Raw genomic sequence first — 182,751 nt, forward strand, 5'->3', positions numbered from 1 at the left:
CCTATTCAGGCGATCCGTTTTCTACCGATTACAGATGAAAGGAGAGCGTATGTCAGCCCCTGCATGGTTATCCAAAAAACTCGATGACGGCCGCATCCTCTGCGAGGCGTGCCACCAGCACTGCAAACTTTCAGAAGGCGAGTACGGCGTCTGCGGTATCCGCAAAGTCGAAGGGGGGCAGCTACAGTTGCTCACCTACGGCCTGGCCGCCGCCGTGAACGTCGACCCCGTCGAAAAAAAACCGATGTTCCACTTCCTGCCCGACACCAAGGCCTTCTCCTTCGGAACGGTCGGCTGCAACTTTGCGTGCAAATTCTGCCAGAACGCGGACATCTCCCAGTACCCCAAGGAGCACGACCATAAGATCGCGGGACAGCCGCTCAGCCCCGAACAGATCGTTGCCCTGGCCAAAGAGTACGGCTGCGACTCCATCGCCTACACCTACAACGAACCGGTCGTCTTTTTCGAATACACCTATGATACGGCCAAACTCGCCCACGAGGCGGGATTGAAGAACATCTACGTCACCAGCGGCTTCGAGACCCACAAGGCCATTGACACCCTGCTGCCCTACCTCGACGGGATGAATATCGATATCAAGGGGTACACGGAAGCGTTCTACGAGGACATCTGCGGCGCCAAACTCAAGCCCGTGCTCGATACGGTCAAATACGCCCACGACAAGGGGATCTGGATCGAAATAACGACCCTGCTGATTCCCGGGAAGAACGACAGCGACGAGGAGATAAGAAAGATCGCGCGTTTTGTCGCCGACCTCGACGTGAACATCCCCTGGCACGTCAGCGGCTTTTACCCCATGTACAAGATGCTCGACACCCCGCCAACTCCGCCAACCACCCTGATCCGCGCCTACGAGATCGGCAAGGAGGAGGGGCTCAACTTCGTTTACATCGGCAACTACGACGACGAGGACCGCGAATCGACCTACTGCCCCAACTGCGGCTTCAAGATCATCAACCGCAGCGGCCATATCGGCCAGTACGTACAGAACCACCTCACCGACGAAGGCAACTGCCCGCAGTGCGGGACGCATATCCCGGGGGTGTGGGAGTAAGGGCGCTTGCCTATCTCATAGGTGCTCCCATTGTCCCAATGAAAGTGCATACTTTCCGATCTCAAACAATTATAAAATGATCTACAATTTCCAATAAGCTATAATATTTCAAAAACCGCTGATTTTGGAAAAAGTATGAGACAATTAATTGTTATTTTTATGATTTCAATTTCTTTTTTTTGTTTGTCTGTACAAGCAAAAAATGAGTTAAATAGTTCACTGAAGTCGAGCAGTGAAATAAATTTCACCAAGAGCAATCAACCTAACACTCTTAAACTCCTGAAAAATGATAAAGAGAGGATAAAAAGAGAAGAAATATTTCGGGAAGAAGTCAGGAAAGAAATAGAAAAATCTCGTAAACCAACGACATGGTATGCCAGAATATTGAAATTTTTCAATACTCCGCTGGGTATCTGGTTGCTTTCTACCGTTGTTGTTGGTGTTCTCGGTTGGCTTATATCTCGGTGGCAGAGTAGATTAACTGAAGAACGAAAAAATAAAGCAAAAATGGAGGAAATCGATCTCCAAATAGCTCTTCGTTTAAAACACCTACATATAAGTTTAAAAAAACCTTCTCCCTGGAGTGAATATAAACATTACAGCATACAAGTAAAAGATTTCCTAACTGGCATACCTTACACTGCTTTGTCTCCTGATTTAAAAGATAGAACTACTATGTCATTACTCTTTGAACTAGGAAAAACTATACGTTCAATAGATGAGAAAAATAAAATTCAAAATTCAATCGATGCCTCAATGGCTTTGTACAATATTATGACTGAAGGATGGGGAGATAATACGGAAAAAAGCATGGAAGAAAACCGTAAAAAAGAACTTGTTGGAGCGTATAAAAAACATATTGCAAGTTTACAGCTTGATAGGTGGAGTTTTTCAGTCAACAAGTGAAGTGATAGGTTTTTTCGTTCTTTCTTCTTTCTCTCGTTCCCACCGTCTCGGTGGGAATGCATATGTTATGAAATCACCAGGTCGGATCGACGCTCAACAGTCCGGGTATGCCTTCATAATCCCTCGCGCTGGAGTACCGCCAGTGTGAAGCAGTATCAACATAGCCCCTTTTAACAGGATTGTTATGGATATACTCTATGCGCTCTCTCATCATTGCATCGCCAAGTAATTGCTTCGGGGCGATGCCTTCCTGCCACAACTGGAATTCCTTTCCAACCTTATGGGCCTTTTTGTAAAACGCCAACTGATCGAGGATCGTCGTCACTTTTTTTTCCTGAAGATGATCAATGATCTTTCTTGCCGTGTACGACTTGAAACGCGCCATGTCCTTGGCGATATCTTCACTGCGGGCGACAAGGTGCAGATGGTTTTCCAGTATCACGTAGGCATGTATTTTCAGGTTGGAAGTCTCTTTTAGATAGTTCAAGCTTTCAAAGACGATGTTGATTGTTTCGGGGCGGGTGAATATCGGTATCCAATGCAGTATCGTGCAGGTCACGAAGTGCGGAGCTGTCGGTTCATAAACCTTGTAGCGGCTTCTGCCCATTTATGCTTCTTTTACTCTATTCGATCTCATATGCATTCCCACCGAGACGGTGGGAACGAGGGAAAATATATGTCAGTTTTTCGTTCGTCAATTATTCCAGCAAATAAAGACATGTATCCACAAATAATTAGAGTATAAAAACCTAGATGAAGCTTTTTCATAATAACTATTCACTTAGTTCATCTATGTTTATTTGACAAGCAGTCAGGTCTGCTGGTGGTAAATCAAAAAGATTGCCACTGCATATTTTATTAAACTCAAATCTTTGTTCTATTCTTGCTCTAGTATTAAAAATTTGATCTTCAAGTTTAATTCCGAGTATTGTGCTTGCATTTTCTTTGGCCCATGCCATATACTCGGTAAAAGTCATCTCTTTTGTGTACTTTTTTTCAAAGTATCTTTGACAGCTAGTATATTTTTCTAAATAAATTCTGTTTTTTAAAATAGGAGCTTCTATGATTTTCTGCCAAGCCCATGCATACTGGAGAGATAAAGCTGTTTGTGTCTTTGGGAAATGAAGATTTTTAGCTTCTTCGACAATAATAAGCCGTTCAACATCATCTCTTATACCATTATTGTTATCATCAATCCCAAGTAATGTGGCATTATTCTTTTCTTTATCCGGTTCCGGCGGTAGGCGGTGGCCGTGGATAATCTTGTAGACCGTCACGTTCTGCTCCTGCGAATATTCCCCATCGACTTCTGCCCTAATAGTCGCCGTCCCTTCCGCTTTGGCAAACAGCTTCGTGCCGTTGATCTCGGTCACGTTTGTATCGCTGATATGCCAGACGATATTTTTATTGGAAGTGATATCTTGCCCGTCGTCCGTCTTGAGTGTCACTGTCGTATCGTTGTTCTCCGGAAGCTCAACAGTTTCAATCTGCAGCTCCAGTGTCTGCAGGGCGGGGTCGATGGTTTGCGTTGTATTCGTTTCAGTTCGTTGCTCCCTCTCGGTGCATCCCTGGAAAAGCACGACTGCCAGCAAGAGCATCATGAAAATATAGTAACGCATTTTTAAACCTTTTTAAACATATTTAGTTATATTATTGCTTTTCAAATAAACAAGCGCTGAAATTGATGCAGGTGGAATCAGCCGGACGGCTATCTTATTTGCATTCCTATCGAAACGGTGGGAACAAGGGAGCATCCCGCCTCAAGGTCGCCCGTAACCCATCCGCAACCCATCCTCTATACAATCCCTGCCCATGAAACGGGTGGCGATACTGTTGCTGGTGCTGCTGTTCTGTGCCCGGGGGGCCGAGGAGCATGCAAACGCATCGTGGGGCATGGCCTCGGTACTGCGCAGCGCCACCATTCCCTATGCGACGACACAAAACGACCCCCTGCTGAACAGCTATGTGCTGCTGCTCTACCTTGAGACGCCTTACTTTTTTTTAGACGGCACCGAAGCGGGCATCCCCCTCTGCGGCAACGACCGCTGGAGCGTCGCCGCCTACGGTGCCATGCACTTTGTCGATATGCCGCGACATGACTCAGACTACTTCAGCGACGATACCGCCGACCTCGGCGTAATGGCGCGTTACCGTATAGGAAAGTGGCACACCGACCTGCTGCTGCTCAGCGACCCGGCGCGGCGGGTCCATGCAAAACTGCGTGTCGGCACCGAACTGGAACGGGGGGCATGGTCGTGGCGCCCCTACGCCGCAGCAGGGATCAAAAGTGCGGAGTACAACAGCTACTACGACGGGCAGAACCGCGTCCGTGTCGGCACAGACGCCGAGGCCGAAGCGGGCGTAAACACGCGCCTGTACCTGACCGATGACATCGCCCTGATCGCCAACGCGAAGCTGCGCTACCTGGGCGACGAAGCGGCCAAAGCCCCCACGACCGATTCCGCATGGCAGAGCGAACTCTACCTCGGGGCGGGGATCTTTCAAAACAGGGGACAAACAGTGCACGGATTCGACCCCAAAGGCTACCTTCGGATCGCCTTCGGCGAAGCGACGCCTTCCTCTTTCAGTGAAAACCTTCTGGGCGAAGGGGTCCGGGATAAACACGGGCTCTACCTGCTCTCCCTCTTTTATGGCTTCCCCTTAGCACAGACCCTCTTCGGTGTGCCGATCCGCACCTACTTCACACCGGGTTTCGTCCACCATTTCGCCAACGACCTTCAGCCCCCCGCCCAGGAGTACGTCGGCGCTTTCAAGTTCTACTACCGGCCGCCGCCCTGGTGGCTCCGGTTCGGGTTCGGGACGGGACTCTCCTACATCACCCGTACAACCTATATCGAACGCTCCATCAATGCCAAGGACGGGTACGACCACACCTCGCATCTGCTGCAGTACCTCGACTTCTCTTTCGATGTCGAGCTGTGCCGTCTCTTCGGAAGCGGATGGAAAGCCCTCTGGTTCGGCTACGCCCTGCACCACCGCTCCGGCGTCTTCGAAGCCGCTCATCAATACGGCCAGATCAAAGGGGGCAGCAACTACAACACCTTTTACCTGCAGCTGCATTTCGGCGAATAGCGGCGCTACATCACCGTCCGGTTGCGGCCGAGCTGTTTGGCGCGGTAGAGGTTCATGTCCGCCTCGAAAACAAGATGGCGGGGGTTGTCGCGCAGCCGTTCACTGTATTCGGCGATGCCGATACTGACAGTAACAGGGGTACTGATGATGCACCCTTCCCACGTCCGGTTTTCAAAACAGGTACGGATTTTCTCGCAGATGCCGAACGCCTCTTCCGCCGTCGTCCCCGGCAGGATTGCCAGAAACTCCTCGCCGCCGTAACGGAAGATATGATCCGTTTTGCGCAGATGTTTTGAGAGTGTTTCCGCCATCCCGATGATGACGGTGTCGCCGTCCTGGTGACCGCAGGTATCGTTGACTGATTTGAAGTGGTCAAGGTCAAACATCACGACGCAAAAAAGCGTGCCGATCAGGCTGTGCAGACGGATTTCGCTGCTGAGGATCTCCATCAGGTCCCGGCGGTTCAGCAGACCCGTCAGTGCGTCCTTGGAGACGTCGTCGATCAGCGTCTGCTGGGTCACGTTGATATTGAGTTCGTTGTAGAGATACATCGACTGGCGGACCAGCATGATGTAGTCAATGAAGATCTTGTGGTAGTCCTCTCGGCGAATGGAGCGGTAGATGTTCTTGGTGATCAGGTGGATTTCGTGGTGCGTGTCGAGCATATCCTTGCGCACCATGGGGTCCGGGATGAACTTGACAAGCTCCTCGCTGTGCAGCCAGCTGCCGCACATGCAGAGGTGTTCGTCGAACTCTATCCGCGCATCGGGGTTCATCACCCGGATATCCTTGATCACCTCAAGGATCCACTCCAGGTGCTCTATGACGGCCGGGATGCCGATCTGTTGCTTGATCTGCCGTTCGAGCGTCTTCTGGTCGTTGTCGAGGCTCGGCTCCAGGTACCCGGCGGCACTGGCATTGATCGCCTTACGAACGTAAAGTTCAATCGCATCCGGCAATCCCTTGATATCGCTCACCCCCTCCAGCTCATCGATCAAAAAGGTATAGAGCGTATCGAAAGCCCCCCTGTACTCGACGTAGGGAAGCCCCATCTTGAAATGAAAGAGCCCCAGCTGCTTGAAGCGCGCAAAAAAAGCCGCATCCTCATCATAGACTGCAGCGAGAAAACTGGCAAGCTGGGCCTGCTTGAGATGGTCAAGATCCACCCCTTTTAAGAACTCCTCAACATAAGTATTCTTGATCAGATCTTCATAAAAACGGTCAAAAGCGCGGTGCAGCAGCCCTTCGAAAAGGGTGATATTCGATTTAATCATCACCTCTCCTTCAACCAATGTTTTATTTCATTGAACTGTGAGAAATTATTACATCATAGAGTCATTATACACCATTTTATTTCGCGCTTTCTGTCTCCTGCTCCTAGCTCAATTCCTTCAGCTGATGATGGCATCGTGCCACTGCACGAGGGTCAGCCGGTATCCGCCGGTGACGGGCAGGACTTCATGACTGTAGACCGGGTTGCTCGGGAAGATGACCATATCCCCGGCTTTGGGGCGTATACACACCGGCACCCCGTCGGCGCCACTGAGGTAATTAAAGCGCAGCTCTCCTCCGGAGAAGTGCATCCCCTCCCCCTCTTCATCCCGATGTGTCGTCGCGAAGAGCACTGTTGTGATCTTACGCGCCGGGGCGACCTGTGTAAACCCGACCGTCTCCCCCTCGCTGTTCACCAGTTCGTTCGAATCATCGGCATGCTTGATATAGAAGCCTCCATTCGTGTACTCCAGGGCCTGCACCTCCGTAGCAGTCGTCAGGGCCACTTTAAAATAATCTTCAATCTGTTTCTGGTGATAGGCGAAACTGAGGTTGTACCCTTCAAGCAAGGCTTCGGGCAGTTGATGGATCGCCGTCTTCCGGATATCCTCTTCCAATTCCGGCACGATCACGCCGAGTTGGCTGTGCTTGACCAGTGCCCGCTCGCCTTCGCTCTTTTCGGAAGTATACGCTGCGATCTCGGCACAGGCTTCGGCGGAGAGAAAGTTCTCGATGATAAGATAGGGGTAGTCGTAATAGGGGTTGGCCATCAGGCGGGTCTCATATCGGAGGTCGGCGATGAAGTCATCGCAGTAGACAAAATTGCTGATTTGCCGCAAGCAGTTCTCCGTGCCCGTAAAGGCGAAAGTGGAATCTGAAATAGTAACCTAAATTTTGAAAAAAAGTGTGGTGGAAAATGGTCGGGATGACAGGGCTCGAACCTGCGACCCCCAAGCCCCCAGCTTGGTGCGCTACCAGACTGCGCTACATCCCGACGAGGAGGGAAATTATATCCAAAAAGTTTAAAAATTCATGCTGGAACCGTACTGAAAAACAGTACGAATTCCATGGGGGAAGCACGTATTATTTATAGCGGTACGTAATGCGGCCCTTGTCCAGGCTGTACGGCGTCAGTTCGATCTTGACGCGGTCGCCCGGAAGGATCTTGATGTAGTGCATCCGCATCTTGCCGGCAATGTGGCACAGGATCACGTGGCCGTTCTCAAGCTCTACACGAAAAGTCGCGTTCGGCAGCGCTTCAACTACTGTACCGTCAACCTCAATGACATCATCTTTTGCCATTTATGCTCCTTGGGGTAATGATAAGATTTCCGCTTTGCCGCCGATGACAGCAACCGTATGTTCGTAATGCGATCCGCGCAGTCCGTCGCTGCTGACGACGTCCCAGCCGTTTTCCAGGATCACCGCCTTGGCCTCTTTTTGGCAGATCATCGGCTCGATGCAGAACACCATGCCGTTCTTGATCTTCGGACCCGCCTTGGGGTTGGAACCCTCCAGGTAGTTCGGGATCTCCGGTTCCTCATGGGGACGCTTGCCGATGCCGTGGCCGCAGAACCCGCGCAGCGGCACAAAGCCGCGTTCGAGAATGAACTGCTCAATCGCCATGGAGAGCTCTTTGAACCGCATCCCCTCTTCAATGATATCGATGGCATAGTAGAGCGAATCTTTGGCACAAGCGATCAACGCATTGTCCTGCTCGGTCACCGTTCCAACCGGGACGGTAATGGCCGAATCACCGTAATAGCCTTCGAGTTCCGTCCCGATGTCATAGCCGATGATATCGCCTTCTTGCAGACGGTAATCATTGGGAATGCCGTGGATGATAACTTCATTGAGAGAGGTACAGACAGCATTGGGAAATCCGTAGAGCCCTTTGAAAGAGGGACGCGCGCCGTGGCTGCGGATGTAATCCTCAGCCATGGCGTCGAGCTCTTTAAGGCTCAGCCCCGGACGGGTCTCTTTACGGAGAAGGTCAAGGGTACCGCCGACGATAGCGTTGGCGGCACGGAGTTTTTCGATTTCTTCAGGTTTGCGCAGCGCGATGGCCATGGGAGTTACAGACCAACCGCGCTGAGGGTTTCGTACTTGCTCATGTAGATCTGCGCTTCGATCTTGCGCATCGTATCAAGAGCAACCTGAACGACGATAAGTACGGCCGTACCGCCGAAGTAGAACGGTACACCCATCCCCTTGACGATGATCCACGGCAGGGTCGCGACCAGGCCGAGGTAGATCGCCCCGGTGAACGTCAGGCGGGATGCCGTTTCGTTCAGGAACTCCTTCGTCGCTTCGCCCGGACGCACGCCCGGAATGAAACCGCCCTGGCGCTTGAGATTATCGGAGATATCCTTCGCATTGAAGACGATCGACGCATAGAAATACGCGAAGAAGACAACGAACAGGAAGGTCAGGAAGTTAAAGAAGTAGCCGCTCGGATTGAGCAGGTCCGCTACTGCCTGAACATACGGGTTCGTACTGCTGGAGAGCACCGTCATCGGGAACATCAGGATCGCCGAAGCGAAGATGACCGGGATGACGCCCGACAGGTTGACCTTGATCGGGATGTAGTTCATCACGCGCTTGTTCTGGTTCGCCATCATCGTTTTCTTGGCATACGTCACGGGGATGCGGCGTTCGCCGAGTTCCACGTAGATGATGATACCGACGGTGACGAGGATCAGCAGCAGGATCGCAATGACCGTGATGAAGCTGATCGCACCCGTATTAAGCATCGTGACCGTCTGACCGATCGCAGACGGGATCGCAGAGACGATCCCGGCGAAGATGATCAAAGAGATACCGTTGCCGACGCCGCTTTGCGTAATCTGCTCACCGATCCACATCAACAGCATTGTACCGGCGAGCATGGAGATCGCCGCGACCATGACAAAAGTGCCGTGGTCCATCAGGATTGCGCTGCTGCCGTCTTTGCCCGTCATGCTCTGCAGACCGATGCTGACCCCGACCGCCTGCACAAGGGTGATGGCAATCGTGGAGTAGCGGATGATCTGCATATATTTGACCATGCCGTCGCGCTCTTTTTTCATCTGTCCAAGGTTCGGGAAGGTCGCTGCAAGCAGTTCCATAATGATCGACGCGGTAATGTAAGGCATGATACCGAGTGAAATGATGGAGAGACGTTCGACGGCGTTTCCGCTGAACATGTTAAACAGGCCGAGAGCATCGGAGGAGTGTGAATCGAAGAAAGAGGCGATGACGGCAGTGTCTACGCCCGGTACCGGCACGTAGGCCAGTAGCCGGTAGAGGAACAGAAACCCGATCGTAATGAGGATCTTGTTGATGAGCTGCTGGTTCATTACTTGCCGGTTGTTGTAACGTTTTCGTCTTTGATCTTGGAAGCAAGGTCTTTCGCAGATGCGCCGACCAGTTTGACCTTAGTCACGGCCTTGCTCATCTTGTGAACACCGCGGATCGCTTCGACTGTGATCTCGTCGAGTGCCGCAACCGCTTTCATGCGGTCGACGTTGATAACGTACGGTTTAACAACACGTGACGTGAACCCGATCTTCGGCAGACGGCGTGCCAGCGGCTGCTGACCACCCTCGAAGTTACGCTTTGCATTGTAACCTGAACGTGCCTTCTGACCTTTGTTACCTTTACCTGCGGTTTTACCGTTACCGCTACCCTGACCGCGGCCCAGACGCTTTGTATTGCTTGTGGAGCCCGCTGCAGGTGTCAAGTTTTCGAGTGCCATATGCTTATCCTTTCATACGCGCAAGCGCTTCGATCGTCGCGCGGACAACCGAATTCGGATTGTTCGAACCGATGGATTTCGTCAGGATGTCCTGGATACCCGCGAGTTCGAGAACCGGACGCATCGCACCACCGGCGATAACACCGGTACCTTCGGATGCCGGTTTCATCAGGATGCGGCTTGCGTTGAACTTGTGCTCGATATCGTGCGCAATTGTAGTCCCTTTAATCTTAACATCCGTCAAGTTTTTGAACGCTTCGTCTACCGCTTTGCGGATTGCGTCAGGAACCTCTTTGGCTTTGCCGTAACCGAAGCCGACGATGCCGTTCTTGTTACCGACGACGACCAGCGCGGTGAAACGGAAACGACGACCACCTTTGACAACTTTTGTGACCCGACCGATGTGTACGATCGATTCTTCGAATTCTTCTCTGTTGACAGTTTTCATCGATCAGTCCTTAAAACTTAATTTCATTCGCGCGAAGAGCATCGGCAAATGCCGCAACGACGCCGTGGTAGACGTAACCGTTACGGTCAAAGAAGATCTCGCTGACGCCGGCTGCTTTGAGCTTGCCTGCGAAATCCGCTGCCAGTGCTGCCGCACCCTCTTTGTTCGCTTTCGCACCCAGCGGCTTCGTGTTGGAAGCTGCCAGTGTCACCGCGCTCGCGTCGTCGATTGCCTGGACGCTGAGGTAGCGGTTAGAGCGGAAGATGCTGACGCGCGGCTTCGCTGCCGTACCGTTGATGTTTGCACGGATGCGGCGCTTGCGCTGAACACGTTTTGAAACTTTTGCTTTCAATACTTTTGCATTCATCTGCTCACCCCTTATTTCTTGGCTGTTTTACCGGCTTTGCGGACAATATGCTCTTCAACATATTTGACACCTTTGCCTTTGTAAGGCTCCGGCGGACGGAAAGCGCGGATCTCGGCAGCCATCTGGCCGAGTTGCTGGTTGTCAACACCCTTGAGTGTGATAACGTTCTTGTCGACAGAAACATCAACACCCGCAGGGATGTCGTAGTTGATGTCGTGGGAGAAGCCGAGCTGCAGGTTCAGGACTTTGCCCTGGACCGCGGCACGGTAACCGACACCGTTGATTTCGAGCTTGCGTTCGAAACCTTCAGTGAGGCCCTTGACGATGTTCGCTGCGAGGGCACGGTAGGTTCCCCAGAATGCGCGGTGCTCGCGTGCATCGGATTTGGATGCAAACGTCAGGGTGTTGTCTTCGATCGTGAAGTCAACGTTGCCTTTCGTGTCGAGGGTGCGCGTGTTGTTGCCTTTTTTGAAAGTGATAACTTCACCGTCAGCCGTTACGTTCACATCGGCCGGGAATGCGACCGGAGCTTTACCAATACGTGACATGCGTTATCTCCTTACCAAACTGTACAAAGTACTTCACCGCCGACGCCAAGCTCGTAAGCTTTATCGTTCGGGATGACACCTTTGGAAGTACTGACGATGATCGTACCGTAGCCGTTTTTGAAACGCTTGATGTCGTCACGGCCCTTGTACACGCGGCGTCCCGGTTTGGAAACGCGCTTCATCTCGTTGATGACGGTTTTACCCGCTTCATCATACTTCAACACAACGTTGATGCTCTTCTTGTTGCCGTCTTCGACAACGTTGAAGCTATCAATGTAACCCTTCTCTGCGAGAATACCAACGACTGCTTCGACGGACTTGGAGTGCATCAGCGTTGTCACGTCGAGGCGACGCATTGCTGCATTCCGGATACGGGTCAAAGAGTCTGCAATAAGATCATTTACCATTTTATTTTTCCTTGCTAACAGTCAGGAGTTTCAAGCTTACCAGCTTGACTTTCTGACGCCTGGGATCAATCCCTCATTTGCCATTTTTCTAAAGCAAACACGACAAATACCGAAGTCACGGAGTACAGAGTGCGGACGACCGCAGATCTGGCAACGTGTGTAAGCGCGAACCGCGAATTTCGGTTTGCGCTGCTGTTTTGCGATCATGGACTTCTTAGCCATTACTCTCTTCCTTTCGCGAACGGCATACCCATGGATTCGAGCAGGGTAAATGCCTCTTTGTCACTCTGCGTTGTTGTGACAATAGTGATGTTCATCCCGTGGATCTGCATGATGGAATCATAGTTGACTTCCGGGAAGATCAGCTGCTCGTTCAGACCGAAGTTGTAGTTACCGCGGCCGTCGAAACCGTTGCGCGGAATACCACGGAAGTCTTTCACGCGCGGCAGAGCGACAGCGATCAGTTTGTCCAGGAAGGTGTACATGTTCTCACCGCGCAGGGTGACTTTGACACCGACCGGCATCCCTTCGCGGACTTTGAAGCCTGCGACGGATTTGCGTGCGTCTACGACAGTCGCATGCTGACCGGCGATCAGGCTGATCGTGTCCTGGATGTTCTGGATCAGTTTGTTGTCTTTCATCGCGAAGCCGGTACCGACAGAGATGATAATCTTTTCGACCGCCGGGATCTGCATCGGGTTCTTGATCTCAAGCTTGCTCTGCAGTTCCGGTTTCATTGCGACATATTTATCTTTCAAACGTGCCATAACTTACGCCTCCACTTTGCGGACATTGGATGCATCGATCGGCATCTCTTTGCTCATGAATCCGCCCTTCGGGTTCTCTTCGGTCGGCTTGACCGCTTTTTTCGCGAGCTTGCAGCCTTTGACGAGGACCTTGTTCTCTTTCGGCATGACCATCAGAACTTCTGCCTTGGTGCCTTTGTCGTCACCGGCAATGATCTCGACCATATCGCCTTTTTTGAAGTTAAACTTTGCCATTACACAACCTCCGGAGCCAGGGAAACGATCTTCATGAAACCTGCATAGCGTACTTCACGGCTAACAGGACCGAAGATACGGGTACCGATCGGCTCTTTTTTCGCGTCGAGGATGACGGCGGCGTTGTCATCGAAACGGATCAGAGAACCGTTTTCGCGCTGTACTTCTTTTTTCGTACGGACAACGACAGCCTTGACGACCTGACCTTTTTTGACTTTTCCGGTCGGGAGCGCTTTCTTGACTGAAGCAACGATAACGTCACCTACAGAAGCGTAACGGCGCTTGGAACCGCCCAGAACCTTGATACACATGATCTCTTTCGCACCAGTGTTATCTGCAACGTTCAGACGAGTAAAGCTCTGGATCATGACTCTACTCCTGTGGCGACAACGCTTTTAAGTTCGAAAGACTTTGTCTTGGACATCGGGCGGCACTCGACCGCGATCACTTCGTCACCGACGTTCAGCGTGTTGTTCTCATCGTGGATGAGATATTTTTTGAAACGCTTGACCGTTTTGTGGTAGCGCGGGTGCATAACGCGGCGCTCGACAACGACCGTCGCCGTTTTGTCACCGGCTTTCTTGACGACTACACCCTGAATTTCACGTTTAGACATTCGGGTCTCCTTACTTCGCTGCGCTGAGCGCAGTGTTGATACGGGCGATATCTTTGCGCACGTTGCGCAGTTCGCTCGTGTTCTGCAGTTGCATCGTTTTTTGCTTCAGTCTCAGCGTGAAGAGCTCAGTCTTCTTCTCTTTGAGCATTGCGCTCAGTTCCGCTGAAGTCTTCTCTGCCAAATCAGTATACTTCATTGTCCATCTCCGCCGTTACAATTTTCGTTTTGAATGGCAGCTTGTGCATCGCAAGCGTCAGCGCTTCGCGTGCCAGGGACTCTTCAACGCCACCCATTTCGAAGATGATACGACCCGGTTTAATGTTCATTACCCACTGGTCGATTGCACCTTTACCTTTACCCATACGTACTTCAAGCGGTTTCGCCGTAAGCGGCTTGTCCGGGAAAACACGGATCCAGATCTTACCCTGGCGCTTGATGTGACGGGTTGCCGCGATACGCGCCGCTTCGATCTGACGGGAGTTGATACGACCCGCTTCGACCGCTTTGAACGCGATATCACCGAACGCAAGCTTGTAGCCGCTACGCGCTTTACCGCGGTTGCGACCCTTCATGTACTTGCGGTATTTCATTCTTTTTGGCATCAACATGATTAATCCGCCTTTCTCGGAGCACGACCGCGGCGCTCACGCTTATCTTCTTCTTTAGGTTCCGGCTGGATACCTTTGGAGAGGACTTCACCTTTGAAGATCCAGACCTTGATACCGATGATGCCGTAGGTTGTATGCGCTTCGGCAAAACCGTAATCGATCTTGGCACGGAGCGTATGCAGCGGCACGCGACCTTCGCGGTACCACTCGGTACGTGCCATTTCAGCACCACCGAGGCGGCCAGCGACGGCGATACGGATACCCTTGGCACCGGCACGCTGTGCGTTCTGCATTACTTTCTTCATCGCACGGCGGAACGCAACACGGCGCTCCAGCTGTGTCGCAACGTTCTCAGCAACGAGCTGCGCCGCGATCATCGACTTTTTCTCTTCTTTAATGTTGACGGCAATGTCTTTGCCGATCAGGTTCTGAAGCTTTGTTTTGAGCTTCTCGATATCAGCACCTTTTTTACCGATGATGATACCCGGGCGTGCTGCGACGATAGTGACGCGCAGACGCTTGACCGTACGCTCGATGATGATGTTGTTCACACCCGCATAGTAGAGTTCCTTTTTCAGGAAAGTACGGATTTTGTGGTCTTCGCCCAGGTTGGCCGGTGCGTTTTTGAAATTCGGATACCAGCGGGACTCCCAGTTACGGTTGATGCCCAGACGGAATCCGATCGGATTGACTTTCTGACCCATAATTATTTACCCTCTACTTCTACTAAGATGTGTGCCGTCGGTTTGCGGATCCCGCTTGCCATACCGCGAGCACGCGGACGGAAGCGCTTGAGAACCGGACCGTTGTCAACACGGCAAGAAGTGATCACACAGTCGCTGGCATCGTTGCCGCTGTTCGCGACAGCCGATGCGACGACTTTAGAGATGATCTTCGCCGCTTTGTTCGGCGTGAACTCCAGTGCAGCGATCGCTTCTTCAGCGTTCATGCCCTGGATTTCACGTGCGATGAGGCGAGACTTCGTCGGAGAGACGCGGATAAATTTCAACAGTGCTCTTGCCATGCGTTACCCTTTTCTCTGTACAGAGCCCTTGTGGCCCTTGAATGTACGTGTCGGAGCGAACTCACCGAGCTTGTAGCCGATGTGGTTCTCTGTCACGTAGACCGGTACAAACTGGCGTCCGTTGTGGACGTTGAGTGTCAGACCGATCATATCCGGCAGGATCACGCTGCGGCGTGACCATGTCTTGATAGGCTTATTGCTCTTCGCTTCTTTGGCTGCGAGCACTTTTTTCATCAAATGGTCGTCTACGAACGGACCTTTTTTTACTGAACGTGCCATCGATTAACCTTTCTTACGACGAGTGATAATAAGCTTATCGCTCGCTTTTTTACGACGCGTTTTCGCACCCTTGGTCGGTTTACCCCACGGAGTAACCGGGTGACGACCGGAGTTTGTCTTACCTTCACCACCACCGTGCGGGTGGTCAATCGGGTTCATCGCGGAACCGCGCGTCTGCGGACGGATACCCATGTGGCGTGTACGACCGGCTTTCGCGAAGACGATGTTGCTGTACTCTTCGTTACCGACAGTACCGACAGTCGCCATACACTCGCCGAGGACGTAGCGCATTTCACCGGAAGGCAGACGCAGGGAGACGTACTTGCCGTCACGACCCATGATCTGAGCGGAAGCACCGGCAGAGCGGACCATCTGGCCGCCTTTACCCGGCTTGAGCTCAACATTGTGGACGGTAGTACCGACCGGAATGCTCTTGAGCTTCATCGCGTTGCCCGGCTTGATGTCGAGGCCTTCGACTGCAGCTGCAACCGTGTCACCGACGCTCAGCCCTTTCGGCTGGAGGATGTAACGCTTCTCGCCGTCTGCATAAGTGATCAGTGCGATGCGGCAGTTACGGTACGGGTCGTACTCGATCGCGGCAACTTTGCCCGGGATACCGAACTTGTTGCGTTTGAAATCGATGATACGGTAGAGCTTCTTCGCGCCGCCTTGCTTGTGGCGGGACGTGATGCGTCCGTTGTTGTTACGACCAGCGTGTGCCGGCAGCTTGACCAGCAGAGAGCGGACAGAGGCCTTTGCTGTGATGTCACCGGAGTCGATGTTTGTATAGAAACGGCGACTCGGGGTAATTGGTCTGTATGTTTTAATTGCCATGATTACACCGCCATCGATTCGATTGCCGCGCCCTCAGGCAGCTTGACATAAAACTTTTTATAGTCGTTCTGCTTGCCCATGACACCGCGGAAGCGTTTTGTCTTACCGCTTTGGTTCAGTGAGTTGATACGTGTCGGGATGACACCGAAGTACTCGCGGAACACCTCTTTGAGACCGGTTTTGGTCATGCGCGGGGATGTCTGAACAACGACAACACCCTCTTCCTGCAGACCAAGCGTTTTCTCAGTGTAAACGATTGATTTAATATCTGTAATATCAGCCATCTTAGCTCTCTTTTGTCAGATTTTCCCATACCGCTTTTTCGATAACGACTGCGCGGTATGCTGATGCCAGGAATGCATTCAGTTCATTCTCTTCAACCAGGTAAGTTGACTGGATGTTACGGAAGGCCAGGAACGTGTTCTCATCAACGATGGACTTGACGAGCAGTGCGTCACGAACGCCCAGCTTGTCAAACATCGCCTTGGCATCTTTCGTTTTGCCTGATGCGATCTCGATCGAATCAACGATGAAGAGTTTGCCTTCTGCCGCCAGAGCGTCAAGGGCAAAGTTCAGCGCAAGCTTCTTCTGCTTCTTGTTGACTTTCTGGTCGTAGTTACGGCCTGTGTTCGGACCGTGAACGACGGCACCACCGACCCATACAGGTGAACGGCGTGAACCGGCACGTGCACCACCGCGGCCCTTCTGTGCCCACGGCTTCTTACCGCCGCCGCGCATCTCGGAACGAGTCTTCGCAGAAGCTGTATCGGCACGCAGACCTGCCTGGTATGCTTTCACATACAGGTAGAGGTTGTGCGGATTGATACCTGAAAAGCTTTCCGGCAGTGCGAGCTCGGATGCTTTTTCAAAATTTTCATTCAATACGATAGCGCTCATTTAACAACCTTTACACGACCCATTGCACCGTTTGCGCCCGGGATGGAACCCGCGACGACGAGGATGCCGTTTTCTGCGTCGTAAGAAATCACTTCGTTTTTGACGGTGACTTGCGTGTTACCGTACTGACCTGCCATTTTGCGGCCCGGCATAACGCGGCCCGGCCACTCACAGTTACCGATTGAACCCGGACGGCGGTGGAAACGTGAACCGTGTGCTGCAGGACCCCCTGCAAAGTTCCAGCGCTTCATAACACCGCTGTAACCGCGACCTTTCGTGTTGAAAGAGGCTTTGACCACTTTCGCTTCACCCAGGGAAGCAGTCTCGAGGTCACCGGCTTCCGTGTTGCTGACAGTCAGCGTCACGAAACGGTTAAACTCTTTGGGCAGATCATATTTCTTCTGCTGACCTTCGATGGACTTGTTCATCTTTTTGCCGTCATTGTATGCAACGATCGCGCGGCCGTTCTCGACTTCGCAGACCTTTGCCTCTTTGACTTTCAGAAGCGTTACCGGAGTGCTCGGAACGCTGATAGTACGGCTCATACCGATTTTTTCAACAATAAATTCCATTGTGCTACTCCTTACTTGTCCATCGAGCGGACTTCAACATCCACTTCCGGCGCCAGATCAAGTTTCATCAGAGAGTCGACCGTGTCCGGCGTAGCGGACACGATGTCGATCAGACGGGCGTGCATACGGATCTCGAACTGCTCACGGCTGTCTTTGTTGACGTGAACGGACTTAAGAACCGTATATTTACGGATTTTAGTCGGAAGCGGAATCGGGCCGCGGATTTCCGCGCCCGTGCGCTTAACTGCTTCTACGATAGAACCAACCGAACGATCCAGTACACGGTGATCGTACGCTCTAAGTTTCAAACGAATCTTTTCCATTATTTTTCCTCATAAAGAACTCGTTGGATCAGGTCCAACTATTATAAAGGGAGCGGAATTATACTGAGATCACTTTCCAAATTCAAGGGTTTTAGGGGGGTTCGGACGAATTTTATCCAAATTTATTTCCTTTTCAAAAGGAAGTGATAAAATCATATTGACAAAACAGAGGAGCAACGATGACCGAACTGCTGGAAAAATTCTACCGCCAGGACCTCCATGCCGGCGGATACGTCGAACGCAAATTCTCCCCACCGGAACACTCCTTCTACCTCAGCGGCATCCCCCTCAGCGGCAAGAGCATGCTGATCAAGCACTATCTGCTGCAAAAGAAGAAGGCCTCCTACCTCTACGTCGACTGCAGCGATATCCGCATCGACACGGAGCGCTTCAATGCCCAGATACGCTCGTTCTGTAATACCCACGAGATCGCCACCCTCGTGCTGGACAACTACCGGCCGGCGCTGCTGCTTCCCTCGGTCACGCAGCTGATTCTGATCGCCCGGGAGGTCCCCGAAGCCGAGGGGTTTCCCCACTACCGTCTCTTCCCCCTCGATTTCGAGGAGTTCCTGGCGTTCGAGCGCAAATACGATGAAAGCGCCCTCAATGACTTTTTGCAGCTGGGAGGGCTGCCGGTCATGCACAAAACCCCCTCCGAAGAGCGCCACCCCCTGCTGCAGCGCGCCTTTAAAGAGGCCCTCGGCGACATCGGTTTCGACCTGATGCTGCTGGCCGCGCGCCTGCACACCCAGAAGGTTTCCGCCTTCATGCTCTACGAGCGGCTCAAGAGCGAGCGCAAAATCTCCAAGGACATGCTCTACCGCCACTATGCCAGCATGCTCTCCGAGGGGTATCTGCACGCCGTGGCGAAGTTCGGCCACCCCCGGGCGACCAAAAAGCTCTACCTCTGCGACATCGCGCTCAAAAACGCCCTGGTGTTCCAGAAGCACTTCGGGCGCCTTTTCGAGAATATGGTGCTGACCGAACTCGCCAAACACCACGGCGAGGTATTTTACGAGGAGCAGATCGACTTCTACCTTCCCGAAAGCAACCGCGTCATTCTCTGCATGCCCTTCGGGACCAAGGAGATCCTCTTCAAAAAGATCGAACAGGCCGAAGCGTTCATCGTCACCCACGGCGTGCAGAGGGTCGAAGTCGTCACGATGAGCAGCGAATCCTCCCTGCACCACCCCTTCGTCGAGGCGGAGATGATCCCGTTCGCGCAGTGGGCGCTGGGCGAAGAGGAGTAGTCCCATCGTTCCATCACGATCTGTTGTATAATAGACTCAAAAACGAAAGGCAAGGATGAAGGGCATTTCACTCCTGCACCTCTCCAAACATTTCGACAAAGCCGATGACTTCCGGCGGCGCTTGCTGCGCCTGCTCTATGACAACCTCTCCGGGGCCACCGTCGTCATCTGGTTCAATGCCTCGCTTTTTGTCTACATCCTCTGGCCCGTGGCCGACCATACGCAGCTGGCGGTCTGGTACGCCCTCCTGACGGGGGTCACACTCCTGCGCCACCTGGACACCCGCCGTTTTTTCCGACAGGAGACCCCCCCATACGACACATGGTACCGGCGGCTCTTTATAGGCGTCCTCTTCTCCGCGCTCATCTGGGGGAGTGTGCCGCTGCTTTTCTTCACCGAAGTCACTCCCACCTACCAGATGTTCATCATTATCATCATCATCGGGATGAGCGCCGGGGCGCTCAGCACCCTGGCGGCGGACCTGCGCCTCTCTTTCATCTACCTGTTCGGTCTGCTGGTCCCGCTGGCCTACCGTCTGCTCGACGAAGGTTCCCCGATTTTTGTCGCCTCGTTTGTCCTCCTCCTCGCCTTTATCGCCGTCGTGCTGCATACGGCCCAGGAGTTCCACCGCAGCCTCGTCGAAAGCTACCGTACCCTGGAGCTCTACCAGAACACCAAAGACCGGCTCGGCAAAAGCGAAAAGCGGCTGCAGATGATGTTCGATCAGACGCCGATCGGCATCTTCTACTACGATACGGACCTCTTCATCATCGACGCCAACCGCGCCCTGTGCAACTTCCTCCAGGCACAGCGCGAGGAGCTGATCGGTCTCAGTCTCCGGGATCTCCCTGACCAGCGCCCGCTCCAGGGGGCCTACCGTGACGGCGACTACACCCGCCGCGCACTGTATGAAGGTCCCTACCACACCAAACTCCGCGGCCTGGACCTCTGGATCAAAGTGGAATTCACCCCCATCGTCGACGACCGGGGTGAGATGGTCGGCGGCATGGCAATGTTCACCGACAAGACCCAGGAGCACATGGCGATGAAGCAGGCGAAGTTCCTCTCCTTGCACGATCCGCTCACACAACTGCCCAACCGGGAACTGCTCAAAGAACGTATCCGGCAGCTGCTCAAAGAGGACCGGCGCCTTGCCCGCTTCTCGGCACTGCTCTTTCTCGACCTTGACCGCTTCAAACATATCAATGACACGGCCGGGCACCTCGTCGGCGACCGTCTGCTCATCGAATCGGCCAAACGACTTGACGCGCTGCTGCGTGAAAGCGACACCCTCAGCCGCCTCGGGGGAGACGAGTTCGTCATCCTGCTGCCGCTGATCGCCACCGACGAGGACGGCACCGTCCGCCATGCGTTTCAAGTCGCCGAAAAAATCCATGAGGCCCTGCGCCGCCCTTTCCATATCGAAGGGCATCAGCTCTACACCTCATGCAGCATCGGCGTCACCACCCTGGAGAGCGCCCCCGAAGATATCGACGAGGTGCTCAGGCGCGCCGATACGGCGATGTACCAGGCCAAAGCGGAGGGGCGCGACCGTACCCGGTTCTACGATCCGGAAATGGACCAGAAAGCCCGCGATTACCTCCGAACGCAGCGGCGGCTCCGGCACGCGATCGAAACGGGAGGCTTTACCCTCGTTTACCAGCCTATCGCCCACATCACGACCGACAACGTCGTTGCCGCCGAAGCCCTGCTGCGATGGCATGACGAGATCGGCAACGAAATCCCGCCCGCGCACTTCATTCCGGTCGCCGAAGAGTCGGGGCTGATCAAAGCGATCGGCGAATGGATCATCAACGAGGCGTGCCGGCAGATCGGCGCCTGGCAGAAAGCGGGACTATTCTGCCTTGATTACGTCTCCATCAATATCAGTCCGCGGCAGCTGATTGAGGGCGACTTCGCCGACCTCGTCGCCGAGAACATCCGGCGCCACGCCATCGCCCCCGAAACACTGCGACTCGAGATCACGGAGACGGCGCTGATCGAGAATTTCGACAAAACGAAAAGACTGATCGACACGCTCAATGCCCAGGGCATCAAGTTCATCATCGACGACTTCGGCACCGGCTACTCCTCCCTCTCCTACCTCAAGCAGTTCGCCTTTTCCGCCCTCAAGATCGATCAGAGCTTTATCCGCGATATTCTGCATGACCCCAAGGATGCCACCCTGGTGCGCGCCATTATCGATATCGCCCGCCAGTTTGACTACCAGGTGATCGCCGAAGGGGTCGAGGAGGATGCACAGCGCGAGATGCTGCGTGAGAACGACGACGCCATCGCCTACCAGGGCTACCTCTGCAGCCAGGCGGAAACGGCCGAGGCCTTCGAGAAGCATCTGCACAGGAAGTGCGGTTAGCCGAGGGGCTTCGATCCTTCAGTGCAGCGGATAACGCTCCATCGTGACGGCCTTGACGCCGGTCGGGGCACCTATGGCCACTTCCCGGTGCACATTGAGGGCCGGAGCAACGTGCACATCGCGTCCATAAATGTAGCTCTGGTCATCAACGATCACCTTGTAGGCCTTGTCCAGCATCAAAGCCCGCGCGGGCGAGGGGATGATCAGCCGGGAGACATCGCTGTGCAGCGCTTCGATCTCAGATGGTTTCAGGCTACCGTTCGCATCGAAAAAGCGCGCCATGACCTCATCGTTGCCGCGGAATTCGTCCCCGGCATGGTTGGCTTCGAGGTAGAGCGTGTACTCATAGCGGCCGTCGGCCAGCATCGGCTCCTTGATATGGGCAAAACCGCTGTCCGACTGGCTCCAGTGGTACCACCCCATCTGCTTCGCCCCCGCGCCGAATTTACGCGGGAATACAAAGGTGCTGTCAACAACGGCACCGATCCCCGAATGGCAGCCGATGCAAAAGAGCGTCTCCTCGTAGGTCTGGGGCCGCAAGTAGCCCTGCTTATCCTCGATGAAGCCCTGATAAACCCATCCCAGTCCCGTATTGAGGCCCGTCTCTTCATTGCCGGTGATCGTACGCAGCCGGTTGGGGAAGTCATCTTTGTCCTTGATCTCCGCCTGGGCCGCGTTGGAGAGCTGCGGGTAGGTGTTCCAGGCGCTCTTGCGTCCGTAACGCAGCTCTTTCATCCGCGGGGCCATCCCGACGCTGCCGTTGGCATCCACGTCGATATAACGCACCGTGTGCAGGAACTCCGTCTGTTCGGGGTAGAGGCCAGGCGCCATGTGCAGCGCGTTGTCGATCTGCGCGTCTTCGGCCCGCCCGACGTAGTACATGGAGTAGTTGTAAAAGCGCTTCGTTTCAAAATCGTACGAGGGCGCGGCCCAGCGGTAGACGACCTTTGTCGCCCTGTCGAGGGTACCGTTTTGGTTCAGGTCCACCCCGAACACCTTCTCGTCCACCGGCTCGATCGCAATGTCGCTGCGTTTGATCAGCGCCTCCACAACGGCGAGGTTGACCTTGTAGACCTCTTTGTCAAAGACGCCCTCCTCGTTCTGCCGCATCACTTCCGGCAGCCGGATCAGCACATCGTCCGTGGAGCCGTTCGTCGGCCAGAAAGTACCGAGGAAAGGGGAGTAGGCAAAGGCCCGCCAGCCGGTATAGGCACCCTTCGGGTCACGGTCGAACCCCTCCCCGTCGAACGCGAAGTAGCAGTCGGGGGTAAAGCCGCCCCACTTCCCGTCATGGTTGTAATCCCAGGCTTCCGGAACATGTTTCAGGATCTCGCCGAGCATAATGCTCCCGTTGGCGTCAAAGTAGTTGTCCCCGCGGACATAATCGAGGATCGCCGCATCGGACACGGCGGCGACGGCATCGGTACGGTCGCTGAAGAGGTTGGTCCACGGGTTCTTGTAGGTCGCTTCGCTGAAGCTGTAGCTCTCCTGCAACGCCGCATCGTCGATATAGTTGGGTTCCACCGAATTGGTATGGCAGCTGAAACAGGGGTTGTGCGTGTTCCCGCCGCCATCCTCCGTTTTCGTGTAACACTGCGACGTCACATAGGCGCCGTAACTGTTCTTGACGGTCATCGCCGTCACGTCCGTAAAAAGCTGTTCCGTTTCATAGAGACTCGCATTCACCTCGGGAAGAGGTGTTGGCGTCGCATTGGCGTCACCCGCCGGGGTATCGCTGCTGCAGCCTGAAAACAGTAAAACAAATGCCAGAAGATAAGAGGGGTATGTCATATTTCTTTCCTTGCAGACCGTACGGAGGAGGCGGTACGGTCTGCACGAAGAGAAGGCGGAAAGCCCTCTCTGATCGCCGGGGGCGATCAGAACTTGAACGGTCCAAAGACACCGACGAAGGACTCTTTTTGCGCATCCGTCGCCTGGCCGACGAGGCCGTACTCCGCGTCACCGGTAGAGACTTCACCGAAGGGGTGCTGCGTGACGACGGTGAGGTAGTCGTAACCCTTGACGTTGCGCTCCCAGTACGGAGACGTTGTCTCGGAACCGTACGGCGTGGAGATGATGCGGGTCATCTTTTCGCTAACGACATCATAGGCCCAGACAAAGTCATTCGGGTGGTAGCCGGTGTCTTCGCCGATCGCCAGGATGTTCTGTCCCGCGAGATAGGTCACGTTGTCCGGGTTGGCGATGCCGCTGGCCGCACAAGTGTAGCTTTCATAGGCGGAACCTTCCGGGTAGCTTGCCGGCGCACCTGCGACAACCCCGTACATGTTGCTGACGACATAGTTACTGTCGATCTTGCTCTGCACCGTATCATAGGCTGCCTGACTTTCGCCGTTGATGTTCAGGCCGTAAACCGCGCCGCACTTGTTGTCGCTGAGCTGGACGTCGCCCTCGCCATCCGTCATCCCTTTAGTGACCTGGCTCATTGCTACGAACAGGACACCGTGATCAGGGTCAAAGGTGATCCCCTCTTCTTTTCTGAACTCGGTCGTCGCGCCCTTCATCGCAGCGTAACGGCGTGTTTCGAGGAATGCTGCTGCTTTGTCCATACCGGTTTTGACCTGCAGACACTCTTTGCCCATCGCCGTGTTGACGTAGGTATAGCCCGGGTTACAGGCATCGGCAACAGGCGCTTCGTAAGCAAAAATGTCGCTGAAGACCGGCTCGCCGGCAACGATCGTCCGGATCTCCGCATCCGTCGCGTGCCCCAGTTTGATCCACATCAGGTCGGCTTTGCCGGCACCTTCGTCGGAGGTCTGGATCCATTTGGCCGCGTACAGTGTCCCCGCGCTCAGATCCTGCGCTGCATCGGCAATATACATGTAGAAGCCGACGTTCGTGCCATCGTCAGAGAGGTACGCCGTACGCTCGTCCGGCATGACGTAGGCAAGTTCCCATGCCGCGCGGCCCATGCTGAAGTGTTTTGTATAACCGAAGACCGGTGTCGCAGCAGACGCGTCAACCGTGACTTCCGGGATCCAGCCGTAGAAGTACGGGTTGTTGTCCGCCGTGGCGTTCGCGTTGTTCTCGTCATTCCAGTAGAACTTCGTCACCTCGTTGAAGCGGGAATTGCCTGTCAGCTTCGTGGAAGGATCGAGCGTATCCTCGATTTTTTTCGCATCGGGTTCATACTCTTCGGAGCCGAGGTGCGATTCCCACGGCGTTGTCATACCGGCACAATGGACCCAGCCGCCGAACTCCGCTTTCTGGCTGATATACTGCATGGAGTCCGGTTTGACGGAGAGCGTACCGTTGTTCTGCTGCAGCTCCATCCCGTACATGCCGCCGATGCCGCATTCGAACTGGTTGACCATGAAAATACGGCCGTTGGCGCGCAGAATAGAGGAGTGGTCCAGACCCGAACCGTCGCCGCTGTTCGTACCGTTACAGATATACGGGCTGCCGTCGGTAAAAGCGATCGCCGCGTCCGTATGGTCTTTGAGCAGGCCGAAAGTCTCGCCGTTGTTCACATCCGCCGTCGCCATCAGCTTCGTAAAGCCAATCGTCGCCGTCTTACCCGTTTCGAGGTAGGTCACGCTGTCTGTTGCGCGGAGTGAAGACTTCTCCTCATCGAGCACAGGAGCGCTCAGCTCCGAAAAAGAGAGCAGTGTCGCTTCGTTCGCGTTCGGAGTAATGCCGTCAACGCCGTTGGAGCCGTCTTCGGTACAGCCGCTGAGCATCAGCAGTGCTGCTGCCGAGGCGGATAACATGATCATTGTTTTATCAAACTTCATCGTCCAATCCTTGTTTAAAAAAGATGGCGAATTGTAGAAGGCGAATATTACGCCCGCGATGCCGATTGATATCGCCAGCGTTACGGCAAGGATACGTTTTGAAAACATTCGTTTCTCCCTAGTAGCTGGCCTGCCACTCCAGGTAGAAGCGCTCGCCGTAGGGACCGAACGCGCTGCTGTCGCTGCCGAAACCCAGCAGCATACCGGCCGTGAAGGTATTGTGGTCGTTCAGGGTGTAGGTCAATGACGGTGCGACGAAACGGCTGCTCGCCTCGTCGAAACTCTCTATATAGAGAAACGACCCGCTGAAAGCGAGGTTGAAATCGTATGTCAGAGTCGTCCCGGCGTAAAAAGGGGACTGCACCATATTCCCAACCAGTTCATCGGCGTAGTTGTCAAGCAGCTGCGTATAGGTGAAGGTCTCGGAACTGTAGAGTGCTTCAACGACCCAGGTGATGCCGTTCTCGAACCCGTAGTCGAACCCGGCGATCCCCTGGAAAAACTCGGTGTCCAGGAGGTCGCTTTTGAAATACCCCCCTTCGCTCCGCCACTCCGCCCCGGTACTGAAAAAGTTCCCTTCAAGCTCATACCCGATCATCAGGGTATCTTCGCTGCGGATAAAATCGAGTCCGACATCGGCGAAGGCCAGATACCCTTTGGCGCGGGCAGCATACTTGAACGTGCGGTCGTGGCGGACGGATGCGACGGCAGTGACGGTGCTGAGATCACTGGGGGCATAGCTGTAGGTCGCCGCCAATACACCGTACACCTCGTCGGGTTCCAGGGCATAGCTGTTTTTCGCGTTATAGAGGTCCGTCGGCGTCCAGATCCGCCCCACCCCCATGCTGATCTTCTGTATCCCGGCGGTGATCCGCTGCACACTGTCCTCGTAGCCGCCGTAGAGGCGGTAGATTCGTGCATGGGCAGCCCCAGGCCCGTAATGCTGCGCTTCGGTGCGCACTTCGAACGGGATATCCGGCCGGACCTCGTCAAACAGCGCGAATTCGTCGCTGTGCACATACCCATTCCCCAGGTAATTGACGACGTCACCGATACCCGTCAAGAAATAGGCCCCGCTGCGCCAGCCGCCGCTGAGCCGGAGCCGGTCATAGTCATAGGTGTACGCCGTGTTGTCGAGACCGGAGTGCTGCTGCTGCAGGAAATTCGTATTCTCGATCGTGAAGGTCGTTTCCGCCGCCTGCAGCGGCAGCAGGACTGAAAGCAGTACCGACCCAGCCCATAGCCGCCAAAGGGTCATGGCACGACTTGCCCGTCGCTGAGCTTGATGATCCGGCGGGCCTGTTCCACGACGTAATCGTCGTGAGAAGAGAAGAGGATCGTGATCTTTTCGACCGCGTTAAGCTGCTTCATCATCGCCATCAGGTGCTCGGAGTTGCGCGAATCGAGGTTCGCCGTCGGCTCGTCGGCCAGGATGAGCTTCGGTTTTGCCGCCACCGCCCGGGCCACGGCGACACGCTGCTGCTGACCCCCGCTGATGTGGCCGGGCATGGCATCGAGCTTCTCCTCTATCTCCAGAAGACGTGCCACTTCCGCCACCCTCTGTTCGATCGCTTCGGGCGCAAAACCGCGCAGCTTCATAATGAAGCCGATGTTCTCGCGCACGGTGAGGACGGGTACAAGGTTATAGGCCTGGAAGACGAAGCCGATCTGCTCCAGGCGCAGCCGCGAGCGCGCCCCCTCGTCCAGGCCCGAGAGTTCGGTACCGTCGATGGTGATGGAGCCGCTGTCGACAGCGTCGAGCGCCCCGATAGCGTTGAGCAGCGTCGTTTTGCCGCAGCCCGACGGCCCCGTAATGACCCCGTACTCCCCCGTCGCGACGGCGAGGTCGATATCGCGCAGGGCGTGCACCTCGCGCTCCGTATCCTTGTAAAAATATTTGTTCACTCTGCGCAGTTCGATCATACCTGTATCACCTCGATAGGATTAAGCTTTTTGAGCCTTCGCAACGGCATCAGCACCGAAACGATCGCCGCGGCGACAATGGCCAGGAAGGTGTTGGAGAAGTAGCGGCTCTTGATATCGGCATACACGACGGCGTTGTAGCCGAAGGCCTCCAGACCCGCCGCGTATTCGCGCAGGTCGAGCCCTTGCGTCTGCAGGTACCACAGGGCGGCGTAGCTGGTGAACGCCCCCAGCACGAAACCGACCACGCCCAGCACCAGCGCCTCCGCGGCGACCTGGGTGCGCAGCTGCGACTGGGGCGTTCCCAGTGCGATCAGGATGCCGAACTCCCGGGTACGTTCCAACACCGAGACGAGCATGACGCCGAAGATCCCGATCAGTACGACGAGCATGACGATGGCGAAGGTGATGGAGTTGAAGATGACCATCATCTCCTGCATCTGCTGGAGCACCGGATAGAGCGTCTGCCACGTCTCGACCTCCAGCCCCGGGAAGGCGGCCTGTAGCCGCGCGGCAACCGCTTCCGTCTGCGCAGGCACCGCCAGCCGCAGCGCCACCTGGGTCGCGCCGTTCTCCCCCAGTCCCGAAAAGGTGCGGCTGCGCGGCAGGGCGACGTAGATCGTCTGGTTGTCGATAAGCAGGTTCGACGTCTGTACGATCGCCGTCACATAGAGCGAAACGGCGCTGATATCCCCCTGGGCGTTCTGCGACGAGAAGACCAGGCGGTGTCCCACCTCGACGCCCAGGTCTTCCGCCAGTTTCTTGCCGATGGCACAGCCGTTCTGCCGCCGGCCCCAATCGATCTTCCCCGCTTTGACGAAGCCGGAGAGCTGCCCGAAGCGCTCTTCGGCCTCGAGGTCGATGCCGACCAGCCGCCCCATCGCCGACTTGCGCGCCGTCGAGGCCAATCCGGTCTGCGACAGCCGGACGGAGTAGGAGGCGACCGCCGGGTCCGTATCGAGCGCTGCCAGCAGCGGCCGGTCGTCGGCGATGGCGTACTCTAGGCTCTGGTAGAGCCGGAACTTCGGGGCATAGACGGAGATCTCGCCGCTGTCGCTGCGGATCGTGCTCTCGCGCATCGTTTTGACCATGCCGTCGTAAAGCCCCTCGATGGCGAGCATCGCCGTCATACTTCCGGCGATCATGAGGATGACGAGCCCGGAACGGCGGGCGCGGCGCCACAGGCTGTGCCACGCCATCTTCAGTGCCAATGCGAAGGTCGTTTTAGACATGGTGCATCGCCTCCACCGGGGTGTAGCGCTTGACGACCGCAATGGGGTAGAGGACAGCCAGCATATTGAGGGCAAAGACGACCCCCGCGTTCCAGCCGATGGTGAACCAATCAAAACGCATCGGGATCTGGTCGTCGACGATCCCGTAGTCGCGGTACGCCTCCGCGATCCCCTCGATCACCATGGGGTGCAGCTCGAAATACCAGGCGATCGGCGCCCCCACTGCCACGGAGAGCCCGACGGCCGCCGTCGCAATCAGCAGCATCTCCAGCAGTAGCAGTGCGGAGACGTTCCGGGGGGAGAGGCCGATGGCGCGCAGCATCCCCAGCTCCCGGGTCCGTCCGACGATGTTGAGGAAACTGAAGATCATGATGACAAAGAAGATGACGACGAAGAAGACCCCCATCGAGATGTAGCCGAAGACGCTGTCCACCTCCATCGCCTCCACCTGCGCATGCATCAGCACCGTCCACGGCACGGCCTCGAGCCCCTCTGCCAGACCAGCCTGCACCGCGTTGACCGTCTGCGGCAGCGCCGTGAGATCATCGACGGAAGCAACGATGTACGACGCCATATCCCCGCTCAGCATCAGGGTGTCGTAGTACGCCTTGTTTACAAACGCGGAGGAGGCGTCAAATTCGAAAAGGCCCGTTTTGAAAATGCCGACGACCCGGAAATTCTCCGCGGCGAAGGAGTCGTCCGTCGCCGTGCCGATGAGCGCCACCGTATCGCCGACCCCCACCTTCAGCCTGACAGCCAATTCGCTGCCGATGTAAAGCGCGTTGGTGTCGTTGTCCTCGAGGTAGCGCCCCTCACGGCGCGCTTCGGCCATTTTGGACAGCCGCCGTTCCCCTCCGGGGTTGATGCCCACGACCATCGCCCCGACGGAGTCACGGGGAGTGGAGAGCAGCGCGAAACTCTCCAGGCGCGGGGCATAGGCCGCGATCCCCTCCGTGCGCGCCAACAGCGCCTCTTCCGCCGAGACATCGGTCAGCAGGTAGTCGTAACCCCCCTCTTCACGGTACCCTTTTTTATAGATATGCAGGGCGTTTTCATAGATGTCGAGGGCGCTTTTGAGCATATGTGCATGCGAACCGTCCATCAGGGCGACGTAGACGATAAAGAGCAGGGAGCTGAAAAACGTCAGCGCAAAGGTGACGACGGTCCGCCCTTTGTAATGGAGGATGTTTTTCAGCGCCAGTCCGAACATCATGATCCCTAGCGCGAGTAGCGTTTAAGCGCCTGCTTCGTGAAATAGCTGCCGCTCACGCCCCGGTCGTAGACGACGTCGGAGAGAAGCACCAGCGTCTCGTTCTTCTCCTTGCCCTTCTCCAGCGGTTTGATCCGCATGACCGTCGGGACATGGTGGGTACCGAAGGTTTTGACGTCGCTGTAAAACATCTCCCGCACCTTGCTGCCGAAATCGTCGTAAAAGACGTCATGCATCTGGGTATAGGTCTGCCGATCGATCGTCGAGACGATCCGTCCCCACACGACAGCGGCATCGGGTTTCGGGGTGAAAGCGATGGTCACCGTCTCCGCCGTCTTTTCGAGGATCTCCGCATCGTAGTCGTCGACCATCGAGCTCTCCTTAACCATATCGTCGTTGGTAAAGTCGCTTCCCATCCAGCTCTGCAGCATCATCGATGGCGGGATCTTGACGATGCGTTCGATCTTCGGCACGTACTGCCATAGCTGCTTGTCAAGTTTCAGGAAGGTGATGCCGCGGTCTTTGGGCGGGTAAAGGATCTTCATAAAGCTCTTCGTCTTCCCTTCGGCCCAGCTCTCGATCCGCACCGTCCGCTTGTGCCGTGCCGAGGTGATGACCATCTCCAGCTTCATGTAGACGTCTTTACCGCGAAGATTGTCTTCCACTTTTTTGACAATGTCAGACGCCTCGGAACCGAACAGCAGGAGCGTCATCGAGAGCCAGAGCAACAGTAACCGCATCGCGTATTCCCTCCCCTCGTTTTACCGATTATAGCTATATTTGGGCCGGAACACCCTAAAATATCTAAATGGAAACAGCAGCACCCCTATGCGGGATCGACGAAGCGGGGCGGGGCCCCATCGCCGGTCCCCTCGTCATGGCGGGCGTCATTTTGCACGCACCGCTCGAAGGCCTGAACGATTCGAAAAAACTGACGGAAAAAAAGCGCGAAGCGCTTTACGCGCGCATTACGGCAAACGCGGCCTACCACATCGTGCGTTTTTCCTCGCAGCAGATTGATGATGACGGCATCTCTGCCTGCCTCTCAAAAGGGCTCAAAGAGATCATGAAAGTGCTGGGGGAGGCCGATTACCTCTTTGACGGCAATTCGACCTTCGGGGTGAGCGGGCTACGGACGCAGGTGAAGGCCGACGCCGACGTCCCCGAAGTGAGCGCGGCCTCCATCCTCGCCAAGGTCACCCGCGACCGGGAGATGGTCGCCCTGGCCGACACCTACCCTCAGTACGGCTTTGAAAAACACAAGGGGTACGGTTCGGCGGCGCACATCGAGGCAATCAAGACCCACGGCTACAGCGCCGTCCATCGCCGCAGCTTCCGCCTGAAAGCCCTGCAGCCTACGCTGTTTTAGCCGCGGCCTCTTTCGCCGATGCCATAAAGGCCCGGTACTGCTCCTCGATGTTCTCCAAGGCGAGCGGCTCGCCGATGTGGATGTGCACTTCGTATGGCTGCTTGAACGGAGAAGCCTGGTACACTTTTTCGAGCTGGTCGTCGATATAGATCGGGACGATCTGCATTTTGTTCGCCTTGGCGATCTTCTCCGCGCCCGGCTGGAACGGCCCCACCCCCTCGCCGCCGAAACGCTCCCCCTCGGGGAACATAAAGAGGTTCAGGTCCGGGGCGACCTGGAAAATATGCTTGATCTTTTTAAAAAAGGCGAGCATCCCCTTGCCCGCTTTGAGGTCGACAGCGATGCAGCCGCTGTATTCGAAAAACTTCCCGTAGATCCTGTTATCGAGCAGTGTCTGCTTGGCGATCCACATCCCCGCCTTCTGCTGCGTGGAAAAGAGCGACTCAATACTGATGATGTCGAGCAGACTGCGGTGGTTGGCGATATAGAGCACCCGGTTCGCCTCGGGCAGGTCGCCGTGCATCACCGGCACGACGTTGAGGTATTCCAGTACGCTGAGCGAATAGTTCTGGCGCTCCTTCGAGAGGGCGTGATAACGGTCGTGTTCATCCAGCTGCGTGTCCAGATAGACGTGGCGGAAGATAGGAATGAACTTCTTCCCGAGCCAGATCATATAGAGATATTTGCGGAGGTTTTTAAACATGGCGGGTATTATAGCAGGTAATAACACAGAGAATCCCCCAGTGACAGGGGCATAAAACTGTCTCGTACTACTCTCATCGCAGCAGGATCGGTTTGACCCACTCCGGCTCGGCGTAGTCCACCTCGGGAAGGGTGTTCAGGCGGTTGGTCTGGTCGATTACCTCCCCGGTACCGGCGGGGGCGAAAAGGTAGATGCCCGCCGATGCGTTCACGGTCTGCATCAGTGTCAATCCCTGCGCGGCGGCGAAGGCTTCGGGCCTGACGTCCGGTTGCAAACGGATCAGGACATTTCCCGTCGCGATAAAGCGGTTGCGTTCGCTCCGGCGCTCTGACGTGTAAAAGACCCGGCGGTATTCGGAGCCGGAAGAAGCCGTCTTCGCCGCCACCTCGGCCGGAACGGCCTTCACGACCCGCTTGGCCGAAGCACCGGGGGAGCGTAAGAGTGCCATTTCATCCTCTGCGCGGTAAAAAACCATCGAGGCTTTTTTCGTCTGCAGTACCTGTTTGGTCATTACCGGAACCTCGGCCGTTGCCGCAGCCGTCAGCAACCACCCCGCCATGATTATCATACGTACCATCATACTCACCCCTTAATGTCCCCGAACCTGCAGCGACCAGCTTTTAAACGTCCCCTCTGTACCGGCCCGGAGGTCTTTGACGGTCAGCGTCCATGTGCCGGCCGCACCCTCGTCAAGAGCGCGGACGGTGGAGAAGCGCCAGTTAGCGTAGGAACCCTCGAGGTAGTAAGCCCCGCCGTATGCCAGATGGCTTTCCGTTCCCTCCGGTGATGTCAGCCGGATATCAAGGTCCCCGGGACGGGCATGGTCGATGGTGACCCAGACATCGACATGTTCCACGCTCAATGCCTGCGTCTCGGTAATCGTGGACGTCACACCGGTGGCGTTCGCATCGGGAACCGTCGTATCCGCGATGTCGTTTGTCAGCTTCGGCAGCACGGTCTCCGCGCCGAGTGAAGCAAACCCTTCCGCCTTGGCGACGGCGGCTGCGGCATCCAGCAGCCCGAAGCCGTAGTTGTGGTTGATATGCCACCCCGCACCGTTGGTCGTCCAATCGCCGTCACCCGGATCGTTTTTTCTGGCTGTCGTAGCGAGGATATAGCGTATATCGCGGTAGGTCAGGTCCGGGTTCGCACTGAGCATCAAAGCGGCGACCCCGCTGACCATGGGCACGGCCGCCGACGATCCGTTCATATAATTGGTATAGTCGCCGTTCTCATTGCCCGGAACATCAAAATAGACCGGGAGATTCGTTTTGGGATCGAGACGGTACGTTTCAACGAAGCCGGTCGATTCAAACCCGTAGTCGTACCCGGTGTAATCCGTCGTCACAATCGCCGCTCCGTTTACGGCATCATACTGCTCACCGAACTCGCCGCCCGGCGCCGCGAGCAGAACATTCGCACCGAAATTGGCATAGGAGGAGTAACTGCCGTCCTTATCGGTGGCCGTCACGGTAATAACATAGGGGTTGTTCGCGACGCCGGCATTGTTGGCATTACCGATGTGCAACGGGGAGTAATCCGAATTGCTGCGGTCGTTCCCCGCGGCCATGACGTAGACGATCCCTTTCCCGCTGCGCCCCTGCTCCGCCCCTGTCTGTAACCCGTCGATCAGCGTCTGGTCACCATAGAGAATTTCGGAGGGGTCGCCCCAGCTGTTCGAGGAGATGTCCATCTCTTTGGAGAGCGCTTGGATCAGCGTAACGTCCGTCAGCGGCGACTGCGAGAAAACATTATAGCCCGCCAGCTTGACAAACGGGGCCACCCCTTTGACACCGACACTGTTCCATCCCGAAGCGGCGACGAGACCCGCGCAGGCCGTCCCATGCGCAGAGAGGTAGGGATCCGTAGCGAGCTGGTCCGCATCGGGCGACGGGTCGTTCGAGCCGTCAGACCAGCGGTAGCTCTTCGTCAGGTCGAGGTTCGAAGCCAGATCCGGGTGGACGGCTTCAATACCCGTATCGACCACGCCCACGTAAATATTGCGGCGGCCCGCGTAGGACTCCCAGACTGAAGCGACATTGATGTCGTTCGGTTCTGTCGCATCCAGATGCCACTGATATTGGGTGAGAGGGTCTTCATAGACCCCGGTATCACTGCTCATGGGGTCGGTTCCGGCAAAAAACTCGCCGTAATCACCCAGCGCATCCCCGTCGCTGTTTGCGGCTGCCGGATTCGTGCCGACCAGCAGTTCGAAATCATCAAAAAGGGCGTCGTTGTCTGCATCGTGGAAAAGATGGGTCGTTCCCGCGAACAGCTCCTGGATCGTTGTCGACGCCACGGCATCCCCATAGGACTGCGAATCGTTCAAGAGGGCCACATCCTCCATCGCACCGCCTGTGGTCAGTTTTGCCGGGTTGAATGCGCTGAGCGCCGTCGACGGGGATGCAAAAAGAAATCCGGAGAGGCGGGCGAGCACCGATTTTATCTCCGTCTCGTCCGTCAGCCCCTCTCGCCGGATCCACTCCGCCGCAATCGTGGTGAAGGCATTCACCCTGACATTGTTGTTTAGCAGATCCGCCACTGTCACGTAAGCATATAGGCTACCCTGGACGGTTTTGACCGCTGCAGCGTCATACTGTCCATCGTCGTTCGGATCGATATCCTCACCCCCTGCAGCCTTCACCAGTACCAGCTGCGTCGATGCCAGACCGGGGAGCGAGACCGTAAATTTCCCGACCGTCTGCTCTGTGTACGGCACCAACGTCACATTGTCATCCATCAGGTCTGTTGCGGCATTGAATGGTGTCGTGACTGTCAGGTATTGCTGCTGTCCCGCCAGGTCGGTTACGGTGACCGTTGCCCCGCCGATGGGGCCTAGAGCGACACTGTTTGCGACTGTCGTTGTTGGGTCAGGTGGAACGACCGGATCATCCGGCGTTGAGGAGCCGCCGCCGGAACCGCAGCCGTGAAACAGCAATGTCAGCCCGAGAAGCACTGCCCCGCTGCCTCTCATTACCCGATCAAAACATTTCTGTCTCACGTATCCCCTTTTCGCCATACTTTCAACTCATTATACTAGTCTCCTGGCAAATACCGTCACGGCCTCATGCCAAGGATCAGAGTGATGTTGATGATAGTATATTATTTTATTTATAATAAAAAATTAATGTATGGATCAAAAGAATTTATGAGAGAAGATGCCGCGGAGTTGCTCCGGCACCGCTTCCGGCAGGACCAGCCCCTGCTGTGGCGGTGCGACTGCCAAAGGGCACTGCTGCTCTCCGCCGACTTGGAGCGTTCGGCATCGAAGGAGAACAGGTCACCCTTACGGCGGCGGGATCAGGGCTGATAGCCGTCGGAGAGGGTCTTCAGGAAGGCGACGATTGCATCCTCCTGTTCCCCCGTCAGGTGAAGATCGCCAAGCTCTTTCGTATTAATATTCTCAGGAACTTCCGGCGCCGGCCAGCACCCCTGCGCCATGGCATCCGCTTCGGTGGTCATAGCGTCTCCGCACCGTGGCAGCACGTCACGCGTATTGTAGAAGTGAACGATCGATTTCAGGCTTTTGAAGTAACCGTTGTGGGTATAGGCCTTCACAAAGAGCGCGTCGGGCCGCTTGTCGACGTTGCGCAGCGTCGGCACCTTCTGCTTGCCTTCGTTTTCCGCCGCAAACGCCGCGTAATCCATGCGGGTAGCCAGGAACTCCCCGAGACCGCGGTCCGTCCATGCGTAGCCCAGCGGGTTGTACTGTGCGTCCTGGGTGTAAAAGGGGTTCTCCGGGTTGCGGGGCACACCGAGATTGTCAAAGGTGTAATCGGTCAGGAGCGGCGGCGTGCCGTCCGTCCCTTCGTTCAGCACGTGGCAGTTCGCGCATTTGCCCTTGCCCTTGAAAAGGTCAAGCCCTTTGCGCTCCTCCTTTGTCAGTTCGGCCCTGCCCTGTAAATAGTAGTCATATTTCGACGTGAATGCGTTGACCTCATTCGATGCCTCGTAGGCGGCGATGGAGAGCGCAATGGCGTCAAAGGCACTCTCGACGTTCTCCGGCAGACAGACGCTCTCTCCCCACACGGACGTAAACAGATCGGCATAGAAGCCGCTGCAGACCCCTGTCACAACGTCACCCGGTGTCGCAAGGGCCTGTTCAAGCGGGTTCAAAAAGGGACCCTGTGCCTGGTCCGCGGCGGGGTTGCCCAGCTTTTCACCCGTCGCACGGCCATTCCAGAAATTGCCGCCCATGAATACCGCCTGTTTCTGCTGCATGACATAATGCAGAATCGGGCTCAGGGTCGCGTACGCCGCACTCGGCGGTTTCCGGTTGCCGAAACGCCCGGGGACCGATCCTTCGTAGACCGCACCGGAGGCATTGGTGGCCGAGAGGGGACCGGTGAAGCCCGATTCGGGCGCGTGACACCCGGCACAGGAGAGGTTCCCGTTGTATGAAAGGCTTTGATCGAAATAGATCATTTTACCCAGCGCTTCCTCAGGGCTCAGAGCGCCTGCCGTCGCCGACGCACTCAAACCCACTACTGCCAAACAGGCCACCAGCATTTTATGTTGCATAACACACCTCCTTATGGTTTCAGTGTATTATGCTCGCATCAAAATGAAAAAATAATGAAAAAAATCTATAAATGTTTTTTAACGTTCAAGCATACTGCTCTATAGCTCCTTGCTGGACAACAGAGACGGCGCCTTTTCATAAGACTTTTTGGTTTTGGGGACATGCAGGCCCGCAGATCTGGCCGATGGGCCTGTGTGTACCGGCTTCACGGGTGCTTTTGCCAAATGTACAGATAAAACCGTTGCGTTTTTCGGTCAAACTGCGCAATATCATCAGCATGTCGTTTTTAACGGATAAATGCTCGTTGGAGGATCATATTTTGGAAGTTGTTATGGGGGTGGCGGACAGACAGGGATTCGAACCCTGGGAGGTATGACCCTCGCCGGTTTTCAAGACCGGTGCATTCAACCAGCTCTGCCATCTGTCCACAAATAAAAAGTCGGAGTTTGGTGGAGGCGCCACCCGGACTCGAACCGGGGATCAAGGTTTTGCAAACCCATGCCTTACCACTTGGCTATGGCGCCACCGGTGGTGCCCGGAGCCGGGATCGAACCGGCACGATCGCAATGATCGAGGGATTTTAAGTCCCTTGCGTCTACCAATTTCGCCATCCGGGCTCAAGACACCAAAAAAAACCCCAACTCAAACCTCTGCTTTGAAGTCTAAGAAGTTTCAGTTGGGGTGTTTAAAAATAAAAATGGAGCGGGAAACGAGGTTCGAACTCGCGACCCCAACCTTGGCAAGGTTGTGCTCTACCACTGAGCTATTCCCGCATCTGTTGTTGTGGACCGAAATTATAGGCAAATCCCTTTCCAATGTCAAGGCTTTTTCGAGCTTTTGCCGAAAACTTCGCTATAATCTCGAAAATTTGCATATTATATATAGAGAAGGACCAATCTATGCGCAGCGATACAGTCAAACGCGGCTTCGACCGCACCCCGCACCGGAGTCTTTTCAGAGCGACCGGCCTCAAAGACGAGGATTTTGACAAACCGTTTATCGGGGTTGCCAACAGCCACATCGACATCATTCCGGGCCACTTCTTCCTGCAGGAGTACGGCCGTATCGTCAAAGAAGCGATCCGCGAAGCGGGTGGGGTCCCGTTCGAGTTCAACACGATCGGCGTCGACGACGGGATCGCCATGGGCCACGATGGCATGCTCTACTCCCTGCCCAGCCGCGAACTGATCGCCGACAGCATCGAAACCGTGATGAACGCCCACAAGCTCGACGCACTGATCTGTATCCCCAACTGCGACAAGATCGTTCCGGGGATGATCATGGGTGCCCTGCGCGTCAATGTTCCGACGCTCTTCGTCTCCGGCGGCCCGATGGCGGCCGGCCACAAAAAAGACGGCACGCCGATCGACCTGGCTACAGCCTTCGAAGCCGTCGGCCAGCACGCCGAAGGCAATATGAGCGACGAGGAGCTCTACGAGATCGAATGCGAAGCCTGCCCGTCGGGCGGTTCGTGCTCGGGGATGTTCACCGCCAACTCCATGAACACCCTCTGTGAAGCGATGGGTATCGCCCTGCCGGGCAACGGTACGGTCCTCGCGATGACGCCGGAGCGGATCGAGATGGTCAAGCAGGCAGCCAAGCGTATCGTCGAGATGGCCAAGGCGGATGATCCGAAGTACAACCTCCGCAACGTCCTCAACGAAAAAGCGATCCACAACGCCTTCGTCGTTGACATGGCGATGGGCGGTTCAAGCAATACGGTCCTTCATATGCTTGCCATCGCGAAAGAGGCGGAGGTCGATTTCGACATTACCAAGATCAACGAGATCGCGAAAAACGTTTCGCATATCGCGAAGATCTCCCCGTCGCTCGGCACCGTCCACATGGAGGACATCGGCCGTGCGGGCGGGGTCAATGCCGTCATGAAAGAGGTGAGCCGCCGCGGCGGACTGCTGCACCTGGACAACCCGACGGTCACGGGGGAAACGATCGGCGAACGTATCGCCGATGCCGAGATCAAAGATACCGGCGTCATCCACACCAACGAAAACGCCTACTCCCCGGTCGGTGGCCTCTCCATCCTCTTCGGCAACCTTGCTGAAGAGGGCGCCGTCGTCAAAACGGCCGGCATTGCACCGAGTATGCGCCAGTTCAAAGGCACCGCCGTCTGCTTCAACTCCCAGCAAGAGGCGATTGCCGGCATTATCGGCCACAAGGTCAAGCCGGGCAACGTCGTCGTCATCCGCTACGAAGGTCCCAAAGGCGGACCGGGTATGCAGGAGATGCTCGCGCCGACGTCGCTCATCATGGGGATGGGCCTCGGCGAGAGCGTCGCCCTCATCACCGACGGCCGCTTCTCGGGTGCGACCCGCGGTGCCTCTATCGGTCATGTCAGCCCCGAAGCGGCCGAGGGCGGCCTGATCGGTCTGATCGAGGACGGCGACGAAATCGAACTCGACGTCGATACGCACCTGCTGCAGCTCAACGTTGCCGGGGAAGAGCTTGAACGCCGCCGTCTGCACTTCAAACCGCACAAGAAGGCCATCAGCTCCAAATGGCTCAAGCGCTACAGCCTGCTCGTCTCCAACGCCTCCAACGGCGCCGTGCTGAAGACGGAACTGGACTAAGTCCAGTCCGGCTCAGCATCTAGTCCTTCGCTTGCGTTGCCTTTTAAGGCTTGTACGATTCGCAATTTAGTTGCTCACATGTATTGCCCTTTAGGGCTTATGATCAAACTCCGGTACAATCTGTTTCAACGCCGCCACCTTGTCCTTTGTCTCTAAAAGCTTTTCGATATCTTCTTCCAGCTTGTCAATGGGGTAGTCCGTTTTGCCGGCAATGAAGATGGAGCTGTACCGGGTCTTCTCCTCCGTATCGTCTATCAGCAGCTCTTCGTAGAGCTTTTCGCCCGGGCGCAGGCCGCACACTTCGATCTTGATCTCATCCTCTTTGCCGTAGAGCCGAATCATCTGCCGGGCCAGATCGATGATCTTCACCGGTTCGCCCATGTCAAGAATAAAAAGCTCTCCCCCTTTGGCAATGGCGGCCGCCTGCAGCACCAGCTGGCATGCCTCCGGGATCAGCATGAAGTAGCGCGTCATCTCCGGGTCGGTTACCGTGACCGGCCCGCCCGCTTCGATCTGCCGTTTGAACTTCGGGATAACGCTGCCGCTGGAACCCAGCACGTTGCCGAAACGCACGGCGACGATCTCCGTCGCACCGCTCTGCACGTTCCCCGCATAGAGCTCCGTCACCCGCTTCGTCGCCCCCATAACATTGGTCGGGCGCACCGCCTTGTCCGTCGAGACGATGACCACCTTCCCAACGCCCGCAGCAATACTGGCATCGATGACGTTTTTCGTCCCCAGGACGTTATTGCGTACCGCCGCTGTCTTGTTGGCTTCGCACAGCGGGACATGCTTGTAGGCCGCGGCATGGATGACGATGTCGGCTCCGAAGGCCGCCATCTTCTCCTCCAGTATCCTGCCGTCGGTCACGCTGAACATCTCCAGCGAGGCCTCGGGAATCGCTTCGCCGACCGTGTAGAGATTGAACTCGCTGTGGTCGATCAGGGCCAGGGCCGACGCGCCGAAACGGCGGCACTGGCGGGCGATCTCACTGCCGATGCTGCCTCCCGCACCGGTGATAAGCACGCGCTTTCCTTTCACAAAACCCGCAATCACCTCCTTGTCCAGGTCTTTCGGATGACGGGCGAGGAGATCTTCGATGGAAAGATCTTCGAGTTTATCATACTGCCCTCCCAGCAGCCGCACCCGTTTGACTTCATTCACCCCGGCATCGCTCAGACGCGCGTAGAGCGCCTGGAGCTCATCCTGCGCCAGGGTGCTGGTAACTATCGCCGCGGCAATCCCGCGCTCGCGGATCAGGGATTCAACTGCCTCCTCGCCGTATACGCGGATATTGCTGATATAGGTCCCGACGGCACTGCGGTTTTCCGCTGAGAGCACAACGACCGCGGAGGGGTAGTACGGGATATCCCCCTCCTGCGCACTTTTGATGATCGAAGCCGTTTTGGGGTTGACGCCTAACAGCAGTACCGGTTGCTGGTGGGATGAGCGCTCCTGCTCCGTCATCAGCCGTTTGGCAACACGCAGGGCGCCGATGGCAAAGATGGAGAGAAAAAAGTCGATGATGATCACACTGCGGGGAAAAGGGTCGAAGAGTGCCGGGAATAGCAGGTAAAAGCCCGTGAAAACCGTATAGGCCGCCACATGGGCCTTGACAATGTTCTTGGCCTCCGCGAAGCCGACGAAACGCCAGACGATAAAGTAAATCCGAAAAAAGAAAAACGCGACGACCTTGAAGCCGACCAGGTAAAGGTAGACCGTATCAAAAGATGAAAAGAACCGCAGCGGGATGTCAAAGTTGAAGCGCAGGGCGTAGGCGCCGTACAGCGTTGCCAGGGAGAGGAGCATATCCAGCAGCAGAAAGAAAAGGATCCGCTTGCCGGACGTCGGTCGCAACAGCCCGCTCACACCACCACCTTCCGGATGATGTCGGAGACCCTGATAACATCCTCCTGCGTCATCTGGGTGCCGCTCGGCAGGCAGAGGCCGCATGAGAACAACTGTTCACTAACACCGTCCGTCACTGCTTCGGCCCCCGAAAACAGGGGCTGAAGGTGCATCGGTTTCCAGAGGGGACGGCTCTCGATATCGTGATCTTCCAACGCGGTTCTGACCCGCTCGGGATCGGAATGACCCAGGGTCAGCGTCGTCAGCCAGCGGTTCCCCTGGGCACCCGGCAGCTCCGGCATAAAATCGATTTCGTCGATCTCCCCCAGCGCTTCTTGGTACCAGCCGAAGATCCGGCGCCGCTGCGTCACGCGCTCGGCCAGCACCTCCATCTGCGCCACGCCGATGGCAGCTAGGACATTACTCATCCGGTAGTTGTACCCCAGCTCTTTGTGCTCGTACCATGGCGTCGGCTCTTTCGCCTGCGTCGCATAGAACATCGCCTTTGCGATCGCCTCTTCACTTTTAGAGACGAGCATCCCCCCGCCGGAGGTGGAGAGGATCTTGTTTCCGTTGAAGGAGTAGACGCCGAAGTCGCCCCAGGTGCCCGTATGGACACCATCCAAGGTCGCCCCGAGGCTCTCGGCCGCATCTTCGATCACAACGATACCGTGCTCCCGGCAGATCGCCATGATCCGCCGCATCTCCGCGCACTGGCCGTAAAGGTGGGTCACTATCAGGGCCTTCGGCGGTTTCGGTGCACGCGCTATCGCAAGCTCGAGCAACTCAGGGGAGAGATTCCAGCTCTTTGCGTCGGCATCGATGAAAAGCGGCGTCGCCTGCTGGTAAAGGATGGCGGCAACGGAACCGATGAAGGTGAACGACGACGCCAAAACGATATCGCCCTCCCCGATACCGCTGACACGCAGCGCCAGGTGCAGCGCCGCCGTCCCGCTGGAAGTGCCCAGCGCGAACGGCGCCTGCGTGTAGTCGCAGATCGCCTGCTCGAACCGTGTCACCATCGGCCCGAGCGGCGCGATGTAGTTACTCTCGAACACTTCGGCGATGTAGCGCTGCTCGTTGCCGGTCATATGGGGAGGGGAGAGAAAAAGACGTGCCACCGTTATCCTTTCAGCGTCTTCCAGATATACGCAAGGTCCGCTCTAAAGGACCACTGTTCGACATACATCCGGTTTATACGCACCTTGTCAGGCCATATTACCTTGTCATTATACTCCTGCGGAGACGGCTGTACGGCCAGAATCGCCTCTTCATCACGGTATTTCAGCGTTGCAGGCCCGGTAATCCCGGGACGAACACCTAAAATCACCCGGTCCGGCCCTTCAAGCCGGTCCGCGTATCCGGCAACATCGGGACGGGGGCCCACAAAACTCATATCACCCACGAGAATATTCAGCAGCTGGGGGAGTTCATCAAGTTTGAACCGACGCAATACGCTCCCCAACCGCGTAATACGCACATCATTGCTCGCCGTAACAGTCGTATCTACACCGCTGACGGCACGCATTGTCCTGATCTTGTAGACGGTAAAAGGACGCCCATGTCGGCCGATCCGCCGCTGCATGAACAGTCCGAACCTCCGGGTGTCGATGCTCGCCGCCGCGATCAGCAACAGGATCATCCACCACCCCAGCAGCAGCAGCCCTGTCCCCGCCAACAGGATGTCAAAGAGGCGCTTGGCAAAGGCGTCCCGCCGGGAAAGTCCCTGTGTCATATCTTCAGGCGGTAGATCTTGGCCCATGGAGAGAGAATGACCGGTTCATAGAGATCGGCATCGTAGTTCTCCAGGACCCCCATCTGGATAAAGAGGGACTGGTACATCTCCTCGTCAAGCACCAGGAACTTGTTCGCGCTGCGCATGAAAATGACGGAAAGCGTCCCGTCGAAATGCAGCAGATTGACCTGCTTGCCCACCGGACCGTTCTCGTGCTCTTCGGTAATAACGAAACGGCGCAGCGGAAGGCTCTGCCTACCGGCCTGCAGTACGCTCTTTTGCAAATCAAGACGCAAGCCGTTGCCGAGATCGACCAAGTTACCCGACTGTTTGGCATACCCCGTCACGTAGTAGAACGGCATCTTGTAGGACTGGCCGCTCTGCAGATCCAGGTTCGAGAACACCTTAATCGTACTGAAGATATCGAGCATCCGCAGCGGCAGGTAAAGGTAGATGTCCCGTGTAGGTTCGGGCAGCGTTACCTCTCCGACACGCAGCTGTTCGAGATACGCCTCGGTATCGACCTGATCGGGCTGCTTGTTCCTAAAAAGGGTATCGGCGGCGACCCGATAGCCCGAATCGACATAGGTTTCCACCGCCAGGCGCGACAGCGACGCCGCCTCTTTCGGGGAATCCGTCGTCAACACCCGGGAGACGATATAGTTGTCATGACTGTGTTTTCCCCCGTCGATGAGGGTGTTCATATTGCTGTAGTACCAGATGGGATAGCCGTAATCCCACCAGGTGATGACGTAATCCCGCTCGCTACCGATGGCTTTCATCTTGTCCAGAAGTGCCACCTCCTCCTTGGTGAAGACGGTCGGTACTTTATAGCCGATGATATGTTTGATGTTCGGGAAGAGCATCAGCCCCGTCAACAGTGCTACCGCCGCCCAGGAAGCTTTGCGATTGGGAATATAGGAGGCCAGCACATAAAAAAGGTAAACAGCCCCGAGTGCGGCGACGGGAACAGCATAGACGGTAAAACGCAGACCGCCCCAGAGCGAAAAGACGCCGATGCCGATCAGCGGCAACGCGAGCAGAAATGGTCTGGAACGCATCACCAGCAGCAGATAACCGATCAACGCCGCTATGACACCGGGGACAGAGCCTGAGATCCGGTCCGCCATCACGCTGAAGGGGATCGTCCCCGCCTCCCGAACCGTCTGGCTGACCTGGTAAAAATGCAGGCCGACCTCTTCCGTGCCCCGGAACAGGTAACCCGAAACCTTGCTCCAGATCACCCCGAAAACGTTGCCGTTGATCAGGAACAGAACAAGGGTGATCCCGGCAATGACCATCAGATGGCGCAATGAGACGGATTCGTTCTTGAACACAAAATGAGCGGCAATGAGCAACGGCACCTTGATCCACCATTGCAGCGGCATCAGGGCGATCGCGATAAGAATGATCGAATGGTAGGTGAACTTCTGATGTCGGTGGAACAGGACCATATAACCCATATAGATCAGTCCCATAGCATAGATAATAGAAAGCCCCTGATCGTACAGGAAGCGGTACAGGGCGATCGTGAACGCCGCCATCAGCGCATTGACATAGGTCTCTTTCTCAATGGTCGCCATCAAAAAATAGAGGATGAACATCGGCGCCATTGCCGAGAACATGTCAGTATCGTAGTAGCCGATCATCGTCCGGTTGTAATAGCTCCAGGCGATCGAACCGATCAGTGCCGCGAAGAAACCGAGCAGCGTCTGTCCATAGAGGCGGCCTATCAGGATCATAGGGATCACAACAAGGCTGGAGATGACAGCAGGCATGTACAAAATGACGGTGTTGAGATCCACGGGAAAGAACTTGACCGCCACCGTCGTCAGGAAGGTCAGTGCAAGTTCCATCCACCCGAGCACGCGCGGGTTGTCCGCATGCATTCCCTCCAGGGCCTGCTGGGCACTGCTGGCAAAATAGTAGCCGTCGTTCGTATTAATCATAAGCTGGTCTTGCCAAGAAAACGAAGGGATTCCGGAAGCCCAATCCACCCAGATCATTCGAATCGCTATACTAAAAGCATAGGCGATGACCATAAGGAAGATCATATTGGCAGTAGAAAGCTGTATACTCTGGGCTTCATTTTTGGACAAACTCATATTTAACCTCGCAATCGTTTATAGAACATTCTTTTGACCCACACCGGGGAAAGCAGTAGAAAAAAAGCGGCGACCGCATAAAGATACCCTGTGAAACCAAACCCCAATCGACGGGTCGCTTCAATTTTCAACGTAAAATCATCCTGCGCTTTTGCCCAGCCGTGTCTCCTGTAATAAAAGGCATCATTCACCCTCATTTTCACAAGCGCTACCTGGAGGTTGTGAAAACGGCATCCATGCGCAAAACCTTCTATCCACAACGCAAGATCTTCGTTCGTCGTATTTAATCGATGAAGTCCCGCCTTTTCAAAAAAAGTACGCCTGAAAAAAGCGGTGGGGTTGGCCAGCGGTGACCTTTTTTTGAAAAACTCAAAAATTTCTTCATGTGTTTCAGCGTAACGGACCACCTGTTTCTCGTCAGTGTCGGTGTTAAACTCCTCGATCCAAGCGCCAACAACATCAATTTCGGGATGGACCGACATAAAACTGTGTTGTACCGCGATCCGTTCCGGCACGCAAATGTCGTCCGTATCCATCCGAACGATATAAACATACCCTTCTTTCAGTGCATGACTAATTAACTCGTTAAACGTGAAACTGACACCCCGATTTGTACTCCGCTCGCCGAAGTACTGGATCTGTCCACTCGCATAAAGATCGAGAAGATAATCATGCAACAAAGGAAGCACCGGGCCGTCTTCCTTGACAAAAATATCAAAGTCCCGCCTCGTCTGCGCAAACAGCGAAGCAAACATCGCCTTGCTTTCCTTCAGATCACTGTTGATGTAGAAGCTAAGCAAAACGACCGTATCTTGTTTCAAATGCTGTCCTCTCTGCATGCCTCGGCCATATTGGAAGGTTTATTATAGCGCAAGAAGTCAGCGCAAAAATATCTCTGGTAGATTTTGTTCATGTCCGTTTGCCACTCTCGCTTTGAGCGCCGTCACGAGGTGCCTGGTCTCGTCATTCGTATCGGGTTCTATATGCGATGCCGCGAACTCTTGCGGCAGATCAAGACGCGGATTCACTCGAATCTGCCGCTGTTTGGCAAACGCGACAATACTGTCAACAACACGCTGCGGAGAGCGGCACAAGTCCTCATAGGTAATCCTGATCGTATCACCCGGCAGACTTTGAGACAGAATCGATTCGTGTATGGAGACCAGCTGATCCGCTACACGCTCATACCGGCTGTTATACTCTTTTTCGCTGCAGGCTTTGGGCCGCAGGGAACTCCACTCCTCTCCGGAGATTTTTAGCAGTGAGTACGCGTTGGAAAGCAAATCTCTTGAAACATACACAAAGACAATGCGATCGAAGTGTGCCCGCATCTGTTCCATGGAAAAGGCATGGCCGAGATAGCCTGTAATAAACGGTTCATCGGGGGAAGCCAGCATATCCAGTACCCCTTTGAGTTCCCGAAGCTTTTCGGGCTTTAACGCTCCGGCATCCTCCTGCAGTGTCTGCCCCGACCAATAAGACCAGAATTTCAACCCTTCGGCCTCCCCGCATAGTCCCGGGACAAAGCCATGGGTGGACGAGAAGCTGCTGATATGGCGTCGGCAAAGGAGTTTGGACACGACCCCGCCCAACGCCGGTGTAGCATAAAGCAGGTTCCAGATATTTGTCAAATGCGTGTTCTTCAGGGCGGTCGTCAACACCTGATATGTCAGTGTAGAACCGCTCCGCGGAGGAGCAACAATGCAGACAACCGGGATATCCCTGGGAGGGTGCAGGCGCAAAGGTAATCGGAACAGATGGTCCAACGGCGCACAGAAACGGTAAAGATCCTGAAACGTGCGTGCATATCGGATGATAGGGCTTTCTCTACCGTAACTCAAGACTTCTCCTGACCTCTTCGTGTTTTAATAAAACTGTCACCCTGGCGGCAAATTTATTCCGAAATGACGCGATAATCCTACGAAACGGATAAAGCAGACGCACGGCAAGCTGTACGGACGGTCTGTAGACAACATGCATGCGGCAGTAGGCCTTTCTGAATCCGAATTTGCGGATGAGATACTGCTGGACACTGGTGTCATGTGCGAGACTGCGAGCACCGTCGTCGATATAGCGCACCTCTTTTTGATGAAGGTAGTAGTCGTTCAGCGTGTAAAAGAGTGCTTCGCTCGGATTGAGGTGGAAATAGTCCGGATCGAACCGGACGGTATCGTACTTGCAGCAACCTTCGGTGATCCGGGTAGCAGCAAACGCGATCATCATCCCCTCCGGGTCCAGAACACTCCAAAATTCCCAAAAAGGCTCTTGCATTTTACGGATCGAAGCGACGAACATTTCCCGGCTGCCGGGGCCCGCCGAGCTCCTGTACTTTTCAAAGGCTTTCACATGCACCGGCCAACCGTTTTCGGCAATATCATCGGCTCCGGTACGCCGCACCGTACAGTGCTTCAGTCCCCGTCGCACTTCGTAACGAACTTTCCGGCCGAGGGATTCAAGCGTGTCGGGTGTATCTTTGATGATGTACCAGAACGCCGTCTCTTGCCCTCTGTCAAAATCGCTTATCCAGCGTATGAAATAGGCCCCGCTCCGTTTCAGCAGTTCGCGGGCCTCTTCGCGGCTCAACGCTACCGGCACGTGCGGAGGAACATCGGGGATCAATACCTGCTGGTATAGGACCCATGTCACCCCCTTATATTCAAGCATTAATCACTCCCCCACGCCTCGTCCTCTACTCTGTAGAGTCGCTGTTCGGCTTGCACTGATTTTTCAGCAATGCATCGACGATGATTCCGCTTGCGTTCCCGTTGCCGTAAAGCTCCGGTTTCCGCTCGTCAAAAAGCTGCTTGTGACGCAACATCTTTTCGGAGGCATCGATGATCGTGTTCCTGTCCGCACCCGTCAGCAGATTGAACCCATGCTCCACCAGCTCCGTCCATTCGGTTTCATCACGCAGCGTGATACAGGGTTTTTCAAAAAAGAAGGCTTCTTTTTGCAGCCCCCCGCTGTCCGTCATCACCAGCGCACAGTGCGTGAGCAGGTATACCATCTCCAGATATCCCACCGGGTCGATGATAATAAGACGATCATGAAGAGAACGGATACCCAATGCCGTAAGCTTGGCCCTCGTCCTCGGATGAAGCGGCAGAATAAGCGGCGTTTTTTCCGCTATCGTCTGCAGCGCTTCGAAAATGGACTGCAGCCTTTCGGGGTCATCAGTATTTTCCGCCCGATGGATTGTCGTCAGAACGAAAGGGGAATCGAAATCGAATTCAATCCCCGGTTTTTCTGAGAGTGCTGCGTAGAACATGGCGGCGTCCTGCATGACATCGCCGGACCGGACGATACTTCCAAACCCTCTCGCATCTCCCCCGAACCCTTCCGCTTGAAGGTTTGAGACCGCTGTTGCGGTCGGACAGAAAAGAAGATCGCTGATCCGGTCGGTCATGATGCGGTTGACCTCCTCGGGCATCGCCATGTTAAAGCTCCGCAAGCCCGCTTCAACGTGGGCAACCCTGATATGGAGCTTCTTGGCAGCCAGTGCCCCGGCAAGCGTACTGTTCGTATCCCCATAAACCAGCACCCAGTCCGGCTGCTCATCCAGCAGTACTTTTTCGATCTTCTCGAGCATCTGGCCCGTCATGGCACCGTGTCCCAGGCTGTGCACCTCCAGATTATAATCCGGCTTCGGAATACGCATCTGCTCAAAAAAGATATCGGACATATTGGCATCAAAATGCTGTCCCGTGTGCACAATGACTTCTTCAATGTCGACACCATCGTTTTGCCGTTTCAGCACCTCACGACTGACCGTCGCAGCTTTGATGAATTGCGGTCTTGCACCGATAACGGTCAGAATTTTCACGATAACAGTCCTGCGTAAATATCCATAAGTTTTGTCTCCTCTGCCGACCAATTGTACTTTGTTTCCACGGCTTCCCTGCCGTTGCGTCCCATCCGTTCCGCTTCTTCCGGATGGGAAAGAATATACTGCATGGCGTTTGCGATCGCCGTCGGGTCGAGAGGATCGATGCAAAGCCCGCAATAGTTTTTTTCAATAATACTGCGCCAAAGAGGGAAATTCGAAGCTATCACGGGTATACCTGCGGACATATATTCAAACATTTTGTTGGGCTGTGAATCGATATGGTTGTGCGCCGGCAGGAACGTTACGACACCCGCCATCGACCTGGCCATGACGTCCCTTACCCCTTCGCGATCCAGGTAGCCGACAAAATTCACCCTCTTCCACCCCGCATACTTCTTCACCTCGGTTTCGAGAGATGCGGGGGCGAAACTCCCTGCGAGCGTCAGGATGCCGGACGGAACCGACCCCATTGCCTGAACGACCTCATCGATCCCCCTGATTTTCGATATTCCCCCGATATAGCAGAGCTCTTGATGCTTGTGTTGCCAATCGGTGGTGTTTGCCAATTCCGAGAGAATCGGAAAATTATTGACATCTGTCGTCCGGCTGTTTATCGCCAAAAAACGGTCCCGGATAAATGGCGTCGCCGTCATGATATGATCAAACTTGCGCACGGCAAAGTTTTCAAATCTTTCGAAGAGTGCGGAAATAAACGCCCGTTGCCAGCGCTTGAGGTAGGATTTACTGAGAATATCGCGGGGGACATCTTCATGGACGTCGTAAACAACCTTCTTCCCTCTGCGCTTGAGCATCAAGGCGGCAGGGATCAGTTCGGGATCATGGAAATGGTAAAGCGCGGCATCTATTTCCAGGGCACGTTTATAGACAGCGCGTACGCCTCTGGTCATGCGGGCGATCCTTCTCCCCGAAGCCTTGCCCGCATCGATAATCTCTACCCCGTGACGGACTTCGTCACCGCACCCGTCGGCAACGACCAGCGCAACATGATAGCCGGCCGCGGCCAGGCTGCTGCACTCTTTGAGAAAAATGCGGGTGTCATACCTCGGATGTACTGATGTAAGATGACAAACCTTATGCATAGAGTCCTCTGTAAACATCCAAGAGGACTTCTTCCTGATTTTCCCAGTTATATCTCTTTTTAAAACGATGCAGATTCTCTTTAAGCGTTTTTGGATCAAGCGATTCGGCACGACGGACCGCATCCAAAACACCTTCGGCGCTGTTTTCTTCCGCCACGACTCCGATACCGTTGTTCGTCACGAGTCTGTGCATTTCATAAAGATCGGAAACGATGACGGGGATCCCCGCCATTGTATATTCAAACAGCTTGTTCGGCGAACAGTAGTAATGGTTCAAACAAGTATTTTCATAAAAAAGGAGGCCGAAATCAGCCGATGACGTATACGTTAGAAGCACCTCGGGTTTGACGGCTTCATGGTAGTAGATATTGGCATATTGGTCGGCTGCCTCGGCGGCGGCTTTTGCCAACGGTCCGTAACCCATCATGACGAGAACACTGTTTTTGTCCTCTGTTCTTTTGAACGCCTCGATGATATGTTCAACACCGCGCCCGCTGCTCAATCCCCCCTGATAAAGAAAGATTTTTTTTCCCTTATCGATTCCGAAAGTGTTACGGAAAATATCATGCCTCTCTTCCGCCTGATACGGGGGACAATTAAGCACGAGTGCGGGTTTCTCAACCGGGTACATTCTGGCATATTCATTCGCGATAGAATCGCTGACTGTCAAAATACGATCGGCAGCACCGATGAAGAGTTTTTCCGTGAGTTTTGCCATCTTTTTGAGAGCGCCTTTGAAATTGTGTCGCTCCGTCTCATACTCGTGCGCATCATAGACGACTTTGGCATCCCTCTTAAACAGCATTTTGACGACAGCTCCCACAGGAAGCGTGCCCAGATCATTGCAGTGGTAGATGTCGCCGTCCCCGTGCTCCCGGATCACCCTGTAGAGGAACTCAAGGTATTTGAATAGCTGGACTACGCGGTGTTTCGACCACCCTTTCGTCCTGAGCTTGATACGGTGGACCGGGACCCCATGGACCTCATCCCGCTCGGGGAGACCTGCTTCATGAAGGGCGACAACCTCAACGGCATAACCGGCTTGCTGCAAAGAAACATTCTCTTTCAAAACCCTGGCATCGTTCTCAAAGCTGTTCAGTACAAGCGAAATGACCTTTTTCACCGTTGACGCCATTTGGAAATGTATTGTTTAAGTCTGGAAAAACGCTGTTCAAGGGCATAGTCGGACGGGTAATCCCGAAACGTTTTATTGGGTTGCAGCATGATGGCGTTAAGCTCCTCAACCGAGATGCTAAGCTTTTTGGCAATGAATTCTTTCTCGCTCTCTATTTCCCCTGCGTTGTAGGGAGGTTTTTCCAGCACATTCAAGGCCTCCTGCCGTGTCATCTGGCCGGCAACGATCATGCTTGACAGATGGGCTCTGCGTTTGTCGTATCCAAACTTTTCGGGCAGCCAGTAAGACTGAAAGAACTTTGTAAAGATGCTTTCATGATGTTTGTCGCCGTAATCACGCCAATCAAGCTTTTCGACAATGATCCGCTTCGCTTCCTCTTTGTCATAGGGCCAAAAATTCAGCGGTCTGATCATCTTGAATTTTTTGATATAAGGGTAATAGATCTTCCGTTTGAAGAAGCCGACAGTTTCATACGTTTTTAGCCGTATCGTTCCGAACCGTTTGTGAATGGCGAGCAGCTGCTTGGCGTCCATTGCGTTATAGCCCCAGGCAGCCGGCAGAATTGACTCTGTGGCGTAATTCCCGCCGCTGAGAAAATATCTAATGCCGAAATGATCGACAGCCACCTTGTAGAGTGTGGCGAAAAAGGCGTGGTCCTGCGGAACATCCTGGTTCGCCAGCTGAGACTTGAGATAGGCGAGTTGCAGATCTTTCATCTCCTCCCAATTGATCACTTCGGTATGAAGATCAATCGACAGCCTCTTGACGATATGCTCTATGTTGTGTACGGCCAGCTCAGAATTCCAGCCGCCGTCAATATGAATAGCCAGAATACGAAGTTGCGGGTATTCCGTTCGAAGCATATAAGCCAGATAAGAGCTGTCTACGCCGCCGCTCAAACCGATGACGCAGTCATATTCACCGCTTTTGCCGTCTTCAATGATTCTGGCAACAATCTGATCAAGCCTTCTTTTCCCCTCGGGATTGGGGAACCAGGATTTCCGGATCACATTTTCAACGTGCCTGCAATGGTTACAGACGCCCTGCTCGTCGAATGTGATGTCGGGGTCCGTCGTATCCATGACACAATGCGAACAGATCTGGTAATGTGTTTTCAAGGCTGCTCTCCAAACAATTTTTCCAACTCTTCATATTTCGGATAGGTGATAAGGACGGCTCTGTGTTTGCCCTGGAATACAAAAAAGCTCCCTGCTGCGACCGCGGAGGCACCGCCGAGCTCCTTTGCAGCTTTAAAATCGGACAGTTGCCCGGCGCCGCCGCAGACGATCACGGGAACGGAAATCACATCTCGGACGGTCTGAAGCAGGGTCATATCGTATCCTTTCTGCATACCGTCCATATCCACGCTGTTAAGGAAAACCTCGCCCGCCCCGAGCGCTTCAACCTCGCGAAGATAGGCAAGCAGATCGCCCTTCTGCACTCCCTTATCTGCGTGACGGTATATCTGGTAGCGCCCCCAGAGATTTCTTTTGACATCCACCGCCACGATAATGCTTTGCGCCCCGAAGAGCTGCGAAGCTTCCCGTATGAGGTCCTTGTCGCGCAGCGCAGAACTGTTTAGAGCGACTTTTTCGATGCCGAGTGAAAAAACCTTTCTGATCTGTTCAACGTTGGTAATCCCGCCTCCGTAACAAACCGGCATAAAACACTCGCTTGCAAAACTTTCTATCAACGCATAATCCGGCTCTCTATGCTCTTTGGAAGCGTCGATGTCGAGAAAGATCAATTCGTCCACCTCTTTCTCGTTGAAGATCCGGATAGCATTAATGGGGTCGCCGACATATTTCGGATCTTTGAATCTCACAGTTTTCACGAGCCCTTTATTGTGCAGCAACAAAACAGGTATGACTCTTGTCCGCAGCATCAATAGTACTCCACAAAGTTCTTGAAAAGCTGCATACCGAATTTATGGCTCTTTTCGGGGTGGAACTGGCAGCCCAGAATGTTTTCATGCTCGAAACATGATACAAACTCATAGCCGTATTCGGTTGTCGTCAATATGTCGTTACGGTTTGCGCATTCTACTGCATATGAGTGAACGAAATAAAATCGGGGATCGTCGGGCATCCCTTCGAAAAGCGGACTCTCCTTTTTCACATGCACCCTGTTCCATCCCATATGCGGCACAGGAAGTTTTTTATCATGGTCTTGAAAGTTGAAGCGTTTCGCACTCCCCTCAATAAAACCGAACCCCTCGCACTTCCCCTCTTCGCTGCCGTTCGTCAACAGCTGCATTCCGAGACAGATGCCGAGAATCGGTGTCTTATCTTCAAGCACCTTCTGTTTGATCGCTGCAATTAAGTCCAGCTGCTGAAGGTTGATCATGGCGTTGTCAAATGCGCCGACTCCCGGCAGAATTATCTTTGTGGCCTCGTTTATCGCGCGTGCATCAGAAGAGACGACGGCGCCCTCTCCGATTTTTTTCAGCATATTTTTTACTGATCCCAAGTTTCCCATTCCATAGTCAACGATTGTTGTCATTTACTTCCCATACGCACATCAATGTTCTAGCAGCTTATTATAGATCGACTGCAGAACAGATGCAATTTTCGCCGAGCCGTATCTGTGCAGGCACGCCATTCTGATAGCTTTGCCGTCATAGCTGTCAAAAGAATTTGCCATCTTTTGCAGTGCTACCGCCAACGCCCCGGTCTCTTTCGGCGGTACCAGGAGACCGTTGCTGTCGTCGATAAGATACTCCGGTCCGCCGCACTGCGTCGCCACGACCGGCTTTCCGCATGCCAGCGCCTCGGTGATCACGACACCGAACGTTTCAAAATGGCTTGCCAGGACAAAGACATCACACGCCTCCATATGCCGTTTAACCTCTTTTTTCGACAAAAGGCCAACGAATGTTACCTGCTTCTCTATCCCAAGTTCGGAGGCATATTGTTCCAAACTGTCCCGCTCCGGGCCATCGCCTCCGATGACCAGTTTTTTCGCCGAATCTCCCTGAAAACTTTTTGCAAAACTTTCCAACAGCTCAAAAAAGCCCTTGGTTGCCACCAGGGCGGCCAACGAAAAGAACACGACTCCCTCCGCTCTGTTTTTCAGGCGTGTGTCGTTTTCAAACAGCCTGTCCAGAGGGTTGGGAACGACCGAAACCGTTTGATGTGACGACAGATACCGCTTTATGACTTCTCCCAGACTCGGGCTGACCGCAATCAATGCATCGGCATGGGAAAACACCGTATGAATTTTTCTCTTCTCCCATGGTGTAAACGCCCCCTTTATGAATTGGCTGCTGTGTTCGGTCACGACATAAGGGAGTTTGTACTCTTTTTTCAGCTCGAGCGCAAGCAAACCGGCATTCAAAGCATTATGTGCATGGATGACATCAGGCATGCCGTATGTCTTGACATACTCCTTGAATACCTGTTTCCCTTTCAAGACCCAGAAGGGTCTGAAAATTCTTGGGTAGCGGTTTGGAGGCGCGATCGCGCTGATCCGCGACACTGTGATCCCCTCCTCCTTCGTGTGCACCACCCTGTCGTGAACAAAAAATCGTCTCTGACCTATCATCTTTCTTATACCATGCAGTTCGATGGAAAGGATGCCGACCGTTAAACCGCTATCACGAAGGGCTACGGCATTGTCTTTTTGAAAAATACCCTCAAGCGGTCTGTCCTTGGGAAGATACCGCTCAGAAGGGATCACGAGGATATGCATGCTACCTTGTTTCCTCACTGTGATGCCCACTCCAAGCGGCATAACCGAATTTATCCCGTTCACTGGCAATAATGGGATCTATTGTACTGTTTGTGTCCGCATCGATTGCATCCCTGCCTCGCCCGATACTTTTCGTATTAATCGGCTTATACACATTGGCATGATGCGCTCTTAGTCTCACATCCCCAAGCTCCTGTGCGGATGTTTCTGACGTCAGCATCGTCTTTTCGAAAGGAACATCCAGGAACGCACACACTCTCCTGATCTCCTTTTCGGGGTTTTCGACAAGTGTTTCATAATAAATTTCGTGGAGATTCCCAGGATATTTACTTTTAAACTTTTCAGCCATTTGAACCGATCGCACCCATCTGCGTGCCGCATCCGTATGGTTTTTATAGATTCCTGATGCCACATAAGAGGCAACGACATCATAGGGATCCCGAACAATATGTATGAACTTTGCATCGGGGAAAACTTGAAAAAGCGGGAAGATAGCAAACGTGTTTAAAGGTGTTTTATCCCCCCATCTCGACTTGTCAATTTGATGCGTCTTGGCAAAATACTCATAAAAGCCGTGCAGCAAGAATGCGAGCGTTCTCTGCTCCTCGGGACAACGCGAAGCGCTGTCGACAAGCGGTGCCAATGTTTTGATGTCAAACGTTTCAAATTCAGGATAAAACTCGAAATTGGAATAGATGAGCTGGACAAGATCTCCCCAGCCCATGTTGTTGTAACGGCGGAACTGCCTGATGGATTTTCCCAGGACATATGTTTCGGGCGGGATAAACAACTCGGAATGGCTGTTGAGAATACGCCTAAGAAGCGTGTTCCCCGATCTGCCGGATCCAACGATGAAAAAAGGTGCGAATCCCTCCTGCTTTTCCAGCAGATGCTTTCTTAGTGGACTCCCCATCCTGATTTTCTTATAAAAATCGATCAAAGCTTCCGGAAGATAGTGCATAAACCCCAAAACGTCAACCTTGCTCAATCGTTTTTATAAATTTCGCGGGAATGCCGCCAACGAGCGTTCCCGCCGACACATCCCGGTCTACTACGGCTCCTGCCGCGACAACGGCATCTTCGTAAATGGTCACTCCGCCCAATATGATCGCACCGGCCCCGATCCACACCCGATCTTTTACTACAATAGGCCGGGAAGATGTACTTGTCCTCGGTTTGCCTTTCGCGCTATGCAAGTCGTGTTGCGCAGTTTCAAAAGAGACGTTGGGACCGATTGCCACATCCTCACCAATGGCGATGTACGTGTTTGGCGCGGCAAATCGCGAATTCACATTGACGAACGACCCTTTACCGATCGTGATATGCGAAGCTGCCCCGATTGGCCGGATATCTACACCTGGCCAGATTGTACATTTTCTTTCGATGCGCATACCGGCCAGTTTCAGGCAAAGCGCGCGCCATCGGTTGCAAACATTCAGACGCGGGAGGTGATTGGCGAAAAAAAGGAAGAGAGACTCCCGCAGCTCAGCCGCCAAGCCGTAAAGCATTCTTACCGCTTTCATCTTGAAACCCTTAGGGGAAAGTACCCAATAAATGAGCCGAACTTGCCTTTGATATAAAACAACGGCAAGAGATTTGAAATGAGCAGACTTAACAGGCTGGCGGCGGCGGCGCCCTTGATGCCAAAAGACGGGATAAGCAGATAATTTCCCGTAATATTTACAGCAGAAGCGATAATAATGATATTACGATAAACCGTTTGATTCCCGGTCATATTCAAAAAATACCCGACCGATCCGGAAGCGGCGTTAACAAATTGGCCTACAGCGAGGATAACCAGCGCCAGATACCCTGTCTCAAAACTGCTCCCAAAGATGCCGAGAATCCAGTGGCCGCCCGCTATCAGTAGGATGAGGAGTGGTGCAGAAGACCAGAAAATCATTTTACTTGATTTTCTGGCCACGAAGATCAACTCATCTATTTTATCCCTGTGGTAAAGCTCTGAAAACTTCGGGCCCAATATCGTATTAATGGCCGTAAGCAGGAACGCCGTCAACCCTGCCAGCTTCAAGACAATGCTGTAGATGCCCAAAGATGCTTCGTCCGACATCACTCCCAGCATAATAACATCAGTCTGACTTATAACCAGAAAAAGGACGGACGTCAAAAACATAGGGTGTGCTGTCGAAAAAATATTTTCATATGACAGCATGTGGACCTGTCCGCCTCTTTCCTTATCGCCTTTGAAATGGCTCCAAACAAAATAGCTACTGATCACCACCATAAGTACGGGAGTAAATAGCTGAATATACACAGGGTTGTATTTATCATAAAAAACAAGCGTTACGACAATTAGTGCCACAAGGTAAAAGGCACTTGGAAACCACTGAAAGAATACAAACAACTTGATATTTTTCATCCCCCTGAGTGCCGTCATATTAAGTGTCTGAAGCGACTTGAAAAGAATGATGGTAGAAGCTAAAGCGAACAAGAAGGACAAATGCGGTTTTGAGAAGATACCAGAAGCAATCACGTCGGACAAAGCAAAACTGAAAATACTAATGACAAAAGAAAATAGCAGCACCAAATGCATGGTTTTCTTAAAGGCCGCTTTGGCAGACCCCAGAGAGTATTTCACCAGATGCTCGGGGATAATTTTCAGCAATGACGTATCAGTCCCCATCAGTGAAACAATAAGTGCGACGCTTAAAAATGCATTGATAAGGGCCAGGGTTCCAACGACCTCAGCTCCATAGAAACGCGCAACGATAAAGCTGGAACCAATGCCGAGGAGTACAGCAACAATTTTTGCACCGAAGGTCAGGAGACCGCCTCTCGCTATCTCACTAAATCTTTCATCACGGAAAAATTGATTGAGCTTTCTCCTCCACACCGAGTACATATCAGCCTTCACCCTCACTGGAGTGGGATACGGCCGGTAAAGCGATAAATACCATCATGTATCCATAAGCACGACCCGGTCTTGAAGCAACCGGTATCGGCTTCCGTCGTAACCATCATCAGCGTAGCCCCCTTCATCAAAGACCAGCCTGTTGCCCGCTATACTGACCCACCCGATCTGCTTGGCCGGCACCCCGGCTATTAGGGCAAAGTCAGGCACATCTTTCGTTACAACAGCCCCTGCGCCGATGAGCGCATAACGTCCGACGGTAACGCCGCAGACAATCGTCGCGTTCGCCCCGACGGTGCACCCTTTTTTCAAGAGCGTCTTTTTGAACTCCGTTTTGCGGACGATAAATGCGCGAGGGTTGATGACGTTGGTGAAGACCATCGACGGCCCAAGGAAAACGTCGTCTTCGATCTCGACCCCTTCATATACACTGACGTTGTTCTGGATCTTGACGCCGTTCCCGATCGTGACGTTCGGCCCGACGACGCAGTTCTGCCCGAAAGAGCAGTTGCTGCCGACGCGTGTGTGCGAAAGGAGATGGCAAAAGTGCCAAATTTTCGTGCCCTCCCCGATGGAGACGTCCGCGTCGACAAAAGCGGATTCATGCACGAAGAGCGCTGCCGGCTTTTCCGCCGATTCCGTTTTGCCTTTGGCGCGCAGACGGGCTTTCCACTCCTCGGGTGTCAAACGACGCGGCTTATCCATGATCACGCCTCCACTTTCTTGCAAAAGGGATGATACTCCCCTTTCAGGCCAATGGGTGAGAGCCCCCGGATTTCCGATACGGTCCGAATAGAACCGTATGCCTCCTCCAATCCAAAACCGTTGCCGGCGAGAATCTCCTCGTATGAGCGTGTATGCAGATCGGTAAAGCCGCCGCTGAACTCGATCTCTTCTCCGTCAACGGTAATCGAACGGTAGGTGCGCTGTCCCTGCGCTTTGATCTCGTCCGGAATATAGTCGTAAACAACGGAGAGGAACCAGCGGACGTTGGCATGTTTGAGCCGAAGCATTCCCGCATTGGCATACGCTGTTTTCAGGTGCACGATGTTCTCTTCGACATCACCGAAGATCCAGGTAAGCATGTCGTAAAAATGGACCCCGATATTGCTGGCGATTCCCCCGCTTTTGCTTTCGTCGCCTTTCCAGCTGACAAAATACCATTTTCCCCGTGAAGTCAGGTAGGTCAAATCAATGTCGTACATCTTGTCCGGGTTTTCGGCCAGCTCTTTTTGAACCTTCTCTTTCAAAGCGATGATGGAGGGGTGCAGCCGGAGCTGCAGAATGTTATAGACCTTTCTGCCGGTCTCCGCTTCGATCACCTTGAGTTGATCGATATTGTGCGGGTTCAGCACGAGCGGTTTTTCGCAAATGGCGTCTGCCCCGCTTTTGAGCGCGAATCGGATATGGCTGTCATGCAGATAGTTCGGAGAGCAGATACTGACGTATTCGATGCGGTCATTGTTGCTGCGGTGCCATTTGTCGACGAAACGGTCGAAGCGCTCGTACTCCGTAAAAAAACTGGCGTCCGGAAAGTAGCTGTCGATAATGCCGACACTGTCGCAGCGGTCAAGGGCTGCGATCAGGTTGTTACCCGTCTCTTTGATCGCCTTCATGTGGCGCGGCGCGATATAACCGGCCGCCCCGATCAATGCAAAATTCTTCATCCTGTCACAACCTCCATGTCGGTTTTTCCACAATGCCCTTGACGTCAATCACTACGGGATCGGATGTACTGATACGCTCATAGTCCTCCATCTGAAGCGCCTTGAACTGACGATGTCCGACAGCCACTACGATGGCGTCGTAACGCTTTTCCGCTTCGAACGGGTTGGGTACGATGCCGTGCTGGTAATGCTTCTTGTTCTCGTTCGGGTCGACCCAAGGATCGTATACATCCACTGTGCAGCCGTACGATTTGAGCTCCTCGATAATATCAACGACCTTCGTATTGCGCATATCCGGACAATCCTCTTTGAAGGTAACCCCCAATACAAGCACATTGGCGTTTTTCACCTTTTTATCATGCTGAATCAGCTCTTTGACCGTCTTTTCGGCAATGAACTTCCCCATCCCGTTGTTGATCAGGCGGGCGCCGAGGATCAGGTTCGGCTTGTAGCCCAGCTCTTCGGCCTTGAAAGTGAGGTAATACGGATCGACCCCGATGCAGTGTCCGCCTACAAGCCCCGGTCTGAGCTTGATGAAATTCCACTTTGTCGACGCGGCCTCGATCACCTCGTTTGTATCGATACCGATCGCATCAAAAATCAGTGAGAGCTCATTAATGAGTGCGATATTGACATCGCGCTGCGTGTTCTCAATGACTTTGCTCGCTTCCGCAACTTTGATTGATGAGGCAAGATGGGTCCCTGCTTCGATGATACTCGCATAGAGGGCATCAACCCTTTGTGCGATTTCGGGCGTGGAACCCGAAGTTACCTTCGTGATCTTCTTGACCGTATGTTCTTTGTCACCGGGGTTAATACGTTCGGGAGAGTAGCCGGCGAAGAAGTCCCGATTGAACTGCAGGCCCGAATGCTTTTCCAGCACGGGAACGCATACTTCCTCCGTGACACCCGGATAGACCGTCGATTCGTAAACGACGATATCGCCTTTTTTCAAAATCCTGCCGACCGTTTCGCTGGATTTCACAAGGGGAGTGAGGTCCGGGCGGTTGCTGCTATCGATCGGTGTCGGTACGGTAATGATAAAAACTGTCGCCTCGGAAAGCGCGTCCTCCCCGTCCGTAAAACGCAGCGTACTATCCACGCCCTCAAGCTGCTCTTTTGACAGCTCCAGCGTCCGGTCATACCCTTGACGCAGTTCGGCTATGCGTTCCGTGTTGATGTCATACCCAACCACATTGTACTTCTCGGCGAAAGCCGCCGCCAATGGCAGTCCAACATAGCCGAGTCCTATGACCGCAACGGTCTCAATTTTGTTCATAACGTCTTCTTGAATAAAAGTGAAACATTATAACGATCCATCCCCAACAGAACTCTAAACAGGGCCGTTTGTAGTAAAATAGCGCCATGGTTTTTCCCGACACTTCCCGCTTGCACCAGAAGGCTGCCTGATGTGCGCCGTCTTCGGCATTCTCGGCGATTACGAGCCCTCCCTCGCCCGACAGGCATTAGCTAAACTGGCGCACCGCGGCCCGGATTATTGCGGGATCATCGAGGAGAAAGGGCTCTTCTTCGCCCAGCACCGCCTGAGCATCCGCGACCTTCACGAGCGTTCACACCAGCCACTGCGGAAGGGAGACGTTCTGCTCAGCTTCAACGGAGAGATCTACAATTACCGTGAAATCGCAGAGACGCTGCAGCTCCGGGCGGCCACGGAAGCCGAAACCGTTCTGGAGGCCTACCTGCGTTGGGGAATAGAGTGCGTGCACCGCTTCCGGGGCATGTTCGCCCTGGCGATCTATGACGGCGGGACCCTCTACCTGCTCCGCGATCGGCTAGGGAAAAAGCCGCTCTTTTTTGCCAAACAAAAAGAGCGATTCGTGTTTGCCTCGGAGATCAAGGGGATCCTCCCGTTTCTGCCCAGCGTAAGAATGGACGACGATGCCATGATGGGTTTTCTCTCCTTCCAGGCCCCGACAGCGCCGTACACCTTCTTTGAAGGCATCGAAAAAATCGCCCCCGGCGAGCTCATAACAGTCGCTAACGGAAACGTTAGCCGGCGTTCGTATTACTGTTTGCTCGAACATGCCGAACCGGTGGATGACAGTAGTGCCCCACAACGTATCGAGGCCCGTATGGAAGAGAGCATCGCGATGCGCCTCGATGCCGACGTTCCCGTCGCTGCTCTGCTCAGCGGCGGGATCGACAGTGCCGCCGTGAACGCCTTTGCCAAGAAACTCGGCCGTCCGCTGCAGACCTTCAGTCTGGGCTACACGGAGCCTTGGAACTACGACGAGAGCGGGAGTGCCGCCGAAACGGCGCGCATCCTTGGGATAAACAACACGAAGATCACCATCAGTCAGCATGACTTCGTCGATGCCATCGACCCGGTCATGGACGCCCTGGACGAGCCCCTGAACGACCCCGCGGCGATCCCGCTCTACCTCCTCTTCGGTGCCATCAAAAAGGAGGGGTACCGCGTCGTGCTCAGCGGCGAGGGGGGAGACGAACTTTTTCTGGGCTACCGGCAGTACTTCGACTACCTCGATATCGAGCAGCTGGCCTCACTGCAGCGCAAGGCATGGCTGAAGAAATTTTTCCACGGCCACTTTTCCATCAACCGCGAATGGGAGTGGTACAAACGCGCCTTCGATGAGACTCTTCTCTTCCGGGGAGCCGGTGAAAAGTTCACCGACCTGCAGAAAAACGCCCTGATGCGCCGGAACGTCCGCGATGAGGATGGTCTGCGTTTTGTACAGCCCGAACGCGACCGTTTCGACGCCAGCCGCTGGACACACCCCGCCCACTGGTACAGCTACCTCGACCTTCGGCAGCTTCAGGCCGAGTACTACCTCTCCAAGCTCGACCGTGTCTCCATGGCCCACGGCATCGAGTCCCGCACCCCGATGCTCGACCACCGCCTCGCCGAGACGGTCTTCGGCACGTCTGCCGAACTCAAGATCGGAAACGGTCGTCCGAAAGCGCTGCTCAAACAGATCATGCGGCCGTACCTCGGCGACACGATACTGAATCGCAAAAAGAAGGGATTCGCCTCTCCCTATATGGAGTACCTGCAGGCCTCAGGGAAGATCGACCTCATCACCGAGGTCAACGACCAAACGGGACTCTTCAAAAAAGAGGTGCTGGAGCGCTACATCGATGCGGCGGTGCGGCGCGGCCGCTTCAAACAGCAGGTGTGGAGCCTCTTCGTGCTGTCACACTGGATGAAAAAACACCTGCTCTGATTCAAAAAGCATACTGATACATCAGCGAGGCCTCGGTGATCTCGGTCGTAAAGGTGGCAGGCAGTGTCATGTAGTGCGGACCGTAATCATAGTAATAGTGCATATCGGCATCGCCTTCGCTTCGCCGGTAGGAGAAGCCGGCTGTGACTTCGGAACCGGCATGCCGGAGCAGCAACACATCGGCGCCCAGCAGAACCCCTTTCATCCACCCTTCGCTGAGGGTATAAAACCCCCTTTGCAGGTGGTCGTCCCTGCTGTATTGGCGCGCCAGCGACATCCCGCCTCGGAAACGCCACGACAGTGCAAAAAGGGTTGCGTCGAATACGCCGTACAGGTTTACCCCTCCGGAGTGCTGGGTAAAACGCACGCTCGTACCGCTCAGGACTGTTCGCGTACCGTCCGTATAGTCAGTCTGCCGGGTATGCGACCAGCCAAGCCGCCACTGTTCATAGAAAACGTCTATCCCCATCGCGAAGTTCAATGACACGGAGTGAAGGAAATCTGCGTGGAGAGCGTAATACCCGTCAAGCGTCGTATCCGACTGCGAAAAAACGGTCCGGTTCCCGTCTGTCCAGTCCGTGTCGTCACCTGTACGTTTTTTGGAGGCAAACGCGGAAGCGACAGTAAAACGGAGTGTCCCTACTTCCACTCGGTACTCATATCCCAGTACCCCGACCGCTGCCGTTGCCGGGAAGCGCAGTCGTGCTTCGAGCCCCTGCGCAGAATCTTTTACCCGGTAGGAGAGCAGCGCATTGACGCCTTCGAGCCCGGCAAAAAGCCCGTCACCCGACAGCGGCGCTGCCGCCAGGATCATGCCGGCGATTGCGCAACGCAGAGCGGTCCTCAAAGCGTGACGTTGATGTCCGTACCGTTCTGATCCGTCACCGTGATCGTATTGGTCGCGGTGACATAAACGTTAATATACCCGCCGGCACCGATGAGGCGCATGCTACCGCTGATAAGGTCAAAATAGTCATAATAGAAAGGATCCGTACAATTTGGATCATATGTCGGATCGATATCGAGGCTCGCCGTCAGGTTATTGACATAGATACGCCCGGATCTATAGCAGTAGGTCTCAATCGGAGTGCTGTAATAATCCTGCGTGAACGCTACGGTCAAGTTGTCGTAACGTCCCATGTCACCGTCGACACCCCACTCCACACTGCTTGTCATCGTACCCGTATAGTAATCATTATAGTAGTCATATGCACTGTAATCCGTGCGCATATTGCTGCCGGCGCTGATATAGAACGTATACATATCATCCGTAATAGTGAAATCGTAGGGGAAAGAGACCTCCATATAGGTCAACGTATCGCCGTAATTGCTCCCCGCCGCGCTTATGCGCATCTTCCCGTTCATAACAAAATTCGGATCAAAAGCGCAGGCGCTGAATGTCACCGTCGCATCCATGTGCGTCTCGGTGTAACTCTCTGTAAACGACATTGTCCCGCCGTAATCGCATGCGATGGAATCTGAGTAGGACGCGTTCAGTGTCTCGGGACGATATCCCAGTACTTTCGAGACCGGCCCGTTTTTATCCAGCATGAAATCGACAGGATCAAATCCGGTTGACTGCGAAGCAGAAGCAGAGAAAGGAATAACAATATTACCGATCGAGCCGGAAAAGATCGCGGCGACCGCTTCCGCACCGTTCGCCGCCGTTGCATTCGCCTCCGCTACGTTCAGCGTCGGCAGGCTTGTCGTACCGCCGCCTCCCCCGCCGCCGCATCCCGTCAGTATCAGTACTCCGGTCGCAACAGCGACAAGCCCGCTTTTTCGAAATGTATCAAACATATTCACTCCTTCAATGATGTCACTGCCGCACAATATAACACCTGCTAACTTTAACAACACTTATTAGTTATTGTTGCACTGTTGCCTTCTGTGGGCTACATATCAGCGCGCGCTTCCTCCATCAGGACCCGGGCGATATCCGTCATGCTGATGACACCGGTCAGCTTCCCTTCCCACGTCACGGAGAGGTGCTTGATCCTCTGGTTGATCATTAGCTGCGCCGCATACCGGATATCGAGGTCCGGCACGATCTGTACCATCGGCTTGCTGGCGACGTCGTAGACGTTGAGCAGGTCCATATCCCCGTCGTTGCTGTAGATCGCCTCGAGGATATTGGAGTAGGTGACGATCCCGTAGGCGTCGTTTTCGCTGGTGCGCTCGACGATGACCGAACGTACGCTGCGCGTGTCCATCAGGTTGATCAGTTCGCGCACCGACGCATAGGGAGAGATCATCGCAATCTCATCCGCCGGCGTCATGATATCCCTCACTGTAATCAGTTTCATACCTCTTTCTCCTCTTTGAGTCTGTTGGCAAAGGCTTCGATCTGGTTGCTGGCGATCCCCGCGAGATGTTCGATGGGCAGCGACATGACGATCCCCTTGTTCTCCGTTTCAAGATGCAGTTCGTTCTTGAGCGCCTTCATCACTTTGACGGAGGTCCGTTTCTCAAGAACGAAGAGCAGCACACTCTCGGCGCGCTCATACGTCAGGCCGAAAAACGTCTTCTTTTCATTCAATCCAGTACCCTTGCCGGTAAGACTCGTCACCCCGCCGGCACCGTTGGCTTTGGCGATATCGATCGCCTCCTCTTCAAGCGACTGTTCCACGATCGCTACCAGTAATGCAAACCTCATTCAAACTCCTCCTTGTGTTGAGTTTTTGTGCGCCCGGCGCTGAATTCCGTAATCACCCCGTAAGCCATGACGGTGATCATCGGGAAAAGCGACGCAAAGGCGATCAGCCCGAACCCGTCAACGAGCGGGCTCCGTCCCTCGATATTGGTTGCCAGGCCCAGGCCCAGCGCCGCGACCAGCGGCACGGTGACCGTCGACGTCGTCACCCCGCCGCTGTCGTAGGCGATCGGGATAATGTAGCGCGGCGCAAAATAGGTCAGGATGATGACGATGATGTAGCCGGCGATAATGTAATAGTGTATCGGGTCCCCCGCCACGATGCGATACGCCCCCAGGGCGATACCCACGGCCACCCCTGCGGCGACGGCGATCCGCAGTACCATCTGACGGATCTTGCCGGCGGAGATCTCCTCGACCTTGATCGCAATCGCCAGCAGCGCCGGTTCGGCCATGGTCGTCGAAAAGCCGATCAGAAAGGCGAATAGGTAGATCAGCAGTCGGTTGTCTTGCTCGGTGAGCTGCAGTGCCATCGTCTCCCCGATAGGAAAGAGCCCCATCTCCAGCCCCACGATAAAAGCATACAGCCCGAGGATAACAAGCACGATACCGAAGACGATGCGGCGCAGGTAGGGCACCTGTTTTTTGATGATGGCGTACTGGAAAAAGAAGATCACGGCCAGGATCGGCAAGACGTCTTTGATGACATCGATAAGCTCCAGCAGCAGCACCAGCGCCTGCTGACCTACCGTGCGGCTGTGTTCCACGTGCTCCGACACACTCTGCGCCACGGCGGCAATCGCCTCGCCGTTGCCGGAGGCGTAGACGACGATCCCGTAGACCTGAACGAAGATCATCGGTGTCAGCGAGGCGAACGCAATCAGGCCAAAGCCGTCGATGACCGGGTTGCGCCCGCGGATACTGCTGGCAAGCCCGACACCGAGCGCCGCGACAAGCGGTACCGTTACCGTCGAGGTCGTCACCCCGCCGCTGTCGTAGGCAAGCCCGACGATCTCCGGCGGGACGAAAAAGGTCAGCGTCACGACGATGATATAGCCGGTGATGATATAGAAGTGGATCGGATGGCCCGTCAGGATGCGGAAGGTGCCCAGGGCGATGGCGAAGCCGACCGAAAAGGCGACAGTCAGCCGCAGCACCAGGGCGTCAATCTTGCCATTGCTGATGACGGCAGCCTTATCCGCGATAGCAATCAGCGCCGGTTCGGCAATGGTCGTCGAAAAACCGATCAGAAAGGCAAAAAGCAGCAGCCAGAATGCCGAACCCTTCCGTGCGAACTCCTGCGCGAGGTTCTCGCCGACGGGGAAGATACCGACTTCCAGCCCCTGGATAAAAAGCGCAAGCCCTACGGCGACGATGAAAAGCCCCGTCGCGACGGAAAGAAGATTGTCGGGCATCTGCTGCAGGATAAAGATCTGGAAAAAGGCGATGACGGCGATGATGGGGGCAAGGTCGCCGAAGGAGCCTCTGAGCATGATCCAAAAGAGTCTGAGTTGTTCCATTGGGATATTTTACGCATTTTTGTGATTGATGTCATGGCACGCCTCATGCAAAGGGGAGCAAATCGGAAAAGCGTTACAATTTCGGAAAAAAGGAGTATCGATGCGTTCGAAAGTGACCATTTGGCATAACCCCCGCTGCGGCAAGTCCCGTGAGGCGCTAAAACTGTTGGAGGGCGAAGGGATCACCCCGGAAATCATCCGATACCTTGATGATACCCCCAGCGAAAAGGAACTCCGTAGCGTTTTGAAAATGCTCGGCATCGGCGCCCGCGACCTGATGCGTACGAAAGAGGCTGTCTATAAGGAGCTGGGTCTCAAAGAGGTCACCGATGAAGACGCCCTGATCAAAGCGATGACGGAAAATCCGAAGCTCATCGAACGTCCCGTCGTCATCACGGATGGCAAAGCCGTTATCGGCCGTCCGCCGGAAAAAGTTGTTGATCTGGTAAAAGCATAAGGGAAAATCGGCCGCCGTACGGTGGCCGGATGTCTATTTAGAGGTCGTTTTCTTTTTTGTACTTGATAATCTCGGCGTACGCCTCGTCTTTGAGCAGCAGCTTCTCTTTTTTCAGCTTTTCGATCTCAACGTCGTCCATCGGGATCTGGCCGCTCTCACCCTTTTCAATCAGGTCGTCCAGCTCGTTGTGACGCTCGAAAATTTTCAGAAAATGCGCATTGGCGCTTCCGTCTTCCTTCATCTTAGTGATGATTTCACGGTATTCGTGCAGCATATGTTGTCCTCGTCTTTTTTAGGACGCCGCTTCCACGTCCCATAAACACCACTATAGCGTATTACTGTAAAATCCGGGGTAAAGTAATCCCCTCTTGACCCTGGTATTTGCCGCCTTTGTCGCCGTAACTCGTTTCGCACATTTCGTCCCCCTGAAGGAAAAGAACCTGGGCAATCCCCTCGTTGGCATAGATCTTCGCCGGCAGCGGCGTAGTGTTGGAAATCTCAATCGTAATATGGCCTTCGAATTCCGGTTCGAAGGGAGTAACGTTGACAATAATCCCGCAGCGCGCATAGGTGGATTTCCCCAGACAGATCGCCAGCACGTCGCGGGGGATTTTGAAATACTCCACGGTCCGCGCCAGCGCAAAAGAGTTCGGCGGAACGATACAGATATCGCCTTTGAAATCCACAACGTTGGCATCGTCAAAATGTTTCGGGTCGACCACGGTGGAATTGAGGTTCGTAAAGATCTTGAACTCGTCGCTGACACGGATATCATACCCGTAGGAGCTCAGACCGTAACTGACAACGCCCTTGCCGACCTGATCCTCGCAAAAAGGCGTAATCATGGCGTGTTCAAGCGCCTGTTCCCTGATCCAGCTGTCCGCCTTCAGTCCCATAAAAATCCTTCCCTGCCGCGGGGCGTTTCCCGGGCGGCTTAAATTAAGTTGTGCTATTATATCGCATTAAAATTTAGGCGGCCCCGATGCGGAAAACCAAGGGTTTTCACCCATTTCCGGGGCCCCCAGGAGCGTTTTGACATGGATATGAGACAGATCAAGGCATTGATGCAGGAATTTGACGAGAGCGGGCTTTCCAAACTGAAGATCACCAAAGAGGGATTCGAGATGGAACTGGAAAAAGTTATCGGAGCCGTCGCGGCACCGGTCGCCGCCCCTGCACCGGTCGCAGCACCGGCAGCTGCCCCCGCAGCCGCACCGGTAGCTGCTGCGGCGCCGGCCCCTTCTGTCAGCGGTGACGAGATCCTCTCCCCGATGGTCGGTACCTACTATGCGGCACCGTCACCGGATTCCGCCCCGTTCGTCAAAGTCGGCGACACCGTGAAAAAAGGCCAGGTCATCGCCATCCTCGAAGCGATGAAGATCATGAACGAGCTCGAGGCGGAATTCGACTGCAAGGTCCTTGACGTCCTCGTCTCCGACGGCCAGGCTGTTGAATACGATATGCCGCTCTTCGTGGTCGAGAAGCTCTAATGGCAGAGATCAAGCGTATCCTGGTCGCGAACCGCGGCGAGATCGCCCTGCGTGCCATCCGTACCATCAAAGAGATGGGCAAGGAGGCCGTCGCCGTCTACTCCAAAGGGGACAAAGGCGCCGCCTACCTTGAACTGGCAGACGCCGCCATCTGCATCGGCGAAGCGCCGAGCAGCGCCAGCTATCTGCATATTCCCGCCATCATCTCCGCCGCGGAAGTGAGCGGGTGCGATGCCATCTTCCCCGGCTACGGCTTCCTGAGCGAAAACCAGCACTTCGTCGAAATCTGTGCGCACCACGGCATCAAGTTCATCGGGCCGACCCCGGAAGTCATGGTGCTGATGTCGGACAAGTCCAAAGCCAAAGACGTCATGATCGCCGCGGGCGTCCCGGTCGTCCCGGGCAGCGACGGCGCCATCACCGATATCGACGATGCGAAAAAACGCGCCCGCGAAGTCGGCTACCCGGTCATCCTCAAAGCCGCCCAGGGCGGCGGGGGACGCGGGATGCGCGTCGTCGAGGATGAGAGCTACCTTGAAAACGCCTTCCTGGCGGCGGAGTCCGAAGCAGTCACCGCGTTCGGCGACGGCACGATCTATATGGAAAAGTTCATCCTCAACCCGCGCCACATCGAGGTGCAGATCATGGCGGACAGCCATGGTAATGTCCTCCATATCGGTGAACGCGACTGCTCCATGCAGCGCCGCCACCAGAAGCTGATCGAAGAGTCTCCGGCCGTCGTCCTGACGCCGGAAGTCCGCGAACGCCTCCATGCCGCCGCTGTCCGCGCCACGGAGTACATCAACTACGAAGGCGCCGGTACCTTCGAGTTCCTGCTCGATGCGAACCTGGATTTCTACTTCATGGAGATGAACACCCGTCTGCAGGTCGAGCACACTGTCTCCGAAGAGGTGAGCGGCCTTGACCTCATCGAACTGATGATCCGTGTCGCGGAGGGGGAGACACTCCCCAAACAAGAAGAGATCAAGCTCAAAGGCCATGCGATCGAGTGCCGCATCACGGCGGAAGATCCGGTCAAGTTCCTCCCGAGCCCGGGCAAGATCCAGGAGTGGATCGCGCCGGGCGGTATCGGCGTACGTATCGATACCCATGCCCACGCGGGCTATATCGTTCCGCCGACCTACGACTCCATGATCGGGAAGCTGATCGTTTACGGCCGTGACCGCGAACATGCGATCAAACGGATGCACCGGGCGCTCAGTGAATTCACCATCAACGGTATCCGCACGACGATCCCTTTCCATATCAAAATGATGGAGAACGACGACTTCATCTCCAACAACTTCGATACGAAGTACCTCGAGAACTACAAGGGGTGACACTGTCACCCCGACACTCCCTTTAAAAACCTCACACGCTGCTTCTTTTGGCTCTCTATATATAGAAGCATAGTATCGCCGGCCGTTTGCACTCCCGACAACCCTCTCGCTTTTCCAAGAAATTTCGTAAAAATCGAAAATAATGTGATAGTAATTTCAGGTTCGCGAGGAGAGATTTTCGGATAGCGAATGTAATATAACAGTTTTATCACAACTTTTATGCCGAAAAATAGGAATAAAGCCATAAAAATTAAGCTTTTATTTTATAAAAACATTTTTAAACTAAATCGAATATTTTTCTAATTAATATTAGAAACTCTTATATTGTACTATAATGATACTTATATTTCGCATCAGGAAATTTACATGAAAACGAAACCGAGTACAACCCTTCTTAGTTTCTCTGCACTGCTTCTGCTGGCAGGGTCCACCAATGTTTTGGCCGCTTCTAAGACCAACTCATTTATCGTCTCGGCGAACGTACCCGCCGTGTGCAACTTTAACAGTGTCAACGATCTCAGCTTCGGTGATTACGATCCCAACACAGGAACAGGGCTGAGCGCCGAATCGACGTTCAATATCCGCTGTACAAAAAATACAGACTACACGCTCGCACTGGATGCGGGTGGCAACTCCGACAGAACCATGAGCGGCTCAGCGACCAACACCGACACACTGGCGTATGAGCTGTATCAGGACGCTGCACACTCACAGGTATGGGATGCGACGAACACCGTCACCGGCACCGCCACCGGGTTCGCATCAGACATCACTCAAACAGTTTATGGCAATATTCCTTCTAGCCAGGATGTCCTGCCGGACAGCTACACCGACACGGTGACCATTACCGTCAGTTACTAAATCATCAAGGAGTGGGCGAGAGTGAGTAGAGCGTTGCTTGCAGCATTGCTGATCGGCTATACCAGCCTCTGGGCAGGCTTCCAGGTCTACCCCATACGGGTTTATCTTGATCCGGAGACGCCGGTAGCAACGGTCAAGGTCACGAACCAATCCGAGGAGAAGCGCTCTTTCGAAGTAGAAACGATGCGCTGGACCCAGGATGCCAACGGCAGCGACCGCTACGACAAAGACGCCTCCCTGCTGGCGGTGCCCCTGCTCTTTACACTGGAGGGGAAGGCATCCCAGACGGTACGCATTACCGATCTCTCGCCAAACGGGAAGAAAGCGCAATCGGCCTACCGCCTCTTTATCAGCGAACTTCCCGCGAAGCACGCCGAAGAAACGGGAGGGCTGCATATGCTTTTTCGCGTTGCCATCCCCGTCTTTATCACGACCGCCGCTTCGACGGAAACGCTCCTCACCCTAGACACCATCGAGAAATCACCGACAACGTTCAACTGCTGGCTTCGCAACGACTCATCGCATTTTGTCCGAATCAGCAAGCTCTATCTTGTGACAGCAAAAGGGGAGCACGGCGTGCAGGTTGAACCGGCAAAATATCTGCTCCCCGGCAGCAAGGCCTCCTTCAACTTTACGCTCGATCCGGGGTTCACCCCGTCAGCGCTGCACATTTTCCTAGAAGACGGGCAGCGGATTGAACTGGCTATCTAGACCGCTTCCACTCCTATTTTTTCACGCGCTCCTGCTGGCCCAGTCCGACTACCACCGGACCATCATGGACATCGAACTCAACGGCGTGTTGCACGGGAACGTCATCCTGTTTCAGTCCGCCGAGGGGCTTTGCCTCCCGATGGAGTCCTTCCCGGAGCTCTCATCCTCGTCGCTTCCCCCAAAAAACGTCCGCACGGTTGACGGTGTCTCCTGTCTTGCCGTCGATACCCTTGAGGGCGCACATACCCGCCTCGACGAACAAGGCATGCGAGCCCTTGTGACGCTCCCGACGCAGCTGCTCAAAACGCAGACCCTGTCCGGCGAGCATGAACAGCTGCCGGACGTCATGTCCTCAACGGGGTTCTATACGAACTACAATCTCTTTTATCAGCGCGAATCCGACATCTACAGCTACAGCAGCAGCGCCGACGCCCATCTCTTTTCCCCCTACGGGGTCCTGAGCAGCGGCTACTCCTATTTCGGCAGCGATACGGAGGAGAAAGGGGTACGCCTCGATACGCTTTATGTCCTGGACCTTCCCGAAACCATTCAGTCGCTCCGGGTCGGCGACGTCATCGGTGCGCGTACGGAGTGGTCCGGCGGTCTCCGGATAGGCGGGATCCAGCTCGCGCGGAACTTTTCAACACGCCCCGACATGCTGACGATGCCGCTGCCAAGCTACACCTCCTCGGCCAGCCTCCCCTCCGCTGTCGACGCCTACGTCAACGGGAACAAGATCTTCCAAGAGAACGTCACGCCCGGTCCGTTTGAGATCACGGCCCTTCCGACGATCAACGGCCAGGGGGAGCTGACCGTCGTGCTCAAAGACATTACCGGGGTGCAGCGGAGTATGACCATTCCCTTCTACAGCGACACGAGGCTGCTGCGCAAAGGGCTGAGCGACTACGCCTTCGAAGCCGGGTACCTGCGCTATAACTACGGCATCAAAGATTTCGACTACCGCGACTTCGTCACCAGCGGAAGCTACCGCTTCGGGGTGACGGACCGTCTGACAACGGAGGTGAACGGTCTGACCTTCAACGAACGGGCCGGCCGCATGGGAGCGGGTGCGAGCTATCTGCTCTTTGATGCGTTCACCCTCGACGCCGCGGTCGCCGCGTCGATCGACGAGGGCCAAAAAGGGTATTTGGCCAAAACCGGCATCAGCCGACGCACGCAGCGCTACTCCTTCTCGGCACAGTCGCAATGGGCAACGGAGGCCTTTCTCCAGCCGGGCATTCTCGGGAATGCACTCCGACAGCAGACCCTTCTGTTCGCCGGCTACAACACCCCCGCTTTGGGAAGTTTCTCCGCAAGCTATGTCTACCAGAAATACAGCGCCGAGCCCGCGTCGGAAACCGCGTCGCTCAGCTATTCGAAAACCCTCTATCGGCGCCTCTTTTTAAACCTGATGGTGTCGCATACGATCGCGCCCCATGCCGACACCAGCGGACAGCTCCTTTTAAGCCTGCCGCTGGGAGAGCGCACCACCCTCTCCAATACGGACTTCGTCTCCAAAGAGAGTTCGGAGGTCCGGGTAAGTCTGCAGCAGAACCTGCCGACGTCCGATGGGTTCGGCTATACCCTGAGCGCTGCGCGCAACACCGCCTACGAGCATCCGTGGTACGGGGAGGCGCGCGGCAGCTATCAAAACCGCTATGCGCGTTTCGGGGCCGGCGTCGCTTCGGTCAACAACAAGACAGCGTACAGGGCAAGTGCGGAGGGCTCCTTCTCCTACATGGAGGGCCATCTTCACTTCAACCGGTCGACCGACGCGGCCTTCGGTGCCGTCAACGTGGGCAGCGTCAAAGGGGTACGCGTCTATTACCGCAACCTTCTGGTCGGAGAGACCGACGAGGACGGTTACCTCTTCATCCCGTCGCTTCTGCCTTATCAGCGCAACAAAATCACCGTCGACCCCCGCGACATCCCCTTTGATTACAGCCTCGGCAGAAGCGAGATCCACCTTACCCCCTACCTTCACAGCGGTGTCAGCTACGCTTTCGACGTCAAAAAAGTGGAATCGGCGATCCTGCATCTCTTCCGTGCCGGGGGCAAGGCGCTGCCCGTCGGTTCCGAGTGGGTGCTTGACGACGGTGCGACAGGCATCGTCGGCCAGGCGGGTCTGATCTATTTTGAATCGCTCCCGAGGGGGGAGCACACGCTTCGCATCACAAGCGAACAGGAACCCTGCCGGCTGCGCTTCCGTTTTGACGGGGCCCTGCCAAATACGCTACTATCTAATCTTGGAGAATTCACATGCGACGAAGACAACTGAACCCGCTTGGCCCCATCATCGCGGCCGCCCTCGTATTGACGGCCTCTGCCGCGGCCGCCACCTGTTCCGTGAGCTCAACGGGATTGGCGTTCGGATCGTACAACCCCTTCGACCTCGCCAGCGTCACAACGACCGGGACGATCACGATACAGTGTACGACGCTCAAACTCAACGACCGCGTCCAGGCAACGCTGCTGCTCTCAACGGGCAGCAGCAACAGCTACAGCGCAAGAACGATGCAGAACGACGCCGCGGAGACCCTCGCCTACAATATCTATACGAGCAGTAACTATGCTTTGGTCTGGGGAGATGGAAATAGCGGTACGGAAGTCGTCAGCGACAAATTTTTCGCAAAACTTCTCGCACCCGCCACAAAAAATTACACCATGTACGCGCGCATTCCTGCCGGGCAGGATGCCGGTGTCGGCACGTACCAGGACGTCATTACCGTCACGGTCGAATATTAGCCTCAGGGATTCGGCAGGCGGATAACGGTGATCTCGGCGTTCAGGCGGGCACGGTTGAAATAGTCTTTGAGCGTCTGTTCCCGCGCGTCGGCCATCATCTCCTCTTGCACCTGCATCTTCACCGTCTCAAACGGCTGCATGACCGGGAGACTTTTGTTGCGGATATAGAACGAAACGAACCCCCCTTTCGGGTCGGAAAGCATCGGTGTGTACGCGCCGATTTCGGTCTTGATCAGCAGGGCGGCGAGCTGCGGTTCGATCTTGGCATAAGGCAGTGAAGCCTCCTGCATCGTCACCTCGGGAAGCATCAGCATCGGATTCTCCATCTTGCGCTTCAACGCCCCCTGCGCCGACGCGTGATAGACCGTAACGTCAAAGGTTTCGGGATGGGAGAATTTCTCCGAGTGCAGGCGGTAATATTCGCGCATCTCCTCTTCGCCGGGCTCCTCCATGTTCGCCATCGCAACGGCGCTGTAGAGTTTCTGGGTCAGCATCGACTGCTTGAGCTTCGCTTCGAACGCACTGCGGCTGAGATGTTCCGTTTTCCAGACCGCGTCGAAGAGCTGCGCCGTCGTCATGTTGTTCTGCTGCGCGATCTGCGCAACACGCTCCTGCAGCTCTGTCTCGCTGACGCTGAGCTCGCGCTGCGCGATCTCCTGGCTTTCCAGCTTCTCGCGGATCAGGGCATCGACGGCCTGCGCCTGCGTCATTCCGCCCTCCTGCATCTTCTGCGTGATGGCGTAGAGGGTGATCGGCTCCTCCTTGACGAGGATGGCGACACCATCGACCATACGTGCGTATAACGCTACGGTAAAAAGTATGAAAAGCAGTGCTGTTTTTTGCAAAGAGATCTCCTGATTGAAAGGCACCATTTTACCCGTTTTTGTTGAATGGACGCTCTTGCCGCTCTTTTGTCGCTGTGGATGCCCCTCTCTCACGCATCGCCCTGGTCCATCGCAAAAAGCCATGAAAGCCCTCAGGGTTCCACACTTTTCCTACCTCCAAACCGTAATGAGTTATAATGGCGCCAAAAAAAGGCTTGCTTACCATGGTTGTCACCCGCTTCGCCCCCAGCCCGACCGGATACCTGCATATCGGGGGGCTGCGTACCGCGCTCTTCTCCTGGCTCTGGGCCCGCCGCAACGGCGGGAAATTCGTTCTGCGCATCGAGGACACCGACCAAAGCCGCAACAATGAGGCCGCGGCCCAGGCGATCGTGGACGCTTTCGAATGGATCGGCCTCGAACACGACGGCGAGATCCTCTACCAGTCACAGCGCATGGGTGTCTACCAGATGTACATCGACCAGCTCCTCCAGGAGGGCAAGGCGTACAAATGCTACATGAGCAAAGAGGAACTTGACGCCCTGCGCGAAGCACAGCAAGCACGCAAGGAACGCCCGCGCTATGACGGCCGCTACCGCGACTTTACCGGCACCCCGCCCGAAGGCGTCGATCCCGTCATCCGCATCAAAGCCCCGACCGAGGGAAGCATCACCGTCTATGATGGCATCAAGGGCGAGGTCACCTTCAACGTCGACGACATCCTCGACGACTTCATCATCGCCCGCGCCGACGGGACGCCTACGTACAACTTCGTCGTCGCCGTCGACGATGCGCTCATGGGCATCAACGAAGTCATCCGCGGGGACGACCACTTCTCCAATACGCCCAAGCAGCTCGTCGTTTACGAAGCCCTTGGCTTCAAAGCCCCTGCGTTTTACCATGTCCCGATGATCCACAACAGCGAAGGCAAAAAGCTCTCCAAGCGCGACGGCGCAACGGACGTGATGGAGTACAAACGCCTCGGCTACCGGCCCGAAGCCCTGCTGAACTTCCTTGTCCGCCTGGGGTGGAGCCACGGCGACCAGGAGATCTTCTCCATGGAGGAGATGAAAAAACTCTTCGATCCGAATACGATCAACAAGTCGGCCTCCATTTACAACACCGAGAAACTCGACTGGCTCAACGCCCACTACATCAAGAACCTAGCCAATGATGCGCTGGCCCACGAGCTGCTCCCCTTCGGCGCCGACCTGAAAGCCCATGACAAAAAAGAGATCCTGCTCGACGCGCTCAAAGAGCGTGCCAAGACGCTGGTCGAACTCGCCGAGATGGTCAAAGAGGTCCTGACCGCACCGACGGCCTACGACGAGAAAGCCTTCAAAAAAGCGGTCAAGCCCGACTCGAAAGCCGTCTTGGAAGCCTTTGCCGCCAAAGTCGAAGCCACGCCGGAGCTTCATCTCCCGACCGATTACCACGCCCTGATGGAAACGGTCGTTTCCGAGATGGAAATCGGCTTTGGCAAGATCGGAATGCCGCTGCGACTGGCACTGATGGGTAAACTCTCCGGCCCCGGTGTCGACACCATCATGGCGTCCATCGGCCGCGAGGAAACCCTCGCACGTATCGCCGGACTGACCGCCCAACTCAACTAAAGGGAGCTACCATGGCCACCCCTCTTACCAACGAAGAGGCCCTCGCCTACCACGCCGAACCCACCCCCGGCAAACTCGCCATCGGCGTGACCAAATCCTTTAAAAGCCAGCACGACCTCTCCCTGGCCTATACGCCCGGGGTCGCTGTGCCCTGTCTCGCCATCGAAAAGAACCCCGAGGATGCCTACCGCTATACGGCCAAGGCGAACCTGATCGGGGTCGTCTCCAACGGTACGGCGGTCCTCGGCCTGGGCGATATCGGCGCGCAGGCCTCCAAGCCCGTGATGGAGGGGAAGGCAGTCCTTTTCAAGAAGTTCAGCGACCTGGACGCCTTCGACATCGAGGTTGATACGAAAGATGTCGAGCGCTTCTGCAGCGTCGTCGAAGCGATCGCCCCCACCTTCGGGGGGATCAACCTCGAGGATATCAAGGCCCCGGAGTGCTTCGAGATCGAAAAACGCCTTGCCGCCCGGCTCGACATCCCCGTGATGCACGACGACCAGCACGGGACCGCCGTCATCAGCGCCGCGGGCATCATGAACGCCTGCCGCCTGACGGGACGCGACATCAAAACCCTGCGTATCGTCATCGTCGGGGCCGGGGCCGCTGCCATCAGCTGTGCCCGTCTCTACCGCTACCTGGGCGTAGAGAACATCATCCTGATCGATTCCAAAGGGGTCGTGCATACGGGGCGCAGCGATCTCAATGTCTATAAAACGGAGTTCGCCATCAAGGTCCCTATCAGTCAGAGCGACGCCTTCGACGGGGCCCACGTCGTCGTCGGCCTTTCACGCCCCGGCACCTTCAGCACGGACGACGTCAAACGCATGGCCGAAAACCCGGTGGTCTTTACCCTCGCCAACCCCACGCCGGAGATCATGCCGGAGCTGGTACGCGAGGCCCGCCCCGACGCCATCGTCGCCACGGGGCGCAGCGACTTCCCCAATCAGGTCAACAACGTCCTGGGTTTCCCCTTTATCTTCCGCGGGGCCGTCGACGTACGTGCCAAGGCAATCAATACGGAGATGAAGATCGCCGCCGCCGAAGCCCTGGCGCGCCTGGCCCGGACGGAAGTCCCCGCCTACCTGAACGAACTCTACGGCACCGCACTCACCTTCGGCCGCGACTACCTCATCCCCAAACCCTTCGACAAGCGCCTGATCGTCGAGGTCTCCAGCGCCGTCGCCGCCGCGGCGATCCACACGGGCGTCGCCCGCGCGGCCGACTTTGACATCGACACCTACCGCAAGGAGCTCGCCGACCGCATCTGCGTCGATTGCGAGCCTGAAGAAGGTTAAATCACCGACGTCATCAGAAGATTGACCAGCAGGGTGACGTCCCGGAGCGAGGGCTTCGGATTCGCCTCCAGCGCCGTGATCGACTCAAGGATATCCGCGAACGCTTCCTGGTCGTTGGCCAGGAAGTTCTCGAACGCCTCCATCGGCGGTTCGTTGATGCGCTGAAAGGCCAGAATACGGTTCGTATAGTGGACGGCGATGTACTCCACGAACTGCAGCAGCTGCCGCCGCAGATTAAGATCCCGCTCATCTTTAAGATCAAACGCGTTGAGGATATTGATGATCCGCAGAATCGCGAAACGCTCGATAACCAGGTAGAAGAGCGTCGCGACGTCGCTGAAAGAGTGCTTGCTCTGCTCTTTGGTAATGATGACCGCGACCGCGAAACGCAGATACTCCAGCACATCGAAGAAGCGGTTGAAAGTGTCGTCCCCTTCGATCAACATCCGCGGCTGTTTGGGTTTGATCTTCGAAAGCATGTCGAAGAGCTCCTCTTTGTGCTCGATAAAGTGGAGGCTGTCGATCGATTCGACGTCGACGTATTTGACCATCCAGCGCGTGGCGAAATTGAGTACGTGCTCGATCTGGTCCAGCAGGGCGTACTGCTGGCGCACCGGCATCGTATAATCCGAACGGAAGATCGTATGGCGGATGTCGTTCGCCCCGAAGAGGGCGTTGCAGATCAGGTAGGCGCGTATCTTCATCAAAAAGCGCGCTTTCCCCAGCCGCCGGTAATCCCGCACGAAAGAGACCCCCTGGTCGTTAATCACCATATCGGCGATCATCGTCGCGATGATCTGGGGGCGCAGCGGATGGTGGCGGATCTCCTCTTCGTAGGCGCTGACAAAGGCCTTGGGGAAATATTTGTATAAAAAGCGCTGGGCGAACTGCTCGTCGATCAGCGGCGTGTCGATGATCAGCTGCTTGATGAAGATCTTCGCATAGGAGAGCAGCGAGCCCAGAATCGGCCGTACGATCCCCCCGTCCTCGGCGGAGAGCACTTCGAAAATATTCTCTTTTTTCGGAATGTAGAAGTCGCGGCGGTTGAAGACCGGGTTCTCCTCGGCGATCACGTCGATAGCCTCCTGGAAATCCTCCAGGTACATCCGGCTGAGCTGCTCGTCGCGCGAGATCGTCAGCGCCTGGCGGTAACAGCTCCAGAGCACGCTGTTCTCCACCTGCTCGCTGTGGCGTCCGAGCACTTCCGCGCGGCTCCGCTGATCCAGCAGCCCCTTTCGGCTCAGCGACTCCAGCAGGATCTTGATATTGACCTCATGGTCGGAGGTGTCGACTCCGCCGGCGTTGTCGATGCCGTCGAGGTTGATCTTCCCGCCGCCGAGGGCATATTCGATCCGGGCGCGCTGGGTAAACCCGAGGTTCCCCCCTTCGCAGACGGCGAAACAGCGCAGCTGCGCGGCATTGACCCGCACCGATTCGTTCTGCTTGTCCCCCAGCTCCAGGTCGCTCTCCTCCGAGTGCTTCACATAGGTACCGACCCCGCCGTTAAAGAGCAGATCGACTTTCATGCACAGCAGCGCCCGGGCCAGCTCCTCCCCGCTCATATAGCGTGCCTGGGTCTGGAGCATCCGCCGTATCTCGTCGCTGAGCGCGATCGCCTTCTCGCTGCGTTCCCAGACCCCGCCGCCGCTGGAAATCAGCTCCTTCTTGTACGCCCCCCAGCTGCCGTCTTTGGCGGCAAAGAGCCGCTTGCGCTCCTCAAACGCCTCCTGCGGCGAGGGATTGGGGTCAACAAAGATCTCCCGGTGGGAAATCGCGCCGAGCAGTTTGAACGCCCGGGAGAGCAGCACCCCGTTCCCGAAAACATCGCCGTTCATCGACCCGATGCCGACCACGCTGATGGGATCGTTATAGAGGTCGATGCCCCGTTCAAGGAAGAAGCGCTGCGTCGAACGCATCGCCCCTTTGGCCGTGATGCCGATCGCCTTGTGGTCGTATCCGTTGCTGCCGCCGCTGGCGAAGGCGTCCCCGAGCCAGAAGCCTCGTTTCAATGCGATGGCATTGGCCGTGTCGCTCATTGCCGCCGTCCCCTTGTCCGCCGCGACGACGAAGTAGCTGTCCTCCCCGTCATAGGCTACGATACGCTCGTCATGCACGGTCTCGCCGTTTTCGACGTTGTCGACCAGATCCAGCAGGTTCTCGATAAAGGCGCTGTAAATGGCCGTGAAGAGCTCCTTCGTGATCTCGCTGCGCGGCCGGTCGATGACGAAGCCGCCCTTCGCCCCGTCGGGGATGATGATCGCGTTTTTGCCCTCCTGGGTCACCATCAAGGAGCGTACCTCAGTGCGGTAGTCGTCGTAGCGCTCGCTCCAGCGCAGCCCCCCGCGGCTGATCCTGCCCATGCGCAGGTGAAGGCCTCTAAAATCCTTGTGGTAGACGAAGGCTTCGATGCGCGGCTGGATCCCGCGCAGATGCTCGGCGAACTTCGTCATATCGAGCTTGAACGCGATCGCCTCGCGCTCCAGGTAGTAGTTGGTCCGGCTCATGGCGCCGAGCATCGCAAAGAGCAGTTTGAGGATCCGGTCGTCCATGATGTCGGGGACCGCCTTGATCGCCTCCGCGACGATCCCCTCTATCTCCGTGCTTTTCTGGGCCCGCGCTTTCAGCTCCGGGTTGAAGCGCGCAGCGAAATAGTGCAGCAGCATGGCCGACAGTTCATCGTGCCGGGTCACCGTATGCAAAATCGTGTCAAAGTTGATCGACGGCACCGCCTGGTTGATGTACTCGATAAAGGCCCGCAGCAGCGTCACCTGGCGCAGGCTCAGGTTCTGCTTGTAGACCAGCGAATAGATCCGGCAACTGCTGAACGTCCGCCCCAGCAGCGAGTCGGTGATCACCGACTCGATATTCGTTTTGGCCCGGGAGAAGGCCTCCGTATCGTCCACCTGCAGATTAAAGCGGCAGACATGGACCGGTTTTTCCTCCGGTTCAACCGTGTAAGTCACTTCATCCACCACCACGAAGGCGAAGTCATGCAGGATCGGCGTAATGTCGGAGAGCAGCAGCTGCTCCCGGGAATAGAGCCGGACGGCGGCCTTTCCTTCGGCAAGCGTGATCTGGGTGACGATAGACGTCTGCCGCAGCGCCGTCAGCAGCTCCTCTCCGATCTCCAGGTCCTGGGGATTTAGCAGCTGCGAACAGACCGCGCCGAGCTGGCTTTCCGGGCTCATATTAACTCCTTGCAATAGATATCGACTCTTCCGGCGCCGCTGCCGGACGCCCGAAATAGTACCCCTGTCCGTACCCGACGCCCATCTTGCGCAGCACGGCGATGGTCTCCTCGTTCTCGACGAATTCCGCGACGATCTCGAATCCGAGCTGCTTGGCGAAACGGACGATGGTTCTGACGGTACGCTGGGTCATCTCGTCGTCGACGATCTTCGTGATCAGCGAACCGTCGATCTTGAGGATATCGATATCCAGCTCCATCAGGTAGGCGAAGTTGGAGTACCCGATGCCGAAGTCGTCGATGGCGATCCGGCAGCCGTAGGCCTTGACCTGCTTGATGAACGTCTTGACCGCTTCAAGGTCATCAAGCTCTTCGCTCTCCAGCAGTTCGATATCCAGGCGGCCGGCACGCTCTTTATAGGTCTCGAGCAAAGAGAGCAGCATGGAGACCATCTTTTCGTCAGCCAGGTCGCGCATCCCGAGGTTGATGGAGAAGCGGGTATCGTACCCCTCCATCGCCTCGAAGACCTTATGGACCATCACCTCGGTGATCCGGCGATAGTAGGGGGTCTGCATCGCTGTTTCCAAGAAGAGCCCCGGGCCGCTGACGCTGCCGTCGCTCCCCACCATCCGCACCAGGGCTTCATATTTGGCAACTTCGCCGCTTTGCAGCTGCACAATGGGCTGAAACCACGGCACGATGGCATCGCGGTCGAGGGCCCTTTTGAGCTCATGGGCCGTGGCGATGTTCCTGGCGGCCTGCTCTTTAAGGTGCAGCTCCTCCGAGAAAAACAGTACACCCTCGCTGTGGCGCGCTTTGTCGTACTTGAGGATCAGGTCCGCATTCTCCAGCAGCGGCGCCACGCCGTTGACCGCGACGGAAACGGTCAGGTAGACCTCGATATCGTCCACGAAGAAGGTGTAGCCCTCGATGCTTTTTTTCAGCATGCGGCCCATCTGCCGCGCGCGCTCGGCATCAATCCCCTGGAGCACCACGCCGAACTCATCCCCTCCCAGACGGAAGTAGTAGGGGTGGAAGGGCTCAAGGACCGGCTGGCGGATCAGCAGGGCGATCTCTTTGAGGATTGCATTGCCGGCGGCGCTGCCGTAAAAGTCGTTGACGTGCTTGAAACGGTCAAGGTTGAGCAGCAGAAGGTAAGGGGATTCAAACTGCTCCTGGAGCTGTTCGAAACGGCTGCGGCTGAGCAGCTCGGTCAGCTGGTCATGACTGATCGCATGGCGCAGCTCCCCCTCGAGTTCCCGCAAATGGCGGTTCTCGTTCCCGGCGCGGATCAGCAGGCCCATGACCAGGACCAGGGCCGTTAGGAAGAGCGCCGCCAGAATGACGACAAAACGATCGAGCATCTCGTAATCCCGTTTCGCCTCATCGAGGAAGTTCGTTTCCAGCTCCACGATCCGCTGATCGAGGTTAAAGGTCTCGATCCGGTTCACGTTCTGCACGAATCCCGGGTAGTTTGCGGCAATGTAATGCACGTGCAGTATGAAACTCCGGATCAGGGCTGCCTGCGCCTTTGACATGCCGGAGAGCGCTTCCAGCGGCTCCACCTCCCGGTTGAGGTTGCTCAGGAAGGTGGCGTCGAAAAGGATCCGGGCCTGGGAGACTTCCGCGATGACGGAGAGGATCCGGGCATAGGTCACGGGATCGTTTTCGAACATCTTCACCTTCTCCGCCGAGAGCGATGTGATGTAGACGAAGGAGTTCTTGATCCCCGCGTTGAGCATCATGAAATCATCAAGCATCGACTCGTACCGGTGCAACGATTCGCCGAGGCGCACCAGGGAGCGGTGGCTCCGCCCGTAGGCACTGCGCTCAAGAAACGCGTTCTTCCGCAGCGCCTCGTATTCATCCTTCAGCGTATTGAGATCGCCCGTGATTTCGTCCTGGTTGGAGTAGGCAAAGAGCGAACTGCGCAGGATCTCGTAGTTGAGGCGGTGATAGTTTCGGTCGATCGTATGGAAATGGCCTCGGACCTCCCGGAAATTGTACTCGACATGGCGCTGCGACAGGTAAAAATAGAGCAGGAGCGAAAACGACCCCACCCCGGCCGCCAGCGCCAGGAAGGGCTTCCAGCCGATCTGCCGGAGCCGTGCGCTCATCGGAGCACTTCCGGACGCTCGCCGGTCAGCGTTTTCAGGAACGCCACGATTGCCCTGACGTCCTTGTCGCTCAATTCGACCCCCAGGTTATGGTAGCTCATCTTCTGAACTGCGTCGGTCAGGGTCTTGGAAGAGGCGTCGTGGAAATAGGGAGCCGTCAGGGCGATGTTACGCAGGGTCGGGACCTTGTAAACGTTCATGTGGCGGCGTTGATTCGTCACGGCATGCAGGTCCGGCGCCGCTTCGTCATGCTCATAGGGGACAAAGAGGCCCATCTTTTGGAAAGAGTTCCCCCCGATGTTGATCCCGTTATGGCAGGTGATGCAGCCGTAGGCCTTGAACCGCTGATACCCCTCCAGCTCCAGCGGGGAAAGGGTTGTCTCCCCCCGCAAGAAGCGGTCGAAAGGGCTGTCGGGCGTCACCAGCGCCTTTTCAAACTCCACGATCGCCTCGATCGCCTGCTCATAGGTGATCTCCCCTTCGCCGTAAACGGCGGCAAAGGCTTTGACATAGTCGGGGTCCGCATTGAGGCGCTGCGCAATCGTGGTGCTTTCCATGCCCATCTCGACAGGGTTGTGGATCGGGCCGCTGGCCTGCTCCATGAGCGATGCCGCGCGCCCGTTCCAGAACTGCTTGAAGTTGTAGCGGGCGTTATACACGGTCGGTGACTGGACGCTGCCCGTTTTCCCCCCGACCCCGATGGAGACCGGACGGGGATCCGCACCGCCATAATTGAAACTGTGGCAGGTGGCGCAGGCGACCGTTTTGTCACTGGAGAGCAGGGTGTCGCTGAAGAGCTGCCGCCCCAGGGCCGCCTTGGCGTGGTCGTACACCACACTCCTGGGGAGGGGCTTAATGGGTTCCTGCCCCATCGCGAGAGACGAAAAGGCCGATAATACGATCACTGCGAGCCAATATTTCATTAGATCGAGTATAGCATAAGCGCGCCCCGCTTTTTCAAACGCAAAGCGCGATCAGCGCACCTTCTCGGCGAGGCGCCAGAAAAGGCGGAGGCTGCGGAGGGCGCGGTGGTCCATACGGTAATGGATCCCCTCCAGGTAGGCGAGGATATCCTGTGGCCGGACACCGGTACGCGCGGCAGCGCGTTTGAGCAGGTACTGCGGGATTTTCTGGGGACGCCGGGCGAAAGCACGGCCGAGCCGCCGCATCTGTTTTTCGTTCCCCTGGTACGACAGCAGTCCGAAAACAAAAGGGAGACCGTAGCGTTTGTGCCACTCTTCGGCCAGATCGAGGGCCTCAACCCCCTCCAGATAGGCCCGCAACGCGGGATCGCCGATAATGACCCTCCCCTCGAGCCCCAACACCCGCGTCAGGGCGTTGGAGGTCTCCGAAGCCGTATCCGTCTGAGGGCTTTCGGAGGGGATCAACAAGACGCTCTGCACGGGGCCGTCGGCGATGATCCCGAGGTTCAGATGTTTCTGCCCCTTGGCCCGGATACTGGAGATGAACGCAGCATCGATCTTGCGCGCCCGGTAGGCACGGTTGATGGCGGAGGGCACGTTCGCCCCGTGACGCAGCATCATCTGCGACCGCGACGCGCGCAGGTAACGCTTCATAAAAATGTGAAACGGCAGCAGATTCAGATATTCGATCCGGCCAAAACGCATAGCCCCTCCTGAAATAAAGCTAACAATTATACGGCGCCTCCTCTGAAATAACCCGTCCTCAACTCCGCTTTGTTATAATCACGGACTTGTTTTCATAAGGATTACCACTATGGTTCGTATCGAATTCCTTGGGCCGATCAACAAACCGGCCATCGAAATGGAAGCCGCCACCCTCGCAGACGTCGCCAAGGCCCTGCGCGAGGATGCCGAACTTGCCCCCTGGCTGGAGAACAGCGCCGTCGCCGTCAACGACACCCTCGTTGCCGGCCTCGAGACGCCACTGAAATCCGGGGACAAAGTCTCCCTGCTTCCGCCGGTCTGCGGAGGCTGAGGCGTGCTAGAACTCTTTGACGGGGCACTCGACGTGCCCGCACTGCTGACACGCTGGTACGAAGAGGAGGCGCAGAGCAACTACGGCGCCTACATCCCCTTTGTCGGGACCGTCCGCGACGAGAACGGCATCGAGGGACTGAGCTTCGACATCTACGAACCGATCCTTAACAACTGGTTCGATGCCTGGCAGGAAAAAGCCGCCGAGAAGGGTGCCGTCCTGAAGATGGCCCACAGCCGCGGCGACGTCCTGTTGCACGAATCCTCCTACATTGCCGCCGTCTTCTCCCCCAAACGCCGCGTGGCCCTGGAGACGATCGAGGCGTTCGTCGAGGACTTCAAAGCCAGCGCCCCCATCTGGAAATACGACCTCATAAACGGCAAACGGGTCTACGCCGATGACCGTTCCACCGCCATCAAAGGCAGCGGGCTGCTGGCCGGGGGTGAGTCGTGAGTTTCCTCTCCTACACCGAATCCGTCGACCGCCTGCTCTCCCTCGATACCGGCCGCGTCCGCGTTGAGAAAGTCGCCCTGCCCGACGCGCTCGGGCGCATGCTTGCCGAACATATCGTCGCCGACGAGGACTACCCCCGCCACCCGACGGCCTCCATGGACGGCTACGCCATCGTGGCCGCCGACCAGAGTCAAGGCGCGATCGCCCTCTCCCGCAGCGACAACCCCGCCGGCAGCGACGGCCGGGAAGCCGTCCGCAGCGGCATGGCCGTCAAGACCTTTACCGGCGCCAAGATGCCCGAGGGTGCCGACACCCTCATCCCCATCGAGAACGTCACGGTCGAAAACGGTGCCATCCGCATCGACACCCCCGTACGCGAAGGGTTCAGCGTCCGTCCCGTCGGCGAGAGCTACTTTGAAGGCGAGATCCTCATCCCCGCCGGCACGGCCATCGGCTATGCCGAGATCGGGGTGATGGCGGGACTGAACCGCGTCATGATCCCCGTCGCCCGCCGCCCCCGCGTCGGCGTCCTCTCGACCGGCAGCGAGATCCTCGACCTGGGCGAACGCGAACGCACCGATTCGCAGATCCGTAGCTCCAACAACTACACCCTCGCCGCCCTGGCGCAAAGCGCCGGCGCGGAAGTCGTGCAGCTCGGCACCGCCGAGGATGACCGGCAGAGCATTACGGCCGCCTTCGAGAACGCCCTGGAGTGCAGCGACATCGTCGTCAGTACCGGCGGGGTCAGCGTCGGCGACTACGACTTCGTCAAGGACGTCGTTCCGGCCCTGGGGGCGACCGTCATCTTCAAAGGGGTACGGATGAAACCGGGGCAGCACGTCATGGTCGCCCAGCGCGGCAATCAGTTCATCCTGGCCCTGCCCGGCTTCGCCTACTCCTCGACGGTCACCTTTATTCTCTACGCCCTGCCGCTTATCCGAAAGATGCTCGGGCGCGATCCCGGCCATACCATCGTCGAGGCGACCCTGGCCGAGCCCTTCAACAAACGCTCGAACAAAAGCGAATTCACGACCTGCAACCTCCGCCTGAGCGAAGGAAAATATCTCGTCGATTTCGAAGAGAAGAAAGCGGCCTCCTCCGCGGTACTGACCAATATGCTGGACAACGCCGCCCTGATGATCACCGACGAAAGCGACGGCCCGCTGGATGCGGGGACCGTCGTACGCGTCATCCGGCTCGACCGGTTGTAGCAATGGGAGAGAAGATGCAGCTCGTACTCGCCACCTCCAACAAGGGGAAGATCCGTGAGATCGCCCAGCTCTGCGACAGCTTCGAGGTCGTCGCCTTCAACGATCTCGTCGACCTCGGCGAGATCGTCGAGGACGGCGATACCTTCGCCGCAAACGCGATGATCAAGGCGCGCACCGTCTATGACGCCCTGAACGACCCCGATGCCATTGTCCTCTCCGACGACAGCGGCATCAGCGTCGAAGCCCTGGACAACGCCCCCGGCATCTACAGCGCGCGCTATGCCGGCAAAGGCGCGACGGACAAAGACAACCTCAACAAGCTCGTCGAAGCCCTCAAAGCCAAGGGACTCACAGAGTCCCCCGCCTTCTACACCGCCGCCATCAGCATCGTCTGCCGCGAAGGCGAATACACCGTCCACGGCTGGATGCACGGGAAAGTCATCGATACCCCCCGCGGCGACGGCGGCTTCGGCTACGACCCGATGTTCATTCCCCAGGGATACGATCAAACCCTCGGCGAACTGGACGGCGAGATCAAGAAACGCATCTCCCACCGCTCCAAGGCCCTGGGCCTCGCCAAGGTCGTCCTGGCCACCATCCGCAAGGCGCGCCACTAGCGCCTGCCTAAACATCCCAGCCTTAACGACATTTCAGTTATAATCTCTCTATGAAACAAAACTATATTCCCGTAGCACGCGAGGTGCTTTCCATCGAAGCCGACACCCTGAAAAAGGCCTCGGAAGTCCTCGATGAAAGCATCAACCTCGCCGTCAACCTCATCCTCGAAACCCGCGGTAAACTGATCGTGACGGGGGTGGGCAAATCGGGCCTGATCGGCGCCAAAATCGCCGCCACGATGGCCTCGACGGGAACCCCGAGCTTTTTCCTTCACCCCACCGAAGCGCTGCACGGCGACCTGGGCATGATCGGCAAGGAGGACGCCGTCCTCGCCATCAGCTACAGCGGCGAAAGCGAGGAGCTCAGCTCCATCCTGCCGCACATCAAGCGGTTCGACATTCCGCTCATCGGCCTGACCCGCAGCGCCGAGTCGACGCTGGGGCGCTACAGCGACGTGCTCGTACCCATCCGGGTCGAACGCGAAGCCTGCCCCCTCGGCGTCGCCCCGACGAGCTCGACGACCCTGACCCTCGCCGTCGGCGACGCCCTGGCCGTCTGCCTGATGAAAGCCCGGGACTTCCAAAAGGAGGATTTCGCCTCTTTCCACCCCGGCGGGAGCCTCGGCCGGAAGCTCTTCGTGAAGGTCGCGGACGTTATGCGCAAGGAGCAGCTGCCCGTCACCGACGAGAACACCCCGCTCAAAGAAGCCATCGTCACGATGAGCGAGGGGCGTCTGGGCGCCGTGCTGCTGACCGGCAGCGATGGCACGCTGCGCGGTCTGCTGACCGACGGGGACCTCCGCCGCGCCCTGATGCTCCCCGGCTTTGACATCAATGCCCCGGCGAAAACCTATGCCACCCCCGAACCGCGGACCGTCAGAGAGAGCGAAATGCTCGCCAGCGATGCCCTGGTGCTGATGGAAGAGAAGAAGATCCAGCTGCTCATCGTTACCGATGCGGCCGGCCATATCCACGGCGTGCTCCACCTGCACGACCTCGTTGAAAAGGGGATCGCATGACGCGTCTCAACAAATTTATCTCGCACCACTCCACCTATTCCCGCCGCGAGGCCGACCGCGCCATCCAGGAGGGGTATGTCCGCATCAACGGCGAGGTCGTCACCAACCCGGCCACCCAGGTCGACGAAAAGAACGACGAGGTCTACATCAGCGGAAAAAAAGTCAGTACCGTCGAGAAGATGACCGTCATCGTCTACAACAAACCCCGCGGCGAACTCGTCACCAAAAAAGACCCCCAGGGGCGCCGTACCATCTATGACACGCTGGAGAAACCGTACAAACACTTCATTCCCGTCGGGCGGCTCGACTTTGCCACCGAAGGGCTGCTGCTGCTCACCGACAGCCCCCGCGTCGCCTCCGTGCTGATGCACTCTGCGCTGGAACGTGTCTACAAAGTCAAGATCAAAGGGCCCGTGACCGAAGCAATGGAGGAGGCGATGCGGGAGGGGATGCACCTCGAGGACGCCTCGGCCGGGGGCCATGGCAAAAGTGATATCGAAGCAATGACCTTCGCCCCTTTCTACGCCTTCCAGGTGCAGAAGAACCGCCACGACTACTCCATCCTCAAGATCGCCATCGGCGAGGGGAAGAACCGCGAGATCCGCCGTTTCTTCGCCCATTTCGGCGCCGAGGTCGCCGACCTGAAACGCCTCTCCTACGGGGGAATCGAGCTCAACAACCTCCCCACCGGGAAAACGCGTTTTCTTTCCCGCAGCGAATACGCCAGTCTGCGCGACTTCATCAAAGAAGAGGAGAAGAAACAATGAAAACCCTGACGCTCACCACCAAAAGCAAAACGGAAATCACCGACATCACCAACGAGATCCGGGAGGCGGTCATCACCTCGGGAGTCAAAGAGGGGATCTGCGTCGTCTTCACCCCCCATACGACCACCGGCGTCATGCTCTCCGAAAACGTCGACCCGCGGCTGCAGCGCGACCTGCTCGGTTCGCTCGCGCGGATCGCACCGGATAATGTCCGCTACGCCCACGGTGGCGGCAATGCGGCGGCCCACATCAAGTCGGCGCGCACGGGCGTCAGCATTACCATCCCCGTCGTCGGCGGCCGCCCGCTGCTGGGCGAATGGCAGGGCGTGCTCTTCGCCGAATTCGACGGGCCGCGCGAGGCGCGCGAAGTCATGATCAAGATCATCGCCGGCTAGGAATGGACTTTACCGCGCTGCTCCGTCCCGACACCTTTGACGCCCTGCTGGGCCAGCCGCACCTGAGCGCCCCGGACGCGCCGCTGCGCACCCTCTGTGAAAAAAATGCGCTGGGGCACACCTTCTTCTACGGTCCCCCCGGTACGGGGAAGACCTCGATCGCCCGCATCATCGCCAAGGTGATGGACCTCCCCTTTTATGAATTCAACGCGACCTCGCTGAAGATCGAGCAGCTGCGCAAGATCTTCGACCAGTACAAAAACGCGCTGACAAGACCGCTCCTCTTTATCGACGAAGTGCACCGCCTGGCCAAGAACCAGCAGGAGGTTCTGCTGCCTGTCATGGAGACTAACTGCGTGTTAGTCATCGGTGCGTCCACCGAAAACCCCTACTTTTCGCTGACGGCGGCGATGCGCTCGCGTTCCATGCTGTTTGAGCTGAAGCCCGTGGACGAAACGGCGATGGCGACAATCCTGGAAAAGGCCGTAGCCCAGTCGGGCTGTACGATTGACGAGGATGCCCGCGACTACCTTATCCGCACCAGCGGCGGGGATGCCCGGGCGATGCTGAAACTGCTGGAGTTTGCCCTGGCGATCCGCAACGATGTCGACCGCGACCTGCTGCAGAGCCTGCGCCCGGCCGCCCAGAGCCGCGGCAGCGCCGAAGCGACAGAGCACTACGACCTCGCCTCGGCGCTGATCAAGTCGATCCGCGGTTCCGACCCTGACGCGGCCGTCTACTACCTCGCCCGCCTCATCGAAGGGGGCGAACCGCCCGAGTTCATCGCCCGTCGCCTCGTCATCCTGGCCAGCGAGGACGTCGGCAACGCCAACCCCCAGGCATTGACGCTCTGCACCTCCGCTATGACCTCCGTCAAGCAGATCGGCTATCCCGAGGCGCGGATTATCCTCGCCCAGGCCGTCATCTACCTCTGTGCCTCTCCCAAGTCCAACAGCGCCTACAGCGCAATCAACGCCGCGCAGCAGGCGATCAGGGACGGCGTCCTGCTTGATCCGCCTCCGACGATCAAGCAGTTCAACGAACACTACCGCTACCCCCACGACTACGGCGGCTGGGTACCGCAGGAGTACCTTACCGAACCGCTGCACTTCGTCGACTTCAAGCCCATCGGCTATGAGCAGAAGATGGGGGAGTGGCTGCGCAAAATCCGCGGGGATGACGCACCAGCTTAAACGAACAATAAACCCCCCTGTTGTACCTAAAGTAAACACACGCCCTAAGTATTTCTTCTTATAATGTTGGGATTTTTCCTTCCAAGGATGCTTGATGAAAACCATCATGAAGAAAACCCTCCCCCTGAGCATGATCATCGGCCTGCGCTTTTTCGGGCTTTTTATCGTCCTCTCCGTGCTGTCGCAATACGCCCTGGAACTGCCGGGCGGCACCCCCTTCCTCGCCGGGGTCGCCCTGGGGGGCTACGCCCTGACGCAGGCATTCTTACAGGTCCCTTTCGGGGCGATGAGTGATAAGTTCGGCCGCAAAAAGACGATCCTTGTCGGGCTGCTCATCTTCGCCGCCGGGTCCGTGATCGCCGCATCGGCGGAGAACGTCTACTGGCTGCTGCTGGGCCGCTTCCTGCAGGGTGCCGGCGCCATCGGTTCCGTCGTCACCGCGATGATCGCCGACCAGGTCCGCGAGGACGAACGCGCCCACGCCATGGCCGTCATGGGAATGGTCATCGCCATGAGCTTCGCCGCCTCCATGATCATCGGGCCGCTCGTCGCCGGGGTCTGGTCCGTCTCCGCCCTCTTCTGGCTGACGGCGATCCTCTCTATCACCGCCCTCGTCATCCTCTTCACCGCCGTACCGGAACCGCCGCAGATCGTCCACCACTACAGCGAGGACGAGGCGCAGATCAAGCATGTCTTCAAGGACAAGGAACTGGTGCGCATGTACATCACCTTCCTCTTCCACAGCTCGACGATGGCGATCGCCTTTTTCCTTATCCCGATCATCATGAAACAGCAGTTCGGCATGGGCACGATGGAGTTCTGGAAGGTCTACCTCCCCGCCGTTATTTTCGGGATCCTCGCGATGGGACCGGCGGCCGTCTTCGGCGAAAAATACGCCAAAGGCAAGCAGATCTTCCTCATCTCTATCGGCTTTATCATCGCGGCGTTCGCGCTGATGGGCTTTACGACCTCCTTCTGGGCCTTTGCCGTCGGCGCCGTCTTCTTCTTCATCGGCTTCAACATGTTCGAGCCGCTCTTGCAGAGTTTCGTCAGCAAATTCGCCAAAGTGCACCAGAAGGGTGCTGCCCTCGGCGTCGCCAACACCTTCGCCTACGTCGGGATCTTCGTCGGCGGGGCACTGGGCGGGGCGCTCTACCAGCACTTCTCCAAAGAGGGGGTGGCGATCTTCGTCATGAGCGCATCGGTGCTCTGGTTCCTCTGGATCCTCGGCATGCGCAACCCGGGGCTGCGCGCGACACTCTTCCTCGATTTCGAAGCCTATGACAAGGCCAAGGTGCCTTCGCTCAAGGGCATGGAGGGGATCTCCGACTTTTACGTCAACGAAACCGAAAGCCTCATTGTCATCAAGTACGATGCCGAACTCCTCAACGAAGAGGGGCTCAAAACCCATATGCTCAAAGCGGCCTGACGCCGCACGGGTTCCGCACTGCACTCCTGCAAAAATCCTCTGAAAAAACGTGTAAGAAAAAAATGACGCTGAAACGGCCGATGCCTAGCCGTAGAGGCGTTCAAGCATCATCTGGATGGAGACCCGGCCGCCCCATTCGTTGCGGGCCAGGGTATAGCTGCAGGTGAGACGGCCGCTCTCGGGCCGCTCCAGCTTTCGCCGGAAGGCCATAAGGTCATATGTCTCGCGTTCGTGCCGGAAAAGCCGCAGACTGACCTTGGAGTGGTCTCCGTCGCTGCCGAGGTAGCGGATGCCGACGACCTCGGCATCCCGTGCCAGAAAGCGGGGGCGGGGGTTGCCCTCGCCGTAGGGCTCGTAGCGCTCCAGGATCTCCAGCAGTTCAAAATCCACGCTGCCCGTGTCGAGCTGTCCGACGATCTCTTCGACCGGCAGGAACTCCTCCGGGTCGAGCGTTGCCGCTTCGGTGTTGATCCCGGCGCGGAAGGCGTCGACATCCTCGGCACGCAGGGAGAGTCCCGCCGCCATCTTGTGGCCGCCGAACTTCTCGAGCAGCCCCTCCTGCGAAGCGATCAGGTCGTAGATGCTGACGTTGCCGAGCGAACGCGCACTCCCTTTGGCCCGTCCCTCCTCGATGCTGAGCACGATGGTCGGCTTTTCAAACCGCTGCACCAGACGCGCGGCGACGATGCCCACAACCCCCTCGTGCCACCCTTCGTGGGCGACGACGATCACCCGGTCGTCGGGCCGGACCAGGGCGATGGCCTCCTCCGTCGCCTCTGCCTCGATAGCCTTGCGCATGACGTTGAGCTGCGTCAGGAGTTCAAACTGCCTGAAAGCCGTCTTCTCATCCGGTGCAATCAACAGTTCCAGGGCTAAAGAAGCGTCCTCCAGGCGGCCGGCGGCATTGATGCGCGGCGCGATCTGGAAACCGATATCCTCGGCCCCCAGTTTCGTTTTTCCCAATGCTTCGCGGACGATAACGGAGAAGGGACGGGCGGAGCGCTCCATCTGGGCGAGCCCCGCCTGGACGATCGCACGGTTGATGCCCATAAGCGGCATTACATCGGCGATGATCGCCAGGGCAAGGAGTTCGAGGAACTGCCCCATATCGATGGAGAGCCCCAGCTCCTTCTTGATCAGCGCCATCAGCAGCCACGCCACCTGCGCCCCGCAGATCTCCGGGAAAGCGTAGTGATCGTCAGCGCGCTTCGGATCAACGACGGCGTAGGCGTCGGGCAGTTTCTCCGAAGGCGTATGGTGGTCGGTGATGATCAGGTCGATGCCGCGCGCTTTGCACACCTCTGCCGCCGCGAAGGCGTTGATGCCGTTGTCGACGGTAAACACGACGTCGGCGTCAATGCGTTCGAGCACGCGTTCGGAAACCCCGTAGCCGTCCGTGAAACGGTTGGGTATGGTCACCTCGAGGGGATAGGGGATCTGCCGGAAAAAGAGAGTCGTAATCGCCGTGGCGGTCACCCCGTCGACGTCGTAATCCCCCACCAGGGCGATGCGTTCGCCTTTGCGAATGGCATCGGCGATCCGTTTCGCGGCCTTTGAAGCATCGGTCAGACCGGCGGGGTCGGGGATATCGGAGAGTTTGGAAAAACCGGAAGCAAAACGCGAACGCAGCAGTGCCTCCAGGGCACGCTTGTCCAGCAGCGGAGCGTCAGGCGCCTTTGGCATGGGCCAGCGCCGCCTTGACGAAGGCGAGAATGGAGGGGTTCGGCGTCTGCAGACGCGAGGTGAATTCCGGGTGGAACTGGACACCGAGGAACCAGGGGTGCGCCGGGATCTCGACGGCTTCGATCAGGCCGTTGGATTCGCCGGTAACGATCATACCGGCATCCTCGAGCTCCTTACGGTAGGTCGGATTCGCCTCGTAACGGTGGCGGTGGCGCTCGAGGATCGTCTTTTCGCCGTTATAGGCTTCGCGCAGCAAAGAGCCCTCTTTCGTGTCACAGGGGTATTCGCCAAGGCGCAGCGTCCCGCCCATCGGCGACTTGTGGGTCCGCAGCTCGGTCTCGCCGCTCTGGTTGATGAAGTTGTCGATCAGGTAGATCATCGGGTGCGCCGTCTCCTCATCGAACTCGATGGAGTTGGCATCCTCATAACCCAGCACATTGCGGGCGTACTCGACGAGGGTCAGCTGCATGCCGAGACAGATACCGAGGTAGGGCACTTTGTTCGTACGGGCATAATTGATCGCCTGGATCTTCCCTTCCACCCCGCGCGAACCGAAACCGCCGGCAACGAGGACGGCATCGCAGTCCTGCAGCAGCGTCTCCGCGCCGCGCTCCTCGATCTCCTCGCTGTCGACCCAGCAGAAATCAACTTTTGTATCCAGGTGTGCACCCGAGTGGATCAGCGCCTCGATCAGAGACTTGTAAGACTCCTTGAGCTCCAGGTACTTTCCGACGAAACCGATACTGATACGCTCCTGCGGAGAGACGATCTTCTTGACCAGTCCATCCCACTGCTCCATGTCCGGGTTCAGCTCGCCAAGCTCCAGCGCCTTGGCGATCGGAGGCAGGATATTCTGGTGCATGAAGCTGATGGGCACCGCGTAGACGCTCGGCGCGTCCAGGGCCTCGATGACGCTGTCCTGGGAAACGTCACAGGAGAACGCGAGCTTTTTCTTGAAGGTTTTCGGCAGGGCGTGTTCGCTGCGGGCGATGATCATCTGCGGAGTGATACCGATGCGGCGCAGCTCCTGGACCGAGTGCTGGGTCGGTTTGCTTTTATGCTCGCCGGCCGCTTTGATGTAGGGGATCAGGGTGACGTGGATAAAGAAGGTCCCTGCCACATCCTCATCATGCTTCATCTGGCGCACGGCCTCCATGAACGGCTGCCCCTCGATGTCGCCGACGGTCCCGCCGAGCTCGACGACAAGGATGTCGTGCCCTTCGCCCGCCTTTTTGATACGGTCAACGATCTCGCCGACGATATGCGGAATAACCTGGATCGTCTGTCCCAGATACCCCCCGGCGCGTTCGCGCTCGATCACCGAGCTGTAAACCTGCCCCGTCGTGAAGTTGCTGGTCTTAAGAAAGGAGGTATCGAGGAAACGCTCGTAGTTCCCGATATCGAGGTCGGTTTCCGCACCGTCCTTCGTGACGAAAACTTCCCCGTGTTCCAGGGGACTCATCGTCCCCGGGTCGACGTTGATATAGGGGTCGATCTTGAGCATACCGACCTTTTTCCCGGAATGCTTCAGCAGCGCGCCGATGGAAGCAGCCGTGATCCCTTTACCAAGGGAACTCAGTACCCCACCCGTTACAAAGATAAATTTCGTCATCGCAGACCCCGTTTGAAGCTATATTTTTTCGCAATTATAACGGGCGGCGGCTTATCGCTGTATGAGATACTCCTGCTATACTTACCGGAAAAAAGAAACATACATGGACCAGCCCCTGCTCTACGCCGTTACGGCCCTCGCCATCTCCGTTGTCATCAACATCCTTCTCAAGAAGATCGGCGTCTCCCAGGTGATCGGCTACATTCTGACCGGCACGATCATCGTCTATGCTTTCGACCTGCGCCACTACAACGATTCGCACACCCTTGAGCAGATCGCGGAGTTCGGGATCGTCTTCTTGATGTTCACGATCGGCCTGGAACTCTCCCTGCCCCGGCTGGGGGCCCTGAAACAGATCGTCTTCGTCAACGGCCTGCTTCAGGTGCTTGTCACGGCGGTCACCGTCTTTGGCTTTGCCTATGCGCTTTTGGGCATCGGCCTCACCTCATCCATCATCATCGCCAGCGCCTTCGCGCTCTCTTCCACCGCCGTCGTGCTCAGCTATCTCAAAAGCTCCAAAGAGATCCATCTCCCCTACGGGCAGCGCGCCATGGGGATCCTGATCTTCCAGGATATTGCCGTCATCCCGATCCTGCTGCTTATCGGCTTCCTTGCCAGCGAAGGGGGGGACTGGCAAAGTACGCTCTTGCACACCGCCGAGAGTGCCGTGCTGATCCTCGTCATCCTCTTTTCCGTCGGCAGACCGCTGATGACCTGGCTGCTGCATTTCGCGGCCGACAGCGGGATCGAGGAGCTCTTCCTCGGCTCGGTCCTCGTCATCGCCGTCGGGGCCTCCCTCCTGGCCGATGCGATGGGCTTTACCTACTCGCTGGGCGCCTTCCTCGCCGGGGTCATCATTGCCGAGACCAAGTACCACCACAAGGTCGAGGCGGATATCGCCTCTTTCAAAGATCTCCTGCTGGGCGTCTTCTTTGTCACCGTCGGCATGAAAATAGACCTCGCTTTCTTCGCCGATCACCTCGTCAACATCCTCGGTGTCCTCGCCGCCGTCATGCTCCTCAAAAGCCTGATCATCTTCGCCCTGATCCGCCTGAGCAGCCCGACGCCCGTCGCCCTCAAAAGCGCGCTGGCGCTCTCCCAGCTCGGCGAGTTCTCCTTCGCCATTTTCGCCCTGGCCGCCTCGGACGGCCTGCTCGATCCGGCCCTGGAACAGTACCTGATCATGATGGTCGTCGTCTCCCTCGTGCTGACCCCTTTCTACCTGCCGAAAATCCACCCCTTCGTACTCAAACGCTTTCAGCAAAAAGGGCTCCACGACAACCTTGCCCCCGTGGCGGAGCACCGGAACCACGTTATCGTCTGCGGCTACAGTACCGTCGGGAAGTTCGTTGTTTCCGAACTGAAGGCCCGGGGGATGGATTACGTCATTATCGACAACTCCCTCAAACACGTCAAAGAGGGACTGGCCCTCAAAGAGGCCATCTACCTCGGCGACCTCTCCAAGCCGGCCATCGCGGAGGCCCTGCATACGGAGAACGCCTCGGCCGTGATCGTGACGCTGGACAACCCGGAAAAGAAAAACCTCATCTGCGAAACGGTGCTGGCCATCAATCCTCAGGCGAACCTTGTCGTGAAAATCGTGACGCTCGAAGAGAAAAAAGGGCTGGAAGAGCTGCATGTCGGACATATCGTCGATGGCAAACATGAAGTCGCAAAGGTCCTGGTCTCCCAGGCAATGCAGTGTGAAATGTAAATGGATGGTTTAAAAACATCCCGGTAAAAGGAGGGGGGAAACCGGGATGCGCTTCATAGGTATATAAGGAGTGTATAAATGAAACTCAATGACTGCTACTGTTGTCGTTGAGACGGTGGAAGTATAGGGCAGTAGAGGTAAACTATCCGTAAATATACAGGTGTATACAAATCTTTTATGTTATGTTTAAGTATAACAAATAGTTTTACTTCGCCTTTGTCCGCCACCCCTTTCGCTATAATGCCGCCATGCGATGGCGAGAGATTAAACACACCAAACCGAAACGTCAGCCGGAGAACACTCCGAAAGTGACCTATGCCGACTTCAAGTCACGGGCCCTGGCCTTTATCACGGACATCTTCATGATCGGCATTCCCATCACCCTCATCATTATGATCGCCTTTGGACATGACCAGATGATGAACAGCGCGGGCGGAACGGATGTGCTGATGAACCCGGCCGAGGCGAAGCAGCATGCTCCCAACCCCTACGCCTCGATCACGCAGATGCTGCTCTATGCCGTCACCTTTGTCCTCTTCTGGCACAAAAGCGGGCAGACGCCGGGCAAAAAGATGATGCAGATCCGCGTCGTCGATGCACGTACCTTCCAGACAGCCTCCTGGAGCCGCCTGCTCCTGCGTTTCGTCGGCTACTTTCTCTCTGCTCTCACCCTGGTCGGTTTCTTCACCGGGCTGCTGCGCCGCGACGGCAGGGCCCTGCACGACCTGCTCAGCGGTACCGCCGTCATCCGTGCCTGAATGACCCTGCTCGTCTCCGCGTTTTACTTTTTCTACTTCGCCATCATCGGCGTCTACGTCATCTTCATGCCCAAAGTGCTCGAGATGGTCGGTTACGCCCCCTCGGAGATCGGCATTATCTTCGCCAGTGCGCCGCTAGTGCGCTTCGCCGTCCCCTTCGCCTTTATGCGCGGTCTCCGGCTCGACCGGACCGTCTTCAACGCCGCGCTGCTCCTCATGCTCGCCGCGGCCGCCGCTTTTTTCCCGGCCCTGCCCCACTTCTGGGCGCTGCTGGCCGCCAACATCACTCTGGGCATTGGGCTCAGCCTCATCCTCCCCTATATCGAGGTGATCGTGCTGGAGCTGATCGGCAAAGAGCGGTACGGGAAGGTGCGACTCTACGGTTCGATCGGCTTCATCCTCGTCGCCCTGGCGTTGGTCAAGGTACTGGACGCCCCCCAGACGGCGCTCTTTTTCCTGATGGGTACGACGCTGCTGACGGCCCTGTTCGGCTACAGCATCGCGCGGCATGACGCCAAAAAGCACTCAGAGGCGCCCGCCGCGTCCGACAGCGGCGGTTTCACGCTGCTGACCCACCCCGGCCTCTGGCTGGGCTTTTTGCTGATGCAGATCAGCTTCGGTCCCTTCTACAACTTCTTCACCATCTACGAGACCGCCCACGGTGTGAGCCTTGATATGACCATCTACCTCTGGAGTTTCGGCGTGATCGCGGAGATCGTTCTCTTCTACTTCCAAGGTCCCCTGCTGCGCCGCAATCTGCACCGCCTGCTGGAGTTCGCCGCGGGCGTGACCGTCATCCGCTGGCTCATCGTCTGGCAGTTCCCCGAAAACCTGCCGCTGCTTTTTGCGGCGCAGAGCATGCACGCCATCAGTTTCGCCCTCTTTCACACCGCGGCCATCAGCTATCTCTACACCCTTTTTACCCAGAAAAAGCTGGCGCAGCAGTTCTTCTTCGGGATCAGCTACGGACTGGGGGGATTTATCGGGGCCGTGGGATCGGGGTATGTCTATGAATACGCCCCCCAGACCCTCTTTCTCACCGCGGCGATCGCCTCTGCACTTGCCCTGCTCGCACTGCGGCGCGGCTAGAACTTGAAGGTAAACAGGGTTCGCTGGGAGAAATCATCCTGCTTGACGCCGACGGCAGGTTCCGAATCGTGCGCGTACTCCACCGAGAAGCCGAGGTAGAGCTGACGGTAGATCTGTAGTTCGATCCGGGCCGAGGCCGTCACGTAGTAGTCATTGAAATCATCGCACTTTGGCTGGTAATAGCCGACGGCCGTGAACACCCCTTTATCGGACAAGGGCAGGCTGTAGGCGAGGTAGCTGTTGAAGCGGAGATTGCGTTCCAGAGGATCAATACTCGTCGAATAGCCGATGTATTCGGCATAGGCGCCCGCACCGATGAAGAGGCCGCCCCACTCGCCGCGTTTCTTGTTCAACACCTTCCAGCGCAACCCCCCGCCGGCAAGCGCCCGCTCCTCAATCGATTTGAATTCGTCCTTCTCCATCTGCCCGAACCCTTCCGCCGCGATGTCGGCCCCGACGATGTTGCGGATGTAGCGCAGGTGGGCAAAGAGATTGTTCGTATCCCTCACCCCGCTCGCCTCGCCGTATTCGCCGCGTACGACCCCCCAGATCACATAGGAGGTGTTACTGTCGAACTGCAGCTGAAGGCTCCCGGAGTAGTTGTCTTTCTCCGTATTGCCCCGTTTGGTTTCGAACGCGCCGGAAAGTTCCCCGGAAAGGCCGGGTTTCTCACCGACTTCACGCGGCTTGATGGCGACAATGGCAAACAGTTGAATAGAAATGAGCAGCAGAAAAAGGGGGCGTATCACAGTGGACTCCGTCTGAAACAAAAATCAGACGGCATTATAGTGGACTAGTAGTCGATAATCAATGCGACCATAAAGGTCGTATCGGTGCGTTCGTTGCCCGCAGGGGGCATATTCGTATAGTCGATTTTGTAGCTGACGCCCAGCGAGAAGTTCCCGTTGATTTTGCTCTCGAGCGCCGTTTTCGAGTAGACGAAATAGTTCTGGTCATCATCGAAGCCGCTGCGGTAGCTCGCCTCTTCGATGAACTTGAACCCTTCGACGACGAGCCAGACGAAATTCCCCTTGACCAGGTAACCCCAGAAGTCGTCATAGAGGCCGTCCACCCGGGTCAGCCCGGCCTTGCCGTCGGGATAGGGGTATTTGATCTCGGTGCCGTTGGCATCGTAGTATTTGTCCATCTCCTGCTGCGTGTTGAAAAGCACGTTCCCCTGAAAATCGAGTTTAAACTTCTTGCTGTCAAGGGCGATATATTTCGCACCGGGACCCGTGAAGAACTGGTATTCGAAGCCGGAGAATTTATCATCCTTGTAGCCGACGATGTAGTTGAGCGCCAGGCGTTTCGCGAACTGCCAGTCGTAGTTGCCCTCCGTGTAGATCTTGTTCTTGTTCTCGATCCCGTTTTCCGTACCGTACAGGGCGTCAAAGTCCAGCCGAACGCTGTGTTTCCCCCACGTTTTCTTGCCGCCGAAATCCAGCGAGAATGATTCGGTGTCCGTGTTCCCGCCCGTTTTGACGTAACCAAGTTCCGTATGCGTCACCAGCGGGTTCGGCTTCTCGGCCCCGTCCGCTCCCATCAGAAGCGCCGCGGCGGCCATCACTGCAAAGAGTAGCTTTTTCAATCGTTTGTCTCCTCTTTTGTCGGGTCCATATGCACATCCATCTGCGGATAGGGGATGCTGATGCCGTTGGCATCGAGGGCAAGCTTGATCGACTCGAGCATGCCGAAATAGGCATCCCAGTACTCTTCGGACTTGACCCAGGCGCGGACGGTAAAGTTGACGCTGCTGTCACCGAGCTCGCTCACCGCGACCAGCGGCGCCGGGTCTGCAAGGGTGCGAGGGTCATCACGGATCACCCCGTACAGCACCTCCTTGGCCTTTTTGAGGTCGTCATTGTAGCCGATGCCGACGACGTGGTCAACGCGCCGCTGGGCCTTGTTGGAGAAGTTGACGATATTCCCCGCGGTGATGGCGGAGTTGGGCACGATGATCGTGCGGTTGTCGACCGGGCTGATCGTCGTCGTGAAGAGGCTGATGCTCTCCACCGTTCCCGTCGCGCCGCCGGCCTCGACAAAGTCGCCGACCTTGAAGGGGCGGAAGATCAGGATAATGACGGCGGCACCGACATTGGCCAGGGTGTCTTTCAGCGCCAGGCCGACCGCGAGGCCGGCGGCGCCGAGGATCGCCATGAACGAGGTCGTTTCAATGCCCAGCTGCCCAAGGGTCGCCATAATGACGACGACCAGGAGCGCCACATAGACGCTGCTCGCGATAAACTTCGTCAGCGTCTCGTCGACGCCATATTTTGTCATCGCCTTGTTCGTCACGTTGCCCAGCGCCCGCGCCACCCGTTTTCCGATCAGGAAAATCAGCAGTGCGCCGAGCAACTGAAGCGCATAGCCAAGGGCCAGATCAAAGTAGGGACCGTATGTATCAGGGTCCAGATAAGCTTCCATGGGAACCTCCCGGTTAGAGTGTCCGTCAGTATAACACAGTAAACAACGGTGAAAAGTTACCGCTGCCTAAATAAATGGCGTCAGGGGCCGGAGAGCGAAAAATGGTATAATCGCGGCACTATTTTTTGCGCGGAAACTCTATCTCCGCCGGACAAGGCAAACAATTATGGGTCAGACTATCACCGAAAAAATCTTCTCCGAGCACGCAGGCAAAACCGTCTACGCGGGCGAGATCGTTCGGGTGCCGATCGATATGGTCATCGGTAACGACATTACGACACCTATCTCCATCAAGGCGTTCGAAGACGCGGGTGCCACCGAACTGGCAAACCCCGACGGCTTCTCCATCGTCCTGGATCACTTCATCCCCGCCAAGGATATCGCTTCGGCCAACCAGGCACGCATCAGCCGCGACTTCGCCAAGAAGCACAAGATGAAGCACTTCTTCGACGAGAAGGATATGGGCATCGAGCACGCGCTGCTGCCGGAGAAGGGCCTCGTCGTCCCCGGTGACGTCATCATCGGCGCCGACAGCCACACCTGTACCCACGGCGCACTGGGCGCTTTCTCCACCGGTATGGGCTCCACCGACCTCGCCTTCGCCATGGTCACCGGCGGCAACTGGTTCAAAGTGCCCGAAAGCATCAAAGTCGTACTCTCCGGAAAACCGGGGCCCTTCACGACCGGCAAGGACATCATCCTCGAAGTGATCCGCATGATCGGGGTCGACGGCGCGCTTTACCGCACCCTCGAGTTCACGGGTGACACGATCGCACACCTCAGCATGGACGACCGGTTCAGCATGTGCAACATGGCGATCGAAGCGGGAGCCAAGAGCGGGATCGTCGCCGTCGACGAGATCACAGAAGCCTTCCTGGCCGACAAAACACTGGCGCGCCCGGCGAAGATCCACCACTCCGACCCTGATGCGACCTACGTCCAGGTGCTTGAGATCGACGTGGACAAGCTCGAACCGGTCATCGCCTACCCGTTCCTGCCCTCCAACGGCCACAGCCTGAGCGAGGCCGTCAGCGACCATATCAAGGTCGACCAGGCCTTTATCGGCAGCTGTACCAACGGCCGCCTCAGCGACCTGCGCATCGCCGCGAAGATCCTGGAGGGCAAAAAGGTGCACGAGGACGTCCGCCTCATCGTCACCCCGGGTACGCAGCGCATCCTGCGCGAAGCGACAAAACTGGGCTACATCGACATCATCGTCGATGCCGGCGGCGTCGTCTCGAACCCGACCTGCGGCGCCTGCCTCGGCGGATACATGGGGATCCTCGGTGACGAAGAGGTCGCCATCTCCACCACGAACCGCAACTTCGTCGGCCGCATGGGTTCACGCTCGTCCAAGGTCTACCTCGCCAACTCCGCCGTCGCCGCCGCCTCGGCCATCACCGGCTACATCACCGACCCGGCAACGATCGACTAAGCCGCACCCATGTCCTGGAAGGCGATCGCGCTCGGTACGGTACTCGTCATCGTCATCGCCTGGAACGCGGCGGTCTATTTCGCCGACCGCCAGATCGCGGCCAAACGGTATGACGGTGTCTACGACAGCTGCCACAAGGTCTGGTCGTCCCGCGGACTCTACGACACCAAACAGGAGCGCAACTCCCTGACGGCCTTCCGCCGCGCCTTCGAAGCGGGTGCCCACGGCGTCGAAGTCGACTTCAGTTACGATGCGGACTCGGACCGCTTCATCATCGGACACGGCCACCCCCGCAAAGGTCCGGACGGTCGGACGGTCTACACGGAAAAAGAGGGGGGTCTCTTCACCCTGGAGACCCTGTTCCGGGAACTGGGCGAAGAGCACGCCTTCTGGCTCGATTTCAAAAACCTCGACCACCTGAGCAGTGAGGAGACCCAAAAAGCGATCCGCAGACTTGAGAGCATTGCCGTCAACAGCAACGTGCATGACCGTCTCTACATCGAAGGCTCCAACCCCCTGCGCCTCTCCTTGTATACCGACGCCGGTTTCAAAACGCTCCTCGGCACCTTCCCGCTTGCCGACAGCAACCCGGTCGCATCCATTGTCCTCAACGCCTACAAAATGATTTACGCCGTCTTCGACATCACGGGAATCGCGATGAACTACGGCAGCGTCGACAAACCTATCTACGGGGAGAATACCCGCAAACAGCTCGGGATGATCCCGGCGTTCGTTTTTCATATTCCCGATGATCCGTCACTGCTGCAGGAGCTGGTACACAACAGCCATGTCCGCGTCATGCTCGTCGGCCGCGACATCAGCATCGACCGCTTTGCCGTCACCGCCTGCGGCCGGGAGTGACCGGCGGCCCGATCCACAGAAGGAGCGTCCCCATGCCTGAAAACACTTTTCCCCTCCCCTGCGTTATCTTTGCCGGCGGAAAGAGCTCCCGGATGGGCCGCAACAAAGCCCTGCTCCCCTTTGACGGTTTCGACACCCTCGCCGCGTACCAGTACGCCCGGCTCTCTCCCCTCTTCGCGTCCGCCGTCCTCTCCGTCAAAACGACCAAAGGCTATCCGGAAGGACTCCCCTATCTCCCCGACGATCCGTCGTTGGCGGATGCCGCACCAACTGCAGGCTTTATCACCGCGTTTCGGAGCCTGGATGCGGAGCGTATTTTCGCCCTCAGCGTCGACACCCCCTTCGTCGATGGTACTGTCATCCGAGCCCTGCTAGCGCGCGACAGCAGGGAGCTTGATGCCGTGATCGCCAGGACCGCGAGGGGCACGCACCCCCTCTGCGGCATCTACCACCGAAGCCTGCTGGCGCGTTTCGAGGCGATGGCCGCTTCCGGTGATCATAAACTGGGCAGGATGCTCTCGGAGAGCCGGGTCCGTTACGTCGATTTTGATGATGAGCAGCTTTTCAGCAATCTCAACCATCCGCACGAATACGAAGCGGCATTGAAGACGCTGGATAAAAAGTAAGTGTTGTCGGAGAAAAGGTGCCGCCAAAGGGCGGCGGAAGAGGAGAAACGTTGTTGTATGATACATCAATCATGGGGCTTACCTATAGTAGGCGGCTATAGTGCCCAAAGTCGCGATGTTAGGCTTTGAAAACTTCGTCGGCAAAAGGCGTATCCTTGTTGCACATTCAAATCATAGAACAAATTATCCACAATTAATCCAATAGCATGATTAATTATTGAACAACACTCTGCTTATACTCTACTTTTCGCCATCAAGTTCCTTCTAATCGGCTTTACTATAAGATAGCGTTAAAAACGGGATACAATATATGCAGCTGACCCATCTGGATGAAAAAGACCGGCCGAAGATGGTCGACGTCTCAGCCAAAGCGCCCACCGAACGCGTGGCCGTCGCCAGCGGTAAAATTACGATGAGCCCCGAAGCGTACAGCGCGATCGTCGAAGAGCGCACCAAGAAGGGCCCTGTGCTTCAAACGGCGGTCATCGCCGCGATCATGGGGACCAAGAAAACCTCGGACCTCATCCCGATGTGCCACCCCCTCAACCTCAGCGGGATCAACTGCGACGTAGAGGAGCTGCCGGAACTGCCGGGCTTCCGCCTCAGCGTCACCGCCAAACTGACGGGGCAGACGGGGGTGGAGATGGAGGCGCTGACCGGTGTCAGCATCGGCCTACTGACCATCTACGACATGGTCAAAGCCATCGATAAGGGGATGGTCATCTCCGACGTACAACTCGAAACGAAACGAGGAGGCAAAAGTGGTGAATATCAACGACATTGAGCAGAAGCTCGAACTAGAATACCCTTGTAACTGGTGTTATAAAGTCGTCGGCGAAGAGCGGGAGAAACTGGAAAACGCCATCCGGGAGGTTATCGTGGAGCGCGAACACAAGATTGCCCACTCCAATACGAGCCGCACCGGAAAATATATCAGCCTGAATCTCGAACTGCTTGTGCATAACGAAGAGGACCGCCAATTCATCTACGATGCCCTCAAGGCGCACCAACACGTCAAAATGGTTTTATAGGAGGCTCCGATGCTGGACCTGGAACAACTGCAGCGCGATATCCGCAATCATTACAAGAACCAAGCACCGATGGAACTCGATGCTCGTATCGTTGACCTCATCGGCTATCTGGGAAGTGAATACGGCCTGAACGAGACCGACCTGACCCTCCCGGAGATCCGGCTCGTCGTCAACACGATCCTGGCCGAGCAGACGGCGGCCCTTCAAGAAGAGCTGGAGGCGCTGCTCGTACAGAGAGAACGCATTGAACGGCAGATCGAGCGCAAAAGCGAACGGATCCAGGATGAAAAACATCAGATCTTCAATACGCTGGAGGGTATCCTGGGCGACGCCCCCAGTGACGCCCAGGCGAAGCTGCACCAGGTCAAACTCCAGTCCATCGACCTCTTCGACATGCTTGAGGAGGTGGTTGAGTCCGCGATCATCACCACCCTCGAGAAAAACCACGACATCGAAGAGACGGTCGAGGAGATCTGCAAGGAGATTACCTATGTGACACTGGGGGAAGGCCCGTTGGAGACCGGACGCATCCGTCTGGTCATCGGCAGCATTCTCCACAGTGCCGTCGAAGTAGGCGAAGCCACACCGAACCAGGCCGAAGCGATCCTGCTCGGGACCCTGCGGGGCGTACGCAGCGGCCTGATCAAGGCCATCCGCCGTCTGAAAAAGCAGCTCCTCTTTATGCCCGAGGAGCTCAAGCTGACGGCATCAATGCAGACGGAACTGCTCCGTACCGATGTGCTCTTCACACAGATCCTGCAGGATGAAGCGCTTCAGTGTACCCCTGAAAGCCGCGCCCTGCTGGAAAAACTCGCCAAAGAGATCCGTTTCGATCTTGAAGAACTTGTCGAAGTCTCCAAGGAGACCGTCGATCTGATGCGCAGCCAGCTCAGCCAGGCGCTTTCGCGCTCCCAGGTCCTCAACTCCAAAACCGCCGCCGAAGCCAAGCGCGTCGGTATCTCCGCCTGGCGCTCGGCCAAAACGGTGCTGGAGGGCGCCCTGCAGAACGCCAAAGGGAAGATCGACAAAAAATAGTGACTTCTTGAACCACCGTTCCCTGCACGCCGTATGTTGACAGCATCTGCGCGTGCAGTTTCCTCCCATCAAATTCAACGAAAAAGTATTAGATTCACCTCGGAGAAATACATTCCAATTGAAACAAACGAATACTTTCAAAAATTTAGAAAAAGCGAAGAATAAAAACTTATAATGAGTGGCATGAAAAAGGTATTGATCATTGTATTGCTGGTTGTAATAGGGATTCAATTCATTCCGATGAATGTTCCCGCCGAGGTGCCGACAAAGGCTGAAGATGAACTAGAGGCACCTGAAGAGGTACTCGCCATTCTCAAACGTTCCTGTTTTGATTGTCACTCGAACCATACCACTTTCCCATGGTACAGCTCGGTTGCACCGGTTTCATGGTTTACCAAGATGCATGTCAAAGAGGGTAGAGAGCATATGAACTTCTCGACATGGGCTAGTTATGATGATGAAAAGAAGGCAAAGTATCTTGATAAGATCCCCAAAGCGATCAAAAGCAAAATGCCGCTTCCAAGTTATCTGATCATGCACGCAGATGCCAAACTGAGTGAAGATGATAAAAAAGTACTCACGGATTGGGCATCCGAAGCTGCTTTTGATTTAGAATAATCAAAATAGACTCGTCACGATTATGGCCCCCGCTTGCTTCCATCCTCTGTGATGGGAGCAGATCCTCACCCTTCTTTCCCTTCCTCTTAGCGCAACTGTTTTCGTCCTACGTTATCCTGATTGCAGCGAAGACGTTGCTCTACTCAATCGGACCGGCGAAGATCCGCCTGCGCGATCAGCAGCCTCTGCGAAGCAGTGCAGGCGATCGATGGAGACACGGGAAAAAGGGCGAGTAATTCAACTCCCCCGTGTTACAATCGCGCCAAAGGAGTTGCAATGCAGACCTTGCTCTTGCTCGTAGATGACACCTACGCCGACACACTGAAACAATCCCTTCCCGCCGACAAGGCCTGGGTACTGGATGCGCGCTACGACGAGTTTCGCTGCCGCGTCCGTCTCGCACTTGACGGCTACCGCACTTCTCCCGATGCCGTTCAGATCTATCATGAAACCATCGAAGACATTGATACATGGCTTGCGGAGCAGCGATCATGAGAGTTGTCGCCACCCCGTCCTTTGTCGAGCAGCTCAAAGCGCTCCTCTTGACGATCGCCGAGAGCAACCCCGAGGAGGCGAAACGCTTCAAGCTCTATCTCGACACCATCTTGCTCAACCTGCCGAGCAAAGCGCAGAAATACAAGCCGTCAATCTATTTCGATGATGCTGATGTGAAGGATATTGAACATCAGGGATGTACTATTCCCTTTTATTATGATCACGCCGGAGCGGCCCTTGTGCTTTTGGGAATTATTGACAATCGTGTGTAAACTTAACATTATTTAATTTTTTTGTATTAATAAGCAAAACGTCGCATTTTAAGCTAAACTTATTTAAATTTTACATATTCGTAATAATAATATTTTTAAGTCGTACAATTACCGCCATTTTTGTTTCTTTTGGTAACGATATCCGGCGCTGCGGTTTCGTATTCACTCTTTATCGGCGTTTCGTATTGTATACTTACGTTTGATAAGATCGTGATATTGGGTTCAGCACCTGTAAAGACAGCACATCAACAGCCGAATAACGAAATGTTGCCGGAAGTTGATGTGCTGTTTTGGTCTTATGACTATCGAAATAGTAAATAGTAAAGTTATTAATATAAAAGGGAGGAAGAATGAGAAACGAACATTCTCAACACGATGCTGAAAACGTGTCGGCCGAAAGAAGAGACTTCTTCAAGAAAACCGCCGCACTCTCAGCCACGGCGATCGCCGGTGCCGGAATGCTCTCCGGTACACGTGCGATGGCCGAAGATGACCCGGTCATTATGAATACACCGGACTGGGGTCACAAGATCGGTTACCCGGTCACTAAAAACCGCTACGGTATGCCTTCACCGTACGAGCACAACATCACCCGCCGCAACGCGAAACTCCTTTCCTCAGGAAACTGGCAGGCATCCATCGCCATGTGTCCGATCCAGGACCTCAGCGGTATCATGACGCCGAACGGCCTCTTCTTCAGCCGCTGCCACGGTGGTATCCCGACCATCAACCCGAGCGAATGGCGCCTGATGATCCACGGTCTTGTCGAAAAGCCGCTAGTTCTGACCCTTGATCAGCTCAAGCGCTACCCGAACGTCAGCCGCGTTCACTTCGTCGAGTGTCCGGCAAACGGCGGTCCGGAATGGCGTGGACCGCAGTTCAACTCCATCCAGTTTGCGAAAGGGATGATGAGTAATGCCGAGTGGACCGGCGTCTACCTCAAAGACATCCTCAAAGACCTCGGTCTCAAGCCGAGTGCAAAATGGATGCTAGCAGAGGGTATCGACAGCTCACACATGGGCCGTACGGTTCCTGTCGACAAGGTACTTGACGATGCTATGATCGTTTGGGGCCAGAACGGCGAAGCACTTCGCCCGGAGCAGGGCTACCCTGTCCGTCTCCTCCTCCCGGGATGGGAAGGTAACCTTTGTGTCAAATGGCTCGGACGCCTCGAATTCGCCGCTGAACCGTTCTACGCGAAAGAAGAAACAGCGAAATATACGGCACTCAAGCCGTCAGGAAAAGCGATCCAGCACTTCTATGCGAACGAAGTCAACTCTATCATTACCTCACCGTGCCCGGAAAAACCGTGGACGGATCTGAAAGCCGGCGACATGGTCGAGATCGAAGGTCTCGCATGGAGCGGTATGGGTACGATCGACGGCGTCGACATCAGCTTCGACGGCGGAAACAACTGGGTAGAAGCAAACCTCAAGGGCCTCGTCCTTCCGAAGTCCTGGACACGCTTCAGCTTTATGTACAAATACGAAGGCAAGCCGCTTATCCTCGCCAGCCGTGCACGCGACGACGCAGGCTACATCCAGCCGACAATCGATCAAGAAACCGCAGTGATGGGTGTCGAATCCGTTTACCATAGAAACGGTATCGCCTCATGGGAAGTCACTGCAGAAGGGAAGGTAAACAATGTTCAAGTTCGATCGTAAATTTATTCTTGGTGCTTCCGCAGCGGCAGCGGTAGCCATGCTCGCTACCGGCTGTGTCGAAAGCGGCGACGCTGCGGCACCGTCTGCATCGAGTGCAGACAATGTCCTCACGTATGCAAACGGCAAGCGCGTCATTGACGGCGGTCGCTACTATGCAACCGTTAACGACAAAACCGGACCGTACTATGTGAACACTGCAGCAGAAAAAGGCGGTTACACCTACGGGCGTACACCGACAGCCAACGAACTCGAAGCATGGAACACAACGGTAACACCGTGGCGTCTGCCGCCGAAAGGCGAAGGTACAGCCGAAGAGGGTGAAGCAGTTTACGAAGCCAAATGTGTCATGTGTCACGGCGACTTCGGTTCCGGCGGTGGCGGTTATCCGGCGCTCTCCAAAGGGAATGCATACGACAACATGGCCACACTGAAACACCAGCGTACCGGTCCGGACATGGAAGGTCCGATCCGCGTCTTCGGTAACTACTGGCCGGAAGCGAGCACCCTGTGGTGGTACATCATGGAAGGTATGCCGCACCCGGATACACGCAGCCTGACTGAAGACGAAGTCTATGCACTCGTTGCCTATATCCTGAACCTCAACGAGATGGAGATCGACGGCGAAGAGGTTGATTACGAATATGTCCTCGACCAGGAGAAATTCGCGAAGATCGTTATGCCGAACAAAGACGGTTTCGAACCGGTCATCGACGGTGCAAACGGTCTTGAGAACGTCCGTGCTTATTTCGCGGATCCTGCAAATTTCGGTGCGCAGAAAATCGCTTCTGCCGACGAGCGTTGTATGAGCAACTGTCAGAAAGAGACTGCGAAAGTCGTAGGAATCTCTATCGAGCAGAAAGAGTTCCTTCCGCCGCTTTCTGAAGTCCGTGACCTCCCGAAGGTCGAGAACACGAGCGGTGTAGACCTCGAAGCGAAGAATACCTATGAATCCAGCTGTGCCGTTTGCCACGGTGCTGCGGGCATGGGTGCTCCGGTGGTCGGCGACAAGAAGGCGTGGGACGCTGTTGTCGGCAAGGGTATGGACAAGGTCTATGCCCGCGCCATCAACGGTACCGACATGGGTATGCCTCCGAAGGGGGGCACAGACCTGTCTGACGACAAACTCAAGGCGGTGGTTGATTACATGATCAGCCAGAGCAAATAAATCTCAACCAAAGGATAAACATATGCAAAGAAGAACATTCCTCTCTCTCGCAGCTGGCGCTTGCGCCCTGGCTGCTGTACCGGCAAGCGTCCGTGCGGAAGATTTCCGTAAATCCAAGCCGACAGTTTGGACAGCAAAAACTGTCGACGACGCCCTCAAAGCGATGTACGGCACAACAGCAACTGTCGCTGAAGGCGTTACAGTCGTCGCTCCGGACGTTGCAAGCAACGGCGGTGCGGTTCCGGTTGATGTCAAGTCTGACATCGCTGCAAAATCCGTCATGATCGTTCAGAACGTCAACCCGGAATCTGCGGTTATCGTTTACGACCTCAACGAGTACAGCATCATCGACTTCTCCATCAAGATCAAGATGAAAGCTTCCGGTACGATCACAGCAATCGTACAGGGTAACGACGGCAAGCTCTACAGCGGCTCCAAAACACTCGACGTTGCACTCGGTGGTTGTGAGGGCTGATCGCCTTCGCCTATAGAAAACGAAAATAGAAAGGTAATATCATGAGAATCAAAGCAAAACTCAAAGGTAATGTTGTTTCTGTAAAAGCGATGGCGAAGCACGACATGTGGACATACGATATCGCTGAAAAGAAAACCGGCGACCGCAACAACGCGAACTTCATCACGCACATCGACGCTAAAGTCGGCGCTGCGACTGTTCTGGACGCTTCCGTCAGCCAGTTCCTCTCTAAGAACCCTATTTTCAAGTTCGCGTTCAAAGGCGACTTCAAAAAGGGTGACGAACTCGTGATGACTTGGGTTGACCTCAAGGGCAACACCAAGACTTCCAAAGCCAAAATCAAATAATCCTCGGGTGGACGCTTCGGCGTCCCACCGCTTTCTCTCCAAGGCACCAACAGTGTATAAACACCACTTCATCACTCTTTTAATGCTCACGTCGTTCTTTTTCTCCTTGTCCGCACGCGATATCGACCTTAACCGTATAGCGATCGATACGGCCAAGCAGAAGAAGACCCTCCTTGTCTGGCTTCACAAAAATGACTGCGGTTACTGTGAAGCGATGTACGAATTCACCCTCGGCGACGACAAAGTCTCATCTCTGATTCAAGCCTCTTTTGAACTTGTCGATATCAACATCAACGACGATGACACCGTGATGTTCAAGGAGTTCAGGGGGAGCGGGCACGACTTCGCCAAACATGTCGGATACAACTTCTACCCCTCCTCGCTTTTTCTGGATGCCGACGGGGAGATCATCTTTGCCGCACCAGGGTATGTCGAAGAGAAGGATTTTTTCAAAATGCTCGACTATGTCAGCAGCGGTGCGCATAAGAGCATGACCTATGACAGCTTTAACCGGGAGGGAAAAAAGTGAATAACCACGAAGGCAAGGTCCTAGGCCTTTTTCATGCCCTGAAAGGGGTTGAAGGGCGCCATGAGTATGACATGATTGAAATCGACGAGCAGGGTATCATCGGCGATAAATATTACGGCAAAAACCTCAACCGAACCATTCTGATCACTTCCGAAGAGGCCAGCTACGTCATGGCGGCCGACGAAGGCATCACGATGCCCTACGGCTCGTTGGGAGAGAACATCGTCATCGATATCAACCCTTATCATCTTCAGGCCGGCCAGCAGCTTAAAATCGGTGAGACGATCGTCGCCATCACCCAGAACTGCACTCTCTGCAGCAGCCTCGGCAAAGTCGACGCCAGACTGCCGGAGCTTCTCAAGAACGACCGCGGTATTTTTGCCAAAACACTCCAGGGCGGTAAAATAAAAAAAGGTGATACAGTCACTATACTCTGAATTAAGGACTCTGCCGCTACACTAGTCTCACAAACTTATCACGAAGGAGTGAGATGAAACCGCTTGCAAGGACCCTTCTCTGGACATTACTGTCCCTGACACTGCTCATCAGTACCGCGGCCACCGATACGAATATACAGCAGGATATCCGGATCTTTACCGTTGAAAACAGCGGCGGGAAAATTACCGGGAAAAGCATAGAAAAAGCCTTTGAAGCGGCCGGTTTTCTGATCGATGGCAACAACGACATGAACAAGCCTTTCAAAGCCCGGTTCGGTACGACGCACTACCCGGTCTACCGTCTGGCGACCATTCACGATCCCGATCTCTCTGCCAGGCTGATCGCTCTCAATCCGCTGATGGGACTGCTGACGCCGCTCTCCATGTCTATTTGGCAGGATAATGAGGGAAGCATGAATATCTCCGTCCTCTCCTTGCGCGGCCTTTCGCGTATGACGCAGATCCCGATGAACAGCCCCGACCTTATCGCCCTGGCAGCTAAAATGGAGAAGGCACTGCGTGCGGCTCTTCCTGGAGGCCATTTCAAGCCGCTGGCCTATCAAAAGGTCGCAGACCCTACCACACCCCTTTCGGTGACCTTTAAGGCCGTATTTGAGGCTCCCAAGGATGGATCTATTCTTGATGCCAAAGATGACTTTGAAGCCGAATTCGAAGGGGAGATGGAGCCGATCGGTTTTCTTTTCCCAGGGTTCATCGATGTCAACGAAGAGCTGCAGGAACGTGGTGATGAAAGTTATGACTTTTATGACACCTATTCCGTCTGCAAACTCGACGTCATCTTCCCGATCCATCAAACCCATCCGGAAGTCGGTGCCTTCGCCCCCTGTACCTTTTTCCTCTACAAGAAAAAAGGGGAGAAAACGGTCCATATGGGTTTCCCGTCCGTCCAGAACTGGATCGCTTCGACGGATATTGCGGACAAAGCCTCTCTTGACCCTCTGATCGAAGCGGAAAACCTCTTCATCGATACGGTTAACGGCATTACGGAATAACGTTCGGGACGGCAGGACCGTCCCCGACCATCTTCACACGATCACACCCGGCAATCCCCTAATCCACAGCAGAAACTTATACGATACAAAGGAGTGCTGGTTAAGCCTCTAGAACAACTGACTGAAATGAAAGGTGAAAGCCATGCAGCCGGGAGGCTGCATGGTTATTTAAATGGTGTCGAGAGTTCTTCTTCAATCGCACCCGGCGTATTGACGATACGCATAAACTCCCCCATGCTCAGCAGAGGATAGCTGATGGCAATGTAGTATTTTGCCGCCAAAGCCTGCGCTTTACCCTCTTCGATCAGGATCGTATACGGCAAAATCTCGGCGTTCTTCGCACCAATCGTCTTGACGAACGCCTTTGTCTCATCACTCAGGGCGTATCCCACCAGTACTTTGCCCTCGCCAAGCGGCAGTTTAAAAACAACCGAACTGCCGTCATTATACGCCTCAAGCTTTGCAAGCAGTGCTTTCGTGTCACCCTCTGCCAGCGCATACGTGTCCTCATAATAGGGCATACCGATCATAAAATGGTAGCCGGCGAGTTTGTCGTATTCGAAAGCGTCCTCGGATTCGCTGAGATCACCCAGCGCTTTTTGAAGCGCCGCTGTCAGCGTGTCGCCCAGGGTGTGGTCATACTCCGACTGGAAAAATGCCTTCCCGAAATAGACCGGATTCGTGACGGCGATGCGTTGGTTTTCAGCATCCACGAGCACACGAAGGAGCGCGCCGAAACCACGCCCCGGTTTCGTTGCAGCCGCTTTGAGTGCTTCCGTCGTCATGACAATCGTTTCGCTCTTATCTGTTGTCGCATAGCTCCCGACAATCTCAAACCCTGCCGCTTGTAATGCAGACGTTACGGCAGCCTTATCTGTATAGGGTGCGTAATAGTAGGCACTCACCTTCTCACCAATCGGCTCGGCCGCGGCGTGGGCATTCACCCAAAAAAAGATGGCAGCTGAAAAAATCAAAAATGCTTTCACTCTATTTTCCTTTCTATTGGTTGTACCTCTGCCCTCCCGGGAGAGACACATAGACACTTTTGCAGTCAGCACTGAAAATTCGGCACAGAAATATCCTGTTCTTATTCACAGAAGTGACAGTTGCCGATGATTCAGTGGATTCCGCCCGAGGGCGGAAGTGTGGGGGTGTGCGTTTATTAAAAGTCGTACGTCAACTGGAACGTGACACCGGACTGCGAGTGTTTTACTTCATTGCTCGGTCCTGTCAACCCCATGCCATCAAGGGCGGAAGTGTCGAATGAGACTTTCGTTTCCAGCGCGTACGTAAGCGCCAGATCGACGGAGAGCTGCTCTGTCAGCGGCGCGGAAGCACCCGCCGTAATATGGTCTTCTACGACCGCAGGGAACCCAAGGAGATTGAAGACATTGATAGCTGCCCCGGCCTGTGTCGTGCCGTCAGCCTCTTTGATCGGCTGTGTACCATGGTTATACCCCGCACGCAGCGCATAGCCGTCTATTTCGAACTGGTACCCGACGGCAAACACATCCGTGTTTTTCCAGTTGAAATCTTTATACCCTTTTGCGTCACCCCATTTCACCTGCTTATAGTCAAACGCGATGGTGTTGTCACGGGTAATCTTGAATGAGAATCCAACACCAATCTCCGCAGGCTGGGTCAGTTCATCCCCAAATGGAGCAGGCAGAATACCCAGACCGGCGAACGGTCCGGTAGCTCCGGAAATCTGCCCCTTGTACTTCATCGGGATTTCAGCACGATAGACCGCACCGAGTGTCAATGCACCGACATTATAGGAGAGCCCGAAGTTGTAAGTAAATTTCAGGTCCTGTGCCAGCCCCTCCCCGACAGTCGTACCCATAGCATTATAATTGATGTCCAATGCGCCATACTGGAGGATCGGAGTAAACCCGACGCTGAGTCCGTTCATCTCATAAGCGACCGGTACCCCCAGCTGCATCAACTGGAGGGCGGTGACCATGTTCATGGTGCTTTGAGAATTCTCACTACGGTAATCCGTACCCATACCGGCAGTCCCCCAGATACCGATACCCCAGTAGAAGTGCTCGCCGACCTTGTTGCCGACAGAAACTTCCGGGATCACGTTCAGATCCGCAGCACTATCTTGAATACCATTGCCGTCATTGGCATTATATTTTACATTCGGCATAAAGAGTGTACCACCGAACGAAATCTCTGTTCCCTTGACGCTGCTCAATAACGCAGGATTGTTAATACCGGACTCTGCACCGAACGGCATCCCGATGCTCACACCACCCATCGAACGTGATTTCGCACCGAGACCGATCAGGTGGTCACCGTTTGTTGCAAAAGCAGATGTTGCTCCCAACGCCATAGCCGCTGCAACAGCCAATTTGATTGTACGTGTCATTTATACTCCTACGAATACAGTTATTCGACAGAAAGCCTACGCTTTCAACTCGGATCATTATAGAGAGGCAAAAATAAATTGAATCTGAATATAAATAATGCATTATCACGGAAACTTATTATTTTTTTTATCGGAATGCAGAAAAATGGGGAAATAAAAGATTTTTATACTTATAACTTATCTTAATAGGGGTTTTAACCCCAGAATAAAGCTGTTTCTGAGTGTTTTTGTTTTTGATACAAAAGAGAGATTTTTTTGAGAATTTTATCATATTGTTTCGTTTCGAAACAGTTTTTTTAATTTTTCTGTTATATATTAATTCATTATTGAACTTTCTTTCCATGCAATAGTTTTTCATGACATGCTCTTGCGGCGATGCAACAGCACTAAATCAATAGCGGGTCGATAAACTGATAGGCATATTTCTCGTGCATATAGCGAGGTCTCAATAGAACATAAACACATTACTGGATAAGACATAACGAAGCAGATAAGGCGATTGTTTGCAAGAGATACAACTAGCGTGGCTGCAATGATATAAAGGAAAATACAGCGCGAATTACTCATAGATTGTTACTGGTCTTTTGGATTACATACCTAAATCCCAGACCAACATAGCTCATAAATGATATGCATTATAGAAGTGGAATATAAACAGACGGGACATAATCTGAACAGAGCGAAGAGCACAGAATAATGACGGTATCAATCAAAGTTGGATTATTTAGTAGTGATGATTTTGATATTGTTGTTGTGATTGATGTAAGGAGTAGAAAATCCGAGAACCAGGCGGCGACCTACGTTCCCAACCCTGAAAGGGTCAGTATTATCAGCGATGAGAGGCTTAGCTTCCGGGTTCGGAATGGGGCCGGGCGTTTCCCTCTCTCTATAGCCACCTGGACAATCGGATCTAAAGGCTCCGGAGAGCGCTTAGATCCGACTGTGTCGGTTATGATTGTTAAAGTCAACGGGTGCAACTACTTTGATTACAGCCTCTCATATTCAGTAAGGCAGTAAGACACTAATTTTAGGGAAAAAAGACGAACGGACTATTAGTACTGGTCAGCTAAACAGATTGCTCTGCGTACACACCCAGCCTATCAAGCATGTAGTCTTCATGCGTCCTTCAGGGAGAGTTCATCTTGGAGTTGGCTTCCCGCTTAGATGCTTTCAGCGGTTATCACATCCGAACGTAGCTACCCGGCGGTGCCCTTGGCAGGACAACCGGTGCACCAGTGGTTCGTCCAACCCGGTCCTCTCGTACTAGGGTCAGCTCTCCTCAACTCTCCTACGCCCACGGAAGATAGGGACCGAACTGTCTCACGACGTTCTGAACCCAGCTCGCGTACCGCTTTAAATGGCGAACAGCCATACCCTTGGGACCTGCTCCAGCCCCAGGATGCGATGAGCCGACATCGAGGTGCCAAACCTCCCCGTCGATGTGAGCTCTTGGGGGAGATCAGCCTGTTATCCCCGGCGTACCTTTTATCCTTTGAGCGATGGCCCTTCCACACAGAACCACCGGATCACTATGACCGTCTTTCGACTCTGCTCGACATGTACGTCTCACAGTCAGGCTGGCTTATGCCATTATACTCTGCGATGGATTTCCAACCCATCTGAGCCAACCTTTGTAAGCCTCCGTTACTTTTTAGGAGGCGACCGCCCCAGTCAAACTACCCACCAGACATTGTCCTGACAGAGGATAACTCTGCGCAGTTAGCTATCAGAATATTCAAGGGTGGTATCTCAAGGGTGCCTCATATACAACTGGCGTCATATAATCAACGGCTCCCACCTATCCTGCACATGAATATCCCAATAGCAGTGTCAAGCTATAGTAAAGGTGCACGGGGTCTTTCCGTCTTTCCGCGGGTAGGAGGAATTTTCACCTCCACTACAATTTCACTGGATCCCTGGTTGAGACAGCTCCCATCTCGTTACGCCATTCATGCAGGTCGGTATTTAACCGACAAGGAATTTCGCTACCTTAGGACCGTTATAGTTACGGCCGCCGTTTACTCGTGCTTCAATTCACCGCTTCGCAAAGCTAACGGATCCTTTTAACATTCGAGCACCGGGCAGGCGTCACACCCTATACATCCACTTACGTGTTGGCAGAGTGCTGTGTTTTTGGTAAACAGTCGGGAGGGACTCTTTGCTGCGACCCGCTTCTGCTCCACCCGCAGGGGTTTCACATACAACGGGCACACCTTATTCCGAAGTTACGGTGCTAGTTTGCAGAGTTCCTTAACCAGGGTTCTTCCACGCGCCTTAGAATACTCATCTCACCCACCTGTGTCGGTTTACGGTACGGGCGACTGTAGATATGCTTAGAAACTTTTCTCGGCACGACGGCATCAACGATTCTGTTTCTGCTCCGAAGAGCGTCGACAGCCTGTCAGATCTCGGTCTAGTGTGAAGCGGATTTGCCTACTTCACAACCTACATCCTTCGAGCCACTATTCCATCAGTGACCTCGTTTAGCCCTATGCGTCCTTCCATCACGCTCTACAGTCGGTATCGGAATATTAACCGATTTGCCATCGTCTACCCCTTTCGGACTCGACTTAGGTCCCGACTAACCCTACGATGACGAGCATCGCGTAGGAAACCTTGGGTTTACGGCGAAGCAGATTCTCACTGCTTTTATCGCTACTCATGCCTGCATGCTCACTTCCATCCGCTCCAGCACTCCTTGCCGGTATACCTTCAACGCTGAATGGAACGCTCTCCTACCACTTAGTAAAACTAAGTCTAGAGCTTCGGTGTACATCTTAGCCCCGTTATATTTTCGGCGCAGAATCGCTAGACCAGTGAGCTGTTACGCTTTCTTTAAAGGATGGCTGCTTCTAAGCCAACCTCCTGGTTGTTTCAGCAACTCCACATCCTTTTCCACTTAGATGTAACTTAGGGACCTTAGCTGCTAGTCTGGGTTGTTCCCCTCTCGACGATTGATTTTATCACCCACCGCCTGACTCCCGAGGTTAGGCATACAGTATTCGGAGTTTGATAGGGTTTGGTACCGCGGTGAGCAGCCCTAGCCCTGTCAGTGCTCTACCCCTGTATGCTAATAACTCGAGGCTATACCTAAATATATTTCGGAGAGAACCAGCTATCACTGAGTTTGATTGGCCTTTCACCCCTATCCACAAGTCATCCGGAGGCTTTTCAACGCCTATCGGTTCGGTCCTCCACCGGCTCTTACACCGGCTTCAACCTGCTCATGGATAGATCACTCAGTTTCGGGTCTGCAGCATCTGACTAATCGCCCTATTAAGACTCGCTTTCGCTACGGCTTCGCGTTCGCTTAACCTTGCCAGATACCACAACTCGCAGGCTCATTATGCAAAAGGCAGTCCGTCACCCCTCATAAAGAATGGGGCTCCGAATGATTGTAAGCTATAGGTTTCAGGTTCTATTTCACTCCGTTCACCACGGTTCTTTTCACCTTTCCCTCACGGTACTGGTTCGCTATCGGTCTGGTAGTAGTATTTAGCCTTGGAGGGTGGTCCCCCCATGTTCAGTCAAGATAACACGTGTCCCGACCTACTCGAATAACATGTAGATAGTTTTCGCTTACAGGGCTATCACCTTCTATGGCTCCTCTTTCCAAAGGATTCTGCTAACACACTACACGCTTTAGGGCTAGTCCCATTTCGCTCGCCGCTACTCTGGGAATCTCGGTTGATTTCTTTTCCTCAAGGTACTGAGATGTTTCACTTCCCTTGGTTCGCCCCCCGAAGGGTGACACGATTCGCACCGTGCCGGGTTGCCCCATTCGGAAATCCCCGGATCAAAGCTTCTTGGCAGCTCCCCGAGGCTTATCGCAGCCTAGTACGTCCTTCATCGCCTCTACCAGCCTAGGCATCCACCTATAGCTCTTAATATCTTTATTCTAATTAGCGCTTACTGCCTTACTCAATATGAATAAGACTGTAATATTTAATTGTAGTTGCAATACTCATGAATTTTACTTCATAAATATTTGTTGACTTTAACAATGATAATTCAATGAACGATTTAGACTCTTAGACACTAAGAAGTCTAATATGAATACTTCATCAAGTACTCGTATTAGGCTTCGTCCGTGGTGGAGAATAGCGGGATCGAACCGCTGACCTCCTGCGTGCAAAGCAGGCGCTCTCCCAGCTGAGCTAATTCCCCACATAGTGATCCTGGTGGGCCTAGGAGGACTTGAACCTCCGACCTCACCCTTATCAGGGGTGCACTCTAACCAGCTGAGCTATAGGCCCCTTCTCGGCATTTCTAATTCAATAGAACACAGATCACTGAAAACTAAGCAAGTAAGCGGACAGACACAATCTGAAATGTGAGATTTTCTCTTCGGGCCCTCAAACGAATGAGGCCCGGTTACTCTAGAAAGGAGGTGATCCAACCGCAGGTTCTCCTACGGTTACCTTGTTACGACTTCACCCCAGTCGCTGATTCCACCGTAAGCGGTAGCCAGTTTGGCATCCCGATTTCGGGTGAAATCAACTCCCATGGTGTGACGGGCGGTGAGTACAAGACCCGGGAACGTATTCACCGTAGCTTAGCTGATCTACGATTACTAGTGATTCCAGCTTCATGCACTCGAGTTGCAGAGTACAATCCGAACTGAGAGACGCTTTATGAGATTGGCTCCACCTCGCGGTATCGCAACTCTCTGTACGTCCCATTGTAGCACGTGTGTAGCCCTGGCCGTAAGGGCCATGATGACTTGACGTCGTCCTCACCTTCCTCCTCCTTGCGAAGGCAGTCTCCTTAGAGTGCCCAGCCGAACTGCTGGCAACTAAGGACGAGGGTTGCGCTCGTTGCGGGACTTAACCCAACATCTCACGACACGAGCTGACGACAGCCGTGCAGCACCTGTTTTCAAGCTCCAGTAAACTGGCACTACCGTATCTCTACAGTATTCTATCAATGTCAAGGCCAGGTAAGGTTCTTCGTGTATCTTCGAATTAAACCACATGCTCCACCACTTGTGCGGGTCCCCGTCTATTCCTTTGAGTTTTAATCTTGCGACCGTACTCCCCAGGCGGAATGCTTAATCTGTTAAGTGCATCACCGAAACTACAAGAGCCCCGACGACTAGCATTCATCGTTTAGGGCGTGGACTACCAGGGTATCTAATCCTGTTTGCTCCCCACGCTTTCACGCCTCAGCGTCAGTTATGTCCCAGCAGATCGCCTTCGCTTTCGGTATTCCTAGTGATATCTACGGATTTTACCCCTACACCACTAATTCCATCTGCCCCTTCCATACTCTAGGTTCCCAGTTTCAAGTGCAGTTCAATGGTTGAGCCATTGGATTTCACACCTGACTTAAAAACCCGCCTACGCGTCCTTTACGCCCAGTGATTCCGAGTAACGCTTGCTCCCTCCGTATTACCGCGGCTGCTGGCACGGAGTTAGCCGGAGCTTATTCATTAGGTACCGTCATTTTCTTCCCTAATAAAAGGAGTTTACACACCGAAATGCGTCATCCTCCACGCGGCGTTGCTGCATCAGGGTTTCCCCCATTGTGCAATATTCCTCACTGCTGCCTCCCGTAGGAGTCTGGTCCGTGTCTCAGTACCAGTGTGGCGGATCATCCTCTCAAACCCGCTATGTGTCATCGCCTTGGTGAGCTCTTACCTCACCAACTAGCTGATACAATATAGGCCGATCCCTCAGCGAAAAACCTTTCCCTGCGAACAGGAGTATCCGGTATTAATCACCGTTTCCAGTGGCTATCCCAGACTGAGGGGCACGTAACCTATACATTACTCACCCGTGCGCCACTCGTCAGCAAAGAAGCAAGCTTCTCCCTGTTACCGTTCGACTTGCATGTGTTAAGCACGCCGCCAGCGTTCACTCTGAGCCAGGATCAAACTCTCCATAATTGAAAAGACGCTCCATAAATGAAGCGATTACTGATCCAGCCCAAGATATAAAATCATTGGCTGTATAGTGTCTATACTTTGTCTCCAAAGTTATAGACGGTTATGTATTGTGTCTTATCTAAGTAAGACTTCCAGACCTTGTCTGTCCATCCCACTTGCTTAGTTTTCAATGATCTCAAACTCTCGCGATCTTCAACCCGAAGTACCGCTAGATCGGCTTCTTTCGATGCCTCTCATCGTTTGTGGACGGGAATTATAGGGGATTCCTAAAGCAATGTCAAGAGGTTTTCGAGGGGAATTGCAAAATATGTCAAATTTCTTTTTTTTGGCCCATTTTCACCTCTTTTTTGTTACAAAAATATACATCTGCCGATCGGCTGCTACTATTATCCTGTATTTTCACGCCAAACACCCCGATTTTATTTACTATCTGTTTGACATGAACCATGTATAGTTCAGAAATCAAACTCCAATATAATAGAGGAATAGACTATGGGACTTTATGATAGAGAATATGCACGCGGAAGAGCAGCGGATCACTACGCAGCCAACCGCAGTGAAACACAGGTCGTTTCATTTGTAAAAGAGACTTATAAACTGTTTGCCGCCTCCCTGATGGCTGCGGCGGTCGGTTCGTACGTGGGGATTCCGATCGCCGGGACCCTTCAGGCGATGCACTGGCCGCTCTTTTTCCTGGTCATCGGTCTGCTGATCGGTCTGCACTTTGCAAAACACAAGCAGGGGCTCAACCTGATCCTGCTCTTTGCCTTCACGTTCGCAACCGGGATGATGATCGCCCCGCTGCTTTCCGTTGTCCTCGGCATGTCCGGCGGCGCGACGATCGTCGGTAACGCTTTTGCCATGACTTCCGTCATCTTCGGGGCCATGAGCTTTTACGCCATCCGTACGACGAAAGACTTTACCTCTTTCAGCAAGCCGCTCTTTATCGCCCTTCTGGTGATCATCGGTTTCTCCATCATCAACATCTTCCTCGGAAGCCCGATGATGGCCGTCATCATCTCCGCCGCTGCGGTTTTCCTGTTCAGCATCTTCGTCGTTTACGACACGCAGGCAATCATGCGCGGGATGTTTGAGACACCGATCGAGGGAGCCGTTGCCCTTTACCTCGACTTCTTCAATATCTTCGTCAACCTGCTCCAGCTCCTGGGCATCTTCGGTGGCAGCGAAGACTGACGCCCTTTCACCCGATCTTTTTCGGGTGATCGACGCCAACCTGAACCGCCTCAAAGAGGGCATCCGCGTTATCGAGGATATCGCCCGCTATCTCCAAAACGACAAAACAACCGCTTCCAGCCTCAAAGCCCTTCGCCACCGCAGCCGCATCGACGATCTGCAAAATCTGCTCTCTTCCCGGGACAGCATCAATGATGTACTGCGTCCGACGGTAGAGAGCGAACTGAACCGCTCCTCGATCGAAAGCATCCTTATCGCCAACTACAAGCGGGCCCAGGAGTCCTCACGGGTACTGGAAGAGATGTATAAGATCGTCGATCCGGCACTCTCCGAAACTTTCAAGCAGATCCGCTACGAACTCTATACATTGGAGAAAGAGCACCTGCTCAGCTCTGAATAAAGAGTACCTCGAACTCCAGCCGATCCAAAGGGTAGTTCTCCATCAGCTGTTTCGTCTCTTTATAGGTCAACACATTTCGGTTCCCGCTGACCCCGCTGCGCTTAATATAACGGAACATATCGCGGGTGTTGTCAAAGGCGAGGGAGTAGCGGACCACTTCACATGATGCGTTGAAAAAACGCTTTGCCAACCGCTCCACCTCGTCGGCACTCCGAAGCAGCGGCGGCAGCCCCGCCGTTTTAAAAAGTGTCCCGAACGTTCCGGCTGTAAAGATTGCAAGGGAAACCGGCGCATTCAGTGAACGGATCAGTGCGAAAGTGTGCGCCAGGTCCGGCGACCACTGCAGGGCGGAGGCGGAAAAGATACGGTCAAAGTGCGTCGCCTTCAGCGAGGCGTAGAGCTTGGGATCGTCGAAGTCCCCCTGCAAACAGGTGATCCGTTCCCCCTGGGGGTGCAGTGCCAGCATCCCCGGCGCGAAATCGATGCCGACAAGCTGCTGATAGGGCCACGCTATCTGCTCTGCGACGGCACCGCGCCCGCAGCCGATATCGAGCAGGTGCTGCGGTGCATCCTTCACCCCCGCGACCAGTCTTTCAGCCACTTTCTTCTGAATAACGTTATAGCTGCCGTAATGGTCGGCATAACGGGAGAACTCGTTCTGAACGTTCATCGGCGGTTGATCACCAGGGAGATAACGAAGATCAACAGGACGCACATGACGATGGTCGCGCCGCTGGGGAGTGCAAACGCGTAGGAGAGCAGCATGCCGGCCGCCACGGAAAAGAGTGCGAACAGCACGGAGAGCCCCACCGTCACGGAAAAGCCCTGGCGGAAACGCAGGGCTGCTACGGTTGGGATAACCATCAGCGCGCCAATCAGCAGGGTACCGACGATGCGGATGGAGAGGGCGATGATGACGGCGACAATACTGACCAGCATAAAGTTGAGCAGCGTCACAGGGATACCGCCCGTCTTGGCAACCTCTTCATCGAAGGCAATAAAGTAGAACTCTTTATAAAAGTAGCCCAGTAGCGCCAGGGCCGGGACACCGACGGCAAAAATCGTCCAGACCTCTTCCGTGGAGACAGAGAGGATCGAGCCGAAGAGGTAGCTGAAAAGCGAACTGTTGAACGCCCCCGCCAGGGAGACGATGATGACGGCCAGGGCGAGAGAACCCGAAAGGAAAATAGCCAGGACCGCATCGGAGTAGAGATGGAAGAAGCTGCGCAGGTACTCGATGGTCCACGCGCTCAGCAGTGCCGCCGCCACCGCCATCCAGACCGGGTTGGTCTCAGTCAGGATCCCGACGGCAACCCCGACCAGGGCCGAGTGCGCCAGGGTCTCTGTCAGCAGCGCGTAGCGGCGCAGGACGACAAAGGCCCCGCTGAAGGAGGCAAGCAGTGCGATCATGATCCCGGCGAGAAACGCATTGACCATAAACTGGTATTGAAACAGCTCCAGCATCCTCTCTCCTCGTCAGTGACGGTGATGCGCGCTGAGCAGGTGCGCATCGATGCCGTAAAGTTCGCTCATCCCCTCGCAGCTGAGCAGCGTTTTCGGGTCGTTGCAGGTCGCGAGCCGCTGGTTGACCGTAAAGACCCGCGCAATGTCATCGGCGATCACGCCCACATCATGGGTCACGAAGAGGATCGTCAGACGCTCCTCGCGATTGAGCTGGCGCAGCAGGGCGTAAAAGCGCTGCTGTGAGGGCTGATCGACCCCCGTATTCGGCTCATCGAGGATCAATACTTTCGGCTCAGAGGCCAGCGCACGGGCGATCATCACCCGCTGGCGCTGGCCGCCGGAGAGCTCGCCGACAAGCTTCTGTCGTAAACCCGTCACCTCCATCCGTTCCATGGCCCGCTCAACGATGCGGTGGTCGTTCTCATGCCACCGCTTGTCCCATCCGAGGCCGGAAATGCGCCCCATACGGACGATCTCTTCTACGGTACCGGGAAAAAGACGGTCCGTCTGTGTCACCTGCTGGGGGACATACCCTACCTGCGCCCACTGTCGGAACTGCTTTTGCGGCTCGCCGAAGAGGCTGATACGGCCCGACGTTGGTTTCTGAAGCCCCAGCAGCAAGCGAACCAGCGTCGTTTTTCCGCCGCCGTTGGGACCGATCACTGCGCAATACTCCCCCTGGAGCACTTTCAGCGACACGTCCGAGAGGATCGTCTGGCCGCCTGCACTGTAGTCAAGATGTTCGACCTCGAAAACGGCCGGCTCAAAGGTCATTTGCACTCCATTGCGTCATGCAGCTTCAGCAGGTTGGCATTCATCAGGCGGAAATAATCCGCCCCGATCTCGTCGGCGGTGATATTCGCCAGCGGCTGGAGCACATCCACCCGTACGCCCGTCTCCGTTGCCAGCGATGCCACCAGCTTGTCGCTGACAAACGACTCGTAAAAAAGCGTTTTGATACCGTGTTCGCGTACGATGTCGGTCAGAGCTGTCATCGTTCTCGCATCGGGCATCGTATCCGGAGAGAGTCCGGTAACGGCGTCGACATGGAAGCCGTAGCGTTCGGCAAGGTAGCCGAAGGCGTTATGGCTGACGACAATCGTATCGAGCCGACAATCGCTCAGGCGTTTGCGGTAGAGGGTGTCAAGGGTCTCAAGCCGTTTGATATAGGCGGCGGCGCGTTCCCGAAGTTTCGAAACATCCAGCGCGGGGAACGCCGAAGTGAACAGTTGTTCTTCCCCGCGGACAAGCGCGATCATATTGTCGATATCAAGCCAGTAATGCGGATCGGTGCTGTGGCGATCCTCCTCGTGCGTCTCCCCCGCTTCATCGTGGTGCGCATGTCCCCCTTCACGCAGACGGACGTACCGGCTCATGTCCTTGGCGTTGCCGAACGACTCGAAGGGTTCCGTCCATGGTTCAAGGCCGGCGCCGCTGTAAAGGAACAGCCGGCTCTTCTGCACCCGGATCATATCCTGCGGCGTCGGCTCGAAGGTGTGCACTTCCCGTCCGAACGGGATCAGCATCGCCACCTCGGCCTCCTGCCCCAGGAGGTGGCGGGCGATATCGTAAAGCGCGAACGTCGTCACGACGACATCCGCTTTACCGGCCTGCACCTTTTTCTCCGGCACCATGACCACGAGGGCCAGTACCAATAGCGTCAACAATGCCAGTAAAACAATGATCGCTTTTTTCAAAATCTCTCCAGGGCTTTCTTCCCCGAATTATAGCGAAGCTTCTCCCGCCCATTATAGAATGGGGTTTTTTTCGCTATAATTCGCCACTTTAAAGCGAATGATTAAGGATAACAATGACTTCTTTCTTGCTGATCGTCCAGGTCGTGCTGGTGATCCTGCTGACCATCGTCGTCTTGCTGCAGAAAAGCTCCAGCATCGGTCTGGGAGCCTACAGCGGTTCCAACGAGTCCGTCTTCGGCGCCAAAGGGCCCGGAAGCTTCCTGGCAAAAACGACCTTCTTCTTCGGCTTCCTTTTCGTTGCCAACACGATTGCTCTGGGCTATTTCTACTCGCAGGCCGCCAACAAATCCGTCGTTGACGAGATCGTCACACCGGTTACGGCGGCAGCCCCGAGCGCTGCAGAGAGTGCGGTTGCCCCAGCGGCGCCTGCTGTCGAAGCCAACACTTCCAACTAACCCGCCATGCGCAGCCTCCTGCTGACTGCGCTGCTGCCGCTGATACTCTTCGCGGACGCGCACATCTTCGTCTTTCACCGTTTCGGCGATGCACAGCATGCCGCCACCAACACCTCCATTCAGACGCTGCGCGCCGAATTCGACTACCTCAAGACGAACGGCTACGAGGTCATCCCCCTCTCCCGTCTGGCCAAGGCTCTGAAAGCGCACGAACCCATTGACGACAAATGGGTCGTGCTCACGATCGATGACAGCTACAAAAGCTTCTATCAGAACGCGCTTCCGATTTTCCGTGAGTACGGCTACCCCTTTACCCTCTTCGTCTATGTCGCGGCGGCGGACAAGCACTACGGCGACTTCATGACCTGGGAAGAGATCCGCGATACGGCACAATACGGCGAGCTCGGGCTGCACGGCTACGGACACCGCCACGAGTGCCACCTCGTACCCTATATGCTCAAAGATGACACCGACCGGGGGCTGCTCTCCTTTGCCAAGGAGCTCCGCCGTGTACCACGTTACTACGCCTACCCCTACGGTGAATACAACCCCGAGGTCAAGGCGGGCATCGCCGGCTACGGCTTTGAACTGATCCTCAACCAGAACAGCGGCGCGGTCAACGCCGACAGCGACCCGCACGATCTCGATCGAACGGCGCTGACCGGCGAAAACCTGATTGCACAAAAACTGAAAATCGAGCGCCTGGACACCGAGTGGATCGCCCCCCTGCGGTGGCCCGAAGATGGCAGATTAAAAGAAATACACGCTAAAATTGCACCGACATACCGCACAGCCGAGTACTTTATCAGCGGCGGGGAGTGGGTACGCGTTCCCGTCAAAAACGGCGAAATCCGCGTGAAAACCGATGTGAAGCTCGCTTTGCCGCGCAGCCGGGTCTTTATCCGGGTCGGCCGGAAACAAGCGAGTATCATCTTAGTAAAGGAGTAAGAATGCTTGACGAAATTTATCAAGAGTGCGAAATGGACATGGAAGGTGCGATCGAGCACATGCAGAGCCAGTTCAAAACGATCCGGACAGGGAAAGTAACGACACAGGTGCTCGACGGCATCAAGATCGACTACTACGGGGCGGCGACGCCCCTCTCCCAGGTCGCGACGGTCCTGGCCACGGATGCGACGACGATCACCGTCTCCCCATGGGAAAAACCGCTGCTCGGCGACATTGAAACCGCCATCGCCAAAGCCAATATCGGCGTCAATCCGAACAACGACGGCGAGCAGATCAAGCTCTTCTTCCCGCCGATGACCGTCGAACAGCGCCAGGAGAGCGTCAAGAAGCTCAAGAAGATGGGCGAAGATGCCAAAGTCGCCGTCCGCAACGACCGCCGCAAAGCCAACGACGCGGTCAAAAAGCTTGAGAAAGACAAAGAGGTCACCGAGGACGACTCCAAGCGTGCCCAGGACAATATCCAGAAGATCACAGACAAGATGGTGGCAAAGATCGACGAGATCATCAAGCAAAAAGAACAAGCCATCCTGACGGTGTAAACGTATGGATATCAAACAGATCTACCTCGATGCCGACGCGATGCTTGAGGGCCACTTTAAGCTCAGCTCCGGCAACCACTCCCAGTTCTACCTCCAGTCCGCCAAAGTACTCGAGGACCCGAAAACGGCCATGAAGCTGGCCAACGCCCTGGCCGACCAGATCAAAGCCAGCGGCGTAAAGATCGATACCGTATGCTCCCCGGCGATCGGTGGGCTTATTGCCGGTTTCGCACTCGCTCAGGCCCTGGATGCCCGCTACATCTTCACCGAGCGCGTCGGCGGCGAGATGACACTGCGCCGCGGCTTTGACGTCAAAGAGGGTGAAACCATCCTCGTCTGCGAAGACATCATCACGACTGGCGGTTCGGCGATGGAAGCGGCCGCCGCGGTCGAAGGGCTCGGCGCGAAGGTCGTTGCCTTCGCCGCCCTGGCCAACCGCGGTTTCTGCCGCCGCGAGCACAGCAGCATCGAAGCCAAGCCCAGCTGCAAACTCCCCGGCGATCTCCCCTTCTTCGCCCTGGCGGATTTCGATTTCGAGATGTACGCCCCCGAGGAGTGCCCGATGTGCAAGGCGGGCAGCGAAGCGATCAAACCCGGTTCCCGCGGGAACTGATCGCCCCTCTTCTTGCGCGGAAATTTCTTTTTCCGCGGCCACAAAAAAAAGCTTTATTTAAGCCCTTTTCTGCTCCTATATAGAAAAATATATAATAAATAATTATTATACTTCACACTGTGAATAACCTGTGTATTTTTTCATCGATCTACCGTGGGGTATTTTGAGAACAAGGGCCGACGATGTGTTCAAAAAAGCGACTGGAATACACCCTTTAACCGGATGGTTCCGGCACGGAACTGCTTACTTATTATCACCGTATCGTTTCTGTCTTGATTGATGAAGGAGAGTGTTCGCGGAGGAAGAGTTGCGTCACAACGGTTGTGACGAAGTTTTCATCGGCACATCGCGTCATACAAGCGGTGTTGTTGCTGTTGATTAGAAGCCTTCGGCGGTGCTTTGCACAACGCCTGCGGTTTTCCCTGAAGGAATTCCTTTGGTCACGTTCGCGAAACGACAAGCAGTTGGCTCTATCGATTAGAAGCCTCGCTGCTCACTACGTTCGACACGCTCGGTTTCGTTCGGGCAAGCGTGACGTTCAGTCACCCTTGCTTGTCCGAACTCACATCACAAAGATGGTCGGGGTGATAAGGGGGTACTTTTTCATTTTGCGATAGATATGCTTGCGGACGACCTGGCGCAGATCGTTCTCCATCGCTTTGGGGTTTTCGATGATCCCCGGCTTGAGATTAGTCAGGAAGTGTTCCAGGACATCTTCCATCTCCTGGGCAAACGCTTTGTCCTGCTTGTCCGGCACCAAACCGAAACTGCTGACCTTCGGCTTGGAGATCAGGTGCGAATCCGCTTTGCTGACCTGGGCAACGATCATGACCATCCCCTCCGTTGCCATCTTCTGGCGGTCGATGACGATGTCGTCTTCGATCAGGTTGTTGCTCTGGTTGTCGATGTAGGTCTTGCCTGATTTGACGGTTTTGACCTTGCGCATATACTTCGGCGTCACTTCGACACACTCGCCGTCGCTCATCAGATGGATGTTGCGCTCCGGAACCCCGCAGGCGATTCCCGTCTCTCTGTGGCGCATAACGTGGTTGTATTCGCCGTGGATCGGCAGGAAGAATTTCGGCTGCACCAGACGCAGCATCAGCTTCTGCTCTTCCGCCCCGCCGTGACCGGAGACGTGCAGATCGCGATCGCGAGCCACTTTGGCCCCGGCGCGCTCAAGGTGGTTGAGCATCTGCGAAATGGAGCCCTCGTTGCCCGGGATCGCCCGGGAGGAGAGGATGATCAGGTCGCCCGGCTTGATCTTGATGTGGCGGTGCTCGCCGATGGCCGTTCTGAACAGTGCCGAGTTCGGCTCTCCCTGCGAACCCGTGGTGATGATGAGGACGTCCTTGTCGTTCATCCGGCTGACGTCATCCGCATCGACGAAGATGTTTTTGGGCAGCTTGATGTACTCGTACTGCATCGCCACTTCGAGGTTGCGCTCCATGGAACGGCCGATGACGCAGACCTTACGCCCGTACTTGATACCCGCCTGGATCGCCTGGAAGACGCGGTGGATGTTCGAGCTGAACGTCGAGAGGATAATGCGCCCTTTCGTTTTCGAGAAGACGCGGTCCAGCGCCGGGGCGACCGTCAGTTCGCTCGGCGTGATCTCTTTGTTGTACGAGTTCGTCGAATCCGACAGGAGTGCCAGGACGCCCTGACTGCCATAGTGCGCCAGGCGGTGCAGGTCTGCCGGGAATCCGTCAACAGGCGTATGGTCGATTTTGTAGTCACCCGTATGGATGACCGTTCCCGCCTCTGTCGTCACCGCGATAGAAGAGGAGTCGATGATGGAGTGGGTCATGTGCATCCACTCGACCTGGAAATCGTTCCCGATCTGGTATACGACGCGCTTCTCGATCGGGCGGAAGTAGCGGCGGAACTCTTTGAGATGGTGTTCGTCGAACTTGTTGCCGATCATCGCCAGCGGAAGCGCCGTACCGTACAGCGGGAACTGCATCTCTTTGTAGAGGTATGGGACCGCACCGATATGGTCTTCGTGGGCGTGGGTAATGATGACGCCGACGATCTTGTCTTTGATCTCGCGTACATAGGTGAAATCCGGGACAAGAATATCGACGCCGTGCATCTCTTCGTCCGGGAAACTCATCCCGACATCGATCAGGATCGCTTCGTTATCCGTCTCCATGACCATCATGTTTCCGCCGATCTCGCCGAGACCGCCCAGCGGGGTGATACGGACCTTCGCCTTCACCTCCGCATCAATCTTCGTATACGGACTGACACGGACGCGCTGCGACGCCTCGTTCTGGCGCGCATTCTCCAGCAGGCTCTGCTCCGTCGGTGCCGGGGCGTTGCGGCGGCGGTTGCGGTTGCCGCCGGAACGTCCGCCGCCACTTTTCGCGCGACTTTCGCCACGGTTTTCCCCGCGGTTTTCCCCGCGGTTTTCACCCCGGTTGCCGCCACGGCCGCCGCGGCTGCGGTTCTGGCTCTGGCCTTCGCCCTCTTTTTTCGCTTCACCCTCTTTGGGTTTCTGACGGCTGCGGCTGCGGTTGCGGTTGGATGAACGGCGGCGGCGCGGTTCGCCTTCACGGTTCTGGGCCGGTTTGTTTTCTGTATTTTTCTTCGCTTCTGCGACAGGGGCTTGTGTTTCTTCTGACATCCTAACTCCTTGCAGTACGCCCCTCGGGCGTCACTGTTAATGTAATTGTGTATAGAGTTGGTGATAGTCTGCTGTCGAGATCTGGTGAGGGCGAACGGTAGAGGGGTAGCCGCGAGAGGATAGTGCGGCCTGGACCTCTTCTTTACCGTAGCGTGCGGAGAGATTTTTCAGCAACGTTTTGCGCGGCTGGGCAAATGCCGTTTTGAGCATCTGTTCAAACGCATCCGATGCCCGATTCGCCGTTTTTTTCATGAGCAGGACGGCAGAATCGACTTTGGGCGGCGGCGCGAACGCTTCGGGCGGGACATGGACGAGGATACTGACCTCTGCCACGCTCTGGGCTATCACACTGAGTGCACCAAAATTTTTCTCTCCAGGTGAGGCGGAGAACTTCTCCGCGACTTCACGCTGAACCATAACAAGCAGAAATTCGCACTTCGGATCGGCGAGGGCTTTGAGGATAATGTTCGTCGCGATGTAATATGGCAGGTTCGCCACCAACTCGTACGGAACATCAAGCAGCTCACTCTTCCAGTGCTCGAGGACGTCGCCGCAGTGCAGCGTCAATCGACCGGTAGTGATCTCATCCGTGAAAACTTCATTCAGGTGCTTGCATAGATCGGTATCGACCTCAAAAGCATCGACGCTTTTGACATCAACTAAAAACTTAGTTAAATCACCTAAGCCAGGCCCGATCTCCGCAACTCTTCTGTCGCTGTCGGGCATCGCTTCGATGATCTTGCGCAAAACGCTCTGATCTTTCAGAAAATTCTGACCAAACTGTTTTTTGGCCACAATCCGTGTGTTATTCATGGCACATTATACACCAATTTTCATTAACTTTGCATGCCCGAGGGGGCAAAGGCTACATCAGCCCCCTCAGCATAAGGTACCAGTACATCGGTTTGAGCATGTACACGTCAAAATACCACCACATCACGCGCGGTTTTTCCGGTGCCAGGAACGGGATCGTCGGTGCGAATCCCTCGTAGTTGAACTCGGCCATGATGATTTCGCCGTACTCGGTTTTCAGCGGGCAGACCGTATAGCCGTCGAACTTCTCTTTGGGCGTTTTGCCCTGCATGACCGCCAGGAGGTTGTCTTGCAGCACCGGACCGTGGTGCCGCGCCGATCCGCCGGTTTTCCCCATCGGGATACCGCAGACGTCCCCGATGCCGAAGACATTCGGGAAGCGGGGGTGCTGCAGCGTATATTTGTCCACTTCGAGCCACCCGTCGCCGCCGGCCAGCGGGGAGTTGACCACGGCATCCGGCGGGCTCATCGGCGGCACGATATGGATAAAGTCGTAAGGCATCTCGATCCTGTCGGATTTGCTCACCGTTTCATACGTGTCGAAATCCTCGTCGTACACCTCTTCATCGTACGCATGGATATAGGTGGCGACCTTGCCCTCTACGTCAATCGATTCAAGGTGGTGGCTGAAGTAGTTGGTGATACTGTCGTAGCGTTTCTGCGCCTCGCCCAGCGCGTCGGCGATCGGTTTCAGGAAGAAAAGGTTCGGGAACGACGTCGTAAAGGCGTAATCGGCAGACAGCCCCTCCTTCTTCAGGTAGTCGGCGCTGAGGTAGAGGATCTTCTGCGGGGCGCCGCCGCATTTGATCGGCGTGTTGGGCTGGGTATAGATGACCTTCGGTTTACCGTTCTTCGCGGCTGCTTTGAGATCGTTGAACCACTCCCAGGTGATCTCCCCGCCTTTGGCGGTCCCAGCTTCGGGGTTGTTCAGGTAGACGCTGGAGATGCCGTGCGTACCGATATCGTCCTCGGTGAGCCCTTTGATGGCGTCGTAGTGGCAGACAATGCCCGTCGCAACGACCAGATAGTCGTAGGCGACCTCTTCGCCCCCGCGGGTCGTTACCCGGTTGTTGTCCGGGTCAAAGCTGGCCACTTCATCCTTGATCCAGGTCACGTCATCGGGGATAAAGTCGCTGTTGGGCTTGACAATATCCTCATGGGTATAGAGCCCCGCGGCCATAAAGATCTGTCCCGGCTGGTAGAGGTGGATCTCGTTGGGTGCGATAATCGTGATATCCGGGTCCGAAATGGCGCGGTGCAGCCGCGCCAGGGCCATGATCGCACCGGATCCGCCGCCGACGATAAGGATCTTCCCCTTCACATCGACGGCTTCCGCTGAAGCTGCCGGCGCGGTCGAGGCCAGCACCGACGCCGCCACCGGGGAGATCCCCATCAGTTTAAGCGCATCGCGTCGACTCAGTCCCGCCGTATCCGGCAGCTCAAGTTCATCCCGCTGTTCAAGCAACTCTTCGCGTTTCATCGTAGCTCCTTCTGTTTGCTCTTATTGTATGATAACTTCCGTCCTAATGACGAAAAAATCACTGTTTTACCAAACTTGTTTCCCATCCGTCGTATTGCCCCTCGAAGGCTTCCGCCCAGGCAATGATCTGAAGCGTTACCGCATCGATATCGTAGTAATACGGTGCGTCCATGCGGTAAAACTGAACCCCGAACGGCGGGCTGACCTCCTCCGGTGGAGCATCAGCCTGCACTTTGAAGCCTTCGGTACTGATACGCTCGACGAAGCGCTCACGCCCCTCATGTTTTGAAAAAAAGGCCCGGTGCTCGATCGCCCGCCGGATGCGGAGATTGTCGCCGGCGGCTTTAAGCCGATCGCAGGTGTGGTGGTTCTGGATGAGCTGCCACTCCCGGTCCGTAGGGAAAAGGAGTTTGCGGTACACCTCCCACTCCGTATCGAGCCGGGAACCGGATTCGTAGGTGTAATCCGTGAAAGCGCCCATCGTGGCGGCAATGACGTCGGGCCATTCAAAATCGAATTTGAGGTAATAGACAAAATGGACCTCGCCCCCCGTCACAATACGCCCGACATATTTGCCGACGCGGTAACGCAGCGCCTCCATCTCCAGCCGGTCCTCGATCTCCTTGACCATGTCCGCTTCGCTCTCAACGACGAACCCTTCGGGCGTGGCCGTGTTCAAACGGAGCTTGAGAAAGCCCACGTATCCCAGCGCATCGTTGGGGAGCGCATCGGCCACCTCGGCATTGAACGCCACGGTCGCAGGGTTTCCATCCACCGGTTTCATATAGTTTTCCCAGATCTCCTGCATGGTCTACTCCATTTCCAAACTCATCAGATACATCTCTTCGCCGTCAACGACGTCGACTTCCAGACTTTCGCATGCAGGGCAGCGGTACCAGACCTTCTCCAGCTCGCTTCGGCTCCCGCATTGGCGGCAGGTCAAGGTGACGGGCTGAATGTCCATCACGAAATCTGCCCCGTCGCAGACGGTCCGCTCCTTGAACGTGTTGAAGGCGATCTCGAGCAGATGCGGCTCCACGCCGCTCATGACCCCGATTTTGACGATCACCTTCGTCACACGCTCCGCCTCATGCTCCGCAGCGTGCTTCTCCACCTGTTCCAATAAAGCCTGTACAACGGAATACTCATGCATGAAAAACTCCATGCAGAGTATTGATATTGTCCTCGGCTACGCCTACTCCATTTGTGCTCACTCTATTGCGCAGTTCCGCTTTGCTGCACCACTTCGTTACATCATGCATAACAAACTCCTAACAGATCCTCGGCAACAGTTCGCCCTTAGGGAGATCGAGGAAACGGCGGCTGCCGAACGCGGAGTGCAGCACCACCTTGCCCGGGTACTGCGTCGTCGCCCGGCCGATCACCGCCGCGTCGCGGCAGAACCCGAACCGCTGCAGTGCGCTCACGGCAAAGGCCGCGTGCATCGGCGCGACGGCGGCAACGAAGGTCCCCTCGTTGGCCAGGTCCGTCGCTTCGAACCCGAACATTTCACAGATCCCCTGCACCTCATCGCTGACCTTGATCGCGGCCTCCTCGATCTCCAGGCAGACGTCGCTGTTTTCCGCCCATTCGTTCAAGACGGCGGCCAAACCGCCCCGGGTCGCGTCGCGTAGGGCACTGACGGAGATGTTTTCCGCCAGCAGCGCCTCGACGGCGGGCCAGAGCGTTTCGCAGTCGCTGCCGAGATCGGCGCTGACCTCCAGCCCCTCACGGGCCATCAGCACCGTCGCCCCGTGGCGTCCGATATCGCGCGATGCGATGATCACGTCGCCCTCTTTGATCGCCTGAGAGGAGATCCCCTCACGCATGACCGCGCCGATACCCGCCGTATTGATAAAGAGTTTGTCGACGCTTCCCCGGGGCACGACCTTGGTATCTCCGCAGACGATCTTCGCCCCGGACTTTTCCAGCTCCTTGGCCATACTTTCAACAATGCGTTCCAGCTCCTCGAATGCGAAGCCCTCTTCGATCATAAAGGCCGAACTGAGATAGAGCGGCTTCGCGCCCATCATAGAGAGGTCGTTGACGGTGCCGGCGACCGCCAGCTTCCCGATGTCACCCCCCTCGAAAAAGAGCGGGCTGACCGTAAAGCTGTCCGTCGTGAACGCGATCTTCCCCTGCGTCTGCAGCACCGCCGCATCCTCGGCCTTGATGAGGATGTCGTTTTTGAAATGGCGGTAGAACAGGTCGTGGATGAGCTTGTTCGTCTCTTCGCCGCCCCCGCCGTGGCTGAGTTGTACCTGTTTCATCCGAGCACCCCCGCATAGCGGTAGTAGGCGTTGCACGCCCCTTCCGAACTGACCATGCAGCTGCCCAAAGGGCTGTTCGGGGTACAGGCCGTTCCAAAGACCTTGCACTCCATCGGCTTCGCGAGCCCCTTGAGGATCGTGCCGCAGATGCAGAGTTTATGGTCGTCGATGGGTTCCGTCGGCAGCACCTCTGCGAACACTTTTTCCGCATCGAGATACGCAAATTCGTCCCGAAGCTCCAGAGCGCTGTCGGGAATATCCCCGATCCCGCGCCAGCGGAAATGGCTGCGCGGCTGCAGATACATGTCAATGAGCTGCTGGGCTTTAACGTTGCCTTCCATCGTCACCGAACGGGAGTATTCGATCTCCAGTTCGGCGCGCCCCTCTTTCTGCTGCCGTACAGCCATCAGGATCCCCTGCATCACATCGACGGGTTCGAAACCGCATACGACGACAGGGGTGCCGTACTTCTGAGGCAGCGGCGCGTAGATCTTCGCCCCGGTGATGACGCTGACGTGCGAAGGCCCGATAAAGGCGTTGATCTTCGCCTGGCCGTCGCTCATGATCGCGTCGATCGCCGGCGGCACGAGCACATGGTTGATATGGAAATAGAGGTTGTCGACCTTCTGGGTAACTACCGCGTGCAGCAGCGCTGCCGTCATCGGCGTCGTCGTCTCAAACCCGATCGCAAAAAAGACCACCCGCTTGTCAGGGTTTTCCTTGGCGATCTTGAGCGCGTCCATCGGCGTATAGAGCGGCCGGATATCACGCCCCGCAGCCCGTTCGGCGGCCAGGGAGCTCTGCGATCCCGGCACGCGGATCATATCGCCCAGGGTCACCAGGATCGTATCCTCCATCCGTGCCAGCGCGATGGCGTGGTCAATCCGCTCTTTGGGCATGATACAGACCGGGCAGCCGGGGCCGTGAATAAAGTCGATGTTGTCCGGCAGCAGCTGCGGCAGACCGTATTTCATAATCGTATGCGTATGGCCCCCGCACACTTCCATGATCCGCAGCGGTTCGTGCAGCGCTTTCGCCTCCTCCCCGATCTGTGCGGCCAGCATCCGGATTGTGGCGGGGTCTCTGAACCCGTCGTAAAGGTCTTTGAGTTTCAGTTCGCTCATGGTGCACCCCTGTTCTCGCAGTTGTCATCCTCCAGGACGACACGCGAGCGCTCTTCTTCGTCCATCTTCGCCAGGATCTCGTGGTAGACCTTGAGTGATTCGAGCGCGTCCTCCTCATCGATCTTGTTCATCACGAAACCGATATGGATCAGGACATAATCATCTATGTTGACGCTGCCCTCTTCCATCAGGTCCAGCCCCGCTTCGCGCTTGACACCCATTGTATCGACCACGGCACTGTTTTTCTCACGGTCGACGGAAACGACCTTTGAAGGGATAGAGAGACACATCTTAGCTCCTCATCCTGCGTTTGAACTCGATCCACTCGATAACGCGCTGCACGGACGCTTCGTCTTTGATGCTGACCTCCAGGATATCGACGCCCGGTTTGATCTTGCGCGCCTCCGCCTTTTCATGTTCGATGTCGTAGTCAAAATAGGGAAGCAGGTCGGTTTTCGTGATCAGCACCAGGTCCGCCTGCCGGAACATGACAGGATACTTTTCAATCTTGTCGCTCCCTTCGGGCACGGAAACGAGTACGATGTTCAGGTGGGAACCGACGTCATAACTGGCCGGACAAACGAGGTTGCCGACGTTCTCGATAAAACAGACATCCAGGTCATCAAGCGGCATGTCGTGCAGCCCCTCGTGCACCATGAACGCATCGAGGTGGCAGGCGCTGCCCGTCTGGATCTGGTAGGCAGGTACCCCCTTAGCCTTGATGCGCTCGGCATCCCGGCTCGTTTCCAGGTCCCCCTCGATCACGCCGAAGCGGAAAGGGGCACGTTCCGCCATCTGCTCCAGCAGGGTCGTCTTCCCGCTGCCCGGACTGCTCATCAGGTTGATGGAGAGCACCCCGTGGTCGTCGAAGTGGGCACGGTTATGGCCCGCTTCGTGATCGTTCTTGTCCAGGATCTTTGTAATCACATCGATCGTCTTCTTGTCATTAAGCTGCGGATTATGGTGCAGCGTCTCGTGCGCCGCCTGATGGGCATGCGAATGCCCGTGGTGGTCATGATCGTGCTCATGATCATGATGGTGTCCGTGTGAATGTTCCGTCACACTGCAGCCGCAATCTTTACACATATTTTCTCCTTCTCAACCCGTCATAACCCGGGCCCTTTCATAGTATTGGTATTCTCTCATAAAGAAACAAACACCGGTGATCATCGAGGATGATACCGACGAAACTGCCAAAAAAGACTGAGGATTTCCGCCCGCGCCGCTCATCCGTATTCCGACGAATCTCCACAGCGGCAGCGCTCCTGGGGGCGCAGGCATCCTACCGATTTCATTGCGTATTTCTTTCTGCAAATGAATAAGTATTCAGTTTTATATTAATTATAGTCTTGTTATGTAAAATTAAACTAAAAAAACGTCACTCTTATATAGCTTTGGAACCGGGAAAGGCGAAGGATGTCAACGCTTCAACACTGTCCCTACTGTCAAGGAAGTATTTACCGTCTGGGAGACGGCCGGTACAAGTGCGGGCGCTGCCGCCGAAAAGTCAGTCCCGCGCGCGTCGCGAAGGTACGAACGCTCATCGCGAGCTTCTCCCGGGACGAAAATGCCAGCGTCTCCGCCGAAGCGCTGGGACTGTCCTACGTCTCGGTCCACCGCTATTTCGGACAGTTCAGGCAGTTGTGCGCCCGCATCTGCGAGGATGAATACGAGACGAGACGGCACCTCTCCTGCGAATACGAGGAGTATTTCTACCTGGAGCGGGCCAAAAAGCGGCGCAAAAACGCCGTGTTCGATGCCCACAACTTTCTCACCTTCGATTACGAGGGGCATCTCTACACGATCGTTATGCCCTCCCTGCAGCAGTTTCGCAACCAGTTCATCGAAGATGACCTCGAATCCGTCTACGCGGAGGAGTTCGCCCGTTTCCGGCGCCAGAGCCGCCTTATCAAGATCTCCTCGCGGCATAACAACATCGTCCGCTTCTGGGAATACTTTGAAGTGAACATCCTCCGTTACCGGGGTGTATGCGACGAAAGCTTTCCCCTCTATCTCAAGGAGATGGAGTTCAAGTTCAACCACCCCGCCTCCGAACGGGAGCGGCTGCTGATCGATTACTACTTCAAGGAGCACGAATGATTCAAGCGACCACCGCCGTCCTGGGGGTCGGCAACATTCTCGAAAATGACGACGGCATCGCCGTCTACGCCGCGGCCTACCTCGATGCCAACTACCGCTTTGAGCCTTCAGTACGCATCATCAACGGCGGGGTCGAGGGGATCAATCTCCTCGACGTCTTTATCGAGCACGAACGGGTGCTGATCCTCGACGCGATCGACATCGACGACGACGCGGGGAGCATCTATCATATCCCGGCGTCCGAGCTCACCGGTTACGGTCTGGGAAACGGGGGCGCGCATGAAGTGGGGGTGATCCAGTGCCTTGACATGCTGGAGCTGATGGGGAGGCCGCAGCCCGAATCGAGTGTACTGGGAATCGTGCCCGAACGCGTGGAAGTGCGCATCGGGCTTTCACCCTCCCTCACCGCCGCGTTCGAACGCTATGTCGAGAGCGCACTGAAAATTTTGCAAACCGCCGGCATTGACGTGCAGCGGCGCGAACCCGCCAGCTCCCTCGCGGAGGTTATCGAAGCCTTCCAGGCCTCCGGCGTCTCCTAGAAGCCCCGCCCCAGGGCGACGCTGGGGGCGGCGAAGGTCTCAAGGATCGTCTCCAGGGTCACGCCGTCGTCCGATCGCTTTGTGCAGACGACGCCGGCGTGGGCCAAACGCGCCGTTATCGTTTCAATGTAGCGCTCCCAGGCGGCGCGCAATGGCGCGGAGAGCCCGACTTCGACGGAGATGATGTCGTCGGGCACGATGCTGATGACAGAGGTTTCGGCCATATTACCCGTCAGCGAACAGATCTGCAGCATCTCCGCTATTTCCACCTCGTTGGCCGTTTTTTTGATGAGCGATCCCTCCAAAAAGGTATCGCAGTCGCGCACGGTCACCGTGCCGGCGGGCACATCCTCGTCCGAAGCCGTATTGACGATCAGCACCTCGTCATACTCCTGCAGCAGCGGCATCAGCCCAAACCCGAGCGTCCCGCCGTCGACGATATCGACGCCCGGTTCGAAGGTGTAGTTCTCTTTGAGGTATTTGGCCGCGTAAAGCCCGATTCCCTCATCCTTGAAAAACGCGTTTCCCGATCCGATCAGTGCGATACGGTTCATTCCTTCCCTCCTTGTCGGTACAGTGCATGGTAAAGCTGCCCCAGGGCGACGCCACCGTCGTTGACGGGCGTATCGCGCTGGACATAATAGCGGATCCCGAGCTCTTCCAAGGCGTCGCAGGCCATGGCCATCAGTGTCCGGTTTTGAAAAACGCCCCCGCTGAGCATCACCGGCATGCCGGGATGGCGCTGCGCAATCTCAGTGATCACTCCGGTGAGCGCCGCGTGCAGTCCCGCCGCCGCCCGGGCGGGGGCTTCAAGTGTCTGCCGCAGCAGCGGCTCCCAGTCGATCACCCCCTCTTCCACGGCGAAGGCAAATTCCCCGGGCAGCACCGTCCCGGCCGCCGCTTCCAGCCGCATTCCGCTTTCGCCCTCGTAGCCGAGGGTCTGCGCGCACCCCGTTAGTGACGCCACGGCATCAAAAAGGCGGCCGACGGAGCTGCTTTCTGGAGCATTCAGGCCGCGCTGCCATATGGTATGAAGCGTCCTGATCTCCTCGGGTGTGAAACTCCCGACGGTCGGATGCGCCATCGCAAGCACGTCCTCAAGGCTATAACACTCGAATAACAGCGATAACGCCACCCGTCTCGGCTCCCGCACGGCCTGTTCCCCGCCGAGCAGCCGGAAGGGGCGGAAGTGGTATGCCCGTTCAAAACGCTGCGGATCGGCCAGAAGCACCTCGCCGCCCCAGAGCGTCCCGTCGCTCCCGTATCCGGTGCCATCGAAACAGAACGCCAGCACCGGCTCATCCAGCCCGTATTCGGCCATGCAGGCCAGCGCGTGGGCATAATGGTGCTGCACCCGCACAAGCGCCGTGCCGGGATGCGCCGCGTGGAACGCTTCCGCCCACTTGGTCGTTTCATACCCCGGGTGCAGGTCGCAGACGACGATATCGGGTTCGAAGGCGTAAAAACGTTTGAACGTTTCGAGGGTGCGCTCAAAATACTCAAAGGCGTCGACGGAGACGAGGTCCCCGATGTGCGGTGAGAGCACGATGTTTTTATCGAATCCCAGCGCGATCGTACTCTTCTGATTGGCTCCGACGGCAAGGATCCTGCCCGGTGCTTCAAAAGACAGCGGCAGGCTTCTGGGGGCATACCCCCGCGCCATCCGCAACATCAGCGTGCGGGAGCCGGCCACGGTCACGACGCTGTCGTCGCAGGCGTTGACGATCTCCCGGTCGACGTCCAGCACCGCGTCGACGACACTGCCCAGTTTCTCCCGCACCTGTACCGCGTCGGTGAGAATGGGCTCCTCGCTGATATTGGCGCTTGTGGCGACGACGGGCTGCTGCAATCGGTCCATCAGGAGCAGGTGCAGCGGCGTATAGGGCAGAAAGACGCCGATGCGGTCGATGCCCGGGGCAATCGGCTCCCCAAAAGCAAGCGCCGCTTTTTTCCGCACGACGACAATAGGACGTGTGTTAGAGAGGATGAGCCGCTCCTCCGCGTCGCTCAGCGCCGCGGCCTCCCGGATCATCTCCAGGGAGGGGAACATCACGGCCAGCGGTTTGCTCGGGCGCCTTTTGCGCTCGCGCAGGCGCGCCACGGCGGCGCCGTTCGTCGCATCGCACATCAGGTGAAAGCCCCCCAGCCCTTTGACCGCGACGATCTGGCCGTCGGCAAGCAGCGCCGCTGCCCTGTCGATGCTCTCGTGCTCCGTCCCGATCGCCGCACCCGAGGGATCGGTCAGGGCAAGGTGCGGGCCGCACTCATAACAGCTGATCGGCTGGGCGTGATAACGCCTGTTAGCCGGGTCGTTATACTCGTGCGCGCACTGCGGGCACATGGCAAAAGGGGCCATCGAGGTCTGCGGCCGGTCATAGGGAAGTGCGCGGATGATGCTGTAGCGCGGACCGCAGTCGGTGCAGTTGATCAGCGGGTAGCGGTAACGGCGGTTCGCGGGGTCGAAAAGCTCGGCGGCGCAGGCATCGCACACGGCCATGTCCGGCGAGACCATCGTTTTTGCCGCACTGCTCTCGGAGCCCCGGATAGCAAAGGCCGTTTCGCCGAGAGGAGCCAGGACGTCGCGATGCACCTCATCGATCCGCGCCAGCGGCGGCGGGGATGCCGTCAAAGCCCTCTCGAACGCCTCCAGGGACGCCGGGGGACCTTCCACCTCGACTTCAACGCCGTCGCCGTCGTTGAGCACATGGCCTCCCACCCCTTCTCGGACGGCGAGCTGGTAAACGAAGGGGCGGAAACCGACACCCTGGACGATGCCGCGGATTCGGAACCGAAGGCGTTTAGAGGTAGACGCAGCCGACAACGGCATTCTCCCTGCCAATGGGGTAGTTGACGTTCATCAGCGGGGGCGTGGCCTTCAGGTTGCGCTGCATGCGGCTGAAAAGTGACTGCTGTGCGAAATGGGCGCCGCAGAGAATAAAATGCTCCGCTTTTGTTTTGTCTTTGATCTGCTGCATTAGGTCGTTGAAATAGTCGCCGAAAGATTCAAAGATGGAGTAGGCGATCATCTCCGTCTCCACCCCTGCCAGGCGGTAGCTCACCAGGCTGGCCAGGAAAGCCGCGTGGTCGAAACGGTTGTCCTTGACGTGTGTATCGACCTGCACCCCGCCCTTCCCGTAAAAGCCCAGTGCCGCTTTGCTGACCCCGGAGAAATTTTCCTCCTCCAGTTCCAACACGGCGGCGGCCGCTTCGAAGAGGCTCGTCGCGCTGCGCTCCTGCAGCGCTTCGACGCGCGCATAGGCAGCGGGCAGTCCCTTCTTGAAGTTTTGTACCAGCCTGTCGGAACCTTCGCGCAGGGAGGCGATCTTCTCCAACAGCCCCTCGGGTGCGAAGGCGATGGGCGGGACCAACCGGATCACCTTTCGCCCGTCATAATAGAGGAAAGAGGGTTCGTCGTCGAAATGGGCGCCGACGCACTTCTGCCCGAAAAGGCCGTGCTCCGCGACGACTGACATAAACGACGCCTCGTCCTGGGCGGCGGGGCGCTGATGCGTATGCCACTGCTCCTCCGACTCCCCCTCCAGCACGACGGCATTCTCGACCGTCACGCTGCCGAAATGCTCCGGTCGGTCGAACACGACGCTCTCCCCTTCGGGCACCCCGACCAGGCCGTGCGCCATCCCGAGGGTCTGCGACGCCGGCGCCATGCGCGACGGGAAACTCACCCGCTCGCCGGCGGCGACGAAACGGACATCCTTATTGATAAAGAGGTACTGGTCGCTTTGGGAGGAGAGCTCCAGGTCATACTCCATCCGCAGGTCCGCGTCGCTCCGGGCGTCCGCCTCCTCGTAGTAGACGTAATCCACCCCCAGGCGCTGCAGCTCCGTCGCCAGCAGGATCGTAAAGCCGTCGTCGGGGTATTTCACATCCGCCGTGCGGCCGGCAACCGCCTGAAGCTCCGGGGCTTTGACCGACACATGCAGCACGGGACGTTCGATGCCCAGCAGCGCATGGAACTCTTCGCCGATCAGGGAGAGGTAGTCGGTGATCTTCTCCGCATCGATCATCAGGATCACGGCGTTGCCGAGTCCCTCGGGGCTCAGTTGAAAGCGGCGGTAGCCCATCGTCGTTTTGACCAGCAGCGACTTGGCATCGGCGACGGCCTTGGCCGCCACCTCGAACATCGTTCTGAAGCTTCCGGCATCATTGGCATAGCGCTCGCGCCCCCCGCTTTCCAGGCGCACGGGCACGCCGCAGGCGTGGCAGCTGTTAAGGTGGTCCTTCTCCCGGCGGCCGTGCGTCTCCTGCTCCGATTCGCATGCCGTGCAGGGGCGCAGGTAGGAGAGGGCGCTGTTGGCGCGCTCAAAGGGGTACGCTTCGAAAAAAGCATACTGCCCCCCGCACTGTGCGCAGTGGGTGAAGGGGTAGTAGTAGCGGCGCGACGAAGGATCGAAAAGCTCCTTCTGGCATGCGGGGCAGAGGCCGAGCCCCAGCGGGGGCGCATCGACCAGTTCCGGCAGCGTATCCGGTTCTCCCGCCGCCTCGTAGTGCCGGCTGCCGCTGAGATGCCAGGAGGCGGGAAGCCGCTCGGCGATGGCGCCGACACACGCCTCCAGTTGCGGGTGCTCCGAGGCAAATGCACAGGAGAGCGTCCCTTTTGACTGGACAATCTTTGCCGGTACGCCGAATTCACGGGCAATGCCGGCGATACAGTTACGCAGGTAAAATTGGGACGAGCTGCTCTGCAGTTCCATCACGAAGGCCATAGGGGGTCCTTTGAACGGTCATCACACCCTCAGCGGGGGCTGAAACCTTGTTATCTTAGCATAGTTTGGGAGGTTGAAAACGTCCCGGGTGCCCCGGAACGCGGGGGAAAATCCTGCTGCTTAGGATTCCTGCTCTTTGGCGAACTTGCTGCCGCCGAAGACAATGGCGATATCCCCCTCTTTCCAGAAGATCGTCCGCCATATCTGGTAGTAGATATGGAAAGCGACCCAGGTAAGGATGAGCCACATCGATTCATGGTGCGAAATGCGCACATCCATCAGCGTTCCGCCCGTTACCGGGATGGTCCAGTCGGTGGCAAGGTGCAGCAGCGCCGGCCACCACGCCCCGATCGAACTCTGGCCGGACTCCAGTCCGTGAACATAGAGCTGCAGCCCGGTAAAGAGCATCCAGATCAGGAGCAAGTGGAAAATCGTAAAATAGACCGTGTTGAAACTGTCGCTGTGCGTCGAATCAAACTTCTTGCGCCGGTTGAGCGTGACGAGGTTCAAAAGCACCTCGCCAAACTCGGCAATGTTTTTGCCGGTGGGAATAAGCTTCTTGTACGGCTTCTCGAAACGGCTGAAAAAATAGAGATAGGCGACGACGATGGAGGTGACGTCAAAGATGATCGCCACGATAAAGTGCCCCCACCGGTTCCACGCCATCACGTATTTGTCCACCGCACCGTCGGCGATAAGCGTCTGGTAGTACGGGTGCCCTATGTAGAGCCCGGTGATCACGGCAGCCACCATCGAAATCGCGTTGGCCCAGTGGATGATGCGCATGGCGCCCGTCATCCGCTTAACCTGTTTACGTTCGGATTTCATGGGATCTCCTTAGATACTGCACTGGCTGTCGAGCTTGTAAACACCCAGCGATTTGCCCTTGGTATCGACGACGTGCACGGCACAGGCGATACAGGGGTCAAAACTGTGAATGGTCCGGATGATCTCCAGCGGCTGTTCCGGATCGGCGACCTTGGTCCCGATCAGGCTCGCCTCGTAAGCGCCCATCCGTCCTTTATAGTCCCGCGGACCCGCGTTCCAGGTGGAAGGGACGACGGCCTGATAGTTGGCTACCTTCCCGTCCTCAACGCGGACCCAGTGTCCCAGGGATCCGCGCGGCGCTTCGGCCAGGCCCATCCCCTTGGTTTTCACACTCACCTTGTCGAAGTCAAACTCCGTCCAGGTGCGCAGGTCGCCGGCCGCCGCGTTGGCGGCAAGCTCGTCGACCCACTCCACCAGCGCATCCGCCATCAGTTCAGTCTCAATGGCACGGCCCGCCGTACGGCCGACGGTACTGAACAGTACCGATACCGGCAGGTTGCCGCGCTTGAGGAAGTTCGTCACGTACTTCGTGATCCGCTCGTCCTTGCTCGCCACCCCGACGATCATCCGTGCCAGCGGCCCGACCTCGACGCGGGTATCGTTGTACATCGGCGTCTTGATCCAGCTGTACTTTTCCCCTGTCTTCAGGTAGGCGATGCCGTCATCACGCTTATCGAGGCCCGTATATTTCGGGATCGTCTGCCCGTTGTACGGGTGCAGCGGTTCGCTCCCCTCGTACCAGGAGTGCGTGACGTCTTCAGCGATCTTCTCATGGTCGACCGGCTCGACCTTGCTCAGGTCGCCCCCGTAGACAATACCGCTCGGGAAGAGGGTTTTCGCATTGTAGAACCCGGTATCGTCCAGGCGGAAGTCGCCGTAGCTCATGTAGTTGAGCAGACCGCCGCCGGTCCCGCCGACGCCTTTGCCGCCGATGAGTTCCGTAAACGTCGCTTTGGAGTCCGTCGCTTCGTCTGCGTACATCGTCCCCGCCATGTAAACGTCAGGCAGATAGGCCTGCTTGATAAATTTGTTCGTGTCGGTCAGCAGCTGTTTGAACAGCGCAATGCGCGCCGGATTCTCAATATCCTGGACACAGGTGACGCCGCCGACGACGATGGATTGCGGGTGTGGGTTCTTCCCGCCGAAGATCGCCTGCATCTTCGCCATATCACGCTGAATATCCAGGGCCTGGAGGTAGTGCGCTACCCCGATCAGGTTCTGTTCCGGCGTGAGCTTGTAATGTTTGTTCCCCCAGTAGCCGTTGCCGAAGATCCCCAGCCGGCCCTGTTTGACGAACTTCGCGACACGTTCCTGGATCGCTTTGAACTCGCTCGGGCCGTCCGTGTACGGTGAAACGCCTGCGACAGCGGCCCATTTGCGTGCCTCTTCCGCCGTTTTGTCGGGATCGGCCGACAGTGCGGAAACGACGTCGACAAAGTCCAGTGCATGCAGGTGGTAAAAGTGCACAAGGTGGTCATGCACATACAGTGACCCCTGGATCAGGTTACGTACGATCCGTGCATTTTTCGGAATCGTAATGTCAAAAGCATCCTCGACGGCCTCGATGGAACGCTGATAATGCGTCCCGGTACAGACACCGCAGATACGCATGGCCAGCAACCCGCAGTCCCGCGGATCGCGCCCCTGAAGGATCGTTTCGATCCCCCGGAACATTGTCGAGGAGCTGTAGGCATCCACGATGGTGTTGTTTTCATCAATCACCGCCTCGATACGCAGGTGTCCTTCGATCCGCGTAATCGGGTCGACTACAATATGTCTCTTGCTCATTATCCTTCTCCTCCCTCTTCTTTCTTACCGGCAACTGCACTGGCGACGGCATGAATACCGATACCGATACCCGCCGCCGTCAGGAGACCGAGACCGAACTGGTCCACGGTCTTTTCGACACCGCCGGTCGGTGCTTTGATATTCGCATTGGCCATCGGCCGCTCATAGGCGTATTTGTCCCAGAAGTCCGGTTCGGCACAGCCGATACAGCCGCGACCGACGCCGATCGGCCAGTTGACCCCTTCGTTGTAGCGGATAATGGAGCAGTTGTTAAAGGTCATCGGTCCTTTACACCCCATTTTATAGAGACAGAAGTTGTTCTTCGCACCTTCGTCGCCCCACTCCTCGACGTACTCGCCCGCGTCGAAGTGCGCACGGCGTTCGCAGTTGTCGTGGATACGGTATCCGAACGCGAATTTCGGACGCAACAGGGAGTCAAGCTCCGGCACCTGCCCGGTGAGGGCATAATGCAGGACAACGCCGACCATATTCGCCGGGTTCGCCGGGCAGGCCGGGATGTTGATCACCGGTTTGCCCTTGATAACGTCCATTACCCCGACGGCTCCCGTCGGGTTCGGCGCCGCGGCGGGAATACCGCCGAAGGTCGCACAGGCACCGACCGCCACAACGGCGGCGGCGTCTTCGGCGACACGGTTCAGGTGATCCAGAAAGTTCTCGCCGGAGGCACCGATGGTACACCACTCCCTGCCGACACCGACGGGAATGGAGCCCTCGACAAAGAGAAGGTAGTTCCCTTTAAAGTGCTCCATCGCATCTTCAAGCTGTTTCTCCGCCTGGTGTCCCGCCGGTGCCATCAGCGACTCGTGGAACTCCAGCGAAATGATGTCGAGAACGATCTCGTCGATCTTCGGCCCGTCGCTGCGGAGCAGCGCTTCGGAGTTGCCCGCACAGTCCTGAAGCTCGAGCCAGATAACCGGCAGGCGGTTCATCAGTTCGGCGGCTTCCGCGACAAGCGGCGTGAACATCGGCGGCAGCATCAGCATCGCCGTGACCGCACTGACCCATTTCATAAAGTCACGGCGGTCCTGCCCCTCGTCGCTGAGCAGGGATTCGAAGTCGAGCCGGTTGACCGCCGGCTGCTCCCGCAGAGCGTCCAAACGCGTCCGACACGTATCGAACAGTTGTTGATAATATAGGTCACCCCGGTTCGTATCTACCCTGGCGCTTTTCGAGGTGAAGAGTTTCCGCACCCCATCTATTCGTTCAGCCATCGTTTCCTCCTCGATAAATGAATGATCATTCACCATTCTATGTGCTAATAACTTAAACTTATCTAAAGTTGGGGTTTGGCCCCTTTCCCGGTGAAATTCTTATATCTTTTTGGAACCAGCTTTAGAAGAGATTTTTGTGAAGATCCATATCTATGATAACAATATTTCAAGACATAATGTCTGCCCTGTACGGCCTCTCTGCCCGGTCCCATCGGACTAGACGGCGTTTGCCGCCGCCCGCTCCGCTCTTTTGCCGCCCTCGAGGTAGCCTGGCAGTATGGCATGCAGCCTGACGACGTCGCCGAAGACGATAATGGCCGGTCCTTCGACTGCCCCGGCGGCGTCGGCAAGCTTGCCAAGCGTCGTAACCCGCGTCTGCTGATTCGGACGCGTTGCATTGGAAACGATCGCCGCCGGCAGTGTCCGGCTGATACCCCGCTCCAGCGCGGCGTCACGGATGGCCCGGGAAAGCGACAGCCCCATCAGCACCACTGTCGTATGATCGGGCTGCCGGAGCAGATCGATCCACGATAGGTTGGTCTTCGCCCCTTTCAAATGGGCCGAAACAACGGAAAAGTTCGCCGCGTACCCCCGGGCGGTCACGGGGATGCCGGCGACTGCCGGCCCCGCGATCGCTGATGAGATGCCGGCGACCACGCTGACGCGGAACCCTTTTTCGGCCAGGTATGCTGCCTCCTCCGCCCCGCGTCCAAAGATATAGGGATCGCCGCTTTTGAGCCTGGCGACGCTGCACCCCTTCTCCGCATACTGCACGATCATACGGTTGATCTCATCCTGCGTACGGCTGTGGCACCCCTTGCGCTTGCCCACATAGATCTTGATGCTCTTTGTCGGGATCAGCGCCAGGATCTCCTCGCTGATCAGGTGGTCGTACAGGATGACATCGGCCTCTTTTATAATATGGTACGCCTTGAGCGTCAACAGCTCCACATCCCCGGGGCCGCACCCCACCAGGGAGACGCTGGCGAGCAGACGACCGGTGGCGTTACGCGTCGCCGCGGCATCGATCATCCCCCCGGAACGTTCGCCGGCTTTCTCCCGTGCGAGTGTTTCGAGCTCCGGCGGCAGGGTGCGCCGTATCTTGTCCCGGACGCACTGCGTCAGCGTGGGACTCGCCCCGTCGCTCGAGACGGCGATCTTAAGCGGCCCGTAGTGCAGCAGGGAAGCGAAGTAAAAGTCGCACAGAGACGGGACGTCGACAACGTTGAGCAAAAAACCCTTTGCGGCCTTCAGACCGAGCAGCATCTCCGTCACGGCGTTGTCGCCGGTAGCGTCAATGACCACCGAAGCCCCCTTCAGATCGCCGGCTGCCACGTTTTTGCGCAACACTCTGTGCAGGGGCACTCCTTCAAAGCCGGCATGGACGGCGGGTGCAATCACCGTTGCCGCAATGCCGTTGGCCGCAAGGACCTCCGCTTTGTGCAGCCCCACTTTTCCCGCACCGACAAGGACGACCCCGCCCTCTTTGGGCTTAAGTAACACCGGAAGCGATGCCGTTTTCATGTTTCTCTCCTAGACTCCGAATCGTATTTCGGATCGATGCAAGGAGGTAGTCGATATCGGCGACCTCCTGCGAATAGTGCACGCTGATGCGCACCCAGCCCGGACGCGTCTGCAGCTCCGCATCATCCGCCAGCCCGAGCAGATCGTGCCCGTAGGGTCCAGCGCACGAACAGCCCGCCCGGGTCTGGATCCCCCACGCTTCCGAGAGTCCGGCGCACAGTGTGTAGGGATCGATGCCCTCGACATTGAACGAGACAATCCCGAGGTTCTCTCTCTCCAGATCCCCGTACACCGTACAGCCCGGAATGTCCCTCAGTCCGGAAAGCAGATAGTCCGTGAGCTGCTTTTTGCGGTTTTTGATCCAGGCCAGTCCCAGTTCGTTGCGCAGCTGGTAGGCGAGTGCGGCCCGGATGAGCTGCAATATCCCCGGCGTGCCCGCATCCTCCCGGCTCTCCTTCTCGTCGATGAAACGGTGTTCGCTCCGGTTCACGTACGTCACGGTGCCCCCGCCGGCGAACGTCGGTGCGACCGTATCGTTGATCAGCGATTTGCGAATGACCAGCAGCCCGCACGACCCCGGCCCCCCGAGCAGTTTGTGCGGGGAGAGGAACATGGCGTCGTAGAGCTTGCTGGGCACGTTCATATACGGCGATGACGCGGCCGCGTCGAAACAGACCATCGCGCCGTAACGGCGCAGCAGACGCGAGATGCGCTGATAGGGGGTGATGATCCCCGTCACGTTCGAAGCGATGCAGAACGCCCCGATCACCTCCCGGTGGCGGTTCGCCTGCAGCAGCATCTCCATGTACTCCAGGTCGATCTCCCCTTCGGCATCGAAGCCGATGCGCACGGTGTCGCAGATCCCTTCGCGGTAGCTGATCTCGTTCGAATGGTGCTCGTAGGGGCCGACGATGACCAGCGGCCGGTTCTTGGGCCGTACCCGTACGATGCAGCGTTTCCGCGTCGCCGGGGGGATATAGACCCCCAGGATCTCCTGCAGACGCTTGATCGCCGAGGTGGCGCCGCAGCCGCAGGGCAGGATGGCGAAGGCGTCGTCCAGCCCCAGCAGCGTTTTGAGCTGCTCTCGGGCCCCGTTGTAGTAGTGTTCCGTCACCGCCGCCATCGACGCCTCTTTCGAATGGGTGTTCGCATAGGTCTCGAGGACCTCCCGGATCCGCGATTCGATCGGTTCAAATGCCAACCCCGACGCGGTGTAGTCAAAATAGTGCTTCTTATGGCGGCCGATCGTCTGCTCAGCGACGAAAGTCTTGCGGTTCCCCCGTTTAAGCAACGGCCGAAATAGCTGTTGTGTCATATGCCTGCTCCCGTAAAAATGCTCCGAATGTTTCATACCCGCTGCTAAGATACTGCAGCAGCAGGCGCTCGATAATGCCGGCGGCCTCTTCGGGCGCCACCTTGATGCCGCTCTTTTCACCGAACGCGCTGCGCTCGCCTTCCAGGTGGCCGCCGAAGATCAGCTCGAAACCGCTGATCCGCCGCTCCCCGCGCTTCAGTATTGTCCCCACGAACCCGATGTCGACGATGTGCGGATGCGCACAGGCGTTCGGACAGCCGTTGACGCTGATCGAGACCGGCTCGCTGAAGTCGGGGAAGCGCTCATTCAGGTAGTCGACGATCTCCCGCGCCAGCTCCTTCGTTTCGCTGATGGCGAACTTGCAGAAGTTCAGCCCCGTACACGCCAGCGTTCGCGCTTTGAAGGGGGTGGGATTGGACGACAGCCCGGCCTGCTCCAGCTCCCCGGTCATGGCGCTAACCCGACTCTCGGGGACGTCGAGCACGACGACGTTCTGCGTCGTCGTGAACTTGGCCCTGCCGGCACGGTGACGCTGCATCGCCTTGGCCAGTTGCAGCAGCCCGCCCCCGCCGATGCGCCCCGACGTCACGGCACAGCCGATGTAGCTCCTGCCCTCGACGCTGCTCGCATGGGCGCCGAAATGGCCCCGCAGGGCGTAGGGCGTGTAGGCCCGGGCCTGCGGCGGCAGCAGCTCGAATCCCAGCAGCGCCTGCAGCCGGGCGACGAAGGCGTCGACTCCCCAGGCATCGACAAGGTGCCCCAGTCGGGCCTTGGAACGGTTTTCGCGGTTCCCCTCGTCGCGGTACAGGGTCGCCACCGCCTCGGCGATGGCAACGACCTGCTCCGCCGCCGCATAACCGATATGTGAAGCGATGCGCCGGTTCTTGGCCAGCCCGCCCCCGACGCTAACGTCGAAAAGCACGCGGCCCGACGGGTGATCGACCGCCGTAAAGCTCAGGTCCTGTATCTCGTGGGAGATACAGTGACTGCGGCAGCCGCTGATGCCGATCTTGAACTTGCGCGGCAGGTTCGAAAAATCCCGGTTGTCCCGGAACAGCGCGTTGACCGCCCTGACCAGCGGGCGCACGTCCGCCACGGCTCCGCGGTCAATGCCGTCCACCGGGCAGCTTACGACGTTGCGCGGACAGTCGCCCGCGGCCATCTTCGTACTGAGCCCGACGCGTTCTAACAGGGCGAATATCACCGGCAGATGCCGCACTTCGATCCAGTGGAACTGCAGGTCCTGCCGCGTTGTGATATCGGCGCTGCGCCGGGCGTATGCATTGGAGATGTAACCGAGTGTTTTGAGCTGTTCGGTCGTCACCTCCCCCGCCTCGAGCTTGACCCGCAGCATGAAATAGAGCGTCGGGTCCTCCTCGCCCTGGAGGTTTCTGTTCTGGGTGTAGAGCCCGTACCATTTGAACCGGTCGATATCGTCTGGATGCGGGTCGCTGCCGCTGCGGGCATACTCCTCAATCGCGCCGATAACGTCCAGGCCGTCCTTTTCGCGCTTGATGCGCTCCACGCGCTGCGCTTTCGTTTCGGATGCCATGTATCACCTCCTATGCAATCGCTTTGGCTTCCCAGTGCGGGAAGTGTCTGCGTATCAGGGCGTTGAGTTCCGCCTCGAACGATGCGGCCGCCGTCTCCGGCAGCGTATTCTCTTCCGCCGCCGCGACGATCATGCCGGCCCCCGACGTGTTGTTGCTGACGCGGTCGATCAAAATGAAGCTGCCCGTGTAGCGGTTCGCTTCGTACGGGTCACACGCAATCGGCGCCCCCAGGAGGAGCCGCACCCGCGCGATACCGTTGAGCCCGAGTTCCGCCGCCTCGTGCTGCGTGAGGGTATTGACGTCGTAGCGGTAATCGATCGCCTCCACCTTCGCAGCCACCGTTGTCGCCGCGCGCTTGAGCGTATAGGTTCTGCCGATCTCGAGCGGCGTCTCGTCCATCCAGACCAGCTCCGCAATGAGTTTCCCGGCAAGCGCGATCTCGGCATCGCCGTCGACGAGGATGTCGCCGCGGCTGATGTCGATCTCGTCTTCGAGGGTCAGCGTCACGGCATTGTCCGCCTCCGCAACCGCCAGTTCGCCGTCAAAGGTCACGATCGAACGCACCCGCGACCGTTTCCCAGACGGCACAACCTTCACCGTGTCGCCCTTGCGGATCGCGCCGGAAGCCACGGTCCCGGCAAAGCCGCGGAAGTCGGCGTTTGGCCGGTTGACGTACTGCACGGGGAAACGGAAAGGCGCCCCGTCGACCTGCCTGTCCAGTTCGGCCGTCTCAAGCAGTTCGAGCAGCGTCGCGCCCTCGTACCACGGCAGACGCGCCGAGCGTTCCACGACGTTGTCCCCCTCCAGCGCCGAGAGCGGAATCACCGACACCTCGGCGATATCCAGGCCCGCCGCGAACGCCATGTACTCCTGCCGGATCGCTTCGAAACGCCCCTCGGAGAAATCGACGAGGTCCATCTTGTTCACCGCGACGATTACCCGGGTGATCCCCAGCAGCCGGACGATAAACGAATGGCGCCGCGTCTGCGTCTGGATGCCGTAACGGGCGTCGATCAGGATGATCGCCAGGTCGGCGGTCGACGCGCCCGTCGCCATGTTCCGCGTATACTGCTCGTGCCCCGGGGTGTCGGCAATGATGAACTTGCGCCTGTCCGTGGCAAAGTAGCGGTACGCGACGTCGATGGTAATCCCCTGCTCGCGTTCGCTCTGCAGACCGTCGACGAGCAGGGCCAGGTCGACCCGCTCGCCCGTCGTTCCGGACTTGCGGCTCTCCTTCGTGATCGCCGCCAGCTGGTCTTCGAAGATCATCTTCGTATCGTGCAGCAACCGGCCGATGAGGGTGCTTTTCCCGTCATCCACGCTGCCGCAGGTGATGAACCGGAGCAACTCCTTGTTTTCGTGTTCATGCAGGTAGCGCTCGATGTCCGAGGCTATCAGTCTCTCTTGTGCTTCCATTAGAAATATCCTTCCATTTTCTTCTTCTCCATGGAACCGGCCTGATCGCTGTCGATCACCCGCCCCTGGCGTTCGCTGGTCTTCGCCAGCAGCATCTCCTGAATGATCTCCGGCAGCGTCGTCGCCGTCGAAGCGACCGCGCCGGTCAGCGGGTAACAGCCGAGCGTCCGGAATCGCACGCTCTCGAGGCGGGGTTCTTCCCCCTCCTGCAGCGGCATCCGGTCGTCGTCGACCATGATTGTCACGCCGTCGCGCTCCACGACGGGGCGCTCCTGCGCAAAATAGAGCGGGACGATCGGGATCTGTTCGAGGTAGATGTACTGCCAGATGTCCAGCTCCGTCCAGTTCGACAGCGGGAAGACCCGGATGCTCTCGCCCCGGCGGATACTGCCGTTATAGACGTTCCACAGCTCCGGGCGCTGGTTTTTCGGGTCCCAGCGGTGGTTCGCGTCGCGGAAAGAGTAGATCCGCTCCTTAGCGCGGCTCTTCTCCTCGTCGCGTCGCGCGCCGCCGAAGACGGCATCGAACCCGTACTTCTTAAGCGCCTGCTTCAGCCCTTCGGTCTTCATCACGTCCGTGTGCACCGCGCTCCCGTGGGTAAAAGGGCCAATACCGCGGGCGACGCCCTCTTCGTTAACGTGAACCAGCAGCTCCAGCCCCAGCGCGTCGATCCGGCTGTCGCGGAACGCGATCATCTCCCTGAACTTCCAGGTCGTATCCACATGCAGCAGCGGGAAAGGCAGCTTGGCGGGGTAAAACGCCTTGAGCGCCAGGTGCAGCATCACGGAGGAATCCTTCCCGATGCTGTAGAGCATGGCCGGGTTATCGAACTCGGCGGCGACTTCGCGCATGATGTGGATCGCCTCTGCCTCCAGTTTCCTCAGATGGGTGCGACGTTGTCTGTCGATCATTGTTTACTCCTTTCGGTGCAGTCCGCACTCTTTGTGTTCGGGCGATTCCCACCACCAGCGCCCCGAGCGGATATCGTCGCCCGGGACGACGGCCCGGGTACACGGCGCACAGCCGATACTCGGGTACCCGTGGTCGTGCAGCCGGTTGTAGGGCACGCCGTTGGCGTGGAGATGCTCCCACACCTCCGCCTCGCTCCACTCGATGAGCGGGTTGAGCTTCAGCAGGCCGTTGGCCTCGTCGTGCTCGACCATGCGCATCGATTCGCGGGTCGGGGACTGCTCGCGCCGGAGCCCCGTGATCCAGACCTCCACGCCCCGAAGCGCGCGCTTCAGCGGTGCGATCTTCCGGGCATGGCAGCAGCGCCTGCGGTTTTCGACGCTGTCGTAAAAGCCGTTGATCCCCTGCGCTTTGTAGAGAGCCTCCACGTCCGAGGGATCGGGGAAATAGACGTCGATGTTCATCCCGTACTTTTGGTTTGTTCTGTCCATCACGTCGTAGGTCTCATAAGGCAGCCTGCCCGTGTCGATCGTAAAAACCCCGATGTGCTCCCGGTGCGGCTGCAGCAGATGCGTCAGCACCTGATCCTCCGCGCCGAAGCTCGAAGCCAGTGCGATCCGTCCGCCGTACTGCTGTGCGAAATACGCCAGCACCTCATCGGCGGTTTTCCCCGCCAGACGGCGGTTCAATGTTTCAATGTTCTCTTTCATCACCTCTCCTAAATCTGATAGTCGTCGCCGGTCGGCCGGTGCAGACCGATGCCGATCCTCGTCCAGGCCCGCTCGTGCAGGTAGTACAGGACCATTTTCGTAAAGACCTCGATTGAACCGATCGAGGCGGCCATCGCCAGGCTGCCCGTAATCAGGAACGAGATCACCATCGTGTCCAGGGTGCCGACGGCGCGCCAGGAGAGGGTTTTCACCGCACTCCGATAGGCTTTTTCTTGCATAATGTCACCACACTTTTCATGGAGCCGTGCGACCGGCCCTCTTGTTGTTTTCGCCGCTACTCGGCTGCTTCGATGTCGTACAGCGGCGTCGACAGATACCGCTCGCCGGTATCGCACAGCATCGTCACGATCATCTTCCCCCGGTTCTCCTGCCGGGCCGCCACTCTGCGGGCGGCGAGCACGTTTGCGCCCGAAGAGATGCCGACGAGCAGCCCCTCGTCCCGGGCCAGCTTCCGCGCCGAAGCCATTGCCTCGTCGTTTCCGACGGTCAACACCTCGCCGTAGGCCCAGGGGTCGAGTACCTTGGGCACGAAGCCCGCCCCGATTCCCTGGATTTTGTGCGGCCCGGGCTTGCCGCCGGAGAGGACCGCCGAGTCTTTGGGCTCCACCGCAATGATCTCGATGTTCGGGTTGTACGCCTTGAGGATCGACCCCACCCCGGTGATTGTGCCCCCGGTGCCGACAGCGGCGACGAAGATATCGATCTTCCCGGCCGTATCCCGCCAGATCTCCTCCGCCGTCGTCACCATATGCGCGACCGGGTTGGCCGGGTTCTCAAACTGCTGCAGCACCACCCCGTTCTCGATCGTGGCCGCGAGCTCTTTGGCCCGTACCACTGCGCCGGCCATCCCCGCGGCGGGATCGGTCAGCTCGAGTTCGGCCCCGAGTGCCAAGAGCAGCTTCCGGCGTTCGATGCTCATGGAGCTCGGCATCGTCAGGATCAGCTTCAGTCCCAGCCCCGCCGCGATCGATGCGAGCGCGATCCCCGTATTGCCGCTCGTCGGCTCGATGATCACGCTCTGTTTGTTCAAAAGCCCGCTCTCCAGCGCCCGCGTGATCATATTCTTCCCGATCCGGTCCTTGACCGATCCGGAGGGGTTCATGAATTCACACTTGCCCAGCAGCGTCGTTTCCGTTTCGTCCGAAGCGTTGTTCAGCTTCACCAGCGGCGTATTGCCGATCAGTTCTGTTACATTGGTTGCGTAATGCATGCCGTCTCCTTGAAATACGGATAAATGCGGTACCTTCGCACCTGTTTGGGCCTACAGCGCCACGACCTCGATCTCATGCCGTTTCAACCAGCGGTAGAGGGCACACCCCATACAGCTGTCATCCACCGCTTCGGCCGCCGTCCAGATCGCAAATGCGCCGGCAAACAGTCCGGCGATGTTCGTGTATCCCGCCAGGTCCGTGCCCAGCGTCCCCAGTGTCACGCCGAACTTGATCTGGTCGGCAAAACGCTTTTCCGCCGCGTCGGCCCTGCGCTCCCCGAACCGTATCATGTACGTTGCGGCGCGCGCGCTCAGCGCCAGCGGGCTGATCCATGGCGTCGCATTGAGCAGCACGAAATAATCCAGTGCCAGCAGCAGAAGCCAGACGGTACTGTCCGTTTGCAGGTACATGGTCGCCGCCAGCGCGACGATAGCTGCCCGCAGCCGGGTCTGGTTGGCGTCGCTGCCGTAACCGGGTGGTGTATTGACTTTCATTCCAATCTCCTTTCTGCAGCCGGGAGAGATTCGCCGCCCTGCTGCCTATTGTTTTTCGGCTTGTCGCCGTGAAACGGACGCCGGTAAAGACGTCGGAATCTTGGTAGCCGTTTGGAATGGAAAAACTATAAATGAATATTCATTCAGTGTCAAGCGCTTTTATTTTTATGGGATTCTACTCTGGGACCCAAAACCGCCAAAAGCCCTGCCGGAAGGGATTGAACGGCAATATATTTTTCTTGATTTTATACCTTAGTATTCTACTATAGTTACTTATGTATCAGAAGATGAAATATGCAGAATTGGATATATTATATTTATTTTTTATAATATAAATATGGATGGATTATTTTATAGTGCCGTCCGGGGGTCAGTGCGTCGTGCACACCGAACAGACGTCAAAACTGCGGAAAACGAACGTCGCCTCGGCGATATCGGCGGCACCGACCATCGCTTTTTGCGCCGGGGCGGGATCGGACATCACGGAACTGCCGAGGTTCCACTGCGTCGGCGTAATAATCCCGTATTCGGCGACGATCCCCCGCTCCAGACGCATGCGATGCATCAGCGGTCCGCGCGGGGCCTCGACGATCCCCTCCCCTTCGGCGCTGATGCGTTCAAGGGGCGCCGGCGGGACATAGGAGGGTTCGGAGAGCTCCAGTTCCGCCAACAGCGTTTTCGCATGCTGTAGCAGCACGGCCGTCTCGTACGCCCTGGCCATCACCCGTGTGTACACGCTGTCCTTGTAGCGTCGATGCATGTTTTTGATCAGGGCGGTATCGGCCGAGATCGACCGGGCGAGCGGCCCGACTTCATAAAAGTGCTTCCCGTAGCGGACATTGCGGGCATGACTCGTCTCATCCCGGCAGACTGCCGGTTCCGTCGATACCTGGGAGGGATCAGCTTTCATCGGACGGGTATGTTTCAGCCGTGCCCGCACCGTAAAGCCGTGTTCTCCCAGAACGACAAACCGGTCGTATGCCATCCCCTTTTTATGCATCTCCGTCGCGATCAGGCCCTTTTCCAGACGCCCGAGATCGCTCTGCAGCGGGTTGAATTCCCGGCAGGAGGCAAAGGAGAGCAGCGCATCCAGCCCTACGCCCGCCGTCTCCTTTTCGAAAAAACCGATCAGCTCGTCCAGAAGCCCCGCCGCCTGGATCCGCTCCAGGTGTGTCGGGTCGCAGGTGACACCGCCGGGGATCATGTAGGAGCTGTGGGGCCACTGCCCGGCGAAGAGCGCAAGGATCTTCGTCGCCTGCGCTGCGGCGTAGGCGCCCTTGAGCGGGGCCGGAGAGATGCCTCCGACACCCAATTTTTCCAGTTCGGGCAGGATGACGAGGTAGAGCCATTTGAAATGGTTCTGGATCATCTCGAGTACCAGCGTCAGCTCCCGGATGCTCCGCGCCTTTCGCGTCAGCTCGACCGGATAGCCCGCCTGCGCGTATGCCGCCTCGATCGCCCGGACGGTCGCCATCAGGTGAGCGTGCCCGCAGATGCCGCAGACCCGCGGCGTGATCACCAGGGCATCGGTCGCCTTGCGCCCCTCGAGCATGCGCTCCATCCCCCTGAAATGCGGAAAGGCGATCTCCGCCCAGGTGATCTTCTCCCCGCGGGTGTCGAAATAGAGCGACGCCTCCCCCTCGATGTGTTCAATCAGTGCCTTAGTCATCATCGGTAAGCCGCTCCTCCAGCCGTTTGATTTTGAAGCTTTTGGCGATGCCGGTCATCGTCAGGTAGGCGCGCTTGGAGACGCCGACCGGCACCTCTTCGGGAATCGACATGTTCGTCTTCGTTTCAAAAAGGTTGCGGCGCGGGAAATCGGGCTCGGTACAACCGAAACAGGGCGTGCCGACGCGCATTTTCGAACTGACGCCGTTCCAGAGCGTCCGGTTGCACGAGGCGTGGGTCAACGGCCCGCGGCAGCCGTGTTCATAGAAGAGGCACCCCTCCTTCCGCCCGAACTGCTCCGCATCCACCTTCCACTCGAAGTATTCGTTACGGAGGCAGCCGTCATGCGCCATGTGGCGGTAGAGCGCCGTCGGCCTTCCCAGGGCGTCGACGGAAATAGGACGCCCCTCCGCGATGTTCATCAGGGCGAATCCGAGCCATTCGGGGTGCACGGGGCAGCCGGAGAGATTGATCACTTTGCCGGCTTTTCCGAGCAGGGGGCCGTCGGGATGCTCCCCGGCGTAGGCCAGGCCGCTGTTACGTTCCGGCGCCGCCGCTTTGAAGATACCGCCGAAGCTGGCGCAGCTGCCCGCCGCGATGACGTGACCGGCTTCCTCGGCATAATACGCCACCAGCCGCTCCAGCGTCACGCCGGCGCGTTCCATCATCGGATCGAAGGCACCTTCGAAGACAAGGACGTCACATCCGCGTCTGCAGCGCGCAATCTCCTCCAGGTTCTGGGAACAGGGGAGCAGCGGATGGTAGAGGATCTCAAAACGCGCCAGCAGCTGCGGCAGATAGGGAAGGTTTAAAAAGGAGTGGGTGTTGCCGTTGCAGGTGACACCCTGAAGCCAGATCAGCGTCGGTTTAAACAGTCTTGAGCGCACGGTAGATATTCTCCGCGATGGAGGCCTCGTAGCTGCTCAGCGGTTCGGGCAGAATCTTCTCACCGAAGAGAAAGACCATCCCCCCGAGGTACCCCATAAAGAGGCCGAAGGCGCTGAAAAAATCCTGGTCGCGGAGTTCGCCCCCGGCAACACCGTCATCAAAGAAGATCATCATCTCCGTAATAAAAGGCGAGACGCAGACCATCCCTTCGCACGACTCTCCGAACACCTCGCGGTTGGAGAGGTAGATCCGGAGGAAATACTCGATCATCTCCGGGCGTTCGGTCGCCATCGTGAAATAGAAGGTAACGATCGCGCTGATCTTATCCTTTGCGCTGCCCGGACCTTCGTTGATCTCGCGGATATGCTTGCCGAGGTATTCGGAAATATAGAGGATGAGTTCTTTGGCGAGAATATCCTTCGAGCTGAAGTAGTTGTAAAAGTTCCCGACGCTCATGCCGACCTTCGCCGCGATATCGGGAATGGTCGTGACATAAAAACCCTTCTCCGCAAACAGCTTCAATGCCGTCGAAATGATGTTCTCTTTACGTTCTTCTTTGCTCACGCGCGCCACGTCACCCTCTTTAAATAATATTAATCGTTCCCCTAATGGTAGCACAAATAGCGAATAGCCATTCACATTAAGATGCATTACCTTATAATTTGATACCTTTAATGAAAGCGAACCCATGGATTATTTCGCCAAACGTATCATCCCCTGTCTCGACGTCAAGGACGGCCGCGTCGTCAAAGGGGTCAACTTCGTCGGACTCAAAGATGCGGGCGACCCCGTGGAGATCGCCAAACGCTACAACGAGGAGGGTGCGGACGAACTGACCTTTCTCGACATTACCGCGTCGCACGAAGAGCGCGATACGATCGTCCATATCGTCGAACAGGTCGCCAAAGAGGTCTTTATCCCGCTGACCGTCGGCGGGGGGATCCGCAAACTCGACGACATCTACAAACTGCTCAATGTCGGCTGCGACAAGGTGAGCGTCAATTCCGCGGCGGTCAAACGCCCCGACCTCATTAACGAGGGGGCGAAACGGTTCGGGGCGCAGTGCATCGTCGTCGCCATCGACGTGAAAAAGACGGGCGACCGCTATCACGTCTACCTCAACGGCGGGCGGATTGATACGGGTATCGACGCCGTCGAATGGGCCAAAGAGGCCGTCGACCGCGGCGCCGGTGAGATCCTGCTCACCTCCATGGATACCGACGGCACCAAGGCCGGTTTCGACATCCCCATCACCGAGCAGATCAGCTCGCTCGTCAACGTCCCGGTCATCGCCAGCGGCGGGGCGGGCACGATGGGCCACATCAAAGAGGCGTTCGAGCACGGTGCCGACGCGGCACTGGCGGCCAGTATCTTCCACTTCAAAGAGATCGACATCATGGAGCTCAAACACTATCTCCGCGACAACAACATCCCGGTCCGGCTCTGAGATGTCCGATATCGTCGTATTTTCGCCCGAAGAGAAGGCGATCCTGATCGAAAAGATCAAAACCTATGTTGCCAAAGAGCTCGACCAGGAGATCGGCGGCTTCGACGCGGAATTCCTCTTGGACTTTTTTGCCGAAGAGATAGGGGTTTACTTTTATAACAAGGGTTTGAACGACGGACTGGATGAGATGCGGGTTCGGATCGATACGATCGCCGACGATGTCGGCTACACCCTTGAAAAAAATTCACATTCATAAGGAATGCAATCGCGATGATCATCTGTGCCGGCAATAACGAGACCTTCGACTTCGCGACACCGATGGGCGTCGGGCTGATCGAGACGACCATGAACATCACCCGCCTCTGCCTCTTCGACAAACCGGAGTTCCTGCTTTTTGTCGGGACGGCCGGCAGCTACGGGGAGAATGCGATCTTCGATATCGTCGAATCGAAAACGGCCGCGAATATCGAACTCGCCTTTTTGCAGAACAAAGCCTATACTCCCATCGACAATGTCGTCTCCACCAATACGGAGGGGACCAAAGAGATCATCGTCAACTCCAGCAACTATATCACGACCGACGCCGAACTTGCCAAAGGCTTTCTGCGCTTCGGTATCGGCATTGAAAACATGGAGTTCTTCGCCGTCCTGCGCGTCGCGCAGGAGTTCGGTATCCCCGCGGGCGGCGTCTTCTGCGTCACCAACTACTGCAACCAAGATGCCCACGCCGATTTTGTCGCCAACCACGACAGAGCCAAGGCGCTGCTGGGCGAGCATGTCAAGCGACGCATCAAGGAGTTGACGGCATGAACACACCCAAACCGACGATCATGGACCTCACCAAAGAGGAGCTTGCCCAGGCCGTCAAGCCCGCGTTCCGCGCCAAGCAGATCTACGGCTGGATCTACCACAGCTTCGTTGACAGTTTCGACGAGATGGCCAACATTCCCAAAAGCCTGCGTGAAGAGCTGAACGAGCGCTACATTCTCAACCCGCTTAAAATCCTGCGCAAGGAGGAGGCGGCCGACGGCACGATCAAGTACCTCTTCGAACTCCCCGACGGCAAAACGGTCGAAACCGTCTGGCTGAAGATGAAAGAGACACAGTACAACGAAGACGGCTCCGTCGCCCAGGAGGCCAAACACACGGTCTGCGTCTCCACCCAGGTCGGCTGCAAAGTCGGCTGCAGTTTCTGCCTGACGGCCAAGGGGGGCTTCACCCGCGACCTCACCCCCGGCGAGATCGTCGCCCAGGTCCTCTCCGTCAAGAAAGACAACGACCATGCGGCGAACCGCCGGGTCAATATCGTATATATGGGCATGGGGGAACCGCTGGACAACCTCGACAACCTCGCCAAGGCAATTCGCATCCTCAAGGACGAAGACGGTCTCTCCATCTCGGGCAAGCGCCAGACGGTCTCCACAAGCGGCATCAGCACCCGCATCGACAAACTGGGGCAGATGGACCTTGGTGTGCACATCGCCATCAGCCTCCATGCCGTCGACGACGAGCTGCGCACAGAGCTTATCCCGATGAACAAGGCGTACAATATCGCCTCCATCATGGATGCCGTGCGCCGATTCCCCATCGACACCCGCAAACGCGTCATGTTCGAATACCTCGTCATCAAAGGGAAAAACGACGACATCGCCTCGGCGAAGAAACTGATCAAACTGCTGCACGGCATCAAGGCGAAGGTCAACCTGATCTACTTCAACCCCTACCCGGGCAGTGACTACCAGCGCCCCGAACGCGAAGACATGGTGAAGTTCCAGCAGTATCTGATCGACCACGGGCAGCTCTGCACCATCCGTGATTCGAAGGGGATCGACATCAGCGCCGCCTGCGGGCAGCTCAAAGAGAAAACAAACGAAGAGAAGGAAAAAGCATGACAGGATTGGATATCGTACAGATCGTTTTTTTGATCGGCGTCGTCCTCGTCGGCCTCGGCGGGATCGTCTGGGTCGTCAAGAACGAAAAAAAGTAACGCGGCTCGCTTAATGGGCGAGTTCGTCGACCGTCCCACCCTCCAGTGAAAAACGGCGCGAGACTTCGCGCTCGCTCCCGTCCTCTTCCGTCAGCGTCACCGTCACCGTCCACACTCCCTGCGCCCGTCCGCGAAGGTATCGGTAGTCATAGACCGAACCGTTTCGGGTCGGCAGCGCCATGGTGTGCTCTCTGTCATCCTGCGGAAACATGTCCGAATGCCAATAGAAAACAACCTCGCGTTCCCAATCTTTACGGGGTGTTACGAATGTACACTGAATCTTTTCGACACCATCATCGAGCACACTGCAGTGAACCGTGTCCCCCCGTGCCGAAAGTGTCAAAACCGACCCGACAACCGTCACAAGGCCTATACTGACGATTTTATGCATATTAAACACCCTCATTCTGTTTTTTTTTGCTAAGCAATTATAGCCTATCTCAGAAAAAGAGGGGGTACATCTGACAAAGTGCCTAGCGAAAAAAAATTTAAAAAACCCTAGATTTTTTCCTCCCTTTTTGTTACTATTGCACTTACAATACATGCAGCAGTATAAGAAATCATGAAATTCATCGATTTTCATGTTTCTTGACAGACTGTATGACGACGGTTCCCCCCAACATGTTTTACCGTCTGTGGCTGTATTGTAGAATTCCCGCCGGAAAGTAGTACTATGAAAGCAATTGGATATCTCGTTCTTATCAACAATGCTTACCCAGATACTATTGCATTCAACAAAAGAGTAGCGATGGAAGCTGCCAACCGTTTTAATCCGAATGCGATCAACTATATCGAGCGCACCTATACGGAACGCCGTTCAGCTTCTGAGCTGGCGAAAATGCTCGCCTTCGACAATAATGAGTCTCGCGAAGAGATCCTTGCCCGGGTCCGCCGCGAACTCACCGAGTACTGGGAAGGGAAAAGACTGAGCAGCTAATGCTCGTCTCCCTTGCACATCCCTTTTTTTCTCTTCACATCCCTTTTAAAACGCCCTTTTTTGTTACTTTATTCACCTATTGTTCAAAGCTGTGAATAACTTCAAACAACATCACATTCTTATATTTGATTTTCTTATACTTATTTTTTGCACCTCTTTTACATGTAACAGCACTGTAGCGAAAATGTAATGGCCGTGTAATTTCGGCAACCTATACTGCTTTCCATAAAAATCCGGCATCTCCGCTGCAGCGCATCAGTGCAGCGGAGATGCCGCCACGGAGCATACCATGCTGAATATCGAAGGCACACTGCATCAAGAGTACCCGCGTTTCTTCCACTACCCGACAGCAGTCAGGAAGCCGGCCCTCTCTTTTTTGAGACTGCTGCTACAAGAAGAGAAGATCAACCACTTTCTCACCGACCACCGCAAAGTGAAAAACCTTGCATTCATCGACACGGCGCTGGAGCATCTGAATATTTCATATAAAACGGACCACCACCAGATCCAGAACATTCCGGCCATCGGAAAAGTGATCATCGTCGCCAACCACCCCATGGGTGCCATGGATGCCTTTACATTGATCAAAATGGTCAGCAGCATCCGCCACGACAAAAAGGTAAAGATCATCGCCAACAAGGTGCTGGCAGCCTTTGACCAGATCAGCGACCTCCTGATCGCCGTCGACACTTTTAACGGCCGCCTGACCAAGGAGAGCATGAAGAAGGTCGACGAGGCGCTGCGCAACGAAGAGGCCGTCATCTTTTTCCCTGCGGGCGAAGTCTCACGCGCCTATCTCAACGGGATTGTCGACAGCAAATGGAAAAGCGGTTTCATGAAGTTCGCCAAACGGACCCAGAGTCCCATCCTGCCCATCCATATCAAAGCGCGCAATTCCATGCTTTTCTACGGCGCCTCCTGGCTCTACCGACCACTGGCGACCATGCTGCTCGCCAAGGAGATGTTCTCCGCCCGAAACAGCGTCGTCGAGTTCACCGTAGGCGAAATGATCGGCATCGATACGATCAACGATATGCCGCTGAGTTACAAACGCCACGCGAAGATGATGCGCAAGCACCTTTACAGAGTCTCCAAGGGGCGTAAACCGCTCTACCCGACCCAACAGTGCATCGCCCACCCCGAACCACGCCACCTGATCAAAGAGGAGCTCAAGCGGGCCCAGCATATCGGTTCGACCTCGGACAACAAGCAGATCTATCTCGCCGATTTCGAAGAAGCGCCGACCCTCCTCAATGAAGTCGGCCGCCTGCGCGAATACAGTTTCCGTAAAGTCGGCGAAGGGAGTGGCCGAAAGCGCGACCTCGACCGCTACGACGAGTACTACCGCCACCTCGTGCTCTGGGACGACGACGCGCTGGAGGTCGTCGGTGCCTACCGCATTGCCGACTGCGAATGGGTACTTTCCTGGGGCAGCAAGGACGCCCTCTATCTCAATGAGCTCTGCAGTCTCGGCGAGGCATTCGAACCCTACCTGGAGAATGCCATCGAGCTCGGACGCAGTTTCATCCAGCCCAAATACTGGGGAAGCCGCGCGCTCGATTATCTCTGGCAGGGCATCGGCGCCTACCTGAAGCACCATCCCCATATCAGGTACATGATCGGTCCCGTCAGCATCAGCGGAAGCTACCCCTCTGCCGCCAAAGAGGCGCTGGTCCACTTTTACGGGCACTACTTCGGCAGCCGGGACGCCCTGGTGACCGCACGTACCCCATACCGGCTCTCTGCCCTTGCCCTGGAGGATGAAAAAGCGCGCTTCTGCGGCGATGACTATGCCGAAGACTTCCGCCGTCTCAAAGAGTATCTGAGAGCCTTCAACGTCACCGTACCCACGCTCTATAAACAGTATGCGGAGCTATGCGATGAGGGAGGGATCACCTTTATGGATTTCGGGATCGATGCCGAATTCAACAACTGTATCGACAGCTATATCCTGGTCGACGTCACAAAGATCAAAGAGAGCAAACGCAAGCGCTACATTGATACGGAGTGAATGTTTCACGTGAAACATTCACTCACCCCATCGCCTCAAAGGCTTCACTAATAAAGTTCGTCTGTGACACCAGATCGTAACGGACACCTTCGAAGGTAAACGCCAATCTGTTGGCATGCAGCAACAACCGTTTCGCGCCGCTCTTCCCAATACGCTCCTCGTCACTGATTCCCTTGTCCAGAAAGCGGATAACATCCTCTTCATCCTGTCCATAGATGGGGTCGCCGACGATCGGATGTTTCACGTGAAACAAATGGACGCGTATCTGATGCTGCCTTCCAGTCAGCGGTTTCGCTTCGACAAGGGTCATATCGTGCTCGGGAAAATAGTGCAGAACCTTTATATCCGTCCGCGACGGCTTGCCCTCTACATGAACCTTGACGATCATCCTCACCAGGGCGGAGTCGTCCGGCTGTCGGATCAGCGGAGCGTCTATCGTCACGTCTGCGTCCATCTTGCCATGGACAAAGGCCAGATAGCGTTTGTCCATCTCACGGTTTTCAAACATCAGTTTTAGGGTGCGTTCGCTCTCTTTATCCTTCGCGGACAATAACAGTCCGCTCGTCTCCTGGTCGATGCGGTGTGTAATGTTTGCATGCGGTCCGAAGCGGTGGCGTATTTCATCCACCATACTGTAGGGAGTATGACGGTTCTGCGGATGCACAAGCACACCGCTCGGTTTGTCAAACAGCGCAAACGACTTCGTTTGAAACACAGGATCAAGACCGCGGGAGACCGGTTCAAACATAACACACTGAAACAAACCCTCGACGTCGCCGCCGGGATCGCGCATCAACTCACCGTCGATAAAGATACGGCCCTTGGAAATATAGCGTTGTGCATCGCGCTGGGTGAAGCCGAGTTCGCGTATCAAAAAGAGGAAAGCCTTCATGCGTTTTGGGGCAACGAAATCTTTGAGAACGAACGGCAAATTAAACCCTTTATTAGTGACGCTTGGCTATTATCTACTTTATATAAAAGCGGCATTTTAGCATAGGAACGATGTGTCTTTTCCGTCGAATCCCGCTAATAAAAACCGCAGCAACGAGGAGCGAGAATGGTAGAACGCTATGCCAGAGAAGAGATGGCATCCAAATGGACGATGCAGGCAAAATATCAGGCCTGGCTCGATGTCGAAAAAGCGGTTGTCAAAGCCTGGAACAGACTGGGGCTCATCCCCGATGATGATGCAAAAAAAATTGTAGAGAACGCCGGCTTCGACGTCGAGCGCATCGATGAGATCGAGAAGGTGACGCGCCACGACCTGATTGCCTTCACGACCTCCGTTTCGGAGACACTCGGCGACGAGAGCCGCTGGTTCCACTACGGCATGACCTCCTCCGATACGATCGACACGGCCGTTGCCCTGCAGATGAAAGACTCCCTTGCCCTGATCATCGAAGATGTCAAAATGCTTATGGAATCCATCAAGAAACGCGCGGAAGAGCACAAGATGACCCTGATGGTCGGACGCTCCCACGGCATCCACGGCGAACCGATCACCTTCGGTCTCGTACTGGCCGTCTGGTACGACGAGATGCACCGCCATCTCAAGAACCTGGAGGAGACCATGGAGGTCATCTCCGTCGGTCAGGTCTCCGGCGCGATGGGCAACTTCGCCCACGCCCCGCTGGAGCTCGAGGAGTACACCTGCGAAGAGCTCGGCCTTCAACCGGCCCCCGCGTCCAACCAGGTCATCCAGCGCGACCGCTATGCACGCCTGGCGACCTCCCTCGCCCTGATGGCGAGCAGCATCGAGAAGTTCGCCGTCCAGGTACGCCACTGGCAGCGCACGGAAGTCTACGAAGTCGAAGAGTTCTTCGCCAAAGGGCAGAAAGGCTCCTCCGCCATGCCGCACAAGCGCAACCCTATTCTCACGGAGAACATCACCGGTCTGGCACGCATGATCCGCGCCTACTCCATCCCGGCGATGGAGAACGTCTCGCTGTGGCACGAACGCGACATCTCCCACAGCTCCACGGAGCGCTTCTGGCTGCCGGACGCCTTCATCACCTCGGACTTCATGCTCCACCGCATGAATAACGTCATCGCTAACATGGTCGTTTATCCGGAGAACATGATGAAGAACCTCAACCTCACGGGCGGCCTCGTCTTCTCCCAGCGCGTTCTGCTCGAGCTTCCCAAACAGGGCGTGAGCCGCGAAGATGCCTACCGCATCGTCCAGCGCAACGCCATGAAGGTGTGGGAAGGACTGCAGCAGGGCAGACCGGCGCTGAACGAAAAGGGCGAGAGCCTCTATCTGCAGTACCTGCTCGGCGACGAAGAGCTCAGAGCGAGTCTGGACGAGGGACAAATTCGCGAATGTTTTAACTACGATTACTATACGAAAAACGTGGATAAAATTTTTGCAAGGGTCTTTAGCAAATAACAATCTAATTCGAATATAATTTCCTTATCTTCCTGCCTCTTTTTCAAAGGGAGTCGATAAGGAAAACAACTAAAACAGTGTAGGAAGAGCCTTCACCTCTTTTCTATTTTGCATTCATACTACGAACTTTCTGTAAAGGCAAATAATGGTCACGATCATCAAACGAAACGGACGCAGAGAACCGCTCGATATTACAAAAATCCAGAAGTATACTTCCGCAGCTGTCACCGGGCTCACCAACGTGAGCCAGAGCGAACTCGAAGTCGATGCGCAGATCCAGTTCCGTGACGGTACCACGTCCCGGGAGATTCAGGAGACCCTGATCAAAACCGCTGTCGACAAGATCGATATCGACGCACCAAACTGGACGTTTGTCGCCGCACGCCTGTTTCTGTTCGACCTTTACCACCGTGTGAACGGTTTTACCGGTTACTGCAAACTGGAAAAGTATTTTGAAAAAGGGGAAAAAGAGGGTCGCATCCTGTTAGGCCTGCGTAACAAGTACGACCTCGACGACCTCGATGCCTATATCGACCCCGACCGCGACCTGCAGTTCACCTACCTCGGTATCCGCACCCTCTACGACCGCTACCTGATCAAAGACCGCAGCGGCGACCCGATCGAGCTGCCGCAGCATATGTTCATGGCTGTCTCGATGTTCCTCGCACAGAACGAGGAGAACCCGCAGGAGTGGGCGAAAAAGTTCTATGACATGATCTCCAAGTTCGAAGTCATGATGGCGACGCCTACCCTCTCTAACGCGCGGACGACTCGCCACCAGCTCAGCTCCTGTTATATCGGTTCGACACCGGATAACATTGAAGGGATCTTCGACAGTTACAAAGAGATGGCCCTGCTCTCCAAATTCGGCGGCGGGATCGGCTGGGACTGGACCCAGGTCCGCTCTATGGGTTCGTATATCGACGGCCACAAGAATGCCGCCGGCGGTACCGTACCGTTTTTGAAGATCACCAACGACATCGCCATCGCCGTCGACCAGCTCGGCACCCGCAAAGGGGCCATTGCCGTCTACTTGGAACCATGGCACATGGATATTATCGATTTCCTCGATCTGAAGAAAAACTCCGGCGAGGAGCGCCGCCGCGCCCACGACCTCTTCCCCGCGCTCTGGATCAACGACCTCTTTATGAAGCGTGTCCAGGAGGACGGCATCTGGACGACCTTTGATCCCCTTGAATGCAAAGAGCTCTCCGAAGTCCACGGCGAAGCGTTTGAAAAGCGTTATCTTGAGCTCGAACAGGATGAGAGTGTCCTCAAAGAGCGCCACAAGGCAAAGGACCTCTGGAAACGGATCCTCACAAGTTACTTCGAAACCGGTAGCCCCTTCCTCTGCTTCAAGGACAACGCTAACAAAGCTAACCCGAACGATCACTACGGCATCATCCGCAGCTCGAACCTCTGTACGGAGATCTTCCAGAACACCCAGCCGAACCACTACCTGATCAAACTCAAGTTTGAAAACGGTGAGTGCCTCACCTACGAAGAGGAGGAGCTTGTCAAAGTCGACAGCGGGATCGAGAAACCGGCCAAGAAGGTCACCGCCCTCGACAGCATCGGCGGACAGCAGATCTATATTGTCGAAAAAGAGAAGGTCGACGGCGCGACGGCGGTGTGCAACCTTGCCTCCGTCAACCTCTCCCGCGTCAACACCAAAGAGGACATCGACCGCATCGTCCCGATCGCCGTACGCGCACTCGATAACGTTATCGACCTCAACTTCTACCCGCTGGAGAAGGTCAAACGCACTAACGCACGCAGCCGTTCCATCGGCCTGGGCGTTATGGGCGAAGCGCAAATGCTCGCCGAAGCGGGAGTGAGCTGGGGCAGCCAGGAGCACTTCGACAAGATCGACGAGGTGATGGAAGCTGTCAGCTATAACGCCATCAAGGCGTCATCAAACCTCTCTGTAGAAAAGGGAAGCTACCCTGAATTCGAGGGTTCCAAGTGGAGCCGCGGCATCCTGCCGATGGACCACGCCAACGCCGAAGTCCTCAACCTCGTCGACCGCGGCGGGCTCTTTGCCTCCGCCTACGACTGGGAGAGCCTGCGCGAAACGGTCAAAACACAGGGGATGCGCAACGGTTACCTGATGGCGATCGCTCCCACTTCCTCCATCTCCATCCTCACGGGTACGACGCAGACGATCGAGCCGGTCTACAAACGCAAATGGTACGAAGAGAACCTCTCCGGCCTCATCCCGGTCTGCGCCCCGAATCTGAGTCCGGATACCTGGTCCTTCTACACGCCGGCGTATGACCTCGACCAGACGATCCTCGTCAAAGCGGCCTCTATTCGCCAGAAGTGGATCGACCAGGGGCAGAGCCTCAACATCTTCATTACCCTCGACAAAGCCAGCGGGAAGTACCTCAACGAGATCTACATGCTCGCCTGGCGCCTGGGGATCAAATCGACCTACTACCTGCGTTCACAGTCGCCGGAAGCGACGAACGACGTCGAAGACCGCTCCATGGAATGCGTGGGCTGTCAGTGAAACCACTCTCGACAGCTTCAGCCGCCTCGCAACTGCTGGAGCGCATCGTGAACGGCGAAGGGGCGATGCTGCGCTCCCTCGCCTTGAACGGACCTACAACCGCCACCCTCACCCTCTCCGTTCAGGACAAACACCGCGGTTATGACTGGATCGATATCAGCTTTGAAATGAGCGGTATGAACGACGCCAAGCTCGTCGACGACAAACAGCTGGACTTTATCGATACGGATGAAGGTATCACGGTGGTGTTTGAAGATGGGCAGTGGGGATTGGCCGTGGGCCGTTATGCGGGTCTGGAAGCGCTCAAAAGCGCTCCCCTGTATGTTATCGGCGCCTCTTTGAAATACGCAGAGGCGCCCTTCAGCGGGTGATCAGGAGATCACCTTCTCATTATGACGGCGCCCTTCCCGGCTCCGTTTTACTTCGCAGCCCTTGAGTCTGCTGGTCATTTCCTTGGCCTCGCGCTCGGTGATCTCACGGGCTTTGAGTGCATCCTTGATGACGTTGGCGTTCAGATAGACATGCGTCATTTTCGTCTCTCCTCTCTTTGCAGTACGTGACATGTCAATGAGGGTTATCGAGTGTCCCTGTCAGGTTCACAACACGGCACATCTCCGGCGGTAAACAGCTTCATACCATTTGAGACGTCAAAACAGTGTCGAATTGTGGGAGCATTTTTTTCAGCCGAATCTTAATGGTATAACGGATAAGGTAATAAAAAGATAATGTGTAACAATTAGTTACTGTTCGGTTTCACTCTAATCCTGTTGCAAGACGGGTCATAAGGGTCGTGCAGCAGGTTTCGATCATCGTAAAGACTTTTTCGAACCCTTCGAAGCCGGGAAAGAAATAGGGGTCCGGCACGTCTTCGCCGCCGTAACCGAAATCGCCCAGTTTGTAGACGTTAGCCATCCCCATGCGTTTGAGATCGGCGACGTTCTTCGCATCCAGAGCGACGATAACGTCAAAAGCGTCCGCATCGCCCGGACACACCTGGCGAGCGCGGTACGCGGCGATGTCCAAGCCATGCGCTTTCGCCACCCGGACCGAGTGGTCGCAGGGGGGTTCGCCGATATGCCAGGAACCCGTGCCCGCGGAATCGATCCGCAGTGCCATGCCCTTTGCTTCCGCCTGCGAGCGCAGGATCGCCTCGGCCAGCGGAGAGCGGCAGATGTTGCCGAGACAGACAAACAGGATCGAACGCACCGTTAGCCGTTCGTATAGAGGTAACGTTTGATCTTTTTCGTCGGCGTTTTGACGAAGGGTTCGCGCTGCTCGATGACCCGCGCGATACGGGAAAACCTGGAGACGCTTTCGTTTGTCTCTGTTTTGATGCGCTCGAGCAGTTTTTCAATCTCAATGTGCTGCTCCGTCTCGGAGAGCTTCGTGATGTCCATGTGTTCGTCGAGCATTTCGTAATTGAGGTGAATCCGCGCCACGAGCTGCTTTTCAACCTCGTAGACAAGCGCATCCTCGACAAGCTCGTCCTCCATGATCTTCGCCTCGAGCTGCTCGGGATAGATATTTTCGCCGCTGGGACCGAGTATGACGTTTTTGGAACGTCCGCTGAGGAAAAGATAGCCCTCCGCATCGATATAGCCGAGGTCCTCTGTATTGAACCAGCCGTCTTCGTGCAGCACCTCTGCGCTCTTCTCCGGATCCTTGTAATAGCCGAGCATGACGTTCGGCCCCTTGGCCCAAACCGTCCCGACCCCCTTTTCGTCCGGGTCGGCGATGCGCAGCTCGACCGAGGAGATCGCCGGGCCGATCGCCCCTACTTTCGTCTTAAAAGGAGCGCCGGCCGCGAGCAGGGGCGCCGTCTCCGTCAGGCCGTAACCGATGGCATACGGGAAGCCCGCGTCATCCAGGAAGTGTTCCACCATCGGCGAAAGCGGTGCCCCGCCTATTCCGAAGATGCGCAGCTCGCCGCCGAAAGTCTGCAGGAGCTTTTTCCCGGCGATCTTATGCAGCGCCTTCCGGATGAACGGTACGGCATAGAGGGTCCGCATAAGCGCGTTCTTGTGAAAGTTCGACAGAATGCGGTTCTTGAAGATCTTCTCGATCACCAGCGGGACGGAGAGGATGACCGTCGGTTTGACCTTGGCCATCGCGTCAATGAGGATTTTCGGCGTCGGGACCTTGGAAAGGTAATAGACGCTGGCACCGTTGACAATGGGAAGCAGGAAGCCGACGGAACACTCATAGGTATGCGCCAGCGGAAGGATGGAGAGGAAACGGTCCTCCGCCACCACCTCGACCACGCATTGCGCAACGAGCGCCTCGAACGTCAGGGCGCGGTGCGTCAGCATCACCCCTTTACTGCTACCTGTCGTGCCGGAAGTATAGATAATCGCCGCCATATCGTCCTCAGAGGGCCTGTAAAGCACGTCAGCGTGTTTAGAGCCCTTTACCCCCTCCTTGACCTTCTGAAGGATCGTAGGACTCCGTTTGGCGAAGGTGGGATCATCACTGAGATCCTCGGTCAGCACCAGCAGAACCAGCGAGGAGAGTATCCCCTCGTCGAGCGCCTCGCGCTTCTTGGCCGATGCGAAGACCGCCTTGCTCTGCGAATGGGTGATAATGTGGCGCACTTCATTGTCATGGAAGTCGGGGAGGATCGGGACGATGACAGCCCCCATCGTCGTCACGGCGAAATAGACGACCCCCCAGTTTGGCATGTTTTCACTGCAAAGCGCGACGCGGTCTCCGATACCGATGCCTGCATCGGCCAGGCGCGTCTTCAGCGCGGCGACCGCTTCCCCGAATTCGGTGTAGCTCAGCGCCACGCTCTCATCGACGTTGCGCAGGACGGGCCGCTGGCCGTATTCCGAGACCGAACGCTCCAGCAGTGCGCCGAGCGTCAGTTCCGGCAGCGTGATCTTGAAACGCGGATCGCTGTTGTGGCGGAAACGCACGCGGATGACGTCCGCGAGTCCCTGGTGCCCCTTCCCTTCGTCCAGCTCGATACTGCACGCTTCAAGCTCCTCGCAGTCGAACCAGGGGCGTTTGAGCTTATCGAAGCTCTTGAGATCATACAGCAGTTCGGGCGCCTTCGGACCGCCGGAGTCGCGTTCGATCTGCGTCGTCGCGAAGAACTCGCCGGCGAACAGGCCGTCATCTTTGACAGCTGAGAGCGCCTTGACAAAGACCGCCGTGCGCAGCGGCTCCTCGAGGTGAAGGTACGAACAGAGCACCGCGTCGTAGCGCTCCTCCGGCTCCCAGTGTGCCAGATCCATGTGCGAGACCTCGACGCGCACCCCCCTGCTCTTTGCCATCTCCTGCAGCTTTTGCAGCCCGACTTCGGACGCATCTATGGCATGGGCTTCAAAGCCCTGCTCCGCCGCGTAACAGGCGTTTCTGCCCTCCCCTTCGCCGAGGAAAAGGATCCGCGCACCCTGAGGGAGTGCATCCATCACCTCTTTGAGGTAGCTGTTGGGCTGGGTACCGTACAGATACCCCTCCCGTGAAAATTTCTCATTCCATACTTTACCGATCTTCATTTCTGAACCCCGTCAAGCACCGGTACAAACGAACACACTTCAAGCTCCTCTTCAATAAGCTGATCGCCTATTTTAACATAGCGCACGATGACCTGGCCCCCATCACGCGTCATCGGAGCGACCAGCACGCCGCGGGGAGCCAACTGATCGATGATCGCCTGGGGAATGTGGTCTGCGGAAGCGGAAAAGAGAATGCGGTCAAAGGGGGCGTAGGCGCTCCAGCCCAGCTGACCGTCGTCTGTGCGGGTGTGGATGTTCGTGATCCCCTCCTCCCGGAAACGTTTTTTCGCCTCGCGCATCAGGGGCTCGATCCGTTCGATCGTAAAGACCCCCCGGAAAAGGTGCGACAGGACCGCCGCCTGGTACCCGCTGCCGCAGCCGATCTCCAAGACCCTGTCGGCATCGCTGCACTGCAGGTACTCGGTCATCTTCGCCACCGTCAGCGGTGAACTGATCCACTGTGCCGCCCCGATGGGCAGCGCATCGAGCTTGAAAGCGTGCTGTTTGAAGCCGTTGGGCACATAGACTTCGCGATTCGTCGACGCGATGGCGTCGAAAACGGTGTCGCTGATCTCGAAGCGCTCACGTATCGCCTCGGCCAGTTTTTTGTTTCGCATCGCTGCAATGGCATTCATTATCGTATTCCCGTATCAAGATAGCGGCGCATCTTTTTCACTTCGCCCGGCTCAAACGGCTGTACCAGCAGGGCGTCTGCGCCGTTTCGCACACATTCACCGAAGGGGGTGATGATGCCGCTCTGGCCCGTCGTATCGCTGTTGGCGGTGTCGCTTTGCAACACGTAGCACTCGTTGGCGACGGCCAGCGCCTGTCCGAGGATGTCGTAGTGTGCGGCACGCAGCCGGCCCCACTGCGCCGGAATGCAGATGATCTCCGCGCCGCGCAGCTGCTCCCAGAGCGCTGTAAAACGCAGCTCGAAGCAGACCAGGATGCCGATGCGGATACCCTCCACATCGAAAGGGACGATCGCTTCGGTGCCGCCGGCCGTAAACCACTGCTCCTCCTCCCCGATGCTAAAGAGCTTTGCCTTCGCCTGTTCGTGCAGCAGCGCGCCGTCGTGGTAGACCCGGGCGACGTTGAAGACCCCCTCCTCTTTCCGGACGATCATCGTCAGAATGAGCGTCCGTCCCCGGCTCGCCTTTTCCAGCTCCGGCCCGGCGATCGCAGCAAAGTCCGCTGCCGCGTCAAAGCTGTCGTAGTCGAAATTGGTCAGACAGACCTCCGGTGCCAGGACGATGGCGTTTTCGGGCGTTTCGGCGATCAGGGAGAGTAGAACGGCAAGGTTTTCATCGTAGGTGCGTCCCTGCGTCCCGAAAGTCAGGGAGCAGAGCGGACGCGTCTTAGAAGTCGTCAAAGCTGAGGCTGCCTTTGGAGTAGTTCGTAACGTTGCCTTCGAAGAAGTTCGTTTTCTGGTCGTTGAACTTGGAGAAGTCATCCACCCATTTGATGGGGTGCGAAACGTTGTAAAGCTTCTCGAACCCGACCTTGCTGAGGCGCTCGTCGGCGAGGTACTGGATATACTGCTCGACAATGCCGTCGGTGAGGCCGAGGATCTGCCCCTGGGTGATGTATTTGCCCCACGCCGTCTCCAACTCGACGGCCTGCTTGAACATCTCGTACACTTCAGCTTTAAGGTCCGCCGTAAAGAGGTCCGGACGTTCGCGCTGGAGGGTGTTGATCAGGTTCTGGAACAGCACCAGGTGCGTCACTTCGTCGCGCTGGATAAAGCGGATCATCTGCGCCGACCCCAGCATTTTGCCCGAACGCGCCAGAGTGTAGATGTAGGTGAATCCGCTGTAGAAGTAGATCCCCTCGAGGATCTGGTTCGCAAAACAGGCGAGCACGAAGTTGCGCTCTGTCGGCTCCTTCGCCAGACGCTGATAAATGGCGGCGATCGCATCATTTTTCGACTTGAGCATCATATCGCGGCGCCACAGTTCGTAGATCTCCGCGCTGTTTTTGGAGATAGAATCGACCATAACGGCGTAACTCTGCGAATGCAGCGCCTCTTCGAAGGACTGACGCACGAGGATCAGGTTCACTTCCGGGGCGGTGACGTAGGGGTTGACGTTGTCGATCAGATTGTTCGTCTGCAGGGAGTCCATGAAGATCAGCTGCGAAAGCGCCTTGTCGTAGGCCGTCTTCTCCGCATCGGTCAGATTCTTGTAATCGATGGCGTCACGCGTCATATCGACCTCTTTGGGGAACCATGTATTGTTGAGCATCATCTCCCAAAGGTTGTACGCCCACTGGTATTTGATATTATTGAGCTCGAAAATACCCGTGGGATTGCCCCCGAAAATACGGCGGTCATTGACGTGTTCGTGTGAATCCGGATTGTAGATCTGTTTGCGCTGCATGCTGCTGATTCCTCGTCGTTGTTAAGTAAACGATTATGGCGAAAGTGAGGTTTGAAATGCTTTAAAACGCAGGATATTTATCGGGAAAAAATCGGGGGTGCCCGGAAGCGTGACGCCCGGGCGGATCTGTTGGAAAAAACGGTTATTTTTTGCTGCGATCGTTACGCTTGCGCTCGTTTTCCGTCAGGTAGCGCTTGCGGATACGGACATTCTCCGGTGTGACCTCGAGCAGCTCGTCGTCCTCGATCCACTCCAACGCTTTTTCGAGGTTCATATCGCGCGGCGGTACCAGTTTGATCGCCTCATCGGCACCGGAAGAACGGACGTTGGACTGCGCCTTGCCCTTGATCGGGTTGACGGTGAGGTCGTTGGAACGGGCGTGCTCGCCGATGATCATCCCTTCGTAGACCTTGTCCTGCGGTTCAATGAACAGGACGCCGCGGTCTTGGAGGTTAAAGAGCGAGTAGGCCATTGCAACACCGCCCTCCATGGAGATCAGGGCACCGTACTGGCGGCTTTCAACCGTACCGGAGTACGGGCGGAACTCGAGGAAAGAGTGGTTCATGACCCCCTCCCCTTTCGTATCGGTGAGGAACATACCGCGAAAACCGATCAGACCGCGTGCAGGGATCTCGAACTCGATACGCGTATACCCTTCGCCCATCGGCACCATCGACTTCATCTCCGCCTTGCGTTTACCGAGGCGCTCGATGATCGTACCGGAGAAGTCGTCCGGGGTATCGATGACGAGGTGCTCGAACGGTTCGCACTTGACCCCTTCGATCTCTTTGACGATGACTTCCGGACGGCCGATACCGAACTCATACCCTTCGCGGCGCATGTTCTCCGCCAGGACGGTGATCTGCAGTTCGCCGCGGCCGGAAACCTTGAACTTCCCTTCGCCGATCGTCTCAAGGCGCATCGCGACGTTCGTGGTCATCTCCGCCTCGAGGCGGTCTTTGATCTTGTTGGACGTGACGTGTTTACCCTCGGTACCCGCCAGCGGCGAGTCGTTGACGGAGAAGACGACGGAGAGGGTCGGCTCTTCGATGTGCATCGGGTCCAGCGGCATCGGGTTCGCCGGGTCGACGACGGAGTCACCGACGTCGACGGTCTCGAAACCGGCAAAGGCGATAATGTCGCCCGCTTCCGCCTGATCGATCTCCATCCGGTTAAGGCCGTGGAAACCGATCAGCTTGCTCAGACGTCCTTTGACCATCTCGCCGTCGGCTTTGGCCAGCATGACGCTGTCGCCCTTCTTGATGGTGCCGTTGAAGATACGTGCGATCCCGATCTTGCCGACGTAGTTATCGTAGTCCAGGGTAAAGACCTGCGCCTGCGCCGGGTTGCCCGCGTCGCCTTCCGGCTCGGGGATCTCATTCACGATCGCTTCGAAGAGACACTCGAAGTTGCCGTCCTCGTCGCCCATGTCCATCTTCGCGATGCCGTCGCGCGCTGCGGCGTAAACGATCGGGAACTCCAGCTGCTCTTCACTGGCTTCCATCGCGACGAAGAGGTCGAATACCTCGTCGACGACGCGATCAGGCTCTGCCGCCGGCTTGTCGATCTTGTTGATGACGACGATGGGCTTCTTGCCCAGGGCGATCATCTTCTTGACGACGAATTTCGTCTGCGGCATGACACCTTCGTAGGCGTCGACGAGCAGCAGAACGCCGTCGACCATTTTCAGGACACGCTCAACCTCGCCGCCGAAGTCGGCGTGGCCCGGGGTGTCGATGATGTTGATCTTGTGCTCTTTGTAGCGGATCGCCGTGTTTTTGGAAAGGATGGTGATCCCGCGCTCTTTTTCGAGGGCATTGGAGTCCATCGCACGTTCATCGACATGCTCGTGGGACGTAAAAGTGCCCGACTGGCCCAAAAGCCCGTCGACCAGCGTCGTTTTACCGTGGTCGACGTGCGCGATGACGGCAATGTTTCTGATTTTTTGCAAGGGGGGTTCCTTCATGAGGCGACTGCGCCCATTAAAATTTTTCGCGATTATACCGAAAAAGGAGTTAGAAAGGGGTGTGGCCGTTCAGATACGGCCGTAGAGTTCGTTGTAAAGCTTCATCGCGAAACGGTCGCTCATCGAGGCAATATAGTCGGCAACGACCCTGTGGTGGGCCCGGGAGTCGGTCTGCGCGAAAAAATACTCCGGCATCATCTTCGGCTCCGCCGTCAACGCCGCGTAGAGCCCCCGGATCGCCTGTTTGCCTGCGAACATGTGGCGCAGGATTTTTTTGTGCTGGTAAAGATCGCGGTAGAGCAGCTTTTTAAGCTTCTTGATCTCCGTCTCCAGCGCCGGTTCAAACCCGATCGGCAGCGGTTCGGAAGAGGGGAGGCGTTCCGGTGCCGCTGCCGCGACCCGCGGCTGCGAATACGCGAGCATCGAATAGACGAGATGATTGATGAAGTGGGAGCTGAAGCGGTAGCGGAACATCTCGTCGTCACGCTCGTCGATCCCCTCGTCATAGACCTTCTGCAGGATTTCGGCGATCAGAGGATTCCCGCGGAGGGTGTCAAAAGAGATCAGCCCCGAGTGGGCCCCGTCGTCGATGTCATGGCTCATATAGGCGATCTCATCGGCCCGGTCGACGATCATTGCCTCGACGGAGGGGTGCATCGTGAGATCAAACGCCGTGTCGATCCATTTAGGCAGAAAAGCTTTCTTGTAGGGGTAGGAGTGCTTGAGAATCCCTTCGAGGGTCGCGAAGGTGAGGTTGAGGCCGTCGAAGGTCCTGTAGCGCTTCTCCAGCGCCGTCACGACCCGGAAGCTCTGGAAATTGTGCTCGAACCCGTTCGCATGGCCGTCTTGCTTGAGGCACTCGTCAAGGGTATCGCCGCCGACATGGCCGAAGGGGGTATGGCCCAGGTCGTGGGCGAGGGCGATCGCTTCGGCGAGCGGTTCGCGCAGGCTGAGCTCCGCCGCGATCGAACGGGCGATCTGGCTCACTTCGAGCGAATGGGTAAGGCGGGTACGGAAAAAATCCCCCTCCTGGTTCAGGAAAACCTGGGTCTTGTACTCCAGCTTCCGGAAACTGCCCGAATGGATAATGCGGTCACGGTCACGGGCATAGGGAGCACGGAAGTCGTCCTGAATGCCGTGAAATCGCGCGTCGGGTCTCATTCGCTAATCTTGTAACCCTTCTCTTCGAGGCACTTGATGCATTCAGGCTCGACGTCTCTCGGGAAAGCCGCCTTGGCTGCCGCTTCATCCTCGGCCGGACCGTAGAAACGGCACTCCTGCATATCCTGATGAATCTGCTCCTGCGAGTACCCCTCCGGACACATCATTCCGCCGACGCGAATACTCTTGGTCGAACAGCCCGCCAGGCCGATCAGCAGCGCCAGCGCCGCAATGGCAATACGCATCATATCTCCCTCTTGTAATCTTCAAATTCCAGTTTCCAGACCTTGATCCCACAGAAGTGGTCCCCTTCCGGGCAGGTCGGCCGTATTTTCATCGCGAAACGTGTCGCGCAGGGCGGCAGCAGCTCCTCGGCTCCCGGCACGCCCATGGCGCGCAGCTGTTTCACCTGGCCGTAGACGATATCGAATATCTCCTCCTGGGCATTGTAGCAGAGCCGCATCTGCGCCTTGTGATGGAAGGAGGTGAATTCGTCCCGCTCCACCAGTTCGATCTCGTGGGCGTTACTGAGCGCGTAGGCCGCCTCGCCGAACCCGAGCAGCTCCCGCTGCGCTTCGAAAAAGTCGTAGCTCCGCGCGATCGCCCGCTCGTAAATGGCGAGCGCTTCGGGATTTTTCGCGATGATCGGCGGGGTATAGGCGTTCCGGGCGTAGATCGATTCCAGAGCAGGGCGCACGGCCGGGGAGCGGCGGTGGCGCTGGTTCTGCGCATCGGCCGAGAGCGAGAGGCGGGTATAGGTGGAAAACCCGCCGAGCACGCCGCTGTCGGGCAGCATCTGCGAGAAGCGCAAGACGTCCGCATAGTTCTCGTTGACGTCGAAGGCCGCGTCGCCGACGATGTCGTACACCTTGACGGCTTCATTCGTTACGCCGATTTTCGCTTTGTGCGCCGCCATATCGAAGTCCGGGAAGACCGGGGCGGCTTCCCTGGCATGTTCCACCAGCGGCGCCAGCGACGCATCCATCTTCACGAGCGCCTCCGCGATGATCGCGGCGAACTCCTCCGCCTCGGCGCGGCACTCGGGCATCGCTTTGGCCACGGCGATGTAGCGCAGAAGGGTGATGATGTTGACGGTATGGTAAAGGTAGGCGCTCATTCCCCCGGGCAGGACGTACCGGGCCATCTCCTGCGCCTTTTTGCGGCTGTCTTTCCTTCTGAACTTCGGCACGACCGCCTCGACGTCCGGCAGCAGCACTTCGATGAGCTGTTCGTAATCGTCAAAACAGTGCTGGTAGTACGCTTCCCAATCGCTGCGTTCTCCCGCCGCGGGATAGACGAAGTTCTCGATCTTCATCTTCGCGTAACGCTGGGAGACCTGTTCGGAATTGTAGTAGGGGTGCGCGTGCAGCAGCCGCCAGATCAGGTGACGGCTCATCCCCGAAATAAGCATCGTGACATGCGTATGCATCAGCGTCGTGTGATGCCCGCCCTTGAAGATCCCCTGGAGCAGGTCATCTTTTCTGCTCCAGGAGGCGCTGGCGTCGGGGGTGACGATGCCGTTGGGGAAATAACAGGTCCGCGCGGCGGAAACCGCTACGTTCGAGGGGGTATCGACTTCGAGGAATTCAACCTGCATCCTGACGCTCCGCAAATGACAAATTGGGGTATTGTACCATCGGTACTTGAAAGCAACGGCGGCGGCGAAAAAATGCCGCTTCCCTTTCAGCTCGGCCGCTTATCTGCCGCGTTCCCCGAAAAAACTGACGGCAACGTAGATAATGCCGAAAATCACCGGCGCGACGATCAGCCAGGTCATGGGATCCTCGTACAAAACGGCATAATCCTTGATCCACTCCATCATCTTGTCTCCTTTTTCGCGAGTCTGACCCGCTGGGCATGGGTAATGGCCACCGCGATGGCATCCGTGATGTCGAGCGGTTTGATCTCCCGGGTGATGCCCAGCAGCCGTTTCACCATGAAAGCGACCTGCTCCTTGGCCGCTTTGGCTTTGCCCGTCAGCGCTTTTTTCACCTGTAGGGGAGTATATTCGTCAAACTGTCCGAACTCCTGTAACAATTTTAACGTAATCGCACCGCGGAACTGTGCCAATTTTATCACCGTCTTCGGATTGTGCGCATAAAAGATATCTTCCATCGCCACTTCGTCGATCTGGTGCGCCCTGAAAAGCTGCTCGAGCGCCTCCACCATCTGGGGAATCTGCAGCTGCAGCGCTTCGGGTTTCATTTTGATCAGGCCCGCCTCGATCAGCCGCATCTTTGCGCCGTCGAGTTCGAGCAATGCGTATCCGCAGTTGCGCGTCCCAGGGTCGATTCCGAGAATTACCACCTATTTTTCCCCCTGTGAAAAAAGTTATTCACCTGTGAATCCTTTTTGTAAAGCCCCATGTTTACGCTGCTTGAAA

The 182,751-nt window shown here is 56.4% G+C and carries 186 protein-coding genes, 7 tRNA genes and 3 rRNA genes; 64 read left to right on the forward strand and 132 right to left on the reverse strand.

The features are described 5' to 3' along the window. Positions 1–49 precede the first annotated feature (49 nt). Positions 50–1,075, forward strand: a complete 1,026-nt coding sequence (gene amrS, locus WCY31_RS11800; RefSeq protein ID WP_345972530.1) for an AmmeMemoRadiSam system radical SAM enzyme — start codon at positions 50–52, stop codon at positions 1,073–1,075. Positions 1,076–1,210: 135 nt separating this feature from the next. Continuing rightward, the gene (locus tag WCY31_RS11805; RefSeq protein ID WP_345972532.1) at positions 1,211–1,981 is read left to right on the forward strand and encodes a hypothetical protein; all 771 of its coding nucleotides are present in this window, start codon (positions 1,211–1,213) and stop codon (positions 1,979–1,981) included. 73 nt (positions 1,982–2,054) lie between these two features. On the opposite strand, the gene WCY31_RS11810 is transcribed toward WCY31_RS11805, so the two are convergent. Both WCY31_RS11810 and WCY31_RS11815 read right to left on the reverse strand, forming a co-directional pair. After that, positions 2,055–2,588, reverse strand: coding sequence for an REP-associated tyrosine transposase (locus WCY31_RS11810; protein WP_345972534.1), 534 nt, complete (start codon positions 2,586–2,588; stop codon positions 2,055–2,057). A gap of 166 nt (positions 2,589–2,754) precedes the next feature. Continuing rightward, entirely contained in the window at positions 2,755–3,600 is an 846-nt protein-coding gene (locus tag WCY31_RS11815; RefSeq protein ID WP_345972536.1) for a hypothetical protein, read from the reverse strand. Between the two features lie 193 nt (positions 3,601–3,793). Between WCY31_RS11815 and WCY31_RS11820 the strand changes: the two genes are divergently transcribed. After that, positions 3,794–5,074 (forward strand): MipA/OmpV family protein, encoded by a 1,281-nt coding sequence (locus WCY31_RS11820; RefSeq protein WP_345972538.1) that lies wholly within the window; start codon positions 3,794–3,796, stop codon positions 5,072–5,074. Positions 5,075–5,079: 5 nt separating this feature from the next. Here WCY31_RS11820 and WCY31_RS11825 read toward each other — a convergent pair whose 3' ends face one another. The 26 genes from WCY31_RS11825 to rpsJ form a co-directional block, all read right to left on the reverse strand. Beyond that, a complete protein-coding gene (locus WCY31_RS11825) occupies positions 5,080–6,348 on the reverse strand; it encodes a diguanylate cyclase (RefSeq protein ID WP_345972540.1) in 1,269 nt (422 codons plus the stop codon). A gap of 117 nt (positions 6,349–6,465) precedes the next feature. Further along, positions 6,466–7,185, reverse strand: coding sequence for a 2OG-Fe(II) oxygenase (locus WCY31_RS11830; protein ID WP_345969989.1), 720 nt, complete (start codon positions 7,183–7,185; stop codon positions 6,466–6,468). 78 nt (positions 7,186–7,263) lie between these two features. Continuing rightward, positions 7,264–7,340, reverse strand: a tRNA-Pro gene (locus tag WCY31_RS11835). A gap of 89 nt (positions 7,341–7,429) precedes the next feature. Then, a complete protein-coding gene (gene infA, locus WCY31_RS11840; protein ID WP_231019334.1) occupies positions 7,430–7,648 on the reverse strand; it encodes a translation initiation factor IF-1 in 219 nt (72 codons plus the stop codon). Next, positions 7,649–8,416 (reverse strand): type I methionyl aminopeptidase, encoded by a 768-nt coding sequence (map, locus tag WCY31_RS11845; RefSeq protein WP_231019335.1) that lies wholly within the window; start codon positions 8,414–8,416, stop codon positions 7,649–7,651. It abuts the gene before it with no gap. A 5-nt stretch (positions 8,417–8,421) separates the two neighbouring features. After that, positions 8,422–9,684, reverse strand: a complete 1,263-nt coding sequence (gene secY / locus WCY31_RS11850) for a preprotein translocase subunit SecY (RefSeq protein WP_231019336.1) — start codon at positions 9,682–9,684, stop codon at positions 8,422–8,424. Continuing rightward, entirely contained in the window at positions 9,684–10,082 is a 399-nt protein-coding gene (rplO, locus tag WCY31_RS11855; protein ID WP_345969990.1) for a 50S ribosomal protein L15, read from the reverse strand. Before rplO ends, secY begins: the two co-directional genes overlap by 1 nt. 4 nt (positions 10,083–10,086) lie before the next feature. Beyond that, on the reverse strand, positions 10,087–10,530 hold the full coding sequence (gene rpsE / locus WCY31_RS11860) for a 30S ribosomal protein S5 (protein ID WP_231019338.1): 444 nt from the start codon (positions 10,528–10,530) through the stop codon (positions 10,087–10,089). Between the two features lie 10 nt (positions 10,531–10,540). Next, positions 10,541–10,897, reverse strand: coding sequence for a 50S ribosomal protein L18 (gene rplR, locus WCY31_RS11865; protein ID WP_231019339.1), 357 nt, complete (start codon positions 10,895–10,897; stop codon positions 10,541–10,543). Between the two features lie 11 nt (positions 10,898–10,908). Next, the gene (gene rplF, locus WCY31_RS11870) at positions 10,909–11,445 is read right to left on the reverse strand and encodes a 50S ribosomal protein L6 (RefSeq protein ID WP_345969991.1); all 537 of its coding nucleotides are present in this window, start codon (positions 11,443–11,445) and stop codon (positions 10,909–10,911) included. A gap of 11 nt (positions 11,446–11,456) precedes the next feature. Beyond that, positions 11,457–11,852, reverse strand: a complete 396-nt coding sequence (rpsH, locus tag WCY31_RS11875; RefSeq protein WP_231019341.1) for a 30S ribosomal protein S8 — start codon at positions 11,850–11,852, stop codon at positions 11,457–11,459. Between the two features lie 36 nt (positions 11,853–11,888). Further along, positions 11,889–12,074 carry a type Z 30S ribosomal protein S14 gene (locus tag WCY31_RS11880; RefSeq protein ID WP_231019342.1) on the reverse strand — a complete coding sequence of 62 codons (186 nt, stop codon included), beginning with the start codon at positions 12,072–12,074 and terminating at the stop codon, positions 11,889–11,891. Then, on the reverse strand, positions 12,074–12,619 hold the full coding sequence (gene rplE / locus WCY31_RS11885) for a 50S ribosomal protein L5 (RefSeq protein WP_345969993.1): 546 nt from the start codon (positions 12,617–12,619) through the stop codon (positions 12,074–12,076). Before rplE ends, WCY31_RS11880 begins: the two co-directional genes overlap by 1 nt. Before the next feature lie 3 nt (positions 12,620–12,622). Next, positions 12,623–12,853, reverse strand: coding sequence for a 50S ribosomal protein L24 (gene rplX, locus WCY31_RS11890; RefSeq protein WP_231019344.1), 231 nt, complete (start codon positions 12,851–12,853; stop codon positions 12,623–12,625). Continuing rightward, a complete protein-coding gene (gene rplN, locus WCY31_RS11895; protein WP_231019345.1) occupies positions 12,853–13,221 on the reverse strand; it encodes a 50S ribosomal protein L14 in 369 nt (122 codons plus the stop codon). Before rplN ends, rplX begins: the two co-directional genes overlap by 1 nt. Further along, complete coding sequence (gene rpsQ / locus WCY31_RS11900; RefSeq protein ID WP_231019346.1) at positions 13,218–13,469, reverse strand: 30S ribosomal protein S17; 252 nt, start codon at positions 13,467–13,469, stop codon at positions 13,218–13,220. The genes rplN and rpsQ overlap by 4 nt, the downstream gene beginning before the upstream one ends. 10 nt (positions 13,470–13,479) lie before the next feature. Further along, complete coding sequence (gene rpmC, locus WCY31_RS11905; RefSeq protein WP_231019347.1) at positions 13,480–13,665, reverse strand: 50S ribosomal protein L29; 186 nt, start codon at positions 13,663–13,665, stop codon at positions 13,480–13,482. After that, complete coding sequence (rplP, locus tag WCY31_RS11910; RefSeq protein WP_345969994.1) at positions 13,652–14,077, reverse strand: 50S ribosomal protein L16; 426 nt, start codon at positions 14,075–14,077, stop codon at positions 13,652–13,654. The genes rpmC and rplP overlap by 14 nt, the downstream gene beginning before the upstream one ends. 2 nt (positions 14,078–14,079) lie before the next feature. Next, positions 14,080–14,781 (reverse strand): 30S ribosomal protein S3, encoded by a 702-nt coding sequence (gene rpsC, locus WCY31_RS11915; RefSeq protein ID WP_231019350.1) that lies wholly within the window; start codon positions 14,779–14,781, stop codon positions 14,080–14,082. A 2-nt stretch (positions 14,782–14,783) separates the two neighbouring features. Beyond that, on the reverse strand, positions 14,784–15,101 hold the full coding sequence (gene rplV, locus WCY31_RS11920) for a 50S ribosomal protein L22 (RefSeq protein WP_231019351.1): 318 nt from the start codon (positions 15,099–15,101) through the stop codon (positions 14,784–14,786). Positions 15,102–15,104: 3 nt separating this feature from the next. Next, positions 15,105–15,380 carry a 30S ribosomal protein S19 gene (gene rpsS / locus WCY31_RS11925; protein ID WP_231019352.1) on the reverse strand — a complete coding sequence of 92 codons (276 nt, stop codon included), beginning with the start codon at positions 15,378–15,380 and terminating at the stop codon, positions 15,105–15,107. A 3-nt stretch (positions 15,381–15,383) separates the two neighbouring features. After that, positions 15,384–16,214 (reverse strand): 50S ribosomal protein L2, encoded by an 831-nt coding sequence (gene rplB / locus WCY31_RS11930; protein ID WP_345969996.1) that lies wholly within the window; start codon positions 16,212–16,214, stop codon positions 15,384–15,386. A gap of 2 nt (positions 16,215–16,216) precedes the next feature. Beyond that, positions 16,217–16,498: a 50S ribosomal protein L23 gene (locus tag WCY31_RS11935; RefSeq protein ID WP_231019354.1), complete on the reverse strand. Its 282-nt coding sequence runs from the start codon at positions 16,496–16,498 to the stop codon at positions 16,217–16,219. A gap of 1 nt (position 16,499) precedes the next feature. Next, complete coding sequence (gene rplD, locus WCY31_RS11940; protein ID WP_231019355.1) at positions 16,500–17,111, reverse strand: 50S ribosomal protein L4; 612 nt, start codon at positions 17,109–17,111, stop codon at positions 16,500–16,502. Further along, positions 17,108–17,683 carry a 50S ribosomal protein L3 gene (gene rplC / locus WCY31_RS11945; RefSeq protein WP_345969998.1) on the reverse strand — a complete coding sequence of 192 codons (576 nt, stop codon included), beginning with the start codon at positions 17,681–17,683 and terminating at the stop codon, positions 17,108–17,110. Before rplC ends, rplD begins: the two co-directional genes overlap by 4 nt. An 11-nt stretch (positions 17,684–17,694) precedes the next feature. After that, the gene (rpsJ, locus tag WCY31_RS11950; protein ID WP_345969999.1) at positions 17,695–18,006 is read right to left on the reverse strand and encodes a 30S ribosomal protein S10; all 312 of its coding nucleotides are present in this window, start codon (positions 18,004–18,006) and stop codon (positions 17,695–17,697) included. Positions 18,007–18,185: 179 nt separating this feature from the next. On the opposite strand from rpsJ, the gene WCY31_RS11955 reads away from it, so the two are divergent. Continuing rightward, a complete protein-coding gene (locus tag WCY31_RS11955) occupies positions 18,186–19,256 on the forward strand; it encodes an ATP-binding protein (RefSeq protein WP_345972543.1) in 1,071 nt (356 codons plus the stop codon). A 55-nt stretch (positions 19,257–19,311) separates the two neighbouring features. Then, positions 19,312–21,630: a putative bifunctional diguanylate cyclase/phosphodiesterase gene (locus WCY31_RS11960; protein WP_345972544.1), complete on the forward strand. Its 2,319-nt coding sequence runs from the start codon at positions 19,312–19,314 to the stop codon at positions 21,628–21,630. A gap of 18 nt (positions 21,631–21,648) precedes the next feature. On the opposite strand, the gene WCY31_RS11965 is transcribed toward WCY31_RS11960, so the two are convergent. The 7 genes from WCY31_RS11965 to WCY31_RS11995 form a co-directional block, all read right to left on the reverse strand. Beyond that, entirely contained in the window at positions 21,649–23,421 is a 1,773-nt protein-coding gene (locus WCY31_RS11965; protein ID WP_345972546.1) for a hypothetical protein, read from the reverse strand. Between the two features lie 86 nt (positions 23,422–23,507). After that, positions 23,508–25,382 (reverse strand): alkaline phosphatase PhoX, encoded by a 1,875-nt coding sequence (locus WCY31_RS11970; protein WP_345972548.1) that lies wholly within the window; start codon positions 25,380–25,382, stop codon positions 23,508–23,510. 118 nt (positions 25,383–25,500) lie between these two features. Beyond that, positions 25,501–26,640, reverse strand: coding sequence for a hypothetical protein (locus tag WCY31_RS11975; RefSeq protein WP_345972550.1), 1,140 nt, complete (start codon positions 26,638–26,640; stop codon positions 25,501–25,503). Next, positions 26,637–27,305, reverse strand: coding sequence for an ABC transporter ATP-binding protein (locus WCY31_RS11980; protein ID WP_345972551.1), 669 nt, complete (start codon positions 27,303–27,305; stop codon positions 26,637–26,639). Before WCY31_RS11980 ends, WCY31_RS11975 begins: the two co-directional genes overlap by 4 nt. Continuing rightward, positions 27,302–28,537 carry an ABC transporter permease gene (locus WCY31_RS11985; protein ID WP_345972553.1) on the reverse strand — a complete coding sequence of 412 codons (1,236 nt, stop codon included), beginning with the start codon at positions 28,535–28,537 and terminating at the stop codon, positions 27,302–27,304. Before WCY31_RS11985 ends, WCY31_RS11980 begins: the two co-directional genes overlap by 4 nt. Then, positions 28,530–29,750 (reverse strand): ABC transporter permease, encoded by a 1,221-nt coding sequence (locus WCY31_RS11990; protein ID WP_345972555.1) that lies wholly within the window; start codon positions 29,748–29,750, stop codon positions 28,530–28,532. The genes WCY31_RS11985 and WCY31_RS11990 overlap by 8 nt, the downstream gene beginning before the upstream one ends. 5 nt (positions 29,751–29,755) lie before the next feature. Continuing rightward, a complete protein-coding gene (locus WCY31_RS11995; protein WP_345970008.1) occupies positions 29,756–30,487 on the reverse strand; it encodes an outer membrane lipoprotein-sorting protein in 732 nt (243 codons plus the stop codon). Positions 30,488–30,555: 68 nt separating this feature from the next. On the opposite strand from WCY31_RS11995, the gene WCY31_RS12000 reads away from it, so the two are divergent. Further along, positions 30,556–31,116 (forward strand): ribonuclease HII, encoded by a 561-nt coding sequence (locus WCY31_RS12000; RefSeq protein ID WP_345972557.1) that lies wholly within the window; start codon positions 30,556–30,558, stop codon positions 31,114–31,116. Here WCY31_RS12000 and WCY31_RS12005 read toward each other — a convergent pair. From WCY31_RS12005 to WCY31_RS12015, 3 genes are all read right to left on the reverse strand, one after another. After that, positions 31,103–31,819 carry a lysophospholipid acyltransferase family protein gene (locus WCY31_RS12005; protein WP_345972559.1) on the reverse strand — a complete coding sequence of 239 codons (717 nt, stop codon included), beginning with the start codon at positions 31,817–31,819 and terminating at the stop codon, positions 31,103–31,105. The two genes, WCY31_RS12000 and WCY31_RS12005, sit on opposite strands and share 14 nt — an antisense overlap. Before the next feature lie 73 nt (positions 31,820–31,892). After that, a complete protein-coding gene (locus tag WCY31_RS12010; protein ID WP_345972561.1) occupies positions 31,893–32,399 on the reverse strand; it encodes a hypothetical protein in 507 nt (168 codons plus the stop codon). 9 nt (positions 32,400–32,408) lie between these two features. After that, entirely contained in the window at positions 32,409–34,793 is a 2,385-nt protein-coding gene (locus WCY31_RS12015; protein WP_345972563.1) for a S8 family peptidase, read from the reverse strand. A gap of 174 nt (positions 34,794–34,967) precedes the next feature. On the opposite strand from WCY31_RS12015, the gene WCY31_RS12020 reads away from it, so the two are divergent. Continuing rightward, the gene (locus WCY31_RS12020; protein ID WP_345972565.1) at positions 34,968–35,129 is read left to right on the forward strand and encodes a hypothetical protein; all 162 of its coding nucleotides are present in this window, start codon (positions 34,968–34,970) and stop codon (positions 35,127–35,129) included. On the opposite strand, the gene WCY31_RS12025 is transcribed toward WCY31_RS12020, so the two are convergent. Further along, positions 35,120–36,340 carry a cytochrome-c peroxidase gene (locus tag WCY31_RS12025; protein ID WP_345972567.1) on the reverse strand — a complete coding sequence of 407 codons (1,221 nt, stop codon included), beginning with the start codon at positions 36,338–36,340 and terminating at the stop codon, positions 35,120–35,122. The genes WCY31_RS12020 and WCY31_RS12025 overlap by 10 nt on opposite strands. Positions 36,341–36,411: 71 nt before the next feature. On the opposite strand from WCY31_RS12025, the gene WCY31_RS12030 reads away from it, so the two are divergent. Further along, on the forward strand, positions 36,412–36,717 hold the full coding sequence (locus tag WCY31_RS12030) for a hypothetical protein (protein WP_345972568.1): 306 nt from the start codon (positions 36,412–36,414) through the stop codon (positions 36,715–36,717). Here the strand turns inward: WCY31_RS12030 and WCY31_RS12035 are convergent. The 4 genes from WCY31_RS12035 to WCY31_RS12050 all read right to left on the reverse strand — a co-directional run bounded on the left by WCY31_RS12035 (position 36,680) and on the right by WCY31_RS12050 (position 37,114). Next, positions 36,680–36,768, reverse strand: a tRNA-Ser gene (locus tag WCY31_RS12035). The genes WCY31_RS12030 and WCY31_RS12035 overlap by 38 nt on opposite strands. Positions 36,769–36,791: 23 nt before the next feature. Further along, positions 36,792–36,865 (reverse strand) — tRNA-Cys (locus WCY31_RS12040). 5 nt (positions 36,866–36,870) lie between these two features. Further along, positions 36,871–36,958: transfer RNA gene (locus WCY31_RS12045), tRNA-Leu, on the reverse strand. An 81-nt stretch (positions 36,959–37,039) separates the two neighbouring features. Then, a tRNA-Gly gene (locus WCY31_RS12050) sits at positions 37,040–37,114 on the reverse strand. A 126-nt stretch (positions 37,115–37,240) separates the two neighbouring features. Between WCY31_RS12050 and ilvD the strand changes: the two genes are divergently transcribed. Next, positions 37,241–38,929, forward strand: a complete 1,689-nt coding sequence (ilvD, locus tag WCY31_RS12055; protein ID WP_345970017.1) for a dihydroxy-acid dehydratase — start codon at positions 37,241–37,243, stop codon at positions 38,927–38,929. A gap of 90 nt (positions 38,930–39,019) precedes the next feature. Here ilvD and WCY31_RS12060 read toward each other — a convergent pair whose 3' ends face one another. From WCY31_RS12060 to WCY31_RS12155, 20 genes are all read right to left on the reverse strand, one after another. After that, positions 39,020–40,798, reverse strand: coding sequence for a nucleoside-diphosphate sugar epimerase/dehydratase (locus WCY31_RS12060; RefSeq protein ID WP_345972569.1), 1,779 nt, complete (start codon positions 40,796–40,798; stop codon positions 39,020–39,022). Beyond that, positions 40,795–41,898: a DegT/DnrJ/EryC1/StrS family aminotransferase gene (locus WCY31_RS12065; protein WP_345970019.1), complete on the reverse strand. Its 1,104-nt coding sequence runs from the start codon at positions 41,896–41,898 to the stop codon at positions 40,795–40,797. The genes WCY31_RS12060 and WCY31_RS12065 overlap by 4 nt, the downstream gene beginning before the upstream one ends. Before the next feature lie 2 nt (positions 41,899–41,900). Beyond that, on the reverse strand, positions 41,901–42,512 hold the full coding sequence (locus WCY31_RS12070; protein ID WP_345972571.1) for a sugar transferase: 612 nt from the start codon (positions 42,510–42,512) through the stop codon (positions 41,901–41,903). After that, positions 42,509–44,461, reverse strand: a complete 1,953-nt coding sequence (locus tag WCY31_RS12075) for an STT3 domain-containing protein (RefSeq protein WP_345972573.1) — start codon at positions 44,459–44,461, stop codon at positions 42,509–42,511. The genes WCY31_RS12070 and WCY31_RS12075 overlap by 4 nt, the downstream gene beginning before the upstream one ends. Before the next feature lie 158 nt (positions 44,462–44,619). Beyond that, complete coding sequence (locus tag WCY31_RS12080) at positions 44,620–45,438, reverse strand: glycosyltransferase (RefSeq protein WP_345970024.1); 819 nt, start codon at positions 45,436–45,438, stop codon at positions 44,620–44,622. A 57-nt stretch (positions 45,439–45,495) separates the two neighbouring features. Continuing rightward, on the reverse strand, positions 45,496–46,458 hold the full coding sequence (locus WCY31_RS12085) for a sulfotransferase (protein WP_345972575.1): 963 nt from the start codon (positions 46,456–46,458) through the stop codon (positions 45,496–45,498). After that, positions 46,445–47,281: a hypothetical protein gene (locus WCY31_RS12090; protein ID WP_345972577.1), complete on the reverse strand. Its 837-nt coding sequence runs from the start codon at positions 47,279–47,281 to the stop codon at positions 46,445–46,447. The genes WCY31_RS12085 and WCY31_RS12090 overlap by 14 nt, the downstream gene beginning before the upstream one ends. A gap of 25 nt (positions 47,282–47,306) precedes the next feature. Then, positions 47,307–48,440, reverse strand: a complete 1,134-nt coding sequence (wecB, locus tag WCY31_RS12095) for a non-hydrolyzing UDP-N-acetylglucosamine 2-epimerase (protein ID WP_345972579.1) — start codon at positions 48,438–48,440, stop codon at positions 47,307–47,309. After that, the gene (locus WCY31_RS12100; RefSeq protein ID WP_345972581.1) at positions 48,437–49,543 is read right to left on the reverse strand and encodes a glycosyltransferase family 4 protein; all 1,107 of its coding nucleotides are present in this window, start codon (positions 49,541–49,543) and stop codon (positions 48,437–48,439) included. The genes wecB and WCY31_RS12100 overlap by 4 nt, the downstream gene beginning before the upstream one ends. Continuing rightward, a complete protein-coding gene (locus WCY31_RS12105) occupies positions 49,536–50,666 on the reverse strand; it encodes a glycosyltransferase (RefSeq protein ID WP_345972583.1) in 1,131 nt (376 codons plus the stop codon). The genes WCY31_RS12100 and WCY31_RS12105 overlap by 8 nt, the downstream gene beginning before the upstream one ends. Then, the gene (locus tag WCY31_RS12110; RefSeq protein WP_345972585.1) at positions 50,663–51,796 is read right to left on the reverse strand and encodes an N-acetyl sugar amidotransferase; all 1,134 of its coding nucleotides are present in this window, start codon (positions 51,794–51,796) and stop codon (positions 50,663–50,665) included. The genes WCY31_RS12105 and WCY31_RS12110 overlap by 4 nt, the downstream gene beginning before the upstream one ends. After that, positions 51,793–52,563 carry an AglZ/HisF2 family acetamidino modification protein gene (locus tag WCY31_RS12115; RefSeq protein ID WP_345973795.1) on the reverse strand — a complete coding sequence of 257 codons (771 nt, stop codon included), beginning with the start codon at positions 52,561–52,563 and terminating at the stop codon, positions 51,793–51,795. The genes WCY31_RS12110 and WCY31_RS12115 overlap by 4 nt, the downstream gene beginning before the upstream one ends. Further along, positions 52,563–53,180, reverse strand: a complete 618-nt coding sequence (gene hisH / locus WCY31_RS12120; protein ID WP_345970035.1) for an imidazole glycerol phosphate synthase subunit HisH — start codon at positions 53,178–53,180, stop codon at positions 52,563–52,565. Before hisH ends, WCY31_RS12115 begins: the two co-directional genes overlap by 1 nt. Positions 53,181–53,198: 18 nt before the next feature. After that, complete coding sequence (locus WCY31_RS12125; RefSeq protein ID WP_345972587.1) at positions 53,199–54,368, reverse strand: glycosyltransferase; 1,170 nt, start codon at positions 54,366–54,368, stop codon at positions 53,199–53,201. 1 nt (position 54,369) lies between these two features. Then, on the reverse strand, positions 54,370–55,356 hold the full coding sequence (locus WCY31_RS12130) for a sulfotransferase (protein WP_345972589.1): 987 nt from the start codon (positions 55,354–55,356) through the stop codon (positions 54,370–54,372). Beyond that, positions 55,343–55,891, reverse strand: coding sequence for an acyltransferase (locus WCY31_RS12135; protein WP_345970041.1), 549 nt, complete (start codon positions 55,889–55,891; stop codon positions 55,343–55,345). Before WCY31_RS12135 ends, WCY31_RS12130 begins: the two co-directional genes overlap by 14 nt. Then, positions 55,888–57,231, reverse strand: a complete 1,344-nt coding sequence (locus WCY31_RS12140; RefSeq protein WP_345972591.1) for a flippase — start codon at positions 57,229–57,231, stop codon at positions 55,888–55,890. The genes WCY31_RS12135 and WCY31_RS12140 overlap by 4 nt, the downstream gene beginning before the upstream one ends. Positions 57,232–57,285: 54 nt before the next feature. Beyond that, positions 57,286–57,945 (reverse strand): acyltransferase, encoded by a 660-nt coding sequence (locus WCY31_RS12145; protein WP_345970044.1) that lies wholly within the window; start codon positions 57,943–57,945, stop codon positions 57,286–57,288. A gap of 2 nt (positions 57,946–57,947) precedes the next feature. Continuing rightward, the gene (locus tag WCY31_RS12150; protein WP_345972593.1) at positions 57,948–58,907 is read right to left on the reverse strand and encodes a Gfo/Idh/MocA family oxidoreductase; all 960 of its coding nucleotides are present in this window, start codon (positions 58,905–58,907) and stop codon (positions 57,948–57,950) included. 4 nt (positions 58,908–58,911) lie between these two features. Next, positions 58,912–60,186, reverse strand: coding sequence for a nucleotide sugar dehydrogenase (locus WCY31_RS12155; RefSeq protein ID WP_345972595.1), 1,275 nt, complete (start codon positions 60,184–60,186; stop codon positions 58,912–58,914). A gap of 130 nt (positions 60,187–60,316) precedes the next feature. On the opposite strand from WCY31_RS12155, the gene asnB reads away from it, so the two are divergent. Further along, positions 60,317–62,110: an asparagine synthase (glutamine-hydrolyzing) gene (gene asnB / locus WCY31_RS12160; protein ID WP_345972597.1), complete on the forward strand. Its 1,794-nt coding sequence runs from the start codon at positions 60,317–60,319 to the stop codon at positions 62,108–62,110. A 1-nt stretch (position 62,111) separates the two neighbouring features. Here asnB and WCY31_RS12165 read toward each other — a convergent pair whose 3' ends face one another. From WCY31_RS12165 to WCY31_RS12185, 5 genes are all read right to left on the reverse strand, one after another. Continuing rightward, entirely contained in the window at positions 62,112–62,924 is an 813-nt protein-coding gene (locus tag WCY31_RS12165) for a hypothetical protein (protein WP_345972599.1), read from the reverse strand. A 29-nt stretch (positions 62,925–62,953) separates the two neighbouring features. Beyond that, positions 62,954–63,910 (reverse strand): hypothetical protein, encoded by a 957-nt coding sequence (locus tag WCY31_RS12170; protein WP_345972601.1) that lies wholly within the window; start codon positions 63,908–63,910, stop codon positions 62,954–62,956. Between the two features lie 95 nt (positions 63,911–64,005). Then, positions 64,006–64,416 (reverse strand): CBS domain-containing protein, encoded by a 411-nt coding sequence (locus WCY31_RS12175; protein ID WP_345972603.1) that lies wholly within the window; start codon positions 64,414–64,416, stop codon positions 64,006–64,008. After that, a complete protein-coding gene (locus WCY31_RS12180) occupies positions 64,413–64,766 on the reverse strand; it encodes a transcriptional regulator (protein ID WP_231019397.1) in 354 nt (117 codons plus the stop codon). The genes WCY31_RS12175 and WCY31_RS12180 overlap by 4 nt, the downstream gene beginning before the upstream one ends. Beyond that, entirely contained in the window at positions 64,763–66,283 is a 1,521-nt protein-coding gene (locus WCY31_RS12185) for a DUF1538 domain-containing protein (protein ID WP_345970052.1), read from the reverse strand. Before WCY31_RS12185 ends, WCY31_RS12180 begins: the two co-directional genes overlap by 4 nt. A 100-nt stretch (positions 66,284–66,383) precedes the next feature. Here WCY31_RS12185 and arsC point away from each other — a divergent pair, with 100 nt between their 5' ends. Next, complete coding sequence (gene arsC / locus WCY31_RS12190; protein ID WP_345972605.1) at positions 66,384–66,740, forward strand: arsenate reductase (glutaredoxin); 357 nt, start codon at positions 66,384–66,386, stop codon at positions 66,738–66,740. Positions 66,741–66,777: 37 nt separating this feature from the next. Here arsC and WCY31_RS12195 read toward each other — a convergent pair whose 3' ends face one another. Next, positions 66,778–67,014 (reverse strand): YdcH family protein, encoded by a 237-nt coding sequence (locus tag WCY31_RS12195; RefSeq protein WP_345970054.1) that lies wholly within the window; start codon positions 67,012–67,014, stop codon positions 66,778–66,780. Between the two features lie 61 nt (positions 67,015–67,075). After that, on the reverse strand, positions 67,076–67,636 hold the full coding sequence (gene dcd / locus WCY31_RS12200; protein WP_231019402.1) for a dCTP deaminase: 561 nt from the start codon (positions 67,634–67,636) through the stop codon (positions 67,076–67,078). A gap of 141 nt (positions 67,637–67,777) precedes the next feature. Here dcd and accB point away from each other — a divergent pair, with 141 nt between their 5' ends. From accB to WCY31_RS12230, 6 genes are all read left to right on the forward strand, one after another. Continuing rightward, entirely contained in the window at positions 67,778–68,230 is a 453-nt protein-coding gene (gene accB / locus WCY31_RS12205; protein ID WP_345970055.1) for an acetyl-CoA carboxylase biotin carboxyl carrier protein, read from the forward strand. Continuing rightward, entirely contained in the window at positions 68,230–69,570 is a 1,341-nt protein-coding gene (locus tag WCY31_RS12210) for an acetyl-CoA carboxylase biotin carboxylase subunit (protein ID WP_345970056.1), read from the forward strand. Before accB ends, WCY31_RS12210 begins: the two co-directional genes overlap by 1 nt. A gap of 366 nt (positions 69,571–69,936) precedes the next feature. Then, entirely contained in the window at positions 69,937–70,431 is a 495-nt protein-coding gene (locus WCY31_RS12215) for a spore coat U domain-containing protein (protein WP_345972607.1), read from the forward strand. A 21-nt stretch (positions 70,432–70,452) separates the two neighbouring features. Next, on the forward strand, positions 70,453–71,142 hold the full coding sequence (locus WCY31_RS12220; protein ID WP_345972609.1) for a fimbrial biogenesis chaperone: 690 nt from the start codon (positions 70,453–70,455) through the stop codon (positions 71,140–71,142). Between the two features lie 64 nt (positions 71,143–71,206). Continuing rightward, the gene (locus WCY31_RS12225; RefSeq protein WP_345972612.1) at positions 71,207–73,420 is read left to right on the forward strand and encodes a fimbria/pilus outer membrane usher protein; all 2,214 of its coding nucleotides are present in this window, start codon (positions 71,207–71,209) and stop codon (positions 73,418–73,420) included. Then, positions 73,402–73,887, forward strand: coding sequence for a spore coat U domain-containing protein (locus WCY31_RS12230; RefSeq protein WP_345972614.1), 486 nt, complete (start codon positions 73,402–73,404; stop codon positions 73,885–73,887). The genes WCY31_RS12225 and WCY31_RS12230 overlap by 19 nt, the downstream gene beginning before the upstream one ends. Before the next feature lie 2 nt (positions 73,888–73,889). Here the strand turns inward: WCY31_RS12230 and WCY31_RS12235 are convergent, their stop codons facing one another. Beyond that, on the reverse strand, positions 73,890–74,732 hold the full coding sequence (locus tag WCY31_RS12235) for a SurA N-terminal domain-containing protein (protein WP_345972616.1): 843 nt from the start codon (positions 74,730–74,732) through the stop codon (positions 73,890–73,892). Positions 74,733–74,935: 203 nt separating this feature from the next. On the opposite strand from WCY31_RS12235, the gene gltX reads away from it, so the two are divergent. Next, complete coding sequence (gene gltX / locus WCY31_RS12240) at positions 74,936–76,324, forward strand: glutamate--tRNA ligase (protein WP_345972618.1); 1,389 nt, start codon at positions 74,936–74,938, stop codon at positions 76,322–76,324. A gap of 11 nt (positions 76,325–76,335) precedes the next feature. Further along, positions 76,336–77,622: a malic enzyme-like NAD(P)-binding protein gene (locus WCY31_RS12245; protein WP_345972620.1), complete on the forward strand. Its 1,287-nt coding sequence runs from the start codon at positions 76,336–76,338 to the stop codon at positions 77,620–77,622. Here the strand turns inward: WCY31_RS12245 and WCY31_RS12250 are convergent. The 4 genes from WCY31_RS12250 to WCY31_RS12265 are packed head-to-tail and all read right to left on the reverse strand — an operon-like array spanning position 77,619 to position 84,554. Further along, complete coding sequence (locus tag WCY31_RS12250) at positions 77,619–80,810, reverse strand: NAD-glutamate dehydrogenase domain-containing protein (RefSeq protein WP_345972622.1); 3,192 nt, start codon at positions 80,808–80,810, stop codon at positions 77,619–77,621. The two genes, WCY31_RS12245 and WCY31_RS12250, sit on opposite strands and share 4 nt — an antisense overlap. A 1-nt stretch (position 80,811) precedes the next feature. Next, positions 80,812–82,926, reverse strand: a complete 2,115-nt coding sequence (locus WCY31_RS12255; protein ID WP_345972624.1) for an EAL domain-containing protein — start codon at positions 82,924–82,926, stop codon at positions 80,812–80,814. Further along, positions 82,923–83,849, reverse strand: a complete 927-nt coding sequence (locus WCY31_RS12260; protein WP_345970065.1) for a cytochrome-c peroxidase — start codon at positions 83,847–83,849, stop codon at positions 82,923–82,925. The genes WCY31_RS12255 and WCY31_RS12260 overlap by 4 nt, the downstream gene beginning before the upstream one ends. A 51-nt stretch (positions 83,850–83,900) precedes the next feature. Further along, the gene (locus WCY31_RS12265) at positions 83,901–84,554 is read right to left on the reverse strand and encodes an MqnA/MqnD/SBP family protein (RefSeq protein ID WP_345972625.1); all 654 of its coding nucleotides are present in this window, start codon (positions 84,552–84,554) and stop codon (positions 83,901–83,903) included. A 109-nt stretch (positions 84,555–84,663) separates the two neighbouring features. On the opposite strand from WCY31_RS12265, the gene WCY31_RS12270 reads away from it, so the two are divergent. The 9 genes from WCY31_RS12270 to WCY31_RS12310 all read left to right on the forward strand — a co-directional run bounded on the left by WCY31_RS12270 (position 84,664) and on the right by WCY31_RS12310 (position 91,969). After that, positions 84,664–84,885, forward strand: a complete 222-nt coding sequence (locus WCY31_RS12270) for a MoaD/ThiS family protein (protein ID WP_231019418.1) — start codon at positions 84,664–84,666, stop codon at positions 84,883–84,885. 3 nt (positions 84,886–84,888) lie between these two features. Further along, positions 84,889–85,338: a molybdopterin synthase catalytic subunit gene (locus WCY31_RS12275; protein WP_345970068.1), complete on the forward strand. Its 450-nt coding sequence runs from the start codon at positions 84,889–84,891 to the stop codon at positions 85,336–85,338. Continuing rightward, positions 85,335–86,549, forward strand: coding sequence for a molybdopterin-binding protein (locus tag WCY31_RS12280; RefSeq protein ID WP_345972627.1), 1,215 nt, complete (start codon positions 85,335–85,337; stop codon positions 86,547–86,549). The genes WCY31_RS12275 and WCY31_RS12280 overlap by 4 nt, the downstream gene beginning before the upstream one ends. A 14-nt stretch (positions 86,550–86,563) precedes the next feature. Then, positions 86,564–87,166 (forward strand): RdgB/HAM1 family non-canonical purine NTP pyrophosphatase, encoded by a 603-nt coding sequence (rdgB, locus tag WCY31_RS12285; protein ID WP_345972629.1) that lies wholly within the window; start codon positions 86,564–86,566, stop codon positions 87,164–87,166. 50 nt (positions 87,167–87,216) lie between these two features. Further along, positions 87,217–88,185, forward strand: a complete 969-nt coding sequence (locus tag WCY31_RS12290) for a KpsF/GutQ family sugar-phosphate isomerase (RefSeq protein ID WP_345972630.1) — start codon at positions 87,217–87,219, stop codon at positions 88,183–88,185. Then, complete coding sequence (locus WCY31_RS12295) at positions 88,182–88,952, forward strand: pseudouridine synthase (RefSeq protein WP_345972632.1); 771 nt, start codon at positions 88,182–88,184, stop codon at positions 88,950–88,952. Before WCY31_RS12290 ends, WCY31_RS12295 begins: the two co-directional genes overlap by 4 nt. Then, positions 88,949–89,347: a secondary thiamine-phosphate synthase enzyme YjbQ gene (locus WCY31_RS12300; protein WP_345970073.1), complete on the forward strand. Its 399-nt coding sequence runs from the start codon at positions 88,949–88,951 to the stop codon at positions 89,345–89,347. Before WCY31_RS12295 ends, WCY31_RS12300 begins: the two co-directional genes overlap by 4 nt. Positions 89,348–89,349: 2 nt before the next feature. Beyond that, positions 89,350–90,540 (forward strand): replication-associated recombination protein A, encoded by a 1,191-nt coding sequence (locus WCY31_RS12305; RefSeq protein ID WP_345972633.1) that lies wholly within the window; start codon positions 89,350–89,352, stop codon positions 90,538–90,540. Between the two features lie 94 nt (positions 90,541–90,634). Then, positions 90,635–91,969 carry an MFS transporter gene (locus WCY31_RS12310; protein ID WP_345972634.1) on the forward strand — a complete coding sequence of 445 codons (1,335 nt, stop codon included), beginning with the start codon at positions 90,635–90,637 and terminating at the stop codon, positions 91,967–91,969. An 84-nt stretch (positions 91,970–92,053) separates the two neighbouring features. Here WCY31_RS12310 and recJ read toward each other — a convergent pair whose 3' ends face one another. Together recJ and WCY31_RS12320 are read right to left on the reverse strand one after the other, a co-directional pair. Further along, positions 92,054–93,652, reverse strand: a complete 1,599-nt coding sequence (recJ, locus tag WCY31_RS12315) for a single-stranded-DNA-specific exonuclease RecJ (RefSeq protein WP_345972636.1) — start codon at positions 93,650–93,652, stop codon at positions 92,054–92,056. Further along, positions 93,636–95,264, reverse strand: coding sequence for a CTP synthase (locus WCY31_RS12320; protein WP_345970077.1), 1,629 nt, complete (start codon positions 95,262–95,264; stop codon positions 93,636–93,638). Before WCY31_RS12320 ends, recJ begins: the two co-directional genes overlap by 17 nt. A 103-nt stretch (positions 95,265–95,367) precedes the next feature. On the opposite strand from WCY31_RS12320, the gene WCY31_RS12325 reads away from it, so the two are divergent. The 3 genes from WCY31_RS12325 (at position 95,368) to WCY31_RS12335 (ending at position 98,825) form a co-directional block, all read left to right on the forward strand. After that, on the forward strand, positions 95,368–96,978 hold the full coding sequence (locus WCY31_RS12325; RefSeq protein ID WP_345972637.1) for a cation:proton antiporter: 1,611 nt from the start codon (positions 95,368–95,370) through the stop codon (positions 96,976–96,978). Between the two features lie 248 nt (positions 96,979–97,226). After that, positions 97,227–97,736 (forward strand): RDD family protein, encoded by a 510-nt coding sequence (locus WCY31_RS12330; protein ID WP_345970079.1) that lies wholly within the window; start codon positions 97,227–97,229, stop codon positions 97,734–97,736. Continuing rightward, positions 97,737–98,825, forward strand: a complete 1,089-nt coding sequence (locus WCY31_RS12335; protein WP_345972638.1) for an MFS transporter — start codon at positions 97,737–97,739, stop codon at positions 98,823–98,825. On the opposite strand, the gene WCY31_RS12340 is transcribed toward WCY31_RS12335, so the two are convergent. Genes WCY31_RS12340 through WCY31_RS12350 form a run of 3 tightly spaced genes read right to left on the reverse strand, consistent with a single transcriptional unit; the run spans position 98,822 to position 101,249 of the window. Further along, entirely contained in the window at positions 98,822–99,574 is a 753-nt protein-coding gene (locus tag WCY31_RS12340; RefSeq protein WP_345972639.1) for a DUF481 domain-containing protein, read from the reverse strand. The genes WCY31_RS12335 and WCY31_RS12340 overlap by 4 nt on opposite strands. A 44-nt stretch (positions 99,575–99,618) precedes the next feature. Continuing rightward, complete coding sequence (locus WCY31_RS12345; RefSeq protein ID WP_345972640.1) at positions 99,619–100,413, reverse strand: DUF481 domain-containing protein; 795 nt, start codon at positions 100,411–100,413, stop codon at positions 99,619–99,621. Further along, positions 100,410–101,249, reverse strand: a complete 840-nt coding sequence (locus WCY31_RS12350) for a mechanosensitive ion channel family protein (protein ID WP_345972641.1) — start codon at positions 101,247–101,249, stop codon at positions 100,410–100,412. Before WCY31_RS12350 ends, WCY31_RS12345 begins: the two co-directional genes overlap by 4 nt. A 166-nt stretch (positions 101,250–101,415) precedes the next feature. Between WCY31_RS12350 and WCY31_RS12355 the strand changes: the two genes are divergently transcribed. The 16 genes from WCY31_RS12355 (at position 101,416) to WCY31_RS12430 (ending at position 113,252) form a co-directional block, all read left to right on the forward strand. Next, positions 101,416–102,684 (forward strand): 3-isopropylmalate dehydratase large subunit, encoded by a 1,269-nt coding sequence (locus WCY31_RS12355; protein WP_345970085.1) that lies wholly within the window; start codon positions 101,416–101,418, stop codon positions 102,682–102,684. A 9-nt stretch (positions 102,685–102,693) separates the two neighbouring features. Further along, a complete protein-coding gene (locus WCY31_RS12360) occupies positions 102,694–103,545 on the forward strand; it encodes a hypothetical protein (protein WP_345972642.1) in 852 nt (283 codons plus the stop codon). A gap of 32 nt (positions 103,546–103,577) precedes the next feature. Further along, positions 103,578–104,171 (forward strand): molybdenum cofactor guanylyltransferase MobA, encoded by a 594-nt coding sequence (gene mobA, locus WCY31_RS12365; protein WP_345972643.1) that lies wholly within the window; start codon positions 103,578–103,580, stop codon positions 104,169–104,171. Between the two features lie 310 nt (positions 104,172–104,481). Beyond that, positions 104,482–104,955: a cyclic pyranopterin monophosphate synthase MoaC gene (moaC, locus tag WCY31_RS12370; protein WP_345972644.1), complete on the forward strand. Its 474-nt coding sequence runs from the start codon at positions 104,482–104,484 to the stop codon at positions 104,953–104,955. Continuing rightward, positions 104,933–105,202 carry an HP0495 family protein gene (locus WCY31_RS12375; RefSeq protein WP_345972645.1) on the forward strand — a complete coding sequence of 90 codons (270 nt, stop codon included), beginning with the start codon at positions 104,933–104,935 and terminating at the stop codon, positions 105,200–105,202. The genes moaC and WCY31_RS12375 overlap by 23 nt, the downstream gene beginning before the upstream one ends. Positions 105,203–105,211: 9 nt before the next feature. Continuing rightward, positions 105,212–106,237, forward strand: coding sequence for a hypothetical protein (locus WCY31_RS12380; protein WP_345970091.1), 1,026 nt, complete (start codon positions 105,212–105,214; stop codon positions 106,235–106,237). Positions 106,238–106,420: 183 nt separating this feature from the next. Then, complete coding sequence (locus WCY31_RS12385) at positions 106,421–106,855, forward strand: heme-binding domain-containing protein (RefSeq protein ID WP_345970092.1); 435 nt, start codon at positions 106,421–106,423, stop codon at positions 106,853–106,855. Between the two features lie 285 nt (positions 106,856–107,140). Beyond that, positions 107,141–107,350 carry a hypothetical protein gene (locus tag WCY31_RS12390; protein ID WP_345970093.1) on the forward strand — a complete coding sequence of 70 codons (210 nt, stop codon included), beginning with the start codon at positions 107,141–107,143 and terminating at the stop codon, positions 107,348–107,350. Continuing rightward, the gene (locus WCY31_RS12395; RefSeq protein ID WP_345970094.1) at positions 107,347–107,622 is read left to right on the forward strand and encodes a type II toxin-antitoxin system RelE/ParE family toxin; all 276 of its coding nucleotides are present in this window, start codon (positions 107,347–107,349) and stop codon (positions 107,620–107,622) included. The genes WCY31_RS12390 and WCY31_RS12395 overlap by 4 nt, the downstream gene beginning before the upstream one ends. 350 nt (positions 107,623–107,972) lie before the next feature. Continuing rightward, positions 107,973–109,286, forward strand: a complete 1,314-nt coding sequence (soxC, locus tag WCY31_RS12400) for a sulfite dehydrogenase (RefSeq protein ID WP_345970095.1) — start codon at positions 107,973–107,975, stop codon at positions 109,284–109,286. Continuing rightward, entirely contained in the window at positions 109,267–110,451 is a 1,185-nt protein-coding gene (locus tag WCY31_RS12405) for a c-type cytochrome (RefSeq protein ID WP_345970096.1), read from the forward strand. The genes soxC and WCY31_RS12405 overlap by 20 nt, the downstream gene beginning before the upstream one ends. A gap of 22 nt (positions 110,452–110,473) precedes the next feature. After that, positions 110,474–110,926 (forward strand): thiosulfate oxidation carrier protein SoxY, encoded by a 453-nt coding sequence (locus WCY31_RS12410; RefSeq protein WP_231019448.1) that lies wholly within the window; start codon positions 110,474–110,476, stop codon positions 110,924–110,926. A 41-nt stretch (positions 110,927–110,967) separates the two neighbouring features. Next, positions 110,968–111,273 (forward strand): thiosulfate oxidation carrier complex protein SoxZ, encoded by a 306-nt coding sequence (gene soxZ, locus WCY31_RS12415; protein ID WP_345972646.1) that lies wholly within the window; start codon positions 110,968–110,970, stop codon positions 111,271–111,273. A 7-nt stretch (positions 111,274–111,280) separates the two neighbouring features. Then, on the forward strand, positions 111,281–111,802 hold the full coding sequence (locus WCY31_RS12420; protein ID WP_345970099.1) for a thioredoxin family protein: 522 nt from the start codon (positions 111,281–111,283) through the stop codon (positions 111,800–111,802). Continuing rightward, positions 111,799–112,239 carry an MOSC domain-containing protein gene (locus tag WCY31_RS12425; RefSeq protein ID WP_345972648.1) on the forward strand — a complete coding sequence of 147 codons (441 nt, stop codon included), beginning with the start codon at positions 111,799–111,801 and terminating at the stop codon, positions 112,237–112,239. Before WCY31_RS12420 ends, WCY31_RS12425 begins: the two co-directional genes overlap by 4 nt. Before the next feature lie 53 nt (positions 112,240–112,292). Further along, positions 112,293–113,252, forward strand: a complete 960-nt coding sequence (locus WCY31_RS12430) for a DUF302 domain-containing protein (RefSeq protein ID WP_345970101.1) — start codon at positions 112,293–112,295, stop codon at positions 113,250–113,252. Positions 113,253–113,416: 164 nt separating this feature from the next. Here the strand turns inward: WCY31_RS12430 and WCY31_RS12435 are convergent, their stop codons facing one another. From WCY31_RS12435 to WCY31_RS12465, 7 genes are all read right to left on the reverse strand, one after another. Then, positions 113,417–114,238, reverse strand: coding sequence for a hypothetical protein (locus WCY31_RS12435; RefSeq protein ID WP_345970102.1), 822 nt, complete (start codon positions 114,236–114,238; stop codon positions 113,417–113,419). Positions 114,239–114,414: 176 nt separating this feature from the next. Continuing rightward, positions 114,415–115,626, reverse strand: a complete 1,212-nt coding sequence (locus tag WCY31_RS12440) for an OmpP1/FadL family transporter (protein ID WP_345970103.1) — start codon at positions 115,624–115,626, stop codon at positions 114,415–114,417. A gap of 784 nt (positions 115,627–116,410) precedes the next feature. Beyond that, a 5S ribosomal RNA gene (rrf, locus tag WCY31_RS12445) occupies positions 116,411–116,526 on the reverse strand. A gap of 131 nt (positions 116,527–116,657) precedes the next feature. Beyond that, positions 116,658–119,524, reverse strand: a 23S ribosomal RNA gene (locus tag WCY31_RS12450). A 193-nt stretch (positions 119,525–119,717) separates the two neighbouring features. Continuing rightward, positions 119,718–119,793, reverse strand: a tRNA-Ala gene (locus tag WCY31_RS12455). Between the two features lie 12 nt (positions 119,794–119,805). Continuing rightward, positions 119,806–119,882 (reverse strand) — tRNA-Ile (locus WCY31_RS12460). Between the two features lie 127 nt (positions 119,883–120,009). Continuing rightward, a 16S ribosomal RNA gene (locus tag WCY31_RS12465) occupies positions 120,010–121,513 on the reverse strand. The 16S, 23S and 5S rRNA genes sit together here with 2 tRNA genes alongside, the layout of an rRNA operon. A gap of 492 nt (positions 121,514–122,005) precedes the next feature. Between WCY31_RS12465 and WCY31_RS12470 the strand changes: the two genes are divergently transcribed. Beyond that, positions 122,006–122,707 (forward strand): Bax inhibitor-1/YccA family protein, encoded by a 702-nt coding sequence (locus WCY31_RS12470; protein WP_345970104.1) that lies wholly within the window; start codon positions 122,006–122,008, stop codon positions 122,705–122,707. Then, complete coding sequence (locus WCY31_RS12475) at positions 122,691–123,107, forward strand: thiamine-phosphate pyrophosphorylase (RefSeq protein ID WP_345972650.1); 417 nt, start codon at positions 122,691–122,693, stop codon at positions 123,105–123,107. Before WCY31_RS12470 ends, WCY31_RS12475 begins: the two co-directional genes overlap by 17 nt. Here WCY31_RS12475 and WCY31_RS12480 read toward each other — a convergent pair. From WCY31_RS12480 to WCY31_RS12495, 4 genes are read right to left on the reverse strand one after another with little or no spacing between them, the layout of a single operon-like run. Continuing rightward, a complete protein-coding gene (locus tag WCY31_RS12480; protein WP_345972651.1) occupies positions 123,094–123,777 on the reverse strand; it encodes a methyltransferase domain-containing protein in 684 nt (227 codons plus the stop codon). The two genes, WCY31_RS12475 and WCY31_RS12480, sit on opposite strands and share 14 nt — an antisense overlap. Further along, on the reverse strand, positions 123,774–124,571 hold the full coding sequence (locus tag WCY31_RS12485; RefSeq protein ID WP_345970107.1) for a metal ABC transporter permease: 798 nt from the start codon (positions 124,569–124,571) through the stop codon (positions 123,774–123,776). The genes WCY31_RS12480 and WCY31_RS12485 overlap by 4 nt, the downstream gene beginning before the upstream one ends. Positions 124,572–124,583: 12 nt before the next feature. Then, on the reverse strand, positions 124,584–125,345 hold the full coding sequence (locus WCY31_RS12490; RefSeq protein WP_345970108.1) for a metal ABC transporter ATP-binding protein: 762 nt from the start codon (positions 125,343–125,345) through the stop codon (positions 124,584–124,586). After that, positions 125,342–126,268 carry a metal ABC transporter substrate-binding protein gene (locus WCY31_RS12495; protein WP_345972652.1) on the reverse strand — a complete coding sequence of 309 codons (927 nt, stop codon included), beginning with the start codon at positions 126,266–126,268 and terminating at the stop codon, positions 125,342–125,344. The genes WCY31_RS12490 and WCY31_RS12495 overlap by 4 nt, the downstream gene beginning before the upstream one ends. A gap of 113 nt (positions 126,269–126,381) precedes the next feature. Here WCY31_RS12495 and secG point away from each other — a divergent pair, with 113 nt between their 5' ends. From secG to pyrE, 4 genes are read left to right on the forward strand one after another with little or no spacing between them, the layout of a single operon-like run. After that, a complete protein-coding gene (gene secG / locus WCY31_RS12500; RefSeq protein WP_231019462.1) occupies positions 126,382–126,723 on the forward strand; it encodes a preprotein translocase subunit SecG in 342 nt (113 codons plus the stop codon). Between the two features lie 6 nt (positions 126,724–126,729). Beyond that, positions 126,730–127,671, forward strand: a complete 942-nt coding sequence (locus WCY31_RS12505) for a polysaccharide deacetylase family protein (RefSeq protein ID WP_345972653.1) — start codon at positions 126,730–126,732, stop codon at positions 127,669–127,671. Positions 127,672–127,673: 2 nt separating this feature from the next. After that, positions 127,674–128,231, forward strand: a complete 558-nt coding sequence (gene frr, locus WCY31_RS12510) for a ribosome recycling factor (RefSeq protein WP_345970111.1) — start codon at positions 127,674–127,676, stop codon at positions 128,229–128,231. A gap of 4 nt (positions 128,232–128,235) precedes the next feature. Then, positions 128,236–128,844: an orotate phosphoribosyltransferase gene (pyrE, locus tag WCY31_RS12515; RefSeq protein WP_345970113.1), complete on the forward strand. Its 609-nt coding sequence runs from the start codon at positions 128,236–128,238 to the stop codon at positions 128,842–128,844. Between the two features lie 562 nt (positions 128,845–129,406). Here the strand turns inward: pyrE and WCY31_RS12520 are convergent. The 9 genes from WCY31_RS12520 to hypB form a co-directional block, all read right to left on the reverse strand. Next, entirely contained in the window at positions 129,407–131,473 is a 2,067-nt protein-coding gene (locus WCY31_RS12520; RefSeq protein WP_345970114.1) for a ribonuclease J, read from the reverse strand. Positions 131,474–131,509: 36 nt separating this feature from the next. Beyond that, complete coding sequence (gene rsmA, locus WCY31_RS12525; RefSeq protein WP_231019467.1) at positions 131,510–132,286, reverse strand: 16S rRNA (adenine(1518)-N(6)/adenine(1519)-N(6))-dimethyltransferase RsmA; 777 nt, start codon at positions 132,284–132,286, stop codon at positions 131,510–131,512. Positions 132,287–132,338: 52 nt separating this feature from the next. Continuing rightward, complete coding sequence (locus WCY31_RS12530; RefSeq protein WP_345972654.1) at positions 132,339–133,766, reverse strand: FAD/NAD(P)-binding oxidoreductase; 1,428 nt, start codon at positions 133,764–133,766, stop codon at positions 132,339–132,341. 58 nt (positions 133,767–133,824) lie between these two features. After that, positions 133,825–134,574 (reverse strand): DUF695 domain-containing protein, encoded by a 750-nt coding sequence (locus WCY31_RS12535; protein ID WP_345972655.1) that lies wholly within the window; start codon positions 134,572–134,574, stop codon positions 133,825–133,827. A 3-nt stretch (positions 134,575–134,577) separates the two neighbouring features. Further along, complete coding sequence (gene hypA / locus WCY31_RS12540; protein ID WP_345972656.1) at positions 134,578–134,919, reverse strand: hydrogenase maturation nickel metallochaperone HypA; 342 nt, start codon at positions 134,917–134,919, stop codon at positions 134,578–134,580. A gap of 118 nt (positions 134,920–135,037) precedes the next feature. After that, a complete protein-coding gene (gene hypE / locus WCY31_RS12545) occupies positions 135,038–136,036 on the reverse strand; it encodes a hydrogenase expression/formation protein HypE (RefSeq protein ID WP_345972658.1) in 999 nt (332 codons plus the stop codon). Next, a complete protein-coding gene (gene hypD, locus WCY31_RS12550) occupies positions 136,033–137,160 on the reverse strand; it encodes a hydrogenase formation protein HypD (RefSeq protein ID WP_345972660.1) in 1,128 nt (375 codons plus the stop codon). The genes hypE and hypD overlap by 4 nt, the downstream gene beginning before the upstream one ends. Then, positions 137,157–137,450, reverse strand: coding sequence for a HypC/HybG/HupF family hydrogenase formation chaperone (locus WCY31_RS12555; protein WP_345972662.1), 294 nt, complete (start codon positions 137,448–137,450; stop codon positions 137,157–137,159). Before WCY31_RS12555 ends, hypD begins: the two co-directional genes overlap by 4 nt. 1 nt (position 137,451) lies before the next feature. Further along, positions 137,452–138,246 carry a hydrogenase nickel incorporation protein HypB gene (hypB, locus tag WCY31_RS12560; RefSeq protein WP_345970122.1) on the reverse strand — a complete coding sequence of 265 codons (795 nt, stop codon included), beginning with the start codon at positions 138,244–138,246 and terminating at the stop codon, positions 137,452–137,454. 330 nt (positions 138,247–138,576) lie between these two features. Here hypB and WCY31_RS12565 point away from each other — a divergent pair, with 330 nt between their 5' ends. Beyond that, positions 138,577–139,260 (forward strand): hypothetical protein, encoded by a 684-nt coding sequence (locus WCY31_RS12565; protein WP_345972664.1) that lies wholly within the window; start codon positions 138,577–138,579, stop codon positions 139,258–139,260. Beyond that, positions 139,257–139,799 carry a hydrogenase maturation protease gene (locus WCY31_RS12570; protein WP_345972666.1) on the forward strand — a complete coding sequence of 181 codons (543 nt, stop codon included), beginning with the start codon at positions 139,257–139,259 and terminating at the stop codon, positions 139,797–139,799. The genes WCY31_RS12565 and WCY31_RS12570 overlap by 4 nt, the downstream gene beginning before the upstream one ends. Here WCY31_RS12570 and WCY31_RS12575 read toward each other — a convergent pair. From WCY31_RS12575 to WCY31_RS12660, 18 genes are all read right to left on the reverse strand, one after another. Next, complete coding sequence (locus WCY31_RS12575) at positions 139,796–140,353, reverse strand: hydrogenase maturation protease (protein WP_345970125.1); 558 nt, start codon at positions 140,351–140,353, stop codon at positions 139,796–139,798. The two genes, WCY31_RS12570 and WCY31_RS12575, sit on opposite strands and share 4 nt — an antisense overlap. Next, positions 140,350–142,620: a carbamoyltransferase HypF gene (hypF, locus tag WCY31_RS12580; protein ID WP_345972668.1), complete on the reverse strand. Its 2,271-nt coding sequence runs from the start codon at positions 142,618–142,620 to the stop codon at positions 140,350–140,352. Before hypF ends, WCY31_RS12575 begins: the two co-directional genes overlap by 4 nt. Continuing rightward, positions 142,598–144,523, reverse strand: coding sequence for a hypothetical protein (locus tag WCY31_RS12585; RefSeq protein WP_345972670.1), 1,926 nt, complete (start codon positions 144,521–144,523; stop codon positions 142,598–142,600). The genes hypF and WCY31_RS12585 overlap by 23 nt, the downstream gene beginning before the upstream one ends. Before the next feature lie 120 nt (positions 144,524–144,643). Further along, positions 144,644–145,351, reverse strand: a complete 708-nt coding sequence (locus WCY31_RS12590) for a cytochrome b/b6 domain-containing protein (RefSeq protein ID WP_345972672.1) — start codon at positions 145,349–145,351, stop codon at positions 144,644–144,646. A gap of 9 nt (positions 145,352–145,360) precedes the next feature. Then, on the reverse strand, positions 145,361–147,139 hold the full coding sequence (locus tag WCY31_RS12595; protein WP_345970131.1) for a nickel-dependent hydrogenase large subunit: 1,779 nt from the start codon (positions 147,137–147,139) through the stop codon (positions 145,361–145,363). After that, on the reverse strand, positions 147,139–148,371 hold the full coding sequence (locus tag WCY31_RS12600; protein ID WP_345972674.1) for a hydrogenase small subunit: 1,233 nt from the start codon (positions 148,369–148,371) through the stop codon (positions 147,139–147,141). Before WCY31_RS12600 ends, WCY31_RS12595 begins: the two co-directional genes overlap by 1 nt. A gap of 216 nt (positions 148,372–148,587) precedes the next feature. Further along, the gene (gene cobA / locus WCY31_RS12605; protein ID WP_345972676.1) at positions 148,588–149,895 is read right to left on the reverse strand and encodes a uroporphyrinogen-III C-methyltransferase; all 1,308 of its coding nucleotides are present in this window, start codon (positions 149,893–149,895) and stop codon (positions 148,588–148,590) included. Continuing rightward, on the reverse strand, positions 149,864–151,210 hold the full coding sequence (locus tag WCY31_RS12610; RefSeq protein ID WP_345972678.1) for an aminotransferase class V-fold PLP-dependent enzyme: 1,347 nt from the start codon (positions 151,208–151,210) through the stop codon (positions 149,864–149,866). Before WCY31_RS12610 ends, cobA begins: the two co-directional genes overlap by 32 nt. After that, positions 151,179–152,762: a nitrite/sulfite reductase gene (locus WCY31_RS12615; RefSeq protein WP_345972680.1), complete on the reverse strand. Its 1,584-nt coding sequence runs from the start codon at positions 152,760–152,762 to the stop codon at positions 151,179–151,181. Before WCY31_RS12615 ends, WCY31_RS12610 begins: the two co-directional genes overlap by 32 nt. A gap of 10 nt (positions 152,763–152,772) precedes the next feature. Further along, positions 152,773–154,179: a sulfate adenylyltransferase subunit CysN gene (cysN, locus tag WCY31_RS12620; protein ID WP_345972681.1), complete on the reverse strand. Its 1,407-nt coding sequence runs from the start codon at positions 154,177–154,179 to the stop codon at positions 152,773–152,775. Then, the gene (cysD, locus tag WCY31_RS12625) at positions 154,179–155,090 is read right to left on the reverse strand and encodes a sulfate adenylyltransferase subunit CysD (protein ID WP_345972682.1); all 912 of its coding nucleotides are present in this window, start codon (positions 155,088–155,090) and stop codon (positions 154,179–154,181) included. The genes cysN and cysD overlap by 1 nt, the downstream gene beginning before the upstream one ends. A gap of 3 nt (positions 155,091–155,093) precedes the next feature. Beyond that, on the reverse strand, positions 155,094–155,798 hold the full coding sequence (locus WCY31_RS12630; RefSeq protein ID WP_345972683.1) for a phosphoadenylyl-sulfate reductase: 705 nt from the start codon (positions 155,796–155,798) through the stop codon (positions 155,094–155,096). A gap of 8 nt (positions 155,799–155,806) precedes the next feature. Further along, positions 155,807–156,037, reverse strand: a complete 231-nt coding sequence (locus WCY31_RS12635; RefSeq protein WP_231019493.1) for a DUF2061 domain-containing protein — start codon at positions 156,035–156,037, stop codon at positions 155,807–155,809. 56 nt (positions 156,038–156,093) lie between these two features. Continuing rightward, complete coding sequence (gene cysK, locus WCY31_RS12640) at positions 156,094–157,029, reverse strand: cysteine synthase A (RefSeq protein WP_345972684.1); 936 nt, start codon at positions 157,027–157,029, stop codon at positions 156,094–156,096. Between the two features lie 51 nt (positions 157,030–157,080). Beyond that, positions 157,081–157,524 carry a DUF4395 family protein gene (locus WCY31_RS12645; RefSeq protein ID WP_345970145.1) on the reverse strand — a complete coding sequence of 148 codons (444 nt, stop codon included), beginning with the start codon at positions 157,522–157,524 and terminating at the stop codon, positions 157,081–157,083. Between the two features lie 370 nt (positions 157,525–157,894). Then, positions 157,895–159,196 carry a nickel-dependent hydrogenase large subunit gene (locus tag WCY31_RS12650; protein WP_345972685.1) on the reverse strand — a complete coding sequence of 434 codons (1,302 nt, stop codon included), beginning with the start codon at positions 159,194–159,196 and terminating at the stop codon, positions 157,895–157,897. After that, positions 159,186–160,079, reverse strand: coding sequence for a hydrogenase (locus tag WCY31_RS12655; RefSeq protein ID WP_345972686.1), 894 nt, complete (start codon positions 160,077–160,079; stop codon positions 159,186–159,188). Before WCY31_RS12655 ends, WCY31_RS12650 begins: the two co-directional genes overlap by 11 nt. Then, a complete protein-coding gene (locus WCY31_RS12660) occupies positions 160,060–160,644 on the reverse strand; it encodes a TetR/AcrR family transcriptional regulator (RefSeq protein ID WP_345970151.1) in 585 nt (194 codons plus the stop codon). Before WCY31_RS12660 ends, WCY31_RS12655 begins: the two co-directional genes overlap by 20 nt. A gap of 124 nt (positions 160,645–160,768) precedes the next feature. Between WCY31_RS12660 and hisF the strand changes: the two genes are divergently transcribed. From hisF to rlmN, 4 genes are read left to right on the forward strand one after another with little or no spacing between them, the layout of a single operon-like run. After that, positions 160,769–161,527 carry an imidazole glycerol phosphate synthase subunit HisF gene (gene hisF, locus WCY31_RS12665; RefSeq protein ID WP_345970153.1) on the forward strand — a complete coding sequence of 253 codons (759 nt, stop codon included), beginning with the start codon at positions 160,769–160,771 and terminating at the stop codon, positions 161,525–161,527. Between the two features lies 1 nt (position 161,528). Continuing rightward, positions 161,529–161,783 carry a DUF2164 domain-containing protein gene (locus tag WCY31_RS12670; protein ID WP_345972687.1) on the forward strand — a complete coding sequence of 85 codons (255 nt, stop codon included), beginning with the start codon at positions 161,529–161,531 and terminating at the stop codon, positions 161,781–161,783. Between the two features lie 14 nt (positions 161,784–161,797). Continuing rightward, complete coding sequence (locus WCY31_RS12675; protein WP_345972688.1) at positions 161,798–162,337, forward strand: purine-nucleoside phosphorylase; 540 nt, start codon at positions 161,798–161,800, stop codon at positions 162,335–162,337. Beyond that, entirely contained in the window at positions 162,334–163,419 is a 1,086-nt protein-coding gene (rlmN, locus tag WCY31_RS12680; protein ID WP_345970157.1) for a 23S rRNA (adenine(2503)-C(2))-methyltransferase RlmN, read from the forward strand. Before WCY31_RS12675 ends, rlmN begins: the two co-directional genes overlap by 4 nt. 105 nt (positions 163,420–163,524) lie before the next feature. On the opposite strand, the gene WCY31_RS12690 is transcribed toward rlmN, so the two are convergent. Continuing rightward, entirely contained in the window at positions 163,525–163,905 is a 381-nt protein-coding gene (locus WCY31_RS12690) for a hypothetical protein (protein WP_345970158.1), read from the reverse strand. Positions 163,906–164,262: 357 nt separating this feature from the next. On the opposite strand from WCY31_RS12690, the gene WCY31_RS12695 reads away from it, so the two are divergent. Together WCY31_RS12695 and WCY31_RS12700 are read left to right on the forward strand one after the other, a co-directional pair. Further along, positions 164,263–164,451 (forward strand): hypothetical protein, encoded by a 189-nt coding sequence (locus WCY31_RS12695; RefSeq protein WP_345972689.1) that lies wholly within the window; start codon positions 164,263–164,265, stop codon positions 164,449–164,451. A 289-nt stretch (positions 164,452–164,740) separates the two neighbouring features. After that, entirely contained in the window at positions 164,741–166,462 is a 1,722-nt protein-coding gene (locus tag WCY31_RS12700; protein WP_345972690.1) for a lysophospholipid acyltransferase family protein, read from the forward strand. 22 nt (positions 166,463–166,484) lie between these two features. Here WCY31_RS12700 and WCY31_RS12705 read toward each other — a convergent pair whose 3' ends face one another. Beyond that, complete coding sequence (locus WCY31_RS12705) at positions 166,485–167,393, reverse strand: RluA family pseudouridine synthase (RefSeq protein WP_345972691.1); 909 nt, start codon at positions 167,391–167,393, stop codon at positions 166,485–166,487. 126 nt (positions 167,394–167,519) lie between these two features. Between WCY31_RS12705 and purB the strand changes: the two genes are divergently transcribed. From purB to WCY31_RS12720, 3 genes are all read left to right on the forward strand, one after another. After that, positions 167,520–168,851, forward strand: a complete 1,332-nt coding sequence (gene purB, locus WCY31_RS12710) for an adenylosuccinate lyase (RefSeq protein WP_345970163.1) — start codon at positions 167,520–167,522, stop codon at positions 168,849–168,851. Between the two features lie 145 nt (positions 168,852–168,996). Beyond that, positions 168,997–171,363, forward strand: a complete 2,367-nt coding sequence (locus tag WCY31_RS12715) for a ribonucleoside-diphosphate reductase subunit alpha (RefSeq protein WP_345972692.1) — start codon at positions 168,997–168,999, stop codon at positions 171,361–171,363. Beyond that, on the forward strand, positions 171,360–171,734 hold the full coding sequence (locus tag WCY31_RS12720; protein WP_345972693.1) for a hypothetical protein: 375 nt from the start codon (positions 171,360–171,362) through the stop codon (positions 171,732–171,734). The genes WCY31_RS12715 and WCY31_RS12720 overlap by 4 nt, the downstream gene beginning before the upstream one ends. Here WCY31_RS12720 and WCY31_RS12725 read toward each other — a convergent pair whose 3' ends face one another. The 12 genes from WCY31_RS12725 to ruvC all read right to left on the reverse strand — a co-directional run bounded on the left by WCY31_RS12725 (position 171,735) and on the right by ruvC (position 182,675). After that, on the reverse strand, positions 171,735–171,893 hold the full coding sequence (locus WCY31_RS12725; RefSeq protein WP_345970166.1) for a hypothetical protein: 159 nt from the start codon (positions 171,891–171,893) through the stop codon (positions 171,735–171,737). It abuts the gene before it with no gap. A 223-nt stretch (positions 171,894–172,116) separates the two neighbouring features. Then, positions 172,117–172,569, reverse strand: a complete 453-nt coding sequence (locus WCY31_RS12730) for a low molecular weight protein-tyrosine-phosphatase (protein WP_345972694.1) — start codon at positions 172,567–172,569, stop codon at positions 172,117–172,119. Positions 172,570–172,571: 2 nt separating this feature from the next. Further along, positions 172,572–174,863, reverse strand: coding sequence for an AMP-binding protein (locus WCY31_RS12735; RefSeq protein ID WP_345970168.1), 2,292 nt, complete (start codon positions 174,861–174,863; stop codon positions 172,572–172,574). Further along, positions 174,860–175,498, reverse strand: a complete 639-nt coding sequence (locus tag WCY31_RS12740; RefSeq protein WP_345970169.1) for a protein-L-isoaspartate(D-aspartate) O-methyltransferase — start codon at positions 175,496–175,498, stop codon at positions 174,860–174,862. The genes WCY31_RS12735 and WCY31_RS12740 overlap by 4 nt, the downstream gene beginning before the upstream one ends. Continuing rightward, positions 175,498–176,235: a carbon-nitrogen hydrolase family protein gene (locus WCY31_RS12745; RefSeq protein ID WP_345972695.1), complete on the reverse strand. Its 738-nt coding sequence runs from the start codon at positions 176,233–176,235 to the stop codon at positions 175,498–175,500. The genes WCY31_RS12740 and WCY31_RS12745 overlap by 1 nt, the downstream gene beginning before the upstream one ends. Then, entirely contained in the window at positions 176,222–177,241 is a 1,020-nt protein-coding gene (locus WCY31_RS12750; protein ID WP_345970171.1) for a ribonucleotide-diphosphate reductase subunit beta, read from the reverse strand. Before WCY31_RS12750 ends, WCY31_RS12745 begins: the two co-directional genes overlap by 14 nt. A 142-nt stretch (positions 177,242–177,383) precedes the next feature. Continuing rightward, positions 177,384–179,192 carry a translational GTPase TypA gene (gene typA / locus WCY31_RS12755; RefSeq protein ID WP_345970173.1) on the reverse strand — a complete coding sequence of 603 codons (1,809 nt, stop codon included), beginning with the start codon at positions 179,190–179,192 and terminating at the stop codon, positions 177,384–177,386. Positions 179,193–179,276: 84 nt separating this feature from the next. Beyond that, positions 179,277–180,368, reverse strand: coding sequence for a dGTP triphosphohydrolase (locus WCY31_RS12760; RefSeq protein ID WP_345972696.1), 1,092 nt, complete (start codon positions 180,366–180,368; stop codon positions 179,277–179,279). Continuing rightward, entirely contained in the window at positions 180,365–180,616 is a 252-nt protein-coding gene (locus WCY31_RS12765) for a hypothetical protein (RefSeq protein ID WP_345970177.1), read from the reverse strand. The genes WCY31_RS12760 and WCY31_RS12765 overlap by 4 nt, the downstream gene beginning before the upstream one ends. Next, a complete protein-coding gene (locus tag WCY31_RS12770; protein ID WP_345972697.1) occupies positions 180,613–181,965 on the reverse strand; it encodes an FAD-dependent thymidylate synthase in 1,353 nt (450 codons plus the stop codon). Before WCY31_RS12770 ends, WCY31_RS12765 begins: the two co-directional genes overlap by 4 nt. Positions 181,966–182,064: 99 nt before the next feature. Continuing rightward, positions 182,065–182,190 (reverse strand): hypothetical protein, encoded by a 126-nt coding sequence (locus tag WCY31_RS12775; protein WP_255707353.1) that lies wholly within the window; start codon positions 182,188–182,190, stop codon positions 182,065–182,067. After that, a complete protein-coding gene (gene ruvC / locus WCY31_RS12780) occupies positions 182,187–182,675 on the reverse strand; it encodes a crossover junction endodeoxyribonuclease RuvC (RefSeq protein WP_231019525.1) in 489 nt (162 codons plus the stop codon). The genes WCY31_RS12775 and ruvC overlap by 4 nt, the downstream gene beginning before the upstream one ends. Positions 182,676–182,751 lie beyond the last annotated feature (76 nt).

This window comes from Sulfurimonas sp. HSL3-1 (genome assembly GCF_039645995.1).
Classification (GTDB): Bacteria; Campylobacterota; Campylobacteria; order Campylobacterales; family Sulfurimonadaceae; genus Thiomicrolovo; species Thiomicrolovo diazotrophicus.

Coding starts and splice junctions, on each gene's coding strand:
- amrS (WP_345972530.1), top strand. CDS start 50: ATGTCAGCCCCTGCATGGTTATCCAAAAAACTCGATGACGGCCGCATC.
- WCY31_RS11805 (WP_345972532.1), top strand. CDS start 1,211: ATGAGACAATTAATTGTTATTTTTATGATTTCAATTTCTTTTTTTTGT.
- WCY31_RS11810 (WP_345972534.1), bottom strand. CDS start 2,588: ATGGGCAGAAGCCGCTACAAGGTTTATGAACCGACAGCTCCGCACTTC.
- WCY31_RS11815 (WP_345972536.1), bottom strand. CDS start 3,600: ATGCGTTACTATATTTTCATGATGCTCTTGCTGGCAGTCGTGCTTTTC.
- WCY31_RS11820 (WP_345972538.1), top strand. CDS start 3,794: ATGAAACGGGTGGCGATACTGTTGCTGGTGCTGCTGTTCTGTGCCCGG.
- WCY31_RS11825 (WP_345972540.1), bottom strand. CDS start 6,348: ATGATTAAATCGAATATCACCCTTTTCGAAGGGCTGCTGCACCGCGCT.
- infA (WP_231019334.1), bottom strand. CDS start 7,648: ATGGCAAAAGATGATGTCATTGAGGTTGACGGTACAGTAGTTGAAGCG.
- map (WP_231019335.1), bottom strand. CDS start 8,416: ATGGCCATCGCGCTGCGCAAACCTGAAGAAATCGAAAAACTCCGTGCC.
- secY (WP_231019336.1), bottom strand. CDS start 9,684: ATGAACCAGCAGCTCATCAACAAGATCCTCATTACGATCGGGTTTCTG.
- rplO (WP_345969990.1), bottom strand. CDS start 10,082: ATGGCACTCGAAAACTTGACACCTGCAGCGGGCTCCACAAGCAATACA.
- rpsE (WP_231019338.1), bottom strand. CDS start 10,530: ATGAAAACTGTCAACAGAGAAGAATTCGAAGAATCGATCGTACACATC.
- rplR (WP_231019339.1), bottom strand. CDS start 10,897: ATGAATGCAAAAGTATTGAAAGCAAAAGTTTCAAAACGTGTTCAGCGC.
- rplF (WP_345969991.1), bottom strand. CDS start 11,445: ATGTCACGTATTGGTAAAGCTCCGGTCGCATTCCCGGCCGATGTGAAC.
- rpsH (WP_231019341.1), bottom strand. CDS start 11,852: ATGGTAAATGATCTTATTGCAGACTCTTTGACCCGTATCCGGAATGCA.
- WCY31_RS11880 (WP_231019342.1), bottom strand. CDS start 12,074: ATGGCTAAGAAGTCCATGATCGCAAAACAGCAGCGCAAACCGAAATTC.
- rplE (WP_345969993.1), bottom strand. CDS start 12,619: ATGGCACGTTTGAAAGATAAATATGTCGCAATGAAACCGGAACTGCAG.
- rplX (WP_231019344.1), bottom strand. CDS start 12,853: ATGGCAAAGTTTAACTTCAAAAAAGGCGATATGGTCGAGATCATTGCC.
- rplN (WP_231019345.1), bottom strand. CDS start 13,221: ATGATCCAGAGCTTTACTCGTCTGAACGTTGCAGATAACACTGGTGCG.
- rpsQ (WP_231019346.1), bottom strand. CDS start 13,469: ATGTCTAAACGTGAAATTCAGGGTGTAGTCGTCAAGAAAGCCGGTGAC.
- rpmC (WP_231019347.1), bottom strand. CDS start 13,665: ATGAAGTATACTGATTTGGCAGAGAAGACTTCAGCGGAACTGAGCGCA.
- rplP (WP_345969994.1), bottom strand. CDS start 14,077: ATGTTGATGCCAAAAAGAATGAAATACCGCAAGTACATGAAGGGTCGC.
- rpsC (WP_231019350.1), bottom strand. CDS start 14,781: ATGGGTCAGAAAGTCAATCCGATCGGATTCCGTCTGGGCATCAACCGT.
- rplV (WP_231019351.1), bottom strand. CDS start 15,101: ATGGCAAGAGCACTGTTGAAATTTATCCGCGTCTCTCCGACGAAGTCT.
- rpsS (WP_231019352.1), bottom strand. CDS start 15,380: ATGGCACGTTCAGTAAAAAAAGGTCCGTTCGTAGACGACCATTTGATG.
- rplB (WP_345969996.1), bottom strand. CDS start 16,214: ATGGCAATTAAAACATACAGACCAATTACCCCGAGTCGCCGTTTCTAT.
- WCY31_RS11935 (WP_231019354.1), bottom strand. CDS start 16,498: ATGGCTGATATTACAGATATTAAATCAATCGTTTACACTGAGAAAACG.
- rplD (WP_231019355.1), bottom strand. CDS start 17,111: ATGAGCGCTATCGTATTGAATGAAAATTTTGAAAAAGCATCCGAGCTC.
- rplC (WP_345969998.1), bottom strand. CDS start 17,683: ATGGAATTTATTGTTGAAAAAATCGGTATGAGCCGTACTATCAGCGTT.
- rpsJ (WP_345969999.1), bottom strand. CDS start 18,006: ATGGAAAAGATTCGTTTGAAACTTAGAGCGTACGATCACCGTGTACTG.
- WCY31_RS11955 (WP_345972543.1), top strand. CDS start 18,186: ATGACCGAACTGCTGGAAAAATTCTACCGCCAGGACCTCCATGCCGGC.
- WCY31_RS11960 (WP_345972544.1), top strand. CDS start 19,312: ATGAAGGGCATTTCACTCCTGCACCTCTCCAAACATTTCGACAAAGCC.
- WCY31_RS11965 (WP_345972546.1), bottom strand. CDS start 23,421: ATGACATACCCCTCTTATCTTCTGGCATTTGTTTTACTGTTTTCAGGC.
- WCY31_RS11970 (WP_345972548.1), bottom strand. CDS start 25,382: ATGAAGTTTGATAAAACAATGATCATGTTATCCGCCTCGGCAGCAGCA.
- WCY31_RS11975 (WP_345972550.1), bottom strand. CDS start 26,640: ATGACCCTTTGGCGGCTATGGGCTGGGTCGGTACTGCTTTCAGTCCTG.
- WCY31_RS11980 (WP_345972551.1), bottom strand. CDS start 27,305: ATGATCGAACTGCGCAGAGTGAACAAATATTTTTACAAGGATACGGAG.
- WCY31_RS11985 (WP_345972553.1), bottom strand. CDS start 28,537: ATGTCTAAAACGACCTTCGCATTGGCACTGAAGATGGCGTGGCACAGC.
- WCY31_RS11990 (WP_345972555.1), bottom strand. CDS start 29,750: ATGATGTTCGGACTGGCGCTGAAAAACATCCTCCATTACAAAGGGCGG.
- WCY31_RS11995 (WP_345970008.1), bottom strand. CDS start 30,487: ATGCGGTTACTGTTGCTCTGGCTCTCGATGACGCTCCTGCTGTTCGGT.
- WCY31_RS12000 (WP_345972557.1), top strand. CDS start 30,556: ATGGAAACAGCAGCACCCCTATGCGGGATCGACGAAGCGGGGCGGGGC.
- WCY31_RS12005 (WP_345972559.1), bottom strand. CDS start 31,819: ATGTTTAAAAACCTCCGCAAATATCTCTATATGATCTGGCTCGGGAAG.
- WCY31_RS12010 (WP_345972561.1), bottom strand. CDS start 32,399: ATGATGGTACGTATGATAATCATGGCGGGGTGGTTGCTGACGGCTGCG.
- WCY31_RS12015 (WP_345972563.1), bottom strand. CDS start 34,793: ATGAGAGGCAGCGGGGCAGTGCTTCTCGGGCTGACATTGCTGTTTCAC.
- WCY31_RS12020 (WP_345972565.1), top strand. CDS start 34,968: ATGAGAGAAGATGCCGCGGAGTTGCTCCGGCACCGCTTCCGGCAGGAC.
- WCY31_RS12025 (WP_345972567.1), bottom strand. CDS start 36,340: ATGCAACATAAAATGCTGGTGGCCTGTTTGGCAGTAGTGGGTTTGAGT.
- WCY31_RS12030 (WP_345972568.1), top strand. CDS start 36,412: ATGTTTTTTAACGTTCAAGCATACTGCTCTATAGCTCCTTGCTGGACA.
- ilvD (WP_345970017.1), top strand. CDS start 37,241: ATGCGCAGCGATACAGTCAAACGCGGCTTCGACCGCACCCCGCACCGG.
- WCY31_RS12070 (WP_345972571.1), bottom strand. CDS start 42,512: ATGACACAGGGACTTTCCCGGCGGGACGCCTTTGCCAAGCGCCTCTTT.
- WCY31_RS12075 (WP_345972573.1), bottom strand. CDS start 44,461: ATGATTAATACGAACGACGGCTACTATTTTGCCAGCAGTGCCCAGCAG.
- WCY31_RS12090 (WP_345972577.1), bottom strand. CDS start 47,281: ATGCTTGAATATAAGGGGGTGACATGGGTCCTATACCAGCAGGTATTG.
- WCY31_RS12100 (WP_345972581.1), bottom strand. CDS start 49,543: ATGCATAAGGTTTGTCATCTTACATCAGTACATCCGAGGTATGACACC.
- WCY31_RS12115 (WP_345973795.1), bottom strand. CDS start 52,563: ATGCTGCGGACAAGAGTCATACCTGTTTTGTTGCTGCACAATAAAGGG.
- hisH (WP_345970035.1), bottom strand. CDS start 53,180: ATGACAACAATCGTTGACTATGGAATGGGAAACTTGGGATCAGTAAAA.
- WCY31_RS12125 (WP_345972587.1), bottom strand. CDS start 54,368: ATGCATATCCTCGTGATCCCTTCTGAGCGGTATCTTCCCAAGGACAGA.
- WCY31_RS12135 (WP_345970041.1), bottom strand. CDS start 55,891: ATGAAAGCGGTAAGAATGCTTTACGGCTTGGCGGCTGAGCTGCGGGAG.
- WCY31_RS12140 (WP_345972591.1), bottom strand. CDS start 57,231: ATGTACTCGGTGTGGAGGAGAAAGCTCAATCAATTTTTCCGTGATGAA.
- WCY31_RS12145 (WP_345970044.1), bottom strand. CDS start 57,945: ATGGATAAGCCGCGTCGTTTGACACCCGAGGAGTGGAAAGCCCGTCTG.
- WCY31_RS12150 (WP_345972593.1), bottom strand. CDS start 58,907: ATGAAGAATTTTGCATTGATCGGGGCGGCCGGTTATATCGCGCCGCGC.
- WCY31_RS12155 (WP_345972595.1), bottom strand. CDS start 60,186: ATGAACAAAATTGAGACCGTTGCGGTCATAGGACTCGGCTATGTTGGA.
- asnB (WP_345972597.1), top strand. CDS start 60,317: ATGTGCGCCGTCTTCGGCATTCTCGGCGATTACGAGCCCTCCCTCGCC.
- WCY31_RS12165 (WP_345972599.1), bottom strand. CDS start 62,924: ATGATCCTGGCGGCAGCGCCGCTGTCGGGTGACGGGCTTTTTGCCGGG.
- WCY31_RS12170 (WP_345972601.1), bottom strand. CDS start 63,910: ATGTTTGATACATTTCGAAAAAGCGGGCTTGTCGCTGTTGCGACCGGA.
- WCY31_RS12175 (WP_345972603.1), bottom strand. CDS start 64,416: ATGAAACTGATTACAGTGAGGGATATCATGACGCCGGCGGATGAGATT.
- WCY31_RS12180 (WP_231019397.1), bottom strand. CDS start 64,766: ATGAGGTTTGCATTACTGGTAGCGATCGTGGAACAGTCGCTTGAAGAG.
- WCY31_RS12185 (WP_345970052.1), bottom strand. CDS start 66,283: ATGGAACAACTCAGACTCTTTTGGATCATGCTCAGAGGCTCCTTCGGC.
- arsC (WP_345972605.1), top strand. CDS start 66,384: ATGCGTTCGAAAGTGACCATTTGGCATAACCCCCGCTGCGGCAAGTCC.
- WCY31_RS12195 (WP_345970054.1), bottom strand. CDS start 67,014: ATGCTGCACGAATACCGTGAAATCATCACTAAGATGAAGGAAGACGGA.
- dcd (WP_231019402.1), bottom strand. CDS start 67,636: ATGGGACTGAAGGCGGACAGCTGGATCAGGGAACAGGCGCTTGAACAC.
- accB (WP_345970055.1), top strand. CDS start 67,778: ATGGATATGAGACAGATCAAGGCATTGATGCAGGAATTTGACGAGAGC.
- WCY31_RS12210 (WP_345970056.1), top strand. CDS start 68,230: ATGGCAGAGATCAAGCGTATCCTGGTCGCGAACCGCGGCGAGATCGCC.
- WCY31_RS12215 (WP_345972607.1), top strand. CDS start 69,937: ATGAAAACGAAACCGAGTACAACCCTTCTTAGTTTCTCTGCACTGCTT.
- WCY31_RS12225 (WP_345972612.1), top strand. CDS start 71,207: ATGGACATCGAACTCAACGGCGTGTTGCACGGGAACGTCATCCTGTTT.
- WCY31_RS12230 (WP_345972614.1), top strand. CDS start 73,402: ATGCGACGAAGACAACTGAACCCGCTTGGCCCCATCATCGCGGCCGCC.
- gltX (WP_345972618.1), top strand. CDS start 74,936: ATGGTTGTCACCCGCTTCGCCCCCAGCCCGACCGGATACCTGCATATC.
- WCY31_RS12245 (WP_345972620.1), top strand. CDS start 76,336: ATGGCCACCCCTCTTACCAACGAAGAGGCCCTCGCCTACCACGCCGAA.
- WCY31_RS12250 (WP_345972622.1), bottom strand. CDS start 80,810: ATGAGCCCGGAAAGCCAGCTCGGCGCGGTCTGTTCGCAGCTGCTAAAT.
- WCY31_RS12255 (WP_345972624.1), bottom strand. CDS start 82,926: ATGAGCGCACGGCTCCGGCAGATCGGCTGGAAGCCCTTCCTGGCGCTG.
- WCY31_RS12260 (WP_345970065.1), bottom strand. CDS start 83,849: ATGAAATATTGGCTCGCAGTGATCGTATTATCGGCCTTTTCGTCTCTC.
- WCY31_RS12265 (WP_345972625.1), bottom strand. CDS start 84,554: ATGCGTTTTGGCCGGATCGAATATCTGAATCTGCTGCCGTTTCACATT.
- WCY31_RS12270 (WP_231019418.1), top strand. CDS start 84,664: ATGGTTCGTATCGAATTCCTTGGGCCGATCAACAAACCGGCCATCGAA.
- rdgB (WP_345972629.1), top strand. CDS start 86,564: ATGCAGCTCGTACTCGCCACCTCCAACAAGGGGAAGATCCGTGAGATC.
- WCY31_RS12290 (WP_345972630.1), top strand. CDS start 87,217: ATGAAACAAAACTATATTCCCGTAGCACGCGAGGTGCTTTCCATCGAA.
- WCY31_RS12295 (WP_345972632.1), top strand. CDS start 88,182: ATGACGCGTCTCAACAAATTTATCTCGCACCACTCCACCTATTCCCGC.
- WCY31_RS12300 (WP_345970073.1), top strand. CDS start 88,949: ATGAAAACCCTGACGCTCACCACCAAAAGCAAAACGGAAATCACCGAC.
- WCY31_RS12305 (WP_345972633.1), top strand. CDS start 89,350: ATGGACTTTACCGCGCTGCTCCGTCCCGACACCTTTGACGCCCTGCTG.
- WCY31_RS12310 (WP_345972634.1), top strand. CDS start 90,635: ATGAAAACCATCATGAAGAAAACCCTCCCCCTGAGCATGATCATCGGC.
- recJ (WP_345972636.1), bottom strand. CDS start 93,652: ATGCCAAAGGCGCCTGACGCTCCGCTGCTGGACAAGCGTGCCCTGGAG.
- WCY31_RS12320 (WP_345970077.1), bottom strand. CDS start 95,264: ATGACGAAATTTATCTTTGTAACGGGTGGGGTACTGAGTTCCCTTGGT.
- WCY31_RS12325 (WP_345972637.1), top strand. CDS start 95,368: ATGGACCAGCCCCTGCTCTACGCCGTTACGGCCCTCGCCATCTCCGTT.
- WCY31_RS12330 (WP_345970079.1), top strand. CDS start 97,227: ATGCGATGGCGAGAGATTAAACACACCAAACCGAAACGTCAGCCGGAG.
- WCY31_RS12335 (WP_345972638.1), top strand. CDS start 97,737: ATGACCCTGCTCGTCTCCGCGTTTTACTTTTTCTACTTCGCCATCATC.
- WCY31_RS12350 (WP_345972641.1), bottom strand. CDS start 101,249: ATGGAAGCTTATCTGGACCCTGATACATACGGTCCCTACTTTGATCTG.
- WCY31_RS12355 (WP_345970085.1), top strand. CDS start 101,416: ATGGGTCAGACTATCACCGAAAAAATCTTCTCCGAGCACGCAGGCAAA.
- WCY31_RS12360 (WP_345972642.1), top strand. CDS start 102,694: ATGTCCTGGAAGGCGATCGCGCTCGGTACGGTACTCGTCATCGTCATC.
- mobA (WP_345972643.1), top strand. CDS start 103,578: ATGCCTGAAAACACTTTTCCCCTCCCCTGCGTTATCTTTGCCGGCGGA.
- moaC (WP_345972644.1), top strand. CDS start 104,482: ATGCAGCTGACCCATCTGGATGAAAAAGACCGGCCGAAGATGGTCGAC.
- WCY31_RS12380 (WP_345970091.1), top strand. CDS start 105,212: ATGCTGGACCTGGAACAACTGCAGCGCGATATCCGCAATCATTACAAG.
- WCY31_RS12385 (WP_345970092.1), top strand. CDS start 106,421: ATGAAAAAGGTATTGATCATTGTATTGCTGGTTGTAATAGGGATTCAA.
- WCY31_RS12395 (WP_345970094.1), top strand. CDS start 107,347: ATGAGAGTTGTCGCCACCCCGTCCTTTGTCGAGCAGCTCAAAGCGCTC.
- soxC (WP_345970095.1), top strand. CDS start 107,973: ATGAGAAACGAACATTCTCAACACGATGCTGAAAACGTGTCGGCCGAA.
- WCY31_RS12405 (WP_345970096.1), top strand. CDS start 109,267: ATGTTCAAGTTCGATCGTAAATTTATTCTTGGTGCTTCCGCAGCGGCA.
- WCY31_RS12410 (WP_231019448.1), top strand. CDS start 110,474: ATGCAAAGAAGAACATTCCTCTCTCTCGCAGCTGGCGCTTGCGCCCTG.
- soxZ (WP_345972646.1), top strand. CDS start 110,968: ATGAGAATCAAAGCAAAACTCAAAGGTAATGTTGTTTCTGTAAAAGCG.
- WCY31_RS12430 (WP_345970101.1), top strand. CDS start 112,293: ATGAAACCGCTTGCAAGGACCCTTCTCTGGACATTACTGTCCCTGACA.
- WCY31_RS12440 (WP_345970103.1), bottom strand. CDS start 115,626: ATGACACGTACAATCAAATTGGCTGTTGCAGCGGCTATGGCGTTGGGA.
- WCY31_RS12470 (WP_345970104.1), top strand. CDS start 122,006: ATGGGACTTTATGATAGAGAATATGCACGCGGAAGAGCAGCGGATCAC.
- WCY31_RS12480 (WP_345972651.1), bottom strand. CDS start 123,777: ATGAACGTTCAGAACGAGTTCTCCCGTTATGCCGACCATTACGGCAGC.
- WCY31_RS12485 (WP_345970107.1), bottom strand. CDS start 124,571: ATGCTGGAGCTGTTTCAATACCAGTTTATGGTCAATGCGTTTCTCGCC.
- WCY31_RS12490 (WP_345970108.1), bottom strand. CDS start 125,345: ATGACCTTTGAGCCGGCCGTTTTCGAGGTCGAACATCTTGACTACAGT.
- secG (WP_231019462.1), top strand. CDS start 126,382: ATGACTTCTTTCTTGCTGATCGTCCAGGTCGTGCTGGTGATCCTGCTG.
- WCY31_RS12505 (WP_345972653.1), top strand. CDS start 126,730: ATGCGCAGCCTCCTGCTGACTGCGCTGCTGCCGCTGATACTCTTCGCG.
- frr (WP_345970111.1), top strand. CDS start 127,674: ATGCTTGACGAAATTTATCAAGAGTGCGAAATGGACATGGAAGGTGCG.
- pyrE (WP_345970113.1), top strand. CDS start 128,236: ATGGATATCAAACAGATCTACCTCGATGCCGACGCGATGCTTGAGGGC.
- WCY31_RS12520 (WP_345970114.1), bottom strand. CDS start 131,473: ATGTCAGAAGAAACACAAGCCCCTGTCGCAGAAGCGAAGAAAAATACA.
- rsmA (WP_231019467.1), bottom strand. CDS start 132,286: ATGAATAACACACGGATTGTGGCCAAAAAACAGTTTGGTCAGAATTTT.
- WCY31_RS12530 (WP_345972654.1), bottom strand. CDS start 133,766: ATGAAACGCGAAGAGTTGCTTGAACAGCGGGATGAACTTGAGCTGCCG.
- WCY31_RS12535 (WP_345972655.1), bottom strand. CDS start 134,574: ATGCAGGAGATCTGGGAAAACTATATGAAACCGGTGGATGGAAACCCT.
- hypA (WP_345972656.1), bottom strand. CDS start 134,919: ATGCATGAGTATTCCGTTGTACAGGCTTTATTGGAACAGGTGGAGAAG.
- hypE (WP_345972658.1), bottom strand. CDS start 136,036: ATGAAACAGGTACAACTCAGCCACGGCGGGGGCGGCGAAGAGACGAAC.
- hypD (WP_345972660.1), bottom strand. CDS start 137,160: ATGAGCGAACTGAAACTCAAAGACCTTTACGACGGGTTCAGAGACCCC.
- WCY31_RS12555 (WP_345972662.1), bottom strand. CDS start 137,450: ATGTGTCTCTCTATCCCTTCAAAGGTCGTTTCCGTCGACCGTGAGAAA.
- hypB (WP_345970122.1), bottom strand. CDS start 138,246: ATGTGTAAAGATTGCGGCTGCAGTGTGACGGAACATTCACACGGACAC.
- WCY31_RS12565 (WP_345972664.1), top strand. CDS start 138,577: ATGTCAACGCTTCAACACTGTCCCTACTGTCAAGGAAGTATTTACCGT.
- WCY31_RS12570 (WP_345972666.1), top strand. CDS start 139,257: ATGATTCAAGCGACCACCGCCGTCCTGGGGGTCGGCAACATTCTCGAA.
- WCY31_RS12575 (WP_345970125.1), bottom strand. CDS start 140,353: ATGAACCGTATCGCACTGATCGGATCGGGAAACGCGTTTTTCAAGGAT.
- WCY31_RS12585 (WP_345972670.1), bottom strand. CDS start 144,523: ATGGCCTTCGTGATGGAACTGCAGAGCAGCTCGTCCCAATTTTACCTG.
- WCY31_RS12590 (WP_345972672.1), bottom strand. CDS start 145,351: ATGAAATCCGAACGTAAACAGGTTAAGCGGATGACGGGCGCCATGCGC.
- WCY31_RS12595 (WP_345970131.1), bottom strand. CDS start 147,139: ATGAGCAAGAGACATATTGTAGTCGACCCGATTACGCGGATCGAAGGA.
- WCY31_RS12600 (WP_345972674.1), bottom strand. CDS start 148,371: ATGGCTGAACGAATAGATGGGGTGCGGAAACTCTTCACCTCGAAAAGC.
- cobA (WP_345972676.1), bottom strand. CDS start 149,895: ATGAAAACGGCATCGCTTCCGGTGTTACTTAAGCCCAAAGAGGGCGGG.
- WCY31_RS12610 (WP_345972678.1), bottom strand. CDS start 151,210: ATGACACAACAGCTATTTCGGCCGTTGCTTAAACGGGGGAACCGCAAG.
- WCY31_RS12615 (WP_345972680.1), bottom strand. CDS start 152,762: ATGGCATCCGAAACGAAAGCGCAGCGCGTGGAGCGCATCAAGCGCGAA.
- cysN (WP_345972681.1), bottom strand. CDS start 154,179: ATGGAAGCACAAGAGAGACTGATAGCCTCGGACATCGAGCGCTACCTG.
- cysD (WP_345972682.1), bottom strand. CDS start 155,090: ATGATCGACAGACAACGTCGCACCCATCTGAGGAAACTGGAGGCAGAG.
- WCY31_RS12630 (WP_345972683.1), bottom strand. CDS start 155,798: ATGAAAGAGAACATTGAAACATTGAACCGCCGTCTGGCGGGGAAAACC.
- WCY31_RS12635 (WP_231019493.1), bottom strand. CDS start 156,037: ATGCAAGAAAAAGCCTATCGGAGTGCGGTGAAAACCCTCTCCTGGCGC.
- cysK (WP_345972684.1), bottom strand. CDS start 157,029: ATGCATTACGCAACCAATGTAACAGAACTGATCGGCAATACGCCGCTG.
- WCY31_RS12645 (WP_345970145.1), bottom strand. CDS start 157,524: ATGAAAGTCAATACACCACCCGGTTACGGCAGCGACGCCAACCAGACC.
- WCY31_RS12650 (WP_345972685.1), bottom strand. CDS start 159,196: ATGATGACTAAGGCACTGATTGAACACATCGAGGGGGAGGCGTCGCTC.
- hisF (WP_345970153.1), top strand. CDS start 160,769: ATGGATTATTTCGCCAAACGTATCATCCCCTGTCTCGACGTCAAGGAC.
- WCY31_RS12670 (WP_345972687.1), top strand. CDS start 161,529: ATGTCCGATATCGTCGTATTTTCGCCCGAAGAGAAGGCGATCCTGATC.
- WCY31_RS12675 (WP_345972688.1), top strand. CDS start 161,798: ATGATCATCTGTGCCGGCAATAACGAGACCTTCGACTTCGCGACACCG.
- rlmN (WP_345970157.1), top strand. CDS start 162,334: ATGAACACACCCAAACCGACGATCATGGACCTCACCAAAGAGGAGCTT.
- WCY31_RS12690 (WP_345970158.1), bottom strand. CDS start 163,905: ATGCATAAAATCGTCAGTATAGGCCTTGTGACGGTTGTCGGGTCGGTT.
- WCY31_RS12695 (WP_345972689.1), top strand. CDS start 164,263: ATGGAAGCTGCCAACCGTTTTAATCCGAATGCGATCAACTATATCGAG.
- WCY31_RS12700 (WP_345972690.1), top strand. CDS start 164,741: ATGCTGAATATCGAAGGCACACTGCATCAAGAGTACCCGCGTTTCTTC.
- purB (WP_345970163.1), top strand. CDS start 167,520: ATGGTAGAACGCTATGCCAGAGAAGAGATGGCATCCAAATGGACGATG.
- WCY31_RS12715 (WP_345972692.1), top strand. CDS start 168,997: ATGGTCACGATCATCAAACGAAACGGACGCAGAGAACCGCTCGATATT.
- WCY31_RS12725 (WP_345970166.1), bottom strand. CDS start 171,893: ATGACGCATGTCTATCTGAACGCCAACGTCATCAAGGATGCACTCAAA.
- WCY31_RS12735 (WP_345970168.1), bottom strand. CDS start 174,863: ATGAAGATCGGTAAAGTATGGAATGAGAAATTTTCACGGGAGGGGTAT.
- WCY31_RS12740 (WP_345970169.1), bottom strand. CDS start 175,498: ATGAATGCCATTGCAGCGATGCGAAACAAAAAACTGGCCGAGGCGATA.
- WCY31_RS12750 (WP_345970171.1), bottom strand. CDS start 177,241: ATGCAGCGCAAACAGATCTACAATCCGGATTCACACGAACACGTCAAT.
- WCY31_RS12760 (WP_345972696.1), bottom strand. CDS start 180,368: ATGAGACCCGACGCGCGATTTCACGGCATTCAGGACGACTTCCGTGCT.
- WCY31_RS12765 (WP_345970177.1), bottom strand. CDS start 180,616: ATGATGCGTATTGCCATTGCGGCGCTGGCGCTGCTGATCGGCCTGGCG.
- WCY31_RS12770 (WP_345972697.1), bottom strand. CDS start 181,965: ATGCAGGTTGAATTCCTCGAAGTCGATACCCCCTCGAACGTAGCGGTT.
- WCY31_RS12775 (WP_255707353.1), bottom strand. CDS start 182,190: ATGATGGAGTGGATCAAGGATTATGCCGTTTTGTACGAGGATCCCATG.